This window comes from Nocardia sp. NPDC059229 (assembly GCF_042754165.1).
Taxonomy (GTDB): Bacteria; Actinomycetota; Actinomycetes; order Mycobacteriales; family Mycobacteriaceae; genus Nocardia.
Genome location: NZ_JBHZAK010000002.1, coordinates 1 through 230,686, shown reverse-complemented (window position 1 = coordinate 230,686; position 230,686 = coordinate 1). Strand labels below are relative to the sequence as shown.

The following is a 230,686-nucleotide window of genomic DNA, read 5'->3' as shown; positions in this document are numbered from 1 at the left end:
TGCACCGCGACCCGAAGTTGCGCACGGTGTTGTGGGGCTGGGCCGGCGAGCCGATCGGTGACGAATTGCTCACCGACATCACGGTTTTCGTCAAAGCGCTACCCGGTGAGCTGGGTGAGCGGCTGGCGGAGTTCCTCACCGACGCCGAGATCGAGGCGCTCGAGGCACGCGGGCGGGCCCTGCTGGAGGAGCCGGTGATGCCGATGCCGGTCAGTCAGCGCCCGATCCCCTGGCCCGCGTTCTGACCCGGCCGGCGGCGGCGTTCGCCTCGTCGTGATTGCAACTCTTGACACCCTCGCGCCCGCGACTAGGGTGCTGGTCGGCCAGGGCGGGTGGGTGTCGCGCGGCACACCGGTGCGGGGGCGGCGGGGATGGGGCGCGATCACAGCGTTAACCTCGATTCATGCAGTCCTGGTCCGATATCGCTGTCCCGACCGTCCCCGGATCCGGACCGGCGTTGCGGTTGTTCGACACCGCCGACAAGCAGGTGCGCCCGGTGACCCCCGGCGCCACCGCGACGATGTACGTGTGCGGCATCACCCCCTATGACGCGACCCATCTCGGGCACGCGGCCACCTATCTGACCTTCGATCTGGTCAACCGGTTGTGGCGCGACGGCGGGCACGAGGTGCACTACGTGCAGAACACCACCGATGTCGACGATCCGCTGTTCGAGCGCGCGCAGCGCGACGGCATCGACTGGCGCGAGCTCGGCACCCGGGAGATCAACCTGTTCCGTGAGGACATGGCCGCGTTGCGGGTGATCCCGCCGCGCGACTACATCGGCGCGATCGAGTCGGTGCAGGAGGTGGTGGAGCTGGTCGACAAGCTGCTCGCCTCCGGTGCGGCGTATGTGGTCGACGATCCGGAGTACGCCGACATCTACTTCCGTCACGACGCAACCGAGCAGTTCGGGTACGAGTCCGGCTACGACCGGGCGACGATGGAGCGATTGTTCGCCGAGCGCGGCGGGGATCCGCAGCGGCCGGGCAAACGGGATCCCATCGACGCGCTGCTGTGGCGCGCGGAGCGGCCGGGTGAGCCGTCGTGGCCGGCGCCGTTCGGGGCGGGCCGTCCCGGCTGGCACATCGAGTGCGCGGCGATCGCGCTCAACCGCATCGGCACCGAGTTCGATGTGCAGGGCGGCGGCAGCGATCTGATCTATCCGCACCACGAGTATTCGGCCGCGCACGCCGAGGCGCTGGTGAAGGGACGCCGTTTCGCCCGCCACTACGTGCACGCGGGCCTGATCGGGCTCGACGGCGAGAAGATGTCGAAGTCGCGCGGCAATCTGGTGTTCGTGTCGAAGCTGCGCCGCGCGGACACCGACCCGGCCGCGATCCGGCTGGGGCTGTTCGCGGGCCACTATCGCGCCGACCGGGAGTGGTCGGATGCGGTACTGGCCGAGGCGCTTTCGCGGCTGGAGCGGTGGCGGGCAGCGGTGGCGCTGCAGTCGGGTCCCGAGGCCGGTGACACCGTGGCGCGGGTGCGGCGGCATCTGGCCGATGACCTGGACACGCCGAAGGCGATCGCGGCGATCGACGCGTGGGCGCAGCAGGCGCTGGCCTACGGCGGACCCGATACCGCGGCGCCGGATCTGATCAAGGACACCGTCGACGCCCTGCTGGGTGTCGCGCTCTGAGCCGCACAAGAGCGTGAGTCGAACGCGCGAGCCCGGATCCGGGCTCGCGCGTTCGTGTTTCGGACGGTCGGGTTCGGCAAGGTGCGCAGCGTCACGGGGGCGGGCGGGCGGTTGGAGAGAAATGGGTCGACTGCGCGGTGCCGGGCCGCGCATGCTGGCCTGCGGGTGTCGTTGTCTGTGAGGAGGATGTGCCTGTGGTTGCCTCGGAGGCCGGTCGCGGCGAGTGGTCGCTGGCCGCGGCGCGTTTCGCGCGGGAGACCGATCGGCTGGTGGAGTGTGCGGCGTTCTATCGGGAGATCGTCGGACTGACCGAACTTTTCGTGTTCGAGGATCATGCCGGCTACAGCGGATTCGTGTTCGGGCTGCCGGACGCGTCGGCGCAGCTGGAGCTGGTGCGCCGCGAGGGCGCGCCGCCCCCTGCACCGCCGGGCCCCGAGCATGCGGTGGTGCTGTATCTGCGGTCGGGGTTCGCGCGGTTGCGGGCGCGGCTGGCCGATCATGGTGTGGCCGAGGTGGTTCCGGACAATCCGTATTGGGTGGCGGCGGGGGCGTTCGCGGTGCTGGATCCGGAGGGGTGGATGCTGATCGTGGTGCCGGAGGCGGCGGGCGGGGTGCGGATCGAGGAGTTCCTCGGTGATCGCGCCGAGATCGCGTGGTCGTTCCGGATGGCCGAGGATTCCGAGCAGGCGCTGGCCGGGTATATCGGCCGGGGGCGGGTGTGGGTGGCGCGCAACGACTCCGGGGCGGTGGTCGGCCATATCCAGGCCGCGCCGGGGGCCGGGGAATCGACCTGGGAGATCGTCAATACCGCTGTGGCGGAACCGGTGCGGGGCACCGGGGTGGGCAGGCGGCTGATCGATCGGGTGGTGGCGGTGGCCACCGACGCCGGGGTGCGCCGGCTGGAGGTGGCCACCGCCACCGCCGATGTGGGGAATCTGCGGTTCTATCAGCGGTGCGGGTTCCGGATGACGCGGGTGGTGCCCGATGTGTTCACCGCCGCGGCCGGGTATGCGGAGGAGATCGTGGTGGACGGGATCCGGTTGCGGGATCAGGTGTGGTTCACCCGCCTGCTGTGAGGGTGCCTGCTCAGGCGGCGACGACCTTGGCGTAGTTGTCGCGCAGTGCGGGCCAGCCGCCCGGGGAGCCGACGGCGTCGCGCATGGATTCCCAGCCGGGGCCGTGGTTTTCGAAGCCGGAGTGCACCAGGGTGACGGCGGTGCGGCCGGGGTCGAGGGCGGTGAAGGTGACATCGACGCGGCTGGTGCGGGCCGGGTCGGATTCGGGTTTCCAGCTCAGGTCGATGTCCCAGGAGAAGGCGAAGTGGCTGTCGGGTGACCACTCCAGCACCCGGCCCCACGGGCATTCGGTGCCGTCGGTTTCGCGGCCGTAGAGGCGGCCGCCGACGTGGGGTTCGACGACGACTTCGGCCAGTGGGCCGGAGCCGATGTGGTGCTCGCGCGGCCACCAGGTGTCCATGCCGGTGGTGAAGACGCGGTAGGCCTTGTCGATGGGTGCTTCGACGGTGACTTCGACGGTGACGGTGTCGGTGTGCTGGGTCATGACTGCTCCTGGGTGTGGTTCTGCTGGGCTTGGCGGTTCACTTCGTCGCGAAAGGCCGACAGCGCGGTCGACCAGAAGTGGGTGAAGTACACGCGCAGCGCGTCGATGCCGCTGGGGTCGAGCCGGTAGACGCGCCGAGTGCCGACGGCTTCGTCGCGGACCAGGCCGGCCTGTTTGAGCACCTTGAGGTGCTGGGAGACGGCGGGCCGGGACACGGGAAGCTCCTGGGCGAGTTCGCCGACCGCGCACGGGCCTCGGCCGAGGCGTTCGAAGATGGCTCGCCGGGTCGGGTCACCGAGGGCGTCGAGAGCGGCGCTTTGGTAAGTACCCACGAACCGTAAGTCTACGCTTACATGCAGGTGGGTGGAAGGGGTGGTGGCGAATCCGGTTGGCGGGGGTGCGAAGTCGCCGTCGCCCTTCCCGCGGCCGGTCGGCGGCCGATACCGTGAGGGCCGGATGGTGTGGACCCTCAGTGAGGAGGTGGGCCGTGAGTGCGGTGCCGGGTTTCGAGCGTTTGCGTGCGATGGTCGAACAGGGGCTCGATCGGAGTGCGTCGGTGCGCAAACAGTTGCGCGCGGGTGGGCAGCTGGTCGACAGCGTGCGCCGCGATCCGCGCATCGTGCGGGAGCTGATCGCCGGGTTGACCGGCCACGGCGGTACCGGCGAGGCGGCGGTACCGGTCGAGCACGCGGTGCCGGCTGGGCTGGCGGACTACCCGCGCACCGCGCACGCCCAGCACGATCTCGAGACCGGGCCGGCCGCGACGCTGGCGTATCTGGCGCAGCTGCAACGGCTTCCGGAGTGGGTGGTGTTCCATGCGGGCTGGCGTGGGGAGGCGCCGGGCGCAGCCGCGGTGGGCGTGGAGTACACGCAGGTGGCCAAGTTCATGGGGATCCCGGCGGATGTGGCGTGGACCGTGACCGAGGTCGGCGACACCGGGCTGGCGATGCGCGGGCGCGGGCCGCAGGGGCTGGGCCTGGGGTTGTGGATCACGGTGGCGCCCAACGAATCCGGGTCGAGTGTGTACCTCGACGCGGGCCTGTCGGGGCAGCCGGTCGACGGGCCGCTGGGCGCGACGGTGGCGCGAGCGCTCGGTGACGCGCTGCGCGATTCCCTGGCGGCGCTGCCCGCGGCCGTGGCGGCGGCCAAATCGAGCTCGACCGGGCGGGCGGCGCACAAGGCGGTGCGGCACCGGGCATCCGGGACGCTGCTGGCGCCGGGCACGCCGGTGCTGGTGGGCGTCGGGCAGGTGGTGCAGCGCACCCCCGACCCGTCCTACGGTGATCCCGCGCAGCTGGCGGTGCGGGCGTTGCGCGCGGCGGCCGCCGATGCCGGGGCGGGGGAAGCGCTGCTGGCGCAGGCGAATGCGGTGTTCGCGGTGTCGCCGACGTCGTGGCAGTACCGGGATCTGGGTGCGCTGGTGGCGCGCGCGGTCGGCGCGGGCGCCGCGGAGACGGTGCAGTCGAGCCCGTTCGGGGGTGACGGCGGGCAGCTGGTGCTCAACGAGGCGGCCGCGGCGATCGCGGCCGGCGACTACGACCTCGTGCTGGTGACCGGCGCCGAGGCCGGGGCCACGCAGGCGGCGGCGCAGCGCGCCGGGATCGAATTGGATTGGCCGGTACAGGATCCGGCGGTGGCGCCGACGCGCACGGTGGGGATCGACAAGGCGGCCAACAATGCGGCCGAGTCGGCGGCCGGGCTGCAGGCGCCGATCAATATGTACGCGCTGCTGGAGTCGGCCAATCGGGGGCGGCTGGGCCGTACTCCGGCCGAGCAGGCGGCGGCGGTGGCCGAGATGTGGTCGCGGTTCTCGGCGGTGGCGGCGGCCAATCCGAATGCCTGGCAGCCGCAGGAGTTCCCGGCCCCCGAGATCGCGACGGTGACCGAGGCCAATCGCATGATCTCCGCGCCCTACACCAAACTCGAGTGCGCGAACCTGACGGTGGACATGGCTTCGGGCATCATCGTGGCCAGCGCGGCGGCCGCCGAGGCGGCGGGTATTCCGCAGGACAGGTGGGTGTTCCTGCACGCGGGCGCCTCGGGCACCGACGAGTGGTTCGTCAGTGAGCGCAGCGATTTGGCGGCGTCTCCCGCGATCCGCACGCTGGGTGCGGCGGTGCTCGACCATGCGGGCATCACCGCCGACGCGCTGGCCCATGTCGATCTGTATGCGTGTTTCCCGGTGGCGGTGCAGATCGCGGCTCGTGAGCTGGGGCTGCCGGCGGAGGATCCGAAGCGGCCGCTGTCGGTGACCGGGGGCCTGACCTTCGGTGGCGGGCCTGGCAACAATTACGGCGGTCACGCGGTGGCGACGCTGGTGCAGCGGTTGCGCGCCGAACCGGAATCCTTCGGTCTGGCAACGTCTCTGGGCTGGTATCTGACCAAGCACGCCCTCGGGGTGTACTCGGCGACTCCGCCCCGGCAGACCTACCGGCATCTGACCCCGGTCATCGAGCATCCCCCGGCCCGCCCGGCCCGCACCGGCTACACCGGCGAGGCCGTGGTGGAGGCCTACACGCTGCCCTACGGCCGCGACGGCCGTCCCGAGGCCGCGATCGTGAGCGTGCTGACCCCGCACGGTGAGCGGGTCCTGGTGCGCTCCACCGATTCCGCCCTGCTCACCGCCCTCACCGAGGACGACTGGCTGGGCCTGCCGGTGATCGTGGACGGCGACGCGATCGTCCCGAGGCCGGCGCCGGTCGGCGAATCCGAGTCCAGCACAGGGGAATCCGATGTCGGCCCGGTGACCTCCGAGTCCGGCGCGGTGGAATCCGATGCCGTCGCCACCGATACCGGTGTATCCACCGATACTGCTCCGGCTACGACGGTGGCGGAGACGCCTGGTCACGGGTTGAGCACGGCGGGTCTGCCCCGGGTCGCGTTGCCGCCTCCGCCGCCCGCGCCGGTGCTCATCGAGCGCCGCGGCCACGTCATGATCATCACCATCAACCGGCCCCAGGCGCGCAATGCGATCAACCTGGCCACCGCGCTGGGATTGGAACGCGCGATCGACGCCTACGAGGGTGACTCGAATGCGCGCATCGCGATTCTCACCGGTGCGGGCGGATATTTCAGTGCCGGTATGGATCTCAAGGCGGCCGCTCGTGGCGAGGTGCCGGTCACCGAGAAGCGCGGCATCCTGGGCATCGTCTCCCAGCCGCCGCGCAAGCCGCTCATCGCGGCCGTGGAGGGCCCCGCACTGGCGGGCGGCTGCGAATTGGCGCTGGCCGCCGATCTCATTGTCGCGGCGAGCGATTCGACGTTCGGCATCCCGGAGGTCAAACGCGGCCTGGTCGCCGTCGGGGGTGGCGTGCTGCGCCTGTCGCAGCGTCTACCCCGGGCGATCGCCATGGAACTGGCTTTGACCGGTGACCCGATCACCGCGGCCCGGGCCGCCGAGATCGGTTTGATCAACGAGGTCGCCGCGCCGGGCAAGGCGCTCGAGGCGGCGCTGGCGCTGGCCGAGCGGATCGCGGTGAACGCTCCGCTGAGTATCGATGCGAGCAAGCAGATCATCGAGCAGGCCCCGGACTGGTCGGTGGCCGAGGCGTTCGGCAAGCAGGGTCAGGTCGCCGCGGCCGCCCTGTCGTCGCAGGACGCCGGTGAGGGCATGCGCGCGTTCGTGGAGAAGCGTCCCCCGGTCTGGCAGGGCCGCTGACCGCGGCGGTGGCGGGTTCGGCTGGTGGCCGCCGGCGAACCCGCCGCCGGGTCGAGGCCTCGTGCCGCGGGGCCGAATATGTTCAGGTGTCAAGGAATTCGACAGTCGACACTAGTGAGAGGGTGTGTGCATGCCGTTCGATCATCCTGTTGCGCGCACGCTGACGTTGCGCCGTGACGGCCTGGAACTGTCCGCTCGTCATTTCGGTCCGGACGACGCGCCGCTGGTGATCCTGCTGCACGGGTTTCCGGATACGCCGCACACGTGGGACGGGTTGATCCCGCTGCTGGTCGAGGCGGGGTATCAGGTGCTGGCGCCGTGGTTGCGCGGGTATACGCCGGGGTCGGCGTCGCGGGCGGCGCGCTATGACCTGATGGCGGTGAGTGCGGATGCGGCGGCCTGGCATGTGGAGCTGGGTGGGCCGAGCGCGCATCTGGTGGGGCACGACTGGGGTGCGTTCGTGGCGATGATTCTGGCCAAGCAGGATCCGCGGCGGTGGGAGTCGTTGACACTGCTGGCGATTCCGCCGTTCGGGGGCGGGGTGGCGCCGGGCATGTGGCGGTATCTGCCGCGGCAGCTGGTGTTGTCGTCGTACATCCCGGTCATGCAGTCGGGGCTGTCGCCGCGGTTGCTGACCCGCCGGGGTGCGGGGTTCGTGCGGGCGCTGTGGCGGCGGTGGTCGCCGGGGTGGGCGTTCACCGACGACGAGTTCGCGCCGGTGGCAGCCGTTTTCACCGATCCGGTGATGGCGTGGGCGGCGACGCGGTATTACCGGTCTCTGTTCACGGTGCAGCGCAGGGCGACTCGCGCATTCGGCGACATCCTGATGGCCGAGGCCGCTCCGCTGCCGACGCTCGCGCTGGCCGGGCTGCGCGATGGCTGCATGTCGCCGGGTCTGCAGCGGGTACTGGCAGAGCATGCACACGTGCAGCATGCGCAATTACCCGGCTGTGGGCATTTCCTGCAGGCCGAACGCCCGGATGCGGTCGCGGAGCTGCTGTTGCCGCATCTACGGGCAGCCGGCGCGCACACCGGATAGGTCAGTGGCCGCCGTGAGGCCGGATCCTGTGTCCCCGTGGGCACGTCGCCCCTCGGAATGGCGTGCTCGTCGTGCGACAACCGGATGCGGCCGGTGGTGTTGGTGGCCGGCCGCACCCGGTGTGCCGGGTCAGGCGTTGTTCAGGGCGGCGACGGCGTCGGCGAACATGGTGGCCTTGATGGCGCCGAGGGTGGCCGGGTCCTTGGCCCCGAGCGGGGTGAGCATCCCGAGCGCGGTGTCGGTGAGGGTGTCGAGGTCGGTGGTGGCGTCGACGATGTCGTGGGCGAGGGCGTCGGGGCCGCCGAAGCGACGTCCGGTGGTCATCGACGCGACCGCGGCCCTGGGGGTCAGTTTGGCCTGGATGAGCGCGGCCATGCCGCGGGAGAAGGGGATGTGGATGTCGACTTCGGGCAAGCAGAAGTAGCCGCGGTCGGCACGCATGACCCGGAAGTCGTGGGCGAGGGCGAGCATGGCACCGGCGCCGAAGGCGTGCCCGGGCAGGGCGGCGGCGGTGGGCAGCTCGAAGGTGAGCACGCGGGCCAGCAGCGACTGCACCTGCGCCACATACCATTCGGCGCGTTCACCGTTGGCCGAGAGCCAGTCCAGGTCCAGGCCGTTGGAGTAGAACTTGCCGGAGGCGGTGGTGACCAGGGCGTGCGCGCCGTCGGCGACGGCGGTGTCGAGGTGCGCACCGATCTGGTCGAGGAATTCGGGTGAGAAGCGGTTCTCGTCGCCGCCGAGGTCCAGGACGGCGATCTTGTCGTGGTAGGTGAGTGTGGGCATGGGGGTGTGTCCTTCCTCAGGAGGTTTTCGGTCGTGCGGGTGCGGGCCCGAGGTCGAGGACCGCGCGGACGGCGGCCCGGAGCTGCCCGCGGGCAAGGGGATTGGCGAGGCGGTCGCGGTCGAGCAGGATCGCTGTCGGCAGGTCGACCAGGCACAGGGTGAGGGTGTCGACGGCGGCGGCGTCGGCGCGGTCCCAGAGTCGGCGGGCGAGGGTTTTCATCAGCTCGACGAGGGTGGCCTGGGTGGCGGCGAGTTCGGCGCGGACGGGTTCGGGCAGGTCGTCGCCGAGCAGGTCGTCGCGGCGGACGGTGAAGAACAGCCGGGTCGACATGGGGTGGCGGGCGGCGAATTCCGCGGGCGCCTCGGCGGCGGCGATGACCGCTGCCACGCCGTCGCCGGCCTCGGCGACCATGGCGGCCTGGAGTGCGAGAAACCGGTGGGCGGCCCGGATCCAGGTGCGCCCCACCAGTTCCGCGCGTGACCCGAAGGTGTGGTACAGCGCTCCGTTGGAGACGCCGGTGGCGGCGGCGACCGCGCGGATGGTGACCGCGGCGGGCCCGGATCGCACGGCCAGGGCCTCGGCGGCATCGAGCACGAGGTCGGGGTCGTGGGTGCGGGGGCGGGGCATGCACCGACCATAACAGAGCAAGTGCTCTGTTATGAAGGGGTCAGTTCCCCGGTCACGAATCAAGCCCGGCGCGAACACGATCCGGCCGCCTCCGCGACGGGGTGCGGAGACGGCCGGATCGGATGCGGGTGTGGGTCAGGGTGTGGTGGGTTCGTGGACGCCGTCGGTGAGCGCGGGCGTGTACATGCGGTCGATGTCGGCGGCGTATTTGCGGGCGATGGGTGTGCGGCGCAGTTTCATGGTGAGGGTGATCTCGTCGCCGCCGGGTTCCCAGAAGGTGGGCAGGATGGTGAACCGTTTGATCTGTTCGACGCGCGAGAGTTTGGCGTTGCCGGCGGCGACGCCGCGCGCGATCTCGGCGACGACGGCCGGATCGGTGGCCAGGGCGGCCGCGGAGGCGTCGACTAGCCGGTGCTGGGCGGCATAGGGTGCGGCGGATTCGGCGTCGAGGACGATGAGGGCGGTGTTGTAGGCGCGGTTGTCGCCGATGGTGGCCAGGGCGCCGATGAGCGGGGTGGCGGCTTTGACGGTGTTCTCGATGTTGGCCGGGGACATGTTCTTTCCGGCAGAGTTGATGATGAGTTCCTTCTTGCGGTCGACCACACGCAGGTAGCCGTCGGCGTCGCAGGTGATGATGTCGCCGGTGGCCAGCCAGCCGTCCGGGTCGAGGGCGTCGGCGGTCTTCTCGGGTTCGTGCCGGTATTCGCGCATGACCAGGGGCCCGCGGACCAGGAACTCGCCGTCGTCGGCGATCTTGGATTCCAGTCCGGGCAGCAGCCGACCGACGGTGCCCAGGCGGGCTTCGGCGGGCGGGGAGACGCTGACGATGCAGGTCAGTTCGGACATGCCCCACACCTCGGAGATGGGGATGCCCAGGCCGAAGAAGAATCCGAGGGTTTCCGGCGGGATCGGCGCGGCCCCCGACAGCGCCCATTTGAGTTGGTCCAGGCCGAGTTTGGCGCGCAGCGGCCGCAGCACCGCGGCATCGGCCTTGTCCCATTCTGCGGCCAGGTCGGTGCCGATCGGCTGCCCGGCCAGCTGGGCGGCGGCCTTGCGGGCGGCGACCTCGAGCCCCCAGGCGAGGGCGGCGCGGCGGGTGGGGTCGGTTTCGGCGGTGACCGAATATTCCACGGCCGCTTTGAGTTTCTCCCACACGCGCGGGACCGCGCCCCAGATGGTGGGGTGCACGTCGGCCAGGGCGGCGGGCAGCTGGGTGCGGTCGGGGACGACGGTGATCTGGGTGCCGAAGTATTCGTGCAGGTACAGATTGGTGACCCGGTCGGCCATGTGCGCGGTCGGCAGGAACGAGGTGATGCGGTCGCCGAACTCGACGGGCATGACCGAGGCGTAGGCGCGGCATTCGAAGGCGAGGTTGGCGTGGGAGATCTCCACGCCCTTGGGGTTGCCGGTGGTGCCGGAGGTGTAGCAGAGGGTGACGATGTCGTCGGGCCGGATCGCCTGCCAGGTGGCGTCGAAGTCGAAATCGGTGCGCCCCAACTGTTTGAGCTGCGCGACGGTCAGCGTGCCGGGGGCGGGCTCATCGACGCACACGATGGTCTGCATGGGCACCCCGCAGCCGCGGATGCGGTCGACGTATTGGGCCTCGCACAGCACGACCCGGTTGCCGGCGTTGCTGAACACGTAGTGCAGCTGTTCGGCCGAGAGTGTGTTGTACACCGAGAACGAGGTGGCGCCGGTGTGCTGGGCGCCGACCTCGAGGGGGTAGAACTCGACGCGGTTGGCCATCATGAACGCCACCGTGTCCCCGCGCCCCACCCCCAGCGCGGCCAGCCCGGCGGCGACCTCGCGCACCTGGGTGGCGTAGTCGGACCAGGTCAGGGTGCGGGTGCCGCCGATATCGCGGACCGCGACCGCGCCGGGGTCGATCGCGGCGGTCGCCTGGAAGGCGGCGGGGGACGTATTCGGTTCGCTCATCACAATTCTCGTTCCACTCACCATCGAAGCCTTCTCAGACGGTAAGGGGCGGAGTGGCTGTCGCGGGCCCGAATGCGGCAGGTCAGGAGCCCCGGATGGGCCGCAGCGCGGCCACGATCTCGCTGACCTGCGCGACCACGCCCGCCAATCCGGTGGTGTCGCCGCCGATCTGCACCGATTTCAGCTCGGCGGGAGCGGGCAGGCCCGCGACGATGGCGGGCAGGGTCTCGATCAGCTGCGCGTGCACGGTGGTGTCGGTGCGAGCGTTGGCGTTGTCGATGCCGGCGCGTTCACGGTCGAGGTCGAGCAGCGCGGCCTCGTGCGCGGCGCGTGTCCTGGCCTGTGCCAGTGCCAGTTCCGCCTCGAGTTGCAGGCGGGACAGCTCCTGCTGCAGGCGGGCGTTCTCGAGTTGTTCGGCGTGCTTGTCGCGTTCCAGGCGCAGCGCGTGCAGGGCGGTCTGCTGGGCCAGGTCGGCGACCTCGCGGTCGACGTCGTGCTCGCGGGCGGTGCGGCGCAGCCGTTCGGTGGATTCGCGGTCGAAGCGGGCGGCGTCGTTGCGGGCGCGCAGTTCGGCCAGTTTGCGCTCGTTCTCGATGCGGCGTTCCTCCCCGGCGCGGCCGGCGGCGGCCTCGCGGGTCGAAACCGCTTCCTGGGCATCGAGTTCGGCCAGGCGCGCGACCCGGTTCTGTTCGCTGCGGTAGGGCTTCTGCAGGTTCTCCCACAGCGTGTTGGAGGAGACGACCGCCTCCTTGATCTGCACGGTCACGATGGACAGGCCGAGCCCGTGGCCGCCGCGCGCCCCGGCCTCGCCCGCGCCTTCGGCGACGGTGCGCAGGCGGGCGGTGAGTTCCTCGATGATGGGCTGCTTGTCGGAGAGCACATCGCGCACCGCCATGGTGGACACCTTGTCCTTGATCGCGGCCTCGGCCTGCTCGCGCAGCTGCACATTGACCAGCCGCATCGGGTCCTGCGGGTCGGAGAAGTCGAGTTTGCGGTAGGCGGTGGCGAAATCGTCGATGATCCACTGCACGTAGCCCTGCACGAGGACGCCCTGCAGTTCGCGGCAGATGCAGTAGGCGTTGATGAGGATCGTCTGGATCGCACCCGGCACCACCAGATACGAGTCGGTGGCCGGGTTGAACCGGAACGAGACACCCAGCCCGATGTGCAGCGGCTCGGCCGCGCCACGGCGGGTGTGCACGACGAACGCGTTGGGCGGCACGAGAACCGTTTGCCAGCGCCAGAATCCGGTGACTCGCACCTCCACCGGGCCCTGCGGGGTGTGCTCGCGAGTGGCGCCGACCCGTCCCGCGCGTTTGGCCAGCGCACCGGATGGGCTCGGCGCGCTCGGCGCCGGCGGGGTGGCGCCGTACTTCCGCCGCATGAACGCTGGTTGCAGATCCTCCTCCAACTCGGCCTGCTGTGCCACGACCTGATCCAGATAGCTGTTGCTCTTCGCCGCCATGGCGGGCACGCTACCGCCGAAAGACCGCTCCGCCCACCGAAATTCGCTCCCGGCGGACGGCATCCGGGAGGGATTGGCAGGTCGGCGGCGCGGGGGCGGTAGAGTTCCGGTGCTGCGGCGATGGGGAGGGCCATGGTCGGGCCATGGCTGCTGATCCGAAAACTGTCGTGCGTAAGTTCTATTCGACGACCGATGTCATTTCGGCGGGCGGTGTGCCCGCCTCGGCGCTCGACGAGGTGGCGGCGGACAGTCTGGTCGTGCCCATGCCCGATGGCACCAGTATCGACCGGGACGGTTTCCGGACCGTCGATCATGGCTTCGCCCAGGGGTTCCCGGGCTCGGTGCACACCATCGAGGACCTGGTCGTGGAGGGTGCTGGGGTGCTGGCGCGGCCCCTGATGCTCGGTGTCGGTCTCGCCGAGATGTGTGGCCGCACCGGGTCATTCGGTGTCGGGGCGGGTACCCAGGATGCCGTAGAGCAGCAGGTCCTCGAGGGAGGTGGCGAATCCGTCCAGGTCGTCGATGTCGCGGATGCACATGGCGAACAGGGCGGCTCCGGCGATGGTGTCGAGCACGGTGTTCGGGTCCAGGCCCGGGCGTTCGGCGTCGCCGGGCAGGTAGTCGGCGAGTTCGTCGCGGGTGGGGGTGTCCAGGCGGGCGGACAGTTTCTCGTACAGGCCCGAGTCCTGGCGCATCTCGGCCATGAGTCCGGGCATGGCGGCGCGGGTTTCGGCCGATCCGAACAGCTGGATGGTGCCGCGGATGACCTTGCGGATCTCGGCGAGCAGATCGGGTGCGACGACCGCGGATCCGACGTCGGGGAACACGGCCTGGGCGATGAGGTGGGCCTTGGAGGGCCAGCGCCGGTAGATGGCGGGGCGGCTGACGCCGGCGCGGGCGGCGATGGCATCGATGGAGGTGGCGCCGTAGCCCTGTTCGACGACGAGGGCGCGGGTGGCGTCGAGGACCGCGGCGTCCACCGCGGGGTCGCGGTGCGGGCCCAGCCGGTGGCGTGTGGTCACGGAAATCCGTCCTTGTCGCTGCGGGCAGGAGTCGATACAGTCTGTCACATCAAAGTCGTTACATCCTGTAACCGCTGAGGACTCGAGGAGGAGTCGTGTCAGCTGCCCCGCAGGTCACCCCCGCCGACACCTACCAGCCGGTGCCGCTGCTGACCGGCAAGGTCATCGTGGTCTCCGGTGTCGGACCGGGCCTGGGCCATTCGCTCACCATCGAAGCCGCCCGCATGGGCGCGGATCTGGTGCTGGCCGGACGCACCGAGAAACGCCTGCACGAATACGCCGACGAGGTCCGCGCCCTGGGCCGCGCCGCCGTGGTCGCCAAGACCGACATCACCGACGAATCCCAGCGCGCCGCGCTCGTCGAGACCACGCTGGCCGAAATGGGCCGGGTCGACTGCCTGATCAACAACGCCTTCGCCATCCCGCCCATGTACCCGATCACCCAGATCGAGGTGGAGGCGCTGCGCCACGCCAACGAGACCAATGTGTTCGCGCCGCTGCGACTGTCGGCGCTGTTCGCCGACGCGCTGGAACGCTCGCGCGGGTCGGTCATCATGCTCAACTCGTGCGTGTCCTACAGCTCGCAACCGGAATACTCGGGCTACAAACTGTCCAAAGGCGCACTCGCGCACCTGGCTTCGTCGCTGGCCACCGAGCTGGGGCCACGCGGCATCCGCGTCAATTCCGTCGCACCGTCGTATGTGTACGAGGACATCAACAAGGCCTATTTCGATTGGCTGGCCAGCCAGGCCGGGGTCACCCACGACGACATCTATAGGCAGAAGGCCGCACCCACCGATCTGGGCCGCCTCGCCGGCCCCGAGGAGGTCGCGCGCGCGGCCCTGTTCCTGGCCAGTGATCTCGCCACCGCCGTCACCGGCCAGATGCTCACCGTCGACTGCGGCGAGTTCCACCGATGAGTACAGGAGCAACCGTGAACAAGCGCATCGTGCTGTGGGGCACCGGCGTGGTCGGGTCCATGGTGCTGGCCGAGATCCTGCGCCACCCGCGCTTCGACCTGGTCGGGGTCGGTGTCAGCAATCCCGACAAGGTCGGCAAGGACGCAGGGGACCTGTGCGGGGCCGCGAAAACCGGTGTGCTCGCGACCGATTCGGTCGAGGAGCTGATCGCGCTGCGCCCGGACGCGGTCGTGCACTACGGGCCGACGGCGGCGTTCGCCGAGGAGAACATGCGCGTCATCGGGTCGTTCCTGCGCGCGGGCATCGACGTGTGCTCGACCGCGATGACCCCGTGGGTGTGGCCGCACATGGACAAGCTGCCCGCGTTCTGGCGTGACCCGATCACCGAGGCGTGCGCGGCCGGCGGGGCGTCGTGCTTCACCACCGGCATCGACCCGGGCTTCGCCAACGACCTGTTCCCCATGACCCTGATGGGCCTGTGCGGCGAGGTCGAATCCGTGCGCGCCTCCGAACTGCTCGACTACACCGACTACGAGGGCGACTACGAATTCGAGATGGGCATCGGCCACCCGCCCGAGTTCACCGCCCTGCTCGAACACCCCGACATGCTCGTGATGGCCTGGGGCGCAACGGTTCCCATGATCGCCACCGCCGCCGGGATCGAACTCGGCGCCATCACCACCACCTGGGACAAGTGGGTGACGCCCGAGGACCGGCCCTCGGCCAAGGGCATCATCAAGGCCGGCACGGTCGCCGCGATCCGCTTCACCATCAACGGCGTGTATCGCGGCCGCGAGGTCATCACCCTCGAGCACGTCAACCGCATCGGCCTCGACGCCGCCCCCGACTGGCCCGCGGGCACCAAGGACGACGTCTACCGGGTCGACATTCTCGGCAGCCCGTCGATCTCGCAGGAGACCTCGTTCCGTTTCACCGACGGTTCCGGCCGCACCCCCGCCGTCGCCGGGTGCCTGGCCACCGGCATGCGCGCCCTCAACGCCGTGCCCGCGGTCAACGCCCTGCCGCCGGGCTGGGTCACCCCGCTGGATCTGCCGCTGATCCCGGGCGCCGGCACCATCCGCTGACCGGACGCAGTGTGCGAGCCCCTCCGGCACCCAAGACCTGCCCGGAGGGGCTCGCTCATGTCCGGGTCGCCTGCGGGTGGGCCGGGCGTGGTCTCCGGTTCGGTAGGTTGCTGGTGACAGGGTGCGTGACCGAGGACGGTGGAATGGGTACGGCGGGAACCAAGGGTGTGCCGCGCGCCGAGCGGGAGAACCAGATCCTGGAGATCGCCGCCGAACGTATCGCCGCGGTCGGGTATGCCGGGTTGAATCCCGGTGAGGTCGCCGCCCGGGCCGGGGTGTCGAAACCGTTGGTGTACACCTACTTCGGGACGAAGGACCAGTTGTACGCGGCATGTGTCGAGCGGGCCGCCGCGGCGATCGGTGACGCGATCGACACCGTCATCGCCGGTCCGGCCGAGCTGGAGATGGCGGCGAACACCCTCGCGGCGATCTTCGGGGTTCTCGAGCATCGCCCGTACTACTGGAATGTGCTCTTCGATCGCAGTCATCCCGCCGACGGTCCGGCCGCGGACGCCGCCCGGGCGGCGCGCCGGCGGATCGCCGCGCAGGCCGCGCACGGGGCGAGCGCGGTGATGCGGGCGCGCGGGGTCGGCGATCCGCAGGATCTGTCGGTGTTCACCGATATCTGGATGGGTTCGGTCACCGCTCTGGTGTCGTGGTGGATCCGCCATCCCGAACAATCCGCCGCGGCGATGATCGTGCGCAGCCGCCGCCTGATCACGGCGCTGTCGTGACCGCCGCATCCGGGAAGGGCTGAGATGGCACGTACCGCGGGCAGCAGGAATGTGCCGCGCGCCGAACGCGAGGAGCAGATCCTCGACGCCGCCGCCGCGCAGATCGCGCGGGTCGGCTACGCGGGTCTGTCGATGGCGGCCGTCGCCAAGCAGGCCGGGGTGTCGAAGACGTTGGTGCACACCTGTTTCGACACCAGGGACGGGCTCTATGCCGCGTGTGTGGACCGGGCCGCCCGGGCCGTCACCGAGGCGGTCGAGCCGGTGCTGTCGGCGACCGCGGACCTGACCATGGCCGAGCAGACCCTGCTGGCGATCTTCGGCGCGCTCGAGCACCGCCCGCACGACTGGAACGTGCTGCTGGATCGCACCCATCCCGCCGACGGCCCGGCCGCCGAGGCCGCGAACGCGGCGCGCACGCGGATCGAGGAGCAGGCCGCGCGCGGGATGTCGGCGTTCATGGCCGCGCGTGCGATCACCGATCCGGTGGATCTGGCGGCGTTCACCGAGGTGTGGATCGGCGCGGTGACCGCGTTGATCCACTGGTGGCAGCGGCATCCGCAGGTGCCGGGGCCGGAGATGGCGGCCCGCACCCGCCGGCTCATCGCCGCGTTCGCCTGACTCGAAACCGGTGGCCGCGCAGCGGTCTCCGCGATGTTGCCTCTTGCCGCCACCTTTATTGACCAGGTAGTAATTTACCCATCAGTCATTAATGTGGCGAGTGGAGGATACGACCATGGCAACCAGATCGTGGTGGGGATGGGGCACCGTCGAGGACGCCGTCACCGGCGCCGAACGCACCGCACTCACCCACCGGATCGCGGCCCTGCTGCCCGGCGCCGACCTCACCATCCACCGGGCACCCGAGCTCACCGCACTCCCGATCCCGCAACCCCGCACCCGCGCCCCGCACGCGCTTGCCGGGATCGCCTCCAACGACACGGCCGACCGCGTGCTGCACGGCCACGGCCAGGCCTTCCGCGATATCGTGCGCAACCTGCTCGGCCGCATCGGCGATGTCCCCGACCTGGTCGTGCGCCCGCGCACCGAGCAGGACGTGGTCGACGTCCTCGACTGGTGCGCCGGCGCGGGACTCGCGGTCATCCCGTTCGGTGGCGGCACCTCGGTCGTGGGCGGCGTCGAACCCCGCGACTGCCGCGACTATCCCGGCAGCGTCGCCCTCGATCTCACCGCGCTCGACCAGGTCCTCGAGATCGACCGCACCAGCCGCGCGGCCCGCATCCAGGCCGGAATCCTCGGGCCCGCACTGGAATCCGCGCTGCGACCTCACGACCTGACCCTGCGGCACTTCCCGCAATCGTTCGAGTTCTCCACCCTCGGCGGCTGGCTCGCCACCCGCGCCGGCGGACACTACGCCACCCTCTACACCCACATCGACGACCTGCTCGAATCGATGCGCGTCGTCACCCCGGTCGGGGTCGGCGAATCGCGGCGGCTGCCCGCCTCCGGTGCCGGACCGGCCCCCGACCGCCTGTTCCTCGGCTCGGAGGGCGTCCTCGGCGTCATCACCGAGGCGTGGATGCGGCTGCAGGATCGGCCCCGCTGGCGCGCGAAGGCCTCGGTCCTGTTCGACGACTACCGCGCCGCCGTCGACGCGACCCGCACCCTGGCCCAATCCGGGCTGAACCCGGCCAACTGCCGGCTGCTCGACCCCGCCGAAGCGTTCCTCAACGCCGGAGTCCTCGCCGCCGGGGGAGTCCTGGTCCTCGGATTCGAATCCGCCGACCATCCCGTCGACGAATCCCTGCGCCGCGCCGTCGAGATCTGCGCCGGTTTCGGCGGCCGCACCCGCGACGAGGCACCCGCCACCGCATCCGACGCCGACCCCTCCGACACCTGGCGCTCGTCGTTCCTGCGCATGCCCTACCAGCGCGACGCCCTTGCCGCCCAGTCGATGATCACCGAAACCTTCGAAACCGCCTGCACCTGGGACCGATTCGACCAGCTGCGCGCCGCCATCGAGACCGCGACCGCCGACGCGTTCCGGTCCACCGGTGTCACCGGCGTGCTGACCTGCCGGTTCACCCACGTCTATCCCGACGGCCCCGCACCCTACTTCGGCGTGTACGCCGCCGGCCGGTGGGGGAGCACCGTCGAACAGTGGGACGAGATCAAAACCGCTGTCTCCGAAGCCATTTCCGCCAACGGCGGCACCATCACCCACCATCACGCCGTCGGCCGCGACCACCGGCCCTGGTACGACCGGGAACGACCCGGACCGTTCGCCACCGCCCTGCGCGCCACCAAACACGCCCTCGACCCCGCATGGATCCTCAACCCGGGCGTCCTCATCGACCGCGAGGGGCAGTCATGAACAACCACCTGCTCCAACGGTTCGGCCCCCTGCGTCGGCTCAGGCCTTCAACGCGGCCGGGGCGGGTGGGTGGACCGGTCAGCGCAGGGAGTAGACGTAGCGGCTGGTCGGGATGACGTCGAGGTCGCGGTCGGCGCCGAAACGGGCGATGCTGTCGAGCATGCGGGTGCAGCGCCGCTCGAGTTCGGCGTCGTCACCGCCGCTTCCCCAGTAGGCGTGCGGATCCGACATCGCGGCCATCGGGAACAGTTCCTCGACAACGGCGTCCACCCGCCCATCGGGGGTGATCGAGCCCAGCACCGGATTCTGGATGTAGCCCAGACTGGCCTGGTTGTCCAGCGCGACCTGGGTGTGGTCGCCGATCCAGTTCTCGAGCCACTGCGCCCGGGTCATCCCCGCCGGAATCCTCATCACCGCGATGCGCGCCAATGCGTCGGCGCGGACACCGCTGTCGGTGCGCGGCGGGCGCAACGGGGTGAGCTCGTCGACGACGAACCCGTCGAGCCGATCGGCCAGCGGCCGCAGCAGCGCGGTGATCTGATCGGGATCCTCGACCCCACGCAGCGTCACCACGGCGTCGACGGGCGTGTCATAGGTGCACATCCACAGCTCGGCCGCGGCGACGTACTCGTCACGGATATTCACCTGCAGTTCGCTGACACCGCAGCAGGACAGCGCCCGCCTCAGTTCGCCATCGTGCAGGCTTGTCTTCAATTCGGCCCCCCACAGCAAATACGTCAGTTTCATAGCCCTGCTACCCGGAATGTGATGCTGATCATCGAACCAACCGGACAGTAACCCAGACTTCGGGACGGCAACCGGCCCGTGTCCCACTGAGCGGAACTGTTAGCAACCCGAACCAACTCGCTCTGGTGGCAACAGTTCCACACCATCCAGCATCAGCCATCGCCAATTTCGGCCGAATCAGAAATTTTCACCAAAAGCCAAATACGCCAAAGGATTTCAATTCGCCGGATCAGCATGTTCGACACCGAGCGCGGAATGAACAACAGCACCGGGCAACCGTCGGTGGTGCAACAACTAAACTGATGATCCGAGAACTGACGCCCCATCATCGGAACAATTCGTCTCATCGCTGGCACGACCCTTCATGTGTTGCCCATCCGCAATCGAAGGAGGAGTCATGGGCACGGAACCGAACCACGACGATCAGATGGACTTCGAAGCGCTCTACCACGACACGGCATCGGAACAGGGTGCTCCCGCATTGATCCCCTGGGACATCGGCGGCCCACAGCCGGTGGTGCAGCAGTTGGTGGCCTACGGCGCCGTGCGGGGCGAGGTGCTCGACCCCGGAACCGGCCCGGGACATCACGCGATCTACTACGCATCCAAGGGCTACTCGGTCACCGGTATCGACTCGTCGCCGTCGGCGATCGAGCGGGCCAAGCGCAACGCGGAGCGCGCCGGGGTGACGGTGAACTTCGAGGTGGCCGATGCCACCAAGCTCGAGGGCTTGGAGGATCGGTTCGACACCGTCATCGACAGCGCGTTCTACCACGTGTTCCTCGACGACGAAGAAACCCAGATCCGGTACGCGCAGGCCCTGCACCGCGCCACGAGACCGGGGGCGCGACTGTTCATGTTCGAATTCGGCCGCCACAACGTCAACGGCCTTCAGCTCGAAGGTTTGCCGGCGGAGAATTTCGACCGCGTGCTTTCCGCGGCCGGGTGGGTCATCGACCACCTGGGAACCACCACCTACCAGGCCAACTTCAGCCCGGAGACGTTCGCCTACATGACCAAGGAGATGAGCGACGACTCCGGATGGGCTGATCGGATGAAGCCGATGATGGAACAACTCCAGATCATCGGGCCGTTGCTGAAGAACAACCGGGTGCACGTGCCCGTGTGGGCCGTGGCCGCCACCCGTCTCGACTAACCCCTTTCGAGCTGCCGCGCACCCGAATGGTTCAGGTCGGCGCTGGTCATTTCCCCAGCGCTGCTCGAGACGCCGCCGGAGCAGTGGAGATGATGCCGATCACCGTTGCGACGATTTGGCCTTCGGGATCGCGGAGGCGCGACAACGATGCCCTGTCCACCAACAGAGATCCGAGAGCGAGATCGACCAGTTCGGCACCGACCTCTTCGGCAGATCGGCGCCCGTCCGGTTCGAACCACGTCCACGCCCATTGCGCGGCACCGAAAATGAGCAGGCTCCGGATACTGGTATCGACGGGCCGGAAGTCACCGGACGCGATGCCCGCGTCGAGGACGCCGAGCAGGATTCCGATGTAATGTCTGCGCAGCTTGCGCCCTTCGGAATCCGCATCCTCCTGCGCGAGTCGTGCGACCTCGCGCTGGAATGCGACGGTCCCGTTTCGGTCGTGCACCTGATACAGCATGGCCGCGTGCAACAGCCCGGCCAGCTGCTCGGGCGGTGTGGCGAAGGTCGACACGATTCGCTCCGCCTCATCGACACGGCGCCGCATATAGGAAACGTGCAGAGCTTCCATCAAGCGCGCCTTCGTGCCGTAATGGTGCACGATCAAGCCCTGCGAGATGCCCAGTTCGCTGGCGACACCGCTGAAACTCGTTCCGTCATAGCCCTTCTCGGCGACATGGCGCGTGAAAATATCGAGAATCGCGCCCGACTTGCCCGGTCCCACCGCATGTTCACTCACTGATCCCGCCCCTCCTCGTCCAAATTTCCGGACACCCTCGCACCGACCGACTGCTCGACCAGTCGTTGACTGAGTGCGCAGTCAGTATTATCATAATGCCCCGAGCCGCAGCGGCGCGTTCTCTACATCAACCATTCATCGCGAAAAGTTGACTTACCGCCCATGTATCAGCACCTCCATTCCGTCGAGGCCGTCATTGAGCGACGAGCCTTCGCACATATCGCATGACCGGCTTCTCTGGCAGCGCCACGTGGTCACCCATGAATGCGGATGTAGCGGCGTGCGGGGATCAGGCGACGGATGCGGTATCGCTGCTCTCGCCTGACCAACTATTGGCCGCGATCGCCGGGCGGCTCACCGAGCCGTTCCCGCTCATCACGTGGGCGAGAGAACTCGGCGATCTGCATGCCGCGCTGATTTCGGCGGTTCTGAATCCGCGGCGGAATGCACCGGAGGTCACCGAGGCGGCGCTGTGCGCGGATATCGCGAAGGTCATCGACAAGATCAACTCTTGGGCCGCGTCCTATACACGCCACACCCGATGCGCCCGTCGCCACACGCACACCTTCGGCGAGGTGATCAGTCATGTGGCGAAGACCTACGCCGAGGCGTGGTGGACGGTGCTGCACAGCGACTGCGAGGAGCTTCGGCACTCCGCGTGGGTCCATCTCGGCGAAGTTCGTGACGGCTACGCCCACCTCATCGGCGATATCCGGGCAGGCCGCGTCCAACTCCCACTGGGCTGGCGAGGCATCCGGCGCACCCAGCCCGCGGGCTGAGGTCCATCCCGGCGCGTACCGCAGGGCGAGGTCGGGATGCACGAAATCCCCCGTCTCGCGACACCGAAGAGCTGATCCGGGAGCGAGTTCGCCCTGACAGCAACAGATTCCACCGTCCAGCCAGTCCAGATCAACACGTCACTGTGACGAATTAACGACCGGGGGCGGGGTCGGAGGATCCCCGCCTCGATCAAGGCCGAGCGCCGCGCGCCGCGGTGGTAGGACTTCCGCCGCGGATCGCTGTCACCCGCGCGCGGCTTGGCGTTGACCCGGCGCGGGCAGGTGCCGCTCATGACTTTCAGGCTGGCATGCCACCCCAATGTTGACAATGGTCACATCTCGTCCCACACTCGGAGATGTGACCAGTGGCAACTTTGCGGTAGCCGCAGGTCCGCGAACCGAGACACCAACCCGGAAAGGAACTCCGATGACAACCACTCGCGTGCTGGTAACCGGCGCCACCGGAAAGATCGGCGGTGCCGTCGCCGCCCAATTGTTGGAGAAGGGCGTGCCGACGAGGGCTTTGGTGCATCGCGACGATGCGCGCAGCGCACGGCTGAGGGCCCTGGGCGCCGACACGGTCGTCGCCGACATCTTCGATATCCAGCAGGTACAGGCCGCGATGGACGGGGTCGACCGGCTGTTCTTCAACCCCCCGTACCACCCCCATGCACTCGACGGTGCGGTCTCCTTCGCCGTGGCCGCGCGGCGCTCGGGTGTCGAGGCGGTGGTGGCGCTGGGGCAGTGGCTGGCCAGCCCTGAGCATCCTTCGCTGATGACCCGCCAGCACTGGTTGATCGACAAGCTGTTCGAGCTGCTACCCGATACCGCCCATGTCGCGGTCGACCCCGGCTGGTTCGCCGACAACTACCTGCAGTTCATCGGTGTGGCCGCCCAGCTGGGCGTGCTGCCCGCGCCGACCGGGGGCCGACGCAACGCGCCTCCCTCCAACGACGACATCGCCCGGGTTGCGGTGGGCGCGCTACTGGACCCGCACCGTCATGACGGTCGGGCCTACCGCCCGACCGGGCCCACGCTGCTGACCGGGGCAGAGATCGCCGACGCCGTGGGTGAGGCGTTGGGCCGACGGGTACGCCACCTCGAGGTTCCCCCTCGGATGCTCATGAAGGCCGTGCGCATGAACGCGAAACGACTCGGTTTCGACCTGTACCTGGAGTCCGGCTTGCGCTACTACGCGCTCGAGGCCGCGCTGGGAACCTGGGAGGTGGGCGGCCCCACCACCCATGTCCGTGATGTCGCCGGCGTCGAACCCGAAGACTTCCCGACCATCGCTCGCCGCTACGCGACCCGCCCGGAAACCCGGCGTACTGCAGGCAATCTCATCCGCCAGATCTGGAACTTCACCTTGACCGGCCTCGTACCGATGCACGACCTGGACCGCTTCGATCGACTCCAGCAGCACCCGCAGCCCGCGCACCCCAGGCTTTCGGGCCAATCCGCAATCTGGCGCAGCGAACACACCACATCGACCGCGACCAGCCGGTCCTAGACCAGCCCCCCTCGGGGGTGGTGTTCGGAAGTGGTGATCGGTTCCGGCGAGGGTCCATCGGCGCTACAGTCGGATTGCTGTGATTTTGCTGCCCATCCAAGGCGGAGGTGAGGTCGTGGCCAATTCAGTCATGGGGGACATGGTCAGTCAGCTGCGGCTCGGGTTTCATCGGCTTCAGGACTGGGCTTACCCGGATGAGATCGACAGCGCCCTGTTCAGGGCCTATATGAAGACGCCGCACGATGTCGGCGGTGAACCGGATGCCCCGGCGACGTTCGAGGAGAAAGAGGAAGAGCAGTGGGAACTCAATACGTTTGTGACGTGTGAGGTTCTCGGCTGGCGGGGGATCTGGACGTCCGAGGAACGTCGACGGCTCGGCAATGTCGATGTCGGGCGTATGGCATATCTCGGGTTTCCGTACTACGGACGCTGGGTGCTGGCTGTTGCGCGTTGCCTCATCGACAAGCGTCACATCACGCTCGGTGAGCTGATCGAGCGGGTGAGCGAGGTGCGGGAACGCTGCGCCGGCGGCGGCAACGCTCTGCTGGAAGCCGTGCCTCGCACGACCGGCGACGGGGAGGCTGTGGCCCGTAACCGCCATCACACGGAGGCGGCCGGCAAAGGCGATCCGCAGTGTTTCGCCGGTACCGCCGGCGCCCCGCGGTTCGCGGCGGGCGATGCGGTGCGCGTGCGGGATCTGCCGACGATCTTCTACACGCGCACCCAGGAGTACCTGCGGGGCAAGCCGTGCACGGTCGTCGCAGTGTCCTACGAGAGCCTGGTACCGGAAGACGAGGCGTTCGACCGGGAGGATCAGAAGCCCGAGTGGTTCTACATCGTGCGGTTCAAGATGACCGATTTGTGGGAGCCGTATTCGGGTTGTCCGAACGACACGCTGCAGGCGGAGATCTCGGAAACGTGGCTGCAGCCGAACCGAACCGAAGCCCGCGATCATCGAGAGGAATCGGCATGACGGCGAATGGGGAGTCGGGTCACGACAGTTCTGAACGGCACGCGGCGCCGATGGTCGAGGAGGTCACCGACTTCGAGGTGCTCGAGATCTCGTTGCGCGAGTTGGCGATCGAGAAAGGGTTGTTCACCGCCGAGGATCACCGGACCTATACCGAGTTCGTCGAACAGCTGGGTCCGGCGCCCGGCGCCCGGCTCGTCGCCAAGGCCTGGATCGATCCCGATTTCGAGCGGTTGCTGCTCGAGGATCCCATCGCCGCCTGTCTGGAGGTGGGAATCGACTGGTTGCGACCGACCGGCTTCGGGACGCCCAGCGATTTCACGGCATTGCACGTGCTGAAGGACACGCCGACGCTGCATCACGTGATCGTGTGCACCCTGTGCTCGTGCTATCCGCGTCCGATTCTCGGAAACTCACCCGAGTGGTATCGGACGCCGAACTATCGCCGCCGCCTGGTGCGCTGGCCGCGCCAGGTTCTCGCCGAGTTCGGCCTCTTCCTGTCGGAAGACGTCGAGATCCGAGTCGAGGACTCCAATTCCAAGCACAGGTTCATGGTGCTGCCGGTCCGGCCGGATGGCACGGAGGGCTGGACCGAGGAGCAGCTCGCAGAGATCGCGACGCGGGACTGCTTGATCGGCGTCGCCCTTCCCAAGCCCGGCGTGAGAGCGACTGTGGACCGCCCCGTGCACCCTGCCACCCACCCGGCCGAGAAGTACTGACTCCGAGAGGCCGAGCAATGCCGACCGAAGACGACGTCACACATGTCCGAGTGCGGACGCTGGAGCAGATCGCCGCTCGCGGACAGGTGTGGTCGCGCATGGCCGACAAGTACGGCGTCGCCGATCCGGTGCCGCCATGGCGGTCGAGTCTCGACGGGATGTGCGACGCACTCGACAGGGAAGGAACGGTACTGCCACTTCTCACGCGTCGCCTCGAGGAGGACCGCCTCTCCACCGAGGTGTACACGACACTGCCGTTCCCGGAGAATCAGCTCGTCGCGCTGGCGCACTCACTGATCGCCAGAAAAGTCATCGATGAGGCTGCCCTGGCCGACCGCATGGAAGCCGTGCGGGCGAGGCTGGAAGGCGACGGGGGGTGAGCGTGCGGCGTGCGGCCCGGAACCGCCGCACACCCGAGAACAGACCGGCTGTGAGGGACGGTGTGGCTACACGAGGCTGCGTTCGGCCACGATGGCGGCGGCCGCGCGGCGGCCCATCCGGATCGCGCCGTCCACGTGCTGGAAGCCGTGCCCTGCCAGGTCCGAGCAGCAGAAGTGGATCGGGCCGACCGGGTCGCGGTGGTCGCGGCCGTAGCGGGTCATGCCACCCAGGTCGAAGCTGACGCCGTAGGCGCCGCGGGTCCATTCCTCTGCGCCCCAGTCGGATTCGTAGTAGACGACCGGGTCGGCGGCCTCGGGGCCGAGGTAGCGGACCAGGCAGTCGAGCACGGCCTGCTTGCGCTCGGCGGGGCTCATCTCGAACACGGCGTCGGCCTGTTCGTGGGCGATGAAGCCGACCATCGCGCCGTTGGTGGCGTCGTGGTTGGTGTTGTCGTAGACCTCCGACACGATGTCGGTATCACTGAAACCGGTGCCGGACAGGCCTTTCGCGCGCCAGAACGGGGTCGGGTACACCGCGTGCACCTTGACCACGAAACCGAACGACATGTGCTGGTACATCTGCTGGCGACGGCGTGGCATGGGCGGATCGAAGCTGATGCCGGAGTACAGGTTCGGTGGCACCGCCAGCACCACGCGGTCGGCGCGCACCTCCAGATCGCCGTCCGCGAAGACAGTGACGCCGGTCTCGGACCATCGCATCTTCCGCACCGGCGAATTCAGGTGCACATCGTCGCCGAGGGCGGCGGCCAGGCGTTGCGAAACCTGTTGCATGCCACCGATGACCCGCTTGTCCAGCATGAAGGTGTCGGTGGCCAGCGCGGTGTAGGACCCCTGCGCGGCGGCCATGTGCAGTGCCTGCAGTGTCGAGAAGGTGTGTGCGGGCTTGGTCAGCATGGCTCCGGAGACGAAGAACGCCACCGTCTCGCGGGCGTAGTCGTTGTCGGACTGCCGCTCCAGCCACAGGCTGAACGGGATCGAATCCAGTTCGGCCGCAAGCGGATGCGCCCACGGCTGCTCCGCGCCGACCTCGGCGGCCAGCCCGTCGAGCAGCTGAATGAGGCGGTCGATCTCGGCGGCGGTGTCGGCGGGTGCGGGGAAGACGTCGCCGGTGAACTGCTGGCGGGTGCCGTCGGCGGCGAGGTAGACCGATTCGCCGTCGCGGTAGCGGGAGAAGGTCTTCAGGCCGAGTTCCTCGACCAGCTCGAGGGCGGCGGTGTGATGCGGGGACAGCCACTGGCCGCCGATCTCGATCATCGCGTTCTCGATGTCGCCGGTCCAGGTGCGTCCGCCGACTCGATCACGAGCCTCCAGCACGGCCACGGTCAGACCGGCCTTGTGTAGTTCGGTGGCGGCGGTCAGGCCGGACGGCCCGGCGCCGACGATCACGACGTCGCGAGTGATGACAGGCACGAGAACTCCTTGCTGAACATCGAGTTTTCCTGGAGATAACCCGAGGGTTGCTGTTTCTAGTATGTGGGTGCGCTCACGGTCCCGCTCGCTCCACTGCGGCGACTCGGCCGGCCCCTCAATCGCCATTCCGGCGTGCCGGCCGAGTTGTCAGCGCGTGGGCAGGGGCTCGTTCTGGGTGATGCAGTGGATGCCGCCGCCGCGCGCGAAGATCTCCCGCGCGTCGACGGTCACGATGGCGCGGCCGGGATAGGCATCGGCCAGCACGGCCGCGGCCTCGGTGTCGTTGCGGTCGTCGAATCCGCACACGATGACCGCACCGTTGCACACGTAGTGGTTGATGTAGCTGTAGTCGACGAAGCCCTCCTCGTCCCGCAGCGTTCGCGGGGCGGGCACCGGCACCACCTCGAAAGGCTTTCCGGCCGAATCGGTTTCGGCGGCCAGCTGCTTCATGAGCTGCCGGCTGAGCGCATGATCGGGGTGCTCGAGATCACGCTGGTCGTGCACCAGGACCACACCCGGTGCGGGCAGCGCGGCGACGATGTCCGCATGCCCGCGGGTGCCGAATCGTTGCGAGTCCCGCCACAGTCCGCGCGGCAGCCAGATCACCGTGTCGACGCCGATCGTGCGGCGCAACTCGGCCTCGATCTGCGCCTTGGTCAGGCCCGGATTGCGGTAGGGGTCCAGCTGCACGGTCTCGGTGACGAGGACCGTCCCGCGGCCGTCGACCTGGATGCCGCCGCCCTCGTTGACCAGCGCCGAATCCACCACCGGCGTCCCGGCCGCGGCCGCGACCGCCCGGCCGATCTTCGCATCGTGGTCCCACCTGGCCCATTCCTGTTGGCCCCAGCCATTGAACACCCAGTCCACCGCCGCGACCGACCCGTTCGCGGCGTGCACGAAGGTCGGCCCGATATCGCGCATCCAGGCATCGTCCAGGGGCGCTTCGAGGATCTCGATCGCACTCGACAGGCAGGTCCGGGCCGCCGCCGCATCGGCCGGATCCACGATCATGGTGACCGGTTCGAACTCGGCGACCGCATGGGCCACCGCCGTCCACGCCGTGCGGGCCTCGGTCACCGCCTGCGGGGTCGCGGTGATCTCCGACCCGGCGGGCGGGAACGCCATCCAGGTGCGCCGATGCGGTGCGTGCTCGGCGGGCATGTGCCAGGTCATCAGGGCCGCCCGAAGGGGTGCTGGTGATCCACCGGCGCGGTCAGGCGGGCGTAGGTGTCGGGCCGGCGGGTGTCCAGGAACGGGAACAGGGTCAGCCAGTCGCCGCGCTGATCCAGATCCAGATCGGCGACCAGCACCGCCGCCTCGTCGCGCGGGGCCTGCACCAGGATCCGGCCGTAGGGGTCGGAAATGAAGGACGAACCGTAGAAGGTGATCTCGCCCTCGTCGCCGAAACGGTTGGGCACCACCATGAATGTGCCGCTGGTGATGCCGTTGCCGACGATCACGTGCTGCCACAGCGGCTGGGTGTCGAAGGCCGGGAAGGAGGGTTCGGAGCCGATGGCGGTCGGGTAGACGATCACCTCCGCTCCGGCCAGCGAGTACAGCCGCGCCACTTCGGGGAACCACTCGTCCCAGCAGGTCGGCATGCCGATGCGGACGTCACCGAGTTCCGGATGCGTGTGCGGGCGGTAGGACTCCTCGGTCGCGGGGCCCGCGCGGAAGTAGGTGTCTTCGTAGTAGCCGGCGCTGATCGGAATGTGCAGCTTGCGGGTGCGACCGACGAGTTCGCCGCTGGGGGATACCAGGATCGCGGTATTGAAGCCCAGCCCGTCGCCCTGATCGGCGCGCTCGTACAGCGAGGCGTGCACGAACACGCGGTGCTCGATGGCCGCCTTCGCCGCGAAGGTGACGGTGGGCCCGGTCGTCAGATCCTCGGCATCGGCGCCCGGGTTGTCGCCGCCGCGCACGAACGCCGGGTATTTGCTCAACGTCAGTTCCGGCAGGAACACGGCCTTGGCTCCGAGCTCGGCCGCCTGGGCGATGCCCGCGCTCAGCTCGGCGCGCAGCGCATCGGCGTCGGCCTGCCAGCGGTGCTGTACCAGGGCCACCCGCAGCGGCGGGCGGACCGGCTCGCCGACCCGGGCGTGCGAGACGGGCGGTTCGAAACAGGTGACGACGTGCATGATTCCTCCTGTAGTGGGAATAGGACTGCGGCGCAGTGGGATTCGCTAGACGGTGGGCGCCTGCACGGTGGGCATCGGATCGCCCGACACCGCGCGCGGCAATGTCCGGCTCCGGAAGTACGCCGGATCCCGCCAGCGCTGCACCAGCATCAGCGCCGCGCCCAGCACCAGAATCCCGAACCCCAGATAGAACACCAGTCCGATGCCGAAGATCTCGGCGCCGCTACCGGTTGCCGGATCGAGGCTCTCCCGCACCGAGATGGCGAAGATGATCAGCAGCATGGCGCCGCCGAGCAGCGGGAACAGCAGCTTGAACAGGAAATCGCGGCCCGAGGCGAACCACCGCTTGCGGAAGTACCAGACGCACGCGAACGCGGTCAGTCCGTAATACCAGCAGATCATGATACCCAGCGCGGCGATCGTGTCCTGCAGGACGTGCTCCGACAGCAGCGCGGTCAGCGCGTAGAAACCGCCCGCCACCATCGCGGCGACCGCGGTGGTGAACCGCGGCACCTGATAGCGCGGGTGCACCGAAGCGAACCGGCTGGGCAGTGCCCGGTAGGTGCCCATGGCGAGCATGGCGCGCGCCGCGGGCAGGAAGGTGGCCTGCAGGCTGGCGATGGTGGAGACCAGCACCGCGAGGTACAGCAGAATCTCGCCGTTGCCGCCGAGCACCGGCTGGGCCAGCGCGCCGAACACATTGTCCGAGGTCTGCGGATTGCCCAGTCCGATACCGGTTTCGCCGACTCCGGCGTACCACATGAGCGACACCGCCAGCAGCAGATAGGTGCCGAGCACGGTCAGGATCGACAGCACTCCGGCCCGCCCGGGGGTGCGCTGCGGATCCTTGCACTCCTCGCCGAGGGTCAGCGCGGTATCCCAGCCCCAGTACAGGAACACCGACCCGATCAAGCCCATGGCGAACGCGCCCAGGGTGAGTCCGGTGAACGGATCGAACCAGTCGATATCGAAGCTCAGCCCGGACGGCGCGTCCCCGGCCAGCGCCTTCCACAGCGCCATACCGGCGAACACCAGCAGCACCGTCAGCTGAAAGCCGACCAGCACGTACTGCAGGCGTTCACTCGACGTGATGCCGCGGCTGGCCGCCCACCCGGCCGCCGCCAGGAACGCCAGCGTGGTCACGATATTGATCGGCTTGTTGTCACCGAGGGTCGCGATGGTCTCCGACCCCACCAGCTTGCCCACGAACAGGTACAGGAACTCCGCGCCGACCGCCGCGATGTTGGCCAGCACGATCACCACGGCGATCACCGAACCCCACCCGGCCATCCAGCCGACGTAGGGGCCCAGGGATCGTGCCGACCAGGTGAACGAGGCTCCGCAATCCGGGGTTTCGGCATTGAACTCGCGATAGGCGTACGCCGCCAGGAACATCGGAATGAATCCGGCGATCAGCAGCGCCGGCATCTTGAGGCCGACAGCGGCGACGATCAGACCCAGACTGGCCGTCGTCGTATACGCCGGCGCGATGGAGGCGATACTGAGCACGGCCCCGGCCAGCACGCCGACCTTGTTGGTAGCCAATCCCTTGCCGCTCGAGGCTGAGGATTCGATCCCCGGAGAATTCTGGATGAGCATGAGAGCTCCTCTTGCGAGGGTCTGGCGGCGGTGGGAGCGAGAAGCGCGCTCCCACCGGCGCCGCGCCACGGTGGAGACACCGGCCTGGAACGGCCGGTTCGGCACGAGATCCGGCGCAGGGGCCGGGGTGCCGGGAGATGACGTCAGCGAGTGAGCGCGACGTATTTTGTGTCGAGGTATTCGTGGATCCCCTCGGACCCGCCCTCGCTGCCCAGGCCGGACTGTTTGACTCCGCCGAAGGGAGCGGCCGGATCGGAGACGACACCGCGATTGATGCCGACCATGCCGGCTTCCAGGGCGTCGCTCACGCGCAGAGCGCGATCGAGGTCTTTCGTGAAAATATAAGCCGCCAAACCGAATTCGGTGTCATTGGCGGCGGCCACCACCTCGGCTTCGGTATCGAAACCGTAGATCGCGGCGACCGGGCCGAAGATCTCTTCCCGGTGCATCCGCGCGGTGCGCGGCACCGTGTCGAGCACGGTGGGCTCGAAGAAACAGCCCGGGCCGTCGAGCGGCTTGCCGCCGGTGCGCAGCACAGCGCCGGAGGCGATCGCGTCGTCCACCAGTGCGGTCACGGTCGCGCGCTGCCGCTCGTTGATCAACGGTCCGAGATCGACGTCCGGCTGGTAGCCGGGGCCGACGCGCAGCGCGGCCAGCCGCTCGGCGAAGCGGGACGCGAACTGCTCGCGCAGCGAATTGTGCACGTAGAGACGGTTCGCCGCCGTGCACGCCTGACCGCCATTGCGCATCTTCGCGGCCATCGCGCCATCGAGGGCCTGGTCCAGATCGGCGTCGTCGAACACGATGAACGGCGCGTTGCCGCCCAGTTCCATGGACGTGCGCAGCACATTGCCGGCGGCCTGCCGCAGCAGCAGCGTGCCCACCCGGGTGGACCCGGTGAAGGTCAGCTTGCGCAGCCGCGAATCCGCCAGCAGCGGCGCGGTGACGGCCGCGGCGTCGCTGCCCGGCAGCACCGACAGCACCCCCTCGGGCAGACCGGCCTCGGCGAAGATCGCGGCCAGCGCCAGCATGGTGAGCGGGGTGTCCTCGGCGGGCTTCGCGATCACGGTGCACCCGGCCGCCAGGGCCGGGCCGATCTTGCGAGTACCCATGGCCAGCGGGAAGTTCCACGGTGTGATGGCCAGCACCGGGCCGACCGGCTGCCGGGTGACCAGAATGCGGCCGGTGCCCGCGGGCGCGGTGGTGTAGCGGCCGCCGATCCGGACCGCCTCCTCGCTGAACCAGCGCAGGAACTCCGCGCCGTAGGCCACCTCGCCGCGCGACTCGGCGATGGTCTTGCCCATCTCCAGGGTCATCAGCAGCGCGATCTCCTCGGTGCGATCCACCAGCAGTTCCCAGGCCCGCCGCAGGATCGCGGAGCGCTCGCGGGGAGTCGTCGCGGCCCACTCGGATTGCACCCGGCAGGCCGAGTCGAGGGCCCGCAGGGCGTCCGCACGGCCCGCGTCGGCGACCTCGGTGAGCAGGTCACCGGTGGCCGGATCGGTCACGGTGAAGGTGCCGCCGCCGGACGCGGGGGCCGCGACTCCGTCGATCCACACACCGGTGGGAACGAGGGCGCGAACGAAGTCGAACTCGGACAACAGATTTCCTCAGCAGTCGATTACGCGGACAGATCACCGATGGCGGTGCACAACACATCCAGGGCGTCGTTCAGCAGGTCCTCGCCGATCACCAGCGGCGGCAGCAGCCGGATCACATTGCCGAAGGTGCCGCAGGTCAAGGTGAGCACACCCTGCTCCAGGCAGCGGGCGGCGATGGCGGTGGTCAGGGCGGCATCGGGTTCGGTGCCGCCGGGGCGGACGAACTCCAGCGCCAGCATCGCGCCCCGGCCGCGCACCTCGCCGATGGCCGGAACCTGCTGCGCGAGTGCGCGGAAGCGGGCCGAGGCGATCTCGCCGATGCGGCGGGCGCGGGCGTTGAGATCGTGCTCGCGGATGGCGTCGATGGCGGCCAGCGCGGCGGCGCAGGCGACCGGATTGCCGCCGTAGGTGCCGCCCAGGCCGCCCGGGTGTACCGCGTCCATGAGATCGGCGCGGCCGGTGATCGCCGAGAGCGGCATCCCGCCCGCGATGCCCTTGGCCATGGTGATGATGTCGGGCACCACGCCCTCGTGCGCGCAGGCGAACCAGTCGCCGGTGCGGGCGAAACCGGTCTGCACCTCGTCGGCGATGAACACCACGCCATGGGCACGGGCCCAATCGGCCAGCGCCGGAAGGAATCCCGGTGCGGGCACGATGAATCCGCCCTCGCCCTGGATCGGCTCGATGATGATGGCCGCCACCGAGGTCGCGCCGATCTGCTTCTCGATCCGGGTGATCGCCTCCCGCGCCGCCGCCGCGCCGTCCTGACCGCCGTCGCGGAACGGATACGACATCGGCATCCGGTAGACCTCGGGCGCGAACGGGCCGAAATTCTGCTTGTACGGCATGGATTTCGCGGTCAGCGCCATGGTCAGGTTGGTGCGGCCGTGATAGGCGTGATCGAAGGCGACCACTGCGGGGCGGCCGGTGGCCAGGCGCGCCACCTTGACGGCGTTCTCCACCGCTTCCGCGCCGGAATTGAAGAGCACGCTGCGCTTCTCGTGATCGCCCGGAGTCAGCGCGGCCAGCTGCTCGGCCACCTCGATGTAGCCCTCGTACGGGGCCACCATGAAACAGGTGTGGGTGAACCGCTCGGCCTGATCCTTGATCGCCGCAACGACTTTCGGATGCGACGCCCCGACACTGGTGACCGCGATGCCCGCGGCGAGATCGATGAGCGCATTGCCGTCCACATCGACGATGACGCCACCATCGGCATCGGCGGTGTACACCGGGGCGGTGGAACCGACGCCCGCGGCGACGGCGCCCTTGCGGCGCACCGCCAGTTCCTGCGAGCGCGGGCCGGGCAGGGCGGTCCGGAGCACCCGCTGCTGCGGAATCCGGTAGCTGATCTCTGTCATGACAGTCTTTCTGCGGAAGGGAATTCGGGGGCCGGCGCAGCCGGAATCAGTCGTGTGCGCTCATGACGTGCTTGATGCGCGTGTAGTCCTCGACGCCGTAGGCGGACAGATCCTTGCCGTGGCCCGAGCGCTTGAAACCGCCGTGCGGCATCTCGGCGACCAGCGGAATATGGCAGTTCACCCACACCGCGCCGAAGTCCAGTGCGGCCGAAACCCGCTGCACCACACCGTGATCGCGGCTCCACACGCTCGAGGCCAGGCCGTAGACCACGTCATTGGCCAGACGGATGGCCTCGGACTCGTCGGCGAAGGTCTGCACGGTGATCACCGGGCCGAAGATCTCCTCCTGCACGATCGGATCGTCCTGGCGCACACCGGTCACCACGGTCGGCGCGAAGAAGAAGCCGCGCTCGCCGATCCGCACACCGCCGGTGGCGATGGTGCTGTGCGCGGGCAGCGCCGCGATCTTGCCGGTGACCGACTCGAAGTGGCGGATGTTGTTGAGCGGGCCGTAGGCGGCATCCGGATTGTCGGGCAGGCCCGGCTGCACCGTGTGCGCCTTCTTCACCAGGGCCTCCACGAAGGCGTCGTGCACGGACTCGTGCACCAGCACGCGGGTGGCGGCCGTGCAGTCCTGACCGGCGTTGAAGTAGGCGGCATCGCCGATGCGATCGGCGGCGAGCGCCAGATCCGCGTCGTCGAACACCAGGACCGGCGCATTGCCGCCCAATTCCAGATGCGCCCGCTTCACCTGATGGGCGGCGGCGGTGGCCACCTCGATGCCCGCGCGCACCGAACCGGTGATGGCCACCATGTCCAGGGCCGGATGCGCGACCAGCGCGGCCCCGGTGCCCGCGGTGCCGAGCACCACGTTCAGGACGCCGGCGGGCAGGATGTCCCGGGTCAGTTCGGCCAGCACCAGGGTGCTGCGGGGCGTGGTGTCACTGGGCTTGAGGACGACCGTATTGCCGGTCGCCAGCGCCGGGCCGATCTTCCAGATGGCCATCATGAGCGGGTAGTTCCACGGCGTCACCTGGCCGATCACGCCGACCGGTTCGCGGCGCACATAGGAGGTGAAGCCCTCCAGGTACTCACCGGCCGACTTGCCCTCCAGCAGCCGCGCCGCCCCGGCGAAGAAGCGCAGGTGATCCGCGCCCGCGGCGACCTCCTCGGAGGCGATCAGATGCTTGAGCTGGCCGGTATCGAGGGACTGCGCCTCGACCAGGGCCTGCGCATTGGCTTCGATGGCGTCGGCCAGTTTCAGCAGGGCGGCCTGGCGGCGGCTCGGAGTGGCGGCCTTCCAGGCCGGGAAGGCGCGGGCGGCGGCGGCCACGGCGGCATCCACATCGGCGGGCCCGGAGATCGGGCTGCGGCCGGTCACGGACTCGTCCACCGGGCTGATCAGGTCGAACGACTCCGCTGCGGTGGCGGCCGTAAACTGGCCGTCGATGTAGTTGCGAAGTATCTCCGTGGTCATGTCTGCCCGTTCTCGTGCGATGTGGGAGTGCTGCTCGATTGCCACCGAGTGTGCTGCGCGACACACCCCTGCGTCACCTGCCGAATCGGCGTGACTCGAGAGTGGGGTTTCACCATTGTGTCCAGTTGCTGTGGGAGAGCTATGAGTGTGGGAATTCCGGTCCGATGGATCCTGTCGCAGCCGGAGCTGGGATTGGTGCTCAAGGGCGGCGGTGCCGGACTGGGCCGGGAGATCGCGCTCGCGCTCACCTCCGAACTCACCGAACCGCAGCAATGGCTCTCCGGCGGGGAACTGGTGCTCACCACCGGCATGGGTTTGCCGCTCAGTCGCCCCGATCGACTGCGCTACCTTCGTGATCTCGACTCGGTGGGGGTGGTCGGCGTCGGATTCGGAGTCGGGCTCTCACACCCGGCCGTGCCCGAGGACCTGGTCGAGGCCGCCGACGAGCTCGGGCTGCCGCTGTTCGAGGTGCCGCTGCCGACGCCGTTCGGCGCGATCACCAAGAAGGTCATGCAGCGGCTCGCCGAACAGGAGTACGAAAAGGTGCTGCGGGCCTCGCGCAGCCAGCCGCGCATGACCCGCGCCGCGATCCAGGGCGTGCCCGCCGTCATCAAGGAATTGTCGGCGGCGCTGTCGGCCACCGCGATCGTCGTCGGAGCCGATGGCGTGGTGACCGACGCGCATCCCGGGCCGGTGCCCGCCGAGATCATCGACAAGATCACCGAATTTCTCGGGACCCGCGGCGAAGGCGCGGCCAGCGGCGTGATCCACACCGCCCCCGACGTTTTCATCGCCGTGCAGGCCATCGCGGCCGGGCCCGCCACGCACGGGCATCTCGCCGTCGTCACCACGACCGCGCTGAGCCCTGTCGACCAGGTGCTGCTCGGGCACGCCAGCTCACTGCTCGCCCTGGACTTCGAGAAACCCGCGCGACTGCGCATCGCGCAGAACCGCTTGAACACCCAGGCCATCGCCATGCTGCTCGAGGAACCGACCACGCTCGACACCGTGTGGGGGCATCTGACTCCGGCCGCCGACCGGGCCGGGCGCGTGCGCGCACTGGTGCTGCGCTGTCCCTCGGCGGACACCGCCGAACGGGTCGTCGAGGCCGTCGACACGCGGCTGGCGACGCTGAGCAGGCAGCTGTTCGCCCATCTGGCCGACGATCGGGCCGCCATTCTGCTGGCCGGCACCGAGACCGAGGAATCGGCGGAGCAGCTGCTGCAATCCGTGCCCGCGAGCGTGCGCGCCACCGTGCGTGCCGGGATCAGCGCGCCACATCCCCTGCGCCGCTTCGCCGCCGCCATCGAACACGCGGAGCTGGCCGCGTCCGCGGCGCCGCCCGGGGCGAGCCCGCAGGAGCTCTCCGCGCTGGCCGGGCACTCCCTGCTGACCTTCCCGGAGGCGCGGCGGATGCTCGGCGCAGTATCGGAGGCCATGCTCGCGCCGCTCGTCGGCTATGACGAGCGGCACGACACCAACCTGGTGGACTCGCTGCGCGCCTACCTCGAGGCGCACGGGCAATGGGAAGCCGCCGCCAACGCCCTCGGCGTGCACCGGCATACGCTGCGCAGCCGGATCGTCAAGATCGAATCCGTGCTCGGTTGCCGGCTCGATACCGCCCGGGTGCGCGCCGAGCTGCTGCTGGCGGTTATCGCCCGGCGCTGACCTTGGCCGCCTCCGCCAATCCGGCGTTGACCACGCACAGCCGCGCGATATCGACGACGCCGGAGCGGCGCAGACCACCGGCCAGTTCCCGCAGCCTGGCGGCGGAATCGGTGTCACCCCAGGCCGTCACGAGATCGCGGGCCGAGGCGGTGGGGTCGGCCCCGGCGAGGACCGCGACCGTGAGCGCGTGCCAGCGCGACTGCAATTCATCGCCCAGCACGGCGGCAGCCAGGCTCTCCCAGCGGTCCGACACGGGCTTCGCATCGAAAGCCGTTGCCAGCCAGTCCAAACCGATGAGATCGCCCAGCTCGCGGTAGGTCTGCGCAACCAGCGGCACCGGAAGCTGTGCGCGCCGGGCGATGTCGCTCAGCGGCAGCGCCTGCGCCAGCAGACGCAGGTTCGCCAGGTCGCGTCCGGTATGCCCGCAGGGTCGCGGCAGCACCGTGATCAATTCCGCGACCAGCGGCGCGTGACGGTCGATCTCCTCCGACCAGGAGCCGGAGCCGGGCTGGGTCAGCAGCCAGGCGGTGGCCTGTTCGACGGCCGCCTGAATGCCGTTGAGGATGCTCATGCGCACCCGCGGCGAGACGCCGGGCAGAGCGAGGACGTCGCGCCACCAACCGTCGATATCGAGCACGGTGTGCACCACCGTGCAGGCCAGCACGATGTGCGCGGTGCCCGCGCCGAGGCGCTCCTCCAGGCGGTGGATCATGCCGGGGCCGACCCGGTTGATCACCTGGTTCGCCACCGCCACGGCCACGATCTCCCGGGCCACCGGGTGCTTGCGCAGCACGTCCGCACCCAGCCCGGTGCGCACCGAATCGGGGAAGTAGCCGAACACGGTCCCGGCCACCACCGGATCGTCGAGAATTCCGGCGGCCAGCAGTTCATCGCGGACCAGGTTCTTGGCCATGGCCAGCAGTACCGCGATCTCCGGACGCACCAGGCCGGTTCCCGCGCGGCGGCGGGCGGTGAGCTCCGCCGGGGTGGGCAGGAATTCGGCGGCGCGGTCGAGACCGGTGGCCTGCTCCAGGTTCTCGATCAAACGGCCGTGCCGATCGATCAGGAAGGGGGCGTGCGCCTCGGCCAGGCTGATGGCCAGCGCCTGCCGATCGCAGTCGGCGAGCACGGCGGCGACCACCGCGCCGGCATTGTCGGCCAGCAGCCGATCCCGTTCGGCCGGGGTCAGCGAACCCGCGGTCACAGCGGCCGCGAGCGCGATCTTGAGGTTCACCTCGCGATCCGAAATCGCCACGCCCGCCGCATTATCGATGAAATCGGCATTGACCCGGCCGCCCGCCACCGCGAACTCGATGCGCGCCCGCTGGGTGAGACCCAGATTGCCGCCCTCGCCGACCACCCGGCAGCGCAGCCGCGACGCCGGAATCCGCACCTCGTCATTGGCCGGGTCGGCGACCGCGGTGTCCGGCTCGTCGCCGCCGCGCACATAGGTGCCGATGCCGCCATTGAACAGCAGGTCCACCTCGGCGCTCAGAATCGCCCGGATCACCTCGGGCGCGGGCAGTTCCGTCGCGGTGACGCCCAGCCGATCACGCACCTCGGGGGAGAGGGGGACGGACTTGGCGGTGCGCGGCCAGACGCCGCCGCCCTCCGAGATCAGGGCGCGGTCGTAGTCGGCCCAGCTGCTGCGCTCCAGACCGGCCAGGCGGCGGCGCTCACCATGCGACAGCAGCGGATCCGGGTCCGGGTCGAGGAAGATGTGGCGGTGGTCGAAGGCCGCCACCAGCAGAATCCGATCGGTTTCGAGCATGCCGTTGCCGAAGACGTCGCCCGACATATCGCCGATACCCGCCACCGTGAACGGCTGCGCGTCGGCGTCGATGCCCAGCTCGGCCAGATGCTGCCGGATCGAGCACCACACGCCCCGCGCGGTAATGCCCAGCGCCTTGTGGTCGTAGCCGCTGGAACCGCCCGAGGCGAACGCGTCGCCGAGCCAGAAACCCCGCGATACCGCAATGCCATTGGCCAGATCGGAGAAGCGCGCGGTGCCCTTGTCCGCCGCGACCACCAGATACGGATCGTGATCGTCGTACACCACGCAGTGCGCGGGCGGGATCGTCACGCCGTCGACAATATTGTCGGTGACATCGAGCAGACCGCCGATGAACGCCGAGTACGCCAATTCGACAGTGGCGGGATCGCTGCCGCGCCGGGCCACGAACACGCCCTTCGCGCCGGTCGGCACGATGACCGCGTTCTTCACCGTCTGGGTCTTCATCAGCCCGAGCACCTCGGTGCGGAAATCGTCCCCGCGATCCGACCAGCGCAAGCCGCCGCGGGCAATAGCGCCGCCTCGCACGTGGCTGCCCTCCACATCGGCGGCGTGCACGAAGATCTCGCGATAGGGCGTGACCGGGGCCGAGATCGAGAGCCGGGCCGGATCGACCTTGAACGCGGCCACCGCGCGACCCGGCTGATACCAGTTGGTGCGCAGCACCGCGGTGCAGAAGGTGTGCAGGCCACGCAGCAGCTGATCCTCCGGCAGCGTGGCCGCGGCCTCCAGCCGTCGCTGCACCGCCGCATCAGCGGCGGCCACCGACTCGGCCCGCCCGGCCGTTCGCGCCGGATCGAACCTGGCGTGGAACAACTCCACGAACGCGCGCACGAATTCGACATGGGCGGAAAGGATCTCGGTGACCGTGACCTCGCTCAGGCGCAGGCCCACCTGCCGTAGATAGCGGCACGCGGCACGCACCAGGACCACATCCTGCCACGCCAGCTCGGCCGTGCCGACCAACCCGATCAACCCGTCGACCTCCACGGCGGTGTCCACGGCCGCCAGGAACGCGTCCGCGATCAGCTCGGCCGTTCGCTCGTGCAGCGGAAAAGCGGTGGGGCGGAAGGTGAACCGATGCACGGCGCGCAGCTCATCGCCGCTCACCTCATGGGTGATCACCTGCAATCCCAGCGCCGAGAAGACCTCGATCAGCGTGGTGAGATGCGGCGGCGCGCCATGCCAGACCAATCGCGCCGACGGCAGCTCACCCGCGATCCGCTCGAATTCCAGCCGGGGGACAGCATCGATCCGCTGTTCGTCCAGCGTGCCGGTGCCTACTCCGCGATGCATCCGTTCAACTCCCTGTGCGCGATGGGTCCGTCCGCAGCCAATCTGCCGTATGGGAGACCCACGACACAGTGGACGAACCGGCACGCTCACCCCACCCCGATCCACCGCCCTGTCCATTGCCCGCCGACCCCGCTCGCCGGATGGGGAAGCGTCCATGCCACCCCGGACCGCCCCCGGAGACGGAGCCGAACACGCATCCAATGGCGACCGCGAGATACAAGAAATCCGGCGACGTGGTCGGCGTGCCGCCGGACGCTCGCAGCGCGTCGTTCACCGAGTCGCGCGCCTTCGGCCACGCCGCGGCCGCTGCCGCGGCCACCCCGTAAGTCGTCGAATCTCGTCGGCTGAATCTCGTCGGCGAGTGATCGCCGGGACCGCCTGTACGCGACATGCGAGCAGGCCGGCTGCCGCTGGAGCAGGAGGAACCACACCGCCTCTACTCCAGCGGCCCGATCATTCACCTCACCGCTGCACACAACGCGTCTGAGCGCTCCACCTGATCGGGTCCTTCGGCAGCACAGCGGATTATCATGGGGGTTTCGGGGGGCGTGAATCGCAGGTGACCCACATGGTCGAGGATGACCCCCTCAGAACACACCGGGATATGGATATGGCGGCTCCACCAGTCGCGGAGCTGAGTTCGGTGGGGTTCGAGGATGCCGAGGAGATCGGGCGGGGCGGGTTCGGCGTGGTCTGCCGCTGCATCCAGCGCGACTTGGATCGCGTCGTCGCGGTGAAGGTGCTCACCACGGCTGAGCCGGACGAGGAAAGCAGAGCGCGATTTCTGCGGGAGCAACGCGCGATGGGGCGACTGACCGGCCACCCGAACATCGTCGGGGTTTTGCAGATCGGCGAGATCTCTTCTGGGAGACCGTATTTGGTGATGCAGTGCCACGAGCGCGGATCCCTCGAGGACCGGATCCGCAGGGACGGTCCGCTTTCTGTGGAGGAGGTGCTGCGGCTCGGGATCAAGGTGGCCGGGGCGCTCGAGACGGCGCACCGGCTCGGTATCGTGCATCGTGACGTCAAACCGGCGAATATCCTGTTCACCGAATACGGGGAGCCGGCGTTGTGCGATTTCGGCGTCGCCCGTTTCGCCGGCGGATTCGAGACCAAGGCCGGAACGGTGATGGCGTCGCCGGCTTTTGCTGCTCCCGAGGTTCTCGACGGCCATTCGCCCGGTCCAGCGTCGGACGTGTACGGGCTGGGAAGCACGTTGTTCTGTGCGCTCACCGGACATGCCGCTTTCGAACGCCGGAGTGGGGAACAGGTCGTTGCGCAGTTTCTCCGGATCACCACCGATCCGGTGCCGGATCTGCGCACGGGCGGGATCCCCGACGATGTGTGCGCGGCAATCGAGACCGCGATGGACCGCGATCCGTCGCAGCGCCCCTCCGCTATCGCCTTCGGTAAGCAGCTGCAACGCATCCAGCGCGACCATGGTTACTCCGTCGATGAGATGACCATCCGCGGTGAACCCGACAACGTGCAGGAAGCGCACGTACCGGCGCGGGGACAGTGCCGTCGCAGCGGGGATACGGGTGCCCTTCGGTTGGAACTGACAAGCTTCGTCGGTCGGAAGGCACAACTGTCCGAGGTGAAGAAGGCGCTGTCGGAATCGCGTCTGGTTACGCTGACGGGCATCGGTGGGGTCGGCAAGACGCGGCTCGCGGCGCGGGCGGCGAGCAAGGTGCGCCGCAGTTACGCAGACGGGGTGAGATTGGTCGAGTTCGGCGACATCGACGACCGAAAGTTGGTGGACGACATTGTGGCTACTTCCGTCGGCGTGCGGAACCTGGCCGGCAGACCGACGAGGGAGGTACTGGTCGAGTTTCTGTCGACACGCAAACTTCTGCTGGTGCTCGACAACTGCGAGCACCTGGTGGAGGCGGTCGCGGACCTCGCGGAGTTGCTACTGCGTGCCTGCGTGGACCTGTCGATCTTGGCCACCAGCCGCGAGGTCCTCGGAATCGGCGGCGAATCCGTGCTGCCGGTGTCGCCACTGGGTTTTCCGGATCCGTCCAGTGCGCCCACGCTGGGAGAAGTGTCCCGATACGATGCGGTGGAATTGTTCGTCGAACGAGCGGCGGCGGTACTACCCGGGTTCGAGCTGACTCGAGACAACCGGCTTGCCGTAGCCCGGATTTGCGCCCGGCTGGATGGGCTGCCATTGGCGATCGAGCTGGCCACGGCCCGGCTGCGCGTGCTGTCCGTCGATCAGATCCTCCGACGGCTCGACGACCGGTACACCCTGCTCACAGCGGGCAATCGGGATGTCCCGACGCGCCAGCAGACTCTGTGGTGGTGCATCGGCTGGAGTTACGACCTGTGCACACCACGCGAACAGCAGCTGTGGTCGCGACTGTCGATCTTTGCTCACAGCTTCGACCTCGACGCAGCTGAACAGGTGTGCGGCACCACCACACCCGACCCCGACCTGCTCGATGCATTGTTCGCGTTGGTGGACAAGTCGATCCTGATCCGGGAGGAATCCGGTGGCGCGGTCAGGTTTCGGATGCTCGACACAGTGCAGAACTACGGCAGGAGAGCGCTCGAGGAGGCAGGTGAGGACCGGGAGATCGGTCGCCGGCATCGGGATTGGTACGAGCGGTTGGCGTTCGACGCCGAGGCCGAGTGGATCAGTCCCCGCCAACTCGAGTGGGATTCTCGCCTGAAGCAGGAACTGCCGAATCTGCGCAAGGCAATGGAGTTCGACGAGGCCGGTGCCGGCGGCATGAGGATCGCAGCAGCTCTGTTTTCGTTCTGGTACATGGGCGGCCGAATCACCGAGGGCCGCAGCTGGCTCGACCGAACTCTGGCCCACTCGGTCGTTGGACAAAGTCGAGATCGCGCCAAGGCGCTCTACTCGGCCGGGATGCTTGCCGCGGCTCAGGCGGACCTGGCCGCGGCGACAGCGCGGGTGACAGAACTCAGGGGGCTGGCCAGGCAGATGACCGGCCCGGAGATCGCCACGTGGGTGGCAGTTGCGGACGGTTACACTGCGCTGATCAGCGACGATCTCGGCCGTGCAGTCGCCCGCCTGGAGGAGGCCGGAGAACTGGTCACAGGCTGTAGTGATCCCGTATTGCGAATGGACTCTTCCCTGATGCTGGGGTGGGCATACCAACTCAGTGGGGATCTCCGGCGCGCGGTCGCCTGTCACGAGCAGACGCTGGCATTCGCGGACTCTCGCGGAGGAGAGACGTCATTTCGCTCCTGGCTGTTGTGGGCAATGGGTACGGCCGTCTGGAGGCAGGGTGCGCTCGACCGAGCCACGGACCTGTTGAAGGAGAGCCTTCGTCATGCTCGCGCGGTCGATGATCCACTCATCGCTGCGACCAGTCTGGAAGCTCTCGCATGGATCGCTTCAGATCGCGACGATGTCCGCCGCGCCGCTGTGTTGATGGGTGCTGCCGAAGCACTGGGCCGGGCCGCAGGTAGCTCCTCCATCCTGTTCCCCAACCTGGCCACCTATCACCAGGCATGCGAGCGCTGCGCACAGGAGACTCTCGGAACACGAGAATTCGAAAAAGCCCGGGAGAAGGGCGGTGCGATGAGTTTCGCCATGGCCGCTGCCTTCGGCCTCGAAGAAGACCCCCCATCGCTCGCCGACGGAGCGTCGATCCTCACCAAACGTGAGCAGCAGATCGCCGAACTGGTAGCCGAAGGCCTCACCAACAGCGCGATCGCGGGCCGATTGATGATCTCACGGCGCACTGCGGAGGGGCACGTCGAGCACATCCTGACGAAGCTGGGTTTCACCTCGCGGGCTCAGATCGCGAGGTGGGTTGGAGCAGGGGCAGGACCATCCTGAGTTCACGTGATCGATGTTCGGGCGTTCGTCTCGTCGGCCGGCGACGCATTGACTTCCCACCCCGTATCCGGGGTCATGCGCTGTGGTTGATCATGACGTGTTTGGTCCGGGAGAAGTCGTCGAGCGCGTAGAGCGAGAGGTCGCGCCCGTAGCCCGATCCCTTGAACCCGCCCCATGGCACCTCGCACGCGAACACGAGGTGCGAGTTGACCCAGACAGTGCCGAAGTCGAGCCGCTTGGGCACGCTGAGCGAGAGGCCCACGTCCCGGGTCCACACCGACGCCGAGAGTCCATACGGTGTCTCGTTGGCCCTGGCGACCGCGTCGTCGGTGGTGCTGAACGTTTCGACCGTGACGACGGGGCCGAAGATTTCCTGCTGGGTGATCGGCGCCCCGGCCGGCACCCCGCTGAACACGGTCGGTTCGATGAAGTAGCCAGGGCCGTCCAGGACCGCGCCGCCGATGGCAGCGTGCAGGCCGGCCGCCGTCGCCTCGGCCAGCGAGTTCCGTACGCGCTCGAAGTGCGGGCGGGAAACCATCGGACCGATTTCGACGTCGTCCCCGGCAGCCGGCGCGCCGACCACCAGGCTGCCGACTTCCCGAACCAGGAGTTGGGTGAACTCGTCCGCCACCGATTCGTGCACCAGCACCCGGCAGGCTGCGCCGCAGTCCTGGCCCGCATTGCAGAATCCGGCGTTGCGCACTCCGGCCGCGGCCGCACCGAGGTCGGCGTCGGCGAAGACGACGACGGGTGCTTTGCCGCCGAGTTCGAGGTGGACGCGTTTGACCGAACGTGCGGCGGCTTCTGCGACCGCCTGGCCACTGAGAACGCTTCCCGTCACCGCGACAAGTGCGATGTCGGGATGTTCGGCCAGGCGCTGTCCTACAGTCCGGCCAAGGCCGGTCACGATATTGACGGTTCCGGCGGGGATGCGTCCGGCGATGAGCCCGGCCAGTTTCAGTATCGACAGCGGCGTCTGTTCGGAGGGCTTGAGCACCACGCTGTTTCCGGCGGCAAGAATGGGGGCGATCTTCCAGGCGGCCATCAGCAGCGGATAGTTCCAGGGCGTGATCACCCCGACCACTCCCACCGGTTCGCGGAGAATGACCGAGGTCTGTCCCCGTGCATAGTCTCCACCGGCCACGGAAGTCATCGTCCGTCCCGCCCCCGCCATGAACCGGAACGTGTCGATGGTATTGGCGACATCGCCCTCGGCGATGCTGTGAGGTTTGCCGGTATTCGCGGACTCGAGCACTGCGAGTACTTCGCGGTTGGCTTCTACGATGTCCGCGATCCGGGAGAGCACCTCGGATCGTTCCTTCGGTGTGGTGCAGCCCCACGATCTCTGAGCCTCGACGGCCGCCTCCACAGCCGAATCGACATCTTCGATGGTTCCTGCCGGGACGGATCCGAGGATCTCCTCCGTGGTCGGATCGAGGACGTCGATGACTTCCGTGGACGAGCCCCGGACAAACGATCCGCCGATGAAGTGGCCTGCGGGCGGCACGTCAACGACCGGGATCTGATCCGGAGAGGGACGCCGAACGGTGAATCGCCCAATTTCAGTTGATGCCATGATTATTCGCCTGTACTTTCCGCGCCCGGTCCGGCGCCTGTAGGTAGGTTCTTCGTTTCGGTCGCGTCGCCGAGGCGTCAAGTGCGGTGGAACGATTCCTGCGGCGGGCAAGAGCTGTGGCTGTGAAGTAGTAGAGCAGTGAAACGACAGCCAATCCGACGATGAACGAGATGTCCGTGTTACCAAGCATTTTGGCGATCGGTCCGATGAAAGCGGTTCCGATGATCATGAACGGGAGTTGTACAGCGACGCCGATGAGGTAACAGCTGACCGCGGGCCAGTTCACCCGGCCGTAGCGGCCGCCGTCGCGCTTGTAGAAATCTTCGACGACGTAGTCCCCATGCCGGACCAGGTAGTAGTCCACCAGATTCACGGCGGTCCACGGGACCAGCGAACCCAGCAGCAGAACCAGGAAGTTCTTGTAGGTGGCGACGAAGTCGCTGCCCGCGGTGAGCGCGATAGTCGAGCCCAGCGCGCCCAGTCCGGTGGCGACCAGAGCACGTTCGCGGCCGCGTGGATTGAAGCGCGGAAAGATCGTCTGCGCAATCGTGATCGTGCACAGCGTGCCGCAGTACAGGTTCATCGCGTTCGTAGCGGCGACTCCGATGCTGAAGACCACGACCACCACGACGCTGATCCCTGCGGTGGCCTGGGTCAGGGCGACAACCGGGTCGGTGTGGGGCAGCAGCAATCCGATGCCTGCCCCGAGGAACATCGGCAGGATCGAGCCGATGCAGGTGCCCCAGTAGCTCATCCAGAATGCCGGCCTCGAGCCCGTCTTTGCCGGCAGGTAGCGCGAATAGTCGGAAACGTATGGGGCATAGGCGATCTGCCACACCGCACACACCCCGAAGGTGCTCAGGAAGCCGGCCGGCGTCGCGATGCCCGTGCTGAAGAAGTGAGCGGGCACCGAGTGGACAATGAACGCCCAGGCGAACGCCATCAGCAGCACCAGCCCCGACGCCCACGTCATGATGCGCGCGTAGGCGTGGATCAGGGTGTAACCCCAGATGGCCGCGCAGACGCTGATCGCCGCGAGCACCACGATGCCGGCCCTATCGCTCAGGAAGGGTATCGCTGACGCGAGGGACTGCCCGCCGAAGACAAGAATCGAGACGAAGAACCCGAGGTACATGCAGACGACGACGCCGACGATGAGAATCGATCCCAGCGAACCGAATTGGCCCTTGGTCTGCACCATCTGTGGAACACCCAGCCGCGGCCCCTGAGCAGAGTGCAGCGCCATGAAGATCGCACCGAAGAGATTTCCTGCGATGATCGCCAGCGCGGCCGACCAGGCGGGCTGCCCGAAGCGGGTCGTCGACAACGCCCCGGTGACGATCGCCAGGATCATGATGTTGGTTCCGAACCAGATCGTGAACATGTCCCGGTTGCGCCCGTGGCGCTGGTCGGCCGGGATCGGTTGGATGGTGGCCGATTCGATGGTGGAAACAAATTCTTCACGCCCGCTGTGATTTTCACTCACTGGTGTCGCCTTTCGCAGGACCCCGGGCAGGTTGGGAGATCGCGGTTTCGGCCGCGACAGGCTCGATCAGCGGATGACGAAGCCGCGCTCGACAACGTCGGCGAGAAGATCGACGTAGGAATCCATGTCGTCGCGGGCCGGACGCGGTGCCGCGGCATAGGGCATCGCGGCCTTCACGGCGGGACTGAGGAAGTACGCGCCTGCCGTCAGCACCGTCAGCGCCTCGAACTGGTCGGGCCGGTGCGCGGCGAGCTCATCGAGAGCGGCTTCGGGGTCCTTGCCGGTGCACGAGGCGACGGCGGCGGCGAATGCCTCTGCGATATCAGGCCGGTAGCCGAGAACTTGGTCGAGCAGCGCGTCGGGTACTCCGGCAGCGCTCGCCGAGGGCATGGAACCGGACGCGGGAATCAATGTGTCGGCGAGAAGTGCGAAGGTGCGGCGCTGGTCGGAATCGAGCATCATGCTGTCCTTAGAACGCGGTCTGGATGCTGTGGTGGGTTTCGGCGAGGTGCCGCATCGAGCGCAGAGCAATCGCCATGATGGTCGCGGTCGGGTTCACGCCCGTGGAGGTGACGAAGACGCTGCCGTCGATGACGAACAAGTTGGGTACATCGTGTGCCCGACCCCACTGATCGACGACGGAGGTGGCGGGGTCGGTGCCCATGGTGGCCGTGCCGAGCAGATGCCAGGCGCTGTGGCGTACCACTGGGATCGGGTGGACTTCGACAGCCCCGGCCGCCTGATGCGCCTCGATCGCCCGCTCCACGTTGAATTCGAGCATTCGCTCACAGTTCTCACCGATGGTGTAGCAGATTTTCGCGGCCGGGATCCCGTCGGAGTCCGTGACGTCCGGGGCCAGCACGACCGCGTTGTGCTCGTCGGGCAGGTCCTCGGTGGTGATCCCCCATTCGGTGTAGCGCCCGAACGTGCGCTCGAGGCGGCTGTGGAAGGCGGGTCCGAAACTCCCACGCCAGTCCTGGCCCCGCTCCCACAGGGCGTGGGCGAGCGGGCCACCGGTCGGCATCAGGTTCCACTTCGCTCCCCGCACGAAACCGCGGTCGGTGTCGGTCTCGTAGAACTGCATCGACTGCAGCGCCTGTCCTGCTGGGCCGAGCCAGGTTTCGAGCTCTTCGTCGTAGGCGCCGAATACCGAGGCGTACGGGTGCGTCATCAGACGCTTGCCCACCAGCCCGGAGGAGTTGGCGAGGCCGTCGGGGAAAAGCGACGAGGTCGAGTTCAGCAGCAGGCGCGGTGTGCCTACACCGTTCGCGGCCATCACGGTCACCCGGGCCGCCAGGTGTCGCAGGTTCCCGCCGCGGTCGATGTACTCGGCGCCGGTGACCAGGCCGCGGTCGTTCACGGTGAGCCGGCTGACCCGGGCACCGGTGATCAGCACCGCACCCAGCGCGATCGCGTCACGCCAGTGTGTGAGGTCGGTGCTGGCCTTGGCTCCGGTCGGACATCCGGATTCACACGCGCCGTAGCGCAGACAGGCCGGGCGGTTCCTGAAGTCGCGCGACGCGATGGCATTCGGTGCCGGCCACCAGTGCCAGCCCAGCTTGTCCATCCCTTTGGCCGCGACCAGCCCGTACTTGCCGATCGGCAGCGGCGGCAGCGGAAAGGTGTGCGGATCCGGATAAGCGGGGTCGCCTTCCAGCCCAGACGCGCCGATATGGTAGGTGACCTCGTCGTAGAACGGTCGCAGATCCTCATAGGTGAACGGCCAGTCCTCGGCCACGCCGTCGAGTGTCTTGACGCGGAAGTCCGACGGCATCGCCCGAACCCAGTGCCCGGAGAACAGGATCGTGCTGCCGCCGACCCCGTTGAACATCAGCGGTTCGACCGGGCTCTCGGTGGCATCGACCGGATAGTCGGCCGGGTTCTGACGCACATTCGGGCTGGAGTTCCACTGCTTCAGACGGGTGAGCTCCCACGACGGTTTGTCGCCGGTGAAGTCGTCGGGCAGGTTCCATTCTCCCTGCTCCAGACACACGACCTCGAGGCCTCTGCCGGCCAACTCCAGTGCTGCCACCCCGCCGGATGCGCCGGCGCCCACGATGAGGACGTCGGCTCCGTCGGCGATGTCGTAGTCGATGTGCTGTGTGTTCATCGGCTGTGCTCCTGGTCAGCCCAACAGCAATGATGCGTGGGTCACACCTCGCTCGCCAGCATCGATCCGCAACAAACCGGCGAACCTGCGTTGTGTAAACGCACAAGGAGATGAAGTGCGCACGTAACGCGACGTCGAGGCGGCAGACCACCAGAGCGCAACGCTGTGAACCGGGACGGCGGATTCCGCGAAACACCCCACCCAAACGACGGCACCGGTTCCTTGGGACCAACATCAATTCCACCCGGATCCGGCCATCGGTTCGTCACTGTGACGTAATGAGATGGGGCTGGCGGGGAGGGGAGAAGACGCCCGAGGTCGACCCAGAGACCAACCGGCGCGGCCAGCCCCGACCGACACCTTTCCCCACGCCACACTCATCGCCGCAGTGGGCTCGTTGACGCGCGAGCCTCGGCACACACAACGCGCGCCCGGATATTTGTTCACGTATGCATCGACAGTCCCACAAACATCACCTGACACATCCGTCACAGTGACATAACCAATCATCGCATAACTATGCAGACGCCGGTGAATAATGCGCCGCGCACGCAGGTTTTCCCGGTTCTTATCGACCGAATCAAGAGCACACGCACCTGCGCCGGACTACCTTTTCCGGATCGAACAACAGCGTGGCCACACTGCAAGTTTCAAGATCAACTACTATACCGTAACCGCGCCGATAATCAACATTATGTCAAGTAATGCAGATCGCGATGCCTCCCCACCGTCGCCGGCACTGCTGCGGGCACCTGGGGTCTCGAGCACGCTCCACGATCTTCGAACGTGCAGATCGCCACCGATTCCGCCGCGATGCCGTCGTGATCGTCATCGAACATCTCTTCATGCAGTCGTCGCCGGTGGTGGTGTCGCCGTCCGCCGCCGGGTGATCATTTTTTTGGGCGCCGATCCGGCCCAAAGACTTGATTGATTCCAGAAAAAGGGGCAGACTTCGGGTTGTGCCCACGCCTACGGATTTCGAGCGCATGTTGCGCGGGGCCGCTTTGCGTGTGACCGCACCGCGACTGGCGGTGCTGACCGCAGTGCACACTCACCCGCACTCGGATACGGACTCGATCCTGGGGTTCGTGCGCGAGACGCTGGGCGGGGTTTCACATCAGGCGGTGTACGACGTGTTGAAGGCTCTGACCAGTGCGGGGCTGATTCGCCGCATTCAGCCGATGGGATCCGTGGCGCTGTACGAGACGCGCGTCGGGGACAACCATCACCACGTGGTGTGCCGGTCGTGCGGCGTGATCGCCGATGTCGACTGCGCCGTGGGCGACGCGCCCTGCCTGACCGCGTCCGACGACAACGGTTTCGCGCTCGACGAGGCCGAGGTCATCTACTGGGGCCTGTGCCCCGAATGCTCGAAAACTACTGCGACACAAGACAAGTAGCGGCCACAATCGTGGCCGACAGCAAGATGATCACGCAGATGATCACTCACTGAAAGGACACACCGTGCCTGAAGAACACCCGCCCATCGGTGAAGCCAATACCGAACCCGCCGGTGGCTGCCCCGTCGTACACGGCCGGCTCAACGACCCGGCCGAGGGCGGTAACGCCAACCGTCAGTGGTGGCCCAACCAGCTGAACCTGAGCATCCTGCAGAAGAACCCGGCCGTCGCCAACCCCATGGACGAGGGTTACGACTACGCCGCCGAGTTCAAGACCCTGGACCTGGCCGCGGTCAAGCAGGACATCGTCGAGGTCATGCGCACCTCGCAGGACTGGTGGCCGGCCGATTTCGGCCACTACGGCCCGTTCTTCATCCGCATGTCCTGGCACGCCGCGGGCACCTACCGCATCAACGACGGCCGCGGTGGAGCCGGTGCCGGTATGCAGCGTTTCGCTCCGCTGAACTCGTGGCCCGACAACGCCTCCCTCGACAAGGCGCGGCGTCTGCTGTGGCCGGTGAAGAAGAAGTACGGCAAGAAGCTGTCGTGGGCCGACCTCATCGTCTACGCCGGCAATGTCGCCCTCGAGGACATGGGCTTCCAGACGTTCGGCTTCGGCGGCGGCCGCGTCGATCAGTGGGAGCCCGAGCAGGACGTGTACTGGGGTCCGGAGACCGAGTGGCTCGGCGACGCCCGCTACACCGGCGAGCGTGACCTCGAGAACCCGCTGGCCGCGGTCCAGATGGGTCTGATCTACGTCAACCCGGAAGGCCCCAACGGCAACCCGGATCCGCTGGCCGCGGCCGTGGACATCCGCGAGACATTCCGCCGGATGGCCATGAACGACGTCGAGACCGCGGCGCTGATCGTGGGTGGCCACACCTTCGGTAAGACCCACGGTGCGGGCCCGGCCGACAATGTCGGCCCCGAGCCCGAGGCCGCCCCGCTCGAGGAGCAGGGCCTGGGCTGGAGGTCCACCTTCGGTACCGGTGTCGGCAAGGACGCCATCACCTCCGGCATCGAGGTCACCTGGACCCCCACCCCGACCAAGTGGGACAACTCCTTCCTGGAGACCCTCTACGGCTACGAGTGGGAGCTGTCCGAGTCGCCCGCCGGTGCGCACCAGTATGTCGCCAAGAACGCCCAGGAGATCATCCCCGACGCGTTCGACGGGTCCAAGAAGCACCTGCCGACCATGCTGACCACCGACCTGTCGCTGCGGTTCGACCCGGTCTACGAGCAGATCACCCGCCGCTGGCTCGACCACCCCGAAGAGCTGGCCGAGGAGTTCGCCAAGGCCTGGTACAAGCTGATCCACCGCGACATGGGTCCCAAGGTCCGCTACCTGGGCCCCGAGGTACCCGAAGAGACCCTGCTGTGGCAGGACCCGATCCCGGCCGTCGAGCACGAGCTCATCGACGCCGCCGACGTCGCGGCGCTGAAGGCCAAGATCGCGGAGTCGGGTCTGACCGTGGCGCAGCTGGTGTCGACCGCGTGGGCGGCGGCCTCGTCGTTCCGCGGCTCGGACATGCGCGGCGGCGTCAACGGCGGCCGCATCCGCCTGCAGCCGCAGGCCGGGTGGGAGGTCAACCAGCCCGACGAGCTGGCGCAGGTCATCCGGGTGCTCGAGGGCATCCAGGAGTCCTTCGGCAAGCCGGTCTCCTTCGCCGACCTGGTGGTGCTGGCCGGTAACGTCGGCGTCGAGCAGGGCGCCAAGGCCGCCGGCTTCGATGTCGAGGTGCCGTTCCGTGCGGGCCGCGGCGACGCCACCCAGGAGCTGACCGACGTGGAGTCCTTCTCCGCGCTCGAGCCGGCCGCCGATGGTTTCCGCAACTACGTCGGCAAGGGCACCCGCATCCCGGCGGAGTACCTGCTGCTGGACAAGGCCAACCTGCTGACCCTGTCGGCGCCGGAGATGACCGTGCTCGTCGGTGGTCTGCGCGTGCTGGGTGCGAACTACCAGGGTTCGCAGCTGGGTGTGTTCACCGACAAGCCGGGTGCGCTCACCACGGACTTCTTCGTGAACCTGCTCGACATGTCCACCAAGTGGGGCCCGTCGTCCGCCGACGACGGCACCTACGAGGGCAAGGACCGCGCCACCGGCAAGACCGTGTGGACCGGTTCGCGCGTTGACCTGGTGTTCGGCTCCAACTCGCAGCTGCGGGCCCTGGCCGAGGTGTACGCCGAGGACGACTCCAAGCAGAAGTTCGTCAACGACTTCGTGGCCGCCTGGACCAAGGTCATGGAGCTCGACCGCTTCGACCTGGCGTGACGACAACCGTCTGAACCAGTAGCACGATGCCCCCGAACCGACCCGGTTCGGGGGCATCGTGCGTGTCGGGATGCTAGCCGGTGGACGTCTCGGTGCGGACGCGGCCGAGGAAGCGGCGGGCGATGTCGGCGCCGTCGTGGTTGTAGGCGTTCATCAGCTCGGTCAGTTCCTCGACCAGCGCACGCAGCGCTGGAGTGTCGAAGCCGTCGGGGTCGGTGGCCCACCCGGGCGGGATGTTGCCGACCGTGATGAGAATGCCCGCGTCATAAGGGGTTTCGACGGTATACGTGAGCTGTTCGGGGGCGTCGCGCAGGGCGCTGCGGGTGGCGAGGTCGCCATCGCCTTCGGGAAGGGTGAGGATGCGGGCCAGGGCGATGTCCTCACCGATCATGTCGGCGATGCGGGACAGGCTCGCGTGCCGGCCGGGACGATCGTGGCGCGCACCGTAGCTGCGGTCGCCGGTGCGGCGCGCTCCCCCGCCGGTCTTGCTCAGCAACCGGTCCAGCATGCGCTGCGCGGCCGCCCGCTCCGCCTGCCCGGTGCGCGGATGCTCGATGAGACTGCGCAGCCGCTGAATTCGGCCCATCATCGCCGTCGCCATGCTCTCCCCTTCCGACGCTGTCGACCCCCGATCATGCCAGCGGCAGCAACCGTAGAGCGAGGCGCGGGCACAGCCGCACCGCATCCCGTGCGGCGGGCAGATCCGCGCGCTCCAGCACCGGGTCGCGGTGATCGCGGGTCAGCGGGAATCCCCAGTCGTCGCGGGCGAAGGTGCCGGGCAGCAGTTCACTGCACACGCCCCGGCCGTCGCAGCGGGTCCAATCGATGTGCAGGCGAAGCGGTTCGCTCATCGCAATGCTCCTGTCCGCGCCGGCGCAGCCACTACACAGTGGCCGTGCTGATGCCGAGCCACCTCGTCGGCGAACACCTCCAGCGCGGACTTCACCATTCGCGCGGTCCCGTCGGGGTGGTGGCAGGCTCCCCTGCCCTCGACCAGCCGGGCCACCCGGGCGATCTCGGCGGGATCGCCGACTCCGTCGACCAGCTGCTCGAATCGGGTTGCGAGGGTGGGCAACCCATTGCGGCACGGACCGCACTGCCCGGCACTCTGTGCGGCGAGATAGGCGGTGATCTCGGCGGTGACACGCAACCCGCACGCACCGTGAGGCAGCACCCGCACCACCCCGGCGCCCGGGACTGCACGCAGATGCCGTAAACCCTGCGCCGACAACGCGGCTCCGGGCAGGGTCGAGCCGGAAATCCAGGTGCCATGCCAGCCGCCGATCAGCACCGCGTGCACACGGGCCGGGTCGGTGCCGCCCAGACCGGCGACCACCTCCGGCAGCCCGGCACCGGCCGCAACCTCGAAAACACCGGCGATTCTGGTGCCCGACAAGCTGATCAGCATCGTGCCCGGCTCATCCCGGACACCGACCGAACGGAACCACGACGGGCCGTGCCGGGCGATCAACGCCAGCTGGGCCAGCGTCTCGACATTGTGGACCAGCGTCGGGCGACCACCCACACCCGAGCGGGACGTGGAGACGACCTGATCGGCCGGGAGCGCCGCGCGTCCGGAGAGACGATTCACGACCGCCGACTTCTCCCCCGCCAGGAAAGTCTCGGCGGCGGCGGTCAGTTCGATCGCCGGTTCGCGGTACCCGGCCGTCCGCCGTTCCACCAGTGCCCGTCGCAGCGGTTCCAGCACCGCCTCCGAGGCATGGACCCGGCAGTCCCGGCTCCCGACCGCGGCCGCCGCCGCGACCAGGCCGTCCAGCACCAGATGCGGTGCGCGAGTGAGCAATACGGCATCCTTGTGACTGTCGGGCTCCCCCTCCGCACCATTGGCGACCACGATCGGGCGACGCCCACCGGCCACCGCCGCCAGCTTGCGCGCCACTGGGAACCCAGCGCCGCCACGCCCGCGCAGCCCCGAAGCCGCCACCGCATCGATCAACTCCCGTGTGACAGCGGGCAACCGGCCATGCGTGGCCTCGTGAGCGGCCAGGTCAGCAGTCAGCGCGGCCAGCAGCCTGCGCACCGCCACCGCGCGGCGACCCCCAGATTCGACGACGGTCATCGGGCCACCTGCCCGGCCGGTGCACCGATCTCGGTGAATTCCCGGCTGATCCGCCAGCCCACCGCGGCCACCACCGCGACGGCACAGCTCACCAGCACCGCCACCAGCCATGGCCGGAACGTGTCGGTCCCGGCCCCGAGCACATGGATCAGCGTCATCGGCCACAGCACATACGTCGCCCAGTGCACCGCACGAAACGCCTTCGGGCCGATCCGATGCCGCAGCAGACCCGACACCGTCACCGCGGCGAGCAGATCCACGGCCAGCGTGCCGAACCCCACCCACACCGGCCGATACACCCCGCCGAACGGCACCACCACATCCACCAGCCGTAACTGCGCCCACGGATCGGTCAGCAGACTCGCCACATGCACGGCCACCAACCCGACTCGCGGTCAACGCCGCGCCCCGATGAAACACCGCCATCCCCGCCCGCGGCAACACGACGACCCGCCCCGACCGTGCGACAACCCCGGCCACCACCGCCACCGTCAGCACCACCAGCGCCGTGACACCCGTCCCCCGCCCGAACGCCCACAACGCCTCGTCGAACCCCGCCTGCCCCATCACCATTCACCGCCCCGGGACGCTTGCGCCGGCCAGTTCACGATTCGGATCCGTCGGTTCATGATTCGGTTCCGTTCTCCCGAGTTCCGGGCTCGTCGTCACCGGACGCGGCCTGCGGCCACCCGCACAAGGTGATGACCTCACCGTCGCGACTCACCAGCCGCGACGGAAAACCGTTGCCACGCAAACCCGTCAGCGCGTCACGGCCGCGAATGACGGCCGCCGTAGCAGCGGTATTGGCAGCCAGGCAGGACCCGGCGGCGACCGATACCGTCCGCCACACCGGATCCGCGGCGAGGCCGGTGCGCGGGTCGACGATGTGGTGCACCAGACTGCCGCCCCGCCACCAGCGACGGCGCAGCGTGCTCGAGGTGGCCAGTGCCGCGCCTGCGGGAAGGGCTATGCGGGAACGAGGTTCACCGGGGCGATCCTCGACCAGCACCTGCCAGCCGCCCGCCGGGCCGGGGCCCGCGGTGGCGATGTCACCGCCCAGGCTCACCAGCACACCACAGCCGAGCCGATCGGCGACCACCTGCGCGCAATGGTCGGCGGCAAGCGCTTTCGCCGTCGCGCCCAGATCGAGCAGCACCCCGGCAGCCACACTCAGCAGATCGCCATCCAACCTGACATGCGTCCAGTCCGGGCGCACCGTGAGCGCCACGGGTACCCGCAGCCCAGCAGGCCCTTGGCCGCGCCCGCCGACTCCGACGTCACCGCGGCGATCGACTCCGGTCTCACCCTTGGTGCCCCGCTCCGCAGACGTCGCCTGCCCTGCCCCACCACCTTGGCTTTCCAGCGGCACGATTTCCGGCGCGGAAGGACGCTGGGTCTGGCTACCCCGTATGGAGCGACCTCCTTCGTGGCTGGTGACCGCGCCCTCGAGGTCACGGATCCCGGTGCGCGAGTCAGACTTCCGAGCTGCCGCATCCGGACGGTCCTCGGCCACTCGCGCGACCGAGCCAGGGAGCAGCAGCGTGAAGTCGCGGTCGTAACCCAGGGCAATGAGCGAGGTACCGATCGTGGGGTCGAGATCACCGTCGGTGTCGCGGGCGGCCGCGAGGGCGGCATACAGATGTCTGGCGAGCACTGCACTGATGCGCACCGGTTGCCCGGTGCTCCGCGCCAGGCGGCTGATCTCGGAGTCCGGGCGGAATCGGCTGCAGGCGGCGTCGACCTCGGCGAGGTGGGCGCGGATCAGGGTGCGGGCCGGGCGCAGTGCCGCCGGGTCGGTGACGACCACGCGCGCGGTGGTGCTCCACACCGGCCATTCGGTCGAGGCCGTGCGGTCGGGAGCGGCGATCACGAGCCGCTCGATCGAGCGTGGACGCGACCGGTACCCGAGCGCGGCGCCGGGGTGGGGTCGGTGGTGACGTTCGCCGGAGTGCCGTCGGAGGCCGCGGTGGCGTCGGGGGTGGCGGATTGGGTTGTGCTGCCGCCGCTCTGGAGACTGCCGTGGTTGTCGACGTAGGCCAGCGCGGTCGCGGTGAGCGTGCCCGCCGCGGTCACCGCGAGCAGGGTCGCGGTCGCGGTGCGCCCGGCCCGCAGACTCGGATGTGACGGCATGCTGATTCCTGTTCGCTCGGATCACCCGGGGCCCGGCGCTCCGGGTATGGGCTCGAACCTCAGCATGCGAACCGGCACTGTGAGGGCGCTGTGAAGCAGGGTCCTGGATGCTGCGAATACGCCGGGAGCCGGCACTGCCTTGTCCTGGCGGCTGTTGTGTTTGTTCGCTACGTCGAAACAACGTTTATACATGCACATGTCTGCATGCGAACATTCATCGTTGGGCAGACCTGGGCGTCTGCCGCCTAGCCTGCGGCGACCACTGCGGCGAGCCGCTCGATATCGGCGGGCAGCACCCGGCAGCATCCACCGACGATGGCCGCACCCAGCCCCGCCCACTCCTCCGCCAGGCGGGCCTGGAACCGTGACTCCCCCGTCCAGCACCGTTGCCCGGCGTCCCACTTCTCCCCGCTGTTCGGGTAGACGATCACCGGTTTCCCCGCCACCTCCCGGGCCAGGGCGATCGCGAACGCGACATCGTCCGGCGCACAGCAGTTCACCCCGACGGCAACGATCTCCGGAACCGCGGCGGCGATTGCGAACGCGTCCCGCAGCGGCTGCCCGGCCCGGGTCCGGTCGCCGTCGATGGTGTAGCTGAGCCAGGCGGGCACGCCACTGCCATCGAGCAGTCCGGCCAGCGCCTCCGCCTCGTCGATGTCCGGGATCGTCTCCAGCGCAAGCACATCCGCCCCGGAATCGGCGAGCACTTCCAGCCGCGGCAGGTGCCAGCGCTTCAACTCGGCCAGGGAAAGCCCGTAGCGGCCGCGGTATTCGGAACCGTCGGCCAGGGCCGCACCGTAGGGGCCGATCGAGGCGGCGATCCAGCGCTCACGGCCATCGTCGATCTCGTTTCGTGCCGCACGCGCGAGCGCGACACTGCGCCGCAGCAATCGGGCGGTCTGTTCACGATCGATTCCGCGCGCCGCGAATCCCTCGAACGAGGCCTGGTAGCTCGCGGTGGTCGCGATGACCGCGCCCGCCCGGAAGAACGCGGTATGCACGGCTCGGATCTCGTCGGGCGCGTCGACGAGCAGTCGCGCCGACCACAGCGCGTCGGACAGATCGTGTCCGCGCGCTTCGAGTGCGGTCGCCACTCCTCCGTCGGCGACGGTCACCTCGCCCACCGGGATTCCGAACTCGGCCATCGGTCTCCAAACTGCAACCTGTTCTACTGTGGGTGGCGTGGATGTCACCTATGAGAACACCCGACGCGAAATCGCCACCGACAAAGGCGTCCTGCGCTACCACGAGGCCGGCGACGGTCCTCCTCTGATTCTGCTGCACGGCTCCGGAATCGGCGTCAACGGCTGGCGCAACTTCCGCGGCAACCTCGGCTTCTTCGCCGACCATTTCCACTGCTACGTCCTGGAATTCCCGGGCTTCGGCGTCAGTGACCCGGTCCCCGGGCACCCGGTCCTCACCGCCGTCGACTCCGTCGTCCGGTTCATGGATGCGTTGAACATCGACTCCGCCGCCATGATCGGCAACTCCATGGGCGGCGTCGTCGCGGTGAATGTCGCCATGCACCATCCGCAGCGGGTAGAGAAGATCGTCGCCATCGGCGGTGTCGGCCACAGCCTGCTCGCCGCCAACCCCAGCGAAGGCACCCGGCTGCTGTCGGAATTCGCCGACCAACCCAGCCGCGAGGGCCTGGAGCGCTGGCTGCGCTGCATGATATACGACCCCAAGATGATCACCGACAGCCTCATCGAGGAACGCTGGACCGCGGCCACCGAACCCGCCGCGCAGGCCAGTCTCAAGGCCATGTACGGGTCCGAAGCGCTTGCGCTGCAACAACAGTTCCTGGAGAACTCCCCCACCCCGCCCTACTGGTCCATGCTGCACAAGATCAAGAGCCCGGTGCTCATGACCTGGGGCGCCGACGACCGCCAATGCCCCACCGATATGGCGCTCATCCCGCTGCGGCAGATCCCCAATGCCGAACTCCATGTGTTCCCCAAGTGCGGGCACTGGGTCATGTACGAGGCCAAGGAGGCCTTCGAACGCGTCACCCTCGAATTCCTGCACCGCTGAACAGGATTCCCGGGTGGGCTCACCGGCCCACCCGGGCAGCGGGTCAGCGGTCGCCGAACACCGCCAACTGGCAGGCGTTCAGCAGCGTCACCAGCTCCTCGCACTCCTTGTCGTCGAGCACCGCGAACGCGGGCGCGATCAGATCCTCGGTGATCGACTCCGCCTGCATCCAGCGGCCCTTCAGCTCCGCGGTGATCTCGTCGAACGGCTCCGGCCAGCCGAAATTGCGGGCCTGATCCGGACCCGGCTTCAACGGGGAGCCCGCGATCAGCACCGCCTGCAACGGGGTCAGCCCACTACCCAGCACGCCGATCAGGTGCAGGCCGCCACGCAATTCCCGCAGTACGTGGATCAGCTGCAGCACCAGGCCCGGCGCGTCCTCGGCCTGCGGCAGGGCCCGCCAGCCCGCGAACAGCGGCGCGCCCACCGGATTCGCGGCCGCCACCACCCGCTGTAGCAGCTCGGCCAGGCGTCCGGAGTCCTCGAAGGAGGCCAGCTTCCGGCGGCCGAAGTCCTGGCACGCCGTCAGATATCCCTGGGCTGCTGCTGCGGCCGGCATCGAGGCCGTGGCCTCCCACGCCTCCCGGATCGCCTCGGGACGGAAGAAACCGAAGGCCGCGGTCACCACATCGGCATCCACATCACCCAGGACGCCGGCGCGGCCGCGGGTGTAGCCGGGCATGAAGCCGGGGACACCGGTGCTGTCTGTGAAGGCTCGGGCTTCCCGGGAGAACATGAATCCCCCACCGATCGTCTGGATCTGATCCTTCACCGCGGACGCTACCGACATGTCCGTTCCTCTCTGAGCGGAAAGCGCAATCGATCCGAGACTATTTCAGGCCGCCGACCGGCCGCACACGGGCCACCCGAATGTGACCGGGAGAGCACTCCCAACACCAAACCGACTGTCCTGAAACATATTTGCCTCGTACGACCGGAATCCGCTGCCCAGCAAGGCCCCTCACCGCACCACGGAGCCGGAAAGACCTGTCGGTTACATCCGCTAACCTTCAAGCGGTGCTAGGACATTCACATGCGACCAGCGGCGCGCTCGCCTGGTCGGCGGCGGCCGCGGCGCTACCGTTCACCGTCTTGACCTATCCCGCAGTGCAATCCGGGGCCATCGGCTCCGTCGATCTGGTGATGGGCACCTTCCTCACCGCGGGCGCCGCGCTGCTGCCCGACGCCGATCACCCCTCCGGCACCATTTCCCATGTGCTGGGGCCGATCTCGCACTACGCGTGCAAGTTCGTCTCGTGGATCTCCGGCGGGCACCGCCACGGCACCCACTCCTTCGCCTTCGTCGCCGCCGTCACCTACGGCACCTGGGCCGGCGAACACCTGCTCGGCCGCTACTTCACACTCTCGCTGGTGTTCTTCCTGCTCGCCCTCGCCATCAAGGCGCTCGGTCTCGCACCCACCGGCGACGGACTCAAATCCTGGGGCACCGTCATCATCCTCGCCGTCTGCGGCACCTTCGCCATCGACCACTGGATCAGCGACAAACCCGCGTGGCTGCCCTTCTCCGTCGGACTCGGCGCCCTCGCGCACCTCGTCGGCGACTGCCTCACCGACCGCGGCTGCCGGCTGCTGTGGCCACTCAAGATCCGCACCCGTATCCCGATCATCGACCACACCGGCAACAAGATGGAGACCATGGTGCTGGTTCCCCTCTTCGCCCTCGGCACCCTCGCCCTGCTCTGGTACACCCTCACCCACCATCCGTGAGCCGAACGGCGCCGGACCGGGCAACGACCGGCAACCCGGCTCGTATGATCCGAAGACCACCGCAGCGGGCAGAACGGAGTCGGGCATGAGCGATCGCGAGGAACTGAGCTGGGAACTGTTCGGGGACGCCAGCCGCGAACTATCCCAGGCCATCGCCGACGACGGCTTCGAACCCGACCTCATCCTGTCGATCGCCCGCGGCGGGCTCTTCGTCGCCGGCGCCCTCGGCTACGCCCTCGACGTCAAGAACCTCCACGTCATGAACGTGGAGTTCTACACCGGCGTCGACCAGCGCCTCGACATGCCGGTCATGCTGCCGCCCGTCCCCAGCGCCGTCGACCTCACCGGCGCGACCGTCCTGGTCGCCGACGACGTCGCCGACACCGGCAAAACCCTGAAACTCGTGCGCGACTTCTGCTCCCACCACGTCGCCGAGGTGCGCTGCGCGGTCATCTACCAGAAGCCGCATTCCGAGGTCGACTGCGAATACGTATGGAAACGCACCGACAAGTGGATCAACTTCCCCTGGTCCGTACTCCCACCCGTCGTCAAACGCGAGGCCCGCGTCCTCGACGCCTGATCCGAAACCCACGACGCGCCAAAGACAACGGCCCGGAACCATTCGGTTCCGGGCCGTTTGTTCAGTTGCCGCAGGGACTGATCAGACCAGTTCGGCGGACAGGATGGTGATCGGCTCGACCGGCACATCCTGGTGGCCGGCCTTGTTGCCGGTGCGCACACCCTCGATGGCGTCCACGACGGCCGCGCCGTCGACGACCTTGCCGAACACGGCGTAGCCGAAGCCGTCCTGGCCCGGGTAGTTCAGGAAGGCGTTGTTGCTGGTGTTGATGAAGAACTGCGCGCTGGCCGAGTGCGGGGCCGAGGTGCGCGCCATGGCGACGGTGTACTTGTCGTTCTTGAGGCCGTTGGCGGCCTCGTTCTCGACAGTCTGCTTGGCAGCCTTCTGCTGCATGTCGGCGGTCAGGCCGCCACCCTGGATCATGAAGTTCGGGATCACCCGGTGGAAGACGGTGTCCGCGTAGTGGCCCGCCTTGACGTAGTCGACGAAGTTGGCGACGGTCTTGGGTGCCTTGGCCTCGTCCAGTTCCAGGGTGATGTCCCCGGCGGAGGTCTTCAGGAGCACTTTGGTCATGCGGACCATCGTATGGGAGCCCCCAACCCAGCGACCGAGCGGCATCGAATAGCCGCTCCCCTCTTCGAGGTTGGGTGGTGATGGGTGTGGTCAGGCAGGGGTGGGCGGTGGTGAGTGCCGGAGTTTGTTCGAAACAGGAGAACATGCGTAGATGCGCATATTTCCATTTCTTGATGTTCAATTGAGAAGCCTCCAACGGAGGCCCTGACCTCAGGCCTCGTACAGCTCCAGCGGCAGACCATCTGGATCAGCGAAGAACACGAACCGCTTCCCCGTGTACTCATCAACCCGCACCTCTTCCACGGCCACTCCCCTACCCCGCAACTCAGTGACAGCCTCCCCCACATCCGCCACCGAGAACGCCAGATGCCGCAACCCAGCAGCCTCGGGCCTCGATGGTCGCGCCGGTGGTTCCGGAAACGAGAACAATTCCACCTGTCCACCATCGGGCAACGCGAGATCCAGCTTGTACGAACATCTTTCGGCCCGATAGTTCTCCGCTACCACTCGTAATCCCAGCACCTCGGTATAGAACGCCTTCGACCGCTCATAGTCCGAGGCAATGATCGCGACATGATGAACCCGCAGCAGCTCCACTCCCCCGACGCTAGCCGACAGCTCCGCGGCGGCGTGCCCCACCTCGACAGGATCCTGGCCGCCTACCAGGAGCCAATCGTCCTTGTTCGCCGATAAGCGACGTCCGGATTCACCGGCGGAGCCACGGCGCCGGTTCGCGAGGGGACGAACCGGCGTCGACGGCAGGGGAAGCGTGCGAAGGCAGTGCTAGTCGAGTAGCAGGGGCAGTTCCAGGATGACGGAGTGCTTGTTGCTGGGGGCTCGCGAAACGGGGCCGACGACGGTCAGGTCCGATACTCGGTCGAGTAGTTCCTCCAGGAAGACCCTCAGCTCGAGCCGCGCCGCTTCGACCCCCAGGCAGTAGTGGGTACCGCGCCCAAATGTCAAGTGGGGGTTCGGGTTTCGTCGGATGTTGAATACTTCGGGGTCCTGGAAGATCGATTCGTCATGGTTGGCCGAGGGCCACCACATGGTCACTTTCTCACCACGACGTATCCACGTGTCTCCTAGTCGGATGTCACGGGTGGCCGTGCGGCGGTTGTACGGGTTGGGCGGCGACCATCGCAGTACTTCTTCGATCGCCGTCGGCAGCAGTGCGCGATCGGCACGCAAGGCCTGCCATTGGCCAGGATGCCTCGCCAGCGCCAGGATGCCTTCGGCCAGAACGTTGCGAGGTTGTTCGCCACCGCTGAGGATCAGCAACGCAAGGTTGGACTGGCGCTCCGGTGCCGACAGGTCCGTCTCTGCGAGGAGGGAAGCAAGGTCTGCGGTCGGCCGGTTCACCTTCGTCGCCAGCAGTTCGGCGGCGTAGGCGGTGAGTTCGGCAACCGTGCGGCGGCTGGTGTCGTCGGGTTTGCCGGTGCGGCGATTGGTGAATCCAACGGTGTCATGCCCCCAAGCGACGAGTTGATCCCAGTCGGTCCGTGGCGCGCCCAGTAGAAGTCCCACGCTGCGCAGTGCGTACTTCTCGGCCAGATCGGTGGCTGCTTCGACCGTGCCGCGCGCGAGGCTATCGTCGATGAGTTCGGCAGCGATCGCGCGTAATTCGGGTTCCAGCCGCGCGGCGGCGTCGGCGGTGACCGCTGGGCTCAGGACCTTCTTCACGGTGTCGTGGCGGGGGTCGTCCATCATGGGCAGCAGGACGCCGGCGTATTCGGCCGGAAGATCGTCCAGATGGGTGCCGCCGCCGGTGCGGCCCCCACCTCCCTGCGCGGAGAAAGCCGGCTCCGTTGCGGCCCGGGTGACCTCGGCGTAGCCGCTCAACACCCAGAATCCTTCTCCGTCCGCCGAGCGGCCCGCCGGGTGGTATAGCACCGGAGCGTGCTTGCGCAGCCTGGCGAACAGGTCGTGCGGTACGCCGAGTGCGAATCGGTCCTGATCGGTGAGGTCGAACCCCTCGAGTACTTCTGGAAGCGTATTCACGTGTGCATCAACGGATGAAGACGTACTACTGGCAGTGTGCCGAGCGCTGTTCATCGATCTGCTCGCCTCACACTCGAAGCAGGAAGTCGAGATCGGAGCCGGTCAGCCAGGTATCGCTGAGGGCGGCGTAATCTGGAGTCGCGATTCCCGATTCGGCGTCGAGTCGCGCCATCAGATCAGCGACGCGATGCATGGCGTCGCTGACGTACACCTCGGCGAGCAGTTGGGTTTCCGAGTGGCCCACGGAGCGGGCGAGAACCGCTGTCGCGGTGAACAGTTCAGCGGCGATCCGGCTGACCAGGATCACCAGGTGTTCGTGTGCGAACAGTTCCTTCGGATCCGGATGCGCCGTCACGATTTCGACACATCGTTCCGACAGCTCGGTGAACCAATCGGCGGTGGCGGCCAACAATCGCTGATTCGCCGACGACAATCCCGCGTCGTCCCGCCTCGGCGCGGGGTCGGTGAAGGGTGTGCCGGAGTAGAAGCGAGCCAGCAGGATTTGACCGGCCTGGTTGTCGATCTGGAAGTCGACGTTGGCGGTGGTGCGCAGAATCCGGGCGTCGCGCAGGTACTGCTCGGCGGGGATCGGTTGCGCGCCACGGCGTTCCTTGCTGGCCGCGGTTTCCACGCCCTCTCCGCCGAGCAGGGTGACGGTACGATCGGCTATGCGCCAAGCGAGCCGTGCGGCAAGCGTTTTGGCCGCGATCTGCTCGAACAAGATGTCGGCGGAGGCTGACCGCAACGTCCATTGGGCGATTGTCTCGGTGGCGAAGAGCTCCGCGAGATTGAGCGACACGATGCGCTGGATCTCCTCGTACTGTCCCAGTGGCCGATCGTCGATCCATCGACGGTTGACGAATTCGCGCGACCACTCCGCGCAGCGGCGGCCCAATGCCAGCGCCATCGATACGATGTTGAAGATTCGGGCCTCGACCGCAACGGGGGTGAGGGTGCGGAGACGTTCGGGTTGTTCGACCTCGGTCAGCACCTGCTCGGCGGGGACGCGCACGTTGTCGAATCGCATCTCGCCGTCGGGAAAGCCTTTGTAGCCGATGAATTCGATCTCGGAGTGGACGCGGAACCCGGGGCTGGAGGTGTCGAGGAACGGGAACACGACCGCGCGCTGACCATCGATCTCTGTGGTGGCCGAGACCGCGATCAGCTCGGCGATCGGGGCATTGCCGGTGAACAGCTTACGGCCGTTGAGGATATATGCCGTTCCGTCGTCGGTGAGTGTCGCGGTCAGACTGCTGAATCGGTTGTTCTGCCCGTCCGGGCCGCTGTCGCCGAACGCGCAGATGACTCCGGCACTGATCCGTTCGATGAGGTAGTCGCGCAGCGGACCCGGTTCGAGCACCCGCAGAATTGCGTTGGGGCCAACGGTATTGGTGATCGCGAGGGTATTCGCCGCGGCCATCGACCAGGTGGCCAGCTGCTGGATGACGCGCAGCAAGGTGTAGGCGTCCAGATCGAATCCGCCCATTTCCTCCGGCTGACGCAGTCGGCTGTAGCCGCGGACTCGAATCGCCTCCACGAGGGCTTCCGGGAATGTGCCCGTTGTCTCGAGCTCCTGGCCGCTGATGTGGGCTCGGAACACGGCGTCGATCTCGGCGACCACGGAATCACCGTCGTGCAGGTAGTCGCTCGAGGGTTCGGGGAACGGCCGCATGGCCTCCCACGGCAGCCGGCCCGCGCGCAGGGCGGAGAGGAAGGTCTCGTCGGTCGTGCGGACCGTTGTGTCGATATAGCCGAGCTTGATCTGTTCGACGCTCACTGTTGTGCTCCTACCTTTTCGAGGAATTCGACGACGCCGGGCAGGTCCGAGACCGTGCGGCCGCTCGCGGCGAGGAAGCCGTCCGGGCGCACGAGGTAGAACTGCTGTCTTCCCCCGGTCATGTGTTCGTGTCGGACCCGCACGGAACTGGTCCGCGCGAGGTATCGGGCCTGGGCCACCAATGCATCGTTCGGCCCGCCGGTGGTGACCAGGCGAAGACTCGTGAAGTCGCTGTCGGCCAGCGCCGCCGGTGGCACCCTGGCACCTGGATACGGCTCCGGGTAGCGCGCGTGCCAACCGGCCAGTCGTGGTGCATACCAATGGCGCAACGCTCCGGACTGCTCGAGCAGTCGCCACACCACGTTCCGTACGCGTGCCGCGATCGGACCGAGCACTGCGAGCTTGGTCAGAGCTCCTGTGAGCCGCAGGACTTCCGCGGCCACGTACCGCCGTTCCGGGTCGTACGAGTCGAGTACCGCCGGCGTCAGCTGCCCATCGATGACGCCGGTCAGTTTCCAGATCAGGTTGCCGACGTCCTGGAGTCCCAGGTTGAGGCCCTGCCCGCCGACCGGCGAGTGGGTGTGGGCAGCATCGCCGACCAGGAAGCAACGATTCCGGCGCAACACTGCCGCAATTCGCTCTTGGCTGGTGAACGAGGTGACCTGACCTTTGACCCGCATCTGCCAGCCGCCGGGGCCACGCTCGTCGAGGATGCGCTGCACCGTTTGTTCCGTCAGTGGGGTGTCGGGCGATATCGGAGCCGCGATGCGGACAATGCCACCCGGCAGTGGGGCGAAGACCAGGGCTCCGCTGTGCCCGAACACGTAATGCAGTTCGTCACGGTCGAAGTCACCCTGCATGTCGCCCTCGGCCAGTAGGAAAGTGGCCGGAATGGGCGTGCCCTCGAATTCGATGCCCAGTCGACGCCTGACGGTACTGCCGACGCCGTCCGCGCCGATCAACCAGTCGCCGCGCATGATTTGGGTGCCTTCGGCGGTTTCGGCCGTGATCTCGACGGTGCGGTCGTCCGTGCGGACGTCGGTAACCCGCACACCGCGTTCGACCTTTCCGCCGAGTCTTTCGAGCGCCTGCTCGAGCAGTGCCGCGGTCCGGTCCTGTTGCAGCATCAGGGGTTGGTTGCGTGGGCGCAGGCCGACTCGAATCCGCTTGCCGCCTGTGAGGTGATAGTTCAGTGCCTGCGATCGGAAGCCGAGTTCGTCGGCCTGCGCGAGAATGCCTATGGTGCGCAGGATTTCCAGCGTCGGCGGCCACAACAGAATCGCTCGCGCCCCTTCCGGTGGTTCCGCGGCCGCTTCCAGGACCCGGACGTCGATCCCCTGAGCCAACAGCAGGCATGCCGAGGCCAGCCCGCACGGCCCGGCTCCGACGATGAGTACCGTGGTGTTCTGTTTCATGGACGGCTCCTCCGCCGTGTTGTTCATGAGTGGACAAGTCCGACGCGTGCGATCCAGTCGCGCATCGCTGCTCCGGTGGTGGGCGCGTCATCTTCGATCAACGAGAAGTGGTCCCCCGCAACCACGATCACATCGTCGCCGGGCCGATGCGCGGTGCCTTCGATCGCGTGCTCGGGTCGAATGTTCAGTGTCGGTGCGGAATACCGCGCAGGTGGCAGGTCGGTGAGCAGCTTCAGGTAGCTGCCCATCGCGGTCAACCGCTGATCATCGGCCGTGATCACGCTGTCCCCGTCGGTCCCGATCCGCTCGGTCAGTGCAGGTGCGATGGCCGCGATGGTTTCTCTGTCCAGCGGATAGGAATCGATGAGCACAACCGCTTCGGGCAGTAGCCCGGCCGCCTCGAGCCGAGCAGCCAGCGCGCGAGCGATCGGTCCACCCGAGGAGTAGCCGAGCAGTGCGAAGGATTTCCGGGCGACACTGTTGCCCACCGTCTCGGCAAGCAGGCCGACGAGCGCATCGAATGACGACGGAAGTCGTTGTCCCGCAGAGAACCCTGGCAACGTCAGTGACATGACATCGAGGGTGTCGGCGACTGCCGCGGCCAGCCGGGCGTACTGTTGGGGCCCCGAGGTGACCAGCACCGTCGGCACGCAGATCAGCGTGACGGCGTCCTCGTGTCGAGCCAGGCCCACAAGTTCGGCGACCTCGGTGGCTGCGGCGTCGAAGGTGGGGCGGAATCTAGCGGCCGCGGCCAGCAGGTCGAGGTACTCCATCGCTTGCTCACCGTCGTGTGGGCGCAGCGACGCCAGCAGACCGCCTGCGGTCTCCGGGAGTTGCTGCCCGGCAAGTTCGGCGACCAGCAGTCCGGCGAGTGCATCGGGGGTACCCGCGTCGAGGAACGCGCGGGCGGGCAGGCTCAACCCGGTCGCCGTATTGATGCGATTGCGAGATTCGGTGATGCTCAAGGAATCCAGGCCCAGCTCCAGAAAGGCACGGGACGGAGGGACGGCCTCGGGTCCGGAGTGGCCGAGCACGGACGCTATCTCGGTACGGATCAGTTCGATCGCATGGGAACGCTGCTCCTGTGGTGGAAGCCCGGCCAGTTGAATCGGCTGTCGACCGGAGCGATGCGCGTGCGCGGCGGCTTCCGGGATCTCGGTGAAGAGCGCGACCGGGCGCGTCGCACCCATGTGCGACAGCAGCCGGGGCCAGTCGATATCGGCGATCACGGCCGCAGACTCGCCCGCTTCCAGCGCCTGTCGGAGCGCGTCGAAGGCCGGTTGTGGCGCGAGGGCCGGCAGCCCTCGCCCGGCGAGCCTGCGCTGCCGCAACGCCTCATCTGGTCCCGCCACTGCCCAGGCGCCCCACGCCACCGACACGGCGGGCAAGCCGAGTCCGGTTCGATGCTCTACCAATTCGTCCATGGCCGCATTCGCGGCGGCATAGCCGCCGAGCCCCGGAATGCCGCCGAGCGTCGCGGCGACCGAGGAGAACAACACGAATGTGGAGATGTCGCGCGAGAGGGTGAGCTCATGCAGAATCCACGCTGTGTCGACCTTGGTTCTGAGCACATTCGCCAGCTGATCCGGCGTGAATGTGTCGAGCGGGCCTTCGTCGAGCAGTTCGGCGGTATGGAACACAGCGGTGAAGTCGTGCTCCTCGAACAGCGTGGTGAGGGCGGCGCCGTCCAGCGCGGATGTCACGACGACCTGCTCCACGCCGAGTTCACCGAGGAGGCGGGCCAGCTCGCGTCCGATACCGTTGCCGCCCTCGGTGATGAGGACCGGCCCGGGCGGCAGCCACTGCGGCACCGGGGCATCGGGCAATGGTGCTCGGATCAGGCGACGGACGAAGACTCCCCCCGGACGGATCGCGAACTGATCGTCTTGACCGCCGGCCGCGAGCAATCCGGACAAACGGGCCAGCGTACGATCGTCGGGGTTGTCCGGCAGTTCGATCAATCCACGCCAGCGTGTCGGTTGTTCCAGAGCGGCGACCTGGCCGAGGCCCCAGACACGCGGATCTCGCGATATCGCCCAGAGCGGTGCGTCGCCGACATCGGTTAGCAGCTCCCGCAAGTCCTCGACGCTGTCGGGGACGGCGACGACCGCACGCAGGCCCGGCCGGGCGGTATCGTCGACGACTTCGGCGCCGCGGCGCACGAGGTCTTCGGCGATCAGTGTCGCGGTGTCCGAGCGGCCGGACACCGCCCACACGCCGGTGAGCGCGGCGGGTGTGGGCTCGCGGGTAGGCCGCCAGACGACCCGGTATCGCCATGAGTCGGGTGGGGCGAGCGCTGTCGTGGCGCGCGTGCCCGCGGCAGGCGCGAGCCAGAACCGTTTGCGTTCGAAGGGATACGTCGGTAGGTCGGTGATCCGGCCACCGGGCAGCAGGCTGGACCAGTCGATGTCGACTCCGCGTACATACACCTCGGCGAACGATCTCAGTAGTCGATCCAGTCCGCCCTCGCCACGTTGCAGGCTGCCACCGACTACCACCTCGGCGCCCGCGGATTCTGCGACATCCATCACCGCGACGGTGAGCACCGGATGCGGACTCATCTCGAGAAATGCTGAATTGCCGTGTGTGAGCAGGGTCTCCACTGTTCGGCTGAAGGTCACCGGCTGGCGCAGGTTATCGAACCAGTAGCCGGCGTCCAGGCCGGCCGTGTCGAGCAGGTCTCCGGTGACGGTCGAGTAGAACGGGATCGTCCCCGAGACCGGCTGTACAGCGGCGGCGGCATCGAGCAACTCCACCTTCAGGGTGTCGACCTGTGCAGAGTGTGAAGCGTAGTCGACTGGCAACCGCCGGAATCGGATGCCGGCGTCCTCGCAAGTGCGCCCCAACTCCTCGATCGCGCCGACATCACCGGAGACCACCGTCGCTTCTGGACTGTTCATCACCGCGACGGCCAGGCGATCGTCCCAGCGTTCGATGAGTGACCGGACCTCGTTGTCCGACAATCCGACAGAGGCCATCGCGCCGTGTCCGGCGAGCCGCGCGATGATCCGGCTGCGCAACGCGATCAAGCGGGCGCCGGCTTCGATGGTGAGCGCGCCCGCCACACAGGCCGCGGCGATCTCGCCCTGGCTGTGCCCGACCACCGCCGAGGGCTGCACTCCGCTCGCCTGCCACACCGCGCTGAGCGAGACCATGATCGCCCACAGCGCCGGCTGGATGACGTCGACGCGTTCGAGTCTTTCGGGTTCATCGAGCACGTCGAGCAACGACCAGTCCACATAGGGCGTCAAAGCACGTGCGCAGCGCTGCATCTCGGCTCGGAAGACATCGGACTCCGCGAGGAGCTGCACGGCCATACCGGGCCACTGCGATCCTTGGCCGGGGAACACGAAGACCGGTGCACCGACGTCAGTGGCCGTTCCTCGAACCAGCCCGGGCCATTCCGCGTCGAGTGTCAGGGCGTCCAATCCGCCGCGGAGTTCTGCGCGGTCGGCACCCAGGACCACCGCACGGTGCTCGAAGGCTGTACGAGTGGCGGCGAGGCTGAATCCGATGTCGGTGAGGGACCGGTCATCGGACTCGTGCACGACGTTGATCAGCGCTCGCGCCTGATTCGCCAGTGCCGCAGAGCTCTTCGCCGAAACCACCAGCGGTGTGGTCGCCGTGCTGCCCGGACCGGCGTCGGGCTCGGTCCTTTCGTCCGCGGCCTGCGATGGGGCTTCCTCGAGGATGACGTGCGCGTTCGTACCGCTCACTCCGAACGCCGACACACCGGCGCGGCGCGGCTGGGGGCCCTTCGGCCAATCGACGGGTTCGGTCAGCAGGCTCACCGCACCGGAATCCCAGTCGACGAACGGCGTCGGGGCATCAACATGCAGCGTCTTCGGCAGGACCGAATGACGCATTGCCTGAACCATTTTGATCACGCCGGTCACGCCCGCCGCGGCACCGGTGTGACCGAAGTTCGATTTGATCGACCCCAAGCGCAGCGGCCGATCGGCGGGACGATCCTGGCCGTAGGTCGCGAGGATCGCCTGCGCCTCGATGGGATCGCCGAGCGAGGTACCGGTGCCGTGTGCTTCGACCGCGTCCACCTGGCCGGCCGATACACCGGCGTCGGTCAGTGCGGCCTTGATCACCCGCTGCTGTGCCGGGCCGTTCGGGGCGGTCAGGCCATTGCTCGCTCCATCCTGATTCACCGCCGAGCCGCGGACCAGGCCCAATACCGTGTGCCCGTTGTCGATCGCGGCGCGGAGCCGTTCGACGACGAGTACGCCGACGGCTTCGGCCCAGCCGGTGCCATCGGCGGCTGCGGCGAAGGACTTGCAACGCCCATCGGGGGCCAATCCGCGTTGACGACTGAAGTCCACCCAGCCGACAGGTGTCGTCAATACCGTCACGCCGCCGACCAGCGCGAGAGAGCACTCGTCGGCGAGTAGTGCGCGCCGCGCCAGATGCAGCGCCACCAGCGATGAGGAGCACGCGGTGTCGACCGTCAGCGCCGGCCCTTCGAGGCCGAGTGAGTAGGCGATCCTGCCCGAGAGGACACTGGCGGCGACACCGGTCAGACGATGTGCCTCGACATCTTCCGGCGTCGTATTGAGGATGATTCCGTAGTCCTGGACACTGCTGCCGATGAACACACCGGTCCGGCTGCCATGCAAGGAAGCTGGGACGATCCCGGCGCGCTCCAGCGCCTCCCAGGACGATTCCAACAACAATCGCTGCTGCGGGTCCATCGCCAATGCCTCGCGCGGCGCGATACCGAAGAACTCGGCGTCGAAATCGCCTGCATCGTAAAGGAATCCAGCCTCCTTGACATAGGAGGTGCCTGGCTTGTCCGGGTCCGAGTCGAACAATGACGACAGATCCCAGCCGCGATCCTCGGGAAACCCGCTGATCGGGTCCCGCTGATCGACAAGCGACTGCCAGAGCGCTTCTGGTGTATCGACACCGCCGGGAAGACGGCACGCGATTCCGACGATCGCTATCGGTTCGGATCGTTCGGCCTCCAATTGCCGTACCCGGCTGCGGGTTTCGGTGAGCTCGATCGTGACGCGTTTGAGGTAGTCACGGAGTTTCTGCTCGTCTGACATTGTTACTCCCCGGTTCTTCAGGCGCCCAGTTCCCCGTCGATGAACGCAAATATGTCGTCATTGCTCGCCGTGTCCATCAGTTCCGCCACGGCGACAGCGCCATCGTCGGCGCCGGTTGCTTTGTTCAGGAAGCCGCGCAGGCGGGCGAGGAATTGCCTGCGCGAGGCCTCGTCGGCAATGGCGAGCACGTCCTCGATGCGGTCGAGTTCCGCGTCCACCGACATCTCCGGTCCCGCTGCGGTGAGCTGTGTTTCGAGGAATTCGGCAATAGCCGCCGGGGTCGGATGGTCGAAGACGAGGGTGGCAGGCAGACGCAGTCCGGTAGCCGCACCGAGCCGGTTTCGGATCGATACCGCGCCGATCGAATCCATCCCCAGGTCCTTCAACGCGCGCTTGGGCGCGATCTCGTTCAGGTCGGCGAACCCGAGTGCCACGCCGACCTCTGCCCTGATCACCTCCAGCAGTTGGGCGTAGCGTTCGGGACCCGCGAGCCCGGCCAGCCGTCCTGCGAGGTCGGCTGCTGTAGCCGAATCGCTGGAGTCGACGGACGCCAGTGCGTTCACCACCTCGGGCAGATCAGACAGCAGCGGGCTGGACCGAACAGCGGTGAACACCGGCGCGAATCGAGCCCAATCGACGTCCGCTACCACGATCGACGCCTCGCGGCGACCGACGGCATCCGACATCGCGCGCAGGGCCGATTCGGGGACCATCTCGCCGATTCCACCGCGCCGCAGCCGATCTCGACGCTCGGCCTCGACCGTCTCATCCATGGATCCGGTCATGACATCAGCCCACAGACCCCACGCCACCGCCGTCGCCGCAAGGCCGCGAGCGCTGCGATTTTCGGCAATGAGGTCGAGCTGCGCGTTGGCCGCGCCGAGGGCGGCCTGCTCACCGCTGCCCCATACCCCGGAAATCGAGGAGAACAGCACGAAAGCATCCAATTCCCCGCACAATTCGTCCAGCAGCGTCGCACCCGCGACCTTCGCCGCGACGATCTCCGCGAATTCGGCGGGAGTGGTGTCGACCACGCTCCCGGGCCGCAGCGCACCGGCAGCGTGGATCACGGCCGTCAAGGACGGATCGGCCACCAGGTCCGCCACCGCCTGCCGATCGGTGAGGTCACAGCGCACCACGGTCGCTGGAACACCGAGTTCGCTTGGCAACGTGATGGTTTCATCGGCGGTCAGCACGAGGCGTTCGGCTCCGTGCGCGGCGAGCCAGCGCGCGGTGTGCCATCCCATTCCATCGGTGCCGCCGGTCACCAGCACTGTGCCGTGTGGTGTCCAGCCGGAACCACGCGCATCGTCACCGACCCGGGTCAATCGGCGTGCGAAAACCCCCGAGTCGCGAATCGCGATCTGGTCCTCATCGGCCGGCGCGGCGAGCACCCGCACCAGGCGGGTGAGCTGCCGGACGCTCGCATCGACCGGGATATCGACCAGCCCGCCCCACAGCCCCGGATGTTCGAGTGCCGCAGAGCGTCCCAGACCCCAGACGCGGGCCTGCGCGGGCTCGAGCCGGGGGCTGTCGATGGCGACCGCACCGGAGGTCACCGTCCAGATCGGTCCGGTGATCTCGCTGTCGACCATTGCCTGGATCAGCGGCAACGTCGCATCCGACAGCAACGACAGCACACCGTCCGTGTGCGAGGGCAGAAGTCGTGCCACGTCCTGCCGCCCGGCCGTAGCCGGAACTTCTATCCGAATCGGTTCAGCGCCACCGGCGGCGAGCGCGGCTTCGTAGTGGTCGGCACGCGGATCATCCGGGTTCACCGCCAGTAGCCAGGTCCCGTTCAACCGCGCCGCCTCCGGTTCCGGCAGTGGACGCCAGGTAGCGCGATATCGCCACGACGCGGTCTCCGAACGCTCGTGTCGGCGCGCTCGCCACGCGGTGAGGGCGGGAAGCACCTCGTGTGCTGCAGTCGAATGGTCGTCGAGACCCAGAGCCGCGACGAAGGCGTCGGCGTCGGCCTGCTCGACCACACGCCAGAACTCCGCATCCGCACCATCATTCGAGGAACTTCTCGCCGCTACCGGCATGTCCATCCAGTAGCGGCGGCGCTGGAAGGCGTATGTCGGCAGTTCGGCAGCCGGGACACCGACGAAGGGCACCGTCATGTCGACGCTGACGCCGTGCGCGTATGCCTCCGCCACCGACAGCAGAAACCGGTGCATACCGCCGTCGTCTCGACGCAGGCCGGCGATGATCACCGCGTCCACATCCGAGGACTCCGCGATCTCCGCGATCGGCAGCATCAGCACCGGATGCGGGCTCATCTCCAGGAAGGCTGTGTGGCCGGCCCCGAGCAGCGCGCGCACCGCGGGCTCGAACTGGACTGTCTGCCGCAGATTGCGGCACCAGTAGTCACCGTCGAGCTCGAGCGGGTCGCACGGGGTCGCGGTCACCGTCGAGAAGAACGGGATATCCGCGTCGCGCGGTCGCACAGATTCGAGCACCTGCGACAGCTTTGCCCCGAGCGGCTCCATCTGCGCCGAGTGAGAGGCGTAGTTCACCGGGACATTCCGCGCCCAGATATCATCGGCCGCACAGGATTCGAGGAATTCCTGGAGTGCACCGACCGAACCGGCGACCACGGTCGAGGTCGGCCCGTTCACTGCCGCCACCGACAGCCCGGGCAGCAGTCGCGCCGAGACCTGATCGACCGGCAGCGCCACCGAGGCCATTCCGCCCTCACCGGCGAGGTCACGAATCGCCTGACTGCGCAATGCCACGATCAACGCACCGTCGTCGAGGGTCAGCGCGCCCGCGACGCACGCCGCGGCGATCTCGCCCTGACTGTGTCCGATGACGGCTGCGGGCTCGACGCCGTGGGCACGCCAGAGGGCGGCGAGGGACACCATCACCGCCCACAGCGCCGGTTGCACGACGTCCACACGTTCCTGCAAGGACGAGCTCTCGAGGGCCTCGGTGAGCGACCAGTCGATATAGGGTGTCAGCGCCGATTCGCATTCAGCCATCCGGGCGCGGAACACGTCCGAGTTCTTCATCAACTCCGCGGCCATGCCCACCCATTGCGATCCCTGACCGGGGAAGACGAACACCGGTTTGCCCCGGTCTCGGACTACACCGGTGACCAGGTTGGGAGCCTCTTGGCCGGCAGCAGCGGCCGCGAGACCGGCACGGACTGCGTCACGCTCGGCGCCGACCACTACGGCCCGATATTCCATCTGCTCACGGCGGGTGGCCAGCGCCGCACCGACACTGGCGAGTGCGATCGCAGGATCGTCGAGTACCGTCGTCAGCCGCGCTGCCTGCGCGCTCAACGCAGTGGCGCTGCGAGCCGAAACAACAAAGGGTGCAAGCCTATCCGGTGGCGCTATCTGCTCGGGCTGCGAATAGTGCTCGATGATTGCATGCGCGTTGGTGCCGCTGATCCCGAACGACGACACCGCCGCCCGCCGGGGCCGACCGGTCTGTGGCCATGGGACCGGCTCGGTGAGCAGTGACACCGCACCCGAGGACCAGTCGATATAGGGGCTCGGCGGGGTGGCATGCAGCGTAGGCGGCAGTTCCGCATGCCGCATGGCCATGATCATCTTGATGATTCCGCCGACCCCCGCCGCCGCCTGGCTGTGGCCGATATTCGACTTGAGCGAGCCCAACCACAGTGGTTGCTCTGCCGAGCGGTCCCGGCCATAGGTCTGCAGGATCGCCTGTGCCTCGATCGGGTCACCGAGCGGAGTGCCGGTGCCGTGGGCCTCGACCACGTCGATCTCCCGGGGCTGTAAACCGGCTTGGGACAACGCGGTTTCGATCACGCGTTCCTGGGCAGGGCCGTTCGGTGCCGTCAGCCCGTTGCTCGCACCGTCCTGATTGACGGCAGTGCCCCGGATGACCGCGTAGATCGGGTGCCCATTGCGCTCGGCGTCGGAAAGTCGTTCCAGCAGCAGCATTCCGATGCCCTCGGACCATCCGGTCCCGTCGGCGCTCGCGCCGAATGCCTTGGACCGCCCATCGGGGGCGAGCGCGCGCTGGCGGCTGAACTCCACATACGAGAACGGCGACGACAGTACGGTGACACCGCCGGCGAGGGCCAGGGTGCTTTCTCCGAGCCGCAGTGACTGACAGGCCAGGTGTGTGGCGACCAGGGACGAGGAGCATGCAGTATCGACAGTGACCGCTGGGCCTTCGAGTCCGAAGGTGTAGGCGATGCGCCCCGAATCGACACTGCCCGTGTTGCCTATCCCTACATAGCCTTCCAGCTCCTCCGGTACTTCCGGCGACCGGTAGGCGTACTCGTGATACATCACGCCGGCGAAGACTCCGGTCCGGCTTCCGCGCAGGCTCGACGGGTCGATGCCCGCGCGTTCGAAGGCTTCCCAGGAGGTTTCCAGCAGCAAGCGTTGCTGGGGGTCCATGGCCACGGCTTCCTTCGGCGAGATGCCGAAGAACTCCGCGTCGAAATTCGGTGCATCGTGCAGGAATCCGCCATGGCGCACATAGGATTTGCCCGGCCGGTCCGGGTCCGGGTCGTAGAGCCGATCCAGGTCCCATCCCCGGTCGGTGGGAAATCCGGTGATGGCGTCCGTTCCTGCCGCCACCAGTTCCCACAGTTGCTCAGGGGTACTCACACCGCCCGGATAGCGGCAGCTCATTCCGACGATCGCGATCGCTTCGTTCGACGTCGCGGCGGATCTGGTGGTGGCCGTGATGCGTTCGCGGCCGTCGAGTTCCGCCAGCACATGCGTGGCCAGGTCGAACACGCTCGGATAGTTGAACACCACCGTCGCGGGTAGTCGCAGTCCGGCCGCGTCGTTGAGGCGATTTCGGAGTTCGACGGCGACCAGCGAATCCACGCCGAAGTCCTTGAACCCGCGCCGGATGTCGACCGCGGCCGCGTCGCTGACATCGAGCGTCTCGGCGACGAGCGCACGCACGAGATCGACCACGGCCTGAACACGATCCTGCTCGGGCATTTCCGCCAGCCGGTCGCTGAAGGTGGCGGCCGCGGCTCGAGCCGGTGCGGCGGTACCACGCCGCCGCACCAGACCTCGCAGAAGCGGGGCCGGCTCACCGCGCACTGCCGCAGGATTCAATCGGATGGGTACGGTTCGGGTCGGTCCGGCCGACACCACAGCGTCGAGCAGTCGCAACGCCTCCGCTGCCGGCAACGCCGTCACGCCGGTGCGGGACAACCGCGCGATGTCGGTCGCATCGAGTTCGGCCGCCATCCCGCCGCCCGCCCACGGACCCCACGCCAATGCGGTCGCGGGCAGACCCGTGTCGGCGCGGTGGCCGGCGAGCGCGTCGAGAAAGGTATTGGCGGCCGCGTAGGCGGCCTGGCCCGTGGTGCCGAGCACACCGGCAGCCGAGGAGAACAGCACGAAAGCGGTAAGATCCGAATCTTTGGTCAGTTCATGCAGATTCCAGGCTCCGCGGACCTTCGGTCGCAGCACGTCCGCCAACCGCTGCGGGGTCACGGCAGCGAACACTCCGTCGTCGAGGACACCGGCCGCGTGCACCACCGCGGTCAGTGGATGTTCGGCCGGTACCGCCGCCAGTGCCGAGGCCAATGCGGCGCGGTCGGCCACATCGCATGCGACGACGGTGGCCTCGGCACCGAGGCTGCGAAGTTCGGCCACGAGCTCGGCGTCGTCGCCACGGCGCGATAAGAGCAGTAGATGCCGGAATCCCCACGCCGACACCAGATGTCGTGCGAGTGAGCGACCCAGCGCCCCGGTCGCACCGGTCAACAACGCCGTCCCCGATGCGCCCGTGATTCCTTGCGGTCCGGGCGCGGCCAGCCTTTTCAGTCGAGGCACGGTGAGCACACCGGTACGAACACGGATCTGCTCCTCGCCGGTGGCCAGCGCCGCGGCGACCGCCGAGTCGTCGGCAGGGTCGTCGGCGATCACCAGCACGAGTCGCCCCGGATGCTCGGCCTGCGCGGAACGCACGAGCCCGTGGATCGGGGCGTGGCGCAGGTCGTCGGCAGCGACCACCACCGCGAGGCGAGCGCTGCTGTCCTCGGAAAGCCAGTGCTGAATGCGAACCAGGGTGGCCGAGGTGACCGCTTCCGCCGCTGCGGGAACGTCTCCCTCGCTGGATTCGACGATCAGACGGACAGTTTCCGGAACGGAGTCGAGCGCCGACCCGGCAGGTTCCCATGCCACCTCGTAGAGCGCGTCGCCGATGGGACGCTCACCAGTCGGGAGTTGGGCGTCGGAGAATGGGCGGAACGCGAGCGACTCGACGCCGGCGACCGGTGCCCCGGTGGCATCGGCGAGTGTGATCGACACGGTGTCCGGACCGGTGCTGGTGATCTTCACCCGGGCAGCTTCGGCGCCGGTCGCGTGCAATTCGATTCCGCTCCAGGAGAACGGCAGCCGCAGTCGCGATCCCGGGTCCAGCGCATGCAACGCGGCGTCGAACAGTGCCGGATGGATTCCGAATCGTGCCGCATCCGTCGCTGTTTCCTCGGACAGGCGTACTTCGGCGAAGAACTCCGCGCCCCGGCACCAGGCCGCGGTGAGACCCTGGAACGCGGGACCATAGCGCAGACCGAGCGCGTCGAGTTCCCCGTAACGGTCTGCGATGTCGACCGATTCGGCACCCGCCGGAGGCCAGTCGACGAGCGCGCCGGCGGCCCGCGCGTTCGACCGCCCGAACCTGCCGGAGGCGTGGCGTGTCCACGCCCGGTCGCCGCGTCGCGAATGGATGCCGAAAGTGCCGGACAGTCCGTCGACTTGGACCTGAATCTCGATGGAACCGGTTACCGGCACGGCCAGCGGCGCTTCGATCGTCAACTCCGCCACCGCGTCCCGGTCCGCCGACAGCGCGGCATGGGTAGCGAGTTCGACGAGCGCGGTCGCGGGCAGCAGCGCCGTGCCGAGCACCACATGATCGGCGAGCCACGGGTGGGTCGTCAGCGAAATCTCCCCGCTCAGTACCACATCCTCGCTCCCGGCCAGCGGCATCGCGGCGCCGAGCAGGGGATGCCCCGCGGGCCTCGACGCACTGCCCAGCCAGAAACGCCTGCGTTGAAAGGCATAGGTGGGCAATGGAATCTGCCGGCGCCGGGGGATCACTCGGGTCCAGTCGACGTCGATGCCACGGGCGAACAGCGAACCGAGGGCGACGAGCAACGCCTCGTCCTCGGCCCCGATGCGACGCAAGGTAGGGATGATCGCAGCATCGGCGAGGAACTCCGACGCCATGGCCGACAGCACCGCGTCCGGCCCGACCTCGACGAAGGTCGACACCCCGTGCGCGCGCATCCTGATCACGTCGTCGTGGAAGCGCACCGGCTCTCGCACATGGCGCACCCAGTACTCGACCTCCGACATCGCCTCCGGCAGAGGCAGTTCCGGTACCCGGAACTCCACGCTCTGCGCGACCGCACGGAACTCTGCCAGCATCGGATCCATCAGCGGTGAGTGGAAGGCGTGGCTGACCTTCAACCGCCGACCGTTCCACTGCGCGCCCACGCGCAGCACCGGTTCCTCCGCTCCCGAAATCACCAGCGACCGTGGGCCGTTCACTGCGGCGATGCCCACATCGTCGAGGCCGGCGATCGCCGCGGACACTTCCTCGGCACTCGCACGCACCGATACCATCGCCCCACCGGCGGGCAGTGCCTGCATCAGTCGGCCACGCGCCGCCACCAGCCGGCAGGCGTCCTCCAGCGACCAGAGACCCGCAACGTACGCGGCGGCGAATTCGCCGATCGAGTGACCGCCGACGAAATCCGGGCGAACTCCCAGCGATGTGATCAATCGGAACAACGCGACTTCGAAGGTGAACAACGCGGGCTGCGTCCACTCGGTGTGATCGAGTAGCTCGGTACGCTCGCCGAACATCACATCGGGCAGATCGATGTGGAAGTTCGCTGCTATCTCGTCGAACGCTCGGCGGAAGACCGGGAAGCGCTCGTACAGACCAGAACCCATCCCCGGCCGTTGCGCTCCCTGCCCAGTGAACAGGAACGCCGTGCCGCCTGTGGCTTCCGCGATCTCGCTATCACGGTTGGACAGCCGCTCGAGGCCGACGATCAGATCGTCGTGGTTGTCGGCGACCACGACAGCTCGATGAGAATGCACCGTGCGCGCCGTGACGGCGGAGAACCCGACCTGACCGGGGTCGAGATCCGGGTCGGCCGCTACTCGCGCACGCAACTGGCCGGCCTGTGCGCGCAGCGCCGACGAACTCCGCGCCGATACCACCACCGGCACGGGTCCGACGGAAGCGGGCTCATCGAGTGAATCCTGTTCCGCGGCGGGCGCTTCCTCGAGAATCACGTGGGCGTTGGTGCCACTGACACCGAAGGAGGACACCCCGGCGCGCCGCGGAGTGGTCGAGCGTGGCCAGGGTCGAGCGTTGTGCAGCAGCGCCACGCTCCCGGCGCTCCAATCGACAAAGGGCGACGGCTCGTCCGCGTGCAGCGTCCCGGGCAGCGACTCGTTGTGCAGCGCCATCACCATCTTGATGACTCCGGACATTCCAGCCGCCGCTTGGGCGTGCCCGATGTTCGATTTGACCGAGCCCAGCCACAGCGGCCGGTCCACTGAATGTTCGCGCCCGTAGGTGGCGATCAGTGCCTGGGCCTCGATGGGGTCACCGAGTTTCGTGCCGGTGCCGTGCGCCTCGACCGCGTCGATATCGCCGCCCGTCAACCCCGCGTCGGCCAGCGCCGCCCGGATGACCCGCTGCTGGGCAGGCCCGTTCGGTGCGGTCAAACCGTTGCTGGCACCGTCCTGGTTGACCGCGCTGCCACGCACGACGGCCAGAATCCGGTGCTCTCGCTCGCGTGCATCGGAAAGACGTTCCACCAGAAGCACTCCGGCGCCCTCGGCCCAACCGGTTCCGTCAGCACCCGCGCCGAACGCTTTGCAACGCCCGTCCTTCGACAATCCGCCTTGCTTGCTGAACTCGACGAACAGCCAAGGCGTCGGCATCAGCGTCACACCGGCGACCAGCGCCATATCGCAGTCGCCGGCGCGCAGTGAGCGCGCAGCCAGGTGCAATGCCACCAGCGAGGACGAGCACGCGGTGTCGACGGTCACCGCGGGGCCCTCGAAGCCGAAGGTATAGGCGATGCGGCCGGAGAGCACACTGGCCGATGTGCCGGTCAGCCGGTAGCCGACCACCCCATGGACCGGCTCGTGCAGCAACGGTCCGTAATCCTGACGAGGCCCACCGACGAACACCCCGGTCCTACTGCCGCGCAACGTCAGTGGATCGATCCCCGCCCGTTCGAAGGCTTCCCAGGAATTCTCGAGCAACAGCCGCTGCTGTGGATCCATTGCCAGGGCTTCACGCGCGGAAATCCCGAAGAAGTCGGCGTCGAAGTCCGCCACACCGTCGACGAAACCGCCGAAGCGGGTGTAAGAGGTGCCCTCCCGCTCGGGGTCCGGATCATACAGTCGCTCGAGTTCCCACCCGCGGTCGATCGGGAACTCACTGATCACGTCGCGCCCGTCCGCGATCAGATCCCACAGTTGTTCCGGTGAACGCACTCCACCGGGAAAGCGGCATCCGATGCCGACGATGGCCAGCGGCTCGGCAGCGACAGTGGTGAGCTGCTCATTCTGCCGTCGCAGGCGGTCGGATTCCTTCAACGAAGCGCGCAGCGCCTCAACCAGTTTCGCAGTCTCGGACATCGGGGTCTCTCCTAGGAATCTTGCCCGTTGAGCGCCATGTGAATCAGGCTGTCGGCATCCATGGCATCGATGAATTCGGACTCGCCGGTCACCGGCACAGCGCCCGCGACAATGTCCGGCGCCGCGTCGGGCGCGGCGAAATACTCCGAATGCAGGTGCGCTGCCAGCCTTTCCGGCGTCGGATGATCGAAGATGAGGGTGGCGGGCAGCCTCAGTCCGGTCGCCACACCCAGTCGGTTGCGCAACTCCACCGAGGTCAGGGAATCCAAACCGACAGCGCGGAATTCGGCGGCCACAGAAATCGCCTCCGGTTTTGCATGACCGAGCACGAAAGCCACCTCGGTCCGCACTATGTCGAGGAGCAACCGACCCTGCTCCGCGACAGCAAGCCCCTCGAGCCGATCCGCGAGGGAGCGTTCCGAACTGGCCGACTCGACAGCCGCCGCACGGCGGCGCGTCGGGACGATCAGGTCACGCAAGGCAGGCGGAACCGCTGCCGTGCGTGACGCCGCAAGGTCGAATTTCACCGGCAGCAGTACGGGTTCACCGCGAACCAGGGCCGCATCCAGAAGCTCCATACCCTCCGTGGCACTCAGCGCTTCGATACCGCCGCGCTTGATCCGTGCCAGGTCGGCGGCACTCAAATCACCGGCCATGCTGCCGTCGACATCCCACAGGCCCCACCCGAGCGACAGCGCCGGCAGACCGGCAGCCTGCCGCCATCGCGCGAAGGCGTCGAGGTAGGCGTTGGCGGCGGCGTAATTCGACTGACCGGCCCCACCGAGGGTGCCCGTCACGGACGAATACAGCACGAACGCAGCCAGGTCGAGGTCCCTGGTCAGCTCGTGCAGATGCCGCACCGCATCGATCTTCACGGCGAACACCCGATCGACCTGTTCGGCGGTCAACGCGGTGACGATCCCGTCGTCGAGCACACCTGCGGAGTGCACGACCGCGGTGAGTGGATGCGCCGCCGGCACCGAACCGATCAGTCGCGCTACCGAATCGCGGTCGCTGACATTGCACGCCACAGCGGTGACTTCAGCCCCCAGAGCCCGCAACTCGGCCTCGAACTCGGCGAATCCCCGCGCGTCCGCGCCGCTGCGACTGGCCAGCATCAGGTGCCGCACACCGTGTGCGGACGCCAGATGCCGGGCGGTCAGCTTTCCGAGCGCGCCGGTCGCACCGGTAACGATGACAGTGCCGTTGGGATCGAGTACGCGTGGGATGACCAGCGCGACCTTGCCGACGTGGCGGGCCTGGGACAGGTGCCGGAACGCCGCACCGGCCTCGCGCACATCCCAGGTGCTGATCGGTGGGAGTCGCAGCGTTCCGGCGGCGAACAGCTCGAGCAACTCGGTCAGCATCTGCTGAATCCGATCCAGCCCGGCCTCCATCAGGTCGAAGGCCTGATAGAACACGTCGAAGTCGTCGCCGGCCCGGCGATCGGTCTTGCCCATTTCGATGAAGCGCCCGCCCTGCCGCAGCATGCCGGCGGAGGCGTCGACGTACTCGCGTGCCAGCGAGTTGAGCACCACGTCCACCTTCGGGAAGTGCGTGGCGAAGTCGAGGGTGCGCGAGGATGCCAGATGCTCATCATCGAGCCCGAATTCCCTCAATACGTCCCACTTTCCGTGGCTGGCCGTGCCGTAGACCTCAGCGCCGAGGTGGCGGGCCAACTGGACTGCTGCCAGACCCACTCCCCCTGCGGCGGCGTGGACGAGAACCGACTCCCCAGCACTCGAGCGCCCCAGATCGACGAGCCCGTAATAGGCCGTGAGGAACACAATCGGCACGACTGCCGCCTCGGTGAACGTCCAGTCGTCGGGCATCGGTGCCAGCATCCGGTGGTCGACCACCGCGATCGGACCGAGGGCTCCGGGGATGAGACCCATGACCCGATCACCGACACGCAGCCGACCGACATCGGGCGCGACCTCGGTGACGATGCCCGCACCCTCGCCGCCGAGCACCATCTCGTCGGGGTACATGTCCAGGGCGAAGAGGACGTCACGGAAATTGAGGCCACCGGCCCGGACACTGACGCGCACCTGACCGGGCTGCAGAGCTGCCAGCGCCTGCGGCGCCGGCACCAGTTCGAGGTTCTCCAGCGTGCCACGCACCGGTGCGTCGAGTCTCCATGGCCCTACCGGCGGCACCAGACGGTCTGCGGGGACCCGCCGCAATCGAGGAACGTACGCCGCCCCCGCGCGCAGCACGATCTGTGCTTCGTCCGTAGCCAACACCCGAGCGATGACCTCGGTGGACGCCTCGGCATCGTCGAGATCGATCAATACGAATCGTCCCGGGTTCTCTTCCTCGGCCGACCGTACGAGCCCCCAGATCACCGACACCTCCGGGTCGGCGGACTCCTCACCGATCGCGACCGCGCCGCGCGTCACGATGGCGAGCCGCTGATCGACGGCTTGCTCGTCGGCAAGCCACGTCCGCACGGCTTCATGCGCTTCGGCGAAGTTCTCCCGCGCGGACAACCCGATGACATACAGCAGGGTGTCGTGTTCGGCAGGCTCCGCCGGAAGAGTGATCGGCTGCCAGGTCAACTCGAACAGAGAGTCGTGCGTGACCACCTCGCGCAACCGGCTGGTGTCCAAGGGTCGCACGGTGAGCGCGCCGACCGAGAGCACCGGCGCGCCGGCAGGGTCGACGGCGGTCAGCTGAAAGGAATTCTCGGCGTTGCGAGTTATCCGCACACGCAAGCGATTCGCGCCGAGAGCGTGCAAGCGGACGTCCTGCCACGAGAACGGAACCAGCGTGACTTCCTGATCGGTCTGCAACAGCAGTGCGTGCAATGCCGCGTCCAGCAGGGCCGGATGAATGCCGAACCCCTCTGTGTCGTGGTCGATTCCGACCTCGGCGTAAACGTGTTCACCGAGCTGCCATGCTGCGCGCAACCCGCGAAATCCCGGCCCGTATTCGAGGCCACGGTCCGCCAAGCGCTTGTAGTGTGCCTGTACATCCACCGATTCGGCGCCGACTGGCGGCCAAGCCCAGGCCTCCTCGGTCGCGGCATCCGCGACCGCCAGTGTTCCGGCGGCATGCCTGATCCAACTCGTATCCCGGTCGCCGCGCGAATACACCGTGATCGGAGTGCGGCCCCCGTCGGAGGGGCCGACCCGGACCTGCAGCCGCCGGTCGCCGGACTCGGAAAGCAGCAGCGGCGCTTCGAGAGTCAGTTCCTCGACCAGGTTGCATCCGATCTCGGCCGCCGCCCACAGGGCGAGTTCGGCGAACGCGGCACCGGGCAGAAGAACAGCGCCGGAGACCTTGTGGTCGGCGAGCCACGGCGATTTCCTCGGTCCCAGGGTCCCTATGCCCAGCAGCCCGCCGTCGTCGGCGAGTTCGATGCTCGCCGTGAGCAACGAGTGCACCGAGTTCGTCGCCATGTCATCGGATTCGGCGCTCAGCCAAAATGTCTGCGGCTGGAAGGCGTAGGTCGGCAGCTCGGCCGGAACTTGTTCACCGATCACCGCCGCCCAATCGACACGAGAACCCGTGCTGTGCAATCGCGCCAGGCCACTCAGCAGCGCGGCGACCTCACCGCGGCCGCGGCGCAGAGCAGAGGCCAGTACCGATCCGTGGTCGAAAGGTAGGCAATCGGCTGCCATCGCCGTCAAGATGGCGTCGGGACCCAACTCGAAATACGAGGTCACTCCCGCTTCACTGAGCCAGCGCATCTCCTCGTCGAAGCGCACGGCCTCGCGGACATGGCGGACCCAGTATTCGGGTTCCCACACCTGGCCCGACATGGCGATCGAGGGCCGGGAGTACGACAGTGATTCCGCGACGGTCCGGAATTCCGCCAGCATCGGCTCCATCAGCGGCGAATGAAATGCGTGGCTGACCGCCAAACGCTTTCCCCTCCACAGCTTTCCGACCCTCACGACTGTCGTCTCCACACCGGCGATCACCACGGCCTCCGGCCCGTTCACCGCGGCGATGCCGATGCCGTCCAGCCCGGCGATCGCCTCCGACACCTCCTCGGCGCCGGCGCGCAGCGCCATCATCGCGCCACCTGGCGGCAATGCCTGCATCAGCCGACCACGGGCCTGCACGAGTCGGCAGGCGTCGGCGAGCGACAGGACACCCGCCACATGAGCGGCGGCCAGCTCTCCGATCGAGTGGCCGACCAGGTGATCAGGTTGCAGCCCGAGCGATGTCACCAGTCGGAACAGAGCGACCTCGATCGCGAACAGAGCAGGTTGGGTCCACTCGGTCCGATCGAGCCGACCCTCGGTGTCATCGAAAGCTATTGCCGCGACCGGGCCCTCGAAATGGGCACACACCTCGTCGAAGGCTGCCCGGAAAACCGGAAACGCCGCGTACAGTTCGCGGCCCATACCGGCGCGTTGGCTGCCCTGCCCCGTGAAGAGGAACGCCAGGCCGCCCTGCCGGACAGCAGCTCCGCGAACAACATTGGGAGCTGGTCGACCGGCTGCGACAGCGGTCAGCCCGTCGAGAAGATCGGCCCGATCGCCGGCGACGACCACGGCCCGACACGGATGCGCGGAGCGAGCGGTAGCCAACCCGTAGGCCAACTCGGCAAGGCCGGTCTCAGGGTCGAGCGCGCTCAAACGGGTGGCCTGAGCGGCCAATGCCTCCTCTGTTCTGGCCGAGACCACGAACGGCAGCACCTCGAGCGCCGCCGGTCCCGTCGGGGCTGCGGGCCCGGGCTCCGGAGCGGCCTGCTCGAGAATGACATGTGCGTTGGTGCCGCTGATCCCGAACGACGAGACACCCGCCCGCCGGGGCCTGCCGGTCTCGGGCCATGCCACCGGTTCGGTCAACAGCGACACGGCACCCGATCCCCAGTCGACATGGTGAGTCGGCTTGTCCACGTGCAACGTTCGTGGCAGCACCCCGTGCCGCATGGCGAGCACCATCTTGATGATGCCCGCGACTCCTGCCGCGGCCTGAGTGTGTCCGAGGTTGGATTTCACCGAACCGAGCCACAGCGGCACGTCCTGCTCGCGGTCCTGGCCGTAGGTCGCCATCAGCGCCTGCGCCTCGATGGGATCGCCGAGCGTCGTCCCGGTGCCGTGTGCTTCGACGGCATCGATGTCTCGGGGCGACAGACCGGCATTGGTCAACGCCTGGCGGATCACGCGCTGTTGGGAGGGGCCGTTCGGCGCGGTCAAGCCGTTGCTGGCCCCGTCCTGGTTGAGCGCCGATCCCCGGATGACCGCCAGAATCCGATGGCCGTTGGCTTCGGCATCCGACAACCGTTCCAACACCAGGACTCCGACGCCCTCGGACCAGCCGGTACCATCGGCAGCGTCGGCGAAGGATTTGCAGCGGCCGTCCGCGGAAAGACCGTGTTGCCTGCTGAATTCGATGAAGGTCTCCGGCGTGGACATCACGGTCACCCCGCCCGCCAAAGCCAGAGTGCACTCGCCCTGACGCAGCGACTGCGATGCGAGATGAACCGCGACCAGCGATGACGAGCAGGCCGTGTCCAAAGTGATGGCCGGCCCCTCGAACCCGAAGGTGAATGCGACGCGCCCCGACAGCACACTGCCCGCGCCACCGGTCACTCGCTGGCCCTCGACACCCGCCGGCGGGCGACGGATGCCGGCCGCATAGTCGTGGTACATCAGCCCGGCGAACACCCCGGTCCGGCTGCCCCGCAAAGCGGTGTGATCGATGCCTGCCCGCTCCACAGCTTCCCAGCCGACCTCGAGCAGCAACCGCTGCTGTGGATCCATCGCCAGCGCCTCGCGCGGCGAGATCCCGAAGAATTCGGCATCGAATTGTGTAGCGCCGCTGAGAAATCCGCCCGAGCGGGTATACGACGTGCCGAGCCTGTCCGGATCCGGGTCGTACAGGCGCTCCAGGTCCCAGCCGCGATCGGCGGGGAACCCGTCGATCGCGTCGCGGCCCTCGGCGACGAACTGCCACAGGTCCTCTGGTGATTCGATGCCGCCCGGATAGCGGCAACTCATCCCGATGATCGCGATCGGTTCGCCGGCCCGTTCCTCCAATTCACGAACCCGCTCCGTCGCTCGCTGTGCGTCCGCGATGGCGCGCCGCAGATAGTCTCGGAGTTTGGCTTCGTTGGATATGGGTCGTTCGTCCGTTACGGGTACCGTCGTCATGCTCGGTAACCTCCGTCCATGAGCTGAAAGAGTTCGTCGTCGGTGGCGGTGTCGAGCGCCGGACCGCCGGCCGCACCCGTGCCTCGCTGCGCCCGCGACAGCAGGGTTTGCAGCCGGTCCATCACTTCGGCGTGGGCTGCCGGATCCGAGTCGAGTTCTGCGAGAGACACTTCGAACTCACCGAGCTGGGCGAACAGTCGCTGCGCCGGGTCGACGGCAGGCGGCCGTAGCTGGATCAGCAGCTGCTCGGCGAGGGCGGTCACGGTCGGGTAGTCGAAGATCAATGTGGGAGACAACCGGATCCCGGCCAGCTGCTGCAGACGGTTGCGGAACTCGACCGCGATGAGGGAATCGAACCCGTGTTCCTGGAAGGTGCGGTCGGGATCGACCGCCGCGCTGCCCGTGGCGCCGAGAACCGCCGCAACCTGCTCGCTGACGAACTCGAGGACACTGTCCAGTCCGCCCTCGGCCACGTTCGCCGGGGCTACCGGGGCTGCGGCGCGCACCGACCGCCGAACCAGCGCACCGAGAATGTCCGGCAGCTCATCAGGGTTCGAGCGCAGGGCCGACATTTCCAGTCGAACCGGCACCAGATTGGCTGTTCCGGCCGCGACAGCCGTATCGAGCAGCGCCAGCCCGTCCGCGGGACTCATGGCAGCGATCCCCCAGCGAGACAGCCGAGCCCAGTCCGCTTCGGTCAGGCTCTCGGCGGCCATACCCGCATCCGCCCACGGCCCCCAGGCCAAGGCCGTCGCGGGTAGGCCGGCAGCGGCCCGGCGACGCGCCAATGCGTCGAGACCGGCATTGGCTGCGGCATATCCGGCCTGCCCGCCAGCACCGAAAGTCGCGGCGTACGAGGAGAACAGAACGAATGCACTCAGATCCAGATCGCGGGTGAGTTGATCGAGCAGCAATGCGGCTTCGACCTTGGGCCGCCACAGCGCGGCAAGTCGATCGGGAGTCAGCGCCGCGAGCACTCCGTCGTCCAAAACTCCTGCCGCATGGACGATTCCGGTCAACGGCAGATCGTCGGGAAGGTCGGCGAGCAATCGCGTCACTTCTGCTCGGTGCGCGATGTCGCACGCCGCGACGGTCACGCGCGCACCGAGCCCGGTCAGTTCCGCTGACAGCTCGCCCGCGCCGGGCGCTTGCAGCCCCCGCCGGCTGGCCAGCAGGACGTGCCGGACCCCGTGCTCGGCGACCAGATGACGAGCGACCAGCGCGCCGAGTGCTCCGGTGCCGCCGGTAATCAGGATCGTGCCGTCAGGATTCCAGCTCGCGCCGGCAGACAGCTGAGGTCGGGTAAGGCGCGGTACTGTCAGCGTCCCTGCCTGTATCGAGAGCTGGGACTCGCCGGAGGCGACCGCCGCGGAGACCAGGACAGACGATTCGCGGGTGCCATCGAGTTCGAGCAGTATGAAGCGGTTCGGATTCTCTGTCTGAGCCGAGCGGACCAGCCCCCAGATCGCCGCCAGCGCCGGATCGGCAGCCGCGCCGGAGGTGACGAACACCAGCTGTGCGGAATCGAAAGCCTCGTCGGCCAGCCATCGCTGACATGCTGCCAGAACTGATGCCGCCGAACGGCTCTCGACCAGCAGGCGGTCCGGAACCGCGGTCACTGCGTCGAAATCGTCGTATTCGGTGACGTCGATCCCTGCCGCCCGCAGTTGTCGGGCGAGTTCGCCGCCCACCACCGAGACCGTCGCGTTCACTGCGGTGACCGGGAGATTCTGCCAGTCGATGGCGAACAGCGAGTCCCGGTGCGCCGAGGCCCGCAGCTGCCCCGCCGTCACCGGGCGCGTGGCGAAGGAGTCCACGGAGACCACGGGCCGACCGCCGGGGTCGGTGACCGTCAACGCGATCGCCTCCGCGCCGGCCGGGCGCACGTGCACCCGTAGCCTGCTCGCCCCCGCCGAGTGCAGATGAATCCCGTTCCACGCGAAGGGAAGCCGGGTGGTGTCACCGTCGCCGAGGGTCCCGGCGAATACGGCGACATGCAGTGCCGCATCCAGGTGCGCGGGGTGCACCGCGAACTTGTCGCCCTCCGTCGAATCCAGGTCGATCTCCGCGAACAGTTCCTCGCCCCGGCGCCAGGCCCGGCGCACGCCCCGGAAGGCCGGTCCGTACTGCAGCCGCGCGTCGGCGAGCCGGTCATATAGCAGGTCGATATCGAGTTCGTCAGCCTCGGACGGCGGCCATTCACCCGGATCGCTCAGTCGCGCCGAGACCTCCGCCGTGAGTATCCCGACCGCATGCCGTATCCACGGCTCGGTGGCGATGCGCGAATGGATCGCGACAGATCTGGTTCCGTCCTGCACACGATCACCGACCAACACCTGCAGTTGCACAGTGTCGTTCTCGGACAAGATGAGTGGAGCCTCGAGCATCAGCTCGCCGACGCTCGGCGCGCCCGCCCGGGCTCCCGCCCACAATGCGAGTTCCACGAACGCGGTCCCCGGCAGCAGCACATTGCCCGCGACCACGTGGTCGGCCAGCCAGCGATGCCGCGCCAAGGACAGCAACCCGGTGAACACCGTGCCACTGGTGTCGGCGATCTCCACCTCGGCACCCAGCAAGGGGTGTGCCGCCTCGGCCAAACCCAACGCCGACGGTCTGCCAGTGTCTCCCGCGTACAACCAGAATCGTTGCCGCTGAAAGGGATACGTCGGCAACTCGATACACCGGCCACCAGCCGACAACGTCCCGAAGTCGACATCGATCCCGGCGCTGTACAACTCCGCCAGCGCGGCGAGGAACGTATCCACCTCGCCGCGCCCCCGTCGCAGCCCGCTGACCAGCAGCGCCTGTTCGTCCCCGGGAAGACTCTCGCCGGCCATCGCGATGAGCGTCGCATCCGGACCCACCTCCAGATATGCGGTGACACCCTCCTCACGCAGCCACTGGACCTGCTCGGCGAAGCGGACCGTATCGCGGACGTGATCGACCCAGTACTCGGGGTCCCATACCCGCCCGGCCATCGAGACAGTGGGTCGCGAGAACTCCAACTGTTCTGCCACCGAACGGAATTCGTCCAGCATCGGGTCCATCAACGGCGAGTGGAATGCATGGCTGACCGGCAATCGCTTGCCGCGCCATCGCTCTCCGAGCCGCAACACCTCGGTTTCGGCACCGGAAAGCACCACCGAGCGCGGCCCGTTCACCGCGGCAATGCCGACCTCGTCGAGTCCGTCGATCGCCGCGCGCACCTCCTCCTCGGCGGCGCGCACCGCCACCATCGCGCCGCCGGGTGGCAGCGCCTGCATCGCACGGCCTCGCGCTTGAACCAGACGGCACGCGTCGGCCAGCGACAGCACGCCGGCTACGTGAGCCGCCGCCAATTCACCGATCGAGTGGCCCACGAGATAGTCCGGCCGCACGCCCAGTGAGATCACCAGCCGGTAGAGCGCGACCTCGACCGCGAACAGCGCCGGCTGCGTCCACCGCGTACGGTCGAGGACCCCCTCGGGATCGGTGAACACGATCTCAGCGACCGGCCCATCGAAATGCGCGACCACTTCGTCGAATGCCTTGCGGAAAACGGGGAACGCCGTATACAGCTCCCGCCCCATTCCCACCCGCTGGCTGCCCTGACCGGTGAACAGGAAGGCGATTCGCCCGGCACCGCCGGACTGTCGTGCCTGAATCCCCGAGTCGGCCAGCGCCGCGAGTTCGCTGCGCAATCCTGCTCGATCCGAGGCGAAAACCACTCGCCGGTGCTGAAACACGGCTCTCGTGTTACCCAGCGAATACGCCAGGTCGACGAGATCGAGATCCTCGTGCCGGTCGAGGTGCTCGAGTAGCCTTGCGGCCTGAGCGGGCAGCGCCGACCCCGTTCGGGCCGAGAACATGAACGGTAGCGGCGCAGTACGCAGATCATCGGCATCTCCTCGGAGCGCGACGACCGGCGGGGGTGCCTGCTCGAGAATGACGTGTGCGTTGGTGCCGCTGATGCCGAATCCGGATACGGCTGCTCGTCTGGCGCGTTCCCGCTGCGGCCACGGTTGCTGCTCGCGCAGCACTTCCACCGCGCCGGAATCCCAATCCACGTGTGTCGACAGCACATCGGCGTGCAATGTGCGCGGTAGGACGCCGGCTCGCATCGCGTGAACCATCTTGATCACACCTGCCAGACCGGCCGCCGCCTGGGTGTGGCCGATGTTCGATTTGACCGAGCCGAGCCACAGCGGACGGTCCGCGCGACGCCCGGCACCATAGGTCGCCAACAGCGCATGCGCCTCGATCGGATCGCCGAGCCGGGTGCCGGTCCCGTGCGCCTCGACCGCATCGACGTCGGCGGCAGAGAGTCCGGCTCGCGCCAATGCAGTGCGGATCACCCGCTCCTGAGCAGGACCGTTCGGTGCGGTGAGCCCATTGCTCGCGCCGTCTTGATTGATCGCCGATGAGCGGATGACAGCCAGCACGGGGTGCCCTGCTCGCCTCGCGTCGGAGAGCCGCTCGATCACCAGTACGCCGACGCCCTCGGCCCAGCCGGTCCCATCGGCGCCGTCACCGAACGCCTTGCATCGGCCGTCAGGAGCGAGCCCATGTTGTCTGCTGAATTCCAGGAAGGTCTCGGGAGTCGACATCACCGTGACCCCACCCACGACCGCCAGTGAGCACTCCCCCTCGCGTAGCGATTGCGCGGCCAGGTGCAGCGCGACGAGCGACGACGAGCAGGCTGTATCGACAGTGACCGCAGGCCCCTCGAGACCGAAGACGTACGCGATCCGCCCGGACAGCACACTGCCCGCGGTACCGGTCATCCGGTGCCCGGCAACGCCTTCGGCATCCGCGGCCGACAGTGGTACCTGATTGTCGTAACCGAATGTGCCGATGTAGACACCGGTTCTGCTGCCGCGCAACAGCATCGGGTCGATCCCGGCACGCTCCATCGCTTCCCAGGTGGTTTCGAGTGTCAGTCGCTGCTGCGGGTCCATGGCCAGCGCCTCGCGCGGGGAGATGCCGAAGAAATCCGCGTCGAATTCGCCCGCATGGTTCAGGAAACCGCCGAACCTCGTGGCGGTCGGCAGGTCGGCATCCCAACCACGATCGCTGGGGAACGCGACGATCGCGTCACCGCCCGCCAGGACGAAATCCCAGAGCTGGTCAGGAGATTCAATCCCTCCAGGTAAGCGACATCCCATACCCACGATGGCGACCGGATCTTCATCGGCCGGCACGGTCACCGGCTCGCTTTCGGTGGGCGCGGGCACGCCGGACACTCGCGACCGGAGATAGTCCGCCACGGCCATCGGTGTGGGGCGGTCATAGGCGAGTGTCGTCGGCAAGCGCTCGCCGATGGCGGCGCTCAACATATTGCGCAGTTCGACCGCGCGAGCGGAGTCCAATCCCAGGTCCTGGAACGTTGTTTCCGGATCGATGTCAGCGGGTCCGGCCAGTTCGAGGACCGCTGCCACACGGCCGACGACCAAGTCGGACAGTGCCTGGTCGCGCTCGGATTCCGGCAATCTGGCAAGCGCCGAAGCGAAGCCTTCGTAACCGATCGGCTCCTGCACGGATGCTGATCCCAGCCAATAGGATTGGCGCTGGAAGGGGTAGCCGGGAAGATCGATCAACCGAGCGCCGGTGCCGTCGAATACCGCGTTCCAGTCGACCGACACACCGCTGGCGTGAGCTTCGCCGATCGCCGCATATATACGGGTGAGATCGCCGCTGCCGCGACGCAGGCTGGTCAGGGCCACCGCCTGCGATCGCGTCGCCTCGATGGTCTCCTCGAGAGGCATTCCCAGCACCGGATGCGAACTGATCTCGATGAACGCCTGGTGACCGTCGTCGAGCAGGCTGCGCACGACAGGCTCGAAGCGCACCGTCCGGCGGAGGTTGCGATACCAGTAGAGCGGGGTCAGTTCGGTGGTGTCGATCGGCGCGCCCACCACCGTCGAATAGAACGGAATCCGACTGTGGCGCGGACGGATCGGGTCGAGGCATTTCAGCAGTTCGTCCTCGAGCTCGGCCACGTGGGCCGAGTGCGAGGCGTAATCGACCGGAATCCGACGGGCTCGAACCCCGGCGGACTCGCACCGCGCGATCAAATCGGCTATCGCGGCACCGTCGCCGGAGACAACTGTCGAGGACGGCCCGTTGAGCACCGCCACCGACAGACCGGCGGGTAATTCTTGGCTGACCTGCTCAGCCGGCAGTCCGATCGAGGCCATGGCACCGCGGCCGTGTAGTGCGGTCAGCAGTCGGCTACGCAGAGCCACGATGCGGGCGCCGTCCTCGATCGACAGGCCACCCGCGACACACGCTGCCGCGATCTCGCCCTGGCTGGTGCCCACCACCGCCGCGGGTTCGATCCCGTACGAACGCCACAGTGCCGCAAGCGAGACCATCACCGCCCACAGGACCGGCTGCACCACGTCGACCCGTTCCATCAAGGCCTCGTCGGCGAGGGCGAGCTCGAGCGACCAGTCGATGTAAGGGGCAAGCGCTGTCGCGCACTCGCGCAATTGTTTCCGGAATACCGGGGACGATTCGAGTAGACCGACGGCCATACCCGCCCACTGCGCGCCTTGGCCGGGGAAGACGAAGACCGGGCGCTTCCGCGCCGGCGCGGCTGTCACCTCGACGGTTCCGGCTGCGAGTGCATCCAGCTCGCTCAGCAGCGCCGACCGTTCGCCGGTTCCGCCGACCACGGCTCGATGGCCGAAGTGTGTTCTGGCACTTGCCAAGGTGAAGGCCATATCGATGTACCGCGTGTTGGGTCGCGCCCGCAAGTGAGCGGCCATACTCGCCGCATGGGCCCGAACCGCCGACTCGGTCCGGCCCGAGAGCACGAGCGCCGGCACCTCGGTCTCATCCCCATGGTGCTGCTCGGTGACGTCGTCCCAGGCCGCAAGCACGACATGGCAATTCGTGCCGCCGACGCCGAAGGAGCTGACGCCTGCGAAGAGCTTCGCCGAATCCAACAACAGTGCTTCGGCATTCACCGTCAGCCCCAATGGCTCGAGCGCGGGCCCGGCAGCCTCGAAGTTCAACGACGGAACCAGACGCCGTTCCCGCAGGCACAGAACGGATTTCAACAGACCTGCGATCCCGGCGGCGGCCTCGAGATGACCGATGTTGGTCTTGATCGAGCCGACCGGCAACGGTGCTCCACCACCCGCCCGGGATCGTCCGAGCACGGCTCCGAGTGCCTCGGCCTCGATGCGGTCACCGACCGGTGTACCTGTGCCATGCAGTTCGACGAACGCAACCTGCGCCGGATCCACGCCCGCCAGCTCGTAGGCTCGACCCAGCAGCTCTGCCTGGGCGTCACGACTTGGTGTCGTCAGGCTGTAGCCACCGCCGTCGTTGTTGATCGCGCCGCCGCGGATCACCGCGTGCACTCGATCGCCGTCGGCCAGGGCCTGCCGCAGCGCCTTCAGAACAACCAGTCCTCCGCCCTCACCACGAACGAAACCGTTGGCTCGCGAATCGAATACGTAGGACCGGCCATCCGGCGAGAGGCCGCCGAAACGCTCCGCCGCCACAAACCCGTCGGCGACGAAGTTCAGCTGCACGCCGCCGGCCAGCGCAAGCGTCGACCTACCCGATCGGATGCTCTCGCAGGCCATCTGCACAGCAACCAATGAGGACGACTGCCCTGTATCGACCACCAGGCTCGGACCGCGCCACCGCATCAGATACGACACCCGATTGGCGATCAGCGCCCGGTGCTGACCGGTGAAGGTCTGCTGATCGATCAAATCCGTGCCCCGGCGAATGCCGAGCTTCGCGTAGTCGTCACTGCAGACGCCGAGGAAGACACCGGCTCGGTCGCCGACCAAGCTCCCGGGCACGAATGCAGCGTGCTCCAACGCATGCCATGCCAACTCGAGCACGAAACGCTGTTGCGGGTCCATCGCGGTGGCCTCACGCGCTGTGATGCCGAAGAATTCCGCGTCGAATCGGTCGACATCCTCGACTACTCCCGCGTGAAATCCGCCCACTGTGCCCGGCTCCGGCGAGCGATCCGGCAACCCCCTCGGCGAGACGGACTTCACCGCATCCCCGGCCCCATCGAGTAGCCGCCACAAAGAATCGATATCCGGCGCTCCGGGCAGTCGGCAGGACATACCGACGATGGCAATCGCATCGTCGAGCGCGTCTGCAGTCACAATTCGCCTCCTCATGGCTATCAGCAGTTCTGGCGGCTCAGAGCAAGGCTCTGAAAGCAAGTGGTGCCCGACGTTGGGCCGACTCGGATCGCCGAGAACTCTCGGGCGGCACGAACCCGTCCCGGAAGAATCGGAAGCAACCGCTCTCATCGATGAGATGAGTTGTCCCGCATCCGATCCTGCGCGAGGGTGGTGCGCCCGGCCAGGGTGTCTCGATGCTGTTACTCGCGCTACCACCCAGGCGTGTCGCTTCCGGTGAGATTCGGACCCTCGGCATTGGGGCGGACATCCGGATTCCGCAGGCCGAGTTCCCGGACATGCCGACGACGGCGATCATGGAACAGGTCGGCAACGACGTCGTCGCAGCATGCGCGGCCTCCATGCGTGTTGAAAGTCCCCGTTCCGCAGGAACATCGACACGAAAGACATCGACCTCGTCGAGCTCCGCACGCCAACCGATCACGCGAGTACTGTTGCGGCACTACAGGGTTGGGGGCCGATGCCGACCGAGAGCCGGCCAGGCTGGATGCTGACCCGGGAAGTGGCAGTGACCGAGTTCGTTCAGTAGCAATCAGTCCCGACAGCACGGTGCTCGAGCTGCCCCGAAATCTCGATCGGGAGCCCAGCCAGACGAGGGAGAAGCACCGCGATCGACTCTGCGTCAGAGCCGACTACCCGACCGGAGTCGACGATGCGCACAATCAGGCAGGGAACGCCATCCTGACGCACTCCCCGCAGTCGCAACGTCCACCACAGTACGAACGGCACAGCACGTGGCGGTGCGCCAGCTCCGCCGCTGGCCCATCGATCGAATGCACGATCAAAGTACGTTCCGGGTCGGCCTCTACCGCGAAGGTGCTCGTCCGCATCGGCAACGGCCCCAGTAAATCGTGCTGATACACCAACACTTCCGGCAGAGCCGAGTGAACGATCATTTCGCGCCACAGCACGCCGAAAGCGTCACTCCGCCCGAGCAGTGATTCCGTGAGTTCGATGAACTTCGCATCGTCGATATGCATTGCCACCTGCCGACGGTACCGGCCCACCAAACTACGCGCAGCAGCATCCTGATCGACGAAACGCAACGCGAAACCTTCTTCGGTGAAAAACCGCACCAGGCAACTCGAACCGATAGGCGCATCGATAAGTCGGCGCGCCGCGAGATTGACGATCTCTATGGTCCAATATTTATCGACGATGTATGCGGGTTCAATAAAACTATCGACTATACGCTGCAGTTGTTCACCTACGCCGGAAATTCGCTCTTCGGAGGTAGGAATAGCCTCCGCGTCGTGTAGGCCGGCCAGAATCCGCAGATGAGCACGCTCAGCGCCATCCAACCCCAGTGCGTCCGCGATGGCATTCACCACCTGCGCCGATGCCTTGATCGGCCGACCTTGTTCCAGCCAGCTGTACCAAGAAATCCCTATATTCGCGAGAACGGCCACTTCCTCGCGCCGCAATCCAGGTGTACGGCGTTGGCGAGTCGGAATCACCCCTACATCCTCTGGCCGACGGCGCGAACGCGCCGCCTTCAAGAATGCGGCGAGTTCCACTCGGCGCCTCTCCCCACTTCCACTCACGATAGCCCACCCAAATATAAACGCTGTAAACCATCATCGATGGTGGCAGTTCCACGATCAGCTTTCAATTCGAGCACAGAAGATGGGGGACACATGTGACCATCCTCACCATTTGGAGTGGATGGAATGAATTGTCATGTTAACAATCAGGTTATGAGATAGTGAAACTCAGACGGTATTACAGCCTCCAGCTCCAGAAAGACCATGATAAGTCACGCAATTCCACCGAGGCGATGCCTATTGCGCGCCGACCGCCTCGACGGACCTGTTGTCGTATGCGCGGCGAGCAGCGGCGATCGTGGGGCGGTGCCGGAGCGCCCAGTCGGCGAGAGCCTGGAAGGCCTCCTCGAGTTCGCGAGCGGGCTCTGTCGCGATGTACTCGACCCTCGGTGGGACACACGGGTATACAGTGCGCTCGATGAGCCCGTCGCGTTCGAGCCGACGCAACGTGAGAGTGAGCATTCGCCTGCTGATCCCGTCGATGGAACTCTCGAGCTCGGTGAATCGCACGGGACCTTCCGTACTGGCGAGAATGACCTGCACGACCCATTTGCTCGCGACGCGTTCCAGAACCTCCTGGAAGGGACATTCATCTTCGAGGTCGTAGGGCATGGATACCTCGGTGTTCCTCTGTGACATGAAAGTGCCTTCTTCCGCTACTGCTGGAGGTCACAGATCATGGCCTCTGTAACTAATAGTAACTGACCTGCCACGCGGCTTCGGAGGGCGAACGACAATGTCAGTCCATGATGTAGGCAAACCGAGTCCAATCCCCTCGGTACCTCCACCCGCCAGCGCCCGCTGGTGGACGCTCGGCATCGTCACCCTGGCGACGTCGATGCTCATGATCGATCTGACCTCGGTCAATGTGGCGCTACCCAGCGTGCGAACCGACTTCGAGATCACCAATCTGCCCGACTTGCAATGGGTGTTGGACGCCTACTCGCTCACGCTCGGCGTCTTCCTGCTCACGGCCGGTTCACTGGCCGACCGCTACGGCCGCAAGCTGATGTTCCTGCTGGGGTTCGGACTGTTCTCGGCAGCCTCGCTCGCCTGCGGATTGGCTTGGGACAGCTGGAGTTTGAATCTCTCGCGCGGCATACAAGGCATCGGCGCCGCGGCGCTGTTCGCTATCGGCCCCGCGCTCATCGCCCAGGAATTCAGCGGTAAGGAACGGGCCCAGGCCCTCGGTATCTTCGCCGGCGGATACGGCGTGGCCATCGCCGGTGGTCCGGTGGTCGGCGGCGTCCTCACCCAGTACCTCGACTGGCGGTGGATCTTCCTGGTGAACGTACCCCTGGGCATCTTCGCGGTCGTCGCCGGAATGCTGCGAATTCCCGATCGCGGCGACCGTACCCCTCATCCAAACGACTGGGCCGGCTTGGTGACCTTCTCCGCAGCGATGGCGATGCTGGTCTTCGCGATCCTGCGCGGCAATACCGAGGGTTGGAGCAGCGCTCTGATCGTGAGCCTTTTCATCGCATCGGCGGTCCTGCTGATCGTATTCGTCGGGATCGAACGGACCCTCGGACCACGTGCCCTGCTGGATCTGTCCCTGTTCCGGATCGTGAGTTTCGACAGTCTGGCGGCAGTGACCGTGCTGCTCATGGGTTCGTCGCTGGCCGCGATCTTCCTGTTGATGTCGTTCGTGCAGATCGAGCTGGGGCACTCGCCGATGGCCACCGGCCTGCGACTGTTGCCGATGTCGGCCGTCATGATGGTGATCGGTGGCGTTGCGGGTTCGCTCACGGCCAAGGTCTCGCCACGATGGCTGCTCGGCATCGGATCCCTGGCGGTCGGCGCCGGCATGATTTCGGTGCCACTGCTCCTGAAATCAGACAGCTCATGGACGGCCCTGCTCGTCAACTTCCTCCTCCTCGGCGTCGGAATGGGCATCTTCAACCCCACCCGCGCGGCGATGGCAATCAACGTTGTCGAACCGGCTCGGGCTGGAATGTCCAACGGTGTCAGCGAAACCTTCCAGCAGATAGGCGTAGCCCTCGGCATCGCCGTCTTCGGCTCCTTCTTCGAAGCCCGCGTCGCGAGCCACTTCGCCGCCTCCGACGTCGGCCAGCAGATCGGTAGCGCCGCCCATGATCAGGGGAAGGCCGCGGCGGCGGCCGGGTCGTCGGTGCTTTCATCATTGCCCAACGGCCTCGGTACGCGAGCAGTATCGGCGGCCCACACCGCGGTGGTCGATGGACTCAACAACATGATGACGGTCGGCGCCGTCCTGCTCGGCATCGCCGCGGTCATCGGTTTCGTCTTCACCCGCAACCGCGACCTGCACGAAAGCTGGCAGGACAACAGCGACGAAGCCGAAACACCTGCCCGGCAGCCAGTTTCCGAGCGCATCTAGAACTCCGGGCTACGGCGGTGGGGGGCGGGGGGGGGGACCCCGCAGCCCCCCCCCCCCCCCCAAACCCCCCACGGGTTCAGCTTTTTCCGGCGCTAAATTAAACCTGGGGCTCCGGGGGGGGGCTATGGGGGGGGAAACCCCCTTGCCCCCCCGCCACCGCAGTTCCCGACCTGTCGCAGGAGAACGAACACCACACTGGAGGAGATCACGATGAGAGTGCGAAACAGGCTGCTGGACAGCACTATCTCGCTGATGCAGCGCAAAGGCGTAGTCGGAACCTCGATCTCGGAGATTCTCGACCACAGCCAGGCATCGCGCCGATCGTTGTACGTCCAGTTCCCGTGCGGCAAGGCGGAATTGATCGATCTCGCCACCCGCAGGGCGGGTGAGCAAACACATGCGTACCTCGAGACGCTGGCGACAGAATCGGAACCGCACCGGATGATCGACCAGATCATCGAGCATTGGAAACAGCGGCTCGTCAACAACGACTTCGGTGCCGGATGCCCCATCGCGGCCGCGGCGCTCGCACGCTGCGAAACACCCACGGCCGCCGACAGTGCCGCCGACATATTCGGCCGCTGGGAACAAACGCTCGCCCACGCACTCGTCGCACACCGCGTCGCTCCGGAAGACGCACTTGCTCTGGCTACCACCACGTTTGCAGCGATCGAGGGCGCGATCGTCATGTCGGTTGCCGCCAGATCCTCGGCCCCCCTGGACAGAATTCGCAGCCAGATGACTTCGCTTATCGGCCACTACGCCACTACGACAGCCGAATCCGTGCCTTCGGTCGGGGAAATGACCAAGAATCCAGCTGTCACATGACACACAGTCGCCTAGCTGGTTTGTCGGTCAGTCGAGCAACCACTGTAGCCGCTGGAAGTGAGGAACCCCGGATTCCCGGGCATGGCCGGGCCCGATGAACAGGGACGTTCGGATCAAGATCCGCAAAGGGAAATTCGGCCGCGCACAGGCCGACAGGCGCACAGCTACCCCGCCAGCGCCGAGGCCGCTGCGGCCAGCAGCATCCCGCGATACGAGCCACCGCACAGCACCACATGCACCAGTAGCGGGTGTAATTGATGGAGTGGGATCCGTTGCCGCCAGCCCGAACTCGAGGGAGTGACTTCCTGGTAGGCGGCCAGGATGCGGTCGAGGTGGGGTACACCGAACAAGGCAAGCATGGCCAGATCCGTCTCCCGGTGCCCGCCGTGCGCGGCCGGGTCGATGAGGACGGCGCGGCCGTCCGACCACAAGATGTTGCCGGACCAGAGGTCGCCGTGGATGCGGGCGGGGGGTTCGGGTGGGCCGGCGAGGTCGTCGATGCGGTCCAGGACGCGGTCGAGGAGGCGGGTGCCGTCGCAGCCGAGTTCGGGGGCGGCTGCGGAAATGTAGGGGGCCAGACGGTATTCGGCGTACCAGGGGACCCAGTCGCCGGTGGTGGGGGTGTTGTCCAGAGGGAGGGTGGCGATGTAGCCGTCCCAGGGGGCGCCGTAGGTGGGTGGAGTGGCGGCGTGGAGGGTGGCGAGGTCGCGGCCGAGGTGTTCGGCGGCGGTGGAGGTGGCGGGTTCGGGCGGCTGCCAGGGCAGGACGAGCATGTGGGGGTCGGCGGCGACGACGGGTGGGACGAGGGTGGGGTGGCCGGTGGCCAGCCAGCGGAGGCCGGCGGCTTCGGCGGTGAGGACGGCGGAGGCGGTGCCGTTCTGGACGGCTTTGACGAAGAGGGTGCGGCCGTCGGCGGTGTGGGCGCGGTGGAGGGTCCAGGCGTGGCTGTGGCCGAGGTGGTCGACGCGGGTGATGGCTGTGCCGGTGAGGTGGGTGAGGTGCGCGGGCACGTCCATGGAATCTCATTGTGGGGTAAGGACCGGCCCGCGCGGACCGACTAGTCGGATCGGGTTACGGGGGTCAGGTTCCCCGGACGGTGAGGCGGTCGCGGAGGTGGGCGGCGGTGGCGGCGTCGGCGGGGAGGAAGGCTTCGATGGCGAGTTCGGCGACGGTGACGTTCATGGGTGTGCCGAAAACGGTGGTGACGCTGAGGAAGGCGAGGTCGTGGCCGTCGAGGCGCACGCGCAGGGGGACGACGGCCTGGTCGGGTTCGGGCAGGCCGGGTGATTCCTCGCCGCCGGGGTAGGCGCGCAATTCGTCGAGCAGCGCGGCGAGTTCGGGTGATCCGGTCACTTCGATCTGGCGTTGCAGGCGTTCGAAGAGGTGGCCGCGCCATTCGGCGAGGTTGGTGATGCGGGCGGCGAAGCCGTCGGGGTGCAGGGTCAGGCGCAGGGCGTTGACGGGCGGGGCCAGCAGGGCGGGGTCGATGCCGTCGAGGAACAGTCCGATGCCGGCGTTGGCGTCGACCATGGTCCAGTTCGCGTCGATGGCGAGGGCGGGGTGCGGTTCGAGGCCGGTGAGGATGCGGCGGAGGGCGTCGCGGACGGATTGCATGGCGGGGGTGTCGAGTTCGGGTTCGGCGTAGACGGGTGCGTATCCGGCGGCGAGGAGCATGCGGTTGCGTTCCCGCAGGGGGATGTCGAGTTCGTCGGACAGGTGCAGCAGCATCTGGCGGCTGGGGGTGGCGCGGCCGGTTTCGATGAAGCTGAGGTGGCGGGTGGAGGTTTCGGCGCGGCCGGCGAGTTCGAGCTGGCTGAGTCGCCGGGTGGTGCGCCAGTGCCGCAGGAGGTCGCCTGCCGTGTGAGTCGCCATGTGCCGATCGTACGAATGATCAACCACCGCAGGCCATTACCCGGGAGGTAAGCGCCCAGCCTCGGGCGATACGAACTTAACTCTGTTCATTCGAACAAATCTCTGTTAGAAATGTGGGGTGGATGCCGGTGAACGGTTGGATGTGACGCTGCGCCTGGTGCAGGGCGCGGAGCGGGCCGCGGTGGCGGAATTGGCGCAGCGCCTGGGTGTTTCGGAGATGACCGTGCGCCGCGATCTGGACGCGCTCGAGCAGCGCGGCCTGGTGCGGCGGGTGCACGGCGGGGCGGTGGCGACCCGGGCGCGGACAGAGGCGGGCGGGTTCGCCGATCGCGCGGGCTGGTCGGCTGCCACCAAGGATCGGCTGGGCGCGGCCGTCGCGGCCGTCATCGCACCCGGGTCGCGAGTCCTGCTGGACGCGGGGACGACGACCGTGCATGTGGCCCGGGCGCTGGCCGAGCGCGGCCCGTTGACGGTGACCGCGCTGAGTCTGCAGACAGCGGTGTGCCTGGCCGATCGTCCCGGGATCGAGTTGCTGGTGGCGGGTGGCCGGTCCCGGCCCGGTGAGCAATCCCTGGTCGGACCTCTGGCTTTGCGCGCCGTGGAGTCACTCGCGTTCGACGTGTTCGTGATGTCGATCGGCGGGGTGCACGCCGAATACGGCTGGTCGGAGTTCTGTCTCGACGATGCCGCGGTCAAGCAGGCCGGGATCGCGCAGTCGGCGCGAGTGCTGGCGGTGGCGGATGCGACCAAGCTCGGGGTGCGGGCCTTCAGCCAGGTGGCCGCGCTGGGCGCGGCGCACGAGTTCGTCACCGACCGCTCCGCATCCGACCCGGCGATCCATCCGGCCGGCCCGCAGACCCTCGATGCCCTGCGTGAGGCGGGCGTCGTCCTCCATACGGCGTGAACCGAATTGGCGTATGAACCGATGATCGAAGGAGCTACCGTGTCGAATTCTCAGATGATCCTGGTCGCGGGACCGTACCGCTCGGGTACCGGTGACGATCCGGTCAAGCTGGCGGCGAATGTGCGCGCCATGAACGAGACGGCCCTGACCCTCTTCCGCGCCGGGCATCTCGCGGTCACCGGTGAGGCGCTGGCGCTACCGCTGCTCGAGACCGCCGGCAGTACGCGCCCGGGTGACCCGCTCTACGACGAGATCTTCCATCCCGTCGCCGAGCAGCTGCTCTCCCGCTGCGACGCGGTGCTGCGCATCGGCGGTCCGTCCGAGGGCGCCGATCGGATGGTGGCACAGGCGCGCGCGGAGGGTAAGCGAATCTATCTGAGCCTGAGCGAGATTCCCGCGGCCGTCTGACCGGCCCGGGCCCGCGGCGGCCCGGGCTCAGGATGCGAACCGGTGAACGGCGAAGTCGGACAGCGGTTCGGCGCCGGATACGCGGTTCGGCGTACCGCGACAGTGCGGCCGGGGTGTGGCAGGCTGGCCGGGCATGAAGACCATGCTGATCACGGGGGCCACGTCGGGGATCGGATTGGCGGCGGCGGGGCAGCTCGCGGCGGCCGGGCACCGTGTCATCCTGGTCGGCCGCAATCCCGGAAAGCTCAGTACCGCTGTCGAATTGGTGCGTGCGACCGCGACCGCGCCGGTCGATGCGATCGAATGCGACCTCTCCTCCCTGGCCGAGGTGCGGCAGCTCGCCGCAACCGTCGCCGCTCGATACGACCGGCTCGACGTGCTGGCCAACAATGCCGGCGCATTCCACATGTCGCGCACCGAAACCGGGGACGGTCTGGAAGCCACCTTCGCGGTGAACCATCTCGCCGGATTCCTGCTCACCGAACTGCTGCTGGATCTGCTGCGCCGCAGTGCCCCGGCGCGGATCCTGTTCACCTCGTCGGTCATGCACTACGGCAATGCCCTCGACTTCGAGGACCTGCAACTGCGGCGCGGCTACAGCGGCGCCACCGCCTACGGCCGCGCCAAGCTCGCCAATATTCTGTACACGCGCGACCTGGCCCGGCGGCTGGACGGAACCCGGGTGACCGCCAACGCCTTCCATCCGGGGGTCGTCGCCACCGGCATCTGGGACGCCGCGCCCTGGTTCGCCCGGCCCGCGCTGGCACTCGGCAAACGCCTGTTCATGACCGACGCCGCCACGGCCGCGCGAACCCTCACCTACCTGGCGACCGACCCCGACGTCTCCTCCGTATCCGGCTGCTACTTCGAGCGCAACCGTGTCAAGGCGCCCTCCCCCGCCGCCCAGGACGACGCGGCCGCCACCCGCCTGCACCGGTTGTGCGCCGAACTGGCGGGCCTGCCCGGCTGAGGTCGCCCCGAACCAGCTTCCGCATCGGTGAACGAAGTCGCACCAGATCCGTTTTCATGCCCGTTGCCGGTATCGGTCACAGCGGCCTGATCACCCGCGCGGGATTGCCTGCGGCGAACACCTTTTCGGGCAGGTCGCGGGTGACGACGCTGCCCGCCCCGACCACCGTGTTCGCGCCGATGCTCACTCCCGGGCAGACGATGACCCCGCCACCGAGCCACACATTGTCGCCGATGGTTAGGAGATGGCCGCGCCCATCAGTCGCGGTACGGCTCTCCGGCGAGCATGCGGTCCTTGTGTTCTCCCACCCCGCCCATCCTGTCCGCGATCCCCCGGGGCCGGCGTGATCGCGCGTCTGGTATCACCAGAAGGGTGAAAATCGGCTTTGCTCTTCCTCAGCATGGTTCACAGGCCCGCGAGGGCGCGCGGGTGGCGCATTATGCGACCGCGCTGGAGCAGGCGGGGGCCGACAGTCTCTGGGTGGGTGAGCGGCTCATCGCCGCCACCAATCCGAAGGTCGGTTACGCGGGCAAGGACACCATTCCCGACGAGTTCAACTCGGTGCTCGACCCGCTGCTGCTGCTCGGGATCGCGGCCGCGGTGACCGAGCGGGTCGCCCTCGGCGCGAATGTGCTGATCGCGCCGCTGTATCGGCCCGCGCAGCTGGCCCGCGCGCTCACCACGGTCGACGTGGTCAGCAACGGCCGGCTGATTCCCGGCTTCGGTATCGGGTGGTCGCCGGAGGAGTACGAGGCCGCCGAGGTCCCCTTCACCCATCGCGGCGCCCGGCTGGACGAGACCCTCGATGCGCTGGAAGCCATCTGGACCACCGACCCCGCCGGATATCGCGGCCGCTACGTGTCGGTGCCCGAACATCGCAGTGAGCTCAAGCCGGTGCAGCGGCCGCGGCCGCCGATCTATCTGGGCGCGTTCAGTCCGGCCGGTCTGGCCCGCATCGGCCGCCGCGCCGACGGCTGGCTGCCCGTGGTGCCGGTGCCGGGCCCGCCCGCCTGGGGTCAGCAGCTGTTGAAGCTGCGTGGCGTCATCGACGAGGCCGCGGTCGCCGCGGGCCGCGATCCGAAGGACATCCACACCGTGCTGCGGGTGAACGTCGCCGCGGGCACCGACCTCGAACTGGTCGCCGCCACCATCGAGAAGGTCGCCGCCGATACCGGATTCGACGACTTCTTCATCGATCTGCTCTATGTCACCGACTCCCTCGACGGCATGCTCGACGCCGCCTTGCAGCTACTGGCCCGGCTGCGCGGCTGAACCGGCCACGCGGTCCGGCCCGCCGCCCACCCGGCAGCGGCGCGCTGCCATCCGCTCAGCACTGCCGGACGCGCCGGTCGCCTACCAGCTGATCGGCGATATCGCGGTCCGCCGGCCGCCCAGCGCGCCGACGATTCGAGCAGGTTGGGCGAAACCCGATCCGGGTGGGCAAATCGGGCACTCACCGGGCATACTCGATCCCGTTGTGCCGCAGGGCCGCCGGGTGACCGCCCGGAACAAGGCCCCGGTGATGTGCTGAAAGGAGTCCGGGCCGGTGGGGTTGCGGAATCCGGTCGTGCTGGCCGGAGTCGTCGGAGTCGGAGTACCGGTCCTGGCGGCGGGGGTGGTCGCGGCGCTCACCATCAAAACCGGTGAGAGCGGCCCGGACTCGGCGACGACCGACACGACGACAGCCCCCGCGACAGCGGCCCCGACCACCGGGCCTGCCCTGACGCCGACCGCCACCGAGGCCGCGGCGCCGGATCCGGTCGGCTTCCAACCCGATTCGATCACCTTCATCTCCGCCGACGAAGGCTGGGTGCTGGGCCGGACCTACCCCTGCGCGAGCGAGCCCTGCCTGGCGCTGCAGCACACCACCGACGGCGGGCAGACGTGGCAGCAGGCCCCGCTCCCGGCGCCGCTGCGCGATCCCGGGTCCAAGGGCCACTGGCTGAAGTTCGCCGACGCCCGCAATGGCTGGATCCGGGCCGGCGACAAGCTGTTCGCCACCCACGACGGCGGAAAGACCTGGCGCGAGATCGATCTCGACATCGATCCGGTCGTCGACGCCTGGTCGTTCACGATCTCCGACGACAGCGTGTACATCGCCACCGTGCAGCCCGGTGAACGGACCGTGCTGTTCACCAGCCCACTCACCCGTGATGCGTGGACCGGTCCCACCGAGATCCCGGTACCCGGCAGCGGCGGCCCGGCCCCCTCGGCCGCTGTCACCGTTCTCGGCAGCCGGGCCTGGATGGTCGTCACCAATCGGGGTGCGGACGGTGCCCGATCGGTCGACGGCACGTGGACACCGTGGAAACTGCCCTGCGGCGGCAATGGTCCCGCCGCCTGGCACCCCTTCTCCGAAAAGCGGCTCGTCGCACTGTGTGGCCGATCCGGCCCGTACTCCGACGGCGGCACCCCCACCCAGCTCATGACCTCGACCGACGGCGGTGTCACCTTCACCGAGACCGGGCAGCTGTCACCGACGCTCTCCGCAGCTGCCGCGCTCATCCCCGCCGACCCCACCCATCTGGTCGCCGCTCTCGACGACCAGCTGCTCACCTCGGCCGACGGCGGCGCAACGTGGACGACCACCTACCGTGCACCCGCCCCGGGCTGGCGCGAGAGCTCGGGCCATTTCGTCACCGAGACAACCGGTTTCGTGATCATGACTCAGACCGCGTCCAAGCACCTGGCCACCACGATGCTCGCCACCCAGGACGCAGGCCGCACCTGGACCCCGGTCAGCTTCGGCTCCTGATCACCGGCGGGCGGTGGCGCGCGTGTAGTTCCAGCCCTGCCACGAATCACCGGACAGGCGTGCGCGGATAACGTCCGCAATGGCCGCACGCTCGGCGTCGGGCAGCCGGTCGGCCACCGGCAGCACATCCGGCGACAGGGTGCTCAGATACCCGGTGTCGAGGGACTTGCCCGCCTGCCAGCGCTCCACATTGCGTTCGGCGACGAACCGTTCCGGGTTCACCACCGCCAGCGCCAGCAAGGTCGCGAGCGCGGCGCCGACCGCCGCGCGCGGCACCCAGCCGAGCCGCAACCGCACCAGGCTCGCCAGCAGCAGCAGGTAGACGAGCGCGATCCAGCCTTCGAACACCTCCACGAGCAGCCGCATCACCGTGAACCCGTACGCCTGCTGATAGGTCCACATGCGATGCAGCGCGGACGCCACGATCACCAGCGACAACCCGATCACCACCGTGACCGCGCCCCGCAACCAGCGCCGTTCGATCACCGTGTCCTGCAGCGCGTGCCGCAGCACCATCCCGATCACCGCGAGGGTCAGCATGCTCACGATCGACAGCTGCCAGAACCCGGAGCGCGCGTACTCGGCATACGTCAGCCCGGCCGTGCGCTGCACATACCCGTCCCCGCCGAACAGCACCACCACCTGCGTGCCCACGAACGCCGCGAACACGATCGTCAACGCGCCCACCGGAATTCCCCACTCGATCGGCGAGAACCTGCGCACCCCCAGCCACCCCAGCGGATCCATCCCCCGGCCCGGCCCCGCATCGTCGGCCACCGGCGGCGGCCCCGCCAGCAGATACAGCGCCCCGGCCGTCCCCAACCCGACCATCACGAACACGAAACCCCACCGCACCACCGCCGGCACATCGATGCGCGGCATCAGCCCGTCCACCAGCCCGGCGAACACCGCATCCGCGCCCGCCAGCAACGGCACCACCATCAGCAGCAGCGCGGCGGCCACCGCCACCGACCACCACACCCGCTGCGAACCCTTCCCGAAGCGGCCACGCGCCCCCGTCATCGCCCGATACAGCCACGGCAGCGAATTCAGTCCCGCGAACGGCACCGCAGGCAGGTCGAACCACAGCCCGTACACCGACCGCCGCACCACCGCCAACGACCCGGCCATCGCTGCCCCGAGCACACAGAGCACGAAAAGCCAAGGGGCAGCGCGGAACACACCCACACCCAGCAGCGCCAGCGCCACCCCCGCCCACCAGATCCGATCCCACGACACCCGGCCCGTCCGCCCCGACCCACCGGGATGGCGCTGGCCCGTACTGCCGGTCCCGGCACCGTCCTCGAGCCCACCGGGGCCGCCGACGGAGGGAGCAGCAGCCGACTCGACCGCAGCGGAATCCTCGGTCGAAACCGTCTGCCGGGCCGACCGGTCGACCGCGTACACCGCGCCCGTAATCGCCAGGCCCGCGAGCAGCCATCCGACACCGGGTCGGTCGAGGGGTATCAGGATCGCCCCGGCAGATCCCGCCGTGACTGTGGCGGCCAACAGCCCGCTCGGCACCGGCACCCGGGCAGATCGGGGCGGAACCCGCTGGGGTGAAACAGAATTCGTGATACCTGGTCGTGCCGTCGACGATCCGGACTGTTGTGCCGGCGGGGTGGGCGCCGGCCACGGTTCGCCGGAGACGATCGAGACCTCCGGCGATGGGGATGTCGGCGCAGGCAGGTGGTCGTCGGGAGAGGGTGCGGCGGAAGGGTTTTCGGGCATGGCAAGGCCTCCGATGGGTGTGCGGGAGCGACCCGGGAGCGCCAGGGCGCTGCGGGTTGCGGATGGGGTGAGGTCAGGACACGGGGAGGGTGATGCGGATGCGGGAGCCGGGGTCGGCGACGGCGATGGTGCCGCCGTGCAGGTGGACGATCCAGCGGGCGATGGCCAGGCCGAGACCGGTGCCGCCGCCGGTGGCCCGGCCGCCGCGGGTGAAGCGTTCGAAGACGCGGGCACGGTCGGCGATCGGGATGCCGGGGCCGTCGTCGGCGACATCGATGACGGTGCCGGTGCGGTCGGCGTGGGCGTGGATGCGGACCTCACCGCCGGCAGGTCCGTGGCGGGTGGCGTTGTCGAGCAGGTTGAGCAGGACCTGGTGCAGGCGGGCACGATCGGCGTGCACGGTGAGATCGGGAGCGGCGGCGATGGTGAAGCGGACGGGACGGTCGACCGCGGCCGCCATCACCTCCGCTTCGGCGACAACCTCTTTCAGCAGCGGCTCCACGGCGACGGGTTCGCGGTCCAGCGCCACCGCACCGGCCTCGACGCTCGACAGCGCCAGCAGCTCCGACACCAGCAGGCTCAGCCGCTCGGTCTGGGCGAGCGCGGTGCGCAGGGTCGCCGGATCGGGTTCGGCCACACCGTCGACCAGGTTCTCCAGCACCGCCCCCAGCGCCGTGATGGGGGTGCGCAGTTCGTGCGACACATTGGCGATGAACTCGCGCCGCTGCTGATCGGCGGCGGCCAGATCGGCGGCCATCTGATTGAACGCCGCCGCCAGCTGCCCCACCTCGTCCCGGGAGGTGGCGCGCACCCGCCGCGAATAGTCCCCCTGCGCCATGCGTTTGGCGGCGGCGGTCATCTCCCGCAGCGGCAGGGTCATGCCGTGGGCGAGCACCTGCGAGAAGAGCAGCGCGAGCAGTGTGGCCGCGATGGTGGTGCGCGGCGGCAGCCATCCGATGCGTGAGGCGAAGAATCCGAACGCGACCGCCCCCGACCCGACCATGAGGATGGCCAGCTTCAGTTTGATCGACCGCACCCGGTCCAGCGGCCGCGGCATCGACCCCGCCGCCCGATTCCCGGCCGCCCGCAACCACTCTCGCACGCTCACCGCGCCCCCTCCGATCCGCGCCCACCGCCGTTCATCGAGCCTCCAGCGCGTACCCCACGCCGTGCACGGTGCGGATCAGGTCCGCACCCAGCTTGCGGCGCAACGCCTTGACGTGACTGTCGACGGCGCGGGTGCCCGAGGCGTCGGCCCAGCCCCACACCTCGCTGAGTAGCCGTTCCCGGGCCAGCACGGTGCGCGGCCGGCGGGCCAGGTGCACCAGCAGCTCGAATTCCAGTGGGGTGAGCTGGGTTTCGGCGTCGCCGCGCCACACCCGCCGCTGATCGGTGTCGATGCGCAGATCACCGACCACGATGGCGGCGACCGGGGCGGCGGTACGGTCCACGCGGCGCAGCAGGGCGTGCACGCGGGCGGTGAGCACACGCATCGAGAACGGTTTCGTCAGATAGTCGTCCGCGCCGACCCCGAGGCCGACGAGCATGTCGGTTTCGTCGGTGCGGGCGGTCAGCATGAGCACCGGCACCGGCCGGCGGGCCTGAATGCGGCGGCAGACCTCGAGCCCGTCGAAGCCGGGCAGCATCACGTCCAGCACCACCAGATCCGGGTCCCCGGCCGCGTCGGCGGCTACGGCCGCGGGCCCGTCGTGCGCGATGTCGACCGCGTACCCCTCGGCGCGCAGGCGGGCGGCGAGGGATTCCGCGATGGTCGGCTCGTCCTCGACGACGAGGATCCGGCGCGCACTGGTTTCCATGCAGGTGACATTAGGCAACCGCCGTGGAGATGGTTCGCGTCGATTGTGAAGATCCTGTGGAGACGCCGGTCATACCACCTGGAAGCATCGTCTGCGACACGACGTCGTAGCATGGCCGGGTGCGCTCACCGACGGATCACACCGCGCGCCTGCGCGGCGCTGCCGTCGGCGCATCCTCCGGCGCGGTGGCGATTCTCGCGCACGGACTCGGCGGCGGCGCGACCCTGCTCGACGGTTCCGCGCTCGCCCTGCTGTTCGCGGCGTGCACGCTGATCGGGGTCGTGGTGGCGACCCTGCGCCCCCGCTACGGGATCGCCGGAACCATGGCCATGCTGGCGGCCGGGCAGTCCATCGGCCATGCGGCACTGTCGATGTCGCCGGGGCACCACCATCACAGCTCCTCGCCGTCGATGCTGCTGGCCCACCTGGTGGCGATTCCGGTGGGCGCGCTCGCGATTCGCGCCGCCGAGTCCGGCATGCGCCGGGCCATCACCAGCGTGCGGCGCTTCATCCTCGCGTTGGGTTCGATCGTGCGCCCGCCCGCGCCGCGCCGGCGCCCGTGCCGCGCCGACGATCGTGCCGAGGCGCGTCGCCTGCTCGTCAGTCCGGGGATCGGGCGTCGTGGCCCACCCCGGGCCGGCGCACCGTTCCCACACCTCGCTCCGGCATAGATCCGCGACGCCTCCTCCCGGCGCAGTGGCCGAATCAGGCCTGCGCCGAACGGGTGTCGCCGTGAACCGGTCCGGGGTGACCTCTCTTCCCCCTGACACACGGAGTCCATTTCCCATGTCCCAGATGCCCTCCTGCCACAGCTTCCGCCTGCGCACCGGCGGATTCGCGCGCCGAGTCGGCGCGGCCGCCGCCGTCGCGACCCTGGCGCTGCTGCCCGTCGCCTGCTCCTCCTCGCAGACCTCCTCGGACGCCACCGGCAAGGCCGCCGACCGGATCACCCTGACCGATCAGTGGATCAAGGCCGCCGACAGCGGCATGTCCGCCGCCTTCGGCACCCTCTCCAACACCTCCGACCAGCCGATCAACCTGGTCGCGGCCACCAGCCCGGCCTCGGCGACCGTGGAGATCCACGAGATCGTCCCCGACGCGGCCGGAGAGAAGACCATGCGGCCCAAGGCCGGTGGCATCGTCATCCCCGCCCACGGCAGCGCGACCCTGAAGCCCGGCGGCGACCATCTCATGTTCATGGGATTGAAGGCCCCGCTGCGCACCGGCGCGGACACCCCCATCACGCTCACCTTCTCCGACGGCTCCAGTACCACGGTCACCGCGCAGGTGCGTGACTTCGCGGGCGGCAAGGAGAACTACCAGCCCTCCGGCGACAACGCCGCCCACGGTGGCTGACCGGCCGCAACCGCACCCCCGCCTGTCCCGGCGGCGACTCCTCGGCGGCGGCGCCGCAGCGGGGGCCGCCGCGGTGACAATTGCCGGCTCCGCCGGCGTCGGCTGGGGCGCGGCCACACTCACCCACCGCGACCACGATCGCGATCCCGGACTGGACACGGTCGCGTTCCACGGCCCGCATCAGGCGGGCATCGCGACGGATCCGCCGCTGCACGCGGCCTTCGTGGCCTTCGACCTGGTGGCGGGCGCAGAGCGCGAGGACATCGTCGGGCTGTTGAAGATCTGGACCGACGACGCCTCGCGCCTGACCCAGGGCAGACCGGCGCTCGCCGACACCGAGCCGGAACTGGCCGCCCGGCCCGCCCGGCTCACCGTCACCGTCGGATTCGGGCCGCGGTTGTTCACCGTCGCCGGACTCGAGGACCAGCGGCCGCACTGGCTGAAACCGTTGCCGCCCTTCGGCATCGACAAGCTCGATGCCGCCTGGTGCGGCGGTGATCTGCTGCTGCAGATCTGCGCCGACGAGGCCACCACGGTCTCGCACGCGGTGCGGGTGCTGTCCAAGCATGTGAAGTCGCTCGTCACGGTGAAGTGGGTGCAGCGCGGGTTCCGTAATGCCGCCCGCGGCCGGACCATGCGCAATCTGATGGGCTCGGTGGACGGCACGGTCAACATCGCGCCCGGCACAACCGATTTCGATCGCCTCGTGTGGGACGACGGATCGGTGCGGCCGTGGCTGGCCGGGGGCACCTCGATGGTGTTGCGGCGCATCGCCATGAACCTCGAGACCTGGGACGAACTCGACGCCGACGGGCGCGCCATCACCGTCGGCCGCACCGTCGAGCACGGGGCACCGCTGTCGGGCAGCCGGGAATTCGACGAACCCGACTTCGCGGCCGTGGACCAGTACGGCATCCCGAAGATCCCGCCGTCCTCCCACATCGCCCGCGCCCACCACGCCCACGACGGGGAGCGGTTCCTGCGCCGCGGCTACAACTACGACGACGCGCCCGCCCCCGGGCACGTCTCCAACTCGGGCCTGCTGTTCGCGTCCTTCCAGCGCGACATCGACGCCCAGTACCTGCCGGTGCAGCAGCGACTGGCCGACTTCGACGCCCTCAACCAATGGACCACACCGGTCGGCTCGGCGGTCTTCGCCGTCCCGCCCGGCGTGCCCGGCCCGGGCGGCTACCTCGGACAGCAGCTGTTCGACCGCGCCGACGCCCAACGATGATCCGGTCCGGTCGGACCGCACACGGGGCGGTCCGACCGGACACCGGCCGCGGACTCTAGGGTGGGCTGCCATGACCGTCTTGCGATCGATCGTGCTCTTCGGGCTGGCCGCCGTCGCCGAAATCGGTGGCGCGTGGCTGATCTGGCAGGGAGTGCGCGAGCACCGCGGCTGGCTGTGGATGGGGGCGGGGGTGGTGGCGCTCGGCTGCTACGGATTCGTCGCCACCCTGCAGCCCGACGCCCACTTCGGGCGCATCCTCGCCGCCTACGGTGGCGTCTTCGTGGCGGGGTCGCTGCTGTGGGGCATGGCGCTGGACGGCTTCCGGCCCGACCGCTGGGATGTGATCGGCGCGCTGGTGTGCCTGGCCGGGGTCGGGCTCATCATGTACGCACCGCGCTCGGCGTGAGACACGCGGGCGTGAGACACGCGGTCGCATTGCTCCACGTGAAACCAGCTGCGCCCGAACCGCATTCACGCATGCCACGCATCGCCGCCGGATCGCGCCGACGTGCAGTCGATGCAGAATTGCCGGGCGCGAACGGATTACACATTCCCGCCGGTCACGGCGATGGTCAGCGGCCGGCCCCGAGCAGGCCGTCGATGATCGCGCGTGCGGTGGGCAGGGCCGTGTCGTCACCCATCCGCGCGGCCGTATTCGCCGCCGCCACAACCGCATCCAACTGGAACGCGACGGCGTGCGGGTCCAGCCCGGCCAGGTAGCCCTGCTCCTGAGCGCGGCCGATCTCCTTCTCCAGCACCGCGAACCAGTCGTCGCGGTCGGCCGCCAGGGCGTCACGCACCGGGCCCGGGCGGCTGTCGAACTCGGGCACGCTCGCGCCCCGGAAGCAGCCGCCGGGTAGCAGCGGCTCACCCACGTAGTCGAACCAGTGGTCGATGATCGCCCGCAGTCTCGGCATGCCACGGTCCGCGCTCAGGGCGGGGCGGACGACGTGCTCGATGAACACCTCGCGCGCCGACTGCACCGCGGCCAGCTGCAGGTTCTCCTTGGTGCCGAACAATGTCGCCACCCCCGACTTGCTGACCCCCAGATCCCCGGCGAGCCGGCCCAGACTGAGCCCGGTCAATCCCTCGACCGAGGCCACATCGGCGGCGTGACGGGCGATGGTCGCGCGGGCACGCGCCCCCTTGAGCCGCCGCTGATCGGAAATCTCCTGCTCGGAAGGCTGCACCGGTTCATCCACCTCTTCATCTTCGCACCGAGTGTTGCTTTTACGCACGATCGGTCGTACTTTTCACAAATACGAACGATCGTGCGTACTGTTTTGATCCCGCTCCGACACCCGTTCCGTGGAGAGCCCGTCATGACCGACATCAGCCAGCGTCAGCCCGCAGCACCCGATACCTCCCCGCCGAGCACCGAACCTCGCGCCGGCCGATCCCCTGCGGCCACCACGTCCTCCGACCGCCCGGCCCGCCTCGCCCTGCTCGTCGCCTCCGGCGCGGCGTTCGTGTCCTTCCTGGACCTGTCCGTGGTCAACATCGCCTTCCCCGCCATCACCCGCGACTACCCCGGCAGCGCCGCCACCACCCCGACCTGGGTGGTGAGCGGTTACGCCGTCGCCTTCGCAGCCCTGCTCACCCCCGCTGGACAGCTGGCCGACGCCCTCGGCCGCGGGCGCGTATTCCTCACCGCCCTGGCCGGATTCGCGCTCACCTCACTGCTGTGCGCGCTCGCGCCGGGGGCGGACTGGCTCATCGCCGGCCGCTTCCTGCAGGGCGCGACCGCGGCCTTCCTCATCCCGGCCGGACTCGGCCTGGTCCTGAGCGTCACCCCGCCCGCCCGCATCGGCGTCGCCATGGCCGCCTGGACCGCGGCCGGTGGATTCGCCGCCACCGTCGGCCCGGCCGTGGGCGGCGCGCTCGTCGACTGGTTCGGCTGGCGTTCGGTCTTCGTCATCAACGTGCCGATCGCGGCACTGCTCATCGCCACCGGGCTGCGGCTCACGCGCGGCGATCAGCGGCACACGCAGGGGCTGCCCGATCCGATCGGCACCGTCGCCACCGGACTCGGCATCGGCGCGGTCGTCGCCGCGGTCACCCAGGGACAGCAATGGGGTTGGGGCGCTTGGCAAACCCTCGTCACCGGTCTCGGCGGGCTCGTACTGCTGGGCCTCGCACTGTGGCGGTCGCGGACGCATCCTCGTCCCGCGATCGCGGTCGGGCTGTGGCGCAGCCACCACTACGCGCTGGTCAACGCCGTCGCCTTCGTCTTCGGCGCGACCATGTTCGCGTGGCTGCTGGCCGGACCGCTGTGGCTGGACACCATGTGGCACTACTCCGTGCTGCAGTCGGCGGCCGCCATGACCGTCGGCGCGATCGCCTCCATGGTCACCGCGGTGCTGGCCGGGCGCGCGCCGGTGCCGTGGCAGCGGTGGCTGGGCGTGCTCGGCGCCGTCATGTTCGCCGCGTCCACCCTCTACATGAGCACCGGCAGCTGGGACGCCACCCCGGCGCTGTGGACGGCGTGGGTGCCGGCCGGACTGCTCGGTGGCGGCGGCATCGGCCTGCTCATCACCGTGCTCGGCACCACCGCCGCGCGATCGCTGCCGCCGCACCGGTTCGCGGCCGGGATCGGCATGAACCTCACCGCCCGCCAATCCGGCGGCGCACTCGGGGTGGCCGTGCTCGCCGCGGTCTTCGCCGCCCACCCGACCCAGCCGCTCACCGCGTTCCACACCCTGTTCGCCGTGTGCGCCGGAATCGCCGTCGCCACAGCCGTTCTCGCCGCCCTGCCGATCCGAGCCGAGGAGCCCCAGCCATGACCGCCCGCACCGAAGCCACCGACCCGTTCACCCTGTCCGATCCGGCAGCCGCCGCAATCCTGCGCGACGTGCCGTTCCGGCGGTTCGCCGTCATCGGTGACTCCACCGCCGCCGGCACCGGCGACCCCTGGCCCGGCTACGACACCCTGCCCTGGGCCGACCGCGTGGCGCGCTGGCTGCTCGCCGCCCACCCCAGCACCGACTACCTCAACACCGGCGTCCTGGGCGCGGTCATCGTCGATGTCACCGCCGCGCAACTGCCCGCGCTCGAGGCATTCCGCCCGGATCTGGTGCACGTCACCTGCGGCGGCAACGACCTGTTCCTGCGCAATGCCCGGCTACCCGACGTGGAGGCCGCCCTCGACGAGCTGTGCACCCGGGTGGCCGCCACCGGCGCGCGGCTGTCTCTGTTCACCCTGGCCGACTCCTTCACCGGGCGCATGGCTCCCCTGCGCCCGCTGTTCGCCGGATTCGCCGACGCCGTGCGCCGCGTCGCCGTACGCCACGACGCCGTCCTCACCGAATTCTGGGACCACCCCGCACGACTGCGCCCGGACTGGCTCTCCGCCGATCTCATCCACCTGACCATGGCCGGGCACGCGGTGGTCGCGGCCGAGATCGCCAAGAACCTGGCCCGCCACACCGCCCGCGAACTCCCGCCCGAGCTCGTCCGGCACCCCTGAGCCCGACCCGGAAACGCCCGATGCCGCACGCGGTGCAGTCATGCACCCTGTGCGGCATCGCCTTTCACGCAGGAAAACGCTATGCGGTTGTCGCGCTCACGGTTTCGCGCCCGCTCACTTCCACAGCGCCGCGATGAAGACGTTCAGGATCGCCAGCCCGCCGGCCGCGTGGGTCATCCACGCCACCTCCTTGCCGCGCTTGGCGTCCGCACGCCCCATTTCGGCGAAGGCCGCAACCAGCACCGCCACCACGAGTTTGGTGATCATCTTCGCCATGTCGGGGTCCTTGCCCAGCGAATGGATCGACTCGGCCATGCCGAGCAGGATCACCCCGGTGAGGATCTGCACACGCGCACCCCACACCATCAGCTCCGACACCCGCGGCTGAGAGGCGACATACCCGCCGACCACCGCCGCCATACCGAGCAGATGAGCCGTGACCATGAGGTTGTAGACGACCGTCATGACTGCACACGGTAATCTATCCACCCGCGACAACGACAGCCGGTAGTAACAGCGGTTTTCCGCCATCGTGCGGACCGGTCCCCCGGGTTTCACCCCCGCGCGGGCCGGGTAGTCCTCACGCAATGGTCCCCGCACGTCCGGTGGCGGACCGCAGTGTCGTGGGCAGCGTGGCCGGCTAGGAGAATTCAGGTGGCGGTTGTACTAGTGCTGCGAGCACGCGGGGTGGGTGATCTCCTCACCGCCGTTCCCGCGTTGCGCGCCCTGCGCCGGGCCCGGCCCGGCGACCACATCGCACTGGCAGCACCCCATCGCCTGAAACCCATCGTCGACCTCATCGCCTCCGTCGACGAAATGGTCCCGGTCTACGACGCCGTCGGACTGCGCTGGGACGGCGAATCGCCGGCCCTGGCCGTCAACCTCGACGGCGCCGAGGGCATCGCCGAACTCTCCCGGACCAAGCCCGAACGCATTCTCACCTACCGCAATCCTGCCTTCCCCGACCTGCCCGGCCCCGACTGGCAGCCCGAGATGCACGACGTGGACCGCTGGTGCCATCTGCTCGAATTCGACGGCATCGCCGCCGACCGCCGCAACCTCGGCCTGGTGCCGCCGGTGGCCAGCACCAGCCACCGCAACGCCGTGGTCGTGCACATCGGCGCCGGCGCCGCCGCCCGGCGCTGGCCGCCCGACCGGTTCGCCGCCGTGGTCCGGCATCTGCTGGTACAGGATCGCGATGTCGTAGTGACCGGTGACGAATCCGAACGCGAGACCGCGCTCGGCGTCGCCACCCGCGCAGGACTCTCATCGGCGCGAGTCCTCGCGGGCCAGCAGAACCTCATCGAACTGGCCGCCACCGTCGCCGAAGCCGCCCTCGTGGTGTGCGGCGACACCGGCGTCGCCCACCTGGCCACCGCCTTCGGCACCCGCACCGTGCTGCTCTTCGGCCCCAACCCACCCAGCCGCAGCGGCCCGCCCCCGCACCTGCTCGGCCGCCACGCCGTGCTCTGGGCCGGGCAGACCGGCGACCCGGACGCCGACGACATCGACCCGGGGCTGCTGAAAATCGGTGTGCCCGAGGTCGTCAACGCCGTCGACAAGCAACTGCGCAAACGCCCCTGGCCCGGCACCGGATTGGACCGCCGCGCTCAGCAGACCTACCGGCGGGTGGGGTGAGCCCGGCTCTCTGCGCTCTCAGGGGCTTCACGCGAACCCGCTGAGATCGCGCCCGCGTTCATTCCCACGATTCGGGCGGCCGCGCGCTCGCGCGCAACCGCGGACGGCTATTGCGTTGTGTCGCACTGAGAGTCAGAGCCGCCATCACCAGCGCGATGCCCGCGAGTTCGGGGACAGCGGGCCGCTGGGCCAGCGCGACCGCGCCGATGACCGCCGCGGTGGCCGGGAGCAGCGCCAGCAGCAAGGCGAAGCGGGCGCGGCCGACCGTGCGCAGGACCAACTGATCGAGGGCGTAGGGAACGGCGCTGGACAGCACGCCGACACCGACGCCCAGCAACCAGGTACCCGGGTCCGCGAAAACGGCTGGGGCGAGCACACATTGGCGCGTCAGCAGGATAGGGGCCAGCAGGAGTGCGGCGGCGGCCATGCCGACGGCCAGGGCGTCCAGGCCCGAACCCGCGTCGGCGACCCGCTTGCCCAGCAGGACGTAACCCGCCCACAGCGCGGCCGCGAGCAAGGCGAACGCGACACCGGCCGGCCCGGCATCCGAGGAGACGCCCGCCAGCAGGAAGACACCGGCGACCACCAGGGCGACAGCGAGGAGATCGCGGGGCCGGCGCGACCCGAGAGTGGCCACCGCGACCGGTCCCAGGAATTCGATGGCGACCGCCGTGCCGAGCGGGATCCGCGCGATCGCCTCGTAGAAGGCGATATTCATGCCCAGCGTCACCACGCCGAACCCGGCAGCCACCCCGATCGAGCGGCGGGTCCAGCCCCGGCGCCAGGGCCGCCGCCATGCCAGCAGGGCGACACCCGCGGCCGCCGCACGCAGCCAGGCCACCGTCGCGGGTTCGACCGTGGCGAACAGATGGACGCCGATCGCCGCACCGAGATACTGCGAGACGCCGCCCGCGACGAAGATCAGCGGCACCGACCAGCCGGGTAGCACTGTCCGGCGCGGACTCTCGACAACGACGGACATACCCACCCCGCCACCGTAACGCCCGCCCGCCCGGGGTCTCGGCGATCCACCAGTGCGCGGCCCTGCTGCCTGCTCCCGACTCCGGTCCGCTCCCGCAGCCTCGCGTCTACTCGTGCGACCCCGGTCCGTTCCCGCCGCGTCCGACCTGCCCCGGGTTCGCGCTACTCGGAGGGGGATTCGGTCTGCGCGCTGGACAAGGCCGCGGAGTAGGCGGCCAGGGCGCTGGGCCAGAACTGTTCGAGATAGTCACGCGCATCGGCCAGCCCGCGCGGGTCCAGGGAGTAGAGACGGCGGTTGCCCTGCGGCCGCATCATCACCAGGCGCGCCTCACGCAGCACTTTCAGATGCTGGGAGATTGCCGAACTGGTGACGCCCAGGGCCTCGGCGAGTTCGCCCACCGATCTGGAGCCCTGCGGAAGGGCTTCGAACACCGCTCGGCGAGTACCGTCGGCGAGCGCACTCAACACCCGCACTCCATTAGCGACCACTTAAGCAGAGTGCCCGCACCGCCCTCCCGGGGTCAATTCGCCGGCAAACCCCGGAGGCCGACGTCATCCAAGAATTACCCACGTGCCGTTATCCTCTCGTAATACGCGAACTGGACTTTTGGCGCACTGTGACGGTCGCAACTCGGCTTCTGAACGACACCCGGGTTCTCGTACGGTCGAGCAATGCCCGTAACCGTTCCGTTATCTCTCCTGCATGGAACCGGCCGGTACCGCTCGGTCGCGACCCGTGCCGCGGCCGTCACCGCCGTCGTCGGCGCTACCCTGACCGCGCTGGCCGCCACCGACCCGCACGCCACACACGAGCTCACGGGCGACTCCGTGGCAAACGCCGCCCAGACCGACGGCACATTCACCGCCTTCACCCCGCGCGAGGCGCAGATGCCGCAGGTGGTGCCGCAGCCGGTGCTCGACTTCCTCGACGGCCTGCACGCCGAACAGGCCCGCCCCAGGACCGTGCGCCCGGTCGCCGGTCCGCTCACCTCCGGCTTCGGCATCCGCTGGGGCGCCATGCACGCCGGCATCGACTTCGGCGAGGGCTTCGGCGCGCCGATCCACGCCATCACCGACGGCACCGTCATCGAGGCGGGCCCCGCCTCCGGGTTCGGTCTCTGGGTGCGGGTGCTGCAGGACGACGGCACCATCGGCGTCTACGGCCACATGCAGGACATCCTGGTCCAGGTGGGCCAGCAGTTGCGCGCCGGCGACGTACTCGCCACGGTCGGCAGCCGCGGCTACTCCACCGGACCGCATCTGCACTACGAGGTGCACACCGGCGGCGGCGCGCCCGTCGATCCGCTGCCCTACCTGGCCGGGCGCGGCATGAACGTCGGCATCCCCGTCGACTGACCCCACCACTCATCCGGGCGCCCGACGAGGGTGCACGGATCGGTTGCGCGACAACGGCGTTCGCGGCCCACGCAGAACAGCCCCGGCTCATACCGCCGGGGCTGTTCTCATACCCGGGTACTACGTGCCCACCCCACCGCCGGGGGACGTGGCGGGCGGCCGCACGGACCTAGCGTCACCGTCATGACCACGCTCGACCGTCCGCCGCTCGCGCCGTTCACCCCCGCCGTCCCCGCTCGCCGGCTGCACGGCCCCCTGCTCATCACCACCGCGGCCATGGCGACCCTCGCGGTGTTCTCCCTGGGTGTCATGGCCTTCGACGACCGCATGCTGCTGGGCGAATCGGTGTGGCTCAAACCGCTCAAGTTCGCCATCGCCATGGTCCTCTACTGCGGCACCCTGGCCTGGCTGGTGTCGTTCCCGCACCGCGGGCAGCGGCTGACCTGGTGGATGGGCGCCCTCTTCGCCGCCACCGCCATCGTGGACGTCGGCTTCGTGGTCGTGCAGGCCGCGCGCGGCACCTTCAGCCACTTCAACACCCAGCACGACGCGGTCAACACCATCGGCCAGTGGGTGTTCATGACCGGCGTGCCCGGACTGTTCCTCGCGAATCTGGTGATCGCGGTGACCCTTTCGTGGCAGCGCGTCACCGACCGGCCCACCTCGCTGGCCATCCGCGCGGGCCTGGGCATCGCGGTGTTCGGCATGGCGCTGGGCTACACCATGGGCTTCAGCGGCGAGCAGCAGACCACCGACGCCTACGGGCACCCGGTCCGGCTGGGCGCGGGACACACCTTCGTCAGCGGGCAGCCCGCCGTCCGCGACGGTGTCGAGGGCATGCCGATCACCCACTGGAGCACCGCGGGCGGCGACATGCGGATCGCGCATTTCGCGGGCTTGCACGGCATTCAACTGCTCATCGTGGCGGCCATCGTGCTGGCCCGCCTCGCCCCGGCCGTGACATGGCTGCGCACCGAGCGCACCCGCACCCGGCTGATCGGGGTGCTGGCGCTCGGTTACACCGCTCTGGTGGCGCTGCTGATGTGGCAGGCGCTGCGCGGGCAGCCGGTGACCCGGCCCGACGGTGAAACGCTCACCGCCCTCGGCCTTGTCGCCGCCGTCACCGCGCTCGGCATCGGCATCGTCTGCGCACTGAGCGTGCGCGCCCTGCCCGCCGGCCGCCACGCCGCGGTCAGCGCAGCCGTTCCGCCTCGCGCGTCAACGCCACCAATGTCGCGGTGAGATCGGCCAGTTCGATCATCTCGGCGCCCTCCGCGACCGCCGTGGCCACGTCCTCGGCGGCGCAGCGGGCGGCGAACCAGCGATCGGACAGGTCCGAGACCTCCTGGGCACTGAGCACCACCGAATCCTCGGGAATGCCGGTGCCCTTCACGCTGTTTCGATGTTCGTACGCCCGCTGGCGGCACGATTGCCGGCAGTACCGCCGGCGGCGTCCGATCTCCGATTCGGCGATCTCCCGCCCGCACCATTGGCAGCAGGACAGCACGCGTCGAGACATGGTCCGTCACATTAGCGGTTTGCGGCCGCGACCGGGCGGAAGGGCACGCCGCGACGGAGCGGGCGCGCCGGACGAGTAGGATGGCAGGGTTCTCCCACGGGAACCGACACGTGCGCGGCTGCGTTGACAGTAGGTAGCGCAGCTGCAGAAACACTGATGTAGAACATTGCCGACAGGCGAGAAGGGACCGCACTCATGGCAGATCGCGTACTCCGGGGGTCTCGGCTCGGAGCGGTGAGCTACGAGACCGACCGCGACCACGACCTGGCGCCGCGTCGGATGGCGCGGTACCGCACCGACAACGGCGAGGAATTCGACGTTCCCTTCGCCGACGACGCCGAAATCCCTCCGACCTGGCTGTGCCGCAACGGCCAGGAGGGCATCCTGCTCGAGGGCACCACTCAGGAGCCCAAGAAGGTCAAGCCGCCCCGCACCCACTGGGACATGCTGCTGGAGCGTCGCAGCAAGGAGGAGCTCGAAGAGCTCCTGCAGGAGCGCATGGAGCTGCTCAAGACCCGCCGCCGCGGCTGAGCACAGCGACAAAACGGGAAGGGCCCCGCACCACACCGGTGCGGGGCCCTTCCCCTGCCCGGGGTCAGCCCGGTGAGCCGTGGTGGGCGGCAAGGAGATTGGCGACCAGCTCCCGGCGGGTGTGCACTCCGGACTTCTCGAAGATGGACTTCAGGCTGCTGCACCGTGAACGGCGACACCACCAGGGCGGCCGCGATCTGCCGGGTGGAGTTGCAGGCACAGCACACCCCAGCAGCTGTCGGCGACCCGCAGTCCGTCGCCCGTCCTCAGGGGCGCGAGGATGTCGCGGTAGCGGGCACCGTCGTGCGGGCTGCCGTGGGCGGCGTCGAAGAGGGAGCGGTCGGCGCGCTGCCCGCGCCGGCTCAGTGACTGGCCACCTTCCGGTACTGCAGCAGGGCGATCGGCACCGAGATCGCCAGGATGGCCAGCGAACAGTAGACGGAGTACTCGACGCAGTGGTCGGCGGGCCAGCCGGTGGCCGGTTTGAACGACGGCGGGGAACCGTTGTCGAAGAGCTTGCGCCCGGCCGCCGACACCGCGGTGATCGGATTCCAGGCGGCGACGGTGCGCAGCGGGCCGGGCAGCGTCTCCCCGGAGATGAAGGCCGAGGAGATGAAGGTCAGCGGGAAAAGCCAGATGAGACCGGCGCTCTGGGCCACCTCGACGCTGGGCGACATGAGCCCGGTGATCGCCCCGACCCACGACATGGCGAACGCGAACAGCAGGATCACCCCGAACGCCAGCACCGCGTCGATGATCGACCCATTGATCCGCCAGCCGACCACGTACCCGCAGACCACCATGACCGCCAGCGCCAGAATGTTGACCACCAGGTCCGACAGGGTGCGGCCCATCAGCACCGCCAGCCGCGACATGGGCAGCGTCCGCATCCGGTCGATGATGCCTTTGTGCAGGTCGTTGGCCAGGCCGACGGTGGTGAACGCGGCGTTGAAAGCGACTGTCTGCGTGAAGATTCCGGCGAGCAGGAACTCCCGGTACTGGCTGCCGCCCAGGGACGCGCCGAAGATGTAGGCGAACAGGAACACGAACATCAGCGGCTGGATGGTGGCCGTCACCAGCAGGGTGGGCACCCGCAGGATGGTCAGCAGGTTGCGGTAGGCCACGATCGCCGAGTCGCGCACCACCCGGGGTAGCAGCATGAGGGGTCCCTCGATGCGGGGGCGGCCCTGTTCCTCCTCGGGTGGCGCGGGCGCTTCCGGTTCGGCGGGGAGGGTCGTCACGACAGGATCTCCTCTTGGACAGACTCGGGGGCGGGGACGTCCGGCTTGCGTTCGCCGGGTTTGCCGGTGAGGGAAAGGAATACGTCGTCGAGGGTGGGCCGCTCCACGACGGCGTCGACCACGTGCACCCCGGCGTCGTCGAGGCGGCGCAGCGCCTCCACCATGGTGCGGCTGCCGTCGCCGACCACCACGGTGACCGTGTCGGCGCCCTCGTCGAATTCGGCTTCGCCGATGCCCACCTCACCCAGCACCTGCTGGGCGGGGGCGGGATCCTGGCCGGGCGCGAGGGTGACGGTGAGCTTGTCGCCGCCGATGGACGTCTTCAGTTCGTCGGCCGACCCGCGGGCGATGACCCGCCCGCGGTCGATGACGGTGATGCGGTCGGCGAGGAGGTCGGCCTCCTCCAGGTACTGGGTGGTGAGCAGCACGGTGGTGCCGTCGTCGACGAGTTCGCCGATGACACGCCACATGTCGAGGCGCCCGCGCGGATCCAGGCCGGTGGTCGGCTCGTCCAGCACGACCACCGGGGGCCGGCACACCAGCGCCCCTGCCAGGTCCAGCCGGCGGGCCATACCGCCGGAGTAGGTGCCCGCCCGCCGCCCGGCGGCGTGGTCGAGGCCGAGGGCGGTGAGCAGTTCGGTGGCGCGTTCTGCGGCCCGCTTGTGGTTCATGCCGTACAGCCGGGCCACCATGCGCAGGTTCTCGAATCCGGACAGGTTGGCGTCGATGGCCGCGTACTGGCCCGACAGGCCGATCCGGGTGCGAACGCGGGCCGGATGCTTCAGCACGTCCACTCCCGCGACATGCACCGAGCCCGCGCTCGGGCGTAGCAGGGTGGTGACGATGCGGACCGTGGTGGTCTTGCCCGCGCCGTTGGGCCCGAGCAGGCCCATCACCGTGCCGGACGGGATCTCGAGATCGATACCGTCCAGCACCCGCACCTTGCCGTAATACTTCACCAGCCCTTGGACTTCCACGGCCAGACTCATCGCATACCCTCCCGCCGGGCTCGGATGGCTGCCAGCTGATCCCGCAACACCGGCCCGATGACGGCGAGGGATTCGGGCGTTGTCATGCCGGCGTGCGTGCAGCGCACCAGCTGGTCGTGCACCGCACCGGTGACGTAGGGCTGCCAGGCCGCGGCACAGCGGTCCGGGTCGGCCCGGTTGATCTCGTCGTCGGCGGCGGTGAAGAACAGCAGATCACCGTCGAAGACCCGGGGCCGGAACCCGTGCGCCTGCGCCGCGCCGTTCTCGTATCCGGTGTAGAGCCGTTCCAGGTGCTCGACGGTGAGCGCCGCGAACGGCCCGGATCGCCCGCGGAGCAGTTCGGCCGCCTCGGTGAGCGTCATGCGCGAATCGATGTCGGCGTCACCACCGAGCAGGTCGGAACCGAATTCGGCGACCACGGCCGCCACCGACGGCACCGCCTCCTCGAGCCACCGATCCGACAGCTGGTAGCTGTCCATCATGGCCAGCAACGCGACCTCGTCACCGGCCTCCTGCAGCTGCACGGCAATCTCGTGGGCGATGAGCCCGCCCAGCGACCAGCCCAGCACCTGATAGGGGCCGGTGGGCTGCACCGACTTCATGTGCGCCACATAGTGTTTCGCGGCCTCGGCGATGGTGCGGTGACTGTCCTCCCCGGCCACGTGCGGGGCCTGCAGGCCGTACACGGGCCGCTCCTGCGGCAGATGCGACAGCAGCCCGGCGAAGCACCAGGACAGGCCGATGGCCGGATGCACGCAGAACAGCGGCGGCACACCGGAATCGGCGACCGCACGCAGCGGCAGCACCGCGCCCAGGGCCGCGGTCAGCGCGGCGCCCGCGTCACCCTCGGCGGCGGCGAGCCGCCCGGCGATGGCGGCCGGGGTGGACTCGCCGAACATGGCCTGCACGGGCAAGTCGATGCCGCCCGCCCGCAGCTGGGCCACCACCTTGGTGGCCAGCAGCGAGTTGCCGCCGAGCTCGAAGAACCCGTCGTCGGCGCCGACCTGTTCGACGCCCAGCACGTCGGCGAAGGCCGCGCACAGCGCCTCCTCCAGCGGGGTGGCGGGGGCACGGTAGCCCTCGCGGGCCGCGAACACCGGTTCCGGCAACGCCTTCCGGTCGAGCTTGCCAACCGGGGACAGCGGCACCCGGTCCAGCAGCATGATCGACTGCGGGACCATGTAGTTGGGCACCAGCTCGGCCACGTGCGCGTTCAGCTCGGCGGTGGTGGGCGCGGTTCCGGTGCGCGGCTTCACATACGACACCAGCGCGGTGGAGCCGGCCGGGGTGCGGTGCCCGATGGTGGTGGCGAACTCCACCTCCGGGTGCTTGGCCAGCGCCGCGTCGATCTCGCCGAGTTCGATGCGGAAGCCGCGGATCTTGACCTGGTGGTCGGTGCGGCCGACGTACTCCAGATCCCGTGCGCCGCCCGCGCTTTCGAGCCAGCGGACCAGGTCGCCGGTGCGGTACATGCGCTCACCGGGCTTGCCGAACGGGTTGGCCACGAAGCGCTGTGCGGTCAGACCCGGGCGGCGTAGGTAACCGCGCGCCAGCGCCGCGCCGGCCAGGTGCAGTTCACCGGTGACCCCGGCCGGGGCCGGGTGCAGGCGCGTGTCGAGCACGCTCGCGCCGACCCCGCGGATGGGTCCGCCGATGGTGATCTGCCCGCCGGGCGTCATGGGGTGCGAGATCACCGTGACGATGGTGGTCTCCGTCGGCCCGTACACGTTGTAGAGCCTGCGGCCCGGGGCCCACCGGCTGACCAGGTCCGGGGGCAGCGCCTCACCCCCGACCAGCACATGCCGCAGTGCGGTCACGCCGGCCGGATCGACGGTGCCCAGCGCCGAGGTGGTGATGAAGGCGTGGGTGATGCCCTCCTCGATGAACACCTGCCCCAGTTCCTGCCCGCCGACCACACCCTGCGGGCTGATCACCAGGGTGGCGGCCCCGCCGAGAGCGAGCAGCAGGTCCAGCATGGCCGCGTCGAAACTCGGTGTGGCGAAGTGCAGGACCCGGCAATCGGGGCCGACATCGAAGCGCTGCGCGGTCTCGGCGGCGAAGTTGGACAGGCCGCCGTGGGTGACGACCACGCCCTTGGGGATGCCGGTGGAGCCGGAGGTGTAGATGACGTAGGCCGGGTTGTGCATGCGTAGCGGCACGATGCGTTCGGCGTCGCGGATCGGCGCGTCGGAAGTGGCGAGGACCCGACGCCGGAACGACGGCGCGTCCAGCATCGTCCAGTTGGCCCCGTCGGGCATGCGCTCCCGATAGCCGGACAGCGTGATGCCCACGGCCGCACCGGAATCCAGCAGCATGTGGCTGATGCGCTGCTCCGGATAGTTCGGGTCGACGGGCACGAACGCGCCACCGGCCTTGGCGATGGCCAGCATCACCGCCACTGATTCGGCCGAACGCGGAATCCCCATGGCGACCAGGGTTTCCGGGCCCACGCCGTAGCCGATGAGCACCCGGGCCAGCCGGTTGGTCCAGCGGTCCAGAGCGTCGTAGGAGATCTGGGTGCCGTCCGAGCGGACCGCGATGCCCGACCGGTTGAGGTCGACCGCGGCCTCGAACACCTCCGGGAAGGTGACGGGCAGGCCGGGCTCGGTGCCGCGGACCGGCGCCAGCGCCGACCATTCGGCCGAGTCCAGCACGTCCAGATCGCCGACGGCGGTAGCCGGATGCGTGGCGGCCGCGGCCAGCAGGCGCACGAACCGCTGTGCCAGCCGCTGCGCCGTCGCCGCCTCGAACAGGTCGGAGGCGTAGTTCACCGACACCGTGATGCCGTCGGGTTCGCGGCGCGGCGTCCAGGATTCGGTGAGGGTGAACTGCAGGTCGAACTTGGCGATGCCCGGGTCGGCGTCGTCGGCCTCGATGCGCATGGCCGGCAGCTCCAGCACCCGCGCGGGCTGGTTCTGTACCGAGAGCATGACTTGGAACATCGGGTGATGCGCCTGGGAGCGCACCGGATTCAGCACCTCGACCAGGCGCTCGAACGGCACGTCGGCGTGGGCGAAGGCCTCCAGATCGGTGTCGCGGACCGCGCGCAGCAGGTCGCCGAACGCGGCGCCGCCGTCGATGCGGGTGCGCAGCACCAGGGTGCCGACGAACATGCCGACCAGGCGGTCCAGCGCCGGATGTCCGCGTCCCGCAATGGGTGTGCCGACCGTGATGTCGTCGTCGTGCGTCAGGCGATGCAGCAGTGCGACGAGTGCCGCGTGCAACACCATGAACATGGTGACGCCGTGTTCGGCTGCCAGCGCCTGCAATTCGCGGTGGGTGAAGGCGTCGAGCTTGCACTCCACCGTGCCGCCCCGGTAGGTCGGCACCGGCGGCCGCGGCCGGTCGGCGGGAACGGAGAGCCGTTCCGGGATGCCGTCGAGAGCGTGCCGCCAGTAGTCGAGCTGGCGGCTGATCACCGAGTCCGGATCGTCCTCGCGGCCCAGCACATCCTGCTGCCACAGCGTGTAGTCGGCGTACTGGATGGGTAGTTCGGGCCATTCCGGGGTCTGCTTGCCGGTGTGCGCCCGGTAGGCGGCGGCCACATCGGCGGCCAGCGGCTGCAGCGACCAGCCGTCCATGGCGATGTGGTGCACGACAAGCACCAGCACATGTTCGGTCTTGCTGCCGGTCAGGCGCAGCAGGGCGGCGCGCACCGGCACGCTGGTGGCCAGGTCGAAACCGCCGGCGGTGACGCGGCGGATCTCGCCGGGCACCTCGTCCGCGGCGACCGTCCGGACCGGCAGGCCGACCGCCCCCTCGCCCGGCTCCAGGATCCGCTGGCAGGGTTCGCCGTCGATCTCCGGGAAGACGGTGCGCAGGGTCTCGTGACGGTCCTGCACGGCGTGCAGGGCCGCGCGCAGTGCCGGGATGTCCAGCTCACCGTGCAGGCGCAGGGCGACCGGAACGTTGTAGGCGCCCAGCGCTTCTCCGTGCTCGCCGGCGTTGAACTTCTCCAGGAACCACAGCCGCCGCTGGGCCGCGGAGAGCGGGATCCGCGCGGGCCGGGTGCGCCGGCGCGGTTCCGGCCGCAGATCCGCCGAGGAGGATCCGGCGTCCAGGGCCGCGGCGAGTCCGGCCACGGTGGGCGCGGCGAAGACCGACCGCACCTCCAGCCGCACCCCGGTGACGGTGGCCAGCCGGGCCACCAACTGGGTGGCCAGCAGCGAGTTTCCGCCGACCTCGAAGAAGCTGTCGTCCGCGCCCAGGGCCTCGGCGCCGACCAGCTCCCCCATCACCTCGGCGACCAGGCGTTCGGTGTCGGTCTCCGGTTCCCGCGAGACCCCGGCGACGACGGCCGTGGGTTGCGGCAGCGCGTCGCGGTCGAGCTTGCCGACCGGGGTGAGCGGAATGTGGTCGAGCAGAGCAAGAGCGCTGGGCACCATGTGCGCCGGCAGGTGCTCGGCGCAGTGCGCGCGCAGCTCCTCGAGATCGGGTGCGGCGGCGAGGTCCACGGGCAGCACGAACGACACGATGCGGCGCGCGCCCGCGATCTCGCGAACCTCGGTGTGGGAGAAGCGGATCGCGCGGTGGGCGGTGAGCACGCCGTCGATCTCGCCCAGCTCGATACGGAAACCGCGCAGCTTCACCTGGTGGTCGCTGCGGCCCAGGTAGACGATGTCGCCGTCGCCGGTCCAGCGCACCACATCGCCGGTGCGGTAGAGGCGCGAGCCCGCCGGGCCGTACGGGTCCGCGACGAACCGGGCGGCGGTGAGATCGAACCGCTCGAAATAGCCGCGCGCACAACCCTGTCCGCCGATGTACAGCTCGCCGGGCACGCCGACCGGGACCGGGCGCAGGCGCTCGTCCAGGACCACGGCGCGGGCGCCGCGGACCAGGTTGCCGATGGTGATGGGCTCGCCGACCCGTAGCGGCGAGGAGATGGTGACCACGATGGTGGTCTCCGTCGGGCCGTACACGTTGAACATCAGGCGGCCGGGGGCCCAGCGCGCCACCAGTTCCGGTCCCAGGGCCTCGCCGCCGACCATGATCGCGCGCAGGTGCGGCAGCGGCCAGCGGTCCCGGTCGATGGTCGCCAGCGCGGCCGGGGTCATGAAGGTGTGGCTGACCTGTTCGCGTTCCATGAGCTCGGCCAGTTCGTCGCCGCCGTACACGTCGGGCGGGACGATGACCATGGTCGCGCCCGCGCAGATCGCGAACAGCAGGTCGTAGACGGAGGCGTCGAAGCTCGGGGACGAGAAGTGCATGATCCGCGAGTCCCGGTCGACCCGCGCGCGCTCGCGGACCTCGTCGGCGAAATTGGACAGGCCGCCGTGGGTGACGGCCACGCCCTTGGGTTTTCCGGTCGAGCCGGAGGTGTAGATGAGGTACGCCAGATCCGTGGTCCACAGAGTGCCGGTGCGCTCGGCATCGGTGATCGGCCCGTCGTCGAGGACCTCGAGCTCGTCGAGCAGTACGGCGTCGTCGAGCAGCAGCCACTCCACGGTGTCGGCGCCGCCGGCGGCGGGGAGCCGGTCGGCGTGCTCGGTCATGCTGACACCCACCCGGCAGCCGGAGTCGGCGAGCATGTGCTGCACCCGGTCCGCCGGATAGTTGGGGTCCACCGGAACGAACGCCGCACCGCACTTGGTGACGGCCAGCGCCGTCAGCACCGACTCCACCGACCGGGTCAGGCCCAGCGCGACCCGGTCACCCGGGCCCAGGCCGCGGTGGATCAGGGCCCGCGCCAAGCGGTTCGAATACACGTCGGATTCCAGGTAGGTGAGCTCGGTGTCGTCGAGTCGCAGGAACACCCGGTCGGCATGGAGGTGCGCGGTGGCCGCGAAGTAGGCGGCCAGGCTGCACTGCGGCTCCGGCGCGGGGCCCCAGGCCGGGGTGAGCATGTCGTGCTCGAGTTCGGTGCGCGCGTCGATGTCACGCACGCGCACGTGCGCGTCGGCGGTGACGGCGCCGAACACCTTGACCAGGCGCTCGGCCAGGATGCCGACCGTCGACTGGTCGAAAAGCTCTGCGGCGTAGACGAATTCGAAGGCCCGCCGGTCCTCGCCCGCGCCGGGCAGCACCCGCAGCTCCAGATCGAACTTGGCCAGCGCGATATCGAGTTCCTCGGCCTGCAGCGACAATCCGGGCAGCCGCAGCGCGGGCACCGGGGTGTCCTGCACGGTCAGCGCGACCTGCAGCAGCGGGCTCGCGCCGTAGCGGCGCTGCCCCGCGTCCGCGGACTGCAATTCCTCCACGACCCGCTCGTAGGGCACCTCGGCGTGCGCCATGGCGGCCAGTTCGGTGTCGCGGTCGGCCTGCAGCAGTTCGGCGAAGCTGCGGTCGGGGTCCACATCCGAGCGCAGGATCAGCGTGTTGACGAACATGCCGACCAGATCGTCGAGGCGGGTGTCGGTGCGCCCGGCCACCGGGGTGCCGACGATCACGTCGCGGCCGCCGGTGACCACGCGCAGCAGCACCGCCAGCGTGGAGCGCAGCACCATGAACACGCTGACGCCGTGTGCCCGGGCGACCTCGGCCAGCCTGCGCTGCACGGCTTCGGGCACCTCGAACCGTACCGACCCGGCCCGTTGGGTGGGTTCGGCCGGGCGGGGCCGGTCGTAGGGTAGCGGCAGTTCCCCGGGCAGCTCGGCCAGCGCGGTACGCCAGTAGGCCAGCTGGGTGGCGGCGGCGCTCTCGGCGTCGTCCTCCGTGCCGAGAATCTCGCGCTGCCAAAGGCTGAAGTCGGCGTACTGCACCGGCAGCGGCGTCCAGGTGGGCGCCGCGCCGCCGTGGCGGGCGGTGTAGGCAATGGCCAGGTCCCGGGTCAGCGGGCCCAGCGACCAGCCGTCGGCGGCGATGTGGTGCAGCGCGATGCCGAGCAGGTGCCGGCGGGTTCCGGTGCGCAGCAAGGTCATCCGCAGCGGGATCTCGCGGGTCAGGTCGAAGCCGCGGCGCGCCAGGGAGCGCAGGGCGTGGCGCGCGCCGACCTCGTCGGTCTCGACCACGTCCAGCACCGGCAGGCACCGTGCGGTGTCCAGCACGACCTGGTAGGCGCCCTGGGTGTCCTCCGGGAAGACGGTGCGCAGCACCTCGTGGCGCTCCGCCACGTCGGCCAGCGCCGCCCGCAACGCGTCGATGTCCGGATCGCCATCGATCCGCAGCACGAATGCGATGTTGTAAGCGCTGGATTCGGGGGAATATCTGTTGAGGAACCACAGTCGCTGCTGCGGCAACGACAGTGGCACGCGCTCCGGGCGCGGCGTATGCACAGCCAGCGCTACACGCTCGGCCCGGGGCGCTTCCGCCAGCCGTGCGGCCACCCCGGACACCGTCGGCAGCTCGAAGATGTCGCGCACCGGCAACTCCACCCCGAACTCGCTGTGCAGGGCCGAGGTCAGGCGGGTGGCCAGCAGCGAGTTGCCGCCGATCTCGAAGAAGTTGTCGTCCGCACCCGGCGTCAGGCCGCCCAGCACACTGCCGAAGACCAGCGCGACCTGTTGCTCCAGTTCGGTTTCCGGTGCGCGGGTGGGCGCGGCGGCCACGAACTCCGGTGCGGGCAGCGCCTTGCGGTCCAGCTTGCCGGCCGGGGAGACCGGTACGGCGTCGAGCACGGTGAGCGCGGCGGGCACCATGTAACCCGGCAGCCGGCCGCGCGCGGTCTCGAGCACCGCGGCCGGGTCGATGTCGGTGTCGGCGGTGAGATAGGCCACCAGGCGCGGGATTCCGCGCTCGTCGTGGTGAACGACGGTGAGCGCGAAGGTGACTCCCGGATGCGCGGCCAGCACGTGGTCGATCTCGCGCAGTTCGATGCGGAAGCCGCGGATCTTGATCTGGTCGTCGGCCCGGCCCAGGAAGCGCAGCTGTCCCGCCCGGTCGGCGACCACGAGATCGCCGGTGCGGTACATGCGTTCGCCGCGCCGTCCGTGCGGGTTGGCCGGGAATTGTTGTGCGGTCAGGCCGTGCCGGCCCAGGTAGCCGCGGGCCAGGCCGGGACCGGACAGGTACAGCTCGCCCGCCACGCCCGGCGGCACCGGGTGCAGGCGGCCGTCGAGCACGAACAGCCGCATACCGCGCACGGGCCCGCCGATCGGCACCGGCTGCCCCGCGAGCATGGGCCCGGTGGCGGTGGCGGCGACGGTGGCCTCGGAGGGGCCGTACATGTTGTGCATGCGCCGCGCCGGGCGGCCGGGCCGGGAATCCGCTGCGGTCCAGACCTCGACGAGGTCCTCGGGGCAGGCCTCGCCGCCGACGATGACGGCTTCCAGCTCCGGCAGGTCGGTGGCGGGCACGGTGGCCAGGGCCGCGGGCGTGACGAAGGCGTGCGTCACGTGCTCCTCGCGCAGGATGCGGGCCAGCTCGTCGCCGCCGAAGACACCCGCGGGCACCACCACGATGGTGGCCCCGGCCGCGAAACCGAGCAGCAGCTCCAGCACCGACGCATCGAAGCTGGGCGACGAGAAGTGCAGGGTGCGAGCCGAATCGGTGACCTTGAACAGGTGCATCTGCTCGTGCGCCAGCGAGGCGATGCCCGCATTGGTGACCACCACGGCCTTGGGCTTGCCGGTGGAACCGGAGGTGTAGATCAGGTAGGCCGGGCCGCCGATGCGCAGCGGGTGGTGCCGGTCCGCGTCGGTGACCGGGGTGTCGGGGAACTGCGCGCACTCCTGCGTGAGCTGCTCGGAGCCGAGCAGCAGCCAGTCGACGTAGCTCTTGCGGTGGCGGCCCCGATTTCCGGGCCAGGTGGTCGGCATGTTCTCGCGCCGTTCGGCATTGGTGATGCCGAGCATGGCGCCGGAATCGGCGAGCATGTGGGCGATGCGGTCGGCCGGATAGTCGGGGTCGACGGGCACGTACGCGGCACCGGTCTTGGCCACCGCCCACACCGCGAGGATGCTCTCCAGGCTGCGCGGCAGCGCGATTGCCACCACCACCTCCGGGCCCGCGCCGTGCTCGATCAGCACCCGCGCCAGGCGGTTCGAGCGTTCGTCGAGCTCCCGGTAGGTGGTGTCGACGCCGAGGTAGCGGACCGCGACCGCGTCGGGCACCCGCTCGGCGGTGTCGCTGAGCAGCCGGGCCAGGGTGATGCTGGGCACGGCGGGGGAACCCACGATGGGCACCAGCTTCGCGATCTCCCGGACGTCCAGCAGCGGCAGGTCGCCGACCGGGGTGGACGGGTCGGCAACCGCGGCGGCCAGGAGCGCGCCGAAGCGCCGCGCGATGGCCTCCACCGTGGTCCGGTCGAAAACGTCGGCGGCATAACCGAATTCGGCGGTCAACCCGGCGTCCTCGGCGGGGATGCCGGCGGGTTCCTGGACGGTCAGCTGCAGATCGAACTTGGCGACGTCGGTGGCCAGGGGCACCACCTCGGTCTCCACGCCGGGCAGGTCGACGTCCAGCTCGGGGTTGCTGTCGTAGGACAGCATCACCTGGAACAGGGGGTGGCGCGCGGCGGAGCGCTCGGGATTGACCACCTCGACGAGCCGCTCGAACGGCACGTCGGCATTGGCGAAGGCATTGAGGTCGGTTTCGCGGACCTCGGCGAGCATGCGGTCGAAGCCGGCGGCCGGGTCCACCCGGGTGCGCAGCACGAGGGTGTTGACGAACATGCCGACCAGATCGTCGAGCGCCGGATCGCTGCGCCCGGCGATCGGCGTGCCGATCACGATGTCGGTGGTGTTGCACAGGCGCGCGAGCACCGCGGCCAGCGCGGCGTGCAGGACCATGAAGGTGCTGACCCCGCGTGCGGCGGCCACCCCGGCCAGGGCCCGGCGGGTCTGCGCGGAGATGTCGAACTCGACGGTGCCGCCGGCGGTGCTGCGGTGCCGCGGGCGGGGGCGGTCCAGCGGCAGGTCCAGCTGGTCGGGCAGGTCGGCGAGCGCGGCGCGCCAGAAAGCAAGCTGCCGGGCCAGGGCGCTGGCCGGGTCGGCCTCGTCGCCGAGCAGTTCCCGTTGCCACAGTGCGAAATCCGCGTACTGCACCGGCAGCGGCGTCCACCGCGGCGCCGCGCCCTGGGCACGGGCGGCGACCGCGGTGATGATGTCGCGGCTCAGCGGGGCGATGGACCAGCCGTCGCCGCTGATGTGGTGCAGCACCACCAGGAACAGGTGGGTGTCGGGCCCGATGGCGTACAGCGCCACCCGGACCGGGGCCTGGCTGCGCAGATCGAAGCCGTACCCGGCGAATTCGCTCGCCAGCGCGACCGCGTCCTCGCCGGTGGCGTCGATGGGATCGAGGGTGAGCGGGATCTCCGAGGCCGGGTGCACCAGCTGGCAGGGCCCGTCGGGGGTGTCGGGGAAGGTGGTGCGCAGGCTCTCGTGCCGTTCCAGCACATCCACCAGGCCGGCCCGCAGTGCCGGAATATCCAGTGGCCCGGTCAGTTTCACCGCGAAGGCCATGTTGTAGGCCGCCGCGTGCTCGGCGAACCGGTTGAGGATCCACAGCCGCTGCTGGGCCAGCGACAGCGGAAGCTGTTGCGGCCGTTGCCCGGCCACCAGTTTCGGGGAGGTGTTCTCCGGCTCCACGGCCGAGAGCCGGGTGGCCAGCGTGGTGATGGTGGACGTTTCGAACAGATCGCGGATGGTGAGCGACGCGCCGAGGGCCGCGTTCACGCGCGCGACCGCCCGGGCGGCGGTCAGCGAGTTGCCGCCGAGGTCGAAGAAGCTGTCCTCGACGTCGAATTCGTCGGTGCCGAGCACCTCGGCGAAGATGCCGGTGAGCTGGTGTTCCATGGCGGTGCGCGGGGCGGCGACGGGCCGGGCCGGGCGGCGGGCGCCCGCATCGGGTGCGGGCAGCGCCTTGCGGTCCACCTTGCCGTTGGCGCTGAGCGGTAGTTCGTCCAGCACCATCAGATACGACGGCACCATGTAGCTGGGCAGGGTCCGGCGCAACATGGCCGTGAGGTCGGACACGTCGAGGTCGCCGACGCCGGGGGCGGGCACGACGTAGGCGATGAGCTCGTCCCCGCTGCGGCCGCGGCGGGCCACGCACACGGCGCGGGCGACGCGGGCGTCGGCCAGCAGGACGGCCTCGATCTCGCCGAGTTCGATGCGCAGGCCGCGCACCTTGATCTGGAAGTCGCTGCGGCCCAGGTATTCCAGGACGCCGGCGGTGCCGGTGCCACGCCAGCGCACCAGGTCACCGGTGCGGTACATGCGGGCGCCGGGGGTGAACGGGTTGGCCACGAAACGGTCGGCGGTGAGGGCGCCACGGCCAACATAGCCCCGGGCCAGCTGCACGCCGGCCAGGTACAGCTCGCCCACGACGCCCGGGGCGACCGGCTGGAGCCGGGCGTCGAGCACATAGGTGCGGGTGTTCCAGATGGGCGAGCCGATCGGGACGTCGGTGCTGCCCGGAGTGCAGTGCCAGGCGGTGACGTCGACGGCGGCCTCGGTCGGGCCGTACAGGTTGTGCAGCTGCGGCGCGTCGGCGCCGCTGCCGAGGGCGGCGTGGAAATCGGCGACGGTGGCGGCGGGCAGCGCCTCACCCGAGCAGAAGACCCGCGACAGTCCGGCGCAGCCCCGCACATCGGTGTCGGTGAGGAACACCGACAGCATGGACGGCACGAAATGCGCTGTGGTGACGCCCTTCTCGGTGATGATGCGGGCCAGATACGCGGGATCGCGGTGCCCGTCGGGGGCGGCGATGACCAGGCGGGCCCCGATCTGCAAGGGCCAGAAGAACTCCCACACCGAGACGTCGAAGGTGGCGGGGGTCTTCTGCAGCACCACGTCGGAGGAGTCGAGCGGATAGGCGTCCTGCATCCAGCGCAGCCGGTTCACGATGGCGGCGTGAGTGACGCCGACGCCCTTGGGCGTGCCGGTGGAACCGGAGGTGAAGATGACGTACGCGAGGTGGTCGGGACGTAGCGGCGCGGTCCGATCGGTATCGGTGACCGGGCGGCCCGGGTGCCGCGACACGTCCGCGGTGTCGATGTCGAATCGCGGTGCGGTGCCGGGCATCTCGAGCCTGTCGCGCGACGCGGTGAGCACGCACAGCGGCCGGGCCTGGTCGAGGACGGCCTCGACGCGGTCGGCCGGGTGGTCCGGGTCGATGGGCAGGTAGGCGGCGCCCGCCTTGACGATGGCGTACATGCCGACCAGCAGGTCGAGGCTGCGCCGGACGGCCAGGCCGACCAGGGTGTCGGGTCCCGCGCCGCGCGCGATGAGTTCGCGGGCCAGCCGGTTGGCGCGCTCGTCGAAGGCGGCGTAGGTGAGGGTCTCGCCCTCGAAGTCGAGCGCGACCTGATCGGCGGAGGCGGCGGCCCGATCGGCGAACAGCCCGGCCAGGGTGCCCTCCTGGCGGGCCACCTGGGTCGAATTCCATTCGTGCAGCACGCGTTCGCGTTCCGGATCGGTGAGCACCGGCATGTCGGCGACCGGTGTCTCCGGGTCGGCGGACACGAAGCGGGTCAGGTAATCCAGCAGCCGGGCGTGGTGCGCGGCGAGTTCGGCATCGCTGTAGAGGCGCGGGTTGGCCTCGAAGTCGATGTGGATGCGATCGCCGAGACCGTTGTACAGGTTGATCGACAGGTCCTCGACCGGGCCGGTGGACAGCACGTTGATGGCACCCATCAGGCTGCCGAACTTCAGCTCGCTGTGGAAGAGCATGAGGTTGACCATGGGGCCGAAGAAGCCGCGGGCGTCGCGCGAATAGCCGCAGTCGCGCCGGATGTCGTCGCTGCGATAGCGCTGGTGGCGCAGGGCGCCGGTGATCTGCAGCTCGACCGCGCGCACGGTGTCGGCGACGGTGTGGGTGTCGGTGAACTGCACGCGGATGGGCACCACGTTCGAGACCACACCGCTGGAACGCCGCAGCGCCACGGTGGTGCGCGCGGACACGGGCAGGCTCAGCACCACGTCCTGGGTGCCGGTGACGGCCCGCACGTAACCGGCCAGGGCGGCCACGAACAGCGCGGAGCTGTTGGAGCCGAACGCGGTCGCGGCGGCCTCGACGGCGGCCTGGGCGTCATCGGCGAGCACGCCGGTCGCGCTGCGGCGGCCGGCGTCGGACACCGCGGGCAGCATTCCATTGCTGGACAGGGTGATCGGCTCGCCGGCGCCGTCGAGCTGCTGGCGCCAGTAGTCGCTGTCGGTGACGAAGCGGCTGGTCTCCCGGTAGCGGTTCTCGTCGGAGTAGATGCTGGCCAGCGGGGTGGCCCGGGAGTCCGCCGGCTCGTCGTGGGCTTCGAGGGCCGTATAGATCTCCGCGGCGCGGGTGGTGGCGTTCATGGCGCCGTAGCCGTCGATGACGATGTGGTGGCCGCGGCTGTACCAGATCCAGTCCGAGTCGCCGACCCGCAGCACCACATTGGTGGTGAGCGGATCGTGTTCGATGTCGATGGGCGAGCTGGCGTGCTCGTTCATCCAGGCGAGGGCCGCGCCGCGCGGGTCGGTCTCGGCCCGCAGGTCGTAGCGGGCCCAGCCGGGCCGCCGGTGGTAGTCCACCAACTGGTGCGGCACCCCGTCGATCTCAAGCAGGCGCACGTGGCCGACTTGGCTCTCGGCGCCGTAGCGCTCGATGGCGTACAGCAGGCGGCCGACATCCAGGTCGCCGTGAATCTCGACGTATTGCGCGATGGTGAGGGGGATGTCGGGCCGGATGCGCTGGGCGTACCACAGAGCCGACTGCGCGGGAGAGAGAGCGAAAGGTTGAGCCGAGAATTCACCCGAAGAACATTGGTCGACACGGTCGGTGGCCAATGAACTCATCAAAAAACTCCGTTCTGCCGCTGTAGACGCAACTCCCCGAGCCCCGAAAATCGATCACGGTCCGCCCCGATGGCCCGGCGATCGCGCGCATGCGCGAGCCGTAGGACGTGATCCACGTCCTATGATTCGGAGCATCCCGCCGAGCGGATCGGTGGTGATCTCGAGTTGTCCGCAACGAACGGGCGTTGACGGCGCGAAGATTAAGTTCAGTTACCCCATAGCAAACCTCGCTAGGATCGCTTAACTCGCCTAAGGAAACCGCACGACCACAGACAGACCGGAGACTCCAACAAGCCATGGCAACGAACTGGCGAAACTGTCTCGCCGACGCGGGACGGCCCTCTCACGCGTGCCCGCGGGTAATACGCCGGAAAAGCCTCCGGGATCAGATCCGGTCGATCGGAGTCACGCGCGCAGTGCCCGACGCCGGATCAGCGCTGCCGCAGTGGCAGCAGCGGCCAGGATACACACGATCGCCTCGGGCACGGGCCCGAAACGAGTGGCAAATGTCGTATTGTTCCGCAACGGCAACGTCGCTACCAGCGCCGCAGGTTCGAATTGCGGCGTCTGCTGCCGGATCACGCCGTCGGCGGTGATCATGGCGCTGACACCGGTGGTCACCGAGACCACCACCGCGCGCCCGTGTTCCACCGCGCGCACCCGCGACATGGCCAGCTGCTGATAGGTCATCTCACTGCGGCCGAAGGTGGCGTTGTTGGACGGGACCGCGAGCAGCTGCGCGCCGGCGCGCACGGACTCCTCGAAGGCGCGGTCGAAGACCACCTCGTAGCAGGTGGCCACGCCGATGGCCACCGGCGCGCCGCCGGTGAACGGCTGGGCGTGCACCACGCCGTCGCCCGTACCGGGGACGAAATAGCCTGCGCGGTCCGCGTATTCGGAGAAGTGCCGGAAGAAGTTGCGGTACGGGAGGTATTCGCCGAAGGGCTGGATGATCTTCTTGTCGTGCCGCTCCCCCGGTCCGGCGTCGCCGTTCCAGACGATGACCGAGTTGGTGGTGGTGCGGTCGTCGTTGACGAGCACCGCGCCGACCAGGATGGGGGCCTTCACATCCTTGGACGCCTGCGAGATCTCCTGGGCCGCATCGGCATTGCGCAGCGGATCGATATCGGAGGAGTTCTCCGGCCAGATCACCACGTCCGGTTGCGGGGCCCGGCCGGCCGCGATGTCGCGGGCCAGTTCCTCGGTGCGCTTGACGTGATTGTCGAGAACCGCGCGGCGCTGGGCATTGAAGTCCAGGCCCAGGCGCGGCACGCTGCCCTGGATGGCGGCGACCGTGATCGGCCGGTTGCCGTCCTCCGGGCCGGGCAGCGCGGTCCGGAGGATCACTCCGGTGAGGGGAACTATAGCCACAAGCATTGCCGCAGCAACAATCCGGTTCCAGGATGTGGGACGGGTAGCCCCCGATCTGGGAGAATCCGAGGCGGCCGCGACCGGCTCACCACTAGCCTCCGCACCCGATGCGAAGCGGCGCAGCAAACTCACCGCGAGCCACGCCAGCCCGGTGCCGGTGAGCGCCACCGCGAAGCTCACCAGCGGCGCGCCACCCACCATCGCGAAGGGCAGATACCACCCGTCGGCCTGACCGAAAGCCAGTTTCCCCCAAGGGAACCCGCCGAACGGGAAACTGGCCCGCGCCCACTCGGTCAGCGACCACACGGTCGCCACCCACAGCGGCCATCCGGGCAGCGTCGCCACCCACCGCGTCAGCAGCCCGAACAAACCGACATACAGGGCGCACACGGTCGACAGCGCGAGCCACGGCACCGGACCGACATAGATCCCGGTCCACGGCAGCAGCGGCAGGAAGAACGCCAGCCCGGCCACGAAACCGAATCCGAATCCTCCACGCGCCCGGCAGGTTCCGCGCACGGCGAGGGTCAGCACGGCGATCCCGACCGGGGCCAGGTACCACAGTGTCCGGGGCGGGAAGCTCGCGTACAGCATCAGCCCGGCCACCGCCGCGGCCGGCAACCGCGTCAGCCACGGCCGTGCCGTCGCTACCGCGATCGCTCGCGCCGCCACCCCCGGCCGGGACTCCGGCGCGGACGCGACCCCGGCCCGCGTGACCGTCGAAATGCTGCCGCCCTCATCGCCTTTCGATGCCGCGCCGACGGCGCGATCCCCGTCACGCTCGGCCCCTGCAGTCGCCACGGGATCCGGGCTCTCGTCGGCAGTCCCGGAGGCAGTGTCCGCATCGCTGGCCGATGGTCCCGATCCGGTAGCTGCTTCGGCGCCGGGACCGTCGTTCTCGCGAGGTCCGGGATCCGGCGTGGCCGCTCCGATGGAAGGCGGTGCGGCGGTACGGTTCTCGGAGTCGGGCTCAGGCTTCATGAATGGTGACCCCGCGGTGCACGGTGCGCAGGCAGCGCGGCAGGGTGGCGTCCGGGGTGAGGGACGGGAGGCCGGGGACGCGGGAGCGGGGGTCGGTGGACCAGCGCTGCACGGTATCCGCGGCGGCCGCGACGACGAGCTCGCGGGCGTCCCAGATGGCATAGGAGGCAGGGGCGCCCGGGACGAGGGTGCCGGCGACACCGTCGCGGACGCCGCCCGCGCGCCAGGCGCCGCGGGTGGCCGCGGCGAAGGCGGCCCGCGGCGAGATCTGATGGCCCGGGGTGCGGTGGTTGACCGCGGCGCGGATGGCCTCCCACGGGTTCAGGGCGGTGACCGGCGCGTCGGAGCCGATGGCGAGAGAGATACCCGCGGCGGCCATGGCGGCGAACGGGTTGAGGGTGGCGGCGCGTCCGGCGCCGAGGCGGGTGGCGTACATGCCGTCCGGGCCGCCCCAGGCGGCGTCGAATCCCGGTTGGACACTGGCGATCACGCCCCAGGCGGCGAGTTTCCCGATCTGGTCGGCGGTCATCATCTCGGCGTGTTCGAGGCGGTGCCCGCGGGAGGCGACGGCCGGGCCGCCGAGTTCGCCCACGACCCGCTCGAATCCGGCGACGACTGCGTCCATGGCGGCGTCGCCGATGACGTGGAAGCCGGTCTGGATGCCGGCCTCGGTGCACGCGAGCACGTGCGCGGCGATGGCCTCGGTGTCGAGGTAGGAGGTGCCGGTGGTGTCGCGGTCGGCATAGGGTTCGCGCAGCCACGCGGTGTGCGAGCCGAGCGCCCCATCCACGAACAGGTCGCCGCCGAGGGCGTGCACGCCGAGTTCCTTGACCAGCGTGCGGGCTTCGTCGGCGGTGCGCACGGCCTGTCCCCAGTAGGCGCGCACCTCGACGCCGTGCCCGAATTCGAGGAGTTCCCGCACGTCGTCGGCGCCGGAGATCTCGGGTCCCGCGCATTCGTGCACGGCCACAACGCCATTGGCGGCCGCCGCGTCCAGCGCGACCTGCCGGGCGGCATCACGCTGTGCCCGGTTCAGTGCGCCCAGCGCGGCCCCGCGCACGCGATGGTGGGCGTCCGCGCGCAGCGGCTCACCGCGGGTGAACCCGGTCGCCTCGGTGATTCCGGGTACCGCGTCCAGCAGTGCGGTCGAGGCCACCGCCGAATGCGCGTCCACGCGAGCCAGATACACCTGGCGTCCCGGCGCTGCGGCGTCGATCTCCTCGCGTGCCGGCGGCCGTCCGCCGGCCCAGGTGGTCTCGTCCCAGCCCTCGCCGAGGATCACCCCGTCCGGGTGCGCGGCGGCGAACTCCCGCACCAGCTGCAGGCATTCCTCCAGCGAACGGGCCTGTGCCAGATCGAGTCCCGTCAGCGTCAGTCCCAGCCCGGTCACGTGCACGTGCGGGTCCACGAACCCGGGGGCCACGAACGCCCCGTCCAGCTCGATGATCTCGGCGTCCGGATGCAATGCCCGCCCCGGCTTGTCCAGCCCCACCCACACCACGGTCCCGTCACTGACGGCCATGGCCGTCGCGTCAGGATTGCTCGAACTGTAGATACGACCGCCGACAAGCAACTGGGTACTCACGGGTCTCCAGTCTGCCCGACGCGCCTGCCACACTCACAACCGCACTGCGCACCAAAGACCGCCACTCTGGTAATACTCCAGTGCTACCGTGGTCGCATGAAGATCTCCGTCTCTCTTCCCGATGATCGCGTCACCGAGCTGATCAAGGAACAGCCGAACGTATCCGATTTCCTCTATCGCGCCGCTCGCCGCATGCTCGTGGCCGAGGAACTGGCGGCGCTCACGCCCGATACCGAGGCCGACGTATTCGCCGAGGCGTCCGAAGCGGCGTCACTCGAGGCGTGGGCCGCCGATGAGTGACGTCCCCGGCATCCAGGGTGAGATCTGGAAATTGAGGGGCGTCCGCGACATCGTGCATACGGTCGTCGTCCTCGACTCGGTGCCCCATGTCGTCCGGGGCGGCCTCATCGCGGTGGCGATGGTGATACCCACGCGCGAGGCTCCCAATCCCCGTGCGCTTCTGACCGTTCCGATCGCAGGCACCGATCAGGCGGTAGCTGTTTTCCGGGTTGGCACGTTCAGCGCGTCCTTGTTCCTCGAAAAGATCGGGATGCTCGACTCTGCGACCCTCGAGAATGTGCGAATGGCGCTGCGAGCTCGGTTCGATCTCTAGCCGTCCGGCGACGAACTGCCGGAGATCGCGGACGCCTGGCCGCGGGATCACCTGCTGCCACTGGCCGGGCCCGCGAACGGTCCGATCCTCGAGGGCTGGACCCTGCTCGCGGCCACGGCCGCTACTACACGCTGCGCGGCAATCGCAACGAACCCAAACCGGTCCGCCGTCCGCCGCTGCTGATCGGCGGCTGGGGTGACCGCACGCTGCGGCTGGTCGAGAACGTCATCACCCCGGTGCGTGACCGGCTCTGAGGCCGGGACACACCGGGGTGAGGGGCAGCGCTGTGGGTCAGCGGGGGTCGATCATCTTGTATCCGTTGCCCTGGCCGTCGTCGTAGTACTCGGTTACGACGGTGGCGTCGATGACCTCGCCGTCGGGGTCGATGACGACATTGCGGTAGCCGTAGGGGCCGACCGCGGTGGCGACGCGGCTCAGGCGGCGGGCGGCGAAGGCGGCCACGACCGGGCGGAACAGGAAACGGGTGAAGGGCAGCAGGGCCAGCAGACCCAGCGCGGTGGTGAGCAGGCCGGGCACGAACATCAGAACCGCGCCGACCGCGACCAGGGCGCCGTCGGCGACAGCGGTGCTGGGTTCGAGTTCACCGCGGGCGGCTCGGCGGAAGCTCTGGAACACACGCCGGCCCTGCGAGCGCACCAGCACCAGACCCACGGCCGAGCCCGCCAGCAGCAGCAGGATGGTCGGGAACACGCCGATGAAGTGGCCGACCACGACGAGGGTGGCGATCTCGGCGACGAACCAGGCGAGGAACAACAGGGCAGGCATCGGGCGATCCTTTCGATCGATCTACCCGTGCAACGCGCGACGGCGCGGTTTTTCTCCCGGATGCGTCGCCGGTCACACGCGCTAGGCGCTGCCCGGCCGCACCAGCCCGGTCTCGTAGGCCAGCACCACGGCCTGAACCCGGTCGCGCAGGCCGAGTTTGGTGAGCACCCGGCCGACGTGGGTCTTCACCGTGGCCTCGGACAGGAACAGCGCACCGGCGATCTCGGCGTTGGAGCGCCCGGCGGCGATGTGTTCGAGGACCTCGCGTTCGCGGGCGGTGAGCACGTCGAGGACCCGGGGATCGCGCCCGGCGGCCGGGTCCTCGGCGATGAGGCGGTCCAGCAGCCGCTTGGTCACCTTGGGCGAGACCACCGCATCCCCGGCGGCGACACTGCGAATCGCGGAGATCAGATCCTCCGGAGGCGTGTCCTTGAGCAGGAATCCGCTGGCCCCGGCGCGCAGCGCGCCCAGCGCGTGCTCGTCGAGATCGAAGGTGGTCATCACCAGAACCCGGCTCCCGCACCCGGATTCGATGATCCGCGCCGTCGCGGTCACCCCGTCGGTCACCGGCATCCGCACATCCATCAGCACCACATCGGGCCGCAGCTCCCCCGCCCGCGCGATGGCGGTGGCCCCGTTGTCGGCCTCCCCCACCACCTCGAGGTCGGGGTGCGCACCGAGCACCATCCGCAGTCCGGCCCGCATGAGCTCCTGGTCATCGACAACGAGAACGGTGATCGGCACCCCCACAACCTATCCGGCCGCCCGGTGCGGTGGTGTGCGCGGGCCGGGGCCGATCGCGGGATGCTCCGGTCGTCGCAGGTGGGAGGCGGTCAGTCGGGGGCGTCGCGGTCCAGGGGGATGGTGGCGCGGACGGTCCAGCCGCCGTGGGGATTCCGGCCCGCGGTGAGGGTGCCGCCGAGGACGGCGATGCGTTCGCGCATGCCGACCAGGCCGAGGCCGCTGCCGGGAATGCGGGCCGGGGGTGGAAGGACGGTGAGTGCGGTTGGGGCGCTGGGGGATCCGCAGCCGCCGAGGGTGGTCACGGGCTCGACGGGGGCGCCGCCGGAGTCGGTGATGTCGAGCAGGACGTCGGCGGCGCGGCGGGTGACGCGGACGTCGGCGTGCGGGTCGGGGCCGGCGTGGCGGAGGGTGTTGGTGAGCGATTCCTGGACGATGCGGTGGATGCCGAGGCTGACCTCGGGGGTGACGGTGTCGAGTTCGCCGCTGAGTTCGAGGGAGACGTCCAGGCCCGCGCTGCGCATCATGTCGACCACCTTGGCGATGCCGGCGGTGCCGTGCTGCGGAAGTTGTTCGGGCGCATGCTCGGTGCGCAGCAGTTCGACGGTGCGGCGCAGTTCGCGCAGGGCGTCGCGGCCGGTGCCGGCGATGGTGGTGAGTGCCTGTTCGGCGGTGTCCGGGTCGTGGCGCAGGGCGTAGCGGGCGCCGTCGGCCTGCACGATGATGACGCTGACCGCGTGCGCGACCACGTCGTGCAGTTCGCGGGCGATGCGGGTGCGTTCGGCGGCGACCGCGTCGTGGGCGCGGCGTTCGCGGTCGTAGTCGGCGACGGCGAGGCGGGCGGCGACCTCGGCGTCGTAGGCGTGGCGGGCGCCGACGAATTCGGCCAGCGTCCAGCACAGCGCGTAATACAGGGCGGTGAAGGCGATGTCGGTGCCCGACGGTTTGCCGATGGCGGCCGCCGAGATGAGGCTGTCGAGAAGCAGGATGCCCAGGTAGAGCAGACCTTGGCGGCGGCCGACATACGCGACCAGGGTGTAGAGCATGATGCCCAGCCCGAGCAGCGCCGGATGCACGGAGGTGTCGCCGACCGCCCCGTGCACCAGTGACGCCGCGATGGACAGCAGCACCACCGCGAGCGCCGCGGCGCGGGTGTGGGTGCGGCGGAACACGATCGGCAGCGGCAGCAGCACACTGAAGACCAGGTAGGTCGGCTTGTACTGACTGTTGCTCAGGGCGAGCACATCGATGGTGAGCAGCAGCAGCGCCACCACGGAATCGGTGATCAGCGGCTTGCCGCGCAGCCACAAACTGAACCGGCGCACCCGTCCACCCTACGGTCGTGCCCGCGGGTGGCCTCGGGTCGGCGTGTCCTGGGCACTCAACCGTTTGATCTTGCTCCGGGGTTTCTGGTTGGGTCGCCCTGTGAGTCTTGCGGACTGGGCGGTCTTGCTGACCGCGGCGACGGCGGCCGGATGGGTCGATGCGGTGGTCGGCGGCGGGGGCCTGATCGTGCTGCCCACCCTGTTCGTCGTGCTGCCCGGCCTGGCCCCGCAGACGGCCCTGGGCACCAACAAGATCGCCGCGTTCTCCGGCACCAGCGCCGCGGTCCTCACCTTCGCCCGCCGGGTGCCGATGCGCTGGAAGGTCCTGATCCCGGGCGCGGTCATCGCCGCGATCGCGGCCGCCTGCGGTTCCGCGGCGGTGGCGCTGATCGACAAGAAATACTTCGTCCCGATCGTGATGGTCGTGCTGGTGGGCGTGGCGATCTTCGTGACCCTGCGCCCCTCGGTCGGCGTCACCATGGCCACCCATCCGCCGACCCGCCGCAAGACGATCCTGGTGGTCGCCCTGGCCGCGGGCCTGATCGGGCTCTACGACGGCATTCTCGGCCCCGGCACCGGGACCTTCCTGATCATCACCTTCGCCACCCTGCTCGGCACCGAGTTCGTGCGCGCCGCCGCCATGGCGAAGGTCATCAACTGCGGCTCCAATCTGGGCTCGCTGCTGTTCCTGGCGAGCACCGGCCACGTGCTGTGGGCGCTGGGCCTGTCCATGGCGGTGGCGAATGTGGCCGGGTCCGTGGTCGGTTCGCGCATGGCGCTGGCCAAGGGCGCGGGCTTCGTCCGCGCCGTCCTGCTGGTGGTGGTCGCCGCCATGGTGATCCGCCTGGGCTGGCAGCAGTTCGGGGGCTGACCCCGGACCCGCGACGGTCAGACGCGGGCGTCCTCGGCGGGCCGGTGACCGCCCGGCAGCGAGCGCGGGCTGCCGCCGTCGAAGGCGGAGCGCTGCAAGGACTCCGGGCCCAGCCGGTGCACGGTGGTCACCGGCCGGAAGGCGTCGGACTCCTGGCGTAGTGGCCCGTCGGACAGCAATGCGGTCTGCTCCCCGGGCAATTCGCGCGGCGCGGCGGTCTCGGGCTGGGTCAGCCACGGCGCCAGCACCTTCGAGGTGGTCTCCTGGATCTTGCGCTGCAGCGCTTCGCCGTCCTCGAGGCCGGGCCGCTGGAACAGCACGGTGAGCGCACCCGAGACCGCCCCGACCACCGCGCCCACCAGCGCGGCCGCGCCGACATCGTCGAGTTCGTCGGGGAAGGCGGCGCGCAGCTGGCGCGCGATCTCCTGCTGGGAGGCGAGCTGGGCGTAGGCGGCGCGACCCGAGACGGCGGGCACGGTGCGCGAAACCTGCGCGCGCAGGACGGCGATGCGGGCGGCGAGGGTGTCGCCGAGGTGGTCGCCGGGATTGTCCCCGGCGGCGCGCAGGGCGCGTAGCAGCACCTCGACGGGGCGTTCCCCGGCACGGCGGGTGGCGATGGCGCGCACGGCGGCCTGCACACGTTCGTCCGGCTCGGGGAACAGCAGTTCCTCTTTGCTGGCGAAGTAGTTGAAGAACGTCCGGGTGCCGACTTCGGCAGCGGCCGCGATATCGGCGACAGTGGTCGCCTCATAACCTCGGCTCTCGAACTGTTCGACGGCGGCTTCGAGCAGGGCTCGGCGGGTGCGTTCCCGTTTGCGATCGCGGAGTGCGGATGGCGGCACGCGGGCAGACAGTACGGCATCCGGTCAGCAAAACGTGGCATGTCCAGCTGTCGTGCGCGCCGTTTCAGGCTGTGCTGCTTCACACTTCGTGCATCGTTGCAGCGTATGCACTTTTGCGCGGAATGAATTCGGTTCGAGGTGAGTCGTTTCTTGTACGCCCGGCGTGTCGGCCTCTAGCGTGGTGCGGGTGAGCATCGCTACCAAGGTCGTGGACGAGCAGTTCCGCGCGCTGCCGCTGGCCGCGCTGGCCGACGCCGCGCTCGGCGCGGCCCGCGCGGCCGGGGCCGAGTACGCCGACCTGCGCGTGCATCGGCTCGTGCAGCAGTCCATCCGATTGCGCGACGGACGCGTCGAATCGGTGTCCGACAGTACCGATCTCGGGTTCGCGGTGCGCGTGATCGTCGACGGCACCTGGGGTTTCGCCTCGCACGCCGACCTCACCACCGGCACCGCCGCCGAGATGGCGCGCCGCGCGGTCACCGTGGCGCAGACCCTGCGCGCACTCAATCGCGAGCGCGTCGAGCTGGCCCCGGAGCCGCGCTACGACGGCGCGGAGTACGTCTCCGCCTACGAGGTGGACCCCTTCGAGGTGCCGACGCCGGAGAAAGTGGCGCTGCTGCTGGACTATTCGGGCCGCCTGCAGGCCGCCGACGGCGTGGATCACGTGACGGCATCGGTGCTGCAGGTCAAGGAGCAGACCTTCTACGCCGACAGCTTCGGCTCCCGCATCACCCAGCAGCGGGTCCGGCTGCACCCGCAGTTCGAGGCCATCACCGTCGACCCGTCGGCGGGCGTGTTCGAGACCATGCGGACCCTCGCCGCCCCGGCCGGGCGCGGCTGGGAGTACGTGACCGGCGCGGACGGAACCTGGGACTGGGCCGGCGAACTCGCGCGGATGCCGGAGTGGCTGGCCGAGAAGGTGAAGGCCCCGACCGTTGAGGCCGGTCCCTCCGATCTGGTCATCGACCCGACCAACCTGTGGCTGACCATCCACGAGTCCATCGGCCACGCCACCGAGTACGACCGCGCCATCGGCTACGAATCCGCCTACGCGGGTACCTCTTTCGCCACCCCCGACCTGCTGGGCACCCTGCAGTACGGCACCCCGATCATGCACGTGACCGGCGACCGCACCCAGCAACACGGCCTGGCCACGGTCGGCTGGGACGACGAGGGCGTGGCCGGGCAGCGCTGGGACCTGGTGCGCGACGGCGTGCTCGTCGGATACCAGCTCGATCGCGTATTCGCGCCCCGCCTGGGTCTCGAGCGCTCCAACGGCTGCTCCTACGCCGATTCCGCACACCACGTGCCGATCCAGCGCATGGCCAATGTGTCGCTGCAACCCGATCCCGAGCGCGACACCAGCACCGCCGAGCTCATCTCCCGCGTGGAGAACGGCATCTACATCGTCGGCGACAAGTCGTGGTCGATCGATATGCAGCGCTACAACTTCCAGTTCACCGGTCAGCGGTTCTTCCGTATCCGCAACGGCGAACTGGCCGGGCAGCTGCGCGATGTCGCCTACCAGGCCACCACCACCGACTTCTGGGGTTCGATGGAGGCGGTCGGCGGGCCCTCGACCTGGATGCTGGGCGGGGCGTTCAACTGCGGTAAGGCGCAACCCGGTCAGGTGGCGGCCGTCTCGCACGGCTGCCCCTCGGTCCTGGTGCGCGGCATCAATATTCTCAATACCCGCGCCGAAGCCGGACAGTAGGAAAGGACCGACACGGTGAGTGTGCTCCCCGCCCCCGAGGTCGTCGACCGCGCGCTGCGGGCCTCCCGCGCGGACGAGGCCATGGTGATCGTCACCGATGCCCACGAGGCGTCGCTGCGCTGGGCCGGAAATTCCATGACCACCAACGGTTCCTCGGTCTCGCGGGACTGGGCGGTCGTCTCGGTGTTCCGTGACGGCCCGAACGCCGCCCGCGTCGGCAGCGTCAGCTCCACCAGCGTGGATCCCGCCGATATCGAAGCCGTGGTGCGCGCCAGCGAAACCGCCGCCCGCACCGCCGAACCCGCGCGCGACGCCATGCCGCTGCTGCATCCGGACGCCGTCGACGCCGACACCCTCGACAAGCTGCTCGACTGGGACGGCGAACCGGCCACCACCGACATCGGCGTGTTCACCACGCTGGCAACCGATCTCGCCGCCGGCTTCGACGGCGCCGACCGTCTCTACGGTTTCGCCCACCACCAGATGCACTCCACCTGGCTGGGCACCTCCACCGGTCTGCGCCGGCGCTGGGTGCAGCCCACCGGCTCGGTGGAGATCAATGGCAAGCGGGGCACGGGCGCGGCGCTGGCCAGCGCCTGGGTCGGCACCGGCACCACCGATTTCGCCGATGTCGACACCCCCGGCCTGCTGGCCGAACTGGAGCGCCGCCTGGACTGGAGCAAGCGCCGCGTCGACCTGCCCGCGGGCCGCTACGAGACGCTGCTGCCGCCCTCGGCGGTCGCCGATCTGATGATCTACATGGCCTGGGCCATGGAGGGCCGCGGCGCGCACGAGGGCCACACCGCGTTCTCGCGGGCAGGCGGCACCCGAATCGGGGAGCGGCTGACCGGGATTCCGCTCACCCTGTACTCGGATCCCAGCGCGGCCGGGCTCGAGTACCGGCCGTTCGTGGCGACGCCGTCGTCGTCGGAGTCGCTGTCGGTGTTCGACAACGGCCTGACCGCGCAGCGCACCGACTGGGTCCGCGAGGGCGTGATCGAGTCACTGGTCTACCCGCGCGCCACGGCCGCCGAATTCGACGCGCCCGTCACGGTGCCGGGCGAGAACCTGCTCATGACCGGCGGCGGCGAGGCCACCCTGCAGGACATGATCGCACGCACCGAACGCGGCCTGCTGCTGACGTGCCTCTGGTACATCCGCGAGGTCGATCCGGCCACACTGCTGCTCACCGGCCTCACCCGCGACGGCGTCTACCTGGTCGAGAACGGTGAGGTCACCGCGGCGGTCAACAACTTCCGCTTCAACGAGAGCCCCCTGGATCTGCTGCGCCGCGTCAGCGAGGCCGGCCGCACCGAGATCACCCTGCCGCGCGAGTGGAAGGACTGGTTCACCCGGACGGCCATGCCGCCGTTGCGAATTCCCGACTTCCACATGTCCTCGGTGAGCCAGGCGACCTAGCCCGGCCCGGCGGCACCGAACCGAACATCTGAATCCGATTGCCGCCCAGCGCGATCCGCGGCGCGCCGGGCGCCCTTCAGCCGCCTCACACCTCGATCATGACGACTCCGGTGGCGATTGCCTGCGTGTGAGCACGCGCCACCGTTCCACCGTGAGGCACGGTGCACCGAGACCGTCCGTCGCCGCGGATACTCCGCGTCGAGGCGGGCGGATTCCTCACCGCGCCCGCCGCCGACGGCCTGGCCGTGAGGTTCGGCCGCTGGGTGCTGCCGGCCGGGGCGCTGCTGATGGCGGGTGGTTTCGGCTGGGTCGGTTACGCCGTCGACCACGCGCGGATCGTCCGCGCGCGGTCGGCGCGTGAACCGGTTCGGCTCCGCGCCATGGTTTCCCGACAGCTTCTCGGGGCGTGAACGATGATTTGCCGATATCGGCTCCGACTTCATCACAGAGACGGCAATCCCCCGCCGCTTCGTTCCGCCCATGAAGGAGTACGGCAATGAGCAAGGTAGTCACCGGCGCGAGCATGTCCCTCGACGGATACATCGCGGGCCCGGCCGAAACCGGATTCGAGCACCTGTTCGCCTGGTACCAGAGCGGCGATGTCCCGATCCCCAGCACCCACCCCGAGATCCCGTTCAACCTGACCCCTGAAGATGCCGCGTATCTGCGGGCCTGGCTCGACGGGGTCGGCGTCTACATCGTCGGCAAGCGCCTGTTCACCCTGACCGACGGCTGGGGCGGCGTGCACCCGGCGGACAAGCCCATCGTCGTGGTCACCCACACCGTGCCCGGCGAGTGGGTCGCCGAACATCCCGATGCGCCCTTCACCTTCGTCACCGGCGGTGTGAAGGAGGCCGTGGAGGTCGCGTGCGGCATCGCCGGCGCGAAGATGGTAGGCGTCAGCGGCGGCAATGTGGCCCGCCAGTGCCTGGAACAGGGCCTGCTGGACGAGATCTGGGTCGATATCGTGCCGGTGCTGCTGGGCGGCGGCGTCCCGCTGCTGGGTGAACTCTCCAACGCGCCGGTTCTGCTGGAGGATCCCGAGATCGTCGCCGGCACCCGCGTCACCCACCTGAAGTACCGCCTCCGCTGAGGCGCTGACCTCCCGCCTGGTTGCGCTGTCGGCGAACCGGTTGTCGTGACGGTGGTTCGCGCGCATCCTGGGTTGAGGCAACGTAATCATGTAATCGGGATGGTGGTCGTCGTGGACGACGAAGCTGCCCTCTCGTCGATGGACGAGAACGCGAACTCAGCGGCATCGACCCCGCAGCCCGGCTTCGGAACCCCCGACGCCGCGGCGATGGACGCCTACTCGCGCACGGTGATCGCGGTCGCCAAATCGGTGACACCGCACGTCGCCAGCGTGCAGACCCGCCGCGGCGGGGGCTCCGCGGTGGTCTTCACCGACGACGGCTTCCTGCTCACCAACGCGCACGTGGTGGGTGAGGCGGCCGAGGGGACCGTGGTGTTCGCCGACGGGCTGGAATCGAGATTCGATGTGGTGGGCGTGGATCCGCTCTCGGATCTGGCGGTGCTGCGCGCCCGCGGCGGCGCGCCGACCGCGGTGGCGCTGGGCGACGCCGACACCCTGGTGGTGGGCCAGCTGGTGGTCGCCGTCGGCAGTCCGCTCGGGCTGGCCGGGTCGGTGACGGCGGGCGTGGTGAGCGCGCTGGGCCGGTCGGTGCCGGTGGGCAATCGCCGCGCCGCCCGCGTGATCGAGGACGTGATCCAGACCGATGCCGCCCTCAACCCCGGCAATTCCGGTGGGGCGCTGGCGGATTCGGCGGGCCGGGTGGTGGGGATCAATACCGCGGTCGCCGGCATCGGCCTGGGCCTGGCCATTCCGATCAATGCCACCACCCGCCGCATCATCAGCACCCTGCTCACCGAGGGCCGGGTCCGGCGCGCCTACCTGGGCGTGGTCGGGGTGCCCGCGCCGCTGCCCACCGCCGTGGCCACCCGCACCGGGCAGGATGCCGGGCTGCGCATCGTCGAGGTGGTGCGGGGCGGCCCGGCCGAGCGCGCCGGACTGCGGCGCGGGGATCTGATGCTCAGCATCGCGCGCACCGAAATCCGTGACGCACAGGGGATTCAGCGGCAGCTGTTCGCCGACGCCATCGGCCGCTCGCTGCCGGTGACGGTGCTGCGCAACGGCGCGATGGTGGATGTCATCGCGGTGCCGGTGGAACTGACCGCCGACTGAATCGGCCCGCAGTCACGATGCCGAGCGCTGGTTCGCGTGGCCCGGTTGCCAGATCTCGGCGAGCTCATCGAGCGGGATGTCCAGCGCGCGGCTCAGGGCCACCACGGTCCCGAACGCCGGGGTGGGCAGCCGGCCCGATTCGATCTTCCGCAGGGTCTCCGGTGAAATGCCCGCGCTCGCGGCCACCTCCAGCAGCTCCCGGCCGCCACGGGCGGCTCGCAGCGCGGCGCCCAGGCGCCGGCCGGCTTCCAGCTGGGCGGGGGTGAGGGGCAGTCGGACCATGCCCGCCACCCTACGGTTGGTATTTAAATACCGCAACCCGCTATGGTCGGTATAAAAATACCGAAACGAGGAGGTTGTCATGGTGGAGCTCAAGAGCCCGGCCGAGATCGAACGCATGCGGGTGACCGGGCAGTTCGTGGCCGGAGTGCTCAGCGAACTGCGGGAGAAGGCGCAGATCGGGGTGAATCTGCTGGAACTGGAGGCCGTGGTGCGCGACCGTATCCGCGAGCGCGGCGCGGTCTCCTGCTACTGGGACTACTCCCCTTCGTTCGGTCGCGGTCCGTTCCGCAACACCGTCTGCCTCTCGGTCAACGATGCTGTGTTGCACGGACTTCCGTTCGACTACACGCTGCGCGACGGCGACGTGCTGAGCATGGATCTGGCGGTGAGCATCGACGGCTGGGTCGCCGACTCCGCGGTCACCACCATCGTCGGCACCCCCGATCCGGAGGACGCGCGCCTGGTCCGCGCCACCGAGCAGGCCCTCGACGCGGCCATCGCGGCGGCGCGGCCCGGCAACACCATCGGCGACCTGTCCGCGGCCATCGCACAGGTCGCCCGCGCCGGCGGCTACCCGATCAACACCGAATTCGGCGGTCACGGCCTGGGCCGCACCATGCACGAGGACCCCCACGTACCCAACGACGGCCGCGCCGGGCGCGGCTTCCGGCTGCGCCCCGGCCTCACCCTCGCCATCGAGCCCTGGTTCGCGCGCGGCACCGACCGCATCGTCACCGATCCGGACGGCTGGACCCTGCGCTCGGCCGACGGTTCGCGCACCGCGCACTCCGAGCACACGATCGCCATCACCGACGGGGGCCCGCAGGTCCTCACCCGCGTGGCGTGACCGGTCCGGCCTGGGCGCGGAAACCCGGACGGCACGTCGGGTTTCCGCGCCCGGCCGCGTGACGGGGATCGACGTCCGGGCTACGCGGATGCCCGGCGGATCCCGGCGTCACGGTCTCGGGGCCACAAGGACGCCGCCCATCACAGCTGTCCGTCTGCCGGTCGACATAGATCCCTTCCACGACCGCGGGCTGTGCGTTGTGCGCTCGACCACGTCGTTGTGATCCAGCTAACGCCTCGCCGGACTAAGCGTCCGCTTAGTCTACATGTGACCGGAGCCACGTCACCCGCGCCGGCAATCCGGTCTCGGTTTGCCGACCACCTGGTCTTCGCCGCCGCGGTGCAGTACTTCACCACCATCAACGCCCCCTTCACCCCGCCCGCCCCAAAGCCGACGAGCTGACCCGAGCCCGCACCGGGTCCGCCCCGTCATCGCGGGCCCGGCGCTCCCCACCGGCCGGGCGCCTCTCGCGCCCGGCCGGTGATCGGGTGAAACACTCTCTGGGAGATACTCATTCGATGGGTAACGACGACATCGCGCCGATCACCGGGGACGGCATCCGCGACACCGCCGCCGACGGCTCTCGTGACACCGCCGCGGTGGCGCATCTGGAGCTCACCCAGCGCCGCTTCCCCGAGGGCCAGCGCCGGATCTTCCTGGCCGCCATCGACGCCTTCGCCGAACGCGGCTTCCATGCCACCACCACCCGCGACATCGCCGCTCGCGCCGGGCTGAGCCCCGCGGGCCTGTATGTGCACTTCGGCTCCAAAGAGGAAGTGCTCTATCGCATCTCGCTGTCGTCCATGCGCCTGACCCATCAGGTCGCGGTGGCCGCGTCCGCCGGTTCCGGCAGCGCCGCCGACCATCTCAGCGCCGTGGTGCGCGATCTGACCGTCTGGCATGCCGAGCACGCCGCCTCGGTGCGCGTGGTCCTGCACCACATGACCGACCTGACCCCCGAGCACCGCTCCGAGGTCGTCGACCTCCAGGTCGCCATTCACCGCCTGGTCCGCGATCTCGTGAGCCAGGGCCTCGCCGACGGCGTCTTCGACGTCTCCGACACCAATGCCGTCACGCTGGCGCTGATGTCGCTGTGTGTGGACACCGCTCGCTGGTACCAGAAGGACTATCGCCGTTCCCCCGAGGAGATCGGCGCCGACTACGCGGCGCTCGCGCTGCGGATGGTCGGGGCGAATCCCGCCTAGCCCGCCCGGCCGGCCGCGGGCAGGCCTTCCATCACCAGATCGACTGCGCCGCTGAGATATTCGGGCGTCAGAGGCTCGCCGCGCAGCAGCAGCCGGAACCAGATCGCGCCGGCGAGCAGGTCCATGATCGCCGCCGGATCGCAGGTCGCGGCCAGTTCACCCCGGGCCATCGCGCGCCGGAACACCGGCTGCTCGCGGCCGAGCCGGTCGGCGAAGAACGATGCCCCGACGGCCGCCAGGTGCGGGCGCGCCGGGGCGGCCGCCAGCACGGCGATCGCGATGGGTGCGGTCGCCTCCGCGGTCAGCAGCCCCGCGATCGCCTGCGCGAGGGCCAGCAGATCGCCCCGCAGGCTGCCGGTGTCCGGCACCGGGAAGGCCAGTACGTCGGAGTCGATGAGCGCCGCGGCCAGAAGCGCGTCCTTGGCCGGCCACCACCGGTACAGCGTCGTCTTGTTCACCCCCGACCGTTCGGCCACCGCCTCCATGGTCAGCCCGTCATAACCCTTGGCCGCCAGCAGGTCCAGGGTCGCCCCGAAAATCGCCTCGGCCTGTCGCGGCCTGCCCGCCGATCGCCGTCCCGGTGTCGTCACTCCCCCAAAATACAACACAACGTTGCGTTGTGTTTCCTGCGCTGCTTTCATGGAAACGCAACGCAGCGTTGCATTTCGATTCGGGAGGTAGTCATGACGAGAACGCCGGTCCTGCTGGTCCACGGCATTCGGCTGAGCAGCACCTGCTGGGTGGAGGTGGCCGAGCATCTCACCCCGCAGCGCCCGGTCCTGGCGATCGATCTACCCGGCCACGGCACCCGCAGCGGTGAGCGCTTCACGCTGCCCGGGGCGGTCGAGGCCGTGCGCGCGGGTCTCGATCGACTCGGCGGATCCGCACTGGTCGTCGGTCATTCCTTGGGCGGCCTCACCACCATCGCGGCCGCGGCAGCCCATCCGGACCAGGTAGCGGGCGTGATGCTCGCGGGCGCCACCCTGGTCCCCGGGCCCGCGCTGGCGACCCCGTTCCGGCTCATGCATCGCGTCCTGTCGTCCCGGCCCGACGGCGGACAGGCCCTCAGCGAGAAGGTCTTCGACCGTGCGGTGCCGCCCCGGGTGGCCGCGGCGATCGCTCGCGGCGGCATCGCCACCGAGGTGATTCCGGATGTGCTCGCCGCCGTGACCGGTTTCGATCCGGTTGCCGCGCTGGCGACCTACCGCGGGCCGGTGCGCCTGATCAACGGCGGTCACGACCACTTCCGTCTGGGCGAACAGCGTTTCGTGCGTGCCTGCGCGAACGGCCGGCTCCTGATTGTGCCGGGCGCGGGCCACTATCTGCCGCTCACGCATGCCGCGACGTTCGCCGACCTGGTCGCAGACTTCGCGGCGGCGCGAGACGCCGCCCGCGAAGCCGTCTCCGCGCACTAGGCGCCGAACGGGTCAGCCTCGCCGGTCGGTTCGCGACCCACGGACGGACCCGGCCGGGATCCCCGCCCACGACGCGGCGCGTGATCCGCGTCGCCCGCCGGTTCCGGATAGGCTGCGGAGGTGGACAACCCGTTCGGGCCCGTGGGCACCGCGAACTACGTCAATCTCGTCACCTACAAGAAGGACGGCACGCCGGTCGGCACGCCGGTGTGGGCTGCGCTCGACAACGGCCGCCTCTATGTCTGGACCGTCACCGACAGCTGGAAGGTCAAGCGCGTCCGCCGCAATCCCGAGGTCACGGTGCAGGCGTGCGATCTGCGCGGCAAGACCCGCGGCGAGATCGTGAAGGGCAGCGCGACCGTGCTCGACGCGGCCGGCACCGAGCGGGTGCGCGATCTCATCAAGCGCCGCTACGGCATTCAGGGCTGGCTGGGCATCACCCTGAGCAAGCTGCGTCGCGGCAGTGCGGGCACCATCGGCATCGAAATCGTTCCGGCGTAACGGTATTCGCGCACGGCACGGCCGCCGGACCGGCTCACCCGGTCCGGCGGCCGTGCGTGTTTCCGCCCCGGGTTCGAGCTACGGTTGATCCCCGGCGATGATCGCGCCGAGGAGTCCGCCGACACCGCAGCCGACAATGGCGCCGATCAGGAAGAACCACACCCCGATCACCGCGCCGACCACGCAGCCGATGAGTGCCCCGGCCACGATCGACCCGGCGCTCGCCACATTCTGCAGAGCCGCGACATCCGCGTTCGGTACGGCGATATCGGCCGGATCCGACGGCCGCACCGTCAATTCGGTCCCGGCCACATTCACCTCGGGTATTACGTCGAGGGTGCGGTCGGCGGTCCGATAGACCAGCGGCAGTGCGGCGATGGTCTCCCCGGTGGGCGCGACGATGTTCACCGTGCCGTCGGTGAGCTCGAAGTGGCCCGCGGTGAGCGTGGTGGTGACCGCGCTGCGGTCCTGGGCCAGCGCGATGGAGTAATCGACACCTCGGTCGGCGCCGCTGATTCCGGGGGCGGCGACGGCGGGTTCACCGTGCGCGGTCACCGTGGCGATGCACAGGGCGGCGACGGAAAGCAAAGCGGTAGCGGCAATTCTGGCAATTCTCATGATGGTTCCCTGCGATCGAAGAGCCGATTCACCGCAGGGCCGAGCAGACGCATCCATGGGATGCGCCGGAACACTGCAACGCGACTTCGCATACGCGAGGGCGCGGCGAATCGGGGAAATTCCCACATCGAATTATCTGACCCGGCAACGCCTTTGGCACGTCACCGGGTGACCCGGTGCCTGGTGACGAGTACGAAGTCCGCCCCGAACGCGACACCGGGACGATTCTCATGATCCCCTCAGGCTGGAGGGCAGGGAAGACCGAGGTGCCGGGGTTGTCCGCCCTTGTCCTGCGCGTCACCCCGGCATGCCGCGACCGATCGAACAGACCGGTCGAATCGAATTCGATTACTCCAGTTCGCCTTCGGTTTCCAGATAGATCTGCCGCAGCCGATCCAGGGTGTCACTTTCGGGCTGTTCCCAGAGTTTCCGCTCCGCCGCCTCCAGCAGGCGCTCCGCAATACCGTGCAGCGCCCAGGGATTCGACCGCTCCATGAACTTCCGATTGGTCTCGTCGAAAACATAGGATTCCGCGAGCTTTTCGTACATCCAGTCGGCGACCACATTCGTGGTGGCGTCATAGCCGAACAGATAGTCGACGGTGGCGGCCATTTCGAACGCGCCCTTGTACCCGTGCCGGCGCATGGCCTCGAGCCAGCGCGGATTCACCACGCGCGCCCGGAACACCCGGGTGGTCTCCTCGGACAGGGTGCGGGTGCGCACCGCGTCCGGGCGGGTACTGTCGCCGATGTAAGCCTCGGGATTCTTGCCGGTCAGCGCGCGCACCGCCGCGACCATGCCGCCGTGGTACTGGAAATAGTCGTCGGAGTCGGCGATGTCGTGCTCGCGGGTGTCGGTGTTCTTGGCCGCCACCGCGATTCGCCGATACGCCGTGCGCATGTCGTCCGCGGCGGGCGCGCCGTCCAGGTCACGGCCGTAGGCGAAACCGCCCCAGGCCGTGTACACCTGCGCCAGATCGTCGTCGGTGCGCCAGCTCTTGGAGTCGATGAGCTGCAGCAGGCCCGCACCGTAGGTGCCCGGCTTGGACCCGAAAATCCGTGTGGTGGCCCGGCGTTCGTCCCCGTGCTCGGCCAGGTCGGCCTGGGCGTGGGCACGGACATAGTTGGATTCGGCGGGCTCGTCGAGCTCGGCGACCAATCGCACCGCGTCGTCCAGCAGCGCCAGCACATGCGGGAAGGCGTCCCGGAAGAAGCCGCTGATACGCACGGTCACGTCGATGCGCGGCCGGCCCAGCTCCTCGAGCGAGACGGCCTCGAGCCGGGTGACGCGGCGGCTGGCCTCGTCCCACACCGGCCGCACGCCCAGCAGCGCGAACACCTCGGCGATATCGTCGCCGGAGGTGCGCATGGCCGAGGTGCCCCACACCGACAGGCCCACCGAGCGCGGGTACTCGCCATGGTCGGCCAGGTACCGTGCGAGCAGCGAATCCGCCATGGCCTGACCGGTTTCCCAGGCCAGCCGCGACGGCACCGCCTTGGGGTCGACCGAATAGAAGTTCCGGCCGGTCGGCAGCACATTGATCAGGCCGCGCAGCGGCGATCCGCTCGGCCCGGCCGGAATGAAGCCGCCGTTGAGCGCGTGCAGGATTCGCGAGATCTCGACGCCGGTCTGCCGCAGCCGCGGCACCACCTCGGTCGCCGCGAACCCCAGCACCTTGCGCACCTCGGTCAGGCGGGCCGGGACCTCGGTGATCCCGGCCGCATCGGCGAGCTCGCCGTCCAGCAGGGTCTCGCTGACCGCGTCGACGGAGTCGACATCCCAGTCGACCTCCTGCATGGTCAGCACCAGTTCGCGCGCCAGCTTCTCGAACGCGTCCACCCGTTCGCGGGCCTCGTCCCCGGATTCGCTGAGCCCCAGCGCTTCTCGCAGCCCGGGGACATTGACCTCGCCGCCCCACAGCTGGCGGGCGCGCAGCATGGCCAGCACCAGGTCGACCTCGGCCTCCCCCGCCGGGGCCTGGCCGAGAATGTGCAGGCCGTCGCGGATCTGCACGTCCTTGATCTCGCACAGCCAGCCGTCGACGTGCAGCAGCATGTCGTCGAAGGATTCCTCGTCCGGCCGCTCGGTCAGGCCCAGATCGTGGTCCATCTTGGCCGCGCGCATGAGCGTCCAGATCTGCTGGCGGATGGCGGGCAGCTTGGCCGGGTCGAGCGCGGAGATATTGGCGTGCTCGTCGAGCAGCTGCTCCAGACGCGAGATGTCGCCGTAGGTTTCGGCGCGTGCCATGGGCGGGATCAGGTGGTCGACCAGGGTGGCGTGGGCGCGGCGCTTGGCCTGGGTGCCCTCGCCCGGGTCGTTCACCAGGAACGGGTAGATCAGCGGCAGGTCGCCGAGGGCGGCATCGGTGCCGCACGAGGCCGACATGCCGAGGGTCTTGCCGGGCAGCCACTCCAGATTGCCGTGCTTGCCCAGGTGCACCACGGCGTCGGCGGCGAAGCCCTCGGGCGCGGCCAGCCACCGGTAGGCGGCCAGGTAGTGGTGGCTCGGTGGCAGATCCGGGTCGTGATAGATGGCCACCGGGTTCTCCCCGAACCCGCGCGGCGGCTGCACGATCAGCACCACATTGCCGAAACGCAGTGCGGCGATGACGATCTCGCCCTTCGGGTCCGCGGACCGGTCGACATAGAGCTCGCCCGGCGGCGGTCCCCACGCCTCGATGACGGCCGCGCGCAGATCCTCCGGCAGCGTCTCGAACCACCGCGTGTACAGGTCCGCGCCGATGCGAATCGGGTTGCCCTCCAGCTGTTCGGCGCTCAGCCAGTCCGGATCCTGCCCGCCCGCGGCGATGAGCGCGTGGATCAGCGCGTCACCATCGGCCTCTTCCAGACCCGGGATCTCCCCCGCCGCGCCGAGATCGTAACCGGCGAGCCGCATTTCGGTGAGCAGCCGGATGGCGCTGGCCGGCGTGTCCAGGCCGACCGCATTGCCGATCCGGGCATGCTTGGTCGGATACGCCGACAGCACCAGGGCGACCTTCTTCCGGTCCGCCGGAATGTGCCGCAGCCGCGCATATCGCACCGCGATGCCCGCCACCCGAGCCGCGCGCTCAGGATCGGGCACATAGGTCGACAGGCCGTCGGCGTCGAACTCCTTGAACGAGAACGGCACCGTGATGATCCGCCCGTCGAACTCCGGCACCGCCACCTGCGTGGCCACATCCAGCGGAGACAGGCCGTCGTCATTGGCCTCCCACTGCTCGCGGCCACTGGTCAGGCACAGGCCCTGCAGGATCGGCACATTCAGATCAGCGAGCGCGCCCACATCCCACGCCTCGTCGTCGCCGCCCGCCGACGCGGTCGCGGGCTTGGTGCCGCCGGCCGCCAGCACCGTCACCACGAGCGCGTCGGCCGTGCGCAGTTCGGCCAGCAGTTCCGGCTCCGCGGTGCGCAGCGAAGCGCAGTACACCGGCAGCGCCCGCGCGCCCTTGTCCTCGATGGCCGAACACAGCGCGTCGATGTAGCCGGTGTTCCCGGCCAGATGCTGGGCGCGGTAGTAGACCACCGCCACCGTCGGGGCGTCCGCCGCGACCGGGCGCGAATCCCGTTCCAGCGCACCCCAGCTCGGCATCTCCACCGGCGGCTCGAAGCCGTGCCCGGTGAGCAGCACCGTGTCGGACAGGAAGTTGTGCAGCTGCAGCAGGTTTCGCGGTCCGCCCGCCGCCAGGTAGTTGTGGGCGTCGGCGGCCACGCCGCCCGGCACGGTGGAGCACTCCATGAGCTCGGCGTCCGGCGCGATCTCACCGCCGAGGGCGACCAGCGGAATCCCGCTGGCGCGCACCGTCTCCAGCCCCGGCTCCCAGGCGCGCTTGCCGCCGAGGATGCGCACGATCACCAACTCGGCGCCGTCGAGCAGGGCGGGCAGATCCGCCGGCAGCAGGCGCGCGGGATTGGCGAGCCGATACGCGGCGCCGCTCGCACGCGCGCTCAGCAGGTCGGTATCGGAGGTGGACAGCAGCAGGATCACAGGTTTCAGGCCTTCCTAGGGTGACGCGCCCAGCACGGTACGGCGCCCGCCGGGAAGGTCTGACTGTCACAGTGGCGCGACCGCACCGGAATTGCACCGGATTCTTCCGTTCGACGAGCTCGCCGATGCTATCGCGCCGACTCCGCGGGGCCGGTATCGCGCCCGGATCACAGTGCGGCAAAGGCTCCTCCGAGCTCCTCCGAGACCAACTGGGCGCCGCGTACGCTGCCCGTATGCCAACCACTCCAGGATGGGTCAGGCGGAACCGCTTTGCTGCCTGGTCGGGATACTTTTGCGTATTGGTTGCCTTCGCAACGCTGGCCATGGCCCTCACGGCCGCCGGCACCGGTCACACCGAGTGGGCCATGCTCGCCGGCATCGTCTGCGCCGCGACCATGCTGTTCGGCATCACGGTCATGACCACCACCGTTCACCGCGACCACGTCGACAACCACAACGTCCCGAGCCTCCTGAACGACACCTGGGAAACCACCCCCGCCTTCGCCCGCCGCCGCGGCGCCCCCAGGGCCATCGAACCCCACCGTATGCGCTGACCCACCCGACCTTCCACCACGATTCCGGGGCTCACACCCCGGAATCTTTCTGTCCGGGGCGCGCGCCCCGCACCGCGTTCATTACTCCGCACCGCGTTCATCCCCTCGCTGAAAGACCAACTGCGGCTTCGCGATCCCCGCTCTTGGTTCGTCATGGACCGACGGGCACACAACACATGCCCAGATCGCAATATCTCTAGATGTGGATACTTATGGAAGCTGATCCGTCCCGTTCCCGGCCCGTAGGTGCCCGACCTCGGCGTCCTCCGTAGGCTGGGGGCGTCATGACGCGAACCGATCCCGATTCCTGCCCGGGCGTGCTGCGCCTGCATCAAGCGGCCGATGGTCCACTCGCTCGCATCCGGGTGCCGGGCGGACACCTCTCCCCCGGCCAGGTGCAGGCCCTGGCCGCCGCGGCCGTCGATCTGAGCGACGGCAATATCGAGCTCACCTCCCGCGGCAATGTGCAGTTCCGGCAGGTGCGGGATGCGGCTGCGCTCACCGAGCGGCTGACCGACGCGGGCCTGTTACCCAGCGCGACGCACGAGCGGGTGCGGAACATCGTCGCCTCGCCGCTGTCCGGGCGGGTCGGCGGGTGGACCGATGTGCATCCCCTGGTGCCGGCGCTCGACGAAGGTTTGCAGGCGCATCCGCGACTGGCCGACCTGCCCGGCCGGGTGCTGTTCACCCTCGACGACGGTCGTGGTGATGTCAGCGGACTGGGCGGGGATATCGGTGTGCACGCGCTCGACGAGAACACCTACGCACTCCTGTTGGCAGGCAAGGACTCCGGTATCCGCGTATCCCCTGCCGACGCGGTGGATCTCATGCTCGCCGCAGCGCACGGTTTCCTGGAGCTGCGCGACGGCCAGTGGCGGTTGCACGAGATCCCGGACGGCCGGGCCCGACTGACCGATCGCCTGCTGACCGCCCGGCCCGGCCTCGACGCGTCCGGTGATCTCCTCGAGCTGCCGGTGCGCCAGGACATTCCGATCGGCTGGCTGGATCAGGACGACGACAGGGTCGCGCTCGGCGCCGGCGTGCGCCTCGGCTCGCTGCCCGCCCGCACCGCCGAATTCATCGCCGCCGTCGAGCGTCCCGTGTTCCTCACCCCGTGGCGCAGCCTGGTCCTCACCGATCTCGACGAATGGACAGCCGAGCAGGTGGTCCGCGTCCTCGCCCCCATGGGTCTGATCTTCGACGCCAACTCCCCCTGGCTGCTGGTCAGCGCCTGTGCCGGCCGCCCCGGCTGCGCCAAGTCGCTCACCGACGTCCGCGCCGACGCCGCCGACGCCGTGGACACCGGCCGCGTAGTCCCCACCGGCGCACCACAATTCGCGCGCGAAGGCCTCGACGCCGATGACATCGTGGCCGCCGGCCGCCAGCACTGGTCCGGCTGCGACCGCCGCTGCGGCCGCCCCAAGGGCGCGGTCACCGACATCATCGCCACGACCGACGGCTACCGCATCGTCCCGTCCCCGTAGGCCGAGGTCGCCGTCACCGAGCACGAACCCGCGTCTGTCCCCCGCCGGGCCCGCCCGCGCCACCGGTCGACCCCGTCTGCCACCCCGGCAGCGCGCACCTGCCGGGCCGGGCCATTCGCACCGCCCTGCGGGCACGCTGCCCAGGCCGCACTACCACGAAGTCCCCGCTGGGCATGCCGCCGCAGGTTATCGCGCATGCTGGTAGTGGGTCCAAGGCAGCGGCGAGCATCGGAGACGGGAGGCGGTCATGGCTGTGCCGGAGCTCAGCGACGAAGAGATCGCGGCGATGTCGGACGATGAGCGGCGGGAACTGATCGGGCGTTTGCGGCTGCCGCCCGAGCGGGTGCTGCCGCGGCCGGAGGTGGTGCGGGTGCATCGGCGGGTTCGGTTGGCGCTCATGGTCGGCGGCTGTCTCGGGTTGATTCCGTGGATCGTGTACCTGGGGTTCTCGCTGCCGACGGAGTATCACGCGCACAACTGGCCGCTGGCCTGGATCGGATTCGACATCGCGCTGGTGCTGATGATGGCGACCACCGCCTACCTGGGCTGGCAGCGGCGGGTGGTGCTGCTGCTCCCCGCCTTCGGCACCGGGATCCTGCTGCTCGTGGACGCCTGGTTCGATATCGTGACCGCCGATGCCCGGGACGTGTGGGTGTCGGCGGGCACGGCGATCCTCGGTGAGATCCCGCTGGCGCTGTTGCAGATCAGCGGTGCGATCCTGCTGCTGCGCTTCCTGATCCTGGCGCACCCGCTGCACGATCCGGCGGTCAGTCCGTTCCGGACCCGGCTGCCGTTCTGACCCGGTGCAATTCGAGCGTGCAGCACTTCACACTGCCGCCGGACTTGAGCAACTCCGACAGGTCGATCCCGATCGGCTGGTAGCCGCGGGCCCGCAGCTGCTCGCCCAGGCCGACGGCCTTCTCGCTGAGGAAGACGTGGTAGCCGTCGCAGACGCCGTTGAGGCCCAGCACATTCGCGTCCTCCTCGTCGGCGATGAGGGCGTCCGGGTACAGGCCGGCCAGCAGCCGGGCGCTGGGCCCGCTGAAGGCGCCCGGGTAGTAGGCGATGGTGTCGTCGAGCACCATGAGCGCGGTGTCGAGGTGATAGAACCGCGGATCCACCAGATCCAGCGAGACGACCGGTAGTCCGAAGAACTCCGCCACCTCCTCGTGCGCGCCGGGGGCGCTGCGGAATCCGGTCCCGGCGAGGATCCGGTCGGCGGCGATGGCGAAATCGCCTTCGCCCTCATTGGTTTCGCGGGCGGCGGCCACCGTGGCGAATCCGCGGGCCGCCATCCACGCGTGGAAGGCCGGACCTTCCTGTGCGCGTTCGGGATTGGCGAAACGGGCCGAGAGCGCCCGGTCCCCGATGACGAGTCCGCCATTGGCGGCGAACACCATATCGGGTAGTCCGGCAATCGGTTCGATGACCTCGACCCGATGCCCGTGCGCCTCGTAGGCGGCGCGCAGCCCGTCCCACTGGGCCAGGGCCAGGGCGCGGTTCACCGGGTCGGAGGCGTCCATCCACGGATTGATGGCGTAGGTGACGTCGAAGTGTTCCGGACGGCACATGAGATAACGGCGGGGAACGGGCAGGCGGGCGGCGGGATCACGGGCGGGCAGCGTGGCTACGGACGTCAACGAGACTCCCTCGGAAGCGGCGCGGACTGGGCTGATCTGAAGGTAGGTGGCGTACCGTTGCGCTCGAAATAGCGAATCGTTGCGCTGATCTCCGGATTAGTGGCGATTCGTTGCGTGCCACCCATGCGTGCGCATCATTGCGAAAGGGGCGAGCATGGACGAGCTGGACCGGCAGATCCTGGCGCATCTGCTCAAGCACGCGCGCGCCTCGTTCCAGGACATCGGCTCCGAGATCGGCCTGTCCGCGCCCGCGGTCAAGCGGCGGGTCGACAAGATGGTGGCGGGCGGGCAGATCACCGGCTTCACCGCGGTCGTGAACCCGGCCGCGCTGGGGTGGCGCACCGAGGCGTACGTCGAAGTCTTCTACCGCGACAACATCTCCCCCGCCGAACTGCGCCGCAGCCTCGAACCCATTCCGCAGGTGGTCGGGGTGTGGACGATCGCCGGTGAGGCCGATGCCCTGGTGCACGTGATGGCCACCGATATGGCCGAGATCGAGGCGACCGTCGAGCGTATTCGCGAGAACGCGCGGGTCGGGCGCACCCGCAGCAATATCGTCATGTCCCGGCTGCTCGAACGGCCCCGCACGTGATCCGGCCCGGCCGTGAACGGTCCACTGTGCCAGCTGAACCCCGTCGCGAGGCGGCCCGAATCCGGTCGCCAGGTGCCGGCGCACGACCCGCTCAGCGCGGCCCCGACGGCGAAATCTAGGGTGGACTCCATGTCCGACGTGCGTGCCAGCTACCTCAAAGACGGGGCCGAGATCTATCGGCGCTCGTTCGCGACCATCCGGGCCGAGGCCGATCTGACCAGGTTCCCGGCGGATGTGTCGCAGGTGGTGGTGCGCATGATCCACGCCTGCGGGCAGGTGGATCTGGCCGGTGACGTCGAGTTCAGCACCGATGTGGTGGCCAAGGCGCGGGCCGCGCTGCAGGGCGGCGCGCCGATCCTGTGCGACGCCAAGATGGTCGCCTCGGGCGTGACCCGCAAGCGGCTGCCCACCGGCAACGACGTGCTGTGCCTGCTCGACGATCCCCGGGTGCCGGAGCTGGCGGCCCGCATGGACAACACCAGATCGGCTGCGGCGCTGGAACTCTGGAGCGACCGGCTGGACGGTGCGGTGGTGGCGGTCGGCAATGCGCCGACCGCGCTGTTCCACCTGCTGGACATGCTGGACGCGGGCGCGCCCCGGCCCGCCGCCGTGCTCGGCATTCCGGTCGGGTTCATCGGGGCCGCGGAATCCAAGCAGGCCCTGGCCGACTACGGCGGTGTCGAATTCCTGACCGTGCGGGGCCGGCGCGGCGGCAGCGCCATCACCGCCGCCGCCCTCAATGCGATTGCGAGCGAACAAGAATGAGCAAGCTCTGGGGTGTCGGGCTCGGACCCGGCGATCCGGAACTGGTGACGGTCAAGGCCGCGCGGGTCATCGGCGAGGCCGATGTCATCGCCTTCCACAGCGCCCGCCACGGCCGCAGCATCTCCCGCGCCATCGCGGCCCCCTACATGCGTGCGGGTCAGCTCGAGGAGCACCTGGTCTACCCGGTGACCACCGAGACCACCGATCACCCGGGCGGCTACCAGGGCGCGATCGACGAGTTCTACGAGCGCGCGGCCGGGGTGCTGGCCGGCCATCTCGCCGCGGGCCGCACCGTCGCCCTGCTCGCGGCCGGTGACCCGCTGTTCTACAGCTCGTTCATGCACATGCACCGCCGCCTGGCCGACCGCTTCGATACCGAGATCATCCCGGGCGTGACCTCGGTCAGCGCCGCCTCCGCCGCTCTGGGCACCCCCCTGGTGGAAGGCGACCAGGTCCTCACCGTGCTGCCCGGCACCATGCCCACCGAGGAACTCACCCGCCGCCTGCGCGAAACCGACGCGGCCGCCATCATGAAGCTCGGCCGCACCTACCCCGGTGTCCGCCAGGCTCTTTCCGACTCCGGGCGCCTCGACGACGCCTACTACGTCGAACGCGCCAGCTCGACCCGCCAGCGGGTGCTGCGCGCCGCGGAGGTCGACGAAGCGAGCGTCCCTTACTTCGCGATCACGATAGTGCCGGGCCCCGAACCCGCCACGCGGATCGCGCTCACGCCCGACAGTGCGCCCACATCCTCCGAAACAACCGGTGCCACTACGGTTTCCGGTATCACCCCCGCGACGAACGGGCGGCCGGGGACCGCAGCCGCCCACTCCCCCGCAGCGGCCCTCGCCGGGGGCGAACCCGGCCCGGCGCAATCGGGACAGGTCGGCGAGGTCGTGGTAGTGGGTCTCGGTCCGGGCGCGGAGGTGTGGACCACGCCGGAGGTTCGGCAGGCGCTGGCCGAGGCGACCGACATCGTCGGGTACGCCACGTACGTGAACCGGGTGCCGGTGCGTCCGGGGCAGCGGCGGCATGCCAGTGACAATCGGGTCGAATCCGAGCGCGCCGGAATGGCTCTGGACATGGCCAAGCAGGGCGCGAAGGTCGTGGTCGTCTCCTCCGGCGATCCGGGTGTGTTCGCCATGGCGGCGGCGGTGATCGAGGAGTCGGCGGATCCGCAGTGGCGGGAGGTGCCGGTGCGGGTGCTGCCCGGCGTGACCGCGGCCAGTGCGGTGGCCAGCCGGATGGGCGCGCCACTGGGGCACGATTTCGCCATGATCTCGCTGTCGGATCGGCTCAAGCCGTGGGAGACGGTGGCGCAACGGATTTCGGCGGTGGCGTCGGCGGATATGGCGTTCGCCGTGTACAACCCGGCGTCGTCGCAACGCACCTGGCAGGTGGCGGCCATGCGCGATCTCGTGCTCGAGCATCGCAAGCCGCAGACGCCGGTGGTGGTCGGCCGCGATGTGGGCGGCCCGGCCGAGTCGGTGCGGGTGGTGACGCTGGCGGAGCTGGATCCGGCCGAGGTGGACATGCGGACCCTGTTGATCATCGGCGCGTCGACCACCACGGTGTTCGACGCGGCCGGTGGACCCCGGGTGTTCACGTCGCGCCGCTACGGAGACTAATATTCCACTGTAGAACGTAGGCTGGAAGGAGTGCCGGTGCCTGAAGACAATGCTCGACGCCCGCTCAACTCGACGGCCGCGTCCCTACTCGGATTCCTCCACCAGGGCGAACTGTCCGGGTGGGATCTGGTGGCGCTGGCCCAGGACCGTATCGGCGACTTCTGGACCATCACCCAGAGCCAGGTCTATCGCGAACTGGCCACCATGCACCAGCACGGACTGGTGGACAAGGGTGCGGCCGGCGCCCGCGACCGCACCCCCTACCGGATCACCGAGGACGGCCGGGAGGCCTTCGCCGAATGGATCGCCCGCGATCCCGGCGCGGAGACCATCCGGGTGCCGCTGCTGCTGACCCTCTCCTTCGGCGAGTTCGTCGACCCCCAGCGGCTCGAACGCATCGTCGCGACCGGCCGCACCGTCCACGAGCAGCGCCTGTCCGGCTACCTGTCCGGCCACGACGAGCAGCGCATGTCGCCCTACGAGCGGGCCACCCTGGATTTCGGCATCCGCTACGAGCGCGCGGTGCTGGAGTGGTTCGATCGGCTGCCGGAGCTGCTCGACCGCACCAGCCGCCTGTCCTGAGCCCCGGCTAGCTTCCCGTTCCACGCCGGGCAAGCAGCCAATCCCAGGCTGCCGCAACGGTTTCCACTTGCTCCGCGCCCGCGGGCAGCGGCGGCCGGTCGATCATCACGACCGGTATGCCGAGCTCGCGCGCGGCGGTGAGTTTGGCCTCGGTCAGCGCTCCCCCGCTGTCCTTGGTCACCATGACGTCGATGCGCTGTTCGGTCAGCAGCACGGCCTCGTCAGCGACACTGAATGGCCCACGGGCGAGGAGCAATTCGTGATCGACCGGCATCGCCCCGTCGGGCGGGTCGATGGCCCGGATCAGGAACCACGCGTCCGAGTGCGCGAACGCGGCCACGCCCTGGCGGCCGATGGTGAGGAAGACTCGTTTCCCCAGGGCCGCGGCGGCTTCCGCCGCGAGCGCCAGGTCCGGAACGCGCATCCATCGATCCCCGGGCTGCTCGGTCCATCCCGGCCGCCGCACGTGCAGCACCGGTATCCCGAGACTCGCGGCCGCGGCCGCGGCATTGGCGGTGATTCCCCCGGCGAACGGGTGCGTGGCATCCACCGCGACCTCGATTCCATTGCCGCGCAACCACTCCCGCAGACCGGCGACGCCCCCGAAGCCCCCCAAGCGCACCTCGCCGACCGGCAGTACGGGGTCGCGCACGCGCCCGGCGAGCGAGGACACGATGTCGAATCCTCGCTCGCCCGACGCGATATCGGCGAGTTCCCGGGCTTCCCGGGTGCCGCCGAGAATCAGCGTTTTCAGGGCTGCCCGCTGAAATAGGCCGAGCCCGAGTCGATCAGCGGCTGGCCGCCGGCGATCAGCAGTCCGATGATCGCGCCGGGAATCGCGCCGATCCCGAACAGGAAGGCGCCCAGGATGCCGCCGATGATGCCGCCCAGCGCGGCGTGCTGCAGCTGACCGAAGAAGTCGGCCTGCGAGTCGATGTCCTTGGCGGTCGACACCGGCGCCGAGACCGGGGTCAGGGTCAGCTGGGTGCCCGCGGTGTCGATGGCGGCGGTGAGGCCATACTGCTTGCCCGCCAGCGTGCCGTTCAGCGGCACCTGGGTCACCACATCGCCGGCCTGGTTCTTCAGGAACACGGTCTGGCTGGCCGTATCCAGGCTGAACCGGCCGCCGGTCACCTGGGTGACGATGTCGTTCGCGTCGGTGAGCGCCACGCTGTAGTCGACGCCCTGCTGGTTGCCGTGCAGCGTCGACGGGGACTGCTCCACCGCCGGGGCGGGGTCGACGGGGACGGCGTAGCCGGTGCCCGCGGCGATACCGGTCGCGGCGGCGGCAATGAATGCGGTGGCCACGAACTTTGTGTACTTCATGGAAGTCATCGATCTCCAAATAGTCTGAATCGAACCCGATAACAATCGGGTCACGGGGATTCACACTACCGTTGAGTTACGCACGTTTCACTCTGAATGCCTCGCGCGCGGAGCCGCTTTCATGCCAATGACCCATTTGAGCAGCGCACGGACGCGTGCATTCCCCGCGATATCGCCGGGAACGATACCGCGCGAGCGTCAGGCGCGAAGGGTGGACAGCAGCTCGGCAGCGGCCCCCGACAGCGGCCAGCCGGTGACCGTCTTCGGGCGCGGCGCCGCGAAGGTCCGCACCTTGGAGGTCGACAGACCGAGCGCTACAAGCGATTCCGCGAGCTTGACCGCAGCGCTCACACCATCCACGACGGGCACACCGCAGCGCTCGGCGATGCGGCGGTCCAGGCCCGCCATGCCGCCACAGCCCAGGCAGATGACCTCCGCGCCGTCCTCGCGGACCGCACGCTCGGCCTGGTCGACGACGGCGACGACCGCCGCCGCCGGATCTTCTTCGAGGGCCAGCACCGGCAGGCCGCTCGCGCGGACGGACGCGCAGCGTGCGTCCAGGCCGGCGAGTTTGAGCCGGTCGGCGATCATCGGCACGGCCCGGTCGAGGGTGGTCACGACCGAGTAGGCGTGGCCGAGCAGCATCGCCGTCATGGCGGCGGCCTCGGTGATGTCGACGACGGGGACGTCGAGCAGCTCCTGCAGGCCCTCGCGCCCGTGCTCGCCGTAACCGGCCTGCACCACCGCGTCGAACGGCTCCGGGTAGTTGACGACGGCGTCCATGACGCCGACCGCCGCGAGGTAGCTCTCGAAGTTGCCCTCGACCGATTCGGCGCCGAATCTCGGTGTGAGACCCACGATCTCGGTACCCTCGGCTGCGACCGCGCGGGCCTGGGCGGCGATGGCGTCGGTCATCGACGCGGTCGTGTTGACATTGACGACGAGAATCCGCATATCGGATTACCTCCCGGATAGTGGGTTCAGTGGGTGCACTCGACGGCGATCGGCTCGCCCGAGACGTCCTCGAACGCGGCCTTGCGGTCGGCGATCAGGAGATGGATCAGGGCGCCGGATCCGGCGCCGATGAACCACGCGAACGGTGACACCGCGTCGAGCGCGGGAACGAACGCGACCAGCAGCGACACCGCCGCGGCCGGGACGAAGGCGCCCAGGGCGCGCGGGTTGACGCCGCCCCGATAGAAGTACGCGCTCGCCGGATCCTCGCTGTAGAGCGCGGGGACGTCGATGCGGCCGCGGCGCAGCAGCCAGTAGTCGGCCATGATGATGCCGTACAGCGGGCCGAGCAGCGCGCCGAGCCCGCCGAGGAAGTACTCGATGACCGCCGGGCTGTTGTACAGATTCCACGGCAGGATGACCAGTCCGATGATGCCGCTGACCAGTCCGGCACGGGCGAAGTTCAGCTTCCGGGGAAACAGGTTGGTGAGCGCGTAGATCGGCGCGACGAAGTTCGCCATCAGATTCACCGCCACGGTCAGGACCAGCAGCGCCAGCGACGCCAGCACCAGCAGGGCGGTATTCGGGATGGCGTGCACGATGTCGGCGGGACTCGCGATCACCCGGCCATCGATCTTGAACTGGCCGCCGGCCATGACGACGACGATGGCGCCGAAGAACAGCACGTTGATCGGGATGCCCCAGAAGTTGCCCCGCACAATCGAACCGGGGCTTTTCGATGCCCGGGTGAAGTCACAGAAATTGAGGACGAAGGTCGCGTAGACGGCCACCCACAGCGCCGCTCCGGCGAAGATCTCGTGCCACATGGCGAACCCGGTCAGCGGGTGGTCGACCGACCAGGCGATCGAGCCGCCCGCCTTGGTGAAGACCCACACCGCGAGCGCGGCCATGGTGACGAGGATGACCGGACCGGCGAACGCCTCGTACTTGCGGATCATCTCCAGTCCCCGCTGCGCGAGGAAAGTCTGTACGGCCCACAGGGATCCGAAGGCGATCCAGCCCAGCGTCGACAAGCCGAGGATCGAGTTGTGGTCCCAATCCGCCGCACCGGGCGCGAGCGCGATGATCAGAACGCGCAGCACCAGTGAGGCCAGATAGGTCTGGATGCCGAACCACGCCACGGCGACACCACCGCGCAGCAGCGCCGGAATCTGCGCGCCCCGCACGCCGAACGCGATCCGGGTCATCACCGGGAACGGGACGCCGGTCCGGTAGCCCATGAACCCGGTGATGCTGAGCAGCACGAACAGCAGCGCCGAGCCCAGGCCCAGCGCCACCAGGATCTGCCAGCCGCCCAGGCCGAGTGCGAACAGCCCCAGCGCGAAGCCGTAATTGCCCAAGCTGTGCACGTCATTCGCCCACAGGGTGAAGATGCTGTAGCCCGACCAGCGCCGGCCGGCGCGTCGGGTGGGAGCCAGATCCCGGTTGTAGAGGCGGGTGCTCAGGCCGGGCGCGAAGGCGACGCCGGCCGCGTCCGCCGGGCGGGGATTCGCCGCGATCGCACTGTCACCCACCGGCGATACGAGCTGGGCGGTGTCGTCGGGAACCAGCATGGGTAGATCCTCGATTTCGCATGGCGGAAGGAGTTTTCCAGCGCGTGCTGGCCTCCGAGTGTCTGTTGACACAACACCGATCGTCAATCGGCCCGCCCCGTCCTGTTCACACTCACCATTGCCGTGACCGGCGGGTATAGACCACACCGATACCGGCCATCGGCAGAACGTCTGACCGGCAGGCGGGATTCACACGGCCTGGCGGGCGCTCCAGTCCCGGGCGAGCCCGAAGAAAGCGCGCGCGGCCGCGGTGCGATACGCGTTCTCGCGGCAGAGCAGAACCGCGATCCGGGTCGGCAGCGGCGGATCCAGCGCCACGGCCGTCAGGCGCGGATGATCGCGGGCGATGCCGTCGGGCAGGATGGTGGCGAGCGCGGTGAGCTGAACCGCCTCGATGACGGCGTGAATCGAGTTGGCCTCCACCAGGATTCGCGGGCTCACACCCTGCTCGCGAAAATAGGCGTCGATGTGCAGCCGGGTGACGAATTCCCGATTGAGCAGGGCGAGATCGTATTCGGCGAGCTTCGCCGCCGGCAGGCGCGAGCGCGCAGTCCAGCGATCGGCGCCGACCAGGCTCAGCGTCTCGGTGAACAGGGTGGCGGCCTCGATGCCCGGCAGGTGCCCGCCCGCGAACCCGATCCCGACGTCGATATCGTCGGCCAGCAGCCCGGATTCGATCACGTCCTGATTGGTCTCGCGAATATCGAGAGTGATCCCGGGATGCCGGGCGCGCAATTCGGCGATGAGCGGCCCGATCAGATAGGCCGCGAAAGTCGGGGTGTACGCCAGCCGCAGATGCCCGCGCGACAGATCCTCGACATCGTGCACAGCCCGATCGGCGGCATCGAGTTCGGCCAGCGCGAGCCGAGCATGCCGGGCATACACCTCCCCCGCATCGGTGAGCCGGACAGCACGCCCGGTCCGATCCAGCAGCGGCGCACCCACCAGCCGCTCGAGCTGACGAATCTGCTGCGAGAGCGTGGGCTGCGAAACATGCAAATCCTCCGCAGCGCGTGTGAAACTCCCATGCTCGGCCACGGCGAGCAGATACCGCAGATGGCGCAGCTCCGGAGTCACCCACCGACTATAGATCAAGCCAATCGGCCCATCCCCAGCTGTGACCCAGGCACTATAGCCCCAGCTCACCCTGCTGAGGTGCGCCCCTTCCGCTCTTCAATGGAAGGCAGCGTCGACCCGGCAGGCTAGAGGGTGTGAACGGTCCTACTCACCGGAACCGAACAGCGGAAGCGGTTTGTCCGGTGCAGGGCGGGCTTAGTTTGAGCGCATGAGGAATGAAGCACTCGAGGCGATTCGGGCAGTCAAATATCGGTATCTGCGCACGCTGGATCTCAAACTGTGGGACGAATTCGGCGACACTCTGTGCGAAGATGTCACCGCCGCCTACGGGTCGCCCTCCGGTGAGATGCCTGCGGAGTTCAAGGGTCGTGAGCAGATCGTGGAGTACATGCGTGGTGCGCTGGGCGGCAATATCATCACTGTCCACGTCGTGCACCATCCGGAGATCACTGTCGATGGCGAATCCGCCACCGGCAGTTGGTGTCTGGAAGACACCGTGATCTTTCCCGAACACAGCAGCATCATTCGAGGCGCCGCCTATTACAACGACACCTATCGCTGCGAGGACGGCGTCTGGCGGATCGAACGCACCAGCTACGAACGCATTTACGAATCCACCATGTCCACGGAAGGACTGCCCGGATACGCCCTCACGGCGAATCGCTGGGCACCGGCGTGACCCGGCCGCCACTCCGATCGGGTCATCACCGCGGCACAGTCGCCCATCAGGCTCCGGGATCCGCGTTCGCCAGGTGAGGGTGCGGTTCAATCCTCTTCCGGCGGAGTGGGTATCAGGGTGGCGATGTCTCCATAGGTTGTCGCCGGTTCGACTCGGCCGCCGTCGCGGACCGTGCGTGCGGCGGTCACGGCCGCGTCGAGGGCGGCGCGGTAGAGGAGGGAACCGGTGCTGACGCGTTTGACGCCGAGGCGTGCCAGTTCGGCGAGGGGGCGTTGGGCAAGGACGTTGAGCGGCACGGGAATTGCCCGGACCAGAGCGGTGATGTCGTCGTCGCGGATGACGCCGGGGACGAAGATGCCGTCGGCGCCGGCGTCGACATAGCGGTGCGCGCGATCGAGGGTGGTGTCGTGGTCGCGGCCCAGCCAGTAGGTGTCGACGCGGGCGTTGACGAACAGTCCGGGCGCACCGTCCTTGAGTCCGCGGACCAGGTCGGCGTGTGCGCGGGCATCGCCCACCGCGTCCTCCACGTTCACCCCGGCGACGCCCAGGTCCCACAGTCGCGCCGCCAGTTCGCGCGGGTCGGCGCCGAACCCGGATTCGATGTCGACGGTCACCGGAACCGGGAGCCGCACGAGTGCGCCTGCCAGCGCGAGGGTTTCGTGCAGCGTCGATCCGGCCTCGTCCGGCAGTCCGTGCGCCGCGGCCACGCCGAGACTGGTGGTGCCGATCGCCGGGTACCCGTCCGCGACCAGCGCGGCCGCCGTGGCGAAATCCCAGGCATTGGGCAGCAGCAGCGGCTCGTCCTGATAGTGCAACTGGTGGAAGCGCGAAAGCGGCGGTACCGGAAGATCCAACATGATCATCACGCTAGAGCCGGAAAGGTTCGGCAGGCACCGAAGTGTGGCGCACGAAGAGTCGGGCTCCCAGTCCGAATAGGCTCGGCCCGTTGGCAATCCCTGTCGCCAGGGCGAATGCCCGAACCGATGCCGTAGTGGTGGCCGGCGGATTCGCCGAGGTTGCGGCATCAATGGACATGAGGCGATCACCGCCGTGTCCTCAAGAAGCTGATTCGAGCGATTCCTCTGCCGTGTAGTGCTCGAGACCGGCTGGTGTCGCGTGGGCGCCGGGAGCCTTTGCCGGGTCATCCAGTCCGCCCGGGTAGTGCTCCGCGGTGAAATGGCGATCGATCGTCCGGGCGATGTCGGTGAGGGCATCGAGTTGTTCCGGGGAAAGCACGTCCGCGAAGCAGTGGCGAATACCCGCCACGTAGGAGGGCCAGGCGGCCTGGAAGGCGGCGCGGCCCGCATCGGTCAGGACGACGTCGTAGCCCCGGGCGTCACCCTCACTGGGCGCGCGCACGACCGTGCCGCGCGTCTCCATCCGAGAGACCTGGCGGGAGAGGCGGCTTCGTTCCCACTGCAGGGCGGCGGCCATATCGCGGGCGCGCAACCGGTGCCCCGGGGTATTGGACAGCCTGAGCAGGATCACGAAATCCGCCTCGGTCAACCCGAAGTCGCGGACCAGCATGCGGGCCAGCACCACGTTGATCTCGATGCGCATGTGCTGGAACGCAACCCAGGCGCGGGTCTCCGGCTCGTTCAGCGACTCCTGATCCATGACAGGGAGCCTACCCGGGATCGCCCTTTTTGTTGACATGTAACTCTCTGGCGACCTACAGTGGTTTTGTTTACATAGCAACAAATAGGCCGCATCGTTCGGCAGGGAGTTCGCACTGTCGCCGCCGACGGCCGGCCACTCGATCCCGGCGTACGCCAGGGACCGTGAACGACAGGAGTTCGACATGAGCGAGGCGCTCGACTGGAACGCACAGACGATCGCGGAGTTTCGAGCGAACGACGGCAAGGTCGGCGGAGTATTCGTGGGTGCGCCGATCGTCCTGCTGCATCATCGCGGCCGCAAGAGCGGACGGGAGTATGTCAGCCCGGTGATGTACCTCCCGGACGACACCGAACCGGACATCATCTACGTCTTCGCCACCAGGGGCGGAGCGCCCACCAATCCCGACTGGTACTACAACTTGACCGCCGCCGGCGACGGACGCATCGAACGCGGAACCGAGGCGTATCGGGTGACGGTACGCGAAGTGCCCGGTGCTGAGCGCGATCGCATCTACGCCGAGCAAGCGCGGCGGTATGCGGGCTTCGCCGAATACGAACGCCAAACCGCCGGCGTGCGCACCATTCCCGTTCTCGAACTCCGCCCTGCGGGAACGGAATAGCCGCCATGTCCGCGTCATCGAATACGGCCGGCCCGGTCCTCGTGGTCGACGCTACCGGTCAGTTGGGATCCCGGGCCGTCGGCGACATGACGCGCCGAACCGAAGGAGAGTCGAAGATCATGGCAAAGGCAGTCAGGTACAACGAGTTCGGCGGAATCGACGTGCTGCGGGTCGACGAGGTCGAACGCCCGGTGCCCGGCGACGGGCAGGCCCTCGTCCGGGTCAGGGCGGCCGGCATCAACCCCAGCGAGGCGGTCATCCGCACCGGAGCGCTGGCCGATATGTTCCCCTCGACATTCCCCTCCGGGCAGGGCAGCGATCTCGCCGGGGTCATCGAGGAGGTCGGCACCGGTGTGGGCGGATACTCCCCCGGCGACGAGGTGATCGGATTCTCGGAGAACCGGGCCGCCCAGGCCGAGCTGGTCCTCGTCGAGGCCGTCAACCTCACCCGCAAGCCGGAGCGCGTCCCATGGGAGGTGGCCGGCGGCCTGTACGTCGCGGGTGTAACCGCATGGGGCGCAGTGCGTTCCGTTCGGCTCACGCCGGGCGAGACCGTCGTCGTCTCCGGGGCCGCCGGGGGTGTCGGCTCGCTCGCCGTCCAGCTCGCGCGCCGTGCCGGGGCCACGGTCATCGGCCTGGCGAGCGAGAGCAACCACGAGTGGCTGCGCAGCCGCGGCGTGATCCCGATCGCGTACGGCGACGACGTCGCGGACCGGATCAAGGCCGCCGCCCCCGGCGGTGTCGACGCCTTCATCGACACCTTCGGCAACGGGTATGTCGAGCTGGCTCTCGCCCTCGGCGTCGCGACCGAGCGGATCGACACCATCGCCGATTACGCCGCAGCCGCGCGGTACGGGGTGAAGACCGACGGCGGAGCGGAGGCCGGGCCCGGCGGCGCGATACTCGCCGAGCTGGCCGGCCTGATCGCCGACGGACACCTCGAAGTCCCGATCGCGAACGTCTACCCGCTGGCACAGGTCCGCGAGGCCTACACCGAACTCGAACGCCGCCACACCCACGGCAAGATCGTCCTCAGGCCCTAGTCGTGGCGAAGTTCGAGACAGTCTCAGAGACGACTGCGCAACGTCGCCACGCCGGGTCCGGTGAGGTCGTCGCAATAGGCGGCTCGCCCCGCCATCGCCATGGTCAAGGCGATGGTCGTTCCGCTGACCAGAGGGCCGCTTCCGATGGCGAAGGGTCCGTCGGTCGCTTCGAGCCGCAGATCTTCGATAGCGCTGCGGCTGCGGACGGTGAAGTCCCGGCTGGCGAAGAACCGGGCGACCTCGGTGACGGCCTCGATCGACGGCTCGCGCGGCAGTTCCAGCGGACGGCGGATGTCCTGGCCGTGGACGACCACCTCGCCCAGCCAGGCAGCCGTATGGCCGAACGGCGCGGTGGTGCTGGGGATGATCGCCCGGAACCGGTCCAATGTCTCCGCGGGAGTCGCGCCGCGATGCTCGGCCAGCCGCCGGGCATTGTGTTTCTCGAAGTCGAAGCGGGCCCCGAAAGCGCTGACCAGCCACCGGATTCGGCCGGTACTCGCCGCCGCGGTGAGGTGGGCGACGACCTCTTCCACCGTCCACTCTCCGCACAGCGACCGCACCGCCCACTGCCGATCGGTCAGATCGGCAAGATCATCGGCCAGCGCCGCACGTTCGGCGTGAGCCATGGCCCACAACTCGTCACGAGAAATAGCGTTCGACACTCGAAATAACCTCCCGGCTCAGCGCAGCCTGCCGGTGAGAGCTCGGCGATGGCCCGGCCATCGACCCGTCACCTCACAGCGGCATGGCTGCGGTTCGTTGTTCCTCCCTACTGACCGCGCCACTCGCCCAAACTCATCGGCCCACGCCATCGCCGAACGCGCATCGCAAGATGTCGCCGGGCTATCCCACGCGATTCGCGAAGTTCAGCAGGTGTGCGGCCAGCGCGCCGGGAGCGGACAGGAATGGGGAGTGTCCGGTGGGCAGCGAGACCGTGTCGGTGATGCCGTCACGCCGGTAGAGGGTCTGCTGGACCTCGGCGGGGAGGAGCACGTCCTCCGAGGTGATCACTCCCAATCGTGGGAGGGCCAGGTATCGGTCGGTGGTGTGGTCGATGCGGCTGGTGATGGTCGCGGTCGGCTCGGGGGTGAGCAGCCGGAGCGCGAGGGCGATATCGATTGCGTCGCAGTCACTGTAGAAGTATCGCGTGGCCGCCTCGTGCGCGATGTCGAAGGTCTCGGCGTCCGTGTCGGCCGAGATGTGCGGACCCAGCGTCACCAGGATGTCCGCCAGGGCCGGATCGGTGGCGAGGGACTGCCCGCCCGCGACCACGTCGGCGGCGACGTAGGCGACCCCCGCGATCCGGTCCGAATACCGTTCCGCGGCCGCCTTCACCGTGACGCCGCCCATCGAGTGACCGACCAGAATCGCCTTGTCCGCCAGCGAATTCAGGACCGATCCCACGCGGTCGAGATAGGCGGCACCGGTCAATCCCTTGGCCGGGGTGCGGTCCCTGCCGTGGCCGGGCAGGTCGGGTGTCACGACCGTGTGCCCGCGGGATTCGAGCAGCGGCACGATCTTGTACCAGCACCACGCGCCATGGCTCCCACCGTGAATCAGCACGAATGTACTCATGTCGAAGCCCTCAGTTCTTTCCGCGGACGTCGATCGGGGTCAGGTTCCAGGCGGCGACGCGGTGCTCGATCCGGCGTTTGAGGTCTTCCGGATAGCTGGTCGCGAAGTCGCTTCGCAACGGAATGTCCTGTGGTGCAAGGTCGATCGGCCAGGTGCAGTCGAGCAGGACGTTCGCGCCGTCGGCCCCGAGGGCGCGGTGCGGGCCCGGCGGCAGGTAGGGCTGCAAGGGGGCGTTGTAGAAGCCGGGGTAGACGTGAATGTCCCGTGCCGGATGGCATTTGGCCACGATGGCGTGCAGGACGGCATCGGTGTCCATGGGGTCGACATCGGTGTTCACCACGATGACGTAGGGCGTGAGTTTGCTACCGGCCGCGTCGGACCAGATCGTGGCGGCGATGCGCTGCGGGAGTCCCGCGATCGGGGTGTCGGTCGAGACGACGACGGCCATCCCATTACCGGCCCGGGGTACCCCGACCTTGTCGATGGGCAGTCTGGCCTGCAGCAGGGCGCGTTTGAAGTTCGCCGCCATCTGGATCTGCGGGAACACCATGTCCATCGGGATGCCCATGCTGCACGTCGGCAGGATCGCCCGGTGCCGATAGGTGACGGCGGTGACCCGCACGACCGGGGCCGGGGCCGGATCGGAGACCAGGTAGCCCGGGTATTCGGCGAACGGCCCCTCGGGCAGGACGTCACCCGGGGACACCGTGCCCTCGACCACGATCTCGGCATCGGCGGGGACGGTGAGATCGACGGTCTTGCACCGCACGAGTTCGACCGGGCGGCCGCGCATTCCGCCCGCGATGTCGACCTCCGAGACTCCGGGCGGCGCGCCCGGACCGCCCAGGATCGTGTAGAGCGGGTCACCGCCGAAGAACATGGCGTACGGCATGGGCCGGTCCTCGCGGTGGTAGGCGGCCATGATGCGGCCGCCGTGGTTGATCTGCGGATGCAGGGTGATGCCGAGCGCCCGGGGCCCGTGGATCATGCCGCGGTAGATGCCCCAGTTGGTCCAGTCGCTGTCGGGGTCCTTGGTGACGCTGACGCCGAAGGTGCCCAGATACCGGCCGCCGTCACCGGGGTGGCCGTGGATGGCGGGCAGTCCGGTGAGGTCCGCGTCGTCGCCGAGCAGCACGTTCTGCTGGCACTCCCCCTCCGCGACGACGACGGGTTCGGCGGTGCGGCCGAATCGTTCGCGATAGCAGTCGATGATGTCGTGCACATCGGTGTCGGCGGGCAGGCCGAGCGCGATCGCGACACCCGGGAAGGTCGCGAACATGTTGGCCGCCAAGCGCATTCCCGGAATCGAATCCTTGATGCGGCTGTAGATCGGTCCGGGCAGCCCGGATTCGAGGAGGTGGCGGTTGATCGCGCCGGCCTCGAGGTACGGGTCGACGGGCTCGTCGATGCCATGCATCAGCCCAGCGACGGTGAGGGTGTCCAGAAATGCTCGGAAATCGGTGCGGGCGTGGTTCATCGGTCCTCTTCGGGAGTGTGCCAGCGGGCGAAAAGGTGGTGGTCGATGCCGAATTGGTCGAGGATCTTGCCGGCGGTCTGCCGGAGCAGGTCGTCGATGGTCCGGGGCCGGTGATAGAAGGCCGGCACCGGCGGCAGCACCGTCGCCCCGGCAAGGGTGACGGTCTCCATGTTCCGGATGTGGATCAGGTTGAGCGGTGTCTCGCGCACCGCGAGCACCAGGGGCCGGCGTTCCTTGAGGGTGACGTCGGCCGCCCGGGCCAGCAGGTTGTCGCCGTGCCCGGTGGCCACGGCCGCGAGCGTGCGCGCCGAACACGGCACCACGGCCATGCCCAGGGTCCGGAAAGACCCCGAGGAGATGGCGGCGGCCAGGTCGGCGGGATGGTGGACGACATCCGCCAGTGCTGCCACCTCCTCGACGCTCGAACCGGTTTCGAGCCGGATGCAGCGCCGCGCCCCGTGTGAGATGACCAGATGCGTTTCCACCGCCCGGGATTCGGCGAGCGCGCGCAGCAGGGTGATGCCCAGCTGCGGCGCGCTCGACCCCGAGATGCCGACGACCAGGCGGGGCTTGGGTGCGTTCAATCCGTCCCGCACCAGTCGATCGCAGCTATCGCGTATGTCTTTGCGGCACAGACCAGTTCATCGATCGCACACCGCTCGTCCACCGCGTGCGCCATGACCAGTGGGCCCGGCCCCAGTCCGACGGCCGGGATGCCGGCGGCGGTGAACCAGGTCAGATCGGTGGCCGACGGGAACGGCCGCACCTCGGGCACACCCGCGAAGGCGGCGTCGAGCGTCGCCCGTTCACGAGCCGCGCACACCGTCCGGGTGAACGGATGATCCCCGTCGGTGCGCCCGCCCGGATAGTGCATGGGCCAATCGATGCGCGGCGGGTTGGCGCGCAGCCACGGGTCCTGCTGCGCGATGCCGGTGATCGTCTGCACGATCTCCGACTGGATCTCCGCCACCGGTGCCGCAGGCGGATAGAAGATCGCGTAGTCGAGGGTGGTCTCGTCGGGAATGAACGCGACATTGCGACTGCCGCGCGCGCCACCGTCGATCACATCGAGACCGATGGTGAACTGGCCCTTGTCGAACAGCGGATCGACCCGGCTCACCACCCACTCGTCCTCCAATCGGCGCAACCCGTCGTGGATGCGCAGGGCCGCGTCGATCGCGCTGGCGGCAACGGGGTCGCCGGGATGCCCGGCCCGCATCTGGGACCGCATCGACGCGTGCGCCGAACGCCCGGTGACCGTGATGCGCATGACCAGCACGCCGGGAGTCGCGGGCATGACGGTCAGCGGGACGCGGGCGCCGGTGGGCTCGGCGATGATCGCCGCGTCCGCGGTGAAGCCGCGCTCGAGGACCGCGGAGGTCCCCATGTGGTGTTCGAGATTCTCCTCGCCCGCCACGCCCTGCAGGATCAGATCGCCGCGCAGTCGCACCCCGGCCTGCCGTAATGCCATGGCGGCGAAGGCCTGTGCGATCAGTCCGCCCTTCATGTCCACCGAGCCCCGGCCCCACACGTGGGTGTCGTCGACGAAGGCGGTGAACGGATCGTGCGTCCACTGCGCGGTGTCATCGGCGGGCACGACATCGACATGACCGTTGAAGATCAGCGACCGCCCGCCACCACAACCCCGCAGCACCCCGACGACATTGTCGCGGCCCGGCGCCTTGCCGAACAGCTCGGTCTCCGCCCCGGCCTGCCGGTACAGCCCGGCCAGCAACCCGGAGACCTCCGACTCGCCGCCGACCAGGTCCTCGTAGTCCTGGTCCGGATAGGTGGGGTTCACACTGCGGATGGCGATGGCGTCGGCGAGCTCAGCCACCAATTCGTCACGCAGGCCGTCGATCCGAGCGAGCACACGATCCATTGCCTGGGCGTTCACGCGCGCACCTCCTGAGTCTCGGCGGCTGCGGCGAGATCGCCGCTGTCGTGGACGACCGTGCCGCCCAGATAGGTGCGCAGCACCTTGGTGTCCCGCAGGTCGTCGATCGGGCATGTCACCGGATCGCGGTCCACGATCACCACATCGGCGTGGTTTCCCGGTGCGAGCGAACCGATTCCGGGCCAGCCGAGCACCTTCGCCGCGCCCGTGGTCCACATGTGCAGCGCGTCGGCGCGGGACACCTTCTGGTCGGGGCCGTCATTGCGGTGGTCGCTGCCGGCGAACCGGTGTGTGTGCGCGAGTTCGATCTGCTCCCACGGGTTCTTCGGTCCCCAATCCGATCCGCCCGCCAGGTCCAGGCCGCATTCGGTGAGTCGGTGCAGCGGTTCCAGATCGCGCCAGACGTGCTCACCCATGCGCTGGCCGTACATCGTGCCCTTCCCCCACGCGAAGCCCGCACTGGTGGTGACCTGAAAACCGAGGTCGGCGTAGCGGCGGGCCTGCCGCCGCGTGATCGTCATGGCGTGCTGCAGAATCCAGCGCCGGTCGCGGAAATCGTGTTCGCGCACCACGCGTTCGGCGATGTCGAGGAAGTCGTCGTGCTCACGGTAGGCGCCGAGGCACAGGTTCGCGCGAATGTCGTTGGCGGCGCAGAACCTGACGAATGCCTCCTCCTTCTCCAGCGACACGAAGCGCACACCGCGCGTGGGACGGCCGAACGGGTCGGAGTAGGTCTCGTAGGTGGCGAAGTAGCCCGAGAAGCAGGGGCCGCCGGGACTCAGGGTGAGGCCGTCGACGCGCAGCAGATCGTCGTCGAGATCCGAGGCCAGCTCGGCGAGGTGGCGCAGCCGGTCGTCGAACTCGGCGCCGGTCAGCGGATCGAACGGGTAGAAGATGACCGACTCGGCATCCAGCGTCGCCTGGACGCGCAGGGTCAGGGCATCGGTGGCACGCAGATGCCGGTACAGCGCAAGGTGTTCCGGTTCCATGGCGTGACCCTCGTACACGCTGGTCACCCCCTGCGCCGAGTAACGGGCCATTTCGGCCGTCGTCCCGGCGACCGCGTTCGCCATGTCCGGCGGTGGCAGTTTGGTGAGGATCTGACCCCAGAAGGGGTCGTAGGTGTAATAGTTCGTCACGGGTCCACGCAGGATTCCGGTCAGGTCGCCGGAGTCGTTCTTCTCGATCTCGACATCACAGACCCGGTCCGGGATGAACGCGGTGAGCCCGACGGCACGCAGCCCGGCGGTGTTGAACGCCACCACATTCGGCATGCGGGGCGCCCAGGCCTGGATGAGCACCGGATGCGCGTCGGTCGCGGTGTCGAGGGTCCACCGATCGGGCAGGCGTCGCTCGAGCAGATCGCGCTCGGAACGGCGGATGAAGTAGTGCGGCTCGCCCACCGGCGTGCACATGATCCACTGCCCCGGCGGCGTGTCCGCGGCCTTGGCCCGGATCCGCGCCACGATATCGGCATGATCGACCGCGTCGGTCAGATCCACCAGCCCGCCCGCCAGCATCCCGAAGTGCATGACGTGCGGGTGGGTGTCGATGAGTCCGGGCAGCATCACGCCGTCGCCGGCTTCGACGTGCCGGGCGTCCGGTCCGGCCGCCGCCCGCATGGTGTCGCGGTCGCCCACTGCCAGAACGCGTCCTCCGGACAGCACGAGTGCCTCGGCCTCCGGGGTGTTCGGATCGAGCGTGCGTACCCGCCCGGTGATGATCGTGTTGGTCATAGCCGTCCTCCGCTGCCAACCGTTGTGTCTACTGCGCACACCTTACCTCGAGTTTTCTCCATTTGGAGAAGTTTCGTGAATCGAGGTCGACGGTACGATGACCTCCATGACGACGTCCGTGCGCGAGCCGCGGATGGCCCGGGGGGCCGCCCGCCGCGAGGCCCTGCTGGAGGCCGCGATCCGACTACTGGCCCGTGAAGGCGCCCGCGCGGTGACCCACCGCGCCGTCGCCGCGGAGGCGGGAACCACCCACGGCAACGCCCGCTACTACTTCGGCACGCTCGACCAACTGCTCGACGAAGCCCTGCGCCAACTGGCCGCCCGGCAGATCGACGAGGTCCGCGCCCTGTTCGATGGCTTACCCGATGTGGATGTCCCCCAACGAATTTCACGCCTCGTCGACTATGTGACCGGAACCCTGGCCGGCGACCGTGATGCCGCCGTCGCCCGCTACGAGTTCTTCCTGGAAGTCGCCCGCCGCCCCACCCTCCGGGCCAGCCTCGACGAATGGGGAGCCACCCAGCGCGCCGCCTTCGCCGGCGAACTCCGCGGCGCCGGAGCCGCCGACCCCGAATCCGCCGCCGCCGATCTCCTCACCCTCGTCAACGGCCTGATCCTCGAGCAACTCGCTCTGCCCGACGACGATTTCGAATCCGCCCGCCTCCGACCGGCCATCGCCCGCTTCTTCCCCTGAGGCCGTTGCCGCGGCATCTGACATCGGCGCGGGTCATCGCCCTCGACGTCTCCGACAAAAAGCTGAAGTTCGCGAAATCCGTTGGGGCACAGGAGGCGGTGTTGTCGAACGACCGGGCGGCCGAGAACGTCCCCAAGATCACCGGCAACGCCGGGGAGCCTGGTGCTGGATTTCGTCGGCTACCAGCCGACCGTCGACACCGCGATGGCGGGAGCGACGGAAAGTCTACGGCGCGAGTCGGATTCGGTATCAGGATCGGTCTCGCGCACGAGGGTGTCCTCGAGATCGCGACCGAGCGCTTCGGTCTCGACAAAGGCCCGGAAGCGTATCGGCGGCCGGCGGCGGCACGATGCACGGCCGCGCCGTCATCGTGCCCTGATACCGCCGCCTGCGCGGGCTACCGGTCGGCGGTGAGATGGACGGGCAGCGAGGCGTGTCCGTTGGAGATGAAGCTGGGCAGTGCGGGGAGTTCATTCTCCGGGACGGCCAGGCGCAGGTCCGGGAAGCGGTGGAAGAGCTGCGGGAGTGCGATATTCGCCTCCAAGCGGGCCAGGGGCGCGCCGAGGCAGTGGTGGACGCCGTGACCGAAAGCCATGTGGCTCTTGTTCTCCCGGGTGAGGTCGAATTCGGTGGCGGTGTGGCCGTGTACCTTCACGTCGCGGCCGGGGGCGGCGTAGCAGACGATGATGGGGTCGCCCTTGGCGATGTGGACGTCCTCGTAGTCGATGTCCTCGACGGCGAACCGCAGCGGGGCGTGCACGACCGCAGTCTCGAAACGCAGTGACTCCTCGACCAGTTCGGGCCAGGCGACCTCCCCGGCGCGCAGCGCCTTCAGCTGATCGGGGTGCCCGAGGGCGGCGGTGATGGCCTGGTCGAGCAGGTTGATGGTGGTCTCGTGGCCCGCGCTGATGACCAGCAGCAGGGTGTCGACCAGTTCCTGTTCGGCCAGTCGCGAACCGTCCTCGTCGTCGCGGGCGGCGATGAGCGCGCTGGTCAGGTCGTCGCCGGGTTCGGCGCGTTTGCGGGCGACGAGTTCGCCGAGCAGATGGTAGAGCTCGAAGTAGTTGGCAGCCGCTTCCTCCGCGCCGAGGGTGGTGTCGAACAGCCCGTCGGCGCAGACCCGCAGGCCGGGCAGCATTACGTCCGGGACACCCATCAATTCGGAGATGACGCGGATGGGCAGCCGGTAGCAGAACGCCTCGCGCAGGTCGACCACCTCACCGGCCGGCAATGCGGCCAGCGTGTCGAGCAGTTCCGCGGTGATGGCCTCGATCTGCGGCTGCAGGGCGGCGCTGCGGCGCGCGGTGAAGGCGGGCGCGACGAGCTTGCGCAGTCGCCGGTGGTCGGCGCCATAGGCGGTGAACATATTGTTCACCGCCACCCACGCGAACAGCGGCCAGTCGGGCTGCACCTCACCGTTGATGAACGCGGGCCAGTGCTGACGCGCGTCCTTGGACACGCGGGCGTCGGTGAGCAGCAGTTCGAGCAGGCGGGTATCGGTGACCGACCACGCGCGCACCCCACCGGGCAGCTCCACCAGGGTGGCGGGCCCGCGCTCGCGGAGCCGGACGATCTCGCCCTGGGTGTCGACGCCGGTGGGGTCGAGGGTGATGGGTTCGGCGGTCATCGGTGTTCTCCTCAGTTCACGTGCATGGGCAGGGCCGGCGGGAAAACGACGGGGAGTGCGCTCAGCGCGCGATGGAAAGGCCCTGGCCGCCAGATCAATTCGGCATCGGGGACGGCGAGCCGCAGTTCCGGCAGCGCGTCGAGCAGCTGGTCGATGGCGTCCTGGGCGATGAGGTAGGCCGGTGACCGGGCCGGGCACGCGTGCGGTCCGACGCTCCACGCGAGATGCGCGCGGTTGTCGGTGAATTCGCGCGCGCCGACCGCGGGATCGTTGTTGCAGGCCGCCATGCTCACCACCACCGGCTGATGCGCGGGCAGCCACACGCCGTCGACGAGAATCGGATGCCGCGGATAACTGACGCAGTAGTTGGCGCCGGGCGGGTCGGTGAACAGCACCTCGTCCAGGGCGCCGCGGGTGGACAGGCTGCCGCCCAGCAGGTTTCCCGCGAACCGGGTGTCGGTGAGCATGAGCCGCAGGGTGTTGACGATGAGGTTCTGCTCGGGTTCGATGCCCGCGCCGTAGAGGGTGACGATCTGGTGGATCATCTCCTCGTCGGTGAGCTCCGCCGGGTGCGCGACCAGCCGCGACACGACGTCGTCGCCGGGCTGGGCGCGTTTGAGCACGACCAGCTCCAGCACGGCCGAGGTGATCATCTGGTTCCCGGCCTCGGCGTCGACACCCTCCCAGATCGCCGCCTGGCCGGCCGCGATGCGCTGCCCGATGGCCGGCGGGCAGCCCAGCAGTGCGTTGACCATGTGGAACGCGAGCGGAAACGCGTACTGCGACACCAGATCCGCGCTCCCGTCCGCGCAGAACGCGTTGATCAGCGGTACCGCGACCCGTTCCACTGTGGCGTGCAGGGCGTGCGGATCCACCGCGTCGAGTGCGGCCACATTGACCGTTCGGTACCGCCGATGATCGGATCCACTGCTGCGCAGCGCATTGGGCCGCCATTCGAGCATCGGCATGACCGGGCTGTCCGGCGGCGCGGTGCGCTGCCATACGCGCGGATCGGCGGGAAAATGCTCCGGGTCGTTGAGGATTCGCAGTGCGGTTCGGTACCCGATCACCAGTGTGGCCGGCACGCCCGGCGCCAGCTCCACCGGCGCCAGCGATCCGAATCGCGCCCGCAGCTCACGATAGATACGATGTGGATCCGCCGCGAACTCGGCCGAGTACAGCGGCACGCGTGATTCTCCACCCACGGCCTGTGCCCCATCGGCAACGCCGCCATGCGTCATAGCCAGTCAATTCTCTTGTGCTCCAGCCGATCCCGGGACCGGCCTCGGCCACCGTAACAGAGGAACCGGCCTACGCGACGGCAACGAGTCAGAACGGCGAACTCGCGCTCGGCGCGGGCGGCGAGGTGGCCGCCGGCCGCGCCTCAGCCGATGATCATGTCGGCGGCAGTGCGCAGTCCCGCCGCCGCGAATTCGGGGATCCGGGTGTCGTCGAGTGCGGTCCCGATCAGCATCCGGCGCTGCCCGATCATCCGCTCCACTTCGAAACGTGCTGTGACGGAGAGGATGTCGCGACAGAGCGCGGCGCCGGACTCGTCCAGGCGCGCATTCCCCACGAGCCCGGTCAGGTGGTCGCGGCGCTCGGGGGTGGCATGGCGCAGGGCCAGGGCGAGCAGGACGGTGTGCCTGCCCTCGCGCAGATCCTGCAGGCCGGCGTGGCCGACCGGCTCGACGTCGTGGAAGACGTTGCGCAGCTCGTCCTGCAGCCGCGCGGCCTCGCCCAGCGGGCAGGCGTAGGCGGTCAGCGCCCCCATCACGTCCGCGTCCGCGTCGGCGAGCGCCGCGCCGACGTGCAGGGGCCGCTCCACCATGTCTGCCACGGTGCGATAGCGCAGGATCTCCAGCGCCTGATCCAGATCCGAGGTCGGGCGGCCGCTGGTGACCAGTTCCAGGTAGCGGCCGTAGTTCACCTCGGTGCGCAGGGTGTCGAGCACCGCCGCGGCCGCCGCGCTCTGCGCCGGGGAGAGTCCGGCGCCGTGCAGCAGCTCCTGGGCCCAGCCCAGGCCGCAGTCGCCGAGGACGATGGCGCTGCGCGCGCCGAACCGTTCGGCCGCGTGCCCGTCCCGGACCCGCCGGCTGCGGTCGGCGGCGATGCGATGCACGGTGGGCCGCCCGTCGCGGGTGTCGCGATCGTCGAGGAGGTCGTCGTGGATCAGCGTGGCGGTGTGCAGGAGTTCGACCGCGGCCGCGGTCCGCACCACCGCGTCCGGCAGTTCGATCCCGCCGCCCGCGTACCAGCCGAGGACACAGAACAGGGACCGGATCCGGTTCCCGCGGGCGAACAAGAAGGAGCGGACCGCACCCACCACGTCCGCGGGCAGCCGGCAGGCCGCCGCCGATTCGGCCTTCCGGTCGAGGAATTCGTGCAGGGCGGCATCGATCCGCACGCGAATCGCGCCATGGTCGAGGGGAGAATCGGTCACGGCCGACACCGTCATCACAGTCTCCAATCCCGTGCGCCGAAAACGTCGAACAACTCCGCCGCGTCCGGCCGGGCCGAACGGGACTGAAACCAAAGAGATTGTAATGGATATCACGGAGGTGGGTAAACCGGCACCGCGCCACGCCAGGCGACACACCGATCCCGGCACGTCACGAATCCCTTTGTTGCACAAACCAATAGGCGCACTGATGATCGTCCGACCGCCGAATCCCGCGCGTCATCGGACCAAGCGTCCGGAACACGAACGGACGGGGGTGGGTCGGCACGCCCGATCGCCGACGTGCAGAATCGGACATATGCCTCACTCGAATCCGATCAGCGCCTGGAAATCTCTTCGCGAAGGCAACGAGCGTTTCATGCGGGGCACCCAGGTCCACCCCAGCCAGGGTGCCGGTCACCGCGCCGAGCTGGTCGGCGGCCAGCACCCCACCGCCATCCTGTTCGGCTGCGGCGATTCCCGGGTCGCCGCCGAGATCATCTTCGACCAGGGCCTCGGCGACATGTTCGTGGTCCGCACGGCCGGGCACGTCATCGACAGCTCGGTGCTGGGTTCCATCGAATATGGCGTGCAGGTCCTCAATGTCCCGCTGATCGTGGTGCTCGGCCACGACAGCTGTGGCGCCGTCAAGGCCACCCTCGACGCGCTCGACGGCGGGGCGGTCCCCGGCGGGTTCATCCGCAGCCTCGTCGAACGCGTCACCCCGTCGATCCTGCTCGGCCGCCGCGAGGGCCTGAGCACCGTCGACGAGCTCGAGGCCCGGCACGTGGCCGAGACCAGCCGCGTGCTGATGGAGCGCTCGCAGATCATCTCGCACGCGGTCGACTCCGGCCGCTGCGCCATCGCGGGCGTCACCTATCAGCTCGAGGACGGCCGCGCCCACCTCAACCAGGTCATCGGCAATATCGGCGAACAGCCCTGAAACCTGCCGCGCGCGGATTCGACACCGTGGCAGGTTTCCCGAACCCCCAGCGCTGCAGCCCTTCTCGACGTCACGGGTGCACGCCGACCGCCTGCACCCGATCCTGACGGCGCGCGAGCATCGCTATGAGCACGACCATGGGGACCGCCGCGGCGAGTGTGACCCAGCCGGTACCCAGGTTCAGGCCGTCGCTGCGGTCGGAGGCGAGCCAGTCGGTCACCGAGGCGCCCAGCGGGCGGGTGACCACGTAGGCGGCCCAGAAGGCGAGCACCGGATCGATCCCGCCCCAGCGCCAGGCCACCGCCGGCACCGCGATCGCGACAGCGAACAGCAGTGACGACACCAGGTAGCCCAAATGCAGTGTCGCGGCGGTGAAGTCGCCGGCGACGGTGCCGAGCGCGAAGGTCACCACGACCGTGGTCCAGTAGAAGCCTTCGCGCCGGCGGGTATCGATACTGTGCACGTCCAGGGTGCCCTCGACGCGGTACCAGAGCAGCAGCACGCCCGCGAGCAGGGCCAGGAACAGCACGGTCGAGATGCCCAGCGGAATTCCGACCACGAAATCCACGATGTCGGCGACCATGGTGCCGAAAATGGCCACCATGACCACCGCGGTCCAATAGGTCCAGACGCGGTAGCGGGGTGCGCGGATCTGGGCGGCCAGGCTCACGGTGAAGAGCACCATCGCACCGCCGACCGCCAGCAGCGGCGGCAGGTGCTTGACGAGGAAGTCGGAGAAGGTCTCCCCCATTCCGGTGGAGAGCACCTTGATCACCCAGAACAGCGCGGTGATCTGCGGGACCTTGACGGGCAGCCCGGACCGGGCCGAATCAGGAAGTGTCACACGGTTTGTCACGCCGACACTGTGCCGCCCGGCCGCTGAGAAACCGCTGTGAAGACCACCCTCCCGCCGCGGCCGCGGGCGTCGGCCCGCGGCCCCGAGGGCTTACGCGTGGTAGGGGTGACCGCCCAGCGAGGCGGTGTAGACCGCGACCCGGGAGCGGGCGATGCGCAGGTTGGCACGCTCGGATTCGGTGAGGTGGTGGCGCGCGCGAACCCGCCGCGCGGACTCGCCGAGCACCGACAGGACGGTCAGCGGGGTACGGGTACGCGGAAATGCGATGACGGCCATGAGAGAACTCCTTCGGAGGATCGGCCCGCCACGGAATTCCGAATGCTTCAGGAAGCGCTCAGTGCGCGGCAAGCCGGGAACGACAATGGTTTTCGAACCGGACTGGGATACGGACTATCGCCGGAACTCATTCGCCCCTCACCTCCTTGCCGCCGGGACGCACGCGCGTCGACCACATCTACGGGTGTCGCACCTGGCGGAGGGGAAAAACAATGCCACGACCAGTGACATTGCGGGCACCCCTCTCGTCAGAGCTTCGGCACTGCACGACGTATCCCTTCACGGGAAGCCACTTCGGATCACCCCTTAATCCGGGGAGATCTGTCCTAACCCTGGGCGTCTCTCGACGTCGTCGGATCAGTGGCCTGTGTTCGTACAGGAGCCTCGCCTAGCGAGGTGCTGACCGACCCATACTGAACCCGGGGACGTGACCGAGTCAAATTACTCGGCGCTCGAAGTCGTCGATTTCACCACCCGCAGCTGGGCCAGCTTCCCTTCGGACCCACCGGATCCGTTCCATCGCAACGAAATTCGGCCAGGACCTCGGTTCCTTCCGCTGCGCCTTCCAGCGCTGGCACGGCCACCCGCCGGCGACCCTGGATGCCGCGTCCGCACCCGGAAGCCGCAGCGCATGGGGCGTGATCTGACCCACATCGTCAGCGGAGACCCGCGTAGGCTCGCTATCCTGTTCGAGATGCGGCGGTGGGGCTCGCCGCTCCGAATTCACGGAACAACCGCGGCCACCGGCCGCCAACAGTCCCTACCCCACAATGACACCCTCGGGGTGCGCTGGAGTAGGAGACGCGTGTGAGCAGTGAGCTGGATTCGACCCATGGTGTCGAGACCTTCGAACCGATCGACCCCGATGTCGATCTGCATCAGCCCGGGCAGCCACAGGAACTGTCGCGATCGCACGGTGCGATCCTGGCTGTGATCTCGATCGGCGGGGCGCTCGGCGCGCTGGCCCGATACGGGCTCGCGCTGGAGTGGCCCACCCCGGTCGCCGGGTTCCCGTGGGCCACCTTCCTCACCAATGTGGCCGGCTGCTTCCTCATCGGCGTGCTGATGGTGATCGTCACCGAGACCATCACCGCCCACCCGCTGGTCCGCCCGTTCCTCGGCGTCGGCATCCTCGGCGGATTCACCACCTTCTCGACCTACGCGAACGAAACTCGCGGACTGCTGCAACCGGGCACGGTCGCAACAGCATTCACCTACATGGCCGCCACCCTGGTGTGCGCGTTGCTGGCAACCCTGGTCGCGGTCCGTCTCACCCGCGCGGTCTGCACCCACCAGATCGCCCGACGCCGGGAGGCCACCGCATGACCGCGCTGCTCGTCATTCTCGGCGCGATGGTCGGCGCCCCGGCGCGGTATCTCACCGATCGCGCCATCCAGACCCGCCACGACAGCGTCTTCCCCTGGGGCACACTGACGGTCAACCTCACCGGCTGCCTGGTCCTGGGTTCGCTCACCGGCGCCGCGGTCTCGTCTCCCACCTACGCGCTCGTCGGCACCGGATTCTGTGGCGCACTGACCACGTACAGCACGTTCGGCTACGAGACCATTCGTCTCGCCGAGCAGCGCTCGTATCTGTACGCCACGCTCAATGTCGCCGTGAGCATCATCGCGGGGCTCGGCGCGGCGCTGCTCGGATACACCACCGCCCACGCACTGGGGTAGCGCGGCAACGCATCTCGATCGACACAGGGCGTAGCAGGACATGTCCACCCCTGCGGAACTCGTCGGCCTCTGACCTCGGCTGCGCCGTTGCCCGACGCCCGCCGGTCACGGCGTGTTGCCGATTCCGAGGGAGGCGAGGATGTCGGCCGCACGGTCGACGAACAGCAGGTGGCCCGCACCGGGCACGAGGTGCAGCCGGGCGTCCGGGAGCGCCGCGGCGAGCCGGCGGGCATCGTCGGCGGGGACATTGCCGTCGGCCTCACCGTGCCAGACCTGCACCGGCACGGTCACGTCGGACAGCCGGAATCCCCATTCGCGGGTGAAGACCAGGCGAATGTCGGAAGCCAAACCGCGGCTGCCCTGCTCGAAACTGCGCCGCAGATTGGCCTCCAGCTTGTCGGCCAGCTCGGGATCGCCCTCGACCCGCTCGCGATCCACGTCCGCCATCTGCGCAACCAATCCCGCGACCCCCTTCTGCCGGCGGATCACCAGCGACATCTCCATCGCGATCGGATACACCAGAAAAGGGGCCCGCCGCAGGACATTCAGCCCGCGCCGACGCCGGCGCGCCACCGGATCGAGGTCCGCGGCGTCGGCCTGTTCACCGAGCGGCGCGGGCGCGGAAATGAGCGCCACACCCGTAACCCGGCCGGGCAGCCCGGCCGCGACGGCCAGCGCGAACGGCCCGCCACCACTCACCCCGATGACCCCGAATCGCCCCAGCCCCAGCCGATCCGCCAGCGCGGCCACCGTGCCGACCCAGTCCGCCACCCGCTCCCCCGCGGGCAACGACGATTCCGCCATTCCGGGCCGATCGACCCCGATGACGCGAATTCCCGCCGCCACCCCGGCCGCATCGAAAGCCTCACCCTCCAAATGTGTTCCGGGCACGCCGTGGCAGTACAGAACCGGTATTCCCGCTCCCGCACCGTACTCGGCATAGCTCACCCGGCAGTGCGGCAAAGCAATCGTTCGCGACGCAGCGGCACTCACGCCGAGCAGCCTAGGCCAAACCCGACCCCCGCAGGTCGAGCAACCATGTTCCACACCTGCCGGGTCGCGGCGCCCTCGGTTCCTGCCCCTGCCTTTCCTGCGGCCACTGACGGTCGGGTGGACGGTGCGCCGCTGGGAGGCGCTCACTCCCCTGGCGCTCACCTTCGCCGAACTCGTGGCCCGGCGGCCTCGCAGCGATCCTTCCGGCCCTGCTGTGATGGATCTTCCGACCCGAGCGATCTCCCCGCTACAGATTCACGACGTCTGACCTGTGTTGTTGCCAGATCTGCGGAACGCCTGGACTATCGAAGGGGACGGGCTCGACGTGGTCGAGAAGTGTTGGGGCAGGGTGGCCCACGAGTGCCATGTGGTGAAACTCAATGGGCTGACCTGTGTGTCGCTCTTGTGCCACCGTGCCGGACCGGCCCACAGCGAGATGGTCGCCGCCGAATGAGCGAATACATGGCAATCGCTGTGTGGTGCCGTTGCACCGCCTCGCTCTGCGCCCGGCACCGAGCCCGGCAGTGGAATTCGGCACGGAAGGATCGAAGGCGATGACCGACATGATGATCGACCCGGCGGCCGCGCGTACCCAATTCGCCCGCCCCGGGGCGGCGGCGCCCGCCCCGATACCGGCGCGCGGCGAAATCTCCGGCCCGGCCGCCGTCTGGCAGCAGGCGAAAACGGTGCTGGTGACCCGGACCACCGGCCCGCGCCGGCTGGTCACCGTGCCGCGGCTGGTGGTCCCCATCGGTGACAACGGTCTCGCCTTCCGGACCTCGTCGTTCTCCACCGAGGCCGAGCAACTCGCCGAGGACGGCCGGGTGCTGGTGCAGCCCGGCGACTGGCGCGGCAATCCCAAACTCGGTTCCCGCCAGCTCCAGGGCACGGCCCGCCTGCTGAGCACGGGCACTTTCGTGCCCCGGGTGCAGGCCGAGATCGAGGCCAAGTACGGGTGGCGCACCGCCCTCGCCCGGGCCGCGCACCGCCTCGCCAACGGGAACGCGCCCTATGGCAACCTCATCGTGCTGGTGACCGTGTTCGAACCCGGCCCGCTCGCCCTGCCCCCGATCGACTAGCCCGCTGCCACACGGGGTTTCACGACCGACCACTGGGTCACCGGCAGCTGTGGCCGCCAGGCGGTGAAGCCGCCCAGCGGCTCGGCCCGATACACCTGGAAACGGCGCAACGCACCGCCGTGCCGCTCGGCCAGGCGCAGTAGCAGCACATCGGATTCGGCGGTCACCGCGCTCGCGACCAGCCGGCCCCCCGGGCGCAGCCGCTCCCAGCAGGCGTCGAACATGTCGTCCTGGGTGAGCCCGCCGCCGATGAACAGCGCATCCGGCGCGGGCAGCTCCGTGAACGACTCCGGGGCCGCGCCACGCACCTCGACACCCGGAACACCCAGGGCCGTGGCATTGGCCGCAATCTGCTTGCGGCGGCTCTCCATTCGCTCGAAGGCGACGGCGCGGCAGGCCGGGTTCGTGCGGCACCACTCGATGGCGATGGTGCCCGAACCGCCCCCGACATCCCACAGCAGTTCACCCGGCGCGGGCGCCAGCGCCGCGAGCGTGAGCACCCGCACCTCGGCCTTGGTGAGCTGGCCATCCCCGCCGTACACCTCGTCGGGCAGGCCCGGCATCCGCGTCAGGCGCAGCGAAACCCGGTCGGCGACACCATCGATGGCCACGACGTTCAGCGCATCTCCGGCCGGGTGGTCCCACCGCGCGGCGGTACCGCACACGATCCGCTCGTCCGGCCCGCCGAGTTGTTCCAGCACGGTGAGCGCCGACCCCCCGAAGCCATTGCGCGCCAGCAGCTCCGCGACCCGCGCCGGAGTGTGCTGGTCGGAGCTCAGCACCAGCACCCGGCGCCCGCCGGACAATTCCGGGAGCACCGTCTCCACAGGCCGCCCGACCGCGCTCACCACCGGCGTCTCGTTGAGTGCCCAGCCCAGCCGTGCGCACGCCAGCGACGCCGACGACGGCTGCGGCAGCACCCGCAGGGCCTGCGCTCCAAGCAGTTTCGTCAAGGTCACGCCGATACCGAAGAACATAGGGTCGCCGCTGGCCAGCACACCGAGCCGCCGCCCCGCGTACCGTTCCAGCAGCCCCGGCAGCGCGGGCACCAGCGGCGAAGGCCACGGCACCCGCTCCGCCCGCGCCGCATCCGCGGGGATCAGCACCAATTGCCGTGCGGAGCCCAGCAATACCTCACACGCGGCGATCTCGCGCCGCGCCGCGCCGCCCAGACCGTCCCAGCCGTCAGCACCGATGCCGATCACCGGAATCGGCACCATCGGGCGTGAGGTTCCGGTCATCGCGGCATCCGCCGCCACACCGAGTACGGCACATAGCGCATGGCCACGAACAGCAGCCGAATCCGCCGCGGCACCGCCACATCCCGCACCCGCCGATACAGCCCCGCCACCACCGCGTCGGCCACCTGATCGGGTGTGCTCGACAGCGGCGCGGGCTCCATCCCGGCCGTCATCCGCCCGATGACGAATCCGGATCGCACCATGAGCAGGTGAACTCCGCTGCCGTGCAACGCCATCTGCAACCCGGACGCGAACCCGTCCAGACCGGTCTTCGCCGAGCCGTACACGTAGTTCCCGCGCCGCACCCGCACACCCGCGATGGAACTGAACACCACGATCTGACCGTCGCCCTGCTCGCGCAGCAGATTCGCCAGACTGGTGAGCACGCTCACCTGGGCGACGAAATCGGTCAGCACGATCTCGACCGCGTGCGCCGGATCCTCCTCGGCCCGAGCCTGATCCCCGAGAATCCCGAACGCCACCACCGCCACGCCGATGCGCCCGTGCTCGGCGATGATCTTCTCCAGCAGCGGCTGGTGCGACGCCATGTCGTCGGCGTCGAACTCGACGCAGTGCACCGCCGCCGCCTCGGCGATCAGCAACTCCTTCATCTGTTCCTGTAGCTGGTCACTGCGGCGCGCCGCCAGAATCACCACCCGGCCGGGCGACAGCCGTCGCGCCACCTCCAGCCCGATTTCACTCCGCCCGCCGAGCACCAGCACGACGCCCTTGTCGACGTCCCGCGATCCGAAACCCATGGCCCACAGTTTGCCACCCGGGCACCACTGTCCGGTGCTGCCGAGGCCGGATTGCTAGCGTCGGATCATGACCAGCACCGCCGCACGCCCGGAACTGTCGCCCGCCGCCGCCGACTTCGTCACCGAACGCCACCTCGCCACCCTCTCCACGCTGCGCGCCAACGGCACCCCGCATGTGGTCGCGGTCGGGTTCACCTGGGATCCCGAGGCCGGCATCGCGCGCATCATCACCAATGACGGGTCGGTCAAGGTCAACAATGTGCGGCGCTCGGGCTACGCGGCGGTGAGCCAGGTCGACGGCCCGCGCTGGATCACCCTCGAGGGTCCCGCCACCGTGCTCGACGACCCCGATGCGGTGGCCGACGCGGTCGAGCGCTACGCCGGGCGCTACCGGCAGCCCCGGGAGAACCCGACCCGCGTCGTGATCGCCATCGCTGTGCAGCGCGTGATGGCCAGCAGCGTCTTCAAGGGCGACACCGCCGGGCACTGACACCGATCCCGGTTGGTGCGCGACCGATTGCTTTGCGGCACACGGCACGTCCAATCTCTCGAGTGCGCACCAGAGAGGGAGAGCCATGTCCACGCTCCGAGAAGTGTTGCAGGCACACGTCGAGGACGGCGGTGTGCCCGGCGCGGTCGGCCTGATCGCGCGGGGCGACCGGGTGGAGACCGCCGCCGTCGGCCTGGCCCACGCGGGCGGGACGGTCCCGATGGCCGCGGATTCGCTGTTCCGCTGGGCGTCGATCACCAAACCGCTGACCGCCGCGGCCGTGCTGATGCTCGTCGAGGACGGGGTGATCGGGTTGCACGACCCCATCGCCCCGTGGCTGCCCGAACTCACCCACCCGCGCGTGGTCCGTACCCCCGGCAGTCCCCTCGACGAGGTGGTGCCCGCCCATCGCCCGATCACCGTCTTCGACCTGCTCACCTCCCGGGCCGGCTACGGCTGGGCCTCCGATTTCGAGCTGCCCGCGGTCCAGGCGCTGTTCCCCGTGCAGCGCGACGGCCGGGAACCGCAGAGCTACCCGTCCATGGACGAGTGGCTCGCCGAACTGGCCGCGCTGCCCATGCTGGCCCAGCCGGGCACCGCATGGCTCTACGACACCTGCTCGGTCCTGCAGGGCGCACTCGTCGCCCGCGCCTCCGGCCGAACCTTCCCTGACTTCCTCGCCGAGCGGCTGTTCGAACCACTCGGCATGCAGGACACCGGTTTCACCGTCCCCGCCGCCCACCGCGACCGCTTCACCAGCTACTACCGCCGCGGCGACACCGGCCTCGAACTGGCCGACGCCCCCGACGGCCAGTGGAGCACGCCACCGGCCTTCCCGCTCGGTCACGGCGGCCTCGCGGGCACCGCAGGCGACTGGCTGCGCTTCGCGCGCCTGCTGCTCGCCGACGGCGTCACCCCGGAGGGCCGGAAACTGCTGTCCGCCAATGCGGTTCGCCTCATGACCACCGACCACACCACCCCGGCCCAGCGCGCCCACGGCGATCTGTTCCTGGAGGGCCAGGGCTGGGGCTGCGGCGGCACGGTCGACATCGCCCGGCTGGAGCCGTGGAACATACCGGGCCGCTACGGCTGGGTCGGCGGGACCGGCACCTGCGCCCACATCATCCCGGCCACCGGCACCGTCACCATCCTCCTGACCCAGGTCGGTGTCGACAGCCCGACCCCAGATACGACCATGCGCGACTTCTGGCGCCACGCCGCCACTTTCGACGCCGACGCTGCCCACTGACCCGAAATCGGGTGGGGGTGGATCTATAGGCGGGTCAGTCCGTGGGGGCGGTTGTTCATCGACTCGCAGCCGTCCTCGGTGACGATCACGATGTCCTCGATGCGCGCGCCCCAGGCCCCCGGGAAGTAGATGCCCGGCTCGATGCTGAAGGCCATGCCCGGCGCGAGGACCAGGTCGTTGCCGGCCACGATGTAGGGCTCCTCGTGCACCGACAGTCCGATGCCGTGGCCCGTGCGGTGCACGAAGTAGTCGGCCAGCTCGGCCGCGGCCAGCACATCGCGGGCGGCGGCGTCGATGGATTCGGCGGTGACGCCCGGGCGCACGGCGGCCACCGCGGCGGCCTGGGCGCGTTCCAGTTCGGCGAACTGCGCGGCCACCTCCTCGCTCGGCTCGCCCAGCACGTAGGTGCGGGTGGAATCGGAGAAGTAGCCGGGCTCGACCGGACCGCCGATATCGATCACCACCACGTCACCCGGCTCGATAACGCGGTCCGACACCAGGTGGTGCGGGTCCGCGCCGTGCGGGCCGCTGCCCACGATGACGAAATCGGCCTCGGTGTGGCCCTCCTCGACAATGGCGGCCGCGATATCCGCGCCCACCTCGGCCTCGGTGCGGCCGGGACGCAGGAACTCGGCCATGCGGGCGTGCACCCGGTCGATGGCCGCGCCGGCCCGGCGCAGGGCCTCGATCTCACTGGGGTCCTTCACCATTCGCAGCACCCGCAGCAGCGGGGTGGCCGAAACCGGTAGCGAGCCAAGCTGATCGGCGATGGGCAGCAGGTGCAGGGCGGGCATGACATCGGTGACCGCCACCCGCGCACCGGCATTGAGCACGTTCCGGACAATGCGATACGGGTCCACCCCGTCCACCCAGTCCACGATCTGCAGCCCCAGCTCACCGGCCGCCGATCCCTTCAGCGAGGCCAGCTCCAGCTTCGGGATCACCACCGAGGGCGTCTCCCCGCTGGCCGGGATCACCAGACAGGTCAGTCGCTCGAAGGACTGCGCCCGCGACCCCATGAGGAACCGCAGGTCAGGACCCGGTGTGATGAGCAACGCGTCGAGATGAGCGTTGCGCGCCAACTCGGCCGCCCGCTCCAATCGTGACCCGTAGACCTCCGCTGCGAACCGTGACTCGTCATGAGCGCTCATGCCCACCGACGCTACTCCCCAACCCCGCCACCCTCCAGCCACCGCCGAACTTCGCACCCCCACCACTGTGTGCCACCACCGGACCACGCCCCGAGCCCCTGCCGCTCAGCAGGTTTCGCCCAACTCGCGAACGTCATATTGTTTCAACCGCACCGACCCGACTCGACGCCAACTCCGACGAGCAATCCCTGGGCGGCGTGTGGACCGGGGCCAACAGCCTGCGCACCTACCACCCACGTCGTGGAGCACCGGTCCGGACTCCGCGGCCGCAGGGCGGCGAGGTATCGGCGTCCGACGAGCGCGGAGACGAATTCCATGCGCCCGACTACCCAACCGCGCTGCGCGGACCTGTCGGCCGGTCCCGGTAGGGTCGACCGCTATGAGCACCCCTGCCGCCGGTCCGCTGCTGCTGCTCGATGGGGCCAGTCTGTGGTTCCGGGCGTTCTATGCGATCCCGGAGAAGATCACGGCACCCGACGGGCGGCCGGTCAATGCGCTGCGCGGGTTCACCGACATGGTCGCCGCGCTGGTCAAGCAGCATGCGCCGAGCCGGTTGGTGGTGTGCCTGGACCTGGACTGGCGGCCGCAGTTCCGGGTGGACCTGCTGCCGTCGTACAAGGCCCATCGGGTGGCCGAGGATGCCGGCGAGCCGGTCGCCGGGGTCGTGGCCGAGGAAGTCCCGGACACCCTCACCCCGCAGGTCGACATGATCATGGAGGTGCTCGAAGCCGCCGGCATCGCGACCGCCGGGGCCGAGGGCCTGGAGGCCGATGATGTGATCGGCACCCTGGCCACCCGGGAAGGCACCGACGAGGTGATCGTCGTCAGCGGCGATCGGGACCTGCTGCAGCTGGTCCGCGACACCCCGGCACCCTCGGTGCGCGTCTTCTACGTCGGCCGCGGCCTGGCCAAGGCGGAGCTCTGGGGTCCGGCCGAGGTGTCCGCCAAATACGGTGTGCCGGAAGAGAATGCGGGCCCCGCCTACGCCGATATGGCCACCCTGCGCGGCGACGCCTCCGATGGCCTGCCCGGCGTCGCGGGCATCGGCGACAAGTCCGCCGCCCAGCTCATCTCCCGTTTCGGCTCGGTGGAGGCCCTGCGCGCCGCGGCCGCCGACCCGGACTCCGATCTCGCCAAGGGTGTGCGTGCGAAACTCGTTGCCGCCGACGACTATCTGAAGGCCGCGGCCCCCGTCGTCCGGGTCGTCCGGGATGCCGACGTCGCACACTCGGGCCCGGACCTGCTGCCCGTCACTCCGGCGGACCCGGATCGCCTCGCGGAACTGGCCACCGTCTACAACGCCGAGAACCCCGTCAAGCGGCTCATCACCGCCATGGCCACGCGCTGATCAGTGTCGTAGCGGGCCCACGGGCCAGGTCTCGGGCTTGCCGTCGAGATCGGTGATGGCGGCCTCGGTGAAATAGCCGTCCCGCAGATTGCGCAGGGTGATGTGGGTGGTACCGGTGGCGGTGTTCCCAGCGGCGCAGCTCGGCTGGCACACGCGCCGGTACTCGGTGCCGTCGCCCTCGGCGGTGTCGGGACCCCAACTGCTCCAGGTGATGTCGCGGACGCTGAGCCCGCCGTCGCCACATGCCAGCACCATGGCGGCAGGCTGCACATCGGCCTTGTTGGTAATGCAGTCGTTGACCACGGGACCGGTTGCCTCGGCGCCCGCGAACGGCGCGGATGCCAGCCCGGCGCTCGCCACGGCCACCACGGTCGCGGTCCAGCCCACGATATGAACAGTCGAATTCATCTTGCCCCCCGATCACGATCAACGAGAAGATTTCGGCCCACTGTACTCGTCGGCGACGATCAGCCAACCCCTGGCAAACGCGAGAGCCCGGCCGCGATCGTCCGATCACGCCCGGGCCCAACACAATTGGCCAGATTCCCCCGCCCGAAAAAAATCAGCTGGGGCGGCCGACCTCGTAGGTGCCGTCATCCTTGGTGATCTTGATGGTCACCTTCTTGCTCTCGCCACCCACCTTGAGGGTGCAGTCGAAGGTCTTGTCGACCTCGACCTTCTGACCCGACGGGCAGCTCACGTCCTGGACGTCGTCGATGCCGTAGGAGTCCTTGAGCACCTTCTGCACCCCGGACTGCACGGCCTTGTTGTCCAGCTGGTCCTTGCTCAGCAACCAGGCCAGACCACCGCCGGCCGCGGCCAGCACCACCACGACGGCGACCACGATCCCGATGATCAGACCGGTCTTCTTCTTGCCGGCGGGCGGCTGCTGCGGCTGCGGCCACTGCTGGCCCGCCTGCTGGTTCCAGTCCTGCTGACCCGGCTGTCCGGGCTGACCCTGCTGCGGCCACTGCGGCTGCGACTGCCCCCACTGCTGGTCGCCCTGCGGCTGCTGCCACTGCGGCTGGCTCTGCCCCCACGGCTGCTGCACCGGCTGCTGCGGCTGCGACTGCCCCCACGGCTGCTGCGGCTGGCCCTGCCCCCACTGCTGGGCCGGCTGCTGCTGTTGCGACGGGTCGCCCCACTGCGTGGTCGGCTGCGCGGGCTGCTGGCCACCCCACTGCTGAGTCGGTCCGGCGCCGGGCGCGGGCTGCTGGCCGCCCCACTGCTGCGTCGGATCGTTGCCTCCCCCTTGACCAGGGGCGTCATTCGGTCCGTACGGGCCGCTCATCTGCTTGCCTCCAATAGCAATCCGTTGTACTCACGCTAGCCCCCCGAGTGGGAACACGCTCGTGTTCCCACTGCGGTCGGTACATCCAAGAATCAAAGCACAGTCGTATCTACTACGCCGCGTCCACGGCTACGACACCCCGGCGGATGGCCCGCACCGCCTTGCTCGCGGTGGCCGCCACCTCGAGGTCGTCGGCGGTGCTGTGAATCTGGTCCAGCAGATCGATGACCTGGCGGCACCAGCGCACGAAATCGCCCGCGGAGAGCGGGTTTCCGCGATCGCCGCTGGCGAGCAGAGCATCGGCGAGATCGTCGCCGCGGGCCCAGGTGTAGACACCCGTGACGAAACCGAGGTCGGGTTCCCGGGTGGGCTGCACCCGGTGCCGGGACTCGTCGGCACGCAACTGCGACCACACCTCGATGGTGGCGTCCACGGCCCGGCGAATCGGCGCGGTCGGGCCCGAAGCGCCCAGGTAACCGCCCTCCTGCCGGGATTCGTACACCAGGATGGACACCACCGCGGCCAGCTCGGCCGGGCCGAGCCCGCGCCACAGTCCCTGCCGAAGGCTTTCCGCCACAACCAGATCCGCCTCGGCATAGATGCGGGCCAGGCGGCGGCCGTCCTGGGTGACCTCGCCGTGCTCGACGTAGCCGCGCTCCTCGAGCAGCCCGAGGATGCGGTCGAAGGTGCGTGCCAGGGAGTTGGTGGTGGCCGCCACCTGCTGGCGCAGGTGCTCGGTCTCGCGCTCGACCCGGTTGTAGCGTTCGCCGATACGCGCCAGCTGCTCCCGGTCCGGCCGCGAGTGCGCCGGATGATTGCGCAATGCCCGCCGCAGGGTCTGCAGCTCGCGGTCGTCGGCGGCCTTGGACTTGCCGCCGCCCTGCCGCCCGCGCCGCGGCGCGGTGATGCCGGTGCTGCGCAGCGCGGACGCCAGGTCACGGCGCACCCGCGCGGTGCGGTGGTCGACGTGCTTGGGCAGCCGCAGCCGGCCCAGCGATTCGGCCGGGGTCGGGAAGTCGGCGGCCGAGACCCGGCCCGCCCACTTGTCCTCGGTGAGCACCAGCGGACGCGGATCACCCGGTGTCGCATCGGGTTCCAGGATCACGGCCAGACCCTGGCGGCGTCCGGACGGAATCACCACCACGTCCCCGCGCCGCAGTGCGGTGAGCGCCGACACCGCGGCCTGCCGCCGGTCGGTGCGGCCCTGCCGTTCCAGGTGCCGCTCCCGGTCCCGGACGCGTTCGCGCAGCTGGATGTATTCGAAGAAGCTCTCGTCGCCGAGCTGCGAGCGCAGCTTGCGGAGCTGGGCCTCGTTGCGTTCGATGCCCCGCACCAGGCCCACGACCGACCGGTCGGCCTGGAACTGGGCGAAGGACCGCTCCAGCAGCGCCCGCGACTCCACCGCGCCCATGCGATCGACCAGATTGATCGACATGTTGTAGCCCGGCCGGAACGACGACCGCAGCGGATAGGTCCGCGTCGAGGCCAGACCCGCCACCGCGCTGGTGTCCACCTCCGGCTGCCACAGCACCACCGCGTGGCCCTCGACGTCGATCCCGCGCCGCCCGGCCCGCCCGGTGAGCTGCGTGTACTCCCCCGGCGTCAGCTCGGCGTGACTCTCGCCGTTGAACTTCACCAGCCGCTCGAGCACCACGGTCCGCGCCGGCATATTGATGCCGAGAGCCAGTGTCTCCGTGGCGAACACGGCCCGCACCAGCCCGTGCACGAACAGTTCCTCGACCGTGTGCCGGAAGGCGGGCAACATGCCCGCGTGGTGCGCGGCGAAACCGCGGTGCAGCGCCTCGCGCCACTCCCAGTACCCGAGTACCTCGAGGTCACTGCGCGGCAGGTCGCCGGTGTGCTTCTCGATGATGGCGTCGATCGCTTCACGATCGTCCTCGCGCGAGAGATCCAGCCGCGAGCGCACGCACTGTGCCAGTGCCCCATCGCATCCGGCGCGGCTGAAGATGAACGTGATCGCCGGCAGCAGCCCCTCGTCGTCGAGCCTGGCGATCACCTCCGGCCGCGGCATGGGCCGGAACGAGCGCCGCGGCCCACCGCGACCACGACCCGGCACCGCCCAATTGTCCATCCGGTCAACGGCTTCGCGGTGCTTGATGTAGCGCTGCAGGTCCCCGTCCACGATCACCTTGGCGTCGCTGGACTTCGGGTCGAACAGGTCGAACATGCGCCTGCCGACCATGACGTGCTGCCACAGCGGTACCGGCCGGGTCTCGTCCACGATCACCGCGGTGTCACCGCGCACGGTCTCCATCCACGCGCCGAACTCCTCGGCATTGGAGACCGTCGCGGACAGGCTGACCAGGCGCACCTCCGGCGGCAGGTGCAGGATGACCTCCTCCCACACCGCGCCGCGGAAGCGGTCGGCCAGGTAGTGCACCTCGTCCATGACGACGTACGAAAGCCCGCGCAGCGCATCGGAACTCGCGTACAGCATGTTGCGCAGCACCTCGGTGGTCATCACCACCACCGAGGCGTCGGGGTTGATGGACTGGTCGCCGGTCAGCAAGCCGACCTCGTCGCGACCATAACGTTCGGTGAGATCGGCGAACTTCTGGTTCGACAGCGCCTTGATGGGCGTGGTGTAGAAACACTTCCCGCCCGCGGCCAGCGCCAGATGCACCGCGAACTCGCCGACCACGGTTTTGCCGGCGCCGGTGGGCGCGCAGACGAGCACACTGTGCCCGCCCTCGAGCGCCTCACACGACTGCCGCTGGAACGGATCGAGCTCGAATTTCAGTTCGGTGGCGAATGCCGCCAGTTCGCCAGTAAGCGACCTTGATGTCACTTTTCAGAGAGTATCGGAGTAATCCGACACGCCTCGCGTTGTTTTCTCGAGAGGTGTGGCGGCCACCGGTTCCGCGGTCGGCACCGGAGTCGGGGCGTCGACACCGCCGGGCGCGGTGTCCAGTGGCGACGCCTCGTCGTCGGCCAGCTTGTCCCAGGCCTCCGCATTGCGGGCCCGGCGCTTGTCGTTGAGGCGCGCGAACTGCACCGCGATCTCGAACAGCAGCGTCAGCGCAAGCGCCAGCGACAGCATGGAGATCGGGTCCTGCGGGGTCACGATGGCCGCGAACACGAACAGGCCGAAAATCAATCCGCGCCGCCACTTGGTGAGCCGCTGATAGGTCAGCACCCCGAGGAAGTTCAAACCCACGATGAGCAAAGGGGTTTCGAAGCTGACACCGAAGATGACCAGCAGCTTGATGATGAAGCTGAAGTACTGCGCACCGCTCAGCGCGGTGATCTGCACGTTGTTGCCGATGGTCATCAGGAAGCTGAGCGCGTGGGCGACCACCCAGTACGCCAGCACCGCACCGGTGACGAATAGCGCCGCCCCCGCCGCCACGAACGAGACCGCGTACTTGCGTTCCTTGGCGTACAGACCGGGCGTGATGAACGCCCACAGCTGATACAGCCAGAACGGGCTGGCCACCACCACACCCGCGGTGGTGCCGACCTTCAGGCGCAGCGTGAACTGCTCGAAGGGCGCGGTCGCCAGCAATCGGCAGGCGCCGTCGGTGCTCAGATTGGCCCGCGAGGAGGCGGGCAGATCACAGTAGGGACCGCGCAGGATCTCACCGAGACTCTCGATCCCGAAGATCGAATGCGAGTACCAGAAGAACCCGAACAGGGTGCCGATCGCGACCCACGCCAGCGCGATGAGCAAGCGCCTGCGGAGCTCCGAGAGGTGCTCCACCAAGGACATGGTGCCGTCGGGGTTCGTGCGGCGCTTGCTGCGCCGGGGATCGAACGGGATGCGCATGTGTGTGTGACTGCCTCCGCCTTGCGGCCAAAGAAGACGCGGGCGCGACTGCACGCCCCTGAAGATCCGGAGTAACCGGACCCGGACAACGCCTCATCCGGGATGAGCGGCGCTCATCCCGGCTGGTCGTGGCCTCAGGCCTTCTGCTGGTCGTTCGGCTGCGGCGTGGGCTGCACCGGCTGGGCGGGCGGCAGCTGGGCCGGCGGCTGCACCGGCTGGGCCTGGGCCTCGGGAGCGGCCTCGCCCGTCTTGCCCTCGTTCTGCATCTGGCTGACCTCGGTCTTGAAGATGCGCATCGAGCGGCCCAGGCTACGGGCCGCGTCGGGCATGCGCTTCGAACCGAAGAACAGCAAGAAGATCAGCACGACGATCAGCAAGTGCCACGGGCTGATGGCGCCTGTCATTCCATTACCTCCAAAGACTCTGGTGAGTCCGATGCTACCGGACCCGCATATCGCGAAGCTTGTTGTCAACCCTTGTCCGCCGCGCCGTCACGCGCGGCGTCGGTGAGCTGTTCCAGCAATTCCGGGCCCGACCAGGTGCGCCGGTCGCCGTTCTCCGCAGCTGACACGAGTTCGATCAGCTTCTGGTTCACCGGCGTGGGTATTCCTACCATGGTCCCGAGACTCACGATTTCACCGCACAGCCAAGGGATTTCGGTTTTGCGCCCGGCGGCCAGGTCGTCGGCCATGGACGAGCGGGCCACTGGATCGACTGCCAGCACCTTTCCGGCAATCCGGCGGAAGACGCCATCGGGCACGGTCAGCAGCCGGGCCATCATTTCCGGCGGCAGCGGCGTGAGCCGCGCCGGGCGGATGCGGGCCGCCGCCATCACGTCCAGGGCCTCCCGCTGGGCCAGCGCCAGGCACCGGCGGTAGTCGCGGGCACCGAGCTCCTCGCGCAGCGGGCGGCCCGACAGCGCGTTGATGGGGTTGTTCAGGTTCAGCAGCAGCTTCGCCCACTGGATGGGCAGCAGATCGGCATACCGTTCGAAGCCCAGACCGGACTTGGCGAAGACCGGGCCGAATCGGTTGAGCACCGGGTCGTCGGCGACGTCGACCGTGCCCGCGGTGCCGCGGTGGAAGCGGCCCTGACCGTGATGAACGACATTGAACATGACCATCCCGGCCAGCACCACACAGGTGGGCAGGAGCTCGCGGATGACCGCGTCGTTGCCGATGCCGTTCTGCAGGCTGATCACCACCGTGCCGGGCCGCAGCAGGCCGGCCAGTTCGGCGGCGGCGGTGGCGGTGGCCGCGGATTTCACGGTGATCAGCACCAGATCGGCATCACCGGCGGGCTCGGTGACCGCGCGGAAGTCGTCCGGTTCGACGCGCGCGTCATTGCCGTCCAGATCGGTGAGCCGCAGCCCGAAGGTGCGCAGTTCCTCCACCACGCGCGGCCGTCCGACGAAGGTGACCTCGGCCCCGGCCGCGGCGAGCCGGCCGCCGACGTAGCAGCCGATGCTGCCCGCCCCCAGCACCGTCACACGGAAACTCAAGCGGGACCGACCCCCTCGAGCCCGGCGTAGGCGGCCAGCGCCGAGCTGGACCGCTCGCGCACCGCGGTCACCAGTTCGGCCGGGCCGAGCACGGTGACGCCGGCGCCGAAGCCGAGCAGCAGCCGCGCCATCCAGTCCAGGGTGGCGAAGCGCATGGTGGCCTCGACGCTGCCGTCCGGGTGGGCGGTGACGCGGTGCATCGGGTACTGCTCGAGCACCCAGGCGTAGTCGGGGCGAATCAGCAAGCGCGCCAGCGGGACCGCGGGATCGTCGACGAACAGGTCCAGGGCGGCGGTCTCGTCCGCGGCGGCCTCGGCGGGCGGGCGGGCCGGCTCGTCGAGTTCGGTGGCCTCCTCGATGCGGTCGAGGCGGAACAGGCGCACGCCCTCGGCCTGCCGGCACCACGCCTGTAGGTAGCTGTTGTTGTCCACCAGCACGATTCGGATCGGGTCCACGATGCGCTCGGAGACCACGTCGCGGCTCGCCGAGTAGTAGACCAGGCATAGCGCGTGATCGTGCTCCAGCGCGGACCGGACGGTCGCCACGGCGGGGGCCTCGACCGGCACGGGGAGCGGCGGTCCGGCGAATTCCCGTCCGGTGATGGCGGATTCGATCTTCGCGATGGCGGCGTGCGCCGCGCTCGGATCCACCATGCCGGGCAGGTCCGCGATGGACCGCAGCGCCACCAGCAGCGCGGTCGCCTCCAGGGAGGTGAGCCGCAGCGGTCGGTCGATGCCCGCGGAGAAGGTGACCTCGATGCTCTCCTCGGAGAACGACAGGTCGATGAGATCGCCCGGACCGTATCCGGGCAGGCCGCACATCCACAGCTGGTTGAGGTCGGTCATCAGCTGCTTGGAGGACACGCCGAGTTCGGCCGCCGCCTCCGCCGCACTGATGCCCGGATTGGCCTGGAAGTACGGAATCATGTTGAGCAGCCGGGCCAGCCGGGTCGAGAGCCGGCTGGTGCTGGCCGCCGCGCTCCCCCGCCGGTCCTTCGCACCATCGGAAGCCCGTGCGCCGTCACCGGTTCCACCCCGGCGCGCGCCACCGGCGTCGATCACATTGTCTCCCCGGCGTTTCCGCGACGCACCCTCGCTCATGCCGACACCTCCGTCCGCTCCAGCACCGACTTCAGGCGCGCGATCACATTCTCGCGCAGGTCTTCCGGGGCGAGCACCAGGGCGTCCGCACCGAGTCCGGTGATGAGCCGGGCCAGCCAGTCCCGGGATCGGATGGGCACCTCGACGATCGAGCCGGAACGTCCGCCGAGCGCACGCTCCTCCATGACCGGTCCGAGCCGGCGGATCTCCTGCCCACGGCCCTCGGCCACCCACACCGTGGCCGAGCCGCTGATCGGCGTCTGCGCGGTGACCTCGGCGACCACGGCCCGCAGGTCCAGGTCCTCGGGCTTGTGCACCGCGTTGGCCGGGCCGTACTCGGTGACGTCCTCGTCGATGCGGGAGATGCGGAACACGCGCTGCGCGTCACGGACATTGTCGTGCGCGACCAGATACCAGCGGCCGTGGTGGGTGACCACACCCCAGGGCTGCACGTCCCGTTCCACCGGATCCCCGTGGGACTGCCGGTGTTTGAACGTCACCGCCCGTCCGGCGTCGATGGCCGCGAGCAGTTTGCCGAGCACCGGTTCCGAGCCGCGGGTGCGAGCCGGGACCGCGGGCACCGCCGACACCCCGGCGTCGGGCTCCACGTGAATACCGGCCGCGCGCAGCTTGAGCAGTCCGCCCTCGGCGGCCGCGGCCAGCTCCGGGGACTCCCACAGCTGCACCGCCACCGCGACCGCGGCGGACTCCTCGCTGGTCAGATCGATATCGGGCAGTTCGTACGCATCCCGGTTGATGCGGTAGCCCTCGACACCCGAGTACCGGCTCACCGGACCGATTTCCAGGGGTATGCCCAGATCGCGCAGCTCGTTCTTGTCGCGCTCGAACATCCGGCTGAACGCCTCGTCGCTCGCGGACTCCTCGTACCCGGCGACCGACTCCCGGATGCGCTCCGCGGTCAGGAACTGCCGGGTGGACAGCAGCGCGATAACAAGATTCATCAACCGCTCGACCTTGGATATCGCCACCCCGTAGAGAGTAATGGGCGCGTAGGCGATGTGGAGCACGGGCGGTCGCGTTTTACCCCCTATCTACCCACAGCCAGCCGGAGACAAACGCGGAACGGGCCGCGAACCGGAGGGTTCGCGGCCCGTTCACACTGCTCACATGGAGGCGATGAGGCGATCCACGCGCTCGTCGACCGAGCGGAACGGGTCCTTGCAGAGCACCGTGCGCTGAGCCTGATCGTTGAGCTTGAGGTGGACCCAGTCGACGGTGAAGTCGCGGCCCGCCTCCTGAGCGGCGGTGATGAAATCGCCGCGCAGCTTGGCGCGGGTGGTCTGCGGCGGCGTGGTCACCGCCGCGTCGACCGCCTCGTCCTCGGTGATCCGCTTGGCCAGACCCTTGCGGGCGAGCAGGTCGAAGACGCCGCGGCCGCGCTTGATGTCGTGGTAGGCCAGATCCAGCTGGGCGATCTTGGGATCGGACAGCTCCATGTTGTAGCGGTCCTGGTAGCGCTGGAACAGCTTGCGCTTGATGATCCAGTCGATCTCGGTGTCCACCTTGGCGAAGTCCTGCGCCTCGACGGCATCCAGGGTGCGGCCCCACAGATCCACCACGGCGTCGACCTGCGGATCGCGGTCGCGATTGCGCAGGTGCTCGACGGCGCGAGCGTAGTACTCACGCTGGATATCGAGCGCCGAGGCCTGCCGGCCACCGGCCAGCCGCACCGGACGACGGCCGGTCAGATCGTGCGACACCTCGCGGATGGCACGAATCGGGTTGTCCAGAGCGAAGTCTCGGAACGCGACACCCGCCTCGATCATCTCGAGGACCAGCGAGGCCGTGCCCACCTTGAGCATGGTGGTGGTCTCGGCCATGTTCGAGTCGCCCACGATCACGTGCAGGCGCCGGTACTTCTCGGCATCGGCGTGCGGCTCGTCGCGGGTGTTGATGATCGGCCGGGAACGGGTGGTCGCCGAGGAGACGCCCTCCCAGATGTGCTCGGCCCGCTGCGACAGGCAGAAGGTGGCCGCCTTCGGCGTCTGGAGCACCTTGCCCGCACCACAGATCAGCTGGCGGGTTACCAGGAACGGCAGCAGCACGTCGGAGATCCGGGAGAACTCGCCGGCGCGGACCACGAGGAAGTTCTCGTGGCAGCCGTAGGAGTTGCCCGCCGAGTCGGTGTTGTTCTTGAACAGGTAGATATCGCCGCCGATACCCTCCTCTGCCAGCCGCTGCTCGGCGTCTATGAGCAGATCCTCCAGGACCCGCTCGCCGGCGCGGTCGTGGGTGACCAACTGCACCAGGCTGTCACATTCGGCCGTGGCGTACTCCGGATGGGAACCGACATCGAGGTAGAGCCGGGCACCATTACGAAGGAACACGTTCGAGCTACGGCCCCAGGAAACTACCCGGCGGAAGAGATACCGGGCCACCTCGTCAGGACTCAACCGACGGTGACCGTGGAACGTGCACGTCACCCCGAATTCGGTCTCGATCCCCATGATTCGTCGCTGCACCCTATCGACATTACAGCGGAGTTGTCGCCGGTAACGGGCTTGTCGGACAGCTGATGCAAACGTATTCACAACGATTTAGCACGGGATGCAACGTTGCACGCGCTCTACCCTGCGAAAAAGCAAGGCTCCTTTGCACTCTGCTATTGAGAGTGCAAAGGAGCCTTATCCCGAATAGCGGGATTTGCCTACGCCGGCGCGGGCCCTATGACGGGTCCCCGCTCGACGGCTTCTCGGCCTCGGCCGCCGCGTTCGCGGTCGGCGCCTTGCCGGTCACCAACTCCTGCAGCGCCGCGCCCTGGATGCGGCGGAACGCCCGCCGCGGCCGGGACTGCTCCAGGGTTGCCACCTCGAGCGAGCCGGAACCCATGGAGCGCTGCTTGTCCTTGTCGCCCTCGGGGATGGCCTTCTGCAGTGCGGCCACCGCCGTGGCGATGGCCGAATGCAGATCCAGGCCCGGCTGGTAGGAATTCTTGAGGGCGGTGGTGATCGGCTCGGTGTTGCCGCCCATCACCACGAACTCCCGCTCGTCGACGATGGATCCGTCGAAGTTGATGCGGTAGAGCACCGAGTTCGAGGACTGCTCCGGATAGCCCACCTCCGCGACGCAGATCTCCACCTCGTAGGGCTTGAGCTGGTCGGTGAAGATGGTGCCGAGGCTCTGCGCGTAGAGATTGGCCAGGAAGCGGCCGGTGACATCGCGGCGGTCGAACTGGTAGCCGCGCAGATCCGCCTGCAGGATGCCCCCGCGGCGCAGCGCCTCGAACTCGTTGTACTTGCCGACCGCGGCGAACCCGACCCGGTCGTAGAGTTCACTGATCTTGTGGAGGGTGGCCGAGGGGTTCTCGGCCACGAACACCACACCCTTGTCGTACACCAGCACCACGACACTGCGGCCCCGTGCGATGCCCTTGCGCGCAAGTTCGGTCTTGTCGCGCATGATCTGTTCGGCCGACGCGTAATACGGCAGTGTCATGCTTCGCCGATCCCCTCTGCCGCCAGCGCGGCCCGCTCCTCCACCATCGCCCGCGTGATCTCCTTCAGGCGCTCCTCGGTCACTTCCTCGGAGCCCTCGGCGTCGATCACGATCGCGGTCGGGTAGATGTTCCGCATCGTGTCGGGCCCGCCGGTGGCGGTGTCGTCGTCAGCGGCGTCGAAGAGCGATTCGATCGCGATCCGCAGCGCCCGGTCCTGATCGATCCCGCGCGCGTAGGTCTTCTTCAGCGACGACTTGGCGAACAGTGAACCCGACCCCACCGCGGTGTACCCGAAGCGCTCTTCGCTGCGGCCGCCGACCACGTCGTAGGACACGATGCGCCCGGACTTGTCCGGGTCCGACGCGTCCGGGTCGAAGCCGACCAGCAGCGGCACCACCGCGAGACCCTGCAGGGCCGCGGGGAGGTTGTCGCGCACCATCTTCGACAGCTTGTTGGACTTGCCGTCGAAGGTGAGGGGCACGCCCTCGATCTTCTCGTAGTACTCGAGTTCCACCGCGAACAGGCGGATCATCTCGATCGCCATGCCCGCGGTGCCGGCGATGCCGGCCGCGGAGTAGGTGTCGGTGATGTACACCTTCTCGATGTCACGGCTGGCCAGCAGGTTGCCCTGGGTGGCCCGGCGATCGCCCGCGATCAGCACACCGCCGCGGTAGCTGACCGCGACGATGGTGGTGCCGTGTGGCGCTATGTCCGACGGCACGCCCGGATTGGGGTGCGTGCCGTCGGATCGGATTCCGTTGCCGGGCAACATTTCCGGAGCGTGCAAACGCAGGTACTCGGAGAAAGAGGATTGGGCGAACCCCAACTGGAGCCGCAGGGGGTCACCTTGGGTCACTGGCCGCCCTTCTGCACGTATGCGCGGACGAAGTCCTCCGCGTTCTCCTCGAGCACGTCGTCGATCTCGTCGAGCAGGTCGTCGGTTTCCTCCGCCAGCTTCTCGCGACGCTCCTGTCCCGCCCCGCCGTCGCCGACCGGGCCCTCGTCCTCGTCGCCGCCACCGGCGCGCTTGGTCTGCTCTTGTGCCATAGCAGCCGACCTCCTCTGTGATCATCGGCGAGCACCGGAGAAGATCCGATGCTCGTCCCCCAACACTACCCACCAGCGGGGACAACATGCCGGATTAAGCGTCATTGTGCTGTTGCCGCGATCTCTCCGCCGCCATGTCGCGGACACGAAAAAGGGGTACGGGATTCAGGTCCCGTACCCCTTCCGCATGGCCTAGTGGGTCAGCTGCTGGACCAGTTCCGAGGCGGTGTGCACGCCGTCCAGGAGTTTGCCCACGTGGGACTTGGTACCGCGGCGGGGCTCCAGGGTGGGGATGCGGACCAGGGAGTCGCCGCCCAGGTCGAAGATGACCGAATCCCAGCTCGCGGCCGCGATATCCGCGCCGAAGCGACGCAGGCACTCGCCGCGGAAGTAGGCGCGGGTGTCGGTGGGCGGGTTGGTCATGGCGTCGGTGACGTCCTGCTCGGTCACCAGGCGCTGCATGGAGCCGCGGGCCACCAGGCGGTTGTAGAGGCCCTTGTCCAGGCGCACATCCGAGTACTGCAGGTCGACCAGGTGCAGTTTGGGGGCGGCCCAGGACAGGCCCTCACGGTTGCGCATGCCCTCGAGCAGGCGCAGTTTGGCGGTCCAGTCGAGCAGGTCCGCGGTTTCGAGGGGGTCACGCTCGAGCAGGTCCAGCACGTGGGCCCACTTCTCGATGACGTCCTTGGTGCGCTCGTCGTCGTTTCCGGTGCGGTCCATGAACTTCTCGACCCGGTCGAGGTAGATGCGTTGCAGCGCAAGGCCGGTCAGTTCGCGGCCGTCCGAAAGCGCAACGGTGGCACGCAGAGTCGGGTCGTGGCTGATGGTGTGCACGGCGGTGACCGGACGGGCCAGCTGCAGATCCGAGAGGTCCTCGCCGGCCTCGATCAGGTCCAGCACCAGGGCGGTGGTGCCGACCTTGAGGTAGGTGGACCATTCGGCGAGGTTGGCGTCGCCGATGATGACGTGCAGGCGGCGGTACTTGTCGGCGTCGGCGTGCGGCTCGTCGCGGGTGTTGATGATGCCGCGCTTGAGGGTGGTCTCCAGGCCGACCTCGACCTCGATGTAGTCCGCGCGCTGCGACAGCTGGAAACCGGGCTGGTCACCGGACTGGCCGATGCCGACCCGGCCCGAGCCGCAGATCACCTGGCGGGACGCGAAGAACGGGGTCAGGCCCAGAATGATCTGGTTGAACGGGGTCTCTCGGCTCATGAGGTAGTTCTCGTGGGTGCCGTAGGAGGCGCCCTTGCCGTCGACGTTGTTCTTGTACAGCTGCATGCGCGGGGCGCCGGGGACGCTGGAGGCGAAGCGGGCGGCGGCCTCCATGACGCGCTCACCGGCCTTGTCCCAGATGACCGCGTCCAGCGGGTCGGTGACCTCGGGGGCGGAGTACTCCGGATGGGCGTGGTCGACGTAGAGGCGGGCTCCGTTGGTGAGGATCATATTGGCCGCGCCGACCTCGTCGGCGTCGATCACCGGCGCGGGCCCGTTGAGCCGGCCGAGATCGAAACCGCGCGCGTCGCGCAACGGCGATTCCACCTCATAGTCCCAGCGTGTGCGCTTGGCGCGCGGCACGCCCTCGGCCGCGGCGTAGGCGAGCACCGCCTGGGTGGATGTGAGAATCGGGTTGGCCGACGGCTCGGTAGGCGTCGAAATGCCGTACTCGACCTCGATTCCGATGATGCGCTGCATGCGATCGAGCCTAGGCGAAAGGCACGCCCGGACGCGGGTGGACTGTCCGGGTTGGGGTCATTCGCTGGTCGTAGCCGGGGTCGTTCTCCCGGGCGATCCGCGCCGAACTGCGGCGACGGCACAATGGCCGGCATGGTCGAATCGGCTTCCGCCCCGCGCCCGGCGCTCGCGCCCACCCCCGCCGAGGACCCGAATCCCGTTTCCGCGCAGCCGCGTTCGGGGCGGCTGGCGGCACTGGACGTGCTGCGCGGCATCGCCATCCTGGGGACGCTGGGCACCAATATCTGGATCTTCACCAATGCCGAAGGGCTGCTCGGCTATATCGCGCGCAGTGACGAACCGCACGGAGCCTGGCTGTGGACCGAGCGGTTGCTGCAGCAGCTGGCGCAGGGGAAGTTCCTGGGATTGCTGACCATCATGTTCGGCATCGGGCTGGCTATCCAGCAGCGATCGGCAGTGCGCGGCGGCCGGGCCTGGCCGGGCGGATATCCGGTCCGGGCCGGGCTGCTGCTGCTCGACGGGCTGGTGAATTTCTTCTTCGTCGCCGAGTTCGACGTGCTGATGGGGTACGCGGTCACCGGGCTGGTGGTGGCGTTCATCCTGGCGACGAGCCCGCAGGCGCAACGGCGCTGGCTGATGATGGCGGCGGGCATCCACCTGACCATGCTGTCGCTGATCGCCGTGGCGATCGTGCTGGGCCCCGGGGGCGGAGACGGCGGGCACCGGCCGCTGGATCCGAATCCGTATGCGGACGGGTCGTTCTGGGATCTGGTGGCCTTCCGCTGGGATCACGTGCTGCTGTTCCGGCTGGAGCCGATCTTCATCTTCCCGATGTCGATCGCGCTGTTCCTGGTGGGCGCGCGGCTGTTCCGGTCCGGGGTGTTCCGGCCCGAGGGCGCGCGAATCCGCAAGCGCCTCATGGTGATCGGGTTCGCGGTCGCCGCACCTATCGACCTGATCCTGGGCCTGACCGGCGGCGACCTGATCCTGGTGACCCGCTACGGCACCGCGCCGCTGGTCTCGCTCGGCATTCTGGCCCTGGTCGCGGAGTGCTACGCGCACCGCCCGGACCCCGGGTTCGTCGCGCGCCGCTTCGCCGAAGTGGGCCGAATGGCGTTGAGCTGCTATATCGTTCAGAATTTGGTGTCGGGATTCCTGTGCTACGGCTGGGGTCTGGGGTTGGCGAGCCTGGTGTCGGCGAATGCGCGGGTCCCGTTCACCGCCGGGATCTATGTGCTGGTCTGCGCGCTCATGCTGGTATTCGCCCATGTCTGGCTGCGCCGCTTCGACCGCGGGCCGGTCGAGTGGCTGTGGAACCGCAGCTACCGCGCGCTCACCGGGCGCGGGAGCCGCTGATCACTCAGCGACCGTCCGAGCCTGTCGCGGAGGCAGGCAAGGCGGATTCGGTTGTGCTGGTTACACCACCCGCGCGGCATCCGCGCGGGACAGCAGTTCACTCACCACGGTGTCGCGGGTGAGCGGGACATCCAGACTGCGGGCGTTGCCCTCGAGCAGCGCCAGGACCGATTCGGTGAGGATGCCCTCGACTTGCTCGGAGGACAGGGTGGGGGCGGCGCGCCAGCTGTTGACTACGCCGTCGACGAAGCCGACGGTGCCGAAGGCCATGGGGCGGGCCCGATTCCGGTCGATGCCGAAGCGCTCGAGGGCGTCGGCGAACAGGTCGGCGAGCCGGCCGCCGATGCGGTCGCGAGCACCGGCCAGGGCGGTCGAGGCCTCGCCGTGCGGATCGCCGGCGGCCAGGAAGCGGTGTAGTTCCGGGTGGCGTTCGACCCAGCCGACGTAGCTGCCGACCGCGCCGCGCACCAGGTCGCGGACGGTGCCGTCGGGGTGCAGGCGCGGCAGCAGTTCGGCGGTCAGGGATTCCAGGATGTGGCGGCGGATGGCGTCGTCGAGGTCGGCGCGGCCGTCGAAGTGCCGGTAGACGACCGGGCGCGGGACCTGCAGGCGGTCGGCGATCTGCTGGACCGAGATCTCGGTGCCGTTCTCCTCGATGACGGCCAGCGCTGCATCGAGCATGTCGGCACGGCGCTGGGCCTTGTGGCCGTTCCAGCGGGTGCTGCGACCGTCGGCCGCCCGCTCTCGGTCCCGGAGGGAGGGCTGCGCGGGTCTGCGTCGGGTGCCGGTCACGGGCCTCACGATACTCACCTCACCGTTGACCGAGACAGTATGTAGCACTAATCTGAGTGTAACAGCCCGTATCAGTAACGAATCAGGAGCTGTCATGGGCGACAACGCCGTCTCCGCCCCCACGGCCGCCGCACTGTCCAGCCGTGAGTCCTTCGCTCAACGCTTGCTGACCGGATCGGTCAAGAAGACCTACGACCCGGTGGTCGACATGGACTGGGACGCCCCGCTGGATCCGGACAAACTCTTCCTGCCGCCCGAGGTCGTCTCGCTCTACGGCACCCCGCTGTGGGAGGGCATGACGCCCGCGCAGCGCCGCGAGCTTTCCCGCGAGGAGCTCGCCAATGTGCTGTCGGTCGGGATCTGGTTCGAGAACCTGCTCAACCGGCTGCTGCTGCGCGAGCTCATGGCAGGCGATCCGACCTCCCGGCACGCGCACTACACGCTCACCGAGATGGGTGACGAATGCCGGCACATGATGATGTTCGGCAAGGTCATCGAGCGGATCGGCACGCGGCCCTACTGGCCGAACCGGTTCGAGCGCTGGACGATCAGCGCCCTGCAACGGTTCCTGCGGGGCTCGATGGTGTGGGTGGGCGCCCTGGTGGGCGAGGAGATCTTCGACGCGCTGCAGCGCCGCACCCTCGACGATCCACAGCTGCAGCCGCTGGTGGCGCGGGCCATGCGGATTCACGTCACCGAGGAGGCCCGGCACATCGGGTTCGCGCGCGCGGCCCTGGCGGACCGGGTGCCGACCATGTCGAAGGCCGAAGTGCAGTACACGCGACTGTGTGTCGCGGTCGCCGCTCCCCTGTTGGTCTACCTGATGACCAACTGGCACATGTACGTCCGCGCGGGCATCGAGGACGGGCGGGCGGCCCGGAAGGTGGCCCGCGCCAACCCGCATTCGCGGCGGGCGCTGGGGCTCGGCGCCGCGAATCTCGGTGCGTTCCTGGACGCGCAGGGGCTGATGGGGCCGATCGGCAAGCGTCTCTGGCGGCGGAGAGGGCTGCTGTGAGATTCCGGCGGGCCCGGCACGACTCCCCCGCAGCGGCCGACCCGCACGCCGGCTTCACCGAACCCGAAGCGGCGCCGGACTATTCGGGGCCCGCACTGCTGGACTCCCCCGGTACCGAGGTGGCGGTGCGCGTGGCATTGACCGGGCATCTCGATCCGATCGACGGTCAATTCCACTGGCACGGGCGGATTTCCGCGGCTGACGGGAGCGAACTGCCCGATCCCGGCCGCGGGCAGGTGTTCCTGACCGTGCCGGGTAGCGCGCCCGCGCCCGGCGTGCTCCAGGAACGGGACCCGTGGGGGAATCTGCGGATCGCCGGGGTCGGCGCGCCACCGTTTCCGCTGTAGCGCACCGAAGTTCGAGTGTTACTCGGTGATCCCGATGAGGTCGGCCATGGTCTCGACCGAGTAGGCGAAGAACGGCCCGGCCGGGTCCATCGTGTTGTCCAGCTGCCCGAACAGCTCGAAGGTGACCACGCCGAACAGCTGGGTCAGGCCCAGCATGGCGCGCGCCACCGCCGGTTCGGGCATGCCGGAGTTCAGGAATGCCCCGATCAAGGCGGATTGGGTCTCGAGTTCGGGGGTGAGGGTTTCCGCGGGCGTGGCCAGGGTGCCGGACTGCCAGGCCCGGTGGACGATGCCGAGGGCGGCGAGGGGTCCGCGTGACGCGGGTGCGACGGTGGTCTGCGGGGCGCGATAGCCCGGCACCGGTGATCCGTACACCAGCGCGTACTCGTGGGGGTGCGCGATCGCCCAGTCCCGCACGGCATTCGACAGGGCCCGCCACTGGGCGCGGGGGGCGGTCTCGGTCGCGACCGCGTGCTCGACGGCATCGCCGAGGGCGTTGTAGGCCTCGATGATCAGCGTGGTCAGCAGCTCGTCGCGACTGGGGAAATACCGGTACAGCGCCGAGGACACCATGCCCAGTTCGCGGGCGATGGCCCGCAGTGAGAGCGCGGGTGCGCCGGATTCGGCGAGCTGCCGGCGCGCGGCGTCGGTGATCTCGCGGGTGATCTCGGCGCGGGCGCGGGCACGGGCGGTACGGGGCACGCTCATTCCGACAGTGTGCCACGAATCGGATCACCGACAAGTTTCGAGAGCACTGCTCTTGACAGCCCGAGCGTCATGCGCGCACACTGATCACATCAGAGAGCACTGCTCTCACAAGTCGAAGGAAGTGCCTCATGGACGCCCACACCGCCGCCACCCGCTACCTCGGCCCGAAGGGCCTGGACCCCTACATGAACCGCTTCTTCAACCTGCTGCCCAAGCTCGGCATCAGCATCGCCGGCTCCCGGCTGCTGGCCGTGCGCGGCCGCAAGTCCGGCGAGTGGCGCACCACCCTGGTCAATGTCCTCACCACCGACGACGGCGCCCGCTACCTGGTCGCCCCGCGCGGGCACACCCAGTGGGTCCGCAACCTGCGCGTCGCGGGATCCGGCGAACTGCGCCTGGGCCGCAAGGTCCAGACCTTCACCGCCACCGAACTCCCCGACGCCGACAAGATCCCGGTGCTGCGCGCCTACCTCGACCGCTGGGGCTGGGAGGTCGGCCGCTTCTTCGAGGGCGTCACCAAGCACGCCACCGACGCCGAATTGGCCGACATCGCCCCGGGTTTCCCGGTTTTCGCGCTGGCCTGAGGCTCAGCGGAGTTCGTCGAGGGTTTCCTCGTCGCGGGCCAGATAGGCGCGGCCGTCGGCGGTGAAGACGATGGGGCGCTGGATCAGTCGCGGATGCGTGGCCAGGGCCTCGATCCAGCGGTCGCGGTCGGCGGGGGTCCGGCCCCACGCCGAGACGCCCAGTTCCTTGGCCTCGGGTTCGGCGGTGCGGGTGATGTCCCACGGTTCGAGGCCGAGTTTGGTCAGGGTGGCGCGGATCTCGGTGGCCGAGGGCGGGTTGTCGAGGTAGCGGCGCTCGACATAGTCGGCGCCGGTGTCGTCGAGCACTGCCTTGGCGGTACGGCTCTTGGAGCACTTCGGGTTGTGCCAGATTTCGGTCGCTGCCATGGGTTCAGCCTAGGTGGCGGCGACCGGGCCACCGCTCACCGGCACATCAGACCCAGTCGACGACCCAGCGGTAGGGGCGCATCCAGTACAGGCCGCCCTCGGGAACCGGCGCGCCCCAGCGCTGTTCGGCCTGGGTGAGCTGCCAGCGGTATTCGGGAGCGGGCTCGCCGCCGTGGATCTCGTAGAGGTGACGCCGCCAGGTGTTGATCATGGCGGGGACGGCCTGCTGGTCGTTCTCGTAGGCCCACTCCACGTTTCGCATCATGAGACTGTCCACGGCATGGTTGGCGGCATTGGGGTCGCCGCTGCTCAGCGAGTGCAGGAAGGCCGCGACCAGGTTGTAGGCAATGGCGTCGTGGACCGAGGTCTGGCCGTTCTCGAGCGACCAGATGCCCAGGTAGGTCGGCCCCTGCTCGTCGATCCACACCGAGTGCGCCTCGCCGACCCGGTTGTCGAAGATGAGCGCGGTGAGCAGGCCCAGCGTGGACTTGCCCATGATGAGCGGATCGGGACTGCCGCTGGAGAGGGCGTCGTCGATGAGCGCCCGGTAGGCGGCCGCGGCGATGCCGGGCCGGTTGGCGTCCATGAGGGCGTCGGCGGTCTCGCCGCCGGCGAGCTGCGCGGCCGGCGGCTGGGACGGACCGGAGACCGCCTGAGGCACGCCGTCGCCGACATGCAGGAACTGGGTCTGCATGGCGTCGGGGGCAATCGGATCCGACAGCGGCACGCCGTTGCCCAGCGGGTCGTCCAGATCCAGGTTGACGGCGAGGGGTTCCTGCAGGCTGGGCGCGGTTTCCAGGTATTCCAGTGCCACCCGGGCGAATTCGTTGTCCTGACTCTCCAGCCATTCGCGCCCGGCGCGCAGGGTGTCGACGAGATGGCCGCCGACGCCCTGTTCGATGGCGGCGCACAGCGCGTAGTAGCCGTAGCCGCGGTAGTCGTCGTGGCCGACGCCCTCGGTGATCAGCAGCTGCGCATATCTGCTTGCCAGATCGTGTCTTTCGATATCGCCGAGCAGCGTGCACGCGGTCATGGCGGCCATCAGCACCTCGGCGTGTTCGCCGTGGGCGCGCCGCAGGTCGATACAGCGGTCGGCCATGACGACGGCGCTGTCGGGCAGGCTCTGCTGGGTGGCGGCCTCGACGGCCATCGAGTACATGGTGGCCAGCGTGGCGGGCGGGATGTCGGCCGGGTAGCGGGCCGGGCCGTGTTCGGCCAGGTGCAGGGCCTGCGCGTAATCGCCCGCGGCGAAGGCCGATCGGAAGCGATAGGAGACGATCCAGCCGTACTCCTTGGGATCGGGCGCCGCGTCGAGCCCGTCGTCGAACGCCGACAAACGGGCCAGCGCCTCGTCGGCCCGGCCGCTGTCCAGCATGCCGCTCGCCTCGTTCATCACCTCGACGAACGCATTTCGATCCATGGCCTACTCGCCTTCCCGCATATGTCAGCCCCGGATCGTATGACCGTGCCACCACAGTGCGTGGCCAGTGAGGTCAAGGTCATAGTTCGACTCCACCCCACATGACCACGCGTTGTCATTCGCGTGGCACGTTGTGTCACAACGATATTCCCGCACCCCGACGCGAACCCGCCTCCCTGCGGGCCATTCTCGCGTCGCGGCCGATCCGTCCTGACCCACAATCTAACGACAACACGCCAACCCGCCCCGCAACCACGCTCGGCGCGTCGGGGCTCACCTCACAGGGAGATGATTCGCACCGCATCACCGCACAGAGTGTGCATATCCTGCGGATCCGAGGTCATTACGATCACGGGCGGCGGCTGCCGCATTGCCATTTCGGCCACGGCGGCGTCGCTGGCGTATTTGTGACCATGTAGCCCCGCCGCGAGCAACAACTCGGATGCCGCGTGGGCGCAGGCGTCGTCGACCGCCTCTACGCGAATGATGGACAATACCCAGGACAATCGCGACCGGTCGGTCTTTCGATACGTAGCTTCGATGATCGTCAGGGCGCTGATCACTATCTCCATCTGACGCCCACGCGCCTCTGCGACCAGGGCGACAATCGTCGGATCGTCGGACAGCAGGCCCGACAGCCCCTCGCAGTCGAGCACGACCGTGCCCTGCAGCGAACGCTGCGACCGCGCTGCCCTCACCTTTCGTCCGGCCATGGATCGTCACCCGCGAGCGCCTGCTCGAACTGATCGAAGGCGTGCCGCCGGGCGGCCTCCGGCAACTCGCCATGGCGCCGCTCGTAGTCGGCCAGATACTCGTCCAGCAACAACCCGCGCAGTTCGCGCTCGACGGCGGAAGTGACGAACGCGGAGAATTCACGTTTCCCGACCCGTCGGCGAATCGCCTCGGCCGTCCCCTCGGGTAGGGACAGACTCACCCGCGTCGCGGGTCCTTCGCCGATTTCATAGACAGGCTGAGCCATGACCTCAGTTTATCAATCGAAGTAGGAAATGCCTGGCCTGTTGCTCGTCCGAGGCGTGGCGACGGTGACGCCCAAGGCCATTCGTCGGACTACAGGGCGGGGAGGGTGGTGCCGGGATCGGGGGTGAAGGTGACGATGCGCTGGCGGGGGTCGCCGGGGAGTTCGAGGTTCTCGTAGGAGAAGCCGAGGTCGCCGGAGTGGGGGTGGCGGACGAGTTTGCCGCCGTGGGTGCGCTGCTCGACATCGCCGGCGCGCCAGAGGGCGGCGAATTCCGTACTGCCGGTGGAGAGTTCGTCGACGAGGGCGATGGTGGCGGGGTCGGCGGGGTAGAGGCCCGCGACGCGGCGCAGCTGGGCGACGGTCGCGGCGGCGACACCGTCCCAGTCGCGGTAGAAGTCCCGGGCGGCGGGGTCGGAGAACAGTGCGCGGGCCATGTTCTCGTCGGCCATGGGGCCGAACACGTAGTGCGCCAGCGGGTTCGCGGCGAGCACGTCGAACAGGTCGGTGATGACCAGGGCGGGCGCCTTGTCGATCAGGTCGAGCATGCGCAGCAGTTCGGGACGCGGTGCGGGAGCGGCGGTTTCGGCCGTGCGGGGCGGGCGGGCCAGGGTGTGCAGGTGCTCGGTCTCGACGGGGTTGAGCCGCAGCGCGGAGGCGAGGGAGTCGAGCACCTCGGTCGACGGGTTGGCGGCGCGGCGCTGTTCGAGGCGCTGGTAGTACTCGGCGCTGATGCCGGCGAGGTGCGCGAGTTCGGCGCGGCGCAGGCCGGGCACCCGGCGCAGGCCGGACGGCGGCAGGCCCGACTCGTGCGGATCGACCCGCGCCCGCCGGGACTTCAGGAATTCCGCCAGGTCCGCGCGCACTGCCATGCCCGCAGTCTGGCACAGGGCGGCGGTGGGTGGCCCCGGGAGTACGAGGCACGGCGTGCACTGGTTACGTCCTGCCGCGGCGAGCAGGCTCGGTCTCGTGAACGAGAGATTCCGGCGGGGAGCGGCCTGCCAAACCGAGCTCGGTGGGAGCGGAGGGGTACGCGGCCGGGTCTATGACGAGCTGGCGGATATCGCACCGGATCTGCACCGGTTCGCCGTCGAATTCGCCTATGGCGACATCCATTCCAGGCCGGGCCTGGATGCCGGGCGGCGCGAGCTGGTGATCCTGGGCGCGCTCATCGCGCTCGGGGACACCCGGCCGCAGCTGGAGGCGCACCTCGGTGCCGCGCTGAATGCCGGTGTGGCGCCGGGCGAGATCGTCGAGGCGATCCTGCAGGCCCTCCCCTACGCGGGATTTCCGCGTGTTCTCTCCGCCATGAGCGCTGCCCGCGGCGTGCTCGCCGGCCGCGATCTGCTCCCTGTCACCACCGATTCGATTGCCCAATAGGAGATCTGCCATGACCGCCACCGCTCAGCAGCGTGCCGACATCATCGACGCCGCCACCCGCCTGTTCTGGTTCATCGACATTCGCGACTGGGACGCCTTCCCCGGTGTCTTCGCCGACGAGGTCACCCTCGATTACTCGAGCATCTGGGGCGGCGAGCCCGCGACCGTCACCCCGGCGCAGATCCGCGCCGACTGGGAGAAGCTGATCGGCAGCTTCGACGCCACCCAGCATCTGCTCGGTAATCACCTGGTGACCGTGCACGGCGACCGCGCGGAACTGACCGCGGTCTTCCAGGCGGTCCACATCCTGGCCAATCGATTCGGTTCGCCGCGGTGGACGCTGGGCGGCACCTACCGCATCGGCCTGCACCTGGTCGGGGGCCAGTGGAAGGTGGATTCGATGGTGATGACAGCCCAGTGGGCCGACGGCAACAAGGACATCCTGACCCTGGCCTCGGGCGGACAACGCCCTGCCGCGGCCTAGCAAAGCCCGGATGCGGCGAGAGGAATTCGGAAGGAGGAAGAGGAAGGAATGGAAAGGATCGTCATCATTTCCCCTTCAACCATATAACACAGTGGGGGACTTGCGGCAAGGCCCCGGTGTTGGCGCACAATCGCTGGCCGAGGGCTGCAACCTGCGCGAATGGGCGCGCGGGCGGGCAGCGGGGAATGGCTAGGCGGGAAGGTGTGGTGCTGGTGTCGGACCAGGGGTACGAGAAGGAACTGCTCGCGGAGCAGGAGTATGTGACCGGGCTGTACGCGCGGCTGGACGCCGAGCGGGCCCGGGTGAAGGGCCGCTACGGCGAGACGCTGCGCTCGCGCGGCACCACCCTGGTGGAGCGGGATGCGGAGGTGCGGGCGCTGGGCAAGGAGGTCAAGCGCCTCGAGGTGGCCGACAACGGGCTGTGTTTCGGGCGGCTGGACAGTGTGACCGGCGAGCACTCGTACATCGGGCGCCTTGGGATCTTCGACGAGGCGAACGAATTCGAACCGCTGCTGCTGGATTGGCGGGCGCCGGCATCGCAGGCGTTCTATATCGCGACCGCCGCGAGCCCGGAGAACATGCGGCGTCGTCGCCAATTCCACACGCGCGGGCGGCTGGTGGCCGATTTCACCGACGAGGTGTTCGGCCATCCCGGTGACGGCGAGCGCGGTGACGCGGCCCTGCTGGCGGCGGTCAACGCGCCGCGCGGCGAGGGCATGCGCGACATCGTGGCCACCATTCAGGCCGAGCAGGACCGGATCATCCGGCTCGATCACCCGGGCGTGCTGGTGATCGAGGGCGGGCCGGGCACCGGCAAGACCGTGGTGGCGCTGCACCGGGTCGCGTATCTGCTGTACACCCAGCGTGCGCAGATGGAACGCAACGGTGTGCTGGTGGTGGGCCCGAACACGGCCTTCCTCAGGCACATCGGGCGGGTGCTGCCGTCGCTGGGCGAGACGAACGTGGTGTTCACCACCACCGGTGATCTCATGCCCGGGCTGAGCATCACGGCCGAGGACGGACCGGAAGCGGTGCGGCTCAAGGGTTCCCTGCGGATCCTCGACGTGCTGAAGGCCGCGATCGCGGACCGTCAGCGGGTGCCGCAGGAGCCGGTGTCGATCGAACTGTCGGATGTGACGGTGCGTATCGGCGCGGATATCGCCGGCTGGGCGCGGGAGGAGGCGCGCGGTAGCGGGTTGCCGCACAACCAGGCTCGCGCGACCTTCCTCGAGGTGCTCACCTGGGCGCTCACCGAGCGCGCCATCAAGCGGATCGGCGAGGGCTGGCTGACCCGCGACGACCGTGAGGCCTGGGAGAACATGCGCACCGATCTGCGCACCGAACTCGCCGAGCACGAGGGATTCACGGCGCTGATGGACGAGCTGTGGCCCACGCTGACACCGGAAACGCTGCTGGCGGAGCTGCTTTCGTCCACCGACCGGCTGCGCGCGGCGGGCGCCGGCGAGGCGCTGTGGCGCGCGGACGGTGCGGGGTGGACGGTGTCCGATGTCCCGCTGCTCGACGAACTGGTCGATCTGCTGGGCCGTGACACCTCCGCCGAGGAGGCGGCGGCCGAGCGGGAACGGAAGGCCCGGGCCGCGTATGCCGAAGGCGTGCTCGACCTGCTGGTCGGCCGCGCCGACCACATGGACGACGAGGATCACCTGTTCGCCACCGACCTGCTCTACGGCGACGACCTGGCCGAGCGCTTCCTGGAACGCGACACCCGGGAACTCGCCGAACGTGCTGCCGCGGACCGGGATTGGACCTACCGGCACATCGTGGTCGACGAGGCGCAGGAGCTGTCGGCGATGGACTGGCGGGTGCTGATGCGCCGCTGCCCGAGCCATTCCTTCACCGTGGTGGGCGATCTCGCGCAGCGCCGGTCCGCGGCGGGCGCGACCTCCTGGGACGCCATGCTGGAACCGTACGTCCCCGGCCGCTGGGCCTACCGCTCGCTCACGGTGAACTACCGCACCCCGGCGGAGATCATGGCCGTGGCCGCCGCCGTCCTGACCGGCTTCGCGCCCGAGGTGACGCCGCCGGAGTCGGTGCGCTCCTGTGGCGTGCAGCCGTGGGCGCGACAGCTCGCCCTCGGCGAGATGCCGTCGGCCATCGAGGAATTCACCCGCGACGAGGCGGGCCGCGAGGGCACCAGCATCGTGATCGGCCCGCCCGGCATGCCGGGCACGGTCCCCGCCTCCGAAACCAAGGGCCTCGAATTCGACGCGGTCCTGGTGGTCGAGCCCGAGCACATTCTCGCCGACGGCCCCCGCGGCGCGGCCGAACTCTACGTCGCCCTCACCCGCGCCACCCAGCGCTTGGGCGTCCTGCACGAGGGCCCGCTCCCACCGGCCCTCGCCGGTCTCTACACGTCGAAGTAGAGCTCGGACTACACGCTGGGCGTTTGCGGCAGTTGGTAGATGGCGGTATCCGTCGTGCTGGGTCCGGAACCTGTCGGACCGCTCTCCTACTATCGAAAGTTTGTTCGACTCGAGGTAGCCTTGTGATCATGCCGGAACCGCCTCGCCTGGAATGGGCACGCATGAATCTCGATCAGGTGCGTGCCCAGCTGCTCGCTGCGGCCTCCCGCGGTCGGTTCCTCACGCCCGAGCAGCTGGAGAATGCGGCGGGCAAGATCGAAGAGGGTTTGCGGGTCTACGAGGAGGAGACCGGCCACGCGGCACCCGAGCCTCGGCCGGACAGCCCGCGGCCGATCTGTTCGAACCCTCGCCGCTACCGGAACCGTTGAGGAGGACGAGGCCCTCGTCCCGGCGCGAGAAATCCTCGATGACCTATGCTGAAAGCCCAGTCCGCTGGGGTTAATGGTGGTACCAACCAGTCATTGGAGGTCCGTCATGTCCATATCGCTAACTGTGCAGCAGTGCCTGACGGATGCGGGCGCCGAGTATGAACTCGTACCGCATCCGCATAGCCACAACAGCTCAGAAACCGCCGAAACCGCCCATATCCCTGGCGACCGCCTCGCAAAGACAGTCCTCCTGGAAGACGCGCAAGGCTACGTCGCCGCCGTGCTGCCATCCACCCACCACCTACGACTCGCGAAGCTCTGGTCGCAAACGGGTCGGCGGCTGGTGCTCGCCAAGGAATCGGACTTCCGCGAAACCTTCACGGACTGCGAGGTCGGCGCAATCCCACCCATGTGCACCGCCTACGGCATGACGACGCTGATGGACGAGAGTCTCACCACGCAGCCGGATATCTATTTCGAGGCCGGTGATCATGAGACACTCGTCCACCTGCAGACCGACCAGTTCATGCGTCTGATGGAACAGGCCGAGAAAGCACACTTTTCCCACCGCACGCAAACCACCCGCCACTGAGTTCCCGCAACTGCTGATGCAGAAGCGTCCACCGTACGTTTGACGACGGTGGCTGCAGCGATGCCGCCACGCCGACTTGAATAAGGGCCTGCTTGCGCGAAAACCGTGCTCGCGCAAGACATCTGGATTCATTCTCAGCTACTGCCAGCAGCCGTTCGCCACCAATAGCGGCCCACCGATTGGCCGAACCGGTTGCCGAGGCTGCCGAAGACGGCGACGGGGCGAGCCGGTTCGGCTGTTCGAGGTACTGTCACGCCCCCGCAGGTGGCTGCCATCGCGTATTGCTGTTCCCGCTTGTCCGTATCTCCCCGAGCCAGGTTTGGGTGTGTTTCGTCGGCTTTGCGTACTGGTTGCCGAAAAGTTACTACCTGGCGGTGATGCATTGGGCAGAATGGCACCGGTCACACGAGTTCTTCCCGCAACAACCTCAGTGTCTCAATCCACACATCGTTGAAAGGGAGCTCGAACATGGCACAGGAAACCAGCGGTAGTGCGACGGCGGAAGCTCGACGCGGGGACATCGACGTGCAGGCGGAAGTGGAATTGCTGCGGCTGCGAATGGACGAAGCCCGGCAAGAGGCACAGAACGCCCGCCAGTACGCGATGCAGGCCTCGGGTCTCGCGCGCCAGGCGCAGGCGCAGGCACGGCAGGTGCAGCATCAGGCCCAGCATGCGCAGCAGGACGCCAACCAGGCCAACCAGCAGGCACAGCAGGCCCGCCAGCAGGCAATGCTGGCCACCAACCAGGCCCAGCAGGCCCAGAGCGAGGCCGACCGGGCACAAAGCCAGGCCCAGCAGGCCCAGGGCGAGGCCAATCAATCCCAGCAGCGGGCCAGCACCGCCCAGGACCAGGCCGACCAGGCCACCCAGATGGCGCAGCAGGCCGAGGACCAGGCCAACCGGGCACAGGATCGCGCCGGTCAGTGGGAGATACAGCTCCAGCAAATCCGCCAGCAAGCCCGCCTCCAGCAGGGCCGCTGACCCGGCGAGGATGACGCAGTGACCAAAGTTCTGGCGGCCGGCCACACCGGGCACCCGGTGTGGCCGGTTCGCCGGCCCTGCTACCGAGGAGGTTCGCGGTGAGCGGACCAGTTCCGCCGCCCGCGGACGAACCCGATGTCGACGTCGAGGTCATCGTGCCGGAGACCGTCAGTGCCGGGGTGTACGCCAACGGGTTCACCTGCTGGTACAACCGCACCGACTTCACCCTCGATTGCCTCGTCTACCTGCCCACCGAACCGGGCGCTGTCAACCCGGCCGGTCAACCCATGATGCGACAACCGGTGCAGGTCACGTCCCGGGTGAAGTTCCCACCCGCGCTGATCTTCCGGCTCATGCAAACCCTCAACGACAGCATGAGCAACTACGAACGCCAATTCGGCCCCATCACCCACCTCGGCGAATAACCTGCCCACGGAGAAATGCATGCAGACCCCGAAATCAAGCCCCGTCACCATCATCGCCAGCCCAGCTGACCGTCCCGTCGTCTGCGACCCCGCCGTGCGGTACCGGCCCCAGACGATTCCCGGCCGCCACTACCTCGTCGCCCCCGCCGCCCCGCACCCACAACCCGAACCCTCCTGAACATGACGGACAGGGGGTTGTTTGCGGGCTTGCACCCTTACCGGCGTCTCCCGCCCATCATGCGGGGTTACGGCTGTCTCCTTACGGCCGGGCAAGGAGACAAGCGCAGTAGCCGAAGGAGACATGCAGAACGCGCAGAGCGGCGGGGGGGGGGGGGGGGGGGTTGGGACCCCCCCCGCGGGGGTTTGTGTGACCGGGCCCCCGGCGGGTATAAAAAAAAAAAACACCCACGACCCAACAAAAAAAAAGTATTGGTGG

General features: G+C 68.8%; 191 protein-coding genes, 2 pseudogenes and 1 riboswitch (1 of these 194 cut by a window edge). Of the genes and pseudogenes, 85 read left to right on the top strand and 108 right to left on the bottom strand.

Annotated elements, in window-relative coordinates; translation table 11 throughout:
• The 3 genes from ACFXHE_RS07250 to ACFXHE_RS07240 all read left to right on the top strand — a co-directional run.
• Positions 1-245, top strand: the 3' portion of a protein-coding gene (locus ACFXHE_RS07250; protein WP_379380782.1) for an SCO1664 family protein. The gene continues 553 nt to the left of window position 1, outside the view; only the last 245 of its 798 coding nucleotides appear in the window; its start codon lies beyond the left edge, outside the window; its stop codon occupies positions 243-245.
• A gap of 158 nt (positions 246-403) precedes the next feature.
• Complete coding sequence (gene mshC, locus ACFXHE_RS07245) at positions 404-1,642, top strand: cysteine--1-D-myo-inosityl 2-amino-2-deoxy-alpha-D-glucopyranoside ligase (protein ID WP_379380780.1); 1,239 nt, start codon at positions 404-406, stop codon at positions 1,640-1,642.
• Between the two features lie 194 nt (positions 1,643-1,836).
• Entirely contained in the window at positions 1,837-2,718 is an 882-nt protein-coding gene (locus ACFXHE_RS07240; RefSeq protein ID WP_379380778.1) for a GNAT family N-acetyltransferase, read from the top strand.
• Between the two features lie 10 nt (positions 2,719-2,728).
• On the opposite strand, the gene ACFXHE_RS07235 is transcribed toward ACFXHE_RS07240, so the two are convergent.
• Together ACFXHE_RS07235 and ACFXHE_RS07230 are read right to left on the bottom strand one after the other, a co-directional pair.
• A complete protein-coding gene (locus ACFXHE_RS07235; protein WP_379380776.1) occupies positions 2,729-3,202 on the bottom strand; it encodes an SRPBCC family protein in 474 nt (157 codons plus the stop codon).
• Positions 3,199-3,534: an ArsR/SmtB family transcription factor gene (locus ACFXHE_RS07230; RefSeq protein WP_379380774.1), complete on the bottom strand. Its 336-nt coding sequence runs from the start codon at positions 3,532-3,534 to the stop codon at positions 3,199-3,201. Before ACFXHE_RS07230 ends, ACFXHE_RS07235 begins: the two co-directional genes overlap by 4 nt.
• 155 nt (positions 3,535-3,689) lie before the next feature.
• Here ACFXHE_RS07230 and ACFXHE_RS07225 point away from each other — a divergent pair, with 155 nt between their 5' ends.
• Both ACFXHE_RS07225 and ACFXHE_RS07220 read left to right on the top strand, forming a co-directional pair.
• On the top strand, positions 3,690-6,860 hold the full coding sequence (locus ACFXHE_RS07225) for a crotonase/enoyl-CoA hydratase family protein (RefSeq protein ID WP_379380772.1): 3,171 nt from the start codon (positions 3,690-3,692) through the stop codon (positions 6,858-6,860).
• A 130-nt stretch (positions 6,861-6,990) separates the two neighbouring features.
• Positions 6,991-7,899 (top strand): alpha/beta fold hydrolase, encoded by a 909-nt coding sequence (locus ACFXHE_RS07220; protein WP_379380770.1) that lies wholly within the window; start codon positions 6,991-6,993, stop codon positions 7,897-7,899.
• 129 nt (positions 7,900-8,028) lie between these two features.
• Here the strand turns inward: ACFXHE_RS07220 and ACFXHE_RS07215 are convergent, their stop codons facing one another.
• From ACFXHE_RS07215 to ACFXHE_RS07195, 5 genes are all read right to left on the bottom strand, one after another.
• Positions 8,029-8,682 (bottom strand): enoyl-CoA hydratase-related protein, encoded by a 654-nt coding sequence (locus ACFXHE_RS07215; protein ID WP_379380768.1) that lies wholly within the window; start codon positions 8,680-8,682, stop codon positions 8,029-8,031.
• A gap of 16 nt (positions 8,683-8,698) precedes the next feature.
• Positions 8,699-9,310 carry a TetR/AcrR family transcriptional regulator gene (locus ACFXHE_RS07210; RefSeq protein ID WP_379380766.1) on the bottom strand — a complete coding sequence of 204 codons (612 nt, stop codon included), beginning with the start codon at positions 9,308-9,310 and terminating at the stop codon, positions 8,699-8,701.
• A gap of 135 nt (positions 9,311-9,445) precedes the next feature.
• The gene (fadD11, locus tag ACFXHE_RS07205; protein WP_379380764.1) at positions 9,446-11,245 is read right to left on the bottom strand and encodes a fatty acid--CoA ligase FadD11; all 1,800 of its coding nucleotides are present in this window, start codon (positions 11,243-11,245) and stop codon (positions 9,446-9,448) included.
• 82 nt (positions 11,246-11,327) lie between these two features.
• On the bottom strand, positions 11,328-12,710 hold the full coding sequence (locus ACFXHE_RS07200; protein ID WP_379380762.1) for an SPFH domain-containing protein: 1,383 nt from the start codon (positions 12,708-12,710) through the stop codon (positions 11,328-11,330).
• A gap of 440 nt (positions 12,711-13,150) precedes the next feature.
• Complete coding sequence (locus ACFXHE_RS07195; protein ID WP_379380760.1) at positions 13,151-13,732, bottom strand: TetR/AcrR family transcriptional regulator; 582 nt, start codon at positions 13,730-13,732, stop codon at positions 13,151-13,153.
• A 95-nt stretch (positions 13,733-13,827) separates the two neighbouring features.
• Between ACFXHE_RS07195 and ACFXHE_RS07190 the strand changes: the two genes are divergently transcribed.
• The 5 genes from ACFXHE_RS07190 (at position 13,828) to ACFXHE_RS07170 (ending at position 18,803) form a co-directional block, all read left to right on the top strand.
• Positions 13,828-14,652, top strand: coding sequence for an SDR family oxidoreductase (locus ACFXHE_RS07190; RefSeq protein ID WP_379380758.1), 825 nt, complete (start codon positions 13,828-13,830; stop codon positions 14,650-14,652).
• Positions 14,649-15,737, top strand: coding sequence for a dihydrodipicolinate reductase (locus ACFXHE_RS07185; protein WP_379380756.1), 1,089 nt, complete (start codon positions 14,649-14,651; stop codon positions 15,735-15,737). The genes ACFXHE_RS07190 and ACFXHE_RS07185 overlap by 4 nt, the downstream gene beginning before the upstream one ends.
• Positions 15,738-15,880: 143 nt before the next feature.
• Positions 15,881-16,471: a TetR/AcrR family transcriptional regulator gene (locus ACFXHE_RS07180; RefSeq protein ID WP_379380754.1), complete on the top strand. Its 591-nt coding sequence runs from the start codon at positions 15,881-15,883 to the stop codon at positions 16,469-16,471.
• 24 nt (positions 16,472-16,495) lie between these two features.
• On the top strand, positions 16,496-17,089 hold the full coding sequence (locus tag ACFXHE_RS07175) for a TetR/AcrR family transcriptional regulator (RefSeq protein WP_379380752.1): 594 nt from the start codon (positions 16,496-16,498) through the stop codon (positions 17,087-17,089).
• A 115-nt stretch (positions 17,090-17,204) separates the two neighbouring features.
• Positions 17,205-18,803, top strand: coding sequence for an FAD-binding oxidoreductase (locus ACFXHE_RS07170; protein ID WP_379380750.1), 1,599 nt, complete (start codon positions 17,205-17,207; stop codon positions 18,801-18,803).
• 78 nt (positions 18,804-18,881) lie between these two features.
• Here ACFXHE_RS07170 and ACFXHE_RS07165 read toward each other — a convergent pair whose 3' ends face one another.
• On the bottom strand, positions 18,882-19,550 hold the full coding sequence (locus ACFXHE_RS07165) for a hypothetical protein (protein ID WP_379380748.1): 669 nt from the start codon (positions 19,548-19,550) through the stop codon (positions 18,882-18,884).
• Positions 19,551-19,702: 152 nt separating this feature from the next.
• Positions 19,703-19,897, bottom strand: coding sequence for a hypothetical protein (locus ACFXHE_RS07160; RefSeq protein ID WP_379380746.1), 195 nt, complete (start codon positions 19,895-19,897; stop codon positions 19,703-19,705).
• A gap of 50 nt (positions 19,898-19,947) precedes the next feature.
• Here ACFXHE_RS07160 and ACFXHE_RS07155 point away from each other — a divergent pair, with 50 nt between their 5' ends.
• Positions 19,948-20,706, top strand: coding sequence for a class I SAM-dependent methyltransferase (locus tag ACFXHE_RS07155; RefSeq protein WP_379380744.1), 759 nt, complete (start codon positions 19,948-19,950; stop codon positions 20,704-20,706).
• Positions 20,707-20,752: 46 nt separating this feature from the next.
• Here ACFXHE_RS07155 and ACFXHE_RS07150 read toward each other — a convergent pair whose 3' ends face one another.
• Entirely contained in the window at positions 20,753-21,448 is a 696-nt protein-coding gene (locus ACFXHE_RS07150) for a TetR/AcrR family transcriptional regulator (RefSeq protein WP_379380742.1), read from the bottom strand.
• Between the two features lie 260 nt (positions 21,449-21,708).
• Between ACFXHE_RS07150 and ACFXHE_RS07145 the strand changes: the two genes are divergently transcribed.
• From ACFXHE_RS07145 to ACFXHE_RS07125, 5 genes are all read left to right on the top strand, one after another.
• Positions 21,709-22,227 carry a hypothetical protein gene (locus ACFXHE_RS07145; protein ID WP_379380740.1) on the top strand — a complete coding sequence of 173 codons (519 nt, stop codon included), beginning with the start codon at positions 21,709-21,711 and terminating at the stop codon, positions 22,225-22,227.
• Positions 22,228-22,654: 427 nt separating this feature from the next.
• Positions 22,655-23,737, top strand: a complete 1,083-nt coding sequence (locus tag ACFXHE_RS07140; RefSeq protein ID WP_379380738.1) for an NmrA family NAD(P)-binding protein — start codon at positions 22,655-22,657, stop codon at positions 23,735-23,737.
• A 130-nt stretch (positions 23,738-23,867) separates the two neighbouring features.
• A complete protein-coding gene (locus ACFXHE_RS07135; protein ID WP_379381393.1) occupies positions 23,868-24,710 on the top strand; it encodes an SH3-like domain-containing protein in 843 nt (280 codons plus the stop codon).
• Positions 24,707-25,426, top strand: coding sequence for a thiocyanate hydrolase subunit gamma (gene scnC, locus ACFXHE_RS07130; RefSeq protein ID WP_379380736.1), 720 nt, complete (start codon positions 24,707-24,709; stop codon positions 25,424-25,426). Before ACFXHE_RS07135 ends, scnC begins: the two co-directional genes overlap by 4 nt.
• A 17-nt stretch (positions 25,427-25,443) precedes the next feature.
• On the top strand, positions 25,444-25,806 hold the full coding sequence (locus tag ACFXHE_RS07125; protein WP_379380734.1) for a thiocyanate hydrolase: 363 nt from the start codon (positions 25,444-25,446) through the stop codon (positions 25,804-25,806).
• 66 nt (positions 25,807-25,872) lie between these two features.
• On the opposite strand, the gene ACFXHE_RS07120 is transcribed toward ACFXHE_RS07125, so the two are convergent.
• The 7 genes from ACFXHE_RS07120 to ACFXHE_RS07090 all read right to left on the bottom strand — a co-directional run bounded on the left by ACFXHE_RS07120 (position 25,873) and on the right by ACFXHE_RS07090 (position 35,413).
• Positions 25,873-27,237, bottom strand: coding sequence for a flavin monoamine oxidase family protein (locus ACFXHE_RS07120; RefSeq protein WP_379380732.1), 1,365 nt, complete (start codon positions 27,235-27,237; stop codon positions 25,873-25,875).
• Between the two features lie 147 nt (positions 27,238-27,384).
• The gene (locus ACFXHE_RS07115) at positions 27,385-28,410 is read right to left on the bottom strand and encodes an agmatine/peptidylarginine deiminase (RefSeq protein WP_379380731.1); all 1,026 of its coding nucleotides are present in this window, start codon (positions 28,408-28,410) and stop codon (positions 27,385-27,387) included.
• Positions 28,410-29,375 carry a nitrilase-related carbon-nitrogen hydrolase gene (locus ACFXHE_RS07110; RefSeq protein ID WP_379380729.1) on the bottom strand — a complete coding sequence of 322 codons (966 nt, stop codon included), beginning with the start codon at positions 29,373-29,375 and terminating at the stop codon, positions 28,410-28,412. Before ACFXHE_RS07110 ends, ACFXHE_RS07115 begins: the two co-directional genes overlap by 1 nt.
• A 45-nt stretch (positions 29,376-29,420) precedes the next feature.
• Entirely contained in the window at positions 29,421-30,974 is a 1,554-nt protein-coding gene (locus ACFXHE_RS07105) for an APC family permease (protein ID WP_379380727.1), read from the bottom strand.
• 143 nt (positions 30,975-31,117) lie between these two features.
• On the bottom strand, positions 31,118-32,575 hold the full coding sequence (locus ACFXHE_RS07100) for an NAD-dependent succinate-semialdehyde dehydrogenase (RefSeq protein WP_379380725.1): 1,458 nt from the start codon (positions 32,573-32,575) through the stop codon (positions 31,118-31,120).
• Between the two features lie 20 nt (positions 32,576-32,595).
• Positions 32,596-33,936: a 4-aminobutyrate--2-oxoglutarate transaminase gene (gabT, locus tag ACFXHE_RS07095; RefSeq protein ID WP_379380723.1), complete on the bottom strand. Its 1,341-nt coding sequence runs from the start codon at positions 33,934-33,936 to the stop codon at positions 32,596-32,598.
• A gap of 46 nt (positions 33,937-33,982) precedes the next feature.
• The gene (locus tag ACFXHE_RS07090) at positions 33,983-35,413 is read right to left on the bottom strand and encodes an aminobutyraldehyde dehydrogenase (RefSeq protein ID WP_379380721.1); all 1,431 of its coding nucleotides are present in this window, start codon (positions 35,411-35,413) and stop codon (positions 33,983-33,985) included.
• 141 nt (positions 35,414-35,554) lie between these two features.
• Between ACFXHE_RS07090 and ACFXHE_RS07085 the strand changes: the two genes are divergently transcribed.
• On the top strand, positions 35,555-37,081 hold the full coding sequence (locus tag ACFXHE_RS07085; protein WP_379380719.1) for a PucR family transcriptional regulator: 1,527 nt from the start codon (positions 35,555-35,557) through the stop codon (positions 37,079-37,081).
• On the opposite strand, the gene ACFXHE_RS07080 is transcribed toward ACFXHE_RS07085, so the two are convergent.
• On the bottom strand, positions 37,065-40,169 hold the full coding sequence (locus ACFXHE_RS07080) for an NAD-glutamate dehydrogenase domain-containing protein (protein WP_379380717.1): 3,105 nt from the start codon (positions 40,167-40,169) through the stop codon (positions 37,065-37,067). The two genes, ACFXHE_RS07085 and ACFXHE_RS07080, sit on opposite strands and share 17 nt — an antisense overlap.
• 200 nt (positions 40,170-40,369) lie before the next feature.
• Between ACFXHE_RS07080 and ACFXHE_RS07075 the strand changes: the two genes are divergently transcribed.
• Positions 40,370-40,495: a hypothetical protein gene (locus ACFXHE_RS07075; protein ID WP_379380715.1), complete on the top strand. Its 126-nt coding sequence runs from the start codon at positions 40,370-40,372 to the stop codon at positions 40,493-40,495.
• A 242-nt stretch (positions 40,496-40,737) separates the two neighbouring features.
• Positions 40,738-43,983: a protein kinase gene (locus tag ACFXHE_RS07070; RefSeq protein ID WP_379380713.1), complete on the top strand. Its 3,246-nt coding sequence runs from the start codon at positions 40,738-40,740 to the stop codon at positions 43,981-43,983.
• 73 nt (positions 43,984-44,056) lie between these two features.
• Here ACFXHE_RS07070 and ACFXHE_RS07065 read toward each other — a convergent pair whose 3' ends face one another.
• The 4 genes from ACFXHE_RS07065 to ACFXHE_RS07050 form a co-directional block, all read right to left on the bottom strand.
• The gene (locus ACFXHE_RS07065) at positions 44,057-45,490 is read right to left on the bottom strand and encodes an aldehyde dehydrogenase family protein (protein ID WP_379380711.1); all 1,434 of its coding nucleotides are present in this window, start codon (positions 45,488-45,490) and stop codon (positions 44,057-44,059) included.
• A gap of 55 nt (positions 45,491-45,545) precedes the next feature.
• Positions 45,546-47,045 carry a purine-cytosine permease family protein gene (locus ACFXHE_RS07060; protein WP_379380709.1) on the bottom strand — a complete coding sequence of 500 codons (1,500 nt, stop codon included), beginning with the start codon at positions 47,043-47,045 and terminating at the stop codon, positions 45,546-45,548.
• 66 nt (positions 47,046-47,111) lie between these two features.
• Entirely contained in the window at positions 47,112-47,504 is a 393-nt protein-coding gene (locus ACFXHE_RS07055) for a hypothetical protein (RefSeq protein ID WP_379380707.1), read from the bottom strand.
• 10 nt (positions 47,505-47,514) lie between these two features.
• Positions 47,515-49,155 (bottom strand): GMC family oxidoreductase, encoded by a 1,641-nt coding sequence (locus tag ACFXHE_RS07050; RefSeq protein ID WP_379380705.1) that lies wholly within the window; start codon positions 49,153-49,155, stop codon positions 47,515-47,517.
• 704 nt (positions 49,156-49,859) lie between these two features.
• Between ACFXHE_RS07050 and ACFXHE_RS07045 the strand changes: the two genes are divergently transcribed.
• The 3 genes from ACFXHE_RS07045 (at position 49,860) to katG (ending at position 52,827) form a co-directional block, all read left to right on the top strand.
• Positions 49,860-50,045 (top strand): hypothetical protein, encoded by a 186-nt coding sequence (locus tag ACFXHE_RS07045; protein WP_379380703.1) that lies wholly within the window; start codon positions 49,860-49,862, stop codon positions 50,043-50,045.
• Between the two features lie 96 nt (positions 50,046-50,141).
• Complete coding sequence (locus tag ACFXHE_RS07040; RefSeq protein WP_379381392.1) at positions 50,142-50,555, top strand: Fur family transcriptional regulator; 414 nt, start codon at positions 50,142-50,144, stop codon at positions 50,553-50,555.
• 64 nt (positions 50,556-50,619) lie between these two features.
• Complete coding sequence (gene katG / locus ACFXHE_RS07035; protein ID WP_379380701.1) at positions 50,620-52,827, top strand: catalase/peroxidase HPI; 2,208 nt, start codon at positions 50,620-50,622, stop codon at positions 52,825-52,827.
• 73 nt (positions 52,828-52,900) lie between these two features.
• Here katG and ACFXHE_RS07030 read toward each other — a convergent pair whose 3' ends face one another.
• The 7 genes from ACFXHE_RS07030 to mmuM all read right to left on the bottom strand — a co-directional run bounded on the left by ACFXHE_RS07030 (position 52,901) and on the right by mmuM (position 58,182).
• The gene (locus ACFXHE_RS07030; RefSeq protein WP_379380699.1) at positions 52,901-53,428 is read right to left on the bottom strand and encodes a hypothetical protein; all 528 of its coding nucleotides are present in this window, start codon (positions 53,426-53,428) and stop codon (positions 52,901-52,903) included.
• 31 nt (positions 53,429-53,459) lie between these two features.
• Complete coding sequence (locus ACFXHE_RS07025; RefSeq protein WP_379380697.1) at positions 53,460-53,678, bottom strand: ferredoxin; 219 nt, start codon at positions 53,676-53,678, stop codon at positions 53,460-53,462.
• Positions 53,675-54,907 (bottom strand): NADH-ubiquinone oxidoreductase-F iron-sulfur binding region domain-containing protein, encoded by a 1,233-nt coding sequence (locus tag ACFXHE_RS07020; RefSeq protein WP_379380695.1) that lies wholly within the window; start codon positions 54,905-54,907, stop codon positions 53,675-53,677. Before ACFXHE_RS07020 ends, ACFXHE_RS07025 begins: the two co-directional genes overlap by 4 nt.
• Positions 54,904-55,287 (bottom strand): iron reductase, encoded by a 384-nt coding sequence (locus ACFXHE_RS07015; protein ID WP_379380693.1) that lies wholly within the window; start codon positions 55,285-55,287, stop codon positions 54,904-54,906. The genes ACFXHE_RS07020 and ACFXHE_RS07015 overlap by 4 nt, the downstream gene beginning before the upstream one ends.
• Positions 55,288-55,532: 245 nt before the next feature.
• Positions 55,533-56,777: an FAD:protein FMN transferase gene (locus tag ACFXHE_RS07010; RefSeq protein ID WP_379380691.1), complete on the bottom strand. Its 1,245-nt coding sequence runs from the start codon at positions 56,775-56,777 to the stop codon at positions 55,533-55,535.
• Positions 56,774-57,037: a hypothetical protein gene (locus tag ACFXHE_RS07005; protein ID WP_379380689.1), complete on the bottom strand. Its 264-nt coding sequence runs from the start codon at positions 57,035-57,037 to the stop codon at positions 56,774-56,776. Before ACFXHE_RS07005 ends, ACFXHE_RS07010 begins: the two co-directional genes overlap by 4 nt.
• Positions 57,038-57,282: 245 nt before the next feature.
• Positions 57,283-58,182, bottom strand: coding sequence for a homocysteine S-methyltransferase (gene mmuM / locus ACFXHE_RS07000; RefSeq protein ID WP_379380687.1), 900 nt, complete (start codon positions 58,180-58,182; stop codon positions 57,283-57,285).
• A 37-nt stretch (positions 58,183-58,219) separates the two neighbouring features.
• Between mmuM and ACFXHE_RS06995 the strand changes: the two genes are divergently transcribed.
• Positions 58,220-59,071: an alpha/beta fold hydrolase gene (locus ACFXHE_RS06995; protein WP_379380685.1), complete on the top strand. Its 852-nt coding sequence runs from the start codon at positions 58,220-58,222 to the stop codon at positions 59,069-59,071.
• 43 nt (positions 59,072-59,114) lie between these two features.
• Here the strand turns inward: ACFXHE_RS06995 and ACFXHE_RS06990 are convergent, their stop codons facing one another.
• Positions 59,115-59,861, bottom strand: coding sequence for a hypothetical protein (locus ACFXHE_RS06990; RefSeq protein ID WP_379380683.1), 747 nt, complete (start codon positions 59,859-59,861; stop codon positions 59,115-59,117).
• A gap of 227 nt (positions 59,862-60,088) precedes the next feature.
• On the opposite strand from ACFXHE_RS06990, the gene ACFXHE_RS06985 reads away from it, so the two are divergent.
• Both ACFXHE_RS06985 and ACFXHE_RS06980 read left to right on the top strand, forming a co-directional pair.
• Positions 60,089-60,799 (top strand): metal-dependent hydrolase, encoded by a 711-nt coding sequence (locus ACFXHE_RS06985; RefSeq protein WP_379380681.1) that lies wholly within the window; start codon positions 60,089-60,091, stop codon positions 60,797-60,799.
• Between the two features lie 85 nt (positions 60,800-60,884).
• Positions 60,885-61,379, top strand: coding sequence for a phosphoribosyltransferase (locus ACFXHE_RS06980; RefSeq protein WP_364610181.1), 495 nt, complete (start codon positions 60,885-60,887; stop codon positions 61,377-61,379).
• Positions 61,380-61,460: 81 nt separating this feature from the next.
• Here ACFXHE_RS06980 and ACFXHE_RS06975 read toward each other — a convergent pair whose 3' ends face one another.
• The 11 genes and pseudogenes from ACFXHE_RS06975 to ACFXHE_RS06925 form a co-directional block, all read right to left on the bottom strand.
• Positions 61,461-61,952 carry a peptidylprolyl isomerase gene (locus ACFXHE_RS06975; protein WP_379380679.1) on the bottom strand — a complete coding sequence of 164 codons (492 nt, stop codon included), beginning with the start codon at positions 61,950-61,952 and terminating at the stop codon, positions 61,461-61,463.
• 210 nt (positions 61,953-62,162) lie between these two features.
• Positions 62,163-62,549 carry a VOC family protein gene (locus ACFXHE_RS06970; RefSeq protein WP_379380677.1) on the bottom strand — a complete coding sequence of 129 codons (387 nt, stop codon included), beginning with the start codon at positions 62,547-62,549 and terminating at the stop codon, positions 62,163-62,165.
• A 186-nt stretch (positions 62,550-62,735) separates the two neighbouring features.
• The gene (locus tag ACFXHE_RS06965) at positions 62,736-63,950 is read right to left on the bottom strand and encodes a cytochrome P450 (RefSeq protein WP_379380675.1); all 1,215 of its coding nucleotides are present in this window, start codon (positions 63,948-63,950) and stop codon (positions 62,736-62,738) included.
• A gap of 67 nt (positions 63,951-64,017) precedes the next feature.
• Positions 64,018-65,727, bottom strand: a complete 1,710-nt coding sequence (locus tag ACFXHE_RS06960; RefSeq protein ID WP_379380673.1) for an acyl-CoA dehydrogenase family protein — start codon at positions 65,725-65,727, stop codon at positions 64,018-64,020.
• Positions 65,724-67,142 carry an FAD-dependent oxidoreductase gene (locus tag ACFXHE_RS06955; protein WP_379380671.1) on the bottom strand — a complete coding sequence of 473 codons (1,419 nt, stop codon included), beginning with the start codon at positions 67,140-67,142 and terminating at the stop codon, positions 65,724-65,726. The genes ACFXHE_RS06960 and ACFXHE_RS06955 overlap by 4 nt, the downstream gene beginning before the upstream one ends.
• Before the next feature lie 23 nt (positions 67,143-67,165).
• Complete coding sequence (locus ACFXHE_RS06950; protein WP_379380669.1) at positions 67,166-72,199, bottom strand: beta-ketoacyl synthase N-terminal-like domain-containing protein; 5,034 nt, start codon at positions 72,197-72,199, stop codon at positions 67,166-67,168.
• A 17-nt stretch (positions 72,200-72,216) separates the two neighbouring features.
• On the bottom strand, positions 72,217-81,825 hold the full coding sequence (locus ACFXHE_RS06945) for a type I polyketide synthase (protein WP_379380667.1): 9,609 nt from the start codon (positions 81,823-81,825) through the stop codon (positions 72,217-72,219).
• An 11-nt stretch (positions 81,826-81,836) separates the two neighbouring features.
• Positions 81,837-87,890: pseudogene (locus tag ACFXHE_RS06940) on the bottom strand (SDR family NAD(P)-dependent oxidoreductase); the annotation flags it as partial.
• Between the two features lie 44 nt (positions 87,891-87,934).
• A complete protein-coding gene (locus ACFXHE_RS06935) occupies positions 87,935-96,058 on the bottom strand; it encodes an SDR family NAD(P)-dependent oxidoreductase (protein ID WP_379380665.1) in 8,124 nt (2,707 codons plus the stop codon).
• 701 nt (positions 96,059-96,759) lie between these two features.
• Positions 96,760-97,614, bottom strand: coding sequence for a helix-turn-helix transcriptional regulator (locus ACFXHE_RS06930; RefSeq protein ID WP_379380663.1), 855 nt, complete (start codon positions 97,612-97,614; stop codon positions 96,760-96,762).
• A gap of 264 nt (positions 97,615-97,878) precedes the next feature.
• Positions 97,879-98,280, bottom strand: a complete 402-nt coding sequence (locus tag ACFXHE_RS06925; RefSeq protein WP_379380661.1) for a winged helix-turn-helix transcriptional regulator — start codon at positions 98,278-98,280, stop codon at positions 97,879-97,881.
• Between the two features lie 97 nt (positions 98,281-98,377).
• Here ACFXHE_RS06925 and ACFXHE_RS06920 point away from each other — a divergent pair, with 97 nt between their 5' ends.
• On the top strand, positions 98,378-100,000 hold the full coding sequence (locus ACFXHE_RS06920) for an MFS transporter (RefSeq protein ID WP_379380659.1): 1,623 nt from the start codon (positions 98,378-98,380) through the stop codon (positions 99,998-100,000).
• 210 nt (positions 100,001-100,210) lie between these two features.
• Entirely contained in the window at positions 100,211-100,828 is a 618-nt protein-coding gene (locus ACFXHE_RS06915; protein WP_379380657.1) for a TetR/AcrR family transcriptional regulator, read from the top strand.
• A 164-nt stretch (positions 100,829-100,992) separates the two neighbouring features.
• Here ACFXHE_RS06915 and ACFXHE_RS06910 read toward each other — a convergent pair whose 3' ends face one another.
• Both ACFXHE_RS06910 and ACFXHE_RS06905 read right to left on the bottom strand, forming a co-directional pair.
• Entirely contained in the window at positions 100,993-101,844 is an 852-nt protein-coding gene (locus ACFXHE_RS06910) for a fructosamine kinase family protein (RefSeq protein WP_379380655.1), read from the bottom strand.
• Positions 101,845-101,908: 64 nt separating this feature from the next.
• The gene (locus ACFXHE_RS06905) at positions 101,909-102,700 is read right to left on the bottom strand and encodes a helix-turn-helix domain-containing protein (protein WP_379380653.1); all 792 of its coding nucleotides are present in this window, start codon (positions 102,698-102,700) and stop codon (positions 101,909-101,911) included.
• A 118-nt stretch (positions 102,701-102,818) separates the two neighbouring features.
• Between ACFXHE_RS06905 and ACFXHE_RS06900 the strand changes: the two genes are divergently transcribed.
• From ACFXHE_RS06900 to ACFXHE_RS06890, 3 genes are all read left to right on the top strand, one after another.
• Positions 102,819-103,604, top strand: a complete 786-nt coding sequence (locus tag ACFXHE_RS06900) for a DeoR/GlpR family DNA-binding transcription regulator (RefSeq protein WP_379380651.1) — start codon at positions 102,819-102,821, stop codon at positions 103,602-103,604.
• A gap of 39 nt (positions 103,605-103,643) precedes the next feature.
• Positions 103,644-104,012, top strand: coding sequence for a hypothetical protein (locus tag ACFXHE_RS06895; RefSeq protein WP_379380649.1), 369 nt, complete (start codon positions 103,644-103,646; stop codon positions 104,010-104,012).
• A 133-nt stretch (positions 104,013-104,145) separates the two neighbouring features.
• On the top strand, positions 104,146-104,982 hold the full coding sequence (locus tag ACFXHE_RS06890; RefSeq protein WP_379380647.1) for an SDR family NAD(P)-dependent oxidoreductase: 837 nt from the start codon (positions 104,146-104,148) through the stop codon (positions 104,980-104,982).
• Positions 104,983-105,058: 76 nt separating this feature from the next.
• Here ACFXHE_RS06890 and ACFXHE_RS06885 read toward each other — a convergent pair.
• Positions 105,059-105,223, bottom strand: a pseudogene (locus ACFXHE_RS06885) (DapH/DapD/GlmU-related protein); the annotation flags it as partial.
• A 44-nt stretch (positions 105,224-105,267) separates the two neighbouring features.
• Here ACFXHE_RS06885 and ACFXHE_RS06880 point away from each other — a divergent pair.
• A complete protein-coding gene (locus ACFXHE_RS06880; RefSeq protein WP_379380645.1) occupies positions 105,268-106,254 on the top strand; it encodes a TIGR03619 family F420-dependent LLM class oxidoreductase in 987 nt (328 codons plus the stop codon).
• A gap of 274 nt (positions 106,255-106,528) precedes the next feature.
• Entirely contained in the window at positions 106,529-107,737 is a 1,209-nt protein-coding gene (locus ACFXHE_RS06875) for a WD40/YVTN/BNR-like repeat-containing protein (protein WP_379380643.1), read from the top strand.
• On the opposite strand, the gene ACFXHE_RS06870 is transcribed toward ACFXHE_RS06875, so the two are convergent.
• The 3 genes from ACFXHE_RS06870 to ACFXHE_RS06860 all read right to left on the bottom strand — a co-directional run bounded on the left by ACFXHE_RS06870 (position 107,738) and on the right by ACFXHE_RS06860 (position 111,285).
• A complete protein-coding gene (locus ACFXHE_RS06870; RefSeq protein WP_379380641.1) occupies positions 107,738-109,246 on the bottom strand; it encodes a DUF4153 domain-containing protein in 1,509 nt (502 codons plus the stop codon).
• Between the two features lie 295 nt (positions 109,247-109,541).
• Positions 109,542-110,525 (bottom strand): ATP-binding protein, encoded by a 984-nt coding sequence (locus ACFXHE_RS06865; RefSeq protein WP_379381391.1) that lies wholly within the window; start codon positions 110,523-110,525, stop codon positions 109,542-109,544.
• An 82-nt stretch (positions 110,526-110,607) separates the two neighbouring features.
• Positions 110,608-111,285, bottom strand: coding sequence for a response regulator (locus ACFXHE_RS06860; protein WP_379380639.1), 678 nt, complete (start codon positions 111,283-111,285; stop codon positions 110,608-110,610).
• A gap of 119 nt (positions 111,286-111,404) precedes the next feature.
• Between ACFXHE_RS06860 and ACFXHE_RS06855 the strand changes: the two genes are divergently transcribed.
• The 4 genes from ACFXHE_RS06855 (at position 111,405) to ACFXHE_RS06840 (ending at position 114,281) form a co-directional block, all read left to right on the top strand.
• Entirely contained in the window at positions 111,405-111,956 is a 552-nt protein-coding gene (locus tag ACFXHE_RS06855) for a hypothetical protein (protein WP_379380637.1), read from the top strand.
• 124 nt (positions 111,957-112,080) lie between these two features.
• On the top strand, positions 112,081-112,641 hold the full coding sequence (locus ACFXHE_RS06850; RefSeq protein ID WP_379381390.1) for a copper chaperone PCu(A)C: 561 nt from the start codon (positions 112,081-112,083) through the stop codon (positions 112,639-112,641).
• Positions 112,634-113,875 (top strand): Dyp-type peroxidase, encoded by a 1,242-nt coding sequence (locus ACFXHE_RS06845; protein ID WP_379380635.1) that lies wholly within the window; start codon positions 112,634-112,636, stop codon positions 113,873-113,875. The genes ACFXHE_RS06850 and ACFXHE_RS06845 overlap by 8 nt, the downstream gene beginning before the upstream one ends.
• 70 nt (positions 113,876-113,945) lie before the next feature.
• Positions 113,946-114,281 (top strand): YnfA family protein, encoded by a 336-nt coding sequence (locus ACFXHE_RS06840; RefSeq protein WP_356996771.1) that lies wholly within the window; start codon positions 113,946-113,948, stop codon positions 114,279-114,281.
• A 166-nt stretch (positions 114,282-114,447) separates the two neighbouring features.
• On the opposite strand, the gene ACFXHE_RS06835 is transcribed toward ACFXHE_RS06840, so the two are convergent.
• Complete coding sequence (locus ACFXHE_RS06835) at positions 114,448-115,077, bottom strand: TetR/AcrR family transcriptional regulator (protein ID WP_379380633.1); 630 nt, start codon at positions 115,075-115,077, stop codon at positions 114,448-114,450.
• 120 nt (positions 115,078-115,197) lie between these two features.
• Between ACFXHE_RS06835 and ACFXHE_RS06830 the strand changes: the two genes are divergently transcribed.
• Both ACFXHE_RS06830 and ACFXHE_RS06825 read left to right on the top strand, forming a co-directional pair.
• The gene (locus ACFXHE_RS06830; protein ID WP_379380631.1) at positions 115,198-116,658 is read left to right on the top strand and encodes an MFS transporter; all 1,461 of its coding nucleotides are present in this window, start codon (positions 115,198-115,200) and stop codon (positions 116,656-116,658) included.
• Complete coding sequence (locus tag ACFXHE_RS06825) at positions 116,655-117,341, top strand: SGNH/GDSL hydrolase family protein (RefSeq protein WP_379380629.1); 687 nt, start codon at positions 116,655-116,657, stop codon at positions 117,339-117,341. Before ACFXHE_RS06830 ends, ACFXHE_RS06825 begins: the two co-directional genes overlap by 4 nt.
• 114 nt (positions 117,342-117,455) lie before the next feature.
• On the opposite strand, the gene ACFXHE_RS06820 is transcribed toward ACFXHE_RS06825, so the two are convergent.
• Positions 117,456-117,806 carry a hypothetical protein gene (locus ACFXHE_RS06820; RefSeq protein WP_379380628.1) on the bottom strand — a complete coding sequence of 117 codons (351 nt, stop codon included), beginning with the start codon at positions 117,804-117,806 and terminating at the stop codon, positions 117,456-117,458.
• A gap of 189 nt (positions 117,807-117,995) precedes the next feature.
• Between ACFXHE_RS06820 and ACFXHE_RS06815 the strand changes: the two genes are divergently transcribed.
• Positions 117,996-118,979 (top strand): glycosyltransferase family 9 protein, encoded by a 984-nt coding sequence (locus ACFXHE_RS06815; protein WP_379380626.1) that lies wholly within the window; start codon positions 117,996-117,998, stop codon positions 118,977-118,979.
• 58 nt (positions 118,980-119,037) lie between these two features.
• Here ACFXHE_RS06815 and ACFXHE_RS06810 read toward each other — a convergent pair whose 3' ends face one another.
• Positions 119,038-119,961 carry a DMT family transporter gene (locus tag ACFXHE_RS06810; RefSeq protein WP_379380624.1) on the bottom strand — a complete coding sequence of 308 codons (924 nt, stop codon included), beginning with the start codon at positions 119,959-119,961 and terminating at the stop codon, positions 119,038-119,040.
• A 161-nt stretch (positions 119,962-120,122) separates the two neighbouring features.
• Positions 120,123-120,449 (bottom strand): ArsR/SmtB family transcription factor, encoded by a 327-nt coding sequence (locus ACFXHE_RS06805; RefSeq protein ID WP_379380622.1) that lies wholly within the window; start codon positions 120,447-120,449, stop codon positions 120,123-120,125.
• 183 nt (positions 120,450-120,632) lie between these two features.
• Between ACFXHE_RS06805 and ACFXHE_RS06800 the strand changes: the two genes are divergently transcribed.
• Positions 120,633-121,316, top strand: coding sequence for a M23 family metallopeptidase (locus ACFXHE_RS06800; RefSeq protein WP_379380620.1), 684 nt, complete (start codon positions 120,633-120,635; stop codon positions 121,314-121,316).
• 183 nt (positions 121,317-121,499) lie between these two features.
• Entirely contained in the window at positions 121,500-122,558 is a 1,059-nt protein-coding gene (locus ACFXHE_RS06795) for a hypothetical protein (protein ID WP_379380618.1), read from the top strand.
• Here the strand turns inward: ACFXHE_RS06795 and ACFXHE_RS06790 are convergent.
• On the bottom strand, positions 122,509-122,835 hold the full coding sequence (locus tag ACFXHE_RS06790; protein WP_040857932.1) for a hypothetical protein: 327 nt from the start codon (positions 122,833-122,835) through the stop codon (positions 122,509-122,511). The genes ACFXHE_RS06795 and ACFXHE_RS06790 overlap by 50 nt on opposite strands.
• 195 nt (positions 122,836-123,030) lie before the next feature.
• Between ACFXHE_RS06790 and ACFXHE_RS06785 the strand changes: the two genes are divergently transcribed.
• On the top strand, positions 123,031-123,366 hold the full coding sequence (locus ACFXHE_RS06785) for an RNA polymerase-binding protein RbpA (RefSeq protein WP_040857934.1): 336 nt from the start codon (positions 123,031-123,033) through the stop codon (positions 123,364-123,366).
• Between the two features lie 165 nt (positions 123,367-123,531).
• Positions 123,532-123,735, top strand: coding sequence for a hypothetical protein (locus tag ACFXHE_RS06780; protein WP_379380616.1), 204 nt, complete (start codon positions 123,532-123,534; stop codon positions 123,733-123,735).
• On the opposite strand, the gene ACFXHE_RS06775 is transcribed toward ACFXHE_RS06780, so the two are convergent.
• The 5 genes from ACFXHE_RS06775 to ACFXHE_RS06755 form a co-directional block, all read right to left on the bottom strand.
• Positions 123,729-124,511 (bottom strand): ABC transporter permease, encoded by a 783-nt coding sequence (locus ACFXHE_RS06775; RefSeq protein ID WP_379381389.1) that lies wholly within the window; start codon positions 124,509-124,511, stop codon positions 123,729-123,731. The two genes, ACFXHE_RS06780 and ACFXHE_RS06775, sit on opposite strands and share 7 nt — an antisense overlap.
• 92 nt (positions 124,512-124,603) lie before the next feature.
• Entirely contained in the window at positions 124,604-125,596 is a 993-nt protein-coding gene (locus ACFXHE_RS06770; RefSeq protein ID WP_379380614.1) for an ATP-binding cassette domain-containing protein, read from the bottom strand.
• Positions 125,593-139,245, bottom strand: coding sequence for an amino acid adenylation domain-containing protein (locus ACFXHE_RS06765; RefSeq protein WP_379380612.1), 13,653 nt, complete (start codon positions 139,243-139,245; stop codon positions 125,593-125,595). The genes ACFXHE_RS06770 and ACFXHE_RS06765 overlap by 4 nt, the downstream gene beginning before the upstream one ends.
• A 405-nt stretch (positions 139,246-139,650) precedes the next feature.
• Positions 139,651-141,210: an apolipoprotein N-acyltransferase gene (lnt, locus tag ACFXHE_RS06760; protein ID WP_379381388.1), complete on the bottom strand. Its 1,560-nt coding sequence runs from the start codon at positions 141,208-141,210 to the stop codon at positions 139,651-139,653.
• A 376-nt stretch (positions 141,211-141,586) separates the two neighbouring features.
• Positions 141,587-143,182, bottom strand: a complete 1,596-nt coding sequence (locus ACFXHE_RS06755; RefSeq protein ID WP_379380610.1) for an amidohydrolase — start codon at positions 143,180-143,182, stop codon at positions 141,587-141,589.
• A 96-nt stretch (positions 143,183-143,278) separates the two neighbouring features.
• On the opposite strand from ACFXHE_RS06755, the gene ACFXHE_RS06750 reads away from it, so the two are divergent.
• Positions 143,279-143,482: a hypothetical protein gene (locus ACFXHE_RS06750; protein ID WP_379380608.1), complete on the top strand. Its 204-nt coding sequence runs from the start codon at positions 143,279-143,281 to the stop codon at positions 143,480-143,482.
• Positions 143,475-143,795, top strand: coding sequence for a hypothetical protein (locus tag ACFXHE_RS06745; RefSeq protein ID WP_379380606.1), 321 nt, complete (start codon positions 143,475-143,477; stop codon positions 143,793-143,795). Before ACFXHE_RS06750 ends, ACFXHE_RS06745 begins: the two co-directional genes overlap by 8 nt.
• Before the next feature lie 291 nt (positions 143,796-144,086).
• Here ACFXHE_RS06745 and ACFXHE_RS06740 read toward each other — a convergent pair whose 3' ends face one another.
• The 3 genes from ACFXHE_RS06740 to ACFXHE_RS06730 form a co-directional block, all read right to left on the bottom strand.
• A complete protein-coding gene (locus ACFXHE_RS06740; RefSeq protein ID WP_354832291.1) occupies positions 144,087-144,581 on the bottom strand; it encodes an FxsA family protein in 495 nt (164 codons plus the stop codon).
• A gap of 81 nt (positions 144,582-144,662) precedes the next feature.
• Positions 144,663-145,325 (bottom strand): response regulator transcription factor, encoded by a 663-nt coding sequence (locus tag ACFXHE_RS06735; RefSeq protein ID WP_354832289.1) that lies wholly within the window; start codon positions 145,323-145,325, stop codon positions 144,663-144,665.
• Between the two features lie 89 nt (positions 145,326-145,414).
• Positions 145,415-146,647, bottom strand: coding sequence for a sensor histidine kinase (locus ACFXHE_RS06730; RefSeq protein WP_379380604.1), 1,233 nt, complete (start codon positions 146,645-146,647; stop codon positions 145,415-145,417).
• Positions 146,648-146,747: 100 nt separating this feature from the next.
• Here ACFXHE_RS06730 and ACFXHE_RS06725 point away from each other — a divergent pair, with 100 nt between their 5' ends.
• Entirely contained in the window at positions 146,748-147,518 is a 771-nt protein-coding gene (locus ACFXHE_RS06725) for a TSUP family transporter (protein WP_379380602.1), read from the top strand.
• A gap of 17 nt (positions 147,519-147,535) precedes the next feature.
• Here ACFXHE_RS06725 and ACFXHE_RS06720 read toward each other — a convergent pair whose 3' ends face one another.
• Positions 147,536-148,360 (bottom strand): TetR/AcrR family transcriptional regulator, encoded by an 825-nt coding sequence (locus ACFXHE_RS06720; protein ID WP_379380600.1) that lies wholly within the window; start codon positions 148,358-148,360, stop codon positions 147,536-147,538.
• A 187-nt stretch (positions 148,361-148,547) separates the two neighbouring features.
• Here ACFXHE_RS06720 and ACFXHE_RS06715 point away from each other — a divergent pair, with 187 nt between their 5' ends.
• The 5 genes from ACFXHE_RS06715 (at position 148,548) to ACFXHE_RS06695 (ending at position 153,696) form a co-directional block, all read left to right on the top strand.
• Positions 148,548-150,074 carry a TldD/PmbA family protein gene (locus tag ACFXHE_RS06715; protein WP_379380598.1) on the top strand — a complete coding sequence of 509 codons (1,527 nt, stop codon included), beginning with the start codon at positions 148,548-148,550 and terminating at the stop codon, positions 150,072-150,074.
• Positions 150,075-150,095: 21 nt separating this feature from the next.
• Positions 150,096-151,493, top strand: coding sequence for a metallopeptidase TldD-related protein (locus ACFXHE_RS06710; RefSeq protein WP_379381387.1), 1,398 nt, complete (start codon positions 150,096-150,098; stop codon positions 151,491-151,493).
• Between the two features lie 161 nt (positions 151,494-151,654).
• Complete coding sequence (locus ACFXHE_RS06705) at positions 151,655-151,903, top strand: hypothetical protein (protein ID WP_379380596.1); 249 nt, start codon at positions 151,655-151,657, stop codon at positions 151,901-151,903.
• Positions 151,904-151,989: 86 nt separating this feature from the next.
• On the top strand, positions 151,990-152,586 hold the full coding sequence (locus tag ACFXHE_RS06700) for a dihydrofolate reductase family protein (RefSeq protein WP_379380594.1): 597 nt from the start codon (positions 151,990-151,992) through the stop codon (positions 152,584-152,586).
• 207 nt (positions 152,587-152,793) lie between these two features.
• Positions 152,794-153,696, top strand: a complete 903-nt coding sequence (locus tag ACFXHE_RS06695; RefSeq protein ID WP_379381386.1) for a S1C family serine protease — start codon at positions 152,794-152,796, stop codon at positions 153,694-153,696.
• Between the two features lie 12 nt (positions 153,697-153,708).
• On the opposite strand, the gene ACFXHE_RS06690 is transcribed toward ACFXHE_RS06695, so the two are convergent.
• Entirely contained in the window at positions 153,709-153,978 is a 270-nt protein-coding gene (locus ACFXHE_RS06690) for a helix-turn-helix domain-containing protein (RefSeq protein WP_379380592.1), read from the bottom strand.
• Between the two features lie 79 nt (positions 153,979-154,057).
• Between ACFXHE_RS06690 and map the strand changes: the two genes are divergently transcribed.
• Positions 154,058-154,825: a type I methionyl aminopeptidase gene (gene map / locus ACFXHE_RS06685; protein ID WP_379380590.1), complete on the top strand. Its 768-nt coding sequence runs from the start codon at positions 154,058-154,060 to the stop codon at positions 154,823-154,825.
• 518 nt (positions 154,826-155,343) lie between these two features.
• On the top strand, positions 155,344-156,030 hold the full coding sequence (locus tag ACFXHE_RS06680; RefSeq protein ID WP_379380588.1) for a TetR/AcrR family transcriptional regulator: 687 nt from the start codon (positions 155,344-155,346) through the stop codon (positions 156,028-156,030).
• Here the strand turns inward: ACFXHE_RS06680 and ACFXHE_RS06675 are convergent.
• Complete coding sequence (locus tag ACFXHE_RS06675) at positions 156,027-156,620, bottom strand: TetR/AcrR family transcriptional regulator (protein ID WP_379380586.1); 594 nt, start codon at positions 156,618-156,620, stop codon at positions 156,027-156,029. The genes ACFXHE_RS06680 and ACFXHE_RS06675 overlap by 4 nt on opposite strands.
• Before the next feature lie 93 nt (positions 156,621-156,713).
• Here ACFXHE_RS06675 and ACFXHE_RS06670 point away from each other — a divergent pair, with 93 nt between their 5' ends.
• The gene (locus ACFXHE_RS06670) at positions 156,714-157,445 is read left to right on the top strand and encodes an alpha/beta fold hydrolase (protein WP_379380584.1); all 732 of its coding nucleotides are present in this window, start codon (positions 156,714-156,716) and stop codon (positions 157,443-157,445) included.
• Between the two features lie 120 nt (positions 157,446-157,565).
• Complete coding sequence (locus ACFXHE_RS06665) at positions 157,566-157,946, top strand: PPOX class F420-dependent oxidoreductase (RefSeq protein ID WP_379380582.1); 381 nt, start codon at positions 157,566-157,568, stop codon at positions 157,944-157,946.
• Between the two features lie 78 nt (positions 157,947-158,024).
• Here ACFXHE_RS06665 and ACFXHE_RS06660 read toward each other — a convergent pair whose 3' ends face one another.
• Positions 158,025-158,564, bottom strand: coding sequence for a hypothetical protein (locus ACFXHE_RS06660; protein WP_379380580.1), 540 nt, complete (start codon positions 158,562-158,564; stop codon positions 158,025-158,027).
• A 348-nt stretch (positions 158,565-158,912) separates the two neighbouring features.
• The gene (cobN, locus tag ACFXHE_RS06655; RefSeq protein WP_379380578.1) at positions 158,913-162,548 is read right to left on the bottom strand and encodes a cobaltochelatase subunit CobN; all 3,636 of its coding nucleotides are present in this window, start codon (positions 162,546-162,548) and stop codon (positions 158,913-158,915) included.
• A gap of 299 nt (positions 162,549-162,847) precedes the next feature.
• Between cobN and ACFXHE_RS06650 the strand changes: the two genes are divergently transcribed.
• From ACFXHE_RS06650 to ACFXHE_RS06640, 3 genes are all read left to right on the top strand, one after another.
• Positions 162,848-163,102 (top strand): hypothetical protein, encoded by a 255-nt coding sequence (locus tag ACFXHE_RS06650; protein ID WP_379380576.1) that lies wholly within the window; start codon positions 162,848-162,850, stop codon positions 163,100-163,102.
• Between the two features lie 284 nt (positions 163,103-163,386).
• Positions 163,387-164,586: a precorrin-3B synthase gene (cobG, locus tag ACFXHE_RS06645; protein WP_379380574.1), complete on the top strand. Its 1,200-nt coding sequence runs from the start codon at positions 163,387-163,389 to the stop codon at positions 164,584-164,586.
• Positions 164,587-164,833: 247 nt separating this feature from the next.
• Complete coding sequence (locus tag ACFXHE_RS06640; RefSeq protein ID WP_379380572.1) at positions 164,834-165,385, top strand: hypothetical protein; 552 nt, start codon at positions 164,834-164,836, stop codon at positions 165,383-165,385.
• On the opposite strand, the gene ddaH is transcribed toward ACFXHE_RS06640, so the two are convergent.
• The gene (gene ddaH, locus ACFXHE_RS06635; protein ID WP_379380570.1) at positions 165,354-166,226 is read right to left on the bottom strand and encodes a dimethylargininase; all 873 of its coding nucleotides are present in this window, start codon (positions 166,224-166,226) and stop codon (positions 165,354-165,356) included. The two genes, ACFXHE_RS06640 and ddaH, sit on opposite strands and share 32 nt — an antisense overlap.
• A gap of 154 nt (positions 166,227-166,380) precedes the next feature.
• Between ddaH and ACFXHE_RS06630 the strand changes: the two genes are divergently transcribed.
• The 4 genes from ACFXHE_RS06630 to ACFXHE_RS06615 all read left to right on the top strand — a co-directional run bounded on the left by ACFXHE_RS06630 (position 166,381) and on the right by ACFXHE_RS06615 (position 169,793).
• Positions 166,381-166,818 carry an Lrp/AsnC family transcriptional regulator gene (locus ACFXHE_RS06630; RefSeq protein WP_379380569.1) on the top strand — a complete coding sequence of 146 codons (438 nt, stop codon included), beginning with the start codon at positions 166,381-166,383 and terminating at the stop codon, positions 166,816-166,818.
• 129 nt (positions 166,819-166,947) lie between these two features.
• A complete protein-coding gene (locus tag ACFXHE_RS06625; RefSeq protein WP_379380567.1) occupies positions 166,948-167,583 on the top strand; it encodes a precorrin-8X methylmutase in 636 nt (211 codons plus the stop codon).
• Positions 167,580-169,211, top strand: a complete 1,632-nt coding sequence (gene cobJ / locus ACFXHE_RS06620) for a precorrin-3B C(17)-methyltransferase (protein ID WP_379380565.1) — start codon at positions 167,580-167,582, stop codon at positions 169,209-169,211. Before ACFXHE_RS06625 ends, cobJ begins: the two co-directional genes overlap by 4 nt.
• Before the next feature lie 36 nt (positions 169,212-169,247).
• Positions 169,248-169,793: a PadR family transcriptional regulator gene (locus tag ACFXHE_RS06615; protein WP_379380563.1), complete on the top strand. Its 546-nt coding sequence runs from the start codon at positions 169,248-169,250 to the stop codon at positions 169,791-169,793.
• Positions 169,794-169,800: 7 nt separating this feature from the next.
• Here the strand turns inward: ACFXHE_RS06615 and ACFXHE_RS06610 are convergent, their stop codons facing one another.
• From ACFXHE_RS06610 to cynR, 5 genes are all read right to left on the bottom strand, one after another.
• Positions 169,801-170,547: a cobalt-precorrin-6A reductase gene (locus ACFXHE_RS06610; RefSeq protein ID WP_379381385.1), complete on the bottom strand. Its 747-nt coding sequence runs from the start codon at positions 170,545-170,547 to the stop codon at positions 169,801-169,803.
• Positions 170,544-171,119: a hypothetical protein gene (locus tag ACFXHE_RS06605; protein WP_379380561.1), complete on the bottom strand. Its 576-nt coding sequence runs from the start codon at positions 171,117-171,119 to the stop codon at positions 170,544-170,546. The genes ACFXHE_RS06610 and ACFXHE_RS06605 overlap by 4 nt, the downstream gene beginning before the upstream one ends.
• A gap of 198 nt (positions 171,120-171,317) precedes the next feature.
• Positions 171,318-172,073: an aspartate/glutamate racemase family protein gene (locus tag ACFXHE_RS06600; protein ID WP_379380559.1), complete on the bottom strand. Its 756-nt coding sequence runs from the start codon at positions 172,071-172,073 to the stop codon at positions 171,318-171,320.
• Positions 172,074-172,099: 26 nt separating this feature from the next.
• Positions 172,100-173,647, bottom strand: coding sequence for an NCS1 family nucleobase:cation symporter-1 (locus tag ACFXHE_RS06595; RefSeq protein ID WP_379380557.1), 1,548 nt, complete (start codon positions 173,645-173,647; stop codon positions 172,100-172,102).
• A gap of 189 nt (positions 173,648-173,836) precedes the next feature.
• The gene (gene cynR, locus ACFXHE_RS06590) at positions 173,837-174,724 is read right to left on the bottom strand and encodes a transcriptional regulator CynR (protein ID WP_379380555.1); all 888 of its coding nucleotides are present in this window, start codon (positions 174,722-174,724) and stop codon (positions 173,837-173,839) included.
• Positions 174,725-174,932: 208 nt separating this feature from the next.
• On the opposite strand from cynR, the gene ACFXHE_RS06585 reads away from it, so the two are divergent.
• The gene (locus ACFXHE_RS06585) at positions 174,933-175,403 is read left to right on the top strand and encodes a nuclear transport factor 2 family protein (RefSeq protein ID WP_379380553.1); all 471 of its coding nucleotides are present in this window, start codon (positions 174,933-174,935) and stop codon (positions 175,401-175,403) included.
• A gap of 86 nt (positions 175,404-175,489) precedes the next feature.
• On the opposite strand, the gene ACFXHE_RS06580 is transcribed toward ACFXHE_RS06585, so the two are convergent.
• Positions 175,490-176,260, bottom strand: a complete 771-nt coding sequence (locus ACFXHE_RS06580; protein ID WP_379380551.1) for an isocitrate lyase/phosphoenolpyruvate mutase family protein — start codon at positions 176,258-176,260, stop codon at positions 175,490-175,492.
• A 199-nt stretch (positions 176,261-176,459) separates the two neighbouring features.
• Positions 176,460-177,020: a MarR family winged helix-turn-helix transcriptional regulator gene (locus ACFXHE_RS06575; RefSeq protein WP_379380549.1), complete on the bottom strand. Its 561-nt coding sequence runs from the start codon at positions 177,018-177,020 to the stop codon at positions 176,460-176,462.
• Between the two features lie 184 nt (positions 177,021-177,204).
• Between ACFXHE_RS06575 and ACFXHE_RS06570 the strand changes: the two genes are divergently transcribed.
• Both ACFXHE_RS06570 and ACFXHE_RS06565 read left to right on the top strand, forming a co-directional pair.
• A complete protein-coding gene (locus ACFXHE_RS06570; protein WP_379380547.1) occupies positions 177,205-177,642 on the top strand; it encodes a nitroreductase family deazaflavin-dependent oxidoreductase in 438 nt (145 codons plus the stop codon).
• Positions 177,643-177,761: 119 nt separating this feature from the next.
• Positions 177,762-178,685 (top strand): NADP-dependent oxidoreductase, encoded by a 924-nt coding sequence (locus ACFXHE_RS06565; protein WP_379380545.1) that lies wholly within the window; start codon positions 177,762-177,764, stop codon positions 178,683-178,685.
• Positions 178,686-178,708: 23 nt separating this feature from the next.
• On the opposite strand, the gene ACFXHE_RS06560 is transcribed toward ACFXHE_RS06565, so the two are convergent.
• From ACFXHE_RS06560 to ACFXHE_RS06535, 6 genes are all read right to left on the bottom strand, one after another.
• Positions 178,709-179,347 carry a maleylpyruvate isomerase family mycothiol-dependent enzyme gene (locus ACFXHE_RS06560; protein ID WP_379380543.1) on the bottom strand — a complete coding sequence of 213 codons (639 nt, stop codon included), beginning with the start codon at positions 179,345-179,347 and terminating at the stop codon, positions 178,709-178,711.
• A 181-nt stretch (positions 179,348-179,528) separates the two neighbouring features.
• Positions 179,529-180,260, bottom strand: coding sequence for an alpha/beta fold hydrolase (locus ACFXHE_RS06555; protein ID WP_379380541.1), 732 nt, complete (start codon positions 180,258-180,260; stop codon positions 179,529-179,531).
• Positions 180,261-180,270: 10 nt separating this feature from the next.
• On the bottom strand, positions 180,271-181,737 hold the full coding sequence (locus tag ACFXHE_RS06550; RefSeq protein ID WP_379380539.1) for a UbiD family decarboxylase: 1,467 nt from the start codon (positions 181,735-181,737) through the stop codon (positions 180,271-180,273).
• Entirely contained in the window at positions 181,734-182,333 is a 600-nt protein-coding gene (locus ACFXHE_RS06545; protein ID WP_379380538.1) for a UbiX family flavin prenyltransferase, read from the bottom strand. The genes ACFXHE_RS06550 and ACFXHE_RS06545 overlap by 4 nt, the downstream gene beginning before the upstream one ends.
• On the bottom strand, positions 182,318-183,634 hold the full coding sequence (locus ACFXHE_RS06540; protein WP_379380536.1) for a M20 family metallopeptidase: 1,317 nt from the start codon (positions 183,632-183,634) through the stop codon (positions 182,318-182,320). The genes ACFXHE_RS06545 and ACFXHE_RS06540 overlap by 16 nt, the downstream gene beginning before the upstream one ends.
• Entirely contained in the window at positions 183,631-185,370 is a 1,740-nt protein-coding gene (locus tag ACFXHE_RS06535; protein WP_379380534.1) for an amidohydrolase, read from the bottom strand. Before ACFXHE_RS06535 ends, ACFXHE_RS06540 begins: the two co-directional genes overlap by 4 nt.
• A 106-nt stretch (positions 185,371-185,476) precedes the next feature.
• Between ACFXHE_RS06535 and ACFXHE_RS06530 the strand changes: the two genes are divergently transcribed.
• On the top strand, positions 185,477-186,064 hold the full coding sequence (locus tag ACFXHE_RS06530; RefSeq protein ID WP_379380532.1) for a TetR/AcrR family transcriptional regulator: 588 nt from the start codon (positions 185,477-185,479) through the stop codon (positions 186,062-186,064).
• A gap of 397 nt (positions 186,065-186,461) precedes the next feature.
• Here the strand turns inward: ACFXHE_RS06530 and ACFXHE_RS06525 are convergent, their stop codons facing one another.
• The 3 genes from ACFXHE_RS06525 to ACFXHE_RS06515 all read right to left on the bottom strand — a co-directional run bounded on the left by ACFXHE_RS06525 (position 186,462) and on the right by ACFXHE_RS06515 (position 190,134).
• Positions 186,462-187,691 (bottom strand): cytochrome P450, encoded by a 1,230-nt coding sequence (locus tag ACFXHE_RS06525; protein ID WP_379380531.1) that lies wholly within the window; start codon positions 187,689-187,691, stop codon positions 186,462-186,464.
• A gap of 11 nt (positions 187,692-187,702) precedes the next feature.
• Positions 187,703-188,932 (bottom strand): cytochrome P450, encoded by a 1,230-nt coding sequence (locus ACFXHE_RS06520; RefSeq protein WP_379380529.1) that lies wholly within the window; start codon positions 188,930-188,932, stop codon positions 187,703-187,705.
• Between the two features lie 143 nt (positions 188,933-189,075).
• The gene (locus ACFXHE_RS06515) at positions 189,076-190,134 is read right to left on the bottom strand and encodes a polyprenyl synthetase family protein (protein WP_379380527.1); all 1,059 of its coding nucleotides are present in this window, start codon (positions 190,132-190,134) and stop codon (positions 189,076-189,078) included.
• A gap of 316 nt (positions 190,135-190,450) precedes the next feature.
• Between ACFXHE_RS06515 and ACFXHE_RS06510 the strand changes: the two genes are divergently transcribed.
• On the top strand, positions 190,451-191,074 hold the full coding sequence (locus tag ACFXHE_RS06510) for a carbonic anhydrase (protein WP_364609999.1): 624 nt from the start codon (positions 190,451-190,453) through the stop codon (positions 191,072-191,074).
• A gap of 70 nt (positions 191,075-191,144) precedes the next feature.
• On the opposite strand, the gene ACFXHE_RS06505 is transcribed toward ACFXHE_RS06510, so the two are convergent.
• Positions 191,145-191,930 carry a hypothetical protein gene (locus ACFXHE_RS06505; RefSeq protein ID WP_379380525.1) on the bottom strand — a complete coding sequence of 262 codons (786 nt, stop codon included), beginning with the start codon at positions 191,928-191,930 and terminating at the stop codon, positions 191,145-191,147.
• Between the two features lie 90 nt (positions 191,931-192,020).
• Positions 192,021-192,206 (bottom strand): hypothetical protein, encoded by a 186-nt coding sequence (locus tag ACFXHE_RS06500; RefSeq protein WP_379380523.1) that lies wholly within the window; start codon positions 192,204-192,206, stop codon positions 192,021-192,023.
• A gap of 233 nt (positions 192,207-192,439) precedes the next feature.
• A riboswitch (M-box (ykoK) riboswitch) is annotated at positions 192,440-192,609 on the bottom strand.
• Between the two features lie 404 nt (positions 192,610-193,013).
• Between ACFXHE_RS06500 and ACFXHE_RS06495 the strand changes: the two genes are divergently transcribed.
• Both ACFXHE_RS06495 and crcB read left to right on the top strand, forming a co-directional pair.
• On the top strand, positions 193,014-193,532 hold the full coding sequence (locus tag ACFXHE_RS06495) for a fluoride efflux transporter FluC (protein WP_379380522.1): 519 nt from the start codon (positions 193,014-193,016) through the stop codon (positions 193,530-193,532).
• Positions 193,529-193,888, top strand: coding sequence for a fluoride efflux transporter CrcB (gene crcB / locus ACFXHE_RS06490; RefSeq protein ID WP_379380521.1), 360 nt, complete (start codon positions 193,529-193,531; stop codon positions 193,886-193,888). The genes ACFXHE_RS06495 and crcB overlap by 4 nt, the downstream gene beginning before the upstream one ends.
• Positions 193,889-193,993: 105 nt before the next feature.
• Here crcB and ACFXHE_RS06485 read toward each other — a convergent pair whose 3' ends face one another.
• On the bottom strand, positions 193,994-194,881 hold the full coding sequence (locus ACFXHE_RS06485) for an alpha/beta fold hydrolase (protein WP_379380519.1): 888 nt from the start codon (positions 194,879-194,881) through the stop codon (positions 193,994-193,996).
• A gap of 554 nt (positions 194,882-195,435) precedes the next feature.
• Here ACFXHE_RS06485 and ACFXHE_RS06480 point away from each other — a divergent pair.
• A complete protein-coding gene (locus tag ACFXHE_RS06480) occupies positions 195,436-195,960 on the top strand; it encodes a hypothetical protein (RefSeq protein ID WP_379380517.1) in 525 nt (174 codons plus the stop codon).
• Here the strand turns inward: ACFXHE_RS06480 and cbiE are convergent.
• Positions 195,957-197,201, bottom strand: a complete 1,245-nt coding sequence (gene cbiE, locus ACFXHE_RS06475; RefSeq protein ID WP_379380515.1) for a precorrin-6y C5,15-methyltransferase (decarboxylating) subunit CbiE — start codon at positions 197,199-197,201, stop codon at positions 195,957-195,959. The genes ACFXHE_RS06480 and cbiE overlap by 4 nt on opposite strands.
• A complete protein-coding gene (locus tag ACFXHE_RS06470) occupies positions 197,198-197,959 on the bottom strand; it encodes an SDR family NAD(P)-dependent oxidoreductase (RefSeq protein ID WP_379380513.1) in 762 nt (253 codons plus the stop codon). The genes cbiE and ACFXHE_RS06470 overlap by 4 nt, the downstream gene beginning before the upstream one ends.
• 67 nt (positions 197,960-198,026) lie before the next feature.
• On the opposite strand from ACFXHE_RS06470, the gene ACFXHE_RS06465 reads away from it, so the two are divergent.
• Entirely contained in the window at positions 198,027-198,449 is a 423-nt protein-coding gene (locus tag ACFXHE_RS06465) for a PPOX class F420-dependent oxidoreductase (RefSeq protein ID WP_379380511.1), read from the top strand.
• A gap of 85 nt (positions 198,450-198,534) precedes the next feature.
• Positions 198,535-199,698, top strand: a complete 1,164-nt coding sequence (locus ACFXHE_RS06460; RefSeq protein ID WP_379380509.1) for a serine hydrolase domain-containing protein — start codon at positions 198,535-198,537, stop codon at positions 199,696-199,698.
• A 23-nt stretch (positions 199,699-199,721) separates the two neighbouring features.
• Here ACFXHE_RS06460 and ACFXHE_RS06455 read toward each other — a convergent pair whose 3' ends face one another.
• The gene (locus tag ACFXHE_RS06455; protein WP_379380507.1) at positions 199,722-200,849 is read right to left on the bottom strand and encodes a M24 family metallopeptidase; all 1,128 of its coding nucleotides are present in this window, start codon (positions 200,847-200,849) and stop codon (positions 199,722-199,724) included.
• 379 nt (positions 200,850-201,228) lie between these two features.
• Here ACFXHE_RS06455 and ACFXHE_RS06450 point away from each other — a divergent pair, with 379 nt between their 5' ends.
• The gene (locus tag ACFXHE_RS06450) at positions 201,229-202,197 is read left to right on the top strand and encodes a 5'-3' exonuclease H3TH domain-containing protein (RefSeq protein ID WP_379380505.1); all 969 of its coding nucleotides are present in this window, start codon (positions 201,229-201,231) and stop codon (positions 202,195-202,197) included.
• Here the strand turns inward: ACFXHE_RS06450 and ACFXHE_RS06445 are convergent, their stop codons facing one another.
• The 13 genes from ACFXHE_RS06445 to dop all read right to left on the bottom strand — a co-directional run bounded on the left by ACFXHE_RS06445 (position 202,198) and on the right by dop (position 216,072).
• Positions 202,198-202,605 (bottom strand): hypothetical protein, encoded by a 408-nt coding sequence (locus ACFXHE_RS06445; protein WP_379380504.1) that lies wholly within the window; start codon positions 202,603-202,605, stop codon positions 202,198-202,200.
• A 154-nt stretch (positions 202,606-202,759) separates the two neighbouring features.
• Positions 202,760-203,488 carry a DUF4333 domain-containing protein gene (locus tag ACFXHE_RS06440; protein ID WP_379380502.1) on the bottom strand — a complete coding sequence of 243 codons (729 nt, stop codon included), beginning with the start codon at positions 203,486-203,488 and terminating at the stop codon, positions 202,760-202,762.
• A gap of 112 nt (positions 203,489-203,600) precedes the next feature.
• Positions 203,601-206,297 carry a DEAD/DEAH box helicase gene (locus ACFXHE_RS06435; protein ID WP_379380500.1) on the bottom strand — a complete coding sequence of 899 codons (2,697 nt, stop codon included), beginning with the start codon at positions 206,295-206,297 and terminating at the stop codon, positions 203,601-203,603.
• Between the two features lie 3 nt (positions 206,298-206,300).
• Positions 206,301-207,275 carry a twin-arginine translocase subunit TatC gene (gene tatC, locus ACFXHE_RS06430; protein WP_379380498.1) on the bottom strand — a complete coding sequence of 325 codons (975 nt, stop codon included), beginning with the start codon at positions 207,273-207,275 and terminating at the stop codon, positions 206,301-206,303.
• A 134-nt stretch (positions 207,276-207,409) separates the two neighbouring features.
• Positions 207,410-207,679, bottom strand: coding sequence for a Sec-independent protein translocase subunit TatA (gene tatA / locus ACFXHE_RS06425; protein WP_354832182.1), 270 nt, complete (start codon positions 207,677-207,679; stop codon positions 207,410-207,412).
• A 65-nt stretch (positions 207,680-207,744) separates the two neighbouring features.
• On the bottom strand, positions 207,745-208,764 hold the full coding sequence (locus ACFXHE_RS06420; RefSeq protein ID WP_379380496.1) for a 2-dehydropantoate 2-reductase: 1,020 nt from the start codon (positions 208,762-208,764) through the stop codon (positions 207,745-207,747).
• Between the two features lie 8 nt (positions 208,765-208,772).
• Entirely contained in the window at positions 208,773-209,876 is a 1,104-nt protein-coding gene (locus ACFXHE_RS06415; RefSeq protein WP_379380494.1) for a helix-turn-helix transcriptional regulator, read from the bottom strand.
• Entirely contained in the window at positions 209,873-210,865 is a 993-nt protein-coding gene (locus ACFXHE_RS06410; RefSeq protein WP_379380492.1) for a helix-turn-helix transcriptional regulator, read from the bottom strand. Before ACFXHE_RS06410 ends, ACFXHE_RS06415 begins: the two co-directional genes overlap by 4 nt.
• A gap of 135 nt (positions 210,866-211,000) precedes the next feature.
• Positions 211,001-212,359, bottom strand: coding sequence for a Pup--protein ligase (gene pafA, locus ACFXHE_RS06405; RefSeq protein ID WP_354832174.1), 1,359 nt, complete (start codon positions 212,357-212,359; stop codon positions 211,001-211,003).
• 202 nt (positions 212,360-212,561) lie between these two features.
• Positions 212,562-213,332: a proteasome subunit alpha gene (gene prcA / locus ACFXHE_RS06400; protein WP_379380490.1), complete on the bottom strand. Its 771-nt coding sequence runs from the start codon at positions 213,330-213,332 to the stop codon at positions 212,562-212,564.
• The gene (gene prcB, locus ACFXHE_RS06395; RefSeq protein WP_379380488.1) at positions 213,329-214,189 is read right to left on the bottom strand and encodes a proteasome subunit beta; all 861 of its coding nucleotides are present in this window, start codon (positions 214,187-214,189) and stop codon (positions 213,329-213,331) included. Before prcB ends, prcA begins: the two co-directional genes overlap by 4 nt.
• Positions 214,186-214,380, bottom strand: coding sequence for a ubiquitin-like protein Pup (locus ACFXHE_RS06390; RefSeq protein WP_033089305.1), 195 nt, complete (start codon positions 214,378-214,380; stop codon positions 214,186-214,188). The genes prcB and ACFXHE_RS06390 overlap by 4 nt, the downstream gene beginning before the upstream one ends.
• A 192-nt stretch (positions 214,381-214,572) precedes the next feature.
• Positions 214,573-216,072, bottom strand: a complete 1,500-nt coding sequence (gene dop, locus ACFXHE_RS06385) for a depupylase/deamidase Dop (protein WP_354832167.1) — start codon at positions 216,070-216,072, stop codon at positions 214,573-214,575.
• Positions 216,073-216,204: 132 nt separating this feature from the next.
• On the opposite strand from dop, the gene ACFXHE_RS06380 reads away from it, so the two are divergent.
• Positions 216,205-217,428 carry a DUF418 domain-containing protein gene (locus ACFXHE_RS06380; RefSeq protein WP_379380486.1) on the top strand — a complete coding sequence of 408 codons (1,224 nt, stop codon included), beginning with the start codon at positions 216,205-216,207 and terminating at the stop codon, positions 217,426-217,428.
• Between the two features lie 60 nt (positions 217,429-217,488).
• Here the strand turns inward: ACFXHE_RS06380 and ACFXHE_RS06375 are convergent, their stop codons facing one another.
• A complete protein-coding gene (locus ACFXHE_RS06375; protein WP_379380484.1) occupies positions 217,489-218,220 on the bottom strand; it encodes a TetR/AcrR family transcriptional regulator in 732 nt (243 codons plus the stop codon).
• A 94-nt stretch (positions 218,221-218,314) separates the two neighbouring features.
• Here ACFXHE_RS06375 and ACFXHE_RS06370 point away from each other — a divergent pair, with 94 nt between their 5' ends.
• Both ACFXHE_RS06370 and ACFXHE_RS06365 read left to right on the top strand, forming a co-directional pair.
• Positions 218,315-219,235 (top strand): diiron oxygenase, encoded by a 921-nt coding sequence (locus ACFXHE_RS06370; RefSeq protein WP_379380483.1) that lies wholly within the window; start codon positions 218,315-218,317, stop codon positions 219,233-219,235.
• A complete protein-coding gene (locus ACFXHE_RS06365; protein WP_379380482.1) occupies positions 219,232-219,582 on the top strand; it encodes a DUF4873 domain-containing protein in 351 nt (116 codons plus the stop codon). The genes ACFXHE_RS06370 and ACFXHE_RS06365 overlap by 4 nt, the downstream gene beginning before the upstream one ends.
• An 18-nt stretch (positions 219,583-219,600) precedes the next feature.
• On the opposite strand, the gene ACFXHE_RS06360 is transcribed toward ACFXHE_RS06365, so the two are convergent.
• On the bottom strand, positions 219,601-220,290 hold the full coding sequence (locus ACFXHE_RS06360; protein WP_379380480.1) for a TetR/AcrR family transcriptional regulator: 690 nt from the start codon (positions 220,288-220,290) through the stop codon (positions 219,601-219,603).
• 128 nt (positions 220,291-220,418) lie between these two features.
• On the opposite strand from ACFXHE_RS06360, the gene ACFXHE_RS06355 reads away from it, so the two are divergent.
• Positions 220,419-220,874 (top strand): nitroreductase family deazaflavin-dependent oxidoreductase, encoded by a 456-nt coding sequence (locus ACFXHE_RS06355; protein WP_354832155.1) that lies wholly within the window; start codon positions 220,419-220,421, stop codon positions 220,872-220,874.
• Between the two features lie 3 nt (positions 220,875-220,877).
• Here ACFXHE_RS06355 and ACFXHE_RS06350 read toward each other — a convergent pair whose 3' ends face one another.
• The 5 genes from ACFXHE_RS06350 to ACFXHE_RS06330 all read right to left on the bottom strand — a co-directional run bounded on the left by ACFXHE_RS06350 (position 220,878) and on the right by ACFXHE_RS06330 (position 224,508).
• Positions 220,878-221,240: an arsenate reductase family protein gene (locus ACFXHE_RS06350; protein WP_379380478.1), complete on the bottom strand. Its 363-nt coding sequence runs from the start codon at positions 221,238-221,240 to the stop codon at positions 220,878-220,880.
• 46 nt (positions 221,241-221,286) lie between these two features.
• Positions 221,287-222,660, bottom strand: a complete 1,374-nt coding sequence (locus ACFXHE_RS06345; protein ID WP_379380477.1) for a hypothetical protein — start codon at positions 222,658-222,660, stop codon at positions 221,287-221,289.
• A 278-nt stretch (positions 222,661-222,938) separates the two neighbouring features.
• Positions 222,939-223,373 carry a DNA-binding protein gene (locus tag ACFXHE_RS06340; RefSeq protein ID WP_379380475.1) on the bottom strand — a complete coding sequence of 145 codons (435 nt, stop codon included), beginning with the start codon at positions 223,371-223,373 and terminating at the stop codon, positions 222,939-222,941.
• Complete coding sequence (locus ACFXHE_RS06335; RefSeq protein ID WP_379380474.1) at positions 223,355-223,639, bottom strand: hypothetical protein; 285 nt, start codon at positions 223,637-223,639, stop codon at positions 223,355-223,357. Before ACFXHE_RS06335 ends, ACFXHE_RS06340 begins: the two co-directional genes overlap by 19 nt.
• Positions 223,640-223,728: 89 nt before the next feature.
• Positions 223,729-224,508: a helix-turn-helix domain-containing protein gene (locus tag ACFXHE_RS06330; RefSeq protein WP_379380472.1), complete on the bottom strand. Its 780-nt coding sequence runs from the start codon at positions 224,506-224,508 to the stop codon at positions 223,729-223,731.
• 97 nt (positions 224,509-224,605) lie between these two features.
• Between ACFXHE_RS06330 and ACFXHE_RS06325 the strand changes: the two genes are divergently transcribed.
• The 8 genes from ACFXHE_RS06325 (at position 224,606) to ACFXHE_RS06290 (ending at position 230,428) form a co-directional block, all read left to right on the top strand.
• Positions 224,606-225,016, top strand: coding sequence for a carboxymuconolactone decarboxylase family protein (locus ACFXHE_RS06325; protein ID WP_379380470.1), 411 nt, complete (start codon positions 224,606-224,608; stop codon positions 225,014-225,016).
• 10 nt (positions 225,017-225,026) lie between these two features.
• A complete protein-coding gene (locus ACFXHE_RS06320; RefSeq protein ID WP_379380468.1) occupies positions 225,027-225,500 on the top strand; it encodes a nuclear transport factor 2 family protein in 474 nt (157 codons plus the stop codon).
• Positions 225,501-225,685: 185 nt separating this feature from the next.
• The gene (gene helR / locus ACFXHE_RS06315; RefSeq protein WP_379380466.1) at positions 225,686-227,884 is read left to right on the top strand and encodes an RNA polymerase recycling motor ATPase HelR; all 2,199 of its coding nucleotides are present in this window, start codon (positions 225,686-225,688) and stop codon (positions 227,882-227,884) included.
• A gap of 128 nt (positions 227,885-228,012) precedes the next feature.
• The gene (locus ACFXHE_RS06310; RefSeq protein WP_379380464.1) at positions 228,013-228,252 is read left to right on the top strand and encodes a DUF6374 family protein; all 240 of its coding nucleotides are present in this window, start codon (positions 228,013-228,015) and stop codon (positions 228,250-228,252) included.
• 106 nt (positions 228,253-228,358) lie between these two features.
• Entirely contained in the window at positions 228,359-228,844 is a 486-nt protein-coding gene (locus ACFXHE_RS06305; RefSeq protein ID WP_379380462.1) for an aminoacyl-tRNA deacylase, read from the top strand.
• A gap of 468 nt (positions 228,845-229,312) precedes the next feature.
• Positions 229,313-229,825, top strand: a complete 513-nt coding sequence (locus ACFXHE_RS06300) for a hypothetical protein (protein ID WP_379380460.1) — start codon at positions 229,313-229,315, stop codon at positions 229,823-229,825.
• A gap of 98 nt (positions 229,826-229,923) precedes the next feature.
• The gene (locus ACFXHE_RS06295; protein ID WP_379380458.1) at positions 229,924-230,250 is read left to right on the top strand and encodes a DUF3467 domain-containing protein; all 327 of its coding nucleotides are present in this window, start codon (positions 229,924-229,926) and stop codon (positions 230,248-230,250) included.
• A gap of 19 nt (positions 230,251-230,269) precedes the next feature.
• Positions 230,270-230,428: a hypothetical protein gene (locus ACFXHE_RS06290; RefSeq protein WP_379380456.1), complete on the top strand. Its 159-nt coding sequence runs from the start codon at positions 230,270-230,272 to the stop codon at positions 230,426-230,428.
• The last annotated feature ends 258 nt before the right edge of the window (positions 230,429-230,686 follow it).

Bases quoted from the DNA above. Each gene is read 5' to 3' on its own strand.
- mshC (WP_379380780.1), top strand. From the start codon at position 404: ATGCAGTCCTGGTCCGATATCGCTGTCCCGACCGTCCCCGGATCCGGA.
- ACFXHE_RS07235 (WP_379380776.1), bottom strand. From the start codon at position 3,202: ATGACCCAGCACACCGACACCGTCACCGTCGAAGTCACCGTCGAAGCA.
- ACFXHE_RS07220 (WP_379380770.1), top strand. From the start codon at position 6,991: ATGCCGTTCGATCATCCTGTTGCGCGCACGCTGACGTTGCGCCGTGAC.
- ACFXHE_RS07215 (WP_379380768.1), bottom strand. From the start codon at position 8,682: ATGCCCACACTCACCTACCACGACAAGATCGCCGTCCTGGACCTCGGC.
- ACFXHE_RS07210 (WP_379380766.1), bottom strand. From the start codon at position 9,310: ATGCCCCGCCCCCGCACCCACGACCCCGACCTCGTGCTCGATGCCGCC.
- fadD11 (WP_379380764.1), bottom strand. From the start codon at position 11,245: ATGAGCGAACCGAATACGTCCCCCGCCGCCTTCCAGGCGACCGCCGCG.
- ACFXHE_RS07200 (WP_379380762.1), bottom strand. From the start codon at position 12,710: ATGGCGGCGAAGAGCAACAGCTATCTGGATCAGGTCGTGGCACAGCAG.
- ACFXHE_RS07185 (WP_379380756.1), top strand. From the start codon at position 14,649: ATGAGTACAGGAGCAACCGTGAACAAGCGCATCGTGCTGTGGGGCACC.
- ACFXHE_RS07180 (WP_379380754.1), top strand. From the start codon at position 15,881: ATGGGTACGGCGGGAACCAAGGGTGTGCCGCGCGCCGAGCGGGAGAAC.
- ACFXHE_RS07175 (WP_379380752.1), top strand. From the start codon at position 16,496: ATGGCACGTACCGCGGGCAGCAGGAATGTGCCGCGCGCCGAACGCGAG.
- ACFXHE_RS07170 (WP_379380750.1), top strand. From the start codon at position 17,205: ATGGCAACCAGATCGTGGTGGGGATGGGGCACCGTCGAGGACGCCGTC.
- ACFXHE_RS07165 (WP_379380748.1), bottom strand. From the start codon at position 19,550: ATGAAACTGACGTATTTGCTGTGGGGGGCCGAATTGAAGACAAGCCTG.
- ACFXHE_RS07160 (WP_379380746.1), bottom strand. From the start codon at position 19,897: ATGAGACGAATTGTTCCGATGATGGGGCGTCAGTTCTCGGATCATCAG.
- ACFXHE_RS07155 (WP_379380744.1), top strand. From the start codon at position 19,948: ATGGGCACGGAACCGAACCACGACGATCAGATGGACTTCGAAGCGCTC.
- ACFXHE_RS07145 (WP_379380740.1), top strand. From the start codon at position 21,709: ATGAATGCGGATGTAGCGGCGTGCGGGGATCAGGCGACGGATGCGGTA.
- ACFXHE_RS07140 (WP_379380738.1), top strand. From the start codon at position 22,655: ATGACAACCACTCGCGTGCTGGTAACCGGCGCCACCGGAAAGATCGGC.
- ACFXHE_RS07135 (WP_379381393.1), top strand. From the start codon at position 23,868: ATGGGGGACATGGTCAGTCAGCTGCGGCTCGGGTTTCATCGGCTTCAG.
- scnC (WP_379380736.1), top strand. From the start codon at position 24,707: ATGACGGCGAATGGGGAGTCGGGTCACGACAGTTCTGAACGGCACGCG.
- ACFXHE_RS07125 (WP_379380734.1), top strand. From the start codon at position 25,444: ATGCCGACCGAAGACGACGTCACACATGTCCGAGTGCGGACGCTGGAG.
- ACFXHE_RS07115 (WP_379380731.1), bottom strand. From the start codon at position 28,410: ATGACCTGGCACATGCCCGCCGAGCACGCACCGCATCGGCGCACCTGG.
- ACFXHE_RS07110 (WP_379380729.1), bottom strand. From the start codon at position 29,375: ATGCACGTCGTCACCTGTTTCGAACCGCCCGTCTCGCACGCCCGGGTC.
- ACFXHE_RS07105 (WP_379380727.1), bottom strand. From the start codon at position 30,974: ATGCTCATCCAGAATTCTCCGGGGATCGAATCCTCAGCCTCGAGCGGC.
- gabT (WP_379380723.1), bottom strand. From the start codon at position 33,936: ATGACAGAGATCAGCTACCGGATTCCGCAGCAGCGGGTGCTCCGGACC.
- ACFXHE_RS07090 (WP_379380721.1), bottom strand. From the start codon at position 35,413: ATGACCACGGAGATACTTCGCAACTACATCGACGGCCAGTTTACGGCC.
- ACFXHE_RS07085 (WP_379380719.1), top strand. From the start codon at position 35,555: ATGAGTGTGGGAATTCCGGTCCGATGGATCCTGTCGCAGCCGGAGCTG.
- ACFXHE_RS07080 (WP_379380717.1), bottom strand. From the start codon at position 40,169: ATGCATCGCGGAGTAGGCACCGGCACGCTGGACGAACAGCGGATCGAT.
- ACFXHE_RS07075 (WP_379380715.1), top strand. From the start codon at position 40,370: ATGGCGACCGCGAGATACAAGAAATCCGGCGACGTGGTCGGCGTGCCG.
- ACFXHE_RS07070 (WP_379380713.1), top strand. From the start codon at position 40,738: ATGGTCGAGGATGACCCCCTCAGAACACACCGGGATATGGATATGGCG.
- ACFXHE_RS07055 (WP_379380707.1), bottom strand. From the start codon at position 47,504: ATGCTCGATTCCGACCAGCGCCGCACCTTCGCACTTCTCGCCGACACA.
- ACFXHE_RS07050 (WP_379380705.1), bottom strand. From the start codon at position 49,155: ATGAACACACAGCACATCGACTACGACATCGCCGACGGAGCCGACGTC.
- ACFXHE_RS07045 (WP_379380703.1), top strand. From the start codon at position 49,860: ATGCAGATCGCGATGCCTCCCCACCGTCGCCGGCACTGCTGCGGGCAC.
- ACFXHE_RS07040 (WP_379381392.1), top strand. From the start codon at position 50,142: ATGTTGCGCGGGGCCGCTTTGCGTGTGACCGCACCGCGACTGGCGGTG.
- ACFXHE_RS07030 (WP_379380699.1), bottom strand. From the start codon at position 53,428: ATGGCGACGGCGATGATGGGCCGAATTCAGCGGCTGCGCAGTCTCATC.
- ACFXHE_RS07025 (WP_379380697.1), bottom strand. From the start codon at position 53,678: ATGAGCGAACCGCTTCGCCTGCACATCGATTGGACCCGCTGCGACGGC.
- ACFXHE_RS07020 (WP_379380695.1), bottom strand. From the start codon at position 54,907: ATGACCGTCGTCGAATCTGGGGGTCGCCGCGCGGTGGCGGTGCGCAGG.
- ACFXHE_RS07005 (WP_379380689.1), bottom strand. From the start codon at position 57,037: ATGCCGTCACATCCGAGTCTGCGGGCCGGGCGCACCGCGACCGCGACC.
- mmuM (WP_379380687.1), bottom strand. From the start codon at position 58,182: ATGGCCGAGTTCGGAATCCCGGTGGGCGAGGTGACCGTCGCCGACGGA.
- ACFXHE_RS06990 (WP_379380683.1), bottom strand. From the start codon at position 59,861: ATGTCGGTAGCGTCCGCGGTGAAGGATCAGATCCAGACGATCGGTGGG.
- ACFXHE_RS06980 (WP_364610181.1), top strand. From the start codon at position 60,885: ATGAGCGATCGCGAGGAACTGAGCTGGGAACTGTTCGGGGACGCCAGC.
- ACFXHE_RS06975 (WP_379380679.1), bottom strand. From the start codon at position 61,952: ATGACCAAAGTGCTCCTGAAGACCTCCGCCGGGGACATCACCCTGGAA.
- ACFXHE_RS06955 (WP_379380671.1), bottom strand. From the start codon at position 67,142: ATGAAACAGAACACCACGGTACTCATCGTCGGAGCCGGGCCGTGCGGG.
- ACFXHE_RS06950 (WP_379380669.1), bottom strand. From the start codon at position 72,199: ATGTCAGACGAGCAGAAACTCCGTGACTACCTCAAACGCGTCACGATC.
- ACFXHE_RS06945 (WP_379380667.1), bottom strand. From the start codon at position 81,825: ATGTCCGAGACTGCGAAACTGGTTGAGGCGCTGCGCGCTTCGTTGAAG.
- ACFXHE_RS06925 (WP_379380661.1), bottom strand. From the start codon at position 98,280: ATGTCACAGAGGAACACCGAGGTATCCATGCCCTACGACCTCGAAGAT.
- ACFXHE_RS06920 (WP_379380659.1), top strand. From the start codon at position 98,378: ATGTCAGTCCATGATGTAGGCAAACCGAGTCCAATCCCCTCGGTACCT.
- ACFXHE_RS06915 (WP_379380657.1), top strand. From the start codon at position 100,211: ATGAGAGTGCGAAACAGGCTGCTGGACAGCACTATCTCGCTGATGCAG.
- ACFXHE_RS06910 (WP_379380655.1), bottom strand. From the start codon at position 101,844: ATGGACGTGCCCGCGCACCTCACCCACCTCACCGGCACAGCCATCACC.
- ACFXHE_RS06905 (WP_379380653.1), bottom strand. From the start codon at position 102,700: ATGGCGACTCACACGGCAGGCGACCTCCTGCGGCACTGGCGCACCACC.
- ACFXHE_RS06890 (WP_379380647.1), top strand. From the start codon at position 104,146: ATGAAGACCATGCTGATCACGGGGGCCACGTCGGGGATCGGATTGGCG.
- ACFXHE_RS06880 (WP_379380645.1), top strand. From the start codon at position 105,268: ATGCGGTCCTTGTGTTCTCCCACCCCGCCCATCCTGTCCGCGATCCCC.
- ACFXHE_RS06865 (WP_379381391.1), bottom strand. From the start codon at position 110,525: ATGCCGCGGCCGCTGGACCGGGTGCGGTCGATCAAACTGAAGCTGGCC.
- ACFXHE_RS06860 (WP_379380639.1), bottom strand. From the start codon at position 111,285: ATGGAAACCAGTGCGCGCCGGATCCTCGTCGTCGAGGACGAGCCGACC.
- ACFXHE_RS06850 (WP_379381390.1), top strand. From the start codon at position 112,081: ATGCCCTCCTGCCACAGCTTCCGCCTGCGCACCGGCGGATTCGCGCGC.
- ACFXHE_RS06840 (WP_356996771.1), top strand. From the start codon at position 113,946: ATGACCGTCTTGCGATCGATCGTGCTCTTCGGGCTGGCCGCCGTCGCC.
- ACFXHE_RS06830 (WP_379380631.1), top strand. From the start codon at position 115,198: ATGACCGACATCAGCCAGCGTCAGCCCGCAGCACCCGATACCTCCCCG.
- ACFXHE_RS06825 (WP_379380629.1), top strand. From the start codon at position 116,655: ATGACCGCCCGCACCGAAGCCACCGACCCGTTCACCCTGTCCGATCCG.
- ACFXHE_RS06820 (WP_379380628.1), bottom strand. From the start codon at position 117,806: ATGACGGTCGTCTACAACCTCATGGTCACGGCTCATCTGCTCGGTATG.
- ACFXHE_RS06810 (WP_379380624.1), bottom strand. From the start codon at position 119,961: ATGTCCGTCGTTGTCGAGAGTCCGCGCCGGACAGTGCTACCCGGCTGG.
- ACFXHE_RS06800 (WP_379380620.1), top strand. From the start codon at position 120,633: ATGCCCGTAACCGTTCCGTTATCTCTCCTGCATGGAACCGGCCGGTAC.
- ACFXHE_RS06795 (WP_379380618.1), top strand. From the start codon at position 121,500: ATGACCACGCTCGACCGTCCGCCGCTCGCGCCGTTCACCCCCGCCGTC.
- ACFXHE_RS06790 (WP_040857932.1), bottom strand. From the start codon at position 122,835: ATGTCTCGACGCGTGCTGTCCTGCTGCCAATGGTGCGGGCGGGAGATC.
- ACFXHE_RS06785 (WP_040857934.1), top strand. From the start codon at position 123,031: ATGGCAGATCGCGTACTCCGGGGGTCTCGGCTCGGAGCGGTGAGCTAC.
- ACFXHE_RS06770 (WP_379380614.1), bottom strand. From the start codon at position 125,596: ATGAGTCTGGCCGTGGAAGTCCAAGGGCTGGTGAAGTATTACGGCAAG.
- ACFXHE_RS06765 (WP_379380612.1), bottom strand. From the start codon at position 139,245: ATGAGTTCATTGGCCACCGACCGTGTCGACCAATGTTCTTCGGGTGAA.
- lnt (WP_379381388.1), bottom strand. From the start codon at position 141,210: ATGCTGTACGCGAGCTTCCCGCCCCGGACACTGTGGTACCTGGCCCCG.
- ACFXHE_RS06750 (WP_379380608.1), top strand. From the start codon at position 143,279: ATGAAGATCTCCGTCTCTCTTCCCGATGATCGCGTCACCGAGCTGATC.
- ACFXHE_RS06745 (WP_379380606.1), top strand. From the start codon at position 143,475: ATGAGTGACGTCCCCGGCATCCAGGGTGAGATCTGGAAATTGAGGGGC.
- ACFXHE_RS06740 (WP_354832291.1), bottom strand. From the start codon at position 144,581: ATGCCTGCCCTGTTGTTCCTCGCCTGGTTCGTCGCCGAGATCGCCACC.
- ACFXHE_RS06700 (WP_379380594.1), top strand. From the start codon at position 151,990: ATGAGCAAGGTAGTCACCGGCGCGAGCATGTCCCTCGACGGATACATC.
- ACFXHE_RS06695 (WP_379381386.1), top strand. From the start codon at position 152,794: ATGGACGCCTACTCGCGCACGGTGATCGCGGTCGCCAAATCGGTGACA.
- ACFXHE_RS06690 (WP_379380592.1), bottom strand. From the start codon at position 153,978: ATGGTCCGACTGCCCCTCACCCCCGCCCAGCTGGAAGCCGGCCGGCGC.
- map (WP_379380590.1), top strand. From the start codon at position 154,058: ATGGTGGAGCTCAAGAGCCCGGCCGAGATCGAACGCATGCGGGTGACC.
- ACFXHE_RS06680 (WP_379380588.1), top strand. From the start codon at position 155,344: ATGGGTAACGACGACATCGCGCCGATCACCGGGGACGGCATCCGCGAC.
- ACFXHE_RS06670 (WP_379380584.1), top strand. From the start codon at position 156,714: ATGACGAGAACGCCGGTCCTGCTGGTCCACGGCATTCGGCTGAGCAGC.
- ACFXHE_RS06660 (WP_379380580.1), bottom strand. From the start codon at position 158,564: ATGAGAATTGCCAGAATTGCCGCTACCGCTTTGCTTTCCGTCGCCGCC.
- cobG (WP_379380574.1), top strand. From the start codon at position 163,387: ATGACGCGAACCGATCCCGATTCCTGCCCGGGCGTGCTGCGCCTGCAT.
- ACFXHE_RS06640 (WP_379380572.1), top strand. From the start codon at position 164,834: ATGGCTGTGCCGGAGCTCAGCGACGAAGAGATCGCGGCGATGTCGGAC.
- ACFXHE_RS06630 (WP_379380569.1), top strand. From the start codon at position 166,381: ATGGACGAGCTGGACCGGCAGATCCTGGCGCATCTGCTCAAGCACGCG.
- ACFXHE_RS06625 (WP_379380567.1), top strand. From the start codon at position 166,948: ATGTCCGACGTGCGTGCCAGCTACCTCAAAGACGGGGCCGAGATCTAT.
- cobJ (WP_379380565.1), top strand. From the start codon at position 167,580: ATGAGCAAGCTCTGGGGTGTCGGGCTCGGACCCGGCGATCCGGAACTG.
- ACFXHE_RS06605 (WP_379380561.1), bottom strand. From the start codon at position 171,119: ATGAAGTACACAAAGTTCGTGGCCACCGCATTCATTGCCGCCGCCGCG.
- ACFXHE_RS06600 (WP_379380559.1), bottom strand. From the start codon at position 172,073: ATGCGGATTCTCGTCGTCAATGTCAACACGACCGCGTCGATGACCGAC.
- ACFXHE_RS06595 (WP_379380557.1), bottom strand. From the start codon at position 173,647: ATGCTGGTTCCCGACGACACCGCCCAGCTCGTATCGCCGGTGGGTGAC.
- ACFXHE_RS06585 (WP_379380553.1), top strand. From the start codon at position 174,933: ATGAGGAATGAAGCACTCGAGGCGATTCGGGCAGTCAAATATCGGTAT.
- ACFXHE_RS06580 (WP_379380551.1), bottom strand. From the start codon at position 176,260: ATGTTGGATCTTCCGGTACCGCCGCTTTCGCGCTTCCACCAGTTGCAC.
- ACFXHE_RS06575 (WP_379380549.1), bottom strand. From the start codon at position 177,020: ATGGATCAGGAGTCGCTGAACGAGCCGGAGACCCGCGCCTGGGTTGCG.
- ACFXHE_RS06570 (WP_379380547.1), top strand. From the start codon at position 177,205: ATGAGCGAGGCGCTCGACTGGAACGCACAGACGATCGCGGAGTTTCGA.
- ACFXHE_RS06565 (WP_379380545.1), top strand. From the start codon at position 177,762: ATGGCAAAGGCAGTCAGGTACAACGAGTTCGGCGGAATCGACGTGCTG.
- ACFXHE_RS06555 (WP_379380541.1), bottom strand. From the start codon at position 180,260: ATGAGTACATTCGTGCTGATTCACGGTGGGAGCCATGGCGCGTGGTGC.
- ACFXHE_RS06550 (WP_379380539.1), bottom strand. From the start codon at position 181,737: ATGAACCACGCCCGCACCGATTTCCGAGCATTTCTGGACACCCTCACC.
- ACFXHE_RS06535 (WP_379380534.1), bottom strand. From the start codon at position 185,370: ATGACCAACACGATCATCACCGGGCGGGTACGCACGCTCGATCCGAAC.
- ACFXHE_RS06530 (WP_379380532.1), top strand. From the start codon at position 185,477: ATGACGACGTCCGTGCGCGAGCCGCGGATGGCCCGGGGGGCCGCCCGC.
- ACFXHE_RS06525 (WP_379380531.1), bottom strand. From the start codon at position 187,691: ATGACCGCCGAACCCATCACCCTCGACCCCACCGGCGTCGACACCCAG.
- ACFXHE_RS06520 (WP_379380529.1), bottom strand. From the start codon at position 188,932: ATGACGCATGGCGGCGTTGCCGATGGGGCACAGGCCGTGGGTGGAGAA.
- ACFXHE_RS06510 (WP_364609999.1), top strand. From the start codon at position 190,451: ATGCCTCACTCGAATCCGATCAGCGCCTGGAAATCTCTTCGCGAAGGC.
- ACFXHE_RS06500 (WP_379380523.1), bottom strand. From the start codon at position 192,206: ATGGCCGTCATCGCATTTCCGCGTACCCGTACCCCGCTGACCGTCCTG.
- crcB (WP_379380521.1), top strand. From the start codon at position 193,529: ATGACCGCGCTGCTCGTCATTCTCGGCGCGATGGTCGGCGCCCCGGCG.
- ACFXHE_RS06480 (WP_379380517.1), top strand. From the start codon at position 195,436: ATGACCGACATGATGATCGACCCGGCGGCCGCGCGTACCCAATTCGCC.
- cbiE (WP_379380515.1), bottom strand. From the start codon at position 197,201: ATGACCGGAACCTCACGCCCGATGGTGCCGATTCCGGTGATCGGCATC.
- ACFXHE_RS06470 (WP_379380513.1), bottom strand. From the start codon at position 197,959: ATGGGTTTCGGATCGCGGGACGTCGACAAGGGCGTCGTGCTGGTGCTC.
- ACFXHE_RS06465 (WP_379380511.1), top strand. From the start codon at position 198,027: ATGACCAGCACCGCCGCACGCCCGGAACTGTCGCCCGCCGCCGCCGAC.
- ACFXHE_RS06460 (WP_379380509.1), top strand. From the start codon at position 198,535: ATGTCCACGCTCCGAGAAGTGTTGCAGGCACACGTCGAGGACGGCGGT.
- ACFXHE_RS06455 (WP_379380507.1), bottom strand. From the start codon at position 200,849: ATGAGCGCTCATGACGAGTCACGGTTCGCAGCGGAGGTCTACGGGTCA.
- ACFXHE_RS06450 (WP_379380505.1), top strand. From the start codon at position 201,229: ATGAGCACCCCTGCCGCCGGTCCGCTGCTGCTGCTCGATGGGGCCAGT.
- ACFXHE_RS06445 (WP_379380504.1), bottom strand. From the start codon at position 202,605: ATGAATTCGACTGTTCATATCGTGGGCTGGACCGCGACCGTGGTGGCC.
- ACFXHE_RS06440 (WP_379380502.1), bottom strand. From the start codon at position 203,488: ATGAGCGGCCCGTACGGACCGAATGACGCCCCTGGTCAAGGGGGAGGC.
- tatC (WP_379380498.1), bottom strand. From the start codon at position 207,275: ATGCGCATCCCGTTCGATCCCCGGCGCAGCAAGCGCCGCACGAACCCC.
- tatA (WP_354832182.1), bottom strand. From the start codon at position 207,679: ATGACAGGCGCCATCAGCCCGTGGCACTTGCTGATCGTCGTGCTGATC.
- ACFXHE_RS06415 (WP_379380494.1), bottom strand. From the start codon at position 209,876: ATGAGCGAGGGTGCGTCGCGGAAACGCCGGGGAGACAATGTGATCGAC.
- prcA (WP_379380490.1), bottom strand. From the start codon at position 213,332: ATGACACTGCCGTATTACGCGTCGGCCGAACAGATCATGCGCGACAAG.
- ACFXHE_RS06390 (WP_033089305.1), bottom strand. From the start codon at position 214,380: ATGGCACAAGAGCAGACCAAGCGCGCCGGTGGCGGCGACGAGGACGAG.
- dop (WP_354832167.1), bottom strand. From the start codon at position 216,072: ATGCAGCGCATCATCGGAATCGAGGTCGAGTACGGCATTTCGACGCCT.
- ACFXHE_RS06380 (WP_379380486.1), top strand. From the start codon at position 216,205: ATGGTCGAATCGGCTTCCGCCCCGCGCCCGGCGCTCGCGCCCACCCCC.
- ACFXHE_RS06370 (WP_379380483.1), top strand. From the start codon at position 218,315: ATGGGCGACAACGCCGTCTCCGCCCCCACGGCCGCCGCACTGTCCAGC.
- ACFXHE_RS06360 (WP_379380480.1), bottom strand. From the start codon at position 220,290: ATGAGCGTGCCCCGTACCGCCCGTGCCCGCGCCCGCGCCGAGATCACC.
- ACFXHE_RS06355 (WP_354832155.1), top strand. From the start codon at position 220,419: ATGGACGCCCACACCGCCGCCACCCGCTACCTCGGCCCGAAGGGCCTG.
- ACFXHE_RS06350 (WP_379380478.1), bottom strand. From the start codon at position 221,240: ATGGCAGCGACCGAAATCTGGCACAACCCGAAGTGCTCCAAGAGCCGT.
- ACFXHE_RS06345 (WP_379380477.1), bottom strand. From the start codon at position 222,660: ATGGATCGAAATGCGTTCGTCGAGGTGATGAACGAGGCGAGCGGCATG.
- ACFXHE_RS06340 (WP_379380475.1), bottom strand. From the start codon at position 223,373: ATGGCCGGACGAAAGGTGAGGGCAGCGCGGTCGCAGCGTTCGCTGCAG.
- ACFXHE_RS06335 (WP_379380474.1), bottom strand. From the start codon at position 223,639: ATGGCTCAGCCTGTCTATGAAATCGGCGAAGGACCCGCGACGCGGGTG.
- ACFXHE_RS06330 (WP_379380472.1), bottom strand. From the start codon at position 224,508: ATGGCAGTGCGCGCGGACCTGGCGGAATTCCTGAAGTCCCGGCGGGCG.
- ACFXHE_RS06320 (WP_379380468.1), top strand. From the start codon at position 225,027: ATGACCGCCACCGCTCAGCAGCGTGCCGACATCATCGACGCCGCCACC.
- helR (WP_379380466.1), top strand. From the start codon at position 225,686: ATGGCTAGGCGGGAAGGTGTGGTGCTGGTGTCGGACCAGGGGTACGAG.
- ACFXHE_RS06310 (WP_379380464.1), top strand. From the start codon at position 228,013: ATGCCGGAACCGCCTCGCCTGGAATGGGCACGCATGAATCTCGATCAG.
- ACFXHE_RS06305 (WP_379380462.1), top strand. From the start codon at position 228,359: ATGTCCATATCGCTAACTGTGCAGCAGTGCCTGACGGATGCGGGCGCC.
- ACFXHE_RS06300 (WP_379380460.1), top strand. From the start codon at position 229,313: ATGGCACAGGAAACCAGCGGTAGTGCGACGGCGGAAGCTCGACGCGGG.
- ACFXHE_RS06290 (WP_379380456.1), top strand. From the start codon at position 230,270: ATGCAGACCCCGAAATCAAGCCCCGTCACCATCATCGCCAGCCCAGCT.